This window comes from Bifidobacterium indicum, assembly GCF_036987015.1.
Taxonomy (GTDB): Bacteria; Actinomycetota; Actinomycetes; order Actinomycetales; family Bifidobacteriaceae; genus Bombiscardovia; species Bombiscardovia indica.
In genome coordinates, this window is sequence record NZ_BTXM01000001.1 from 1,259,464 (window position 1) to 1,490,149 (window position 230,686).

Here is a 230,686-nt window from a genome sequence, read left to right on the forward strand (position 1 = left end):
TGTCGGCGGCTGCCCTGCGATGGCGGGCATCCATGGCGACACGCTTCTCTTCCCTGGCCTGGGCAATGGTCCGATCGATCTCCTGCTGGTTCAGAACATCCGTTGCGGGCTCCGCAGGAGCTTCCGCGGCTCTCCTGGCATCGTTCGCACCGACAGCGAACTTCCCTCCAGACCGACCAACCCCTGCCGTCAGGCTGGCAGCGCGCTGACGACGCTGACGGGCTCTGCGTCGGGCCAGTCTGACCTCCCATGCACGGGCCTGAGCCGAGGCGCGCGCTCCTGCAGCCAGGACCAGAATCGTCAGGGCCAGGGGGATGAGCATGAACCAGAAGCTGTATTCCATGGGGAAGGAGAATCCGGCAACCAGCACCGTCACCGCCAGCAGGGAGACGACCAGGATGCGTCGCCTGCGAATCGCCTCCCGGCGCATCTGCCGAACGCGTCGAATCCGCCGAGCTTCATCCTGCGAGGCCTTGTCCTGCTGCTTCTGCTGCATGACCAACCCTTTCACTGTTCGTGACCCCGTATCGCCGAACCGCATGCCATCCTGCCCTCCGACCATGTGGAGGGAGGTGGACAGCTTGTCCTGGCGGTGTTCCGAGGCCCGTTTCATACCCCTGACGGTCCGCCCCGGCAACCAGGCCAGTACCAGAATCGCTGCAATCACCAACAAAATGATGCTGCTGAGCGATTCATAAACCATAGGCTCTACGATAGTTGACGGCATGCCCCAAATAAACAGCGAGTCCAAGCGTGTCGGCCCTGTACCCTCCCGGACCCGCTGACGGAACCAGGACCGAACAGCCCTAAAGTCTGTTCAAAATCCCCGGGTCGAAATCGTCGGTCAGGAGGCTGAAGGTCAGATGGTCCCGCCAAGCCCCATTGACGTACATGTACTTCCTGCGCAGCCCTTCCGGCTCCAGCCCCACCTTGCGGACCACGGACAGGGACCGTTGGTTTTCAGGCAGAATGGCCACCTCCAGGCGGTGCAGGTGGGGGCCGGTTTCGGCCCGGAAGGCCCAGTCCGCCAGGAGGGCCAGGGAGAGGGGGGCGAAACCATGGCCGACCCAATCCTTGGCGACCCAGTAGCCCACCGTGGCCGTCCTCATGGACCCGTAGCAAATCGCCCCCAGGGATATCTGACCAATCAGACCGGCCTGGAACTCCATCAGAAAGAGGGCTGAGTCCCCCTCACGCCTGGACCATTCAAGAGAGCGCATCCATTGGGCGTAGGTCATGCCGGGGCCATGCATGGGGTCGCCGGAATCCCAGGGCGAGAGCCAGTCCCGGTTATCCCACCGCACCCTGTTCCACTCCTCCTGATCGCCCTCGCGGATGGGCCTCAGACAGAAATCCCCATGCCCGGGAGGTGGAATCAGCCGATCGGGAAGGGCCAGGGCATGGGAACCCTGGCCATGGGACTGGGCACCATACCAGGCATCACGCAGGGACTGTAGGACGGACATACCTCAATGGTCTCACCATTCACCCACCGAATCGCCCCGGACTCGCCTGCAATCCCCCTTCAGGGGCGAAGGTCGACACTTCGGCATACTGGTCGGAATCATCCCCCCCCCCCCCAATCCTTCCTCCTGCGGAATCGAGACGCGCGCTGACACCCCTCGAAGAGAACGCCCGGGCCGCACAGGCCCGACCTGGGGCATTGCGATACCCTCCCCTCCCCGCACAACAAGAACCATTACCGCGTCGGAACATTACAGGGCCGTAGGAATTCCCTGATACAACGGTGGTATGACTTTTTTCCGGCCGAGCGCCGCCGACACAGGACAGGAGGGACATGCCCACCAGACAGGGACCAAACCCGGATGTGACGGATGCGAGCGCCCGAACACCCTTTGATGGGACCAGGGAAGAGAGCGAAAGGGGCAAGACGGCCCTGCGCACACGCCTTCTGGCAGAGCGGCGACGGATCGGTGATGGCCGGCTGCGTACCGCTGGACGGACCCTGGCTGTGCACCTGCGCGACTCGGTCCTCCCGGTCGTTCCGCATGACAGGAGCTGCATCCCGATTGCGGCCGCTTTCTCGTCCATCCGGGGCGAGGTACCCATGGACGACCTGCTCAGGACCCTCCTGGATCGTGGCTATCGAGTGCTCATCCCCAAACTTGGAGCGGGCATGGAAGTCGGGTGGGGCCGTATGGATGCCCCGGCCGATCTGAACCGGAGGGAAACCATCGGCGGCTGGCGTCCTGATGAACCCGAAGGTGCCAGCCTGCCTGCCGAAAGCCTGTCCGGGGCGGACCTGATCCTGGTTCCCGCCCTCTCCATAGACCTGAGGGGGACCCGACTGGGACGTGGCGGGGGTTGGTACGACCGGGCCCTGACGAAGAGGGAACCTGGGGCCCTGGTGGTGGGCATCTGTTGGGAGGACGAACTGACCGCAGACCCCCTCCCCCGCCAGCCTCACGACCTGCCCGTCGACGCCGTCCTGACCCCCGGCGGATTCACGCTTATAGCGGCAGGCCGGTCACATCAGGGGCCTTCGGGGTCATAATTGGGTCTTACGAGGTCACACTCACTGCCTAAGGTCACCAGTACCGCTAGGATATGGGTGTTGACCAGACCCGTACAGAGAACGATTACCAGCGGAGGGAAAGAACGGTGCCTACCTATCATTACCGTTGCAAGAACTGCGGCTACGACTTTACCGAGGAGCAGTCCTTCGATGACGCCCCCATCACCATCTGCCCCAAATGCGAGCAGGAACAGGTACGCAAGGTCTTCTCCGCCGTTCCCATCGAGTTCAAGGGGCACGGTTTCTACCGCACGGATGGGGCTTCAAGCTCCTCCAAGTCCGGCAAGTAAGTACTTCCGCCACACTTGACCACATCGGCCATGGAGCCCGGCAGCTCAGGGAATTCCCTGGCAGGCTGGGTCCATGGCTGATTTTCATTTCCTGAAGGCCCCCCTCTCACGTGGCCATGGGGGCAACCAACTGGCCGCCCGACGGAACATCCATAGGATGCGGCGACTGGGGGCCTCGCTCTGCCTGGGGCTGGCGGTCTTCCTCATCCTACAGATTCCGGCGGCCATGGCCGGGCACCGGCAGATCCTGGTCGCATCCACAGACATAGCCCGGGGTGATGCCATCACCGCATCCATGGTCTCGATCAGGACCATGACCGGTTCCCCTGACCTGCCGGGTGCATTCACCACCCCTGACCAGGTCCTGGGACATGTCACCCGGGTATCGGTCACCCGGGACCGGCCACTCCTGGATGTCATGATGACCAGTCGCCCCCGGGAACCTCCCGGAACCACCTCCGTAGGCCTTCACCTGGCCAGCAGCATCGACTCCCTGAGCCCGGGAGATCAGGTCAGACTGCTGGCACCCCACGGCTGCCAGACCGCGGAACCGGTCCCGTCGAACCTTGTCCGCCACCCACAGCCCGGTTCATACCTACACGACCATGACTTCGGCAGCCCGGACATCTTCCCTGCCGAAGAGACAGGTGCCGCCGGGTCATGTCTTCTGGCCGGGAAGGCCCTGGTCCTCGACCTCCCGCGGAAACCCAAGCCCACGACGGCCTCAGGTCCGGGCATGCGCGCACCCGATCAGGGAGGCCCCCTGGTCACCATGGCCCTGGACCCAGATGATGCAGTCAGGGTTCTATCCATGGACCCGTCAGTCCCCCTGATCGCCGTCCATCTGAAGGATGGCGCCCAGGAGCTGCCTGATGGGCAATCGACACCCTCCGGGCGGTATAAACACAGCCTCAAGTCACATGTCGCCGATAATGGGGTTAGGGATACAGACATGTGCTTTGTACCCGGTAGAGGATACGGAGGGAGAAGTCATGGATTCAGTCAATCATTTTGCGGTCAAAGAAACCAGCCAGGCGGCCAAAAAGATCTCTGAGGCCAGCAATAAGGGCGTAGCGGGAGAGTTCAAGCAGTTCATCTCTCGCGGGTCGATGATCGACATGGCGGTCGGCGTGGTCATGGGTTCCGCCGTGACCGCCATTGTCAATTCCATCGTGAACAACCTAATCAGCCCGCTGATCGCCATGATCTTCGGCAAACCCGACCTGTCAGGGCTGCTGAACATCACCTACAGGCATGCCACCATCTCCTTCGGTGCGGTTCTGACGGCCCTGCTGAACTTCTTCCTGATCGCCCTGGCCGTCTACTTCTGCATCATCATGCCGATCAACAAGCTTCGGCAGATCAGCAGGGCGGCCTCCGGTGTCAAGGAAGAACCCGGAGCCCCCTCCACCGAGGACCAGACCCTGCAGCTCCTTCAGCAAATCGCCGCCGACATCCATTCGACCCGGACCGACGAAGGCCAGGGAGAGCACGTCGCCGACCATCCTGACCAGAACCAGTGAACCATAGGGAGAGGGCCGAGACACTTCACCCGGTCCATACAGGGCCTGACTTCGGCAAGACCCCATCTGCAGACGTAACATCCGACTGCAGATGGGGTCTCTTGGTTCTGGGGGGGGGGGAAGATCCACTCATCAGGGTTTTACCACTTTCCGGAATTCAACCCCCTCCCCCAGGAGTTGGCCCTTGCCGGAGCAGCTCAATTCTGCTCCGGAATTCAGTTCTTGCGCTCAGCCGGGAAGAGACCCCAATGGGGAGGAAGTTCACCCAGAATACGCTGGTCATCCTCGCCCTGGCGGTCCACCTCGGTCTGTCTGTCCTGGGGGTCCATGAAGGTCCCGTCGACTTCGAACCGCTCCGTCCCCCTGCGCACCACCCGATGATGGCGACGCGGGCGGTCGGACTCTTCCACATTGGTCATCAGTGCGCCTGCTGGTAGATGTCGGCCAGGCGGGCGACGATGCGGTCCGCCTCCTTGTCCGGGTTGACAAAGGTGGAGACGCTCCAGACCGTCATGACGGACCAGCCCAGACCCTGCAGGTTCTCCGTATTGAAGCGGTGACGCTCGCGGGTGGACTGGGTGTGCATGAACTCCACGTCATCGGTCAGGACGGCCAGGGTGTAAGGCTTGTCCTTGAGACCGACCACCAGGGGAATCTTGGGCGAATCCTCATACCCATAATCAACGGCCACATCCAGCCCGCGTGAACGCAGCCGCTGGGCCAGGTCGCGGAAGAGGACGTTGGTGGATTCCGGGACGGAGCCGGGCTGAGGTTCCTCCTCGCCCAGGCCCTCGACCCAGGTCAGGAGCTCTTTCAGGAGCTTGGGGCCGGGCTGATGGAGGCGGTCATCCTCCAGGTCCTGGGCTGCAAAGGTGGTGACGATATCCAGATGACGGTCGCTCAGGGCCAGGGCATCCAGGAGCATGCCGCTGCCACCCTCACCTTCCAACTCGCCGAACTGCTGGAGGAGACGGCCATGGGAGGTCTTGGCGAAGCCCATGGTCACAATCACATCCGTGGCCCTGGCCCCACAGACCTCATCAATCCCGATGATGCGCACATGCCGCAGGAACTTGCCAAAGACCTGATCCTTGGCGGCCGCGGCCTTCAATTCGGCCCCCAGCCGGGAACGGTGGGTGGAGGAAAGGGTCACGACGGTCAGGATGTAGGAGGCGGGAACGATGGAGAAGGAAGCCGCCCGCTGCCGGAGCAGGTCGACCACGGCCGTGACCTCCTGCTGGTTGGATTCAACCAGACCGGTCGACATGACCGGCACACCTGTGCCCTGGACCCTGGTCAACCGAACCCGGCCGCAGGACCGATTGCAGGGCAAGGGGGAGGGAAGACCCCCATACCCATGCCCCTGGAGGAAGTCGGACAGAAGGGGACTGCGCCTGGACGGGCGTGCGGGCGCTTGGACCGGAACAAGCTTGTCAACCAGCTGCAGAAGCCCCTCCGAGGTGATGGTCGGACGGTGGGCGATGACCGCCACCTGCCTGGCCCTGTCCAGGGCGGTCAGGACCTGGATGGAGGGCATGTGGGCCCCGGCATCAATGATGACCGTATCGGCCATCTGAACCGGATCGGTCCGGGTGGCCAGTGTGGCGGGCGTGGCGATGATAATGGGCTTGGCGGCCCCCAGGATCCCCGGATGGGCCTGCTGGAAGACCGAGAAGGAGGCACCGGGATTACCGGCCAACATGGTGTGGAGCTGGTTGGCCTCCTGGGTGTGGGAGAAGAGTAGCTCCGACAGCCGTTTTACGCTTTCCTGGGCCACCATGGGGCCGACGCTGGCCACATGCTGGGCATCGACCTGGTTGAACCGGTCGGCCGCATTGGACAGTGCCGAACCATCCTGGTTGGAGATGATCCGGGAGGAACGCATGATGTCATCGAATACCGTGGTCCACCAGGCCAGCTCCAGCTCGCCGCGGACGGCTCCACGATCCACCTGCCTGGCGCGGAGGTCCTGAATCAATTCATTCAGGCCAGCCTCCGTGAACTCCCTCTCCAGGGAGCAACGCTCCGGCAGTGTCTCCAGGGCCAGGTGGTCGTCGAAGAGGGCCTTGAGCCGCTCCTCCACCCTGTTGAAGTCCATGATCTCCAGGTCGCCACCACTCGGTGTGGTAATCAGGACCGTGTCCAGGGCGGTCATGTCCTGGACCATGGCATCCTGTGTGTCGATGATCGTATCCAGCTTGGGCGGGAGGACGGGCCAGCCGCCGTGGGGGACGAAGGCGCGCCACTGCTCGGCCTGCCTGGCCACCACCTGGAGGGCCTCGTGCAGGTCCTCGACCTGGGCGCCCGGCCTGAACAGGCTCTTGGCCTCCTTGACCAGACGACGACGCTCCCAGAAGCCCAGGTTGGTCCCCTTGGACTTCCGTTCCGCCTTGGGCTTGGTGGCCTCGATCATGGCCGGGATGTCACGCTCGAAGATGGCCGGCTGGAAGACGTCGAGAACGCGCCGGAGGTTCTTCAGGACAACCACCTGCTTGCCCCAGTCCCGGACCGTCGCCGGCACCGGGAAGCCGCAGGTCTCCACGGTGGACTTGACCTGTTCCCGGGTGGCGGGCAGGAGTCGCTGCAGAAGACGGACGACCCTGGCGTAGGCATCGACGGCCTCGTTCTCGCTGGTCAGGGTGGCACCGAACCAGGGGGTGTCGTCGGGCCCGATGGTGAACTCACCCAGCTGGGCCGCGCGCTCCAGCTTCTCTCCCCAGACGTCCATCTGTGCCTGGAGGGAGTGGGCCGCAGCCGGAGTCAGGCGAACCCTGGTGGCGGGATGAGTGGGCAGGTTGGCTATCTGGGCCAGGTTCTGGATGGTCTGATAGGCCGAGACCCCCCAACCCGTATCCATACCGTGCAGGTCGCCCAGATACCGGGTCAGGCGCGTGCGAACCCCCACCAGCTCATCGGCCACCTGGTCGAAGTGCTCGGTGGCCTTGCCGGGTTTGAAACCGACCGCATCGATCAGACGGCGATCCAGGTCCTGGCTGAGCTGACCGTCGGTCAGGTCCAGGGCCATATCGGTCATGCCGTTGGCTTCGAGCCGCCGCTGGAACCGTCGCTTCTGCTCGACCACACAGGGCACATAAAGGACCGTCCGGCCCGCGGCGACACAGCGGGCGGCGATGGCCAGGGCATCATCAGCGCTCTCCCGACCGGTCTGCTCATCCAGGAAGACGCTGTGGCCGGAACCCACCAGTTGGGCGGCATACCTGACCTGGTTCCCAACATCTCCGGCCTCGAATTCGCTGTGGGGATCGGCATCGAAGGGGCTGTAATCGGGCACGGGCCCACCCTTGAGTCGTTCGGAGGCCTCCTGGTCTCCGGCCATGGCATCCAGGAGGTCATTGCCGGTCGGACCGGCCTCGATCCTGTCCAGGATGGTCAGGCTCTCCCCCAGCAGCTGGGCCGAGGGCTCGATGAAGCATCCCAGGACGATCTTGCGCTCAATGGTGAAATCACTGATCCGGGGCGTAACCAGATCGGTCATGTCCTTGAAGAGGGAGGATGTCTCAGGGGTACCGCCCTGGTAGTGGGAGGCGGAGAAGAGACGGGAGGCATCCAGTCCGATTCCCCTCTCCCGCATGGCCGAGATGAAGACCGGGTTCAGGTCGACCTTCCCGGTAAAACTGATCGAGGCACGGGATGCCCCCTCCCGTCCTTCGTCGATGTGAACAGGATACATGAGGACCGGCATGGCCTTGCCCTGCCAGGCCGCCACACCCACCACCAGGGAAAGTTGGGCGCAACCGCTGGTGCGTTCCTTGGCAGCCTGGTCATCAAGCACCCGCTCCAGACGCCGATGGGCCGCACGAAGCATGCCACGGTCGCGGAAGAGGGCGTCCAGATGAACCTGTCCACTGGCGAACAACTGGGCGATCCCCGAGGGATGGGCATGGGTCAGATCCATCTGCGCCGCCAGCTGGGCCACGTTCTCCAGGGGGGTGACCCCGGACTGGCTCTGATATGACTGCCGCCATGACCTGATGCGGTCCAGGGGCGACATACCGGAATTCTCCTGGCCGGATTCCTGGGCTGGCCCGGACTGGTCGCCCCCCTGGTTCATGCCTGCACCACCCCGCACCTGGCTCGCCTCGTCACTGTTCACTATCCGTTCGCTCATTCCTAGACTCACTTCCCGGTGGCATTCAGATACTCGTGGTAGCCTTCGTTGCCCTGTAGGGCCGCATCGATGTCCTCGTTGCCCTGGGCCGACAACCAGGCATAGAGGTCATCGTACAGGGCTGGATTCATGGCCAGGAAGGGCAGCAGTTGAGGATGCTTGGCCATCTCGAACTGAAGGGCGAAATCGGAGGTGCGCTTGGCATCGTCCGAGCTCATGCCGTCCACCTCGATGGCCTTCTCCTGACTGCCGTAGTCCCCCTTGGAGACCCGTTCGAAGACGGATCCCGGCTCAAAGGCCGGTCGGTAGGTCGGTTCATCGCCGGTCTGACCGACTGCGGCTGCCTGGCGTTCACCCGCAGCCTCCCGATCCTGCTGGGCCTGACGGGCCAGCTCGACGGCCCCGAGGGGCTGGAATGATCCCTTCTGGGTAGGTTGCCGTCCGGATGCCTGAGACTGAGACCGGGCTGCAGACTGAGACTGTACTGGCTGCGGTTGGGCCTGAGGTTGCACCATGGCAGGTCTGTCCTGGCCTTGGGCATCCGCCTTGGCGGTCCGGGAGTTTCTGGCATCGTCAAACAGGTTGCGCTGAACGGAGTGCCGTCCCTCCCCTTCCACGACCTGGGCCAGGACCGGTTGCACCGGCAGACCACCCATCTGCTGGCTGGCCTGCCCGGATTGGGGCGGCACCTGCTGTTGGTCGGGAACGTCTGCCTGGGCAGGACCTTGAACCTGAGACTGCTGTTGAGGCTGGGATTGAGCCTGATCCCGATTCTGAGACTGCTGTCGGGACTGAGCCGGAGCCTGGGCCTGAAGCAGCTGCCGAGACTGGGACTGAGGTTGGGATTGAGGCTGGACACGAGGCTGAGGTTGTGCTTCTGCAGGCCGAACTTCTTGTACCGGTGTCTGCGCTTCCTGCACCGGCACCTGCGGGGTCCCGGCTTCGGCCTGCCCCTCCCCCAGGGCCATGTCATGGAGGGCACTGACCCGGTTCCGGACACCATCGGCCCGGAATATGCCGGTAGGCTCACCTGCCCTCATGTCCAGGATGTCATCCACCGACATGCCGGCGGCATCAGGTTCCACCGGCTCCTTACGGTCACGGGCGTAGGAGAAGAGGTCGGGAACCTGCTGACCCGGCTTGGCCTCCTTCTGGGTCGGTGCTTCGACCTGGATGAAGTCCACCGGCACATCGCCGAACTGAAAACGTACCGAAGATCCCGGCAGGAGGAAGGCCGATTGGGAGGGCAGCCGGACCAGGGACCCATCGGCCTGGACCATGTAGGACCCGTTGGTGGAACCCATGTCACGCAGGGTGGCGGACCCCTCCTTGTCGAAGGTGAAGAGGGCATGGCGCTTGGACATGGACTTGGTGTCATCAGGGACATCCAGACGGCGCCTGCCGTCATCACTGAGTGGCCTCAGGGGTTTGCGACCGATTTCAATGGTCTGGCCGGGCTCCAACCTGGTTTTCTCCACCCCATTGACCTTGATTATCCACTCCAGCTTTGGTCTTTGACCGTCACTCACGCTATGGACCTCCAAATCTGCAGTCGCAATCACACAGTACTATCGCTATTGTGTCATGAAACCCTGAAATCGGTATGATTGCCCCCTGAATCGACTGATAACCGGCACATCACCGCATGGTCTGGTACTTCCATAAACAGCAGCGGCATTGTTCCTGAATCTGATTCGCCCCCAGCCAGGTTACCTGAAGAGATGCACAGCCATGACCAGCCCCGGAAACAATGGGTTCCGCCCGGGACCCCGAAGGGTACCGGGCGGAACCGATGCGGCCGTACGGCCAACCGACTCTAATTAAAGAAACCCGATCAGAGATCAGCCTCATCCTTGTCATCGGCCGGATGGGGGGTCATGTAGATTTTGAAGTCCTCATCCTCAGGAACCGTGGAGGTATTGATCCGATCGTCGGGAACCCGGTGGTAGGAAACCGTACCGTAGGCGGGCACCTCAACCAGCCTCCACTTGGCCCCTTCGCCATTGATGCCCAACGCCGCCTGTATGGGGGCACCGGTCGGATTGTAGAGGATGACACTGATTTCATCACTCCCACGGACGAAGGCCACCGAGCCAAGTCCACCCCTGCGCCCATCGACCGTGTACGATGTGGAGGCAGCCCTGCGGGCGCCCACCGGCACATCCTGGCCATAGTTGCGCAGCATGTAGTACTCCAGGTTCCTCTTGACCTTGCCGGTCCCCGAATCAATCGTGATGACACCGCGACGCCCCAGAGTCTTGGCCCAGCTGGGCAGGCCACGCTCGTCCAGGGCCAGGTTCCACAGATCGATCATGCCTACACCTTGACGGACCAGTCCTGTACCGATCTCACCGAACATGACATGGCTGGCCTCTTCAACGGTTTCGTCCAGCATGCAGCGGCGTTCACTCATGACACCCCTCCACTGGGGGAACTGGCGGGTCCCGTTGAAGACCCACTGGGGCAACCCGGAATAGGTATGGAAGGCAACACCGGCGAAGCTGAGCGACTCGGTTGGGGTCATGTATTCGTTGACGGCTCGTGAAAAGAACCTCAGCCCGTCATCACCGAAGAAAATCTCCACATCAGGGAAGCTGCGGTCCAGGGCCGGACGCAGATAGTCGACCCCCCAGCGTGTGAGCTCCTCCGGAGTCCAAGTGGTCATGGGCCAGCCTGGGTTGTTGGAGGGCTCGTTTTGTATGGTCACGGCTGCAATCGGAATACCCAGATCACGGTACGCCTCGATGAACCTGACGAAGTACTGGGCGTAGACGAAATCAACCTTGTCTCTGTTCCGGTAGCCGTTGCCACAGTATTCACCCAGACGCAGCCGCCCTGCCCCCTCGAGCCGGTTACTGCTCTTCATCCATGCCGGTGCGGTCCAGGGCGAGGCCAGGATGCGGATACCCGGATTGATGGCCATGATCTCCTGAAGGACCGGCACCACGTACTTCATATCCTTGGTGGCATCGGGAGCACCGGGCTCCCCCTCACCGATGGAGAAGTGGTTCAAAGCGGCATCGGTCGCCACACCCTCAGGCAGGTCATCATAGGAGTAGTAGCGCTGGCTGGAGAAGTCGCAGGAACCAATGCAGATACGCAGGGTGGAAAATCCCCCCTGAGCCGGGTCGAACATCTCGGTCAGGATTTTGCTGCGCTGCTCGGCATTCATGCTGGTCATGAACAGGTAAGCGCTGGAGTCGGTCAGGGCCGCCCCCGCGCCTTCCCAGAGCTGGTACTGCCGGGTCGGATCCACCTGCACCGGTACGGCCTCACCAGGGGTGCCGACCGTACCCGGGGCCTCCATGGGTTGCCGCCGTTGGGACAGGTCGCCTGAAGTGATCGTCCATAATTCCTTCATCTATACCTCGTTTCGCGCATATCCAAGACTGCCGCCGATGGGTTTCCAGGGCTGCCGTACCGCCCGATCCCTGTCAGGACTTGCCCGGAGCCTTGTCCTCCATGAGGTCGGTAGCACGGATATCCAAATCGAACTCTTCGTCTTCCGGAACGGATGACCTGTTGATCCGCGGGTTATCCGACTGATGCATCGTGACCGTCCCCCAGGCGGGGACCGAGACAACCTGCCAGCGATTGCCCCACCCATTGACGGTGACGGCCGCCTGAATCGGAGTACCGGTCGGATTGTAAATGTGCGCACTGATGGACCCATCGGGGGCCATGAAAGCCACCGAACCCAATCCTCCACTCCACCCGTTGGGAGTGTAATTACTGGACTCGATGACTGTGGAACCCGGTTCCACATCCTGGCCGAAGGCCCTGAGCATGAAGTACTCGAGGTTACGGCGGACCTTGCCCGTAGTGTGGTCAATGGTGACGACACCTCGACGACCGTCCGCACCGATCTGGTTGGGCAGGCCACGCTCATCCAGGGCCATGTTCCAGAGGGTGATGAAGGATTCACCGTTTCGGACCAGCCAGTTGCCGATCACTCCAGACATGATGTGTGCCGCGTCTTCGGGCGTCTCTTCGAGCATGCACCGACGCTCGGTCATCCCGTAGATCCATTGGGGATAGACCCTGGTGGCCCTGGGAAGACTGGTGTAATCATCGTCATATACATGAAGGGTGAGGCCGTCGATGGAACCTGCCTGGGCTGGGCTGACATCCTGGTCGACCGGGCCGGTAAGGCAGTGGCCGGAATCGTCGTTGATGAATATCTTTAGCTGCGGGTGGTTCAGATCCAAGGCCGGACGCAGGAACCTGTGGGCGAAGTCCGCCTGTTGGGCAAGGGTCCAGGTCATGGCGGGCCAGGGAGCCGCATTGGATGGTTCGTTCTGTACAGTGACCGCCCAGATGGGAATCCCCAAAGCCTCCATCTCATCCACATACCTGGCGAAATACCGGGCATAGACACCTTCGATGGAGTCCTCCAGGGGATCGTATCCGTTGCCTGTCCACTCATTGAATCGAAGATGACCGCCCTGGCAGAGATGTCCAGTGTTCTTCATCCATGCTGGAGCGCTCCAGGGGGAGGCGATGATCCTCACGGCCGGATTGATGGAGAGAATCTCCTTGACCACCGGAATGATGTACTTGAAATCCTTGGTGGCTTCTGGCGTTCCAGGCTCACCCTCACCCAAGGAGAAATGCTTCAGGTCCCTGTCATGGTCCCCATAGGGGATGTCGTCATACGTATAGTAGGGCTGAGAAGAGGGTTCACAGGAACCCAGAGGGATGCGGATGCACGAGAAACCGGCCCGCTCAGGATTGAACATGTCGTCCAACATGGCGTGGCGTTGTTCCTCGGACTGGCTCCCCCAAATCAACGAGGCTGCCGCATCGGTGATGGCGGCCCCGGCACCCAGCCAGGGCTGGTGCGGCTGACTCGGGTCAATGATGATCGGAGTCGCTTCACCTGGAGTATCCGATATTTCGGGTGAATCAAGGGGACGCCGCCGATCCGACAGGTCTCCTGGCGTTACGGTCCAATACTGATTGGCGAACATGCGCGTCATTGCACTCCTCATTTATCATCTGCCTGAACAGTGAAATCAGGACAGAAATCGAACACACAGCGGTATAGTAACATATTCAATCATTAACATTCAATTTGAATCAGAAACAATCACTACTATTCCTGGTTACCGTCCACGCGGAGGTCAGGGAGCCGCTCATGTCCGGCACTACTTGGATCGCCTGCGGAAGATGGCAACAAGACGAAAGCAGACAGGATGGAGTTTGCAAGACCCACAATCAAAGTGTGCGGCAAGACCGGCGGATCATCGAAGGCATCCAGCCCGTCCGATACGTCTCCAAAGGAGCTTGGACGAATCCGCACAGTACTCTCTTGGGCAGATTCTCAGAGGCAGCACATGGTAAGTAAAAACCCCAAGCCATGAGCATGCCATGACAAGGGGTTAAGCAGTTCAGACGGCTCCCGGAGGAGCCGGCAATCACTTGAGCTCGACGGTGGCGCCGGCCTCTTCCAGCTGGGACTTCGCCTTGTCGGCGTCCTCCTTCTTGGCACCTTCCAGGACGGGCTTGGGGGCACCGTCGACCAGGGCCTTGGCCTCGGCCAGACCCAGGTTGGTGATGGCACGGACGGCCTTGATGACCTGGATCTTCTTGTCGCCAACGGCAGAGAGGACGACATCGAACTCGGTCTTCTCCTCAGCGGCCGGAGCGGCGGCACCTGGGGCGGCGGCGACGGCTGCCACGGGGGCGGCGGCCTCAACGTCGAACTCGTCCTCGAACTTCTTGACGAAGTCGGACAGCTCGACCAGGGTCATTTCCTTGAACGCGTCAATGAGCTCATCAGCAGAGAGCTTAGCCATGATGGCTTCCTTTCATTTGTGGCAACCGGTTTGTCTGGTCGACCGGTCACCGAACATCCTTATATTCTTCATGCTGCATGGGTCAGGGCCGAGGCCCTTGGCCTCACGCCGCCTTTTCCTGCTTCTCGCGCAGTGCGTCGAACGTACGCACAGCCTTGGTGGGCATGGCGACGAAGAGGTTGGCGGCCTTGGACATGGTGCCCTTGAGCGCGCCCGCCATCTTGGAAAGCAGGACCTCGCGAGATTCCAGATCCGCAATCTTCTTCATGGCATCGGCATCGACGACGGCTCCGTCAATGAAGCCACCCTTGATGACCAGTGCCTTGTTCTCCTTGGCGAAATCACGCAGCGTCTTGGCAGCTTCGACGTAATCACCCTTGACGAAGGTGATGGCGCAGGGACCGGCGAGCATCTCATTGAGACCCTCGATGCCGGCCTCTCCGGCTGCAATACGGGCGAGCGTGTTCTTCGCCACGGCGTAGGAAGTATCGCGGCCTAGTCTGTTCCGCAGGTCGCCGACCTGCGGAACACTGAGCCCGCGGTACTCGGTGAGGATGATCGCGTCGGCTTCACGGAACTTGTCCGTCAGCCTGGCGACAACCTCTTCCTTTTCGGGCCTTTTCATGGCGTTCCTTCCTGAGTAGACCATGGCAAGGTCGGCTTCGCGGGTCAGGGCAAGAAAAAAGCCCTGCACACAGGCAGAGCGGGTACGGAACATCAAAAAGGACTGTTCGAAAACTCAACCTGTGCTGGCTCGGTCAACCGGACTTAGGGAATCTGACGATTCCGACCAACGGTCTTTGGTGTACGTCGGCAACTATAGCGGATATCGCGGACTATGACAAATCGACCCTGTCTGTGATACTGCTCATACCAAGCCGGCTGTGATGACATGATTGCCTGGCAACAAGCCCTCAAAGATAATACAGCCCACTGGGCAGTGCACCCCGGCAACAACCTCATTTTCCCCAAGCAGACGGGCACCCCGGCGGGAACCGTCCAGTTCAACATCCACGCTTCGGCCCTGGGGCTGACCAATCAATCGCGGCAGGACCACTGTAGCCCCGCTCCCGGCAGGAACGGTCAAACTCAGTCGTATGCCTTCTGTCTGCGTACTGCCCTGGTCCGAATGAACGGCCCCATGCAGACTGTACGTCGCATGGATATCCCCCCTGCAAGTCGGCATTACGATAGCAGCATCGCGTATCATACCTGGTTGGGGAATACAGGCGAAATTACGGAAACCCGGCTCTATGGGCTTAATTCCGATGAGCCCCTCCGCCAGAAGATGAAGCGGGGATGCCGCCCAGGGGTGGGAATAAGTCGTATTCGGTTTGATTGCAGGATCCCAAGCCTCCATGGTGCCACCGGCCCCCTGGTCAATCATGTGCTTCCAGGTATGCGTCCCCGTCTCTGCTCCGAGCAGCGAATCGGCATCGGCACCCATCCCCTGTTTGTATAGACCCTGCAGATAGACCACAGCCGTATAGACACTGCACCTCATGCCACGCCGACGAAGATACTTTCCAGATGATATTGCGTGCTCACGGGAAGGGTCTGCAAAGGCCAAGGAGAAAGCTGAGGCATGCAGGCTGTGGTGACCTATCTGCTTGCCATGGGGCCCTGAATCAAGCCCATCCACGTATGCTCCCAGCTCAGGATCATACAGATACCGATCTATGGCAACCCGCATGGCGGCAGATATATCCGCCATCGCCTTGGCATCACCGTTGTGCCCGAGTGCCCGGGCCAGTTCGGACATATCACGGTACGCCTGGGAAGACAAGGCATTGACAATGGTATTGACATGTCCGAAGACAAAGCCATCGCGCTCCGTCGGCGGCCAGTCCACCAAATCACCATCCAGCCGACTGGACTCACCGGGGTCCTTGACAACCAAGCAACTCTGCCGATCCAGATACTGATTCGGCAACAAGGAGCACAATTCGCCATATAGTCTGCAGGCCTGGTCAAGGTCTCCCGTCTGCATCCACGAGTCATGAACGGCCAGGATCGAATACAGAGGCCACTCGGTGGGCCAGGTCCTGTTCCTGATCAGATACTCCAAGGAGTACCGCCCCAAAGCGGGGGCATCATCCAATGCCAGATGGGCCGACTGCTGAATCCAGGCATCGGCTTCGTAAGGTGCACGCTCTCTGGTCCAGGAATCGACATACATGTTCCCGTTAAGACCCAGAATCGTATCACGACTCAGATTCCAGACGGCATTGAGAACAGGATCGGAAGAGTCAAACGAGGCATGCGGGTCGTTGACCGGCGTGCTCAGACCAGCAGCCCTTATCGCTCCAACCACAGCATCCAGACTGGAAAGGTCACCAATCAGCTCAACATATCTGAAAACCCTGATACCCCAGGTTTCGATACGATTATGCCCCGCCTTCAAGTGCCAATCATCGGCATACGTATTCGAAGTATTCAAATGGTATTTGACATGGCAGGAATTCTCCCTGACCTCACCATATCTAATCTTCAAAGTGACGGGGCGCACCAGGTCGATATCCAACTGCATCCCGCCCATGAGCACACGGCCGAAATCCAACACGACCGAGTTCCTTCCAACCATCTGCACATCGACCGGATGCACTGGCACCACCCTTGGAGCATCCACCGGCGAAGCCAGATACTCCTGGAACTCAGGCCTTATCTCCGCGCTTGTCCAGGACCCATCGTCAATAGCGGGATCCGAGAGGTCATCCGGGTAGGCCTCAGAACGGATGTTTTCGACCGGAGCCATGTAATACTGTGTTCCTATGGATCCGGATTCCGGGAAAGCACAAGAACCGTCCTTTCCTTTCCAGCTTTGGTCACTGCCGTAATGGCGCAATTCGCCATCGGCAAAGCAGACATCGAGCTGAGCCGCAAAACGGTGATCCTCACGTGTGTAAGCTATGACCCCGATAGCGTTGACCTCACCAGAGCGAAGCTGACTCGTGACATCATACCCGTCATAGCGCACCTCGTTCCTGACGGGAAAGACCGGGCCACACCCGAGAAACTCGCTGTTGAGCCATATGCGATAGACAAACTGCCGCGATGGGGCGGTCGATGACGCAGTGACACTGAGCGTAGCCCATCGTATGGGCCTGTCCGGCAGGCGAATGCTGGTGCGAAGAAAGGCCCAATCCGGCGGATTCTCATCCCGGGCAGAGGCGGTGGCCCAGATCGGTTGGGCCGACCATCGAGTTCCCGGCCCTGTACCGAAGGTCATGGGGGCGCTGGTCGCAACGACTTGGAGGCCATCCTCAAGAACGACCACGGCCCAATATCGCCGTGACGGGCCCATGGGAATGTCATGTAAGCGTATTTGCCCCGATCCGCTGAACGGGATGGATTCACTTCTCCAAAGGAGGCCATTATCGGATACATCAAGACTGGCCGAGACGGCCACATGCATTCTCAATGACCCGACACGGAAAGGCAACTCCCCTTCCACCCGCCAGCGAAGAACCGGAATGGAGTACGCCTCCAGATTCACCGGTGCCAAACGGTCATTCAGCAAAACCTTGATGGAGAATTCCGGCAAATGTTCAACTGTTGTATCGGTTGACAGTCGACCAGCTGACATATCTCATCGGCTCCCTATTGTTTGAAATCTGCGAGTGGGGAAGATCCCTGTACATCACCCTGCTCCTGTGGCCTATACAGGGCAATGATGTGTTTATCCCCGCTTTCGCGCGCCATCTGCACCAAAAAAGAATTGGCCTGCCAACGGGCCGAACCCCAGATGATATATCCGATGAGCCCTGTAACCAGAAGAGCCACCAGTATCGGAAAACGAGCAAGCCCCCAAATATAGCCGGCCCCTGCAAGAACACTGATAAGAAGCATGTACCACCGTCGCACGGAAAGGAGCACTGCATTCCGTATCGTCGGCCACAGTTTCGCCTTGGGGTACTCTACCACCAAAACCAAAGCAACGAAACAGGCCTGTATCAACAGGACCACACAGCTGACCATTGGAGGCACTATAAAAATGCTCCATTTGAAAGCCGCCACGATTTGAATATCGTACATCAGACAGAAGCATACAAAGGCCAAGGGGAGAGTCGTTACCCACGAGCGGATGGCAAGATGCACGTAAGCTCGCCAAAACGGGATGAAGATACGGTTACTGCCAAGTTCGATGTACGGCTTCGCAATCCAGTCCGGCAGCGTTTCCCCTTGATTGAATACTGACTCGATCAGGTTTGAGCGGATTTTACCGTTGCGAGATGACAGCGACGGACAATCACGGAAACTTGCGAACATGGCGGCGAATCCTGGGGCGCTCAGGAAGAAAGTCGCCAGGTACAGCGGATAGTAGGTCAGGTCATGAACAAAGATCATGGCCAAAACCAAGGGTGCGGTCCCCGTCAGGGCGCACAGACCTATCTGCAATAATGCATAAATCGAGTTCACCGAATCGATGAGAGCATGCATGGCATGCCTTCCACCCGGTTGTCCCGCTCGCGATGATTGCATAATCACCCGCTTCTCCTGGCGAGGACATCTGCCAAATACATCATCCCTTCATGCCGGACGTAGCAATACCTTCTATGAACTGATTCTGTCCAATCAGGAAGACCACCAGTATCGGCAGCACTGAAAGCACGGATCCCGTCATGATCATGGCAAAATCGGCACTGTACTGGGATATGAAGAGCTTCAACCCCAACTGTATTGTATACAGGTTCTGGGAACGAAGATAAATCAACGGACCCATGTAATCATTCCAGGTGTTGGTAAAGGTGATGATCGCCAGGGCCGCTATGGAAGAGCCCGACAGGGGCAGGATGATACGCCGGTAGATACCGAATTCGGAAAGACCATCCAGTCGAGCAGCTTCCGACAACTCTTCGGGGATGCTGTCATAGAACTGCTTCATCATGAAGACTCCGAAGGCGCCAAAGGCCTGAAGCAGGACGATGGACCAACGAGTATCAGAAAGACCGAGTGAAGAGAGCATCTTGAACTGCGGAATCATATAGGCCTGCCACGGTACGGCCATGGTGGCGATATAAATCAGGAAGAGTGCGTTCCTGCCGCGGAATCGAATCTTGGAGAAGCCGTAAGCCGCGAAGGAACCCGTGAACACCTGAAGGAGCGTTACAACCACCGAGAAGAAGATGGTATTGAGCAACCATGTGCTCATATCCGCCTGGGTCCAGATATGGATGTAATTCTCCCAGTGCCAGGTGCTCGGGAACCACTTGATCGGAATCGAGTATATTTCGTTGTTGGACTTCAGAGAAGAAGTAATCATCCAGAAGAAGGGCAGCAAGGTGAAAACTGACACGACCAGCATACCCGAATAGCCGATGATCGCCCCAACTATCTTAGCCGGTGACCGCTTGGGCTTGTTCCAGGCAATCTGTTCAGGAATCTTGGATTCACTAGTGACCTGTGACATCGACATGTCAGTCAGCCTTCCTGTTGTTGTACCAGAACTGAATCAGCGTGACGACCATGCAGACCGCAAACAGAACAAGGGAGACAGTCGACGCATAGCCAAAATCACTACGATCGAATGCGACCCTGTATACGTACTGGGCAAGCACCAAGGTGCTGGTGCCAGGGCCACCGTCGGTCATTACCAGGGTGAGATCCAATATCTTGAACGACCCGATGGTAAGAGTAACAATGACGAAGAAAAGCGTAGGACGCATCGAGGGCACGGTTACATGCCAGAAACGCTGCCATCCATTGGCTCCATCAAGTTGCGCCGCTTCATACAGCTCGCCTGGAATGGTCTGGAGGCCCGCAAGCAGCAGAATCATGTAATAACCGACTTCGCGCCAGGTTGCCACGATGATGACGGCAGGCATGGCCCAAGCCGTCGAACCCAGCCAATTCGGCGGGTTGCTGATGAACAACCTCAGAAACATATTGATGGGGCCACTCTTGGGATCAAAGAGCATGCTCCACACCTGAGCCGCTGCAACTATTGAAGTGATGTAGGGGAAGAATGCCACAGTCCTGAAGAAGGTGCGCCCCTTCAGCTTCGAGTTCAGCAGAACCGCAAGAGCAAAGGCAATGATGAGCGTCAGGGGGATGTGAACGACTGAATAGTAGAAGGTGTTCCAGAAAGACGCCCAGAAAATCTTATCGTGAGCCAGCCGAACCCAATTATGCGTACCTGTGAATTTTGGATCCCCGAAAGCGGACCACCGGGTGAATGCGATGTAGAACAGCGCAATCACAGGTCCAAGTATCAGGAACATGAATCCCAGGAAGTTAGGGGCAATGAACAGCAGACCGTTGCGAAGATTCCTCCTTGAGATGGCCTTCGCCTCGACTACCGCACCGTCCCCGCTCTTCCTGTGTGAATTACCGTTACGGGCATTACTACTCGTCTTCGGCTCTGCAACCTCACCCATAAGCCTCTGACCTCCTTGATCCACTGCCGCACAGAGGTGTGCACTCGATGGAGACGAATACCACTCTGATTATCATGTCTGGCATCAGTGTCGAAGCTGAACCTGCCGGCATGAAACGGCCAACAGGTTCAGCAAGTCCACCGTCATTCGTCCAACACCCCCTGATCCTTGATGTTGCTTGCGGCCTCATCCAGAGCAGGACCAACCTTCTTGGTCTCGGTCATGATTGAGGAATGTGTGTCCTTGAGCACGTTCTGGATGGTGTCGGTAGCAGCTCCTACAGGATTCTCGGGACGGGTGTCATGAACACGCCACGTCTTTTCGGACAGCTGATCCTTGGCCATACCGTCCACCTTGAAGAAGACATCGGTAACGGACTTGGAGAAGTAGGCAGGCGTCGTGGAGATATTCGCAAGTGCCTTGGACCCTCCCTCACCGGCGCACCACTTGACGAACTCCTTAGCGGCCTTGAGCTGGTCGCCCTTGGTCTTTGAGGAGATGGCAAGACCCGTGGGATCACCAAAGGTGATGGGCTTGCTTGACTTGTTCCTTACTTCAGGATTCTGCGGAACAGGTGCAAGACCCCATTCGAACTTGTTGGCCTGTCCATTCTTTTGCTGCTCGACGAGCACAGCGGCGTACCAGGTCCCCATGGGCATCATGGCGGCCTTCTCCGTACCAAACTGCGGCTGATACTGAACCTTGTTGGTTGAAGCCGTATTCCAATCGATGGTCAGCTTTTCATCCTGCCACTTCAAGGCCCTCTTGTAATAAGACTTCAAGTAACTGTAGTCTCCCTTGAAGAAGTTGTCCTTCGGCTCCTTGCCGGACTGAGCCTGGGCAAAGGCCTGGACCACCGACTGCCAGGTGTGCTGATAGATGGGATAGACGCTGTTTGCATCATACCCGGCCTCCGGCAGCTTCTGCTTGAGCTGTTCAGCTGCCTTGGTATAGTCATCCCAGGTCCAAGTACCGTCAGGTTCCGAAACCCCGGCCTTCTTGAACATGTCCTTGTTGTAGAAAAGGACCCAGGCATCAGCCCTGTACGGCAGGGCATAGTACTTTCCGTCGTCCATCTTGTACTGAGAGACGTCTATGTTCTTGTCGCCCTCATATCCCTTGGCTATATCCGACAGATCGGCCATACCCTTGGACTGAGAATACACATAATATTTCTGAAGGGACTTGATGGGGAACACGTCAGGCTGGCTTCCTGAAGAAATGTCCGCTGTCAACTGCTTGTCATAATCATCAGCGCTGTATTGCTTGATGTTGATCTTGATATTGGGATGTTCCTTTTCGAAGCCATCGACCAGTGTCTTGAACTCCGGGGTCATATCAAGGGACCATCCGGCCATCGATATGCTTGCCTTGACGTTCTTGTCCAGGGTTTCATTCGAAGAACTCTGGGATTCCCCGGAACCGCTTCCCCCACCGCATCCCGATAGGAGAACAGCCAGAACAGCTGCCGTAGCCAGGGGTTTATAGGCTTGATGCAACTTCATCGTCTTTCCTTTCCTTTGGCGACAATGCCTTCATGGCCCAGGAAGATAATTCCACTGCCATTACTGCCATGTAAAGCCACCGATCAGCTACCTACGGCAAAACGATAGAAAGCAATATCGATCGCTACATGTTTTTCATAATATGGGTCTACTTCTGTTTTTTAATCTCGGTTGCCATTTGTTTCAGTACGGTACATGCTCTCTAGATTAGATGCATTACGATGGGTGTCATTCAAGGAATGCGAAGTCGGGTACAAAAACGACTGGAACTGCAAGCGGAGATCGGACAATGACCAAAGACGAAGAGACCGACGAAGACTATCATCCGGGGGAAAACAACGAGGCCGAATCCGTTCCGGCAGGTGACCTTCTGCCTGCACAGCGACGCGATCTCATCCTGGGTCTGCTGCTAAGAGACGATGTGGTTCGCGTCAAGAAACTTGCGGCCATGACACACACCACTGAAATTACCATCCGGCGTGATCTCAGCATCCTCGATCATTCAGGTCTGCTCAAGCGCGTCCGCGGGGGAGCGATTTCGCTCAATCTTGCCGGCAAGCAAGCCGAACAGAACAGGGATCGCATCGGTAAGAACATCCGGCAGATCCCCGAACCCGATGACTTCAACCCGACGTCTTCTATTACCATGGGGCAACCGGCAATCGGCGACGAAAAATCTCAAGGCACCGTGGCCGTGGTTCTTCCGGAGCCCAGTCTCTTCTGGCCGGGCGTCACCGAGTACATACGGAGGATCGCCCAGGATGAGTACCAGCTTTCAGTCATTTCTCGGGAGACTTCATACGAGGACTATCCGGAGACGGGCATACTCGACAGCCTTATGGAAGTATCCGATTTGCAGGGTTTCATCATCGCTCCAGGTGTTGAACCAACCGTCGCGCATGAAACCTGGACCTGGCTCAAGCAAAGCCCCTTGCCGTCTGTCATCATTGAACGCGATCCCCCACTCATGGAGGATTTCTTCATGAACTCCGTGCAGACCAACCATCGCAATGGCGTTCGCAAGGCGATCCTGCATTTCATGCACCACGGTCATCGCAGAATCGGTGCCGCCCTGAGCTTCTCACCCACCTCAAAGCAAATCGAAGATGGCTGGCACCGCATGATGTCAGCCAGCGATCAGATTGAGGAGATGTTCACCTTTACCAATGTCCAGGCATATGACACGAATCAGATTAACAACATAGTGGACAGGATCATAAGTACCCGGACAACTGCAGTACTGGTCCACACTGATTACCTGTCCGTCGCACTGGCACAGGTGCTCGAGCGACGCGGAAAAACCATACCTGCTGATGTCTCGCTCATATCCATTGACGGATTCACCACACCAAGCACCCGGCCATTAACCGTTCTGCGATCATCCGAGTCCACGCTCGGCGGTTCTGCCATACACCTGTTGATGAATCTGATTGCCGACCCTGACCGACCAACGGAACATATCCTTGTCGATCCAACCTTGATAGACAGGGGAAGCGTCGCTGACCTGGGTACCGGAAATCAGCCATGAGGCTGAAGAACCGTTAACTGCGGCACCACACAGATCAGAGTCCCCGGGCGATGTTCAGAACCAGCCTGGCGGCGGTGTCGGCATACTCGGTGATGTCGAACTCCCTGAAGACCTCATAGTCGGTGTCGGCATTGTCGCTCAGGGCGCGGATGACCAGGGCCGGCACATGGTTGCGGGCGGCCACATGGCAGACGGCGGCACCCTCCATCTCCACAGCATCGGCCCCGGTCTCCGCCTTGACCTGGGCGGTCTTTTCGGGCGAATCGACGAAGTAGTTACCGGTGGCGATGGTGCCGACCAGGTGCTTGATCCCCATCCGGTCCAGGGCCTGCTGGGCCAGATCCAGAAGATGGGGGTCGGAGTGGAACTCCTCGGTTCCGGGAGCGAACTGCGCCACCATGCGCATGTCGGTATCCAGGTAGCGCAGGGTCCCTCCCAGGACCACATCATTGATATGAAGGTCCTTGTTGAGGTTTCCGGCGATTCCGGAGAAAATGACGGCATCCGGGCGGTAGGTGTCGATCAGGTACTGGGCGGTGGCAGCAATGTTGACCGTACCCATGCCACCGACTGTGGCCACGACCTGGATGGGACCCGAGGCACCCTGCAGACTTCCCCGCACCACATCCAAGGAAGCCCGGGCCGACTGCTCGTCGTGAACGGAACCTTCCAGCCCCTTGGCAATCAGCGCCACTTCCTCGTCCATGGCCCCGATGATCGCTACCATCTGGTTGCGGTCCTGCTCCCGGTTTCCTTCGCTCATCCTGGTCCTCCTACTGGTGCCGACTGTCCTTGTCCGTCCAGCCTACCGCAAGGTGACCCGCCAGGGGCAGCATCAACAGGGACCCTGCCCACTGCCCTGCAACCACAAACTTCTCATCTGCCGCTCCAGAAGTTGGACCCTGCCGGAAAGAACGACCACTCCGATGGCTGTTGATGGAGGCCGGTGGGCAAAATCCATCCTTATCGGCAAAAAGACCAAGGCCGCCGGATACGGGCGCCCCGCGATGAATCCAGATCTTCAGACCTGATTACGGCGCCGTTCATCCACCGCGTCAGCCAGGTGCCCGAGCAGGGTCCGGGTGTCTGGCCAGGAGATGCAGCGGTCGGTGACGGACTGGCCGTATACCAACTGATCCAAGGGGGCAGGGGCCTGATTGCCGCCCTCGATGAAGCTCTCGGCCATCAGGCCCGTGATGCCCTCCTCACCGGAGGCAATGCGGTCGGCCAGTTCCTCGACCACACCGATCTGCCGGTGCTCATCCTTACCGGAGTTGCCGTGTGAAGCGTCGATGATCAGGCCATGGGTGGCGGCACTGCCCGCGGGCATTGTCTGCCGGATCGTCTCCAAGGCGTGGCGCACCGACTCCCTGTCGTAGTTGGGCCCGTGCTTGGACCCGCGCAGGACCAGGTGACAGTCGGGGTTGCCCAGCGTCTCCACGGCCGCGGCCTGCCCCTCATGGTCGATACCGAAGAAGGTGTGCCGATGGCCTGCCGCATAGCATGAATCGACGGCCACATCCACACTGCCGTCGGTGGCATTCTTGAAGCCGATGGGCATGGACATCCCCGAGGCCAGCTGGCGGTGGACCTGGCTCTCGGTGTTCCTGGCGCCGATGGCCCCCCAGCTGACCGCATCCGAGATGTACTGGGGCGAGGTGGGCTCCAGGAACTCCGTGGCTGCCGGCAGACCCGCCCCCAGTATGCCCAGGAGAACCTTCCTGGCCAGGAGCAGACCCTTCTGGATCCGATGGGTCCCATCCAGGTCCGGATCGTTGATCAATCCCTTCCAGCCGATGGTCGTCCTCGGTTTTTCGAAGTAGACCCTCATGACGATCAGGAGGCGGTCGGAAAGCTCCTTGTTCATGGCCGCCAGGCGCCGGGCATAGTCCAGGGCGGCCTTGGGATCGTGGATGGAGCAGGGGCCGACGATGACCAGGAGACGGTCGTCCTCACCCTGAAGGCAGGCCTTGATCTCCTGTCTGGACCGGATGACCAGATTCCGGGCCTCATGGTCCAGGGGGAACTTGGTCAGGACCTCGGCCGGTGAGGGCAGCCTGTCAAGTTCGAAGACTCGACGGTTGACGATCCGCCCGACCCCAACCTCATCCTCCCAGCGGGGCACGGCCCCGGACTTGAGGGGGTCGACCCCCTCGGCGATGGCCTTGTGGAGAAGTTCCACCTCATAGGCCTTGCGTGGTGTACGCAGGGGCTGATCCGTGAAGGACCCGGCCACCGACCCGGCTGATTCCTGATCCTTACCTGTCATGGTGCATACTGCCTTCCAGAGACGACCGACGACGATCAACGGCACCGGCCAGGGTGTGCAAGAGATCTTTGGTCCTGTCCCAGGCAATGCAGGCATCGGTCACGGACTTCCCGAAGACCAGCTGGTCCAGGGGAGCCGGATCCTGGTGCCCTCCTTCGAGGAAGCTCTCCATCATGATGCCCAGGATACCCTCCTCCCCCCCGCCGATGCGGTCGGCCAATTCCTCGACCACTCCGGCCTCGCGGTCCGGATCCTTTCCGCAATTGCCATGGGCCGCGTCGACCATGAGGCCAGCGCAAGCATCGGGGCCCGCCTTGGACTTGGCCAGGTCATCCAGGGCCTGGCGGATCGAGGCCGGATCGTAGTTGGGCCCCCGGGAGGATCCCCGCATGATCAGGTGGCAGTCCGGGTTTCCCCTGGTCTCGGCCGAAATGACGTGTCCATCCAGGTTGACGGAGAGGAAGTGGTGGTCGAAGGCCGCGGCATAGCAGGAGTCTGCGGCCACATCCACATTCCCGTCGGTGGAGTTCTTGAAGCCGATGGGCATGGACATGCCCGAGGCCAGCTCGCGGTGGACCTGGCTCTCGGTGTTCCTGGCGCCGATGGCCCCCCAGCTGACCGCATCGCAGAGATACTGAGGGGTGATGGGATCCAGCCACTCGGTGGCGGCCGGAATTCCGGCGGACAGGACGTCGGTCAGCACTTTCCGAGCCAGCCAGAGTCCCTTGCGGATATCGAAGGAACCATCCAGATCGGGGTCGTTGATCAGGCCCTTCCAGCCCACAGTGGTCCTCGGCTTCTCGAAGTAGACGCGCATGACGATGACCAGACGGTCTTTGAGCTCCCGATTCACCCCGGCAAGACGTTGGGCGTATTCCTGGGCCGCCCTGGGATCATGGATGGAACAGGGACCTACAACGACCAGAAGCCGGTCATCCCTGCCATGAAGGACATCCTTGATGGCTTGGCGTGACTCCAGGACCAGCCTGGCCTGTGCGGCGTTCAATGGCATGGCTTTGATAAAGTGCCGAGGTGCCGGGATGGGGTCAAGCTGGCTGATGTTGACGTCGACGGTCTCAGGAAAGACGGCCTTCTCCCCCAGCCTCTGCCGTTCCTTGTCCAGACCGCTCCCGGGCCCCTTGATCACTGCCATTGCGCTCTCCCTCCCCGAACCTCGGTTCTCAGGCTTCCCTCTGCTGGTCACACTGTACCCCGCACGGAAACCGATTCGCCGCCCCCATGTCCCTATATGGGCACGGAGGCGGCGAATACCGTCCGATATTGATCAGGCCAGAGCGCCCATCGGATCCCAGGCCGGCAGCATGATGGCCGGCTGGTCGAAGGCCCGGCGATACTCCTCGGGCAGCATGGCTTTGGGCACGGCCACTTCGTAAACGTACTCGGTGAACCAGTCATCGCTCATGGTGAAGTAGCCCTGGTTGGCGATGTCGCCACCCCAGGAGTTCTCGACCCGCCAACGGTTGGTGGTGGTCCCGTCATCGGCCACGTCGACACCCACGAAGGCCATGGCATGGTTCTGGGCGGAGTCACCGAAGCGCACACGCTCCTCCTTGTTCATGTCGAAGTCCACGTCGTAAACCCTGCCGTACTCGAAGAGGTCGGTGGCCCACTGGCCCATCTTCCGGTCCATCATCGGGTGGCAGTCGGCGCCGAACCAGACGGGGAGGCCCTGATCGGCCATCAACCTGCGAGCGCAATCCTTCATGAAGTCCACAGGCACGTTCAGGTACTCGGTAGGATCGCCACCGGCCACGTTGCCCAGATGCTCGATACCGATCTTGATTCCCTTGGGGTGCTCGCGGCGGGGGTCGTCGACCAGGCAGACGTAGTCCTCCAGGCCGGCATCCACATACTTCTTCCAGAACTCCTGGGGGGTGATCCTGCCGTCGCGGTGGAAGACGCCGTCCTTGTCGGTCCACTCCCAGTCGAAGCTGGTGGGCGGGGTGCCCAGGTGGATGGTCAGGATTCGGTGCCCGGCCCGGGTGGTATCGGCGATGATTCGGTCGATCTTTGCGGGTTCGGCCACCATGTGGGCCACGGCCTGGTGGAGAAGGCGACGCAGTTGGTGATCCAGTTCACCCGTATTCCGGGAGGAGGCGGTCTCCGGGTAGTACGGCTTGGGGACCGCACCGTACTTCTTGTAGATGTTCATGGCCATGATCCACTGGCCGCCATCGCCCATGACATCGCCAAGGAGGAACTGCATGAGCTGGGAGTCGGTCGGTTCGCCCGCACGGACCAGGGCCGCCATGTCCCTGAGGAAGTAGTTGACCCGTTCCAGCTTGTCGTAGTACATCGCATAGTTCTGCGAGAGCTCGAAGTCGCCCATGGGGTTGGCCGGGCTGGAGGCGTCGATGTTCAATGCCCTGCGGGCCGCGAACCGGGCCACGTTCAGGGAGCTGAAGAGCCAGCAACGCCCGGAGTGGGCCTGGGATGTCACCTTGCCGTTGTCGATGCTGACGGAAAAACGGTGCTGGACCAGACGGGACCGATCATAGTTGTGGGCCACCTGGTCGATGCCGGCCTGGGTGACGGCGTTCATGGCGATACGGTTGGTCTCGCGCTGATCGAAGGCTGTGCGGAGGTCATCCAACTGAGACTGGTCGAGGGGGGTCAATGCTGATGTCATACGGGTTATCCCTGTTCCTTTCATCGGTGTGCGGTTCCACCATGATCAAGCATAGTGGAAAGCCGCTATGAGGGAACCGGTCAGCCCAGGCCGAAAACCGGCACGGTACCATGACCAGGCCCGAGCGGATACAAACCGGCCCGGCAGAAAATTCACCCACCGGGCCGGTCAGGTAATCGTTACCCCTGATTTCTAGCGGTCATCCTCGGAAGCAGCCTTGTCCGACAGGGGCGGGAGCACGGTCGTCTCCTGATTATTCACGGCCTGGGCGGAATCACCGGCGGGCCTGGCATCCGAACGCTCCTCGGCTTCTTCACCCAGACCCTCATCGGCAACGGTGGACCCGGTGGATCGGCCATCGGCAAGAGGCTGTCTTGACGAGTCAACCACCTCTGGGGCTGTCTCAGCCACCCCGGAGAGGGCGGACCCCTCCGCATCGGCTTCTGCGGGCTCCTCCGCAGGCTGGGCAGGGCCCACCACCGGGGGGGTGACCGGTACCGCGTTGACCACGGGCACACTGGGCGCTGGTGCATCGTCCTGGTCCCGGACCGACTGCTCATCATGGAACCCATCGAACTGGCCGAAGGACTTGGAGAAGATGGAACGGAGCTCGTCCACCCGGGCCGTAATGGCGGCCTCGCGGTGCTGAAGCTTGGTGATGTGATCCTCGAGTCCTTCCAGCTCGGTCTGGGCGGCCTTGCGACGCTTTTCGATCTCGGCCTGGGCGCGTTCCTTGCCCTCTTCCAGGATCTGGGCGGCCTTGCGCTCGGACTCCTCACGCTTGAAGGAGGCGAAGGCGTCAGCATCCTTCCGGGTGGCCTTGGCCTGTTCAATCAGCTCCTGGGATTCCTTCTCGGTCGCTTCGCGCCGCTCTTCCAGGCTTTTCAGGAGGGCGCTCACCTTGGCGGTGGCTTCATCCTGCTGGTTGGATATGTCGGAGCGGATCTGCTCGGCCTCGGCGTTGACCTTGGCCATGGTCTGTGCGCTGGTCACCTTGGCCTCGTCAACGATTCGCTGAGCCTGCGACTTGGCCTTGTCGGTGATTTCACCGGCCTGTCGGCGGGCGTCATTCAGGGTCTGGGAGACCTGCTCGCGCACGTCGGCCAGCTTCTTGTTCGCCTCGGCCAGGGCCTGCTGAATCTGGTCGTTGGCCTCGGTCCTGAGCTTGGCGATCTCCTGGTCGGCCTTCTGGCGCTTGTCGGCGATCTCCTTGGTGGCAGCGACCTTCTCGTCAGCCAGCTGACGCTCCTGGGTGGCCTTCTCGGTGGCCAGACGCTTCTCGTGTTCCTCGCGGGAGTTCTGCAACTCCAGGTCCAGGGCCTGCCGACGCTCGGCGATGACCTTGGCGGCCGAGGACTTGTCCTGCTCGGTCTGCTGTTTGGCCGTGGTGGTCACGGTCCGCGCCTCGTCATTGGCGGCCTCGACGATGGCCTTGGCCTTGGCGTTGGCATCGTCCACAAGGCGCTGGGCATCGATCTTGGCATCGTTGACCAGGGTGGTGGCCTTCTCCTGGGCAGAGGTCCTGGTGGAGGCGGCATCCTGCTTGGCCCGGTTCAGCAACTCGGTGCTGGTCTGCTCGGCGGAGGCCAGGAGCTGCTGGGCATTGGCCCCCAGGGAAGCAAAGGAATCCTTGGAGGGAGCGGCCTTGCTGGCCTTGACCTCCTGGAGCTCGGCCTCAAGTTTGAGGATGCGGTCGTCATCCACCTTGATCTGCTGACGGAGACGGTCCAGGTTCTTGCGGGAGTCCGCCAGGGCCTGCTCGACCCGTTCCTTGTCATACCCGCGCAGAACTACCGGAAACTGATCTTCGGCCATGGATTCACTCCTCTTTGCCACCAAAACATACCTATGCCCCTCCAGGTCGAACACATGGACGGGGTGACTTCGACTCTACTCCGCCATGTCTATTTTCCTGGGAGCGATGGCGCCGCATTCACCAGGAGCCTGCCTTTCCCATGAACATGCTTCGAATCAGTGCTTACCCCCGGGTGGACACCCGTCGCCAGCCCATCAACCGAACGGCCGGGCCTGGTCCATCCTCCCCTGGAATCGAAGCAATCGAAGTCAGCGATCAGGCGATGAGGATGGGACTTGAGGATGGCTGACGGTAGTACCGCACGGTCTCCCTGACCACCTCCTGGATGGCCTGGATCTGCTGCTCAAGGGGAAGACCCAACCCCTGGGGATCGGTCTCGTTGACCATGGGAAGACTGACGAACCCGGCCAATACGTCCGGGTGCTTGGTGGCCCACCCCAGCAGGTTGTAGAAGAGCGCATTGCAGACGTAGGTGCCTGCGTCCGAGCTGAGTGTTGCCGGAATTCCGCAATGCCCGAACTCCTGAAGGATGGCACGGAGGGGAAGCCTGGTCCAGTAGGCGGCCGGCCCATCAGGGTCGATTGGCTCTGTCGGCCCATGCCCGCTTTCATCCTGGCAGGCCAGGTCATGCCCCACCTCCTTGATGTTGACCGCACACCGCTCCATGGATATCCCACGGGCATGGCGCTTCAGTCCTGTGGCGATGACCAGGTCGGGCTCCACCCGCTCGATGGCCTGGTGGAGGATGGGCCACGCCTTGGCGAAACTGACCGGCAGGGTCACGGCCGTGATATCCAGGTCCACCCCCCTGAGGGGATCCTCCAACTGGGTGTCGGTCCGTGTCAGGCCGCCCATGCCCCGGTCGGCCAGGGCCTGGGGAACCTGGTAGGAGGGGTTGACCTCAACCCCCTCATAGTGGTCGTATCCGGTGACGATGACCTTGATCTGCTCCATACCATCCATGGTACACAGGACAGGCGGAGGAGCCGGTGTCCTATTCCCCCAGCAGGGAACGGGCGATCCACTCGGCGATGGGGATGTCCGATGAAAGGGTGACCTTGAGGTTGGTCTCATTGCCGGCCACGATGGCCACCGGCTCGTCCGGCAGGTAGTCCACCACCACCCGGGTGTCATCGGTCGGATGGAACTCCGGATCGGTGGCCGCCCTGGCATAGGCCTGGCGAAGGGTGTCGAAACGGAAGGCCTGGGGGGTCTGGGCACGGAACATGTTGTCCCTGTCCGGCACGTCACGGACCACCTTGCGCTCCCCCAGGTCGCGGGCGAAGAGAATCGTGTCGGTCGAGGGGACGGCAACGGTCACGGCACTGAAACTGTCCAGGGCCTCGATGCACCCGGTGATGGACTCCTGACTGACGAAGGGACGGACGGCATCGTGAATCAGGATCTTGGCATCGGCGGGAATGCCGGACCCGGCCAGGGTCTGCAGGGCGGCCTCGGTGCTGTCGACCCGTTCCTCACCGCCCTGGATGATCATCCTGACCTTGGGATAGCCGTTATCCGCCACTATCTTCTCGACTGCAGGACGCACCCGGTCGTTGACCACGAGCAGGATGTCGGTGACGTCGGGGTTGGCCTCGAAAGCCTCGATGGACCAGGCCACGATGGGCTTGCCCCCCACCCGGAAGAGCTGTTTGGGATTGTCAACGTCGAATCGGACGCCCAGCCCTGCGGCCAGGACCACCGCCACCACCGGTACGGAGCGCCGGGGGACATCCGCCCGCACTTCCGCTTCAGGTTCTCTCATCTCACTCATAGTCACACGCTATCGGCCTTGCCGGGGGGAAACGGTGGAGGGTGGGGCTTTCTGCACTGAACATCTGCACGATTCATACCGGGCACCTCAGCCATCAGTCTTCGCGCATGATCAGCGCCAGCATACGCCCCTCGGTCTCGACTCCGGCCAGTACGGCCCGACGATGGGAGAACCAGAGGGGGTTCTCCACGGTGCACAGCCAGTGCCCGGCCCGGTCCGCACGAATGTCCCTGGCCTGCTCGGCCCCCTTGTCCACCTTGCGGATGGCATCCAACTCCTGGTCATCCTTCAGATAGTGGGTTGCGGCGGCCACCCTGCGACCGGAATCCACAACCCTGGATATGCCTGACGCCCGCAGGGCCATCCGGGCCGCCGAGGCAATGTCGATGGAGACCCCACCGAATCGGCTGGTTCCTGCCGTTCCGGGGAAGACCTGGTCGAAGGAACGGGCCAGGTCTTCGTCAACCTGATAGCAGTCAGGACAGATGCAGGGACCCAGCGTGGCCACAATCCCGCCCAGGTCGGCACCCTTGGACACCATCATGTCGACCAGGGAGGCGATGACCCCGGCCACCAGCCCCTTACGTCCGCAGTGGGCGGCTCCGATGACGCCCGCCTCCGGATCGGCCAGAAGAACAGGCAGGCAGTCGGCGGCGAAGATACCCAGGGCCTGGTCGGTCCTGGTGGTCACCTGGGCATCGGCAGGAGGGGCATCCATGCCGGCAGGATCGCGCCCATCCGCATCAACGACCCTGGCCGAATGGACCTGGCTGACGAGGCGGAGCGGCTTTCCCAGCTCCCGGCTCAGCGCCTGACGGTTGGCCTCCACCGATCCCGGCTCATCCCCGCCCTTACCGCCAAGGTTGAGCGAAGCGTACCCACCCTGTGAAACCCCTCCCAGGCGGGTGGTGTACACCACCCTGACGCCCGGGGCCAGATCGATGGGAATGGTGACGGGTATGGGAGCACCGCCCGCATCATGGGTGGGAATGGCGGAGCTGTCTACAACCCCGTGTTCATCGGACCACTGATCAGACATACCCGATTCGGGTCCTGCAGCCTGCTTGGCCATGCTGGCATCATTCCTTTCCTTGCCGTCCAAAGCCCTTCCCCGCCATGGTAAGGCCTGGAATCATCACCCAGATTCCTGCCGGTCTCAGCCCAGAAGGGCCCTTTCCTCGGGACTCAGATCAAGTCGGGTCGCCTTCAGGGAATCCAGAATGGTCGATGCACGGTGGGCTCCCGGAATGACGAACACATGCTCGCTCCGGTCCAGTTCCCAGGCGAGGACAACCGACTGATAGGATACGTCCCGTTCCCCGGCGACCTTGCGGAAAGGGTCGTACCTGGTTTCGTCCTTGACCTTGCGGAAGCCTCCCAGAGGGCTCCAGCAGACGAAGGCCAGACCCAGGCCGGAGACATAATCGAGTTCATCCCGGCTGGAGAGGAAGGTCGGCGAGAATTGGTTCTGAACGGCCACCAGGTCAGCCCCCATGACCTCCCTGGCCATGTCGATCTGCTCACGGTCGGCGTTGGAGACGCCCAGGGTCCGGGCCACCCCCTCCTGGACCAGGGATTCCATGGCCTCAAGGGATTCGCGGTACGGCACCTGGGGATCGGGGCGGTGGAAGTACAGCAGGTCGATGGTGTCGACGCCCAGGGCCTGGGCAGACTCCTTGGCATGCCTGATCAGGCTCTCCGGGCGACCATCCACGGCCCAGGTGGGCTTTCCTTCGGTGAAGTTGCGGTAATGCCCCACCTTGGTGGCCACCAGGACATCCTCACGGGGGCCCTTCCAGGACTCCAGGGCCTTGCGGACCAAGCGCTCGTTGGTCTGCTCCGGGCCGCCCGACTCATAGTAGGACCAAGCCGTGTCCAGTTGGCGGCACCCCGCATCAAGGGCGGCGTGAATGATTTCAATGCCGGTCTGCTCGTCGGGCTTCCCCTCTATGGAAAGACCCATACAGCCCAGACCGACCGCCGTGGTCGTGAAGGGGCCCAGTGCTCTCATCGATGATGTCATCATCCGCTCCTCGGTAGTGTACGAATATCATACTGTTCCATTTTCCCGGACCAGACGATTCTAGCCTCAGGGTCCCGTCAGCGCCCGCCGAAGGAACCGCCTCCGCCGCCGAAGGAACCGCCGAAACCACCTCCGCCGCCGCCGAAGCCCGAACCACCGGAACCCGAACCGCCGAACCACCCGGTCTGCGAGGCCGTGTGCCGAATGCCGTCGAATCCTGCAGTCAGTCGGGATCCCAGATCGCTGAATGCGGTGGAGATGTTCATATCGTCCAGGGTCATGTTGGGCATGGTCATCCCGTTAGGGGAGTGCACACCACTCATACTGCCGCCATGGGAGTAAGCATGGGGCCGATAGGTCCAATGCACCAGGGAATCCTGGGCGTTCTGATCCAACCAGTCGGCATCCATGATCTGCGGGTAGGCTTTGGCGAGCTGCCTGACCCCCTCATCACCGATCCCGAAGGCCGTGGCATAGATCAGATACCTGTCTCAGAGAATCAGGCTTCCGATATCCCGATCGCTGAAATCGCCGAAGTCCGTCAGGAACCACCGCAGGCCCACCACCTGCCCGGCCCAGTGCTGCCCTTGCTCGGTCAGCACCTCCGATCGACCATAAACGGTGGCAAAAATGGAGGCTGTGACCAGGATCAGGACCAGGACCACCAGGAGGCGGGTCACCAGGTTGCCGGGCATGAAACTGAACATACCGATGCCGATGGCCGCCATTAAGGAACAGACGATCAGACCATTCAGCCCCGTCCTGGTTTCCCTGACATTCAGACCATTCAACTCATAGTTGAAAGCATTGGGGAAATTGGTCGTCAAGGTCGGCCCCGACTCGCTATCGCTCAGAAACCGGTTCATCTGCTCCAAGGTGAACCTGGTGCTCCCGACACCCGGCCCCGCAGCGACACATTCCAGCAGTTTGAGGGCAGACTCCTCGGTGAGCGACAGGTTCAGGGATGAACGGTTCGTCCTGCAGACCGGATTAACGGCAATGGCAATGGCATCGTCCATCTGCCGCTGACCGTGACGCCTCTGCCCTGTCTGGGGGAATCTCGACAGGGATATGGCCTTCTTGGAGGCCAGGGAGAGGATCGTCGCCGAAAGCAGGACGGAAGGGTGTGCCTTGCGTCCAAGGACCAGATCGTTGATGGACCCGGCCGCAGCCGGGGAGACACCGGGCGGATCGCGGCTATAGACCAGGTCACCCTGATACTGGGAGTCCCCATATGAGGTAAAGGCCTTACGGACCATGACGATGATCAGGACCAGAACAACAAGGACCACGATCAGCATGACCACGAAGCGCACCCTGGCCTTGGTGGTCTTCTGCCGCTCCCAGGTCTGAGCCTGTTCCAGCTCATCACGTTCGATCCGGCACCTTGCATTCCCCGGGACAGTCCTCTTCACACCACTTGTGGTTTCCGGGTCGAGGAGGGCATCAATATTGAGATGCTGCCCCGCGGTAACCTTCCGGGCGGAAAAGTGAAGCGTGCCATCCTGGTCGATGCCGAGGTTGGAATCCCCGTGAAGTGGAGCCAGGCCTTGGTCTTTTCCTTGGTGGACCCCCTGGGCAGACGCACGGTCCCCTCCACGGAGTCGATGGGGACCTGGTTGGTCCCGCCAACGGGCGTCCATGTACAATCAGCCACGTCATCGTAAGCAATGGTGACCCCGTGGAAGGTCATGTCAATCTGAAAGACGCGATGGGGGTCGGACTGGATGGTAGGAATGTTCCACCCCAACTCAACCTGGCAGGTGTCGTTCTTATCCCGGCAATCACCCTGGCTCCAGCCCCGGCTCGAGAATCCGTCCTCCGTTTGGTATCGATAGCCGTCCAGGTCATCACCGTCCGAGACCTTGGCCAGGTACCAGGTCTCGGCCTTGGAGGTATCCCAATCATCGACCAGATCCACGTCGTTCGCATTGTACAGGAGGGCCGTCTCCTTGAAGACGGTTCCCCGGGTGACATCCTTGACCTTGACCTGGCTGATGCCGGTCAGGGTATTGGGTTCGATCCTATAGCGCCGGTAGAGCTCCTTCCAAAGTTTGTCCCTATCGCGGGACCTCATGTTCACGTCTATCTGCTGGCGAATACGCAAATCACCATTTTCCAGTACACGGGCCCGGTAGTTCAAACTGTTGTAAGTCAACTCAGGCCTGTCATGGTTGGAGAGGACACTAGCGACTATAACCACAGAGATGAGGCCTACCGCCAGCCGTGAACCGAAATCAGCAAGATCCGACGAAAGGCCCGGGGATCCTGTCGTGGGTTGGAGGTCACCTTGGCCGTTGCCGGAAGACGCTTCCAAGCCTCCGGGCTGGCTGATAGGGACGAAAGCGGGGTATACCAGGGAATCCGTGGCATTGTTCTCCAGCCCAGTGGTATCCGTCAGGTCCGGATAGACCATGACCAGCTGTTCGGCGACCCTGTCACTGATGCCGAACGCGTTGGCATAGACCAGATACTGTTCCCAGAGTGGCAGATCCTCCACCCCACGATCCTCGAAATTACTGAAATCAAGGAGGTAATGACGCAGGCCTTCGACCTGCCCTGCCAGCTCCCGCCCCCCTGGGGTGAGGACCGCCGTCCGGCCGTAACATACGGCGAACACACTCACGGCGATCAGAACCAGACTCATGGTCAGCCACAAGAGGGCATTGCCGGGGAGGAAGTCCAGGCATGCAATCGCAACAGCAAACAGAACGGCAAGGATACCCAGGCAATTCAGCCAGGGGCGGCTCACGGTCGCTGTCAGATGGTGCAGTTCATCATCGGCGTCCTTTTTGAAATCCTCCATCAGCAGGGGTGCTTTCCCGTAGTCGACAAGGCTGTCGCTCAGCTGGTTCATATCGACCTGATACACCTGATCACCCATCTGACCGGCAGCGGTTTGAAGTAATTCCATGACGGACCTCTCGGACTTCCACAGGTGGAAGGATTCCGGATTCCGGCGGTACTGCTCATTCAGGGTGATGATGACGCTCTGGCGATCGTCCTCGGCATGCTTGGGGGAGGAATCCGGCGGGAGGTCCTTTGTCTTTTCCTGACTCAGGGGCCCGGGTCTCAGGGAGATGACTTTCTTTGAGGCCAGTGACAGCATGGTGGTCGAGAGCCGGTCCCCGGAGTTCGTCTTCCTGTCCTCCAGAATGTCGTTGAAGCCTCGGCGGATGCCGGGGATGTATTCGGCGAATCTCTGTAGTAGATCACCTGTCCGCGATAACGGGAATCCCTGTATGTGGTGAATGCCAAGCGCAGGAGAACAACCACCAGAATCAGGGCGAACAGGATGGCCGGGACTCCAGAAGCCGGTCTTATCACGGCCAGCGTCTTCTCCCTCCGCCTCGATTCCTCAAAGGCCGATGTCTCGTCCTTGAAGATCGTATCCTTGGCCCGTCCCTCGTCCCGCCGCTCGACCGCATTGGTCGTGGCCACATCGAACATGGACACCAGATCCAAATCCTGGCCTGGCTTCATATGCTGGACGGAAAAGCGCAGAGTACCGTCCTGGTCCTGCTCAACCTCTGAATTATCCTCGTTGTGGAGCCAGGCCCTGGAATTGTATTCGTTGACCCCCGCCGGCATATGGACGACCGCGTTCAGGGAATCAATCCGCGTCTTGTTGTTCCGACCCACCGGTTCCCAGGTAAAGGTGGCCGCATCCTTGTAGGCGGTGGTAACGCCATGAAGGATCATGTCCACCAGGAAACGTCTATGTTCTGCGGAATCAATCGGTTGGATGTACCAGCCCAGTTCCAAGGTGCAGAATCCCCCGGATTCACTGCAATTCGTCTGAACCTGCTTGCCGATCCGAGCCGTACCGCCCGCAGTGTCATACCTGCAGGGGGGGGGGGGGACTGTTCCCATTGACCTTGGCCATATACCAGGTGTCGGCCCGCAGCTGGTCCCAGAAAGGGAGCAATTGCACTTCGCTGGTACTGGAGAAGGGGGCGGTTTCCCTGTACTGCAGATGAGCATCCAGGCCCATGACCGAAACCCGACTTATTCCCTTTATCTTTGCGACATCAATCTTATCCCGCTGAAAAAGCACTAGCCAAGGCTGCACATTCCCCGCGGAGTCCTCCCGTCGATTCAGATGTGCGTCAATGGTTTGTCCGATATGCAAATCGCCATTGTCCAGGACCTGTACGTCGTATCCCAGGCTGGTGTAGAAGAAGTCGGGATCGGTTGGGCGCTTGATGAAGAAGACTGCGACCGCGGCAAGGAGGGCATCACCACGGCAACGGCAACGGACTTGATGAATCTGGAGGCACTCCAGAACCCCAGGTACCAAGGCGACCGCCCTCTCCCATCTCCAACCGTATAATCCTGCCCGGCCTCTGACACCGAAGACCTCACTTCACCTGGCTGCATCGGAACATCTACGGACCGCCTTCGTCTGCACTTATGACCTGGATCCTGCGGGCATGAGACTGATTGACAATGACGGATGCCGACATGTGCGTATTGATTCATACCTCGATAAGGGCGGTTCAAATCATATCATGACGATTATAGGTTGCTGCCCGGGTATAAAAAGGGCCCCGACCGGAGGCGGAGCCCAAGGATGCGCATCCCTGATCGGGATTTCAGCGACCTTCAGTCGCCGGCATCAGTCCTCGCTGTCGAAGGGGTCGAAATCCCTGCGAACCCGGCGACGGGGGCGCTCGGAACGCTCCTCGCGATCGGCGCGATACTCGTCGTAGTGCTCGTCGGCGGCGTAGCGGGGGTTCTCCCTGTGGCCACGGTATCCGCCACGGCCGGAGGAACGGCGCCCGCCGCGGCCGGAACGCTCACTGCGCTCACCACGGCCGGAATGACGACGACCGGAATGCTCGCTGCGGTCTCCCTCATCGGCATGCTCGGTGCGGCGACGATGCTCGTGGCGGGGAGCGCGGTCCTCGTCCTCGAACCAATCATCACTCTCGAACCTGCTCTCGCGGCGCGAACGACGATGACGGGGGGCCTCCTCCTGATCATCCTCGTCGAAGTAACGGTCCTCGCGTTCAGGCCTGAAAGACCTGCGAGAGGGATACCGGTCGTCGTCCTCGCGCTCGGGACGCTCGACCTGGTCACGATGGTCGTGACGCTCCCGACGCTCACCACGGCCGGAACGCTCGCGGCGCTCGCCCCTGTCGGAGCGGCCACCACGGTCACGACGATCACCACGGTCACGGCCGGCACCGGACTCCTGATCCTCGAACCCGGGAATGGCCAGGGAGATCTTGCCGCGGTCGTCCACACCCTGGACGATGACCTCGACGGTATCGCCCTCCTTGAGGACATCCTCGACGGCGTCGATGCGCTCGCCATTGGCCAGGTTGCGAATCTGCGAGATGTGCAGGAGACCGTCGGTGCCCGGGGTCAGGTTGACGAAGGCACCGAAGCTGGTGGTCTTGACGACCTTGCCGTTGAAAGTCTCGCCCGCCTCGGGAATGTGCGGGTTGGCGATCTGGTCGATGACCTCCTTGGCCTTGGCCGCAGCCTCGCCACCCTCGGAGGCGATGTAGACCGTACCGTCGTCCTCGATGGAGACGTCGGCACCGGTGTCCTCCTGGATCTGGTTGATCATCTTGCCCTTGGGCCCGATGACCTCGCCGATCTTGTCGATGGGGACCTTGGTGGTGATGATCCGCGGTGCGTAGGGACTCATCTCGGCCGGGCCGTCGATGCACTCGTCGATCACGTCCAGGATGGTGGCGCGAGCCTCCTTGGCCTGCTGGAGAGCGGCGGCCAGAATATCGGCAGGGATGCCGTCCAGCTTGGTATCCAGCTGGAGGGAGGTGATGAATTCGGAGGTGCCGGCCACCTTGAAGTCCATGTCGCCGAAGGCATCCTCGGCGCCCAGGATATCGGTCAGGGTCTTGTAGGTGGGCCTGCCATCGACCTCACCGGTGACCAGACCCATGGCGATGCCTGCGACCGGGGCCTTCAGGGGCACACCGGCGGCCAGCAGGGACAGGGTGGAGGCGCAGACCGAACCCATGGAGGTCGATCCGTTGGAGCCGATGGCTTCGGAGACCTGGCGGATGGCGTAGGGGAAGTCATCGCGGCTGGGCAGGACCGGAATCAGAGCACGCTCGGCCAGGTTGCCGTGGCCCACCTCGCGACGCTTGGGGGAACCGACACGGCCGGTCTCGCCGGTCGAATAGGGCGGCATCTCGTAATTGTGCATGTAGCGCTTGGTGGAGGGACCGGACAGGGCGTCGATGGTCTGCTCCATCTTGAGCATGTTCAGGGTGGTGACGCCCAGAACCTGGGTCTCGCCACGCTGGAAGAGGGCGGAACCGTGCACCCGGGGCACCACGTCCACCTCGGCGGACAGGGTGCGGATGTCACGCAGGCCACGGCCGTCGATGCGGTAGTCCTGGGTCAGGATGCGGCGGCGGACGATCTGGCGCTGGAGCTCCTTGAAGGCGTTGCCCAGCTCCTTGTCCTTCTCGGCCTCGTCCATGTCGGTGAACTCATCGGCCAGGGCCTCACGGACATGTTCCTTGATCTCGTGGATGCGGTCCTGGCGGGGCAGCTTCTCCGCGATGGAGAGGGCCTCATCCAGGTCGGCATGGGCGATCTGGTCGATGCGGGTGTACAGCTCGTCGGTGTATTCGGGGAAGAGCTGGAACTCCTTGGTGGGCTTGGCGGCCTTGGCCTTGAGTTCGCTCTGGGCCTCGCACAGGACCTTGATGAAGGGCTTGGCGGCTTCCAATCCCTGGGCCACGACCTCTTCATCAGGCTTGGTCTGGCCCTCGTCATAGATGAGGGTCCAGGCATTCTTGCCGGCACCGGCCTCGATCATGGCGATGGCGACGTCGCCGCCCTCGACCACACGACCGGCAACGACCAGCTCGAAGACCGCGCGCTCGCGCTCGCTCCAGCGGGGGAAGGCCACCCACTGGCCGTCGATCAGGGCCAGACGCAGTCCCGAGACCGGGCCCTCGAAGGGCAGACCGGAGATCAGGGTGGAGGCGGATGCGGCGTTCAGGGCCAGCACATCGTAGGAATCCTCAGGGTTGACGGCCAGGATGGTCTCCACGACCTGGACCTCGTTGCGCAGGGTGTGCGGGAAGAGTGGGCGCAGGGGGCGGTCGATCAACCGGCAGGCCAGGATGGCCTCGTTCGAGGGACGACCCTCGCGGCGGAAGAAGGATCCGGGGATCTTGCCCGCGGCATACATCTTCTCTTCAACGTCGACGGTCAGCGGGAAGAAGTCGTAGTTCTCCTTGGGGCTGGAACCGGCGGTGGTGGTCGACAGGACCATGGAATCGTCATCAAGATAAGCGGCTACTGCCCCATCCGCCTGCTGGGCGAGACGACCCGTCTCGAAGCGCACCGTGCGCCTGCCATATGAACCATTGTCAATCGTGGCTTCTACAGCCGTGATTTCGGGACCCTCCATAGGGTTCCTCCTTTGTTTACTTCCTATTACCTAATTATCAGTTGACTTCATCATTCTTGTGCATGCCGTACGCGATATACCTGATCGCGCTGATCGGAACTCCCCCGCCGGACCCTGTCCGGCCCTGGTTTCATCCCGTGGGGCTCCCGATTGGATATCGACCCGTTTTCCGGACCCCGACCCCGTCCTGGGGCCGCTTCAGTTACACCTTGTTTCCCATCCTCATTTCCAACATGCAAAAGCGCCCGAGCACCAAGGCTCGGGCGGAAGTGGTATATCAGTGGCGCAGTCCAAGTCGCTCCACCAGGGAGCGGTAGCGGTTGATGTCAACCTTCTTGAGGTAGTCCAGCAACCGGCGACGGTGACCGACCATGAGCAACAGACCGCGACGTGAATGATGGTCGTGCTGGTGCTCCTTGAGGTGCTCGGTCAGGTCGGAGATGCGCTTGCTCAGCAAGGCCACCTGGACCTCGGGAGAACCCGTATCGCCCTCGTGCGTCGCATATTCCTTGACGATTGCCTGTTTCTGCTCAGTCGTAAGAGCCACGGCTCCTCCTCTGTTTCTTTCCGTTACGCGGTGCACCGGCCCAATGCCGAAGCGCTCTGGTTCCGCGGGCGAAGCACGCCAAACAATCATTATACACATTTGACGGACCAATTACCCAAGATCATGGATCGTTGGGGATTCAGCGGAATACCGACCTCTGCAGTCTCACATACATGGGCCTCGCCATAACCGGAACCTCTGAGAAGGAGGATTGCGAACCTGTAGACGATACCCTCCGTCTCGAGGTCTGAGACAACAAGATCGAAAGCTCCGCGGGCCCAGACGGGTCGACATCACACAGCCGTGATAAGACCCCCGAAGAGGACGATGGCCAGGGCGATGAGTTCAATGATGAAGAACATGGACAGAGCCGACCAGCTGTGGGTCAGGACGTTCCAAGGGGAATCCTTCTTCACACAGACCAGGATGGCCACGAAGAGTATGGCGAAGACCGCTACGCCCAACCCGGCTGCGATGATGCCCAGATTAGCCGCGTTCGCCAAGATAGCCTGATGGTGATAGATGACGAAGGTTCCGTACCAGAAGTTCATCTTCAGCAGGCATAGTCCGGCTATAAGCTGTTCGGCCGCCAGCCCCAGCACGAAGACGGCCCGCCAGAACCATGAATGTGATTCGATGATGGACATGCCGATCCCCATAAAGGCCAGAACCGTGACCATCCAGGCGATCAGGGCTATACCGCGCGGATCCATTGCCGACGCATAATGCAGGACTCCCTGCGTGTGATTGATGGCCAACGAGCGCCCGTACCCGTAGGGCAGAATGATGGCCAGCAGGGTGGCCAGGGCTAAAACGACCCACCATATGGGACGCGCCTTCCGCTGCTCGATTTCCGCCAGGGAATACTCGGACTCCGGGATGGTGGCCTCGGGGTGGGCCGAAGCGGGGTTATCCGGTTCAGGGCCGTCCAGGTGGGCCTGATGACGCTGCTCGGGGGTTGGTATAGTGGCTGGGGCCACGGGTCCGGCGGATGCCGGAGATGCGGTTGGCGCTGAGGACGGAACGTGATCGTCAGAGGTCCCCGCATCGTTGTATTGGTCATGTTCCGCCATATGCATCTGCACCTCAAAGCCCGTTCGTTTGCAAATTCACTGTCACATAGCTTATACCGACCGGATTATCTGGGTGCAGAAGCGGAGAAGGCCGCACGGGAGTCGAACGCACTGGCTCATGCATCTGAAGCGAAGGAGGTAATCACTTGTTCTGACTGTGCATGGAACAGCAATTTGGTCAATGGTATTGAACCGCATCCGGCGAGCCGATCGATGCCAATCGCTTCCTAGGACAGACAATTCACAGCACGCTGAATTCATGATTGGTCTTACAAATAGGTATTTTTTATCTCATCGCCATATTGGATCCATTGTTACACCGCAACAGGTATGTATTGATACGTAGCCTACCTTCTATAAGGATCTGTTCCATATGCGGTACAGCCAGGAACACCGATTATTCGGAACCTGTTTGTACGCTTCAAGACGGGGCGGAACCTAGACTCATCCTTGCGTGCGTTCAGGAATACCTTTCCTCTATCTGTGTGAGCCAAAAAGAATTACTCCACACCTATGCGGAGAACATCATACTCGACTCTCGCCGCTAAGGGATGAGCATCATATTGCATGGTGCACTAACGAATTAGCTCGCATGTGACGGTTACTGAAAGACAGCAAATCACACACGGTCGTATTCCGGTCTAACTGACAGCTTCACCGCCTTACTCCACACAGCCCGATGGTTCAGACCGACAATCATTATAAAAATGGTATGTTGTCAGTTTCCGATTACCCTGAATTCATTCCTGCCATAATAGCAGCCGCGGTGAGAGCCGAAGACCGTCAGCAAGAAATAGGCCATTGGCCATGACGGGCATAATGCTTTTGCCGCCACTTGCGAACGGCTGCATTTTGAACGGGCCAACAACTGACGCATGAACGTGTTAACCACCATGTCCAATCGGTCAAATCAACCTGGAATAGCGTTTCCCATCGATGAGTTTGCGCATTGAGAACTCAGCAAGGGCGTCCCGGAACTCATGGGGAAAAATGATCGGACGAACGTACGTGCGTCATTAAGCGTGCCTGGTTCCATGCGGCAGCGCCGGTCTATAACATGTGAACATTGACTGGGAACTCGACATCGAAAGGACAATGAGAAGTTGCAGAGGAAGATATACTCTGTCATTTGCCCCAGATCCCATAGGATATTGCGAAACCACGCAGCTGATGGTTCGAAAGTTGACCGCACACGTGTTCGTTACCAGCCATGAACCTCGCCAGTCCCTCATATCTATGATTCTTTAAATGAGTAGCAGAGTTAGCTGAACAGTGGACAGCAATTTCTCAACTCGCAAGTTCTTCATCTTCCATTCACGCCGTTGCTGAATCTCTTCATGCAGCATGGAACACGAATACACATTTATTAGAAATCTCCACATGTGCGGGGGACACTCGTCCTTGCTCCACAAGAAAGCAGCATCGACGACTCCCCCCCCCCCCCTATCTAAGAGGCACTGCAATGGAACAGATGGCTGTCGTGTAGCCTGGGGATCATCCCCGCGTGCCCGGGGGAACACTTCCTCACGTTGTTGGTGATCTGGGCGGCCTTGGAATCATCCCCGCATCCGCAGGAAGCACGAGCAGGGCAGGATGCTGGACCACCTAGCCAGTGAATCCTTTTACATCCGCATGGAGTACACACGAACATAGGCCGTCGCTGTGACCAATCCGGGACCATCCCCGCATCCGCGGGGAGCACGCCATGATGTGAAGCGTGATGTAGGTGGGGTAAGGACCATCCCGCCGAATAGGGGGGAACATGACTGCAGCTAACCGCAAACTACCAATCTAGAACTAACTCCAGACACGGAACCTGCTCTAGCCGAGCGGATCGTCGTGGAGCGGGCGACGGGAATCGAAACCCGAGTAATCAGTTTGGAAGACTGATTACATACGGCACCTTACGGCTACTCCAATGTACCATCACTAATACGCGTGTACCCTAAATATACCCATCAAGACGATGGAAACGCCGGATGAGGGCCTGAACCCAGACCCGATCGGGTGGAACGAAAAATGGCACACAGACGGTAGCATTACCCGAAGCACAAAGAAGGGAAACAACCATGAACGATCAATATCAGTCGCAGTATCAGAATCAGCCAACTCAGGAAACCGGCCGGCAGCCACAGACAACACCCGATGCCACCTACGATCCGCAGAACCCCTACACCCCGATGGGCAGCCAGACCCCCATCCAACCCTGGCAACGACAGGCGCAATACGTGTACGGTCCGGGCATGTCCGACAAGTCGAAGGTCACCGCCGCCATGTACGCTTTCTTCCTCGGCGAGTTCGGCATCCACAACTTCTATCTGGGCAGGACCGGACGCGGGGTCGCCCAACTGCTGATCACCATATTCCTCGCCGTCATCGTGATAGGACCCATCATCTCCTGGGTTTGGTCCATCGTCGAAGGCGCTCAGATCCTGGGCTCCCACCCCGGATCCCCCTACCACCAAGATGGCAACGGATTGGAGCTTCAAGACTGATCATCCGCGCATCCCCGGGGAGTGCCCTTCCAGGCTCCGCCTGGAAGGGCATGCGCGGCCATACATGCCATGTGCTCGCCACCCTGATTCCTGTCGAACTCTGAACAGGTTAGGGCCACCTTGCCATATGACCTCAATGTCTGAGTGAGATGCGCTTGCCGATCTGCACGCCGGTCGCCACGAGCAGACACAGCTCGATGCCAGCGAACGCAATCACTAAAGGAATAATGTCGAGAACGACACTCAAGGCAATCACAGTGGAGAAGATTCCGAGAAGCGCGCTGCACAGATACAGGTTTTTGCTGTTTGCACAAGACATTACGGGGGCATTCGTCTTTAAAGACGTGGGTCATCCCCGCACCCGCGGGGAGAACGGTTTTTTAACGTATCATATTGATACAGTATGAGGTCCATCCCCCCTCTCCCGTTCATCCGATAACGGCGGTGACCTGTGTCGGCATCGGGGAATGTCGCATGACTGGTACCGGTCGCAACGAAAAGGGACGGGGAGAGAAGGCCGGTTCCGTGACCCGGATAGAAACCGGGGAGGTATAGGGATGATGCACTGATGTTGTATCTGATGGTCGGTATGCTGCTCTTCGGGGCGGTGCTGGTCTGGTTGCTTGCGGTGGTGTCGTTCAATGCGTGGAGGTCGAGGCGGCTGATGGACCGTGTCCTGGCGCCCTACCTTCTGGCGCGGGGCCTGTGCCTGCAGACCTTCCAGGGGCACGTGTGGCGGCGGCGCCGCAGAATCGTCCGGCCCCGGCCCGGGCAGGTCCTGCCCCTGGGATCGCTGGTCGTCCTGGCCGACGGGCCCGCCACGGTATCCGGGGCCTGCAGGGGCACCGGATTGTTCGACGGGCTGGGAGAGGACGGGTTGGTGGTCCGCCTGGTCGACCAATACGTGCAGCCACCCGAACAGGCCACCGGCCCATGGTACGCGGGCAGGATCTGCTCCGTGGGCGGCGCCGCCCGCGGCCCCGGCGTGGTCCCCGGCGGCGACGCCCCCCTGCCCGAGGTCGGTGTCGGCCACACTCCAGACCCCGACCCCGACCTGGTCACCTTCACCCAGGACCAGATCAGCCTCCTGGCCTGGAAAGGGCCAGACAACCCCGTCGCCAGGCTCCTGCGCGCCCGCCGGGTTCGCGACCTCTCCCGCGGCCACCGATGGGAGGACCCCGTCCGCCGCCGGACACAACCGACACTGCACTGGCACGCCCGCAGTCCCGCATGGTGGCGCTACGAAGCCATCGGCTACCTGCCCGACCGGTTCACCCGCGTCTACTGGGACCGCGTCCGCAACCAGCCCCTCAAAGCCCCCATGAACTACCGGACCCCGGAAGCCAGGGAATACAACAGGCAACACTACGCCGCCCCCATATACGTCACCGCGCTGATCATCAGCATCCTCATGGTCGCTTTCGAAATAGACAACGCAAGGCGCAGCTCCAGACCGCACCCTCCCCTCCATGCCAGCGAGGCCCTCCTGGGCATGCCCCCACTGGCCTCGGAGATCTTCTGCTGCGCCCTGGGCCTCGCCCTCGGCATCGGCATATGGATCTGGGCCACCCGCCGGCAATTCCCCCCACACCTCATGACCCCGGCCAGCAGCCGCGAACTCCAAACCGCCCTCGACAACTTCAACATCGGCATGCGGTACATCACCGGGACCACCATCCCCTACACCATCCACGTCCTCGCCTACACCGCACTCGTCCTGCTGATGGCCTACCCCTTCATGGACGACTTCTTCATCCACGGTATCGACAACCTCCCCGACTGGTTTAACACCTACCTGCTCTGGCCCATCTTCATTTTCGCGCAAATCGGCTTGATCATATCCACCATAGATGCCATCTACAGTGGTTGGATAGCTCACTGCCTGGATCGGGAATTAGCAGAATAGAATCACATACAGCAGTTTATCCCCGCATCCGCTGGGAGCATGTGATGCTGGCGAACGGCTTAGACCGTCTGATCGGAACATGCTGGATGAGCAGCGCAGGCTCGTCCCCTCCTCCACCAAGACCAGTCCGAGGACGTGCCGGTCAGCGCTTGACCTTGCTAGGCAGTAGGCTTCTCAAGCAAGCATTATTGCTTCAAACAGAAAGAGAGCAATGGAAGCCCAACCATACCCCCAGCAGACCCCTTACCAGCCCGTCACGCCACCGATACAGGCTCCGGTCGGACAGGCCAAGACCAACAGGACCCTGCTCAAATACATCCTGTTGGGCATCATCACCCTGGGAATCTACGACATAGTGGTCATGACAGAGTCTACGAATACCCTCAACCGGATAGCCAACCGCTACGACGGCAAGAAGACCATGCATTACTGCCTCATGCTCTTCCTGGTGGGATGGATCACCCTCGGCATCGCATGGTTCGTCTGGTTCCACAAGATCAGCAACCGTATCGGCAACGAGCTCCAGCGACGGGGGCACGAGCGCATGCTCAGCGCCTCCGACTACTGGCTGTGGAATGTGCTGGGTGCCCTCATCATCGTCGGACCATTCATCTACATGTATAAGTTCTTGAAAGCGATGAACGCACTATCGGCCGACTACAACGTCAGAGGCTGACAAACTTTCTTCCGGCACCACTTCGGCGGGGCCTTCCCATGCTGATCGGCGACCATGGTGTTAATTCACCCGGTTCCCGTGGTCTCTCATACCACGGTTGCTACTGTGGGAAACCATGGAACCCGACAAGGACGACCACGCCACCATCGACCATAAGCCCAAGCAAAGGGTCGGGCTCACCAGTATCCTCCTCTTCAGCTACTACTTCCTTGTCACAGCCTGCCCATTCATCCTCATCCAGTCACCCAACGACGACCTCAGATTCCTGGCCTTCATCGGTGCCATCCACCTGCTCGTGGTCATCCCATTCTCGTTCGTGCTTGGCATGTGGACGGCAAGCCGTTGGGCCGGGGGAGCGGAAGACTTCGTCTATTACACCCTCAGCATCTTCACGGCGGTCGGAATCGTCGCCATCGTGGTGTTCTTTATTAATTACGATTTATTCAGCCAAATATGCTATTTCGCCTTGTTCTCCATCCTCCTGTTCCTCGCCGGAGCAGGAGTTATCGGCTTATACCATTCTGCGAGGAACCGGAAGAAAAACAACACGCACATCAGTGAATGAACCGTGCCATAACTCGCACACCCGCCATCAGATGCCGATCGTCCACACCACCATGCAACAACCCCCAAAACGATTCATCCAGCACGGACACGCCCACATCCCAGGCTAGGGGAAGTAAGGCATGGGCTGGGTGAAAAACCCCAGAAAAGCCGCCTACAACAAGATCTACATGAATACAAGGTTCAGCCTCTGGGGCCTCTTTGAGTAGGGTTCCATTAGCCTCAGGCCATGCTCGGACGGGGCCTTCATGGATATGACGGAGCATACTGCAGAAGGTGAATGATGTTCGAAGCATGACAGTCGACAAAGTCGGATTGCTTTGAACAGCATTCACTCATTTTGCTCCTCGCGTTTCTTCGACTCCCCAATGGTTTCCCCCAACCAGTATCCAAATTCGCATGCCTTATCCAAAATTGCGTTATGCCGCACATGATTCGCGTCATGAATAGGGTTGTACCACAGGTGGTTCTCTGTTTCCTTTTGAATGAGCTCCTCCAGTTTCATGTAGTAAGCCAACAAACAGCATGAAACAACAGAGACCCATACTATTGCAAAAACAGCTGAGGCAGGATGGAATCGCAACACTCTGTTCCCTGGGAAGCAGACACCCAAGCCTGTGTCGATGAGCGAAGCAAGGAAATACAGGACGGATCCTATAACGATCGACAGTCTAAACGCTCTTTTCAACGAAAAAATAGTACGATTGTCATAGACTTTATGGAATGATTGAACGGCTTTCGGGAACTCGATTTGTCCATAATAAGGAGCTCTGGGCTTCCGAAAAACCGGCTTCAGGAAATTGTCAAAACAATTATCAATAGCACAATTCCAACAGAATTGCTTGGTTACCCAAGTCAACAATTTCCATATCACGGCTGATGCGCAGAGCAATACGATAACAACACACACAAAGGAATTGGGGGGCCAGCCTCGTGAGTTAAACACACCAGACAGCACTAATACGCCGTCCATAAATAAGACAACGAACCCCAACGCGTATATAAACTCAAATAGCAAGACCAATGGCAATGAAGTACTTTCCTCAGCCAGCATAGAATTCTTCCTGGGATTCTTAAGTTCACGAGCATATTTAAATCGTGCAACTTTACAATCAGAATTTCTCCCGAAAGAACGAAGTTTCCCCAACCGGCTCTCTAAAAAACGGTGTGCGAGACGGGCATTGCCTTCCATTGACGTGATAATGGCAGCGACAATGACTGCCAATGCGTTCAAGTCCATTTACATACACCTTCTATTCTCCGATGCTGAATCTACCCTGCTTACTCTTCACCACTGGCTTGAGTTTGATGACTTTGGTTATCGTGTGCTTCGAACGGAGCTTCCCGCCCTCTCCTACTGTTGAAACAGTATGCATGGACACCATGAAGACATCCTAGCTGCCTGTCCCGTTTCAGCGGGGCTTTTCCATGAGTGCGCCGAAACGGGTGTTTTCGGGGTTCTGAACCGTCGTTATCGTTGGTATTGCAACGATTATCCGATGGCGCTCACCTGTGTTGGCTGTTCGATGGTATGACCGGCTTTGCCGACGAGGGCGGCGAGGATCTGCGGGGACCAGTGGGTGTAGCCGGCTGTGGTGCCGATGCTGACGTGCCCCATGAGGTCCTTGCGTGCGTCCTCGGGTGCGCCGGCTTCGGCCAGCCTGGTGACGAAGAAGTGGCGGGCGCTGCGGATGGTCACGTAGGGCAGGCCGGCCTCCTCGAGGGCCATGCTCCAGCGCCTGCGCTCCACGGGGTTGGTGAGCGGCCAGCCGTCGCGCGTGAACACGAGGTCCTCGGGGCCGATATGCTGCTCTTCTATCCACTGGTGGAGGTCATGCCACAGGTCATCCTCGAGGGGGATGAAGCCGACACCCTTGCGGCTTTTGGGCGGCACCATCCACACTTCGCCCCGCACCCTGGCGGCGTGCAGCCATGAGGGGATGACGGTACCCGCCTTGTACCGTTGCAGCTCGTGCATGACCATGATGCCGTGCACCCCGTTGCTGACGACCAGCTCGGAGGGTGTGACCGCGAACCGTTCACCCTGCCGCATGCCGGTACCGAAGGCGAGCCGCCACATGAGGGCCCACATGCGCCGGTCCTCCGCGTCGTCGGGCCACGTGGCGCGCAGACCTCTCCCCCGGTCCACGTCCGGTGGCTTCGATAAGCGCGGCCGGATGCCCGGCCTCGAGGATGACGGTGGGGTTGGCGCTCACGCGGGGCGGGTCGCACCGGTCGCACACGTTGGACTCGACGAGCCCCTCCCGTTCCGCGTCGGTGAGCGCGTTGCGCAGGCGGATGTACGCGTTGAGGGCGGTCTTGCCGCTCCGGTCCCTCATGATCGTGTTGCCTATGCCGCGCACGTGCCTGGGTTCCAGGTCCTGGAGCCTGACATCGCCTATCGTGTCGGCGATGTTGCGGCAGTCGCTCCTGTAGGTCTCGTACACCCTTGGCTTGATGTTGGGGCGTTTGTACTCCTCGAGCCACCGGTCGAGCCAGTCGCGCAGGAGCGGAACCCGGTTGGTCCTGACCCTGCCGGTCCTCTCGTATTCGGCCAGCGCCTCGTCGAATTTGCGTCGGGCCTCGCTCCTGATCCGGTCACTCTTGTCGAGCCGGCGGCGTCTCCCCGTGGCCGGGTCGGGGGCAGTTCGTGGCGGAAATGCCAGTAGCCCCTCCGGTCTTTCGCCATCGATATGCGGTGTGGTGTCTCCCAAGCCTTGTGTCCGTAGTCATCCAAGCACCTCCGGTGTGTACCCTAACGTGTACCCTAATTGACCGTAAAGTGCCGAATACTGGGGAAAATCTTGCTCAGTCGGAACGGTTCCCGGACGCCCCGTGACCTTGGGAAACCCGCCAAAACTAGCGGAATATCAACGATAATCATGGAGCGGGCGACGGGAATCGAACCCGCGTAATCAGTTTGGAAGACTGAGGCTCTACCATTGAGCTACGCCCGCAAAGCCATCTGCTCGGTAAAGAGCTTACCACAGGGTGGGACACCTTACCTGTCGGGTCTGTCGCCCGAAATAAACGGATCATTCCGCATACGCGGATAGCGCCTTGTAATAATCCAGCACTTCAAACAACTTGCAACGCTTCAGCTGTACTGTATGGCACCATCGGAAATCGTCAGGGCCGGCCACTCGAAGAAGCAGCCGGCCGTACCTTGCGGAATCAGAACATCGGTGAATTGCAAATCACCACGGCGCTTGACCCGGTGGCCTCCTTGTGATCCTTGGAGACGCCGTTGACCAGGACGTCGCAGGTCAACTTCTGGTTGGGGTCCTGATTGATGATGTCGCCCATGACGGTCATGGTGTGGGTCTTCTTGGCTTCGTCCCCTGTGATGTCCTTCTGCCAGGAACCGTTGAAATTCTCCTGGCTGGTGGCACCGGCGGGACCATAGGCCACCGAACCGGACCCTGTGGAGGTGGCCTTGAGGGTGATGATCTCATCCTTGGCCTTGTCACCGACTGCAGGTGCCTCCGTTGCTGTATTCGACTCGGCTGACTTGTTTTCGGATTTGCCCTCGTCCTTCTTTTGTGACGTGGTTGTTCCCGCCGACGGGGAAACGGAGTTCGCCGCCTTGGAGAAGCCCGCCTGCATGACCAGGGTGATCACCATGGCCAGGATGCAAAGAACGGTACCGGCTATGGAGAGCCCCTTGCCCTTCTTGCGCCCCTTGCGACCGGTTGCGTGCACACCGACCAGGCCGAAAACCAATCCGAGAATGCCTACGACGAAAGCGAAGTTGTTGATGATAGGGATGAAGGAGAAGATGATGGCGATGACTCCCAACACCAAGGAGCTAATGGCCATGGCACTGACGGAACGCTCCTCCGACCGGTTATGCCCATGACCACCACGGCCCCGGTTGGGATTGACGGGAGAACCGCCCTGCCCCATCATCCCACCGTCGGCCCCATAGGGACCTTGCTGCCCGGGCTGTGCCGGATAGGCACCTCCCTGACCGGCAGTGGATTGGTCGGCTTGGTATACCCCCTGCCCTGCTGACCTGGCATCCAACGGCGTCTGGCGCTCATTGGGATGGTAGGCCGGAATGGATGACTGCCGTCCTGCGTCCGACTGACCGGCTTGCTCGTTCTGGGGACGGAACCTGTCAAAGGCGTCCCCGGCCCCGGCATTGGTTCCATCGCCGTAGCCGTCGGTATCGCGATTGTAATCCTCACTCATCCTATGCAATCTCCTTGTGCTCTCTACTCTCTCTGGCGGTCAACGCAGATCATCGATGGATATCACCTACGAGGTGGTATTCCGATAGAAAACAACCCTGATCCATCAAAGTTTCATCTCGCAATGACACCGACGTGACCAACGCTGAAGTCATCACCTTGGCATCCGTTCTGTTCGTTGACACTGTCATGCTATACGTCGGGCGATTTCATCGAAAGTGTACAAACGGGCAGAATTGCCTGCCCAATCGGGCAGGAGCAAGGGAACAAGAATGACCACTCGTACACTGACGAAACCATAGAGGGCAATTATCCTTGAGTGTGACACAGCAGAAATGAACCGGATGGCATGGCCGACGAAATCCCGACCATGCCGGCACAGAGGAACTTGGGAGAACTGGCATGACAGGGTTGCGTGAAAGAATGCGTGGATACCTGGCCGCCGACCCCAAGGACGTGGTTCCGGTACGCACCAGAACACTATGTACCGTCATCATGATCGTCCTGGCCACCTTCATGTCCTTGGCCGAGTCTGCCTTCACCTATAACCACATGGATGCCGCCGGAAGAGGGATCCTCTCTTTCTGGGCGGGTCTCTCCATGATGATTTCCTTTGCCCTGCCGTGGATACTGCTGGTCAAGAGGGACCGTCTGCCCTACATGACCTGCCTTCTCACCAGCCTGTCGACCCTGGTCCTGGCAATCGACCCCCTGATGGCGCTGATGGGGTTGACCGGCCTGATCGCCCGCCGCAGACGGGTGGACCGGCTTGTCCCCTGCGCGACCGGTACCCTGGTGGCCACCTTGGTATCCCTCACCCGAGACCTGAACAGGCCACGAAAGGACTCCATAATCAGGACCCTGCTGACCGAGGGTGCCGATGCTGGTCTCAATACACCTCTGGCCGTCGTGGTTCTGAGTCTGGTCTTCCTGGTCCTGTCAATCGCCGTGGGGATATACATTCGCCTCTATACCACAACCCAGGAGGCCACCGAGCAAGCCAGCGCTGCAAATGTACGCAGCAGCAAGCTGGAGAACAGCCTGACCAGACAGCAGGTCACCGACACCATCGCCGTCGAGACGCATGACACCCTGGCCCATTCCCTCTCCCTGATCGGGCTCAACGCCAGCGCCCTTAAGGTCGAACTGGACACACTGGCCAGACAGGAGCAGGCCTCTTCCCCGCAGGACCCGCTGACCGCCCGTTTGCTCGGACTGGCCCAGCGTGCTGATGATATTCGCCAGCAGGCAGCCGGCGCCCTGGATGAAACCCACAGCGTCATCGACATGCTCCGCCACCCCGAGAAAGTACTCAATGACATAGCCCCGGATCCGCAAACCGCCCTGACCCGGGAAGCTCTGGACGACATATGCAGGGAGAGCCGTGACACTGGAATGACCCTGAACACCTGGATCGACGTGCGGAACCTGAGCAATCTGGACCCCGTCATAGGCAAGGTGGCTTTCCGGGCCATCCAGGAAGGACTGACCAACGCCCGTCGACACGCCCCGGGCATGCCGGTCTCCCTGGAAGTGACGGCCAGGCCGGATCAGGGTGTGCACGTCCATCTGACCAATCCCATGCCCAAGCCGGGTACTGTCGACCCGTCCGGAGCCAACCTGTCCGCAACTTCCGGAGGCAACGGAATCACGGGGCTGATCAAGCGGGTCAAGGCTGCTTCGGGCCAGTGCAGGTATGGAATCGATGACCATGGGCAGTTCAACCTGGATGTGGTCCTTCCTTTCGAAGCCACGTCCTGAAGCCAACGGATCCCAAGGCGCGCCATGGTGACTGGTTTGGGTAGCATAAGCAGCATGGGAGAAATTCATCCGGAGTCGGAGACAGGGGCGGCATCAAAACCGGGAGACACTGGAAATTCCCCCACATCTTCCGGCACCATCCTGGTCAGTATCGTCGACAACGACCCAATGATATGCCAGACCATGCAGGTCATCATCGATGACTATTCCCAAGGGCAGGTCAGGGTGGTCTCTACCTCCCTGAACGCCGACGACGCCGTGGCCCATGCCCGTCAGGAAAAACCGAATCTGATTCTGATGGATCTTTCCATGCCCGGGTGTGACGGTATCGAAGCCACCAAGCGGCTACGCAGACTTACCAACCCCCCGCACGTCCTGATCCTGACCTCTCTGAGCCCCTCCGATACGGTTGAAAAAGCCGTTGAGGCCGGAGCCGAGGGATTCATCTCGAAGACGGACCCGCCAAAGGAAATCATCTCCAGGATCATCAAGGCCTGCAAAGATGAGCCCCAATTCAACGCGGTCAGCACCCGCCAGCTCATCCACAGCTTGTCCTACAGCCGCCCCATGACCAGGAGGAACCAGGCACGGGCCATGCTGGACTCATTGAGTGAGCGCGAGCGCCAGGCCACCATCCTGGCCTCGGAGGGTATGACCAATGCCGAAATCGGCAGGACCATGTACATCAGTGAGCGCACGGTCAAGGCCCACCTTTCGGCAGCGTGCGACAGCCTCGATATGAGCCGGGTCCAGCTGGCACGACTGGTGGAGAGGGCCGATCTGGAAGACCGGGAGACCGGCCCGGACCCGCAAGCCACCTGATTGGAACCACACCGCTTCGGCAGCAGCCACCAGATGAACGCCTTCTGCCCGGACCCACATGTCGGCTTGACACTCCCCCGGCCCCGTAGATGACACTGACTCTGAAGTAATCCCCACGTCCTCGATGACCCCGCCGATTCTCATTCCGTCCATCCCCCAGGCGCTGAAGGCCTCGATGCCCATATAGGGCACAAGCTACTGCCCCCCCCCCCCCGGACAGAAGGGCCGCAGGAAGAGCCCATATCGCTGATCACCCGCCCAACGGATCAGGAGGAATACCCGGTTCCTTTCTCACGCCCTCCCCCTTTCCCACGGTATCCGATGGCATTAAGGAGAACATCCTCCTCAGGTGTTCCTGAGATAATGAACCAACCGGCACATCCTCGCGTATCCGACCCTGGTCGACGCGGACGAGACACGAGCAGGTACGGCGGGCAAACTCGAAATCATGGGTCACCACGATGATGATGACCTTCCCCATGTCCGAGAACTGGCGGATAAGCTGCGCCACCCGGTTCATGCCGTCGAAGCCGAGACCTCCGTTCGACTCATCAAGAACCATGAGGGCCTTTCCGCAGATCATGCCCACGCCGACCGTCAGACGTTGCTTCTGCCCTCCCGATAGGGTATTGGGATGGCGTTCACGCAGGGCGCCGAGCCCGAACTCCACCAAGGTCGTTTCGGCCAGAGACCTCTCCGGGTGCCTGATGCCGAAGGAGCACTCAGCCTCCGCACTCTCGGCGAAGAGCTCGTGATCCACGTCCTGCATCACCATGTAGGAATGTCGCAATCGGGCCATGGGTTCACCCAGCCGACCGGACCAGGAAAACTCCTCAGGGATGAATATCCCGACAATGCGCCCATGCTCCAGGTAGACGATCCGATCGACCGGATCCATGAGGTAGAACAACCAGTGCTCCGCGATCAGGATGGTCTTGCCCTGGCTCTTGATAAGGCAGGTGCCCCCTCAGCTCCGCGATCGGGGCCATGTCGAGATTGGATGAGGGTTCGTCCAAGAGGTATATTTCCGAATCCATGGTATAGACGGAAGCGAGGGCGATCTTCTGCTGCTCACCACCTGACAGTTCGAAGATGTTCCTGTCCATGAGGTCTCGGATGTTGAGGCCCTGAGCCGTCCCGGTCACCCCGCCCAACCAGTTCCCCGACGGAGCGGGCCCGGTTCTCGATGCCAAAGGCCATCTCGATGTCGGTGTTCACATTGAAGAACCGGGTCCTGAGATTCTGGAAGACGGATCCTACCTTCCCGGCTATCCGGTACATGGGCAGGGAGGGTATGACACTCCCATCCACCCTTGCCTGTTCCTAAAGCTCCCTGGGAAAGAACTGCGGGACGAACCCGTTGACCAGCCGCGTGATGGTAGTCTTTCCGCACCCGCTGCGGCCGCAGCAAAGCACGCGCTCCATCAGTCACGAGGAGGTCGATACCATGCAGGCCGTCGCCCTCGCGGCTTGAATAAAAGAGAAGGAAACCCCCATCGAATCGATTCCGGGACGACCCAACCGCGCCCACAGTCCGAAGACCAGGTCATTGACGGCAAGGACCATGACCACACAATCCGATGGACCGCATCGAATCCGAACCAGGCATGTGCGCTGTACCGGATTCTCGATCCCCTGGTGACCGAATCGGTCGAGAGCTCATCCGCCGCCCTTGCGGCCGACATCATCAGAGACACACGGATGCACTCCACCGTCAAGACGGGACGGGTGTGGAACCCGGCCGACGAGGGGAAGACACCACGCATCCGCATAATGTCCTGGATATAGACCCGGTCCTCCTGGATGGTCGGCACGTACCGCAAAGAGAACCGACAGAGGAATGACGAGCTGTCTGGAGGTGCGCACCCGGTTCATGGCCGACAGGAACTCATTGCCCTGGCCGTCGTCACCACCAGCCCAGCCAGTATGCCACGGCGAAGACCCTGTGGAAGAGACCCAGGAAGGCCACAAACATGGTCAGGAGGGAGCCGGTCATGTGGGCCAGGACCTACCCGGTCAAAGAAACAGATGACCTCATACGCAACGACGGCCTTGGCTCTGTACCGCCATCGCCCGCAGGCGGCACGGAGCAGACCTATCGACACCACCAACACGAACTGGCAGACCAACGAGGGGCAATCATCGACGAGACCACGCAGATCAGGATAAGAATGAGCTTCGTACGCGGATCCAGATGTGGCTCCCACCCTCCGGCAGCCCCTGTCACGCATTGATGCCCGCTTTTTCGAACTACCTCCTCAGCAGTAAAATTCCACAAGAACACTGACCGATGCCGTTACCGGGATCGGAACGAACATGGCTATCAGCATCCAGGTGTTGGCCGTGGCCTGCATGGTATCGTCGTAGGATTTCTCCGTCCCGTTGCCCAGCATGGTCCTGGACCAGCCGGCCGGATCAATGAAGAAGACCAGATACGAGCCGGTACCACCCAAAGAGAAGAGAATGCAGGACAGGACGTTGACCATCCGGCTCCTGTAGTGACGTGTTCCTGCGACCAGCTCGGCGACGGCCCCCATGAGCATATACCCCAGGGCGAAGGCCCGGTGCATACCGGTGATGAACCGGACCACCCCCATCAGAATGTCCATGACGGTGATGCTCCAGGGCTTCTGCACCCGTGCCACCCTGAGCAGATCGATGGGCCCGCAGAGCAGGGCCGAGGCGGCAGGCATGTAGAAGGTCGGTACCGGGTTGGAAGCGAAGAAAACGCCCCCGATCAAGGTAAAGACCAGTATCAGGGCCGTGAATATACCAGTGGTGACCAGGTCGCGGATGGTCAGTCCTTTTCTGTCACGGGTTCGATCCGCCATGTGTTCTCCTTCTGCCGTGGAACTGTGTGAGAGTCAGTCCATGGCTTGAAAGTACTGGTAAGCTGGGTGGCCTGTTCGTCCCCATGCTCCAAAGAAACGTCCGTTCGTTTCAGAAATGGCGGGTCGCATGCGGATCTATTCGGATTACTATGAACCCCTTCTCCAGGACAACCACTTCACCCTGGTCAAGGACATGGATAACTTCAATCCGGCGGGGTGCTGCTGGTCCCGGTCATCCGAGGTCTGAGAAGGGTTTTCCTGGATCTATGCGCAGAACGACCTGTTCGATATCAAAATCCACGAATTCCGTTTCCATGGCGACTTCATCATGGACTTCCGGTTGCCGAATACCTGAGCGTACCCCTGTATGATTCCATCTCCGGGAAAGAGACATCACCACACCGATGCCTTTCACCGCGATGCATCAAGACCTTCATCAGCGGCCGCGAGCCGTACCGGGGGACTCATCCATAAACAGGCTCCAATCCGAAGCATGAGCATCAAGGTGATGCCCGACTACTATCAGGATCATCTGCAGAACCACTACCATGGCCACTACCGAAATCCTCTCCCCGTCTCCCAGAAAGTCGACCAGACGGAGGACTTCCCTGCCCTTGGCCATGCTCCTACGCGAGGTGGAGCGGTACCGCGGAGACGGCATTGCGACACGGTTGTTCTACGAGAACAAGGTGGCCCAGGCCATCTCCCTCCTCATCGCCCGGGAGAAGGCTCTGGGGAATCCTGCCGGAAGGCGCTTGAACGGCCAGGACCGGGTGCAGCTTGAGAACGTCACCTCCTATCCGGACGAGCATTGCTCGGATGAGGCATCCCTGGACTTCCTGACCACAATCGCCTGCACGGGGAGGACCAAACTCAAATCGACCTTCAGACAGGTGCACTGCTGCGCAATCACGGAATACAACCGGGGCATGTGCATGCGGGAAGCCGGACGTCTCCTGTCTGAAACGGACCGTTCCATGCATCGGTTAGCAGGCATGATCGAATACTCCACCTCGAGTCGGTTTGCCGAGCTCTTCCGCAAGGGCACCGGTCTTGTGCCATCGGAATACCGAAGGATGACGAAGGAATCCGAGTACGGAAAGACCAGATCGGCTCAGGACCACCGGCAGCAGAGCAGGACCACCGCCGAGGCGATGCCGCCATCGTGGCTTAGGGCAATGCGCCAGACCAGGCTCGCGGCCCCACGGGGATTCGCCTCGAACGCCCCAACCGAATCGTCGCCGTTCACCCCGGACCAGCCAAGTCTGCTCTGGCGTGAATCGGACGGATCCGGGAGTGACTCATCCAGGCGGTCCTGGACTTCCTGCCCGAGATGAACCCCGGGCCTGCCACGCCTGTCGTCCAGTATCTCAATCCCACCCCAGGGGAAATCGTCGAGACCATAGGGGGCGGGCTCATCCCGCAAGGCCTCCGACCAGGCCTTCAGAACGGCCTCCTTACCAGCCCAACGAACAGCCAGGTGCGATTCCACATCATCACCCTTGACCCGGGCCCGCTCCTGGGACTGCCTTTGCTCACGGACTGAGAACAACCTGCTCATCCGAGTACCGGGCATGGCCAACCGCTCGGCGAACTCGGCTATGGAGACCAGGTCATGTCCCAGGCCCAGCACAGTTTCCTCACCCGAAAAACCCATGATATGAGTATGGCCCCGGCAGATGTCATCGGCAAGTCCGGGAATCGACAGTCCGGCATGGCAACCCAGCAAGGCCCTCAGTGAGTACCCAGTGATTCCACACTCTGTGTTCGCACGCACAGACCCTCGGCAATCATGCCCGCACCCGGGCGAAGCAACCCCTGTCAGCCTCCGCTTTCCTGTCTTTGCACTCATTCCGCGGCCGAACCGGGTTCCCTCGGGCCTCCTCCATTGTCGAGGGCCTCTTGATCCGCATCCGCATAATCCGGCAGCATAAGATCGTCACGCCAAGGAAGGTAAAACCGCTATCGGCTTTTAGGAGCGTCTTCGTCAGTCTCAGGGCCAGAAGCAGGGATTGGAGACCATCGTCTCCACACACCTGGAGGGACCAGCACTCCCGACTGCCTTCGACCAGCCCCACCCCGGTCGTACAAGCGCCATCCTCATCTTCGAGCGGTCGCTCCACAAAGAGCAGACATTCGACTCCGTCGTGCACAAGGCGTCTGGTGGCAATACGGTCGGACAAGGCGTCTCCATCCGGTTTTCAATCCTGTTGCATGACTGCCGTGCCATATCAACGGACGCGACGTTCCCATCAGGAAACCGGATTGAAGGAGGCCGAGCAAGCCGAACTTCTAATCAGCGACTGTGGGCAGCTCCAATCAGGAGGCTGGTGCGAACAGGGCCAACAGCCTTGTTCCCTCGTTATGGGTGCAGGCGAGTTCGTGATCGCCACCGACGATCGAGGATTCGGCAAAGGCGAAGAAGTTCTTCCCCTGTCCTGCCGGGTAATTGAGGTCCGAGGATGAGGACCGCATGGCTTTGCCATCGACGGTACAACGCCCTGCATCCACCTTGCGCAGATCCGACCTCATCGCAAGGAGGTAGACGGTACCCTGCTTCTTGGCGGAAATGGTCACCCTGTCGCCGTCCCCGGTCAGGTAGTATTTCTTCATTGCGGCGAATCTGCTGCTGACGTCTTCCAGACTCGGCTCCGAGCGGGTGGAACCCCCGCACCCGGCGAGGGAAATAACCCCGAACATAATCGTCAGAACCAGTGCTGGCAGTTTTGTATTCATGGTGTCCCTATCAGAATCGAACCATGCGATGCCCGTCACACTACGGGTATTGCCAAGTTGGGTCATACACTACCAGACATTCCTTCTCAGCACCAGACACTCCTGGCGGCTTGTCCGAAGTTCGGAACCACCCGCGTCATTCCCGTCTTCGAGCACCACCAAGCCTGGGTCAGGGATTACCCTCACCTCAAGCCACCGACGGAGCCGGCCAGAACCGGAAGGTCGGCATGACGAAGGGTTGGCTGAACCCCCCATGCATAAAGAGGGCCACGACGATGGCCAGCAGGCTCATCACCAGGCCGAAGATGACCATGACCTTCCCCTTGTGCCGACCACCGCTGCGTGCGAAGAAGAATCCCAGCAGGGAGCAGATGACCCCGAGGCCACCCAGGCAGAGGGCCACCAGGCCAACCTCCTTGAAGAAGGAGGCCAGCAGTGCGACGATGCCCAGTACCAGGCTGACGATGGCCATGGAGCTGACCGGGCGCTTGTCCGAACCGTCGGCCTTTATCTCACCCTGATTATCCAGCTGATTCCCGCCTTGGTTCCGGTTATCCTGTTCAACCATTGTCCAACCCTTTTCTTCCGGTTACGAAGAAGACCATTCGGCCCCCGTACCTATATGCTATGATCCGTGCAGAATCCGCTGCAGACACGAATCGCCGGCCCATTCCCATCTGCACAGACCCCGCGTATTCAAAGCAGAACCCTTTCAGCCACTATCCGGTTCCAAGAAAAAGCAGTCTCAGCCAAACGTCTACGAGCGCCGGGAAGGCCGGGAATCTGGCGCCTATCAGTCGATATTCACCTTCTGTAACCCCGTTAGGTACTGTCGGACCCGAACAATTGCAGGACTCGACTGGAACCAGTCGGCCAGAAGATCGAACCAGTAGCCCCTGCGACGATCAATGGTGCGGGAAAACAGGAACTCGCGAATCAAGTCAAGAACAAGGCAAACGGTAAACACAAGAACCACGATGGCCAGGGAATACACGGCCGCACCATGGCCTCCCCAGATCTTACCGATATCAAAAAAGGACCACAGCACTTTCCTGACCGGAGGGTAGTCGTGAATGAGATAAACCCCGAATGTTCCCCTGGCCAGATAGTTGATCAGCCGGCTTTTTATATACATCCGATCGGCAATCAACAAGCATCCGAAAGCGATGAGCAGCTGAGGAAGTTTGCCTTCGGCAATGAGGTAGTCAAAGACGATTCGAGGGAAGGGACCCCCATGGCGCAGATGGACCAGATCCGCGATGACCATGATGGCAAGTATCATCAGAGCACCTGCACCGGCCATAGACCAACTCAGAGCACGGGAGGCTTTCCTCATATACCACCGATAGTATGCGATGAGCACATACTGATAAATGAAGCTGACGAAGGTGGCCGACAGGAAACCTGCATAATCATTGGGCGTCATGCCATAGGCGAGACCCCATACAAGCAGCAGGGTCACCGCCAGACATGCATGCATCCTCTGTCCCATTTTTTGCAGGCCCACAGTCACAAAGGGATAGAAGAGCAGGAAGAGCACATAATTGGTCGGATACCACCACATGTCGTACAAGGTGGGGAAGAAAGACCCGATAATCTGCTCAGACATGATGTCTTTACGGTCAAACACAAGGAAACAGACCATAAGCGTCAGGCTGTAGAACAGCATCTGCCGTTCAAGTATCCAGATACGTCTCAGCGACTTTCTGATGCTTAAATCACGCGATTCACATAAAAACCATGCCGATATACCGAAAAAGATGTCTACCGAAATCTTGCCCATTGACAAGAAGAAGACATACGCAAATTGATTGATTGATGCCGGCTGGTCAAAGGCAGGGAACGGATTGTGGGTGACATGATGATGAGCCACGATCATGAACATGGCAATGAGACGCAATAGCTCAAAACTTGAATTACGGCCACCGTGTGAACCTTGGCGCCCCAAGGCTTCTGCCGATCCTCTGACTTCGTTACTCATTCTCACCCCCCTTGCAACGGGAAGAAACCTTACCAGCGGCCGCTGACCACACAGAGGAGGGTAGGCACACCAGCCCGGTAATGCCTACCCCCCCCCTCCGTACAAGCCAGATTCAACTGGCTCAGATCGGCTCAGGCCTGGTCGAAGTATCCGTCAGCACCCAGGCGGGCATTCGGATCCAGGAGCATGGCCTTCTCGACCTCATGGCCGATATAGCCGTGACCATCCTCGTGGAAACGACGGTTGTCGATGGGTTCATAGAGCGGAGCCCTACCCATGCGACCCTCCTCCAAATGGCGCTGGCCTGCCGCCAGTCGGTCATTGGCACGGCGACGCCATTCGGCAAGGGCCTCGGGTCCGGCTGTCTTGGCCACGGAGGCCTCGAAGGCGCCGGGGTTGACGATGGCGCCGATGCCGGAGACATGGCCGAAGCCCAGGGAGGTGACCAGACCGGCCTTGACCCTGCCCACCTTGAGAGGCTGCTCCAGCCAGACCATGTGGTCATCGCCCCTCAGTGCCGGGTCGACGCAATCCAGGGAGGCATTGGCCGGAATGACCCCGGACTTGAAGAGCTGGGTCAGGCCGTTGATCTGGAAGATGCAGGCCCCGCCCTTGGCGTGGCCGGTCAGGCTCTTCTGGGAGATGACGTAGAGCGGGTTCCCGTCCGCCCTACCGATGGCGTGGGCCAGGGTGTTGTGGAGCTCGGACTCGTTGGGGTCGTTGGCGTTGGTCGAGGTGTCGTGCTTGGAGACCACCGCGATCTCGTCGGGCTCCACACCCAGCTTGGCCAGGGAACGCACCAGGTCGGAGTCCCCGCCACCCATGCCGGATGCCAGGGCGCCCAGACCGGGGGCCGGAATGGAGGTATGGGCTCCATCCGCGAAGGAGTGGATGTACCCCACGACCCCCGCCACGGGCAGACCCATCCTCAGGGCGATGTCCCCCCTGGTCAAGAGGATGGTGCCGCCACCCTCGGACTCCAGGAAGCCGCCGCGACGGCGGTCGTTGGCCCTGGAGAAGAAACGGGGCTGGATGCCCTTGGCGTACATTTCTGCGGAGTTGGCCGTGGCGTTCATGTTGCCGAAGCCGATGACCGACTCCACGCCGATGTCGTCGATGGCCCCCGTGACCACGAAGTCCGCCTTGCCCAGGGCGATCTTGTCGGCCCCCTCTTCGAGGGAGACCGCAGCCGTGGCGCAGGCCGAGACCGGCTGGACCATGTTGCCGTAGCCACCGATGTAGGACTGCATGACGTGGGCCGCCACCACATTGGGCAGGGCCTCCTGGAGGATGTCCGTCGGAATCTCCTTGCCCAAGAAGCGGTCCAGGTAGAGCTTGCGCATGGAGGCCATGCCGCCGAAGCCGGTCCCTTGGGTGGAGGCCACCTTGGAGGGGTGGACGGCCTGGAGGATCTCGGCGGGGGTGAAGCCTGCGGACAGGTAGGCATCCACCGTGGTCACGATGTTCCACAGGGCGATCTCGTCCACGTCGCCGACCATGGAGGCCGGAATGCCCCACTTCACCGGGTCGAATCCCTGCGGGAACTGGCCGCCGACCGTCCTGGTCATCGTGGCCCTGCGGGGGACGCGAATTCGGGACCCGGCATGCCGGGTGACCGTCCACTCACCGGACTCCTCGTCACGGGCGATGTCGGTGTGGTCGGGATCCTGGTTCACATACTCCTGGGCCAGGTCCTCGGTGGGCACCGAGAAGGCCACGTCATGATCCAGGAAGACATCGACCTCCTCCTCGTCGGTCCCGTCACGGTAGTCGGAACCCATTCCCTCCTCGAAGGGGCGGATGCCGGAGCGGGCCACGACATCATCGTGGTAGCGCTCGGCGATGTCCTGCTCGGGCACCAGCTCACCGTCCGTGTCGTACCAGCCCGGCTTGGGGCTGTCCTGCCACTCGACCAGGCCCATGTTCCAGGCCAGTTCGAGCACGGCGGCGGCACTCAGATCAACCTGACCGTCGGGATGGATGCCCATCTCGGCCTCGAACCGGGTACGGCCCGAGCCCCAGGGACCCATCTCGCCGATGGAGACGATGACGATCTCGTCCTCGGGCCTGGCGGTGACACCCTGCCATTCGGCCAGATCGACCGGGGCCTGGGTGGGCTCGTGCGGGGTCGGGAGGGCCTTGATGACCCTGTCCGCATCCCCGGTGGGGGCCACGGCCCGGGCCTGCCCCTGCTGGGGGTCCGTTGCCTGGGCCTGGTCCATCTGAGCGGCCTCGGCCTTCAGCGCCTTCAGGTCGATGGGCTCGCCGCCCAGCCCACCGGTCAGGTCAACCTGGAGTGGAGCCTGGACAGCCTGGGCCTTGGACGATGCCGTGCACAGATCCAGAAGGGAGTCCGCGATCTGCTCGGTGGAATAGGTGTGGATGCCATGGCCTTCCACCACCTTGACCAGGGGGTCGTTGCCGCCCATGAGGCCGGTTCCACGGACCCACCCGATCAGGGGGTGGGCGAAGGTGACACGTCCGGACCAGTCCTGCTCGGCTTTGGCCCTGTTGATGATGGCGTCAAAGGAGGCCTTGACCTCCCCATAGGCCCCGTCTCCGCCGAAGATACCCCTGTTGGGGGATCCGGGCAGGACCACGTGCAGTCTGTGCTCCACGTCGGTGTCGGCACCGATCTTGGAGAAGCCGGCGATCTGCCGCTCCAGGCTCCAGAGCATCAGCCTGGACTGGGACTCGAAGAGACGGCCCGAGTCGGCCATGGTCCCGTGCATGGGTGGTGCCGCGAAGGGCAGGAGGAGGGTGGGCTCGTAGGCCGGCTTCAGGATCGTCGTCTTGGCGCCGGTCGTCTTCTTCTGCTCGCTGCCGACCCAGTCAACCAGGGCGTCGACGTCGCGGTAGGAGGAAAGATTGGCGGGAAGGAGCCAGAGCCTGGCCTGACCGACCGCATGGCGGCGGTAGAGGTCCTTGGCCCAGATGACGGTCCGGGGTTTCATGGAGAAGGAGGTGGCGATGACGGTGGCCCCTCCCTCCAGAAGTCCGGCCACCAGGGCACCCGCGATGGAGTTCGGGGCGGCACCGGTGACGATGGCCACGTCCTTGACGAACCGCGAGGCCTTGACATCCTGTTGGACCGGCTTGATGGCCTGGTCGGCAATCCCGGTGAAGACCTGAGCCAGGGTGGCCTCACCGCGGGCCGAAGCCTTGGAGGCGTACCAGACCGCCTGGTCGTGGACCTCCTGTCCGGCACCCAGGAAACTCAGCCCCTGACGCTGGTCATCATGCTCGTAATAGATATGCGCCAGGTCCTCCCTGGCCGTGGCCCAGCGGTCGTCGAAGAGGACTGCCCTGTCGGCGTCGAAGCGGGGTGAGACCTGGTCGGGCCAGTCGGAACCGAGTTCGGCATCGACAGCGGCCACGACGGCCGCATCTTCATCCTCGTCAGACTGGGGGGCCGGGGCCTTGATTCCCAGCTTGTCCAGGAGGTACCTGGCCGTGGAGGCCAGGACACCCTGGGAGCCGGTGACCTTGGAGGCGAAGGCATCCAGGGCCGCTGAATCGACCACCGCGCCGCCCGCGCCGCCGCCTGCACTGGGCATGCTGACCGTGACACCCCTGGACTGGGCCACCTGCTGGACGGCCTGGTCGATCAGGGTGTTGGCCGCGGCGGTCGTGGTGACCGTCTCGGTGGGCAGGGCGGCCAGGTCGCCACCTCGGGAGGATGCCCCCCCGCGGGTGTCCAGGACCAGGCTGGCCACAACGGCCGAGACCCAGCCCGGACCCAGCTGCCAGGTGTCCGCCACGCGCTTCTCCACCTGCTGAAGCTTCAGACCGGAGGGACCGAAGAGGTCGCGGATACGTTCACGAACGATGTCCGAAAGGACCGGTCCGAAGGGGTGGTAGTTGGGCGCCACCTTGTTGACCAGGGCACTCAAGGCAGCCATGTTGGCCTCGGCCGCACCGTCCACGCTGGCCACACCGAGCTCGGAGCTGATGTCCATCAGGAGCTGGTTGCGGCGCGAGGAAACCCCGTTGGTCAGGGTATCCGTGGTGTCGCTCTCGCCGATCTGGTCCATACGGATCTTGGTGGCATAGGCCAGGAGGACGGTGATGGCATCGGAGGCCTTGAAGGGCAGGTCGGCCACATCCGAACCGGAGGGACCATCGGTCTGAGCCGGGGCCGAGGCCTGTGCAGGGGCGGCAGTGGCGGGAACCGAAGCATCGGAGGCGGCGGGAGCGGCAGCCGGGGCCGAGGCCTCGGAAGCAACAGGTTCGACGCTCTCCTCCTCCACCGGAACCAGGGAGTCGGTGTCGGTCAGGTAGACCCTGCTCTCGTCACGACCGATGTTGTACACGGCCACGTGACGTTCACGGAAATCAGGCAGTTTCAAGGTCCTGGAAGCCATGTTGGCCAGGGTGGGCGAATGGCCCAGACCGACCTCCACAAGCTGCTCCACGCCCAGACCACCCTGCTCGAGTCCACCGAACATCAGTGCTTGCGTCTCGATCCAGCGCACCGGAGAAGCGAACTGCCAGGAGAGCAGCTCGGTCAGAAGGAGGCGTCCCAGCTTCTGATCATCGGCGGCATAGGAGTCCCAGACCTGCGGGTTCTCCAGGGCCTCCCTGATCCGCTCCGAGGGAACCACCTCGAGAATGGAGGCGGCGAAGTCCCGGTTCATCTCGTAGGGCCGGGCCACCAGGTTGGGAATGTAGCGCCCCTCCAGGCGGGAGTAGTCGATCCGTTCGGGCAGGAGTCTGTCGAGCGTGTCCCTGAACTCCGGAACCCCCTTGCGCAGGAGGCTGGAGTGGAAGGGCACATCGATGCCGGGCACATACATGAAGGCGGGCTTGCCGCCGGCCTCCTTGGCCCGCCTGTTGGAGTCCTTGCGCAGGTACTCCAGGCCGGCGATGGTGCCGGCCACGGCATACTGCTGACCGGAAAGGTTGTAGTTGACGATCTCCAGGAATTCACCGCACTCCTGGGAGACTGCAGCCACGTACTGTTTGACCCCCGAGTCGTCCAGACCGAACTGGTTGGGGCGGAGGGCACCCATCCGGTAGTTGCTGCGGCCCTGCTCATCGCGCTCGATCAGGGAGTGCATGGTGGAACCACGGTGGAAGACCAGCTCCAGGACCGTCTCCAGGGACATGACCCCGGCGAAGGAGCTCAGGGCGTTGTACTCGCCCAGGGAGTGGCCGGCGAAGTAGGCGGGCCAGATGTCGCTGCCGGATTCGCGCAGACGTGATGTCTGGGCGAAGGCCACCGTGGCCAGGGCCACCTGGGTGAACTGGGTCAGGTTGAGCAGTCCATCGGGGTGGTGGTAGGTGACCCCCTTGGCCGTCAGGGTCTTGGGGTTGTCGCGGACCACGGCCAGGATCGAGAATCCCAGCTTGCTCCGGGTCAGGGCATCGGCCCGCTCCCAGGTCTCGCGGGCTGCGGGTGACTTGGCCCGCTCGTCCAGGACCATCCCCTGCTGCTGGATGCCCTGGCCGGGGTAGACATAGGCCGTCTTGGGGGCCCGGGCGATGGCCGTTCCCCGGGAGACCAGCTGGCCATCGATCCTGCAGGTGACCTCCAGGACCAGACCGCCGTGGTTGACCTGGCCGATGCGCTCGACCGAGATCTCCACCTGGTCGCCAAGCTGGACCATACCGTACATGTTGTAGGTCCACCCGGCGATTTCGTAGTGGGCGCCCTTGTCGTCCGTGGCCTGGGCCGCATACTGGGCCGTGGCAGAGAGCCACATGCCATGCACCAGGGGTGCCGACAGGCCGGAGACGGCCGCACCACGCCAAGAGGTATGGATGGGGTTGAAGTCACCCGATGTCCGGGCGAAGGCGGTCATGTTGTCGGGGGCGGTGACCGTCACCCTGCGCAGCATCCGTCGGGGGGTGTCCAGGATTTCGGCCTGGATGCCACCGAACTCCGGTGCCTCCTCGGGAAGCTGGTCGCTGTAGGCGCGACCCCGGATGGCGAACCGTTCCACCTCGCGCGCCAGAACCGTGCCGTCCTGGGCGCTGTGAACCACATGGATGGTGACCACACGGCCCGAGGCGGACTCCTTGTAGTCCTCGGCCCAGGAGGTCAGGGAGATGCGCTGGCCGGTGTGGGCCAGGAGCTCCTCCTCGCTGACCTCGAGCTCAATCAGGTGGTCAAGGTGGACGGCGTTGAGGAGGCCCTCGATGATCGGGAAGCCCTCCACATAGACCGACCCCAGGGCCGTGTAGATGGCGGGCCAGGCAGGTCCGACCAGGGCATCGGGGGCGATCCTGGACGGAACCAGATCGTCAGGCAGGGCACCACCGGTGGCGGTCTCGTGGTCGAAGCCCAGGTTTTCGGAAAGCGTGTAGCCTGTACGGGCCAGGCCGAAGGGATAGGTCGCCTTGTCTTCGGCGGGCTCGATGGTCGGCATGGATTCCAGCCGGTCCCCGGTGATGGCGGTGTTCCCGATGCCGGCCGTGTCGGCCAGCATGGAGTAGACGTGCTGGGGCAGGCGGCTCCTGTCCACGACCGGGAAAAGCCCGGCCTGGGTGCCGTTGACGGTCAGGGGGATGACGATATCGCGCACGGCGTGCTTGTCGCGGCCCCCGTTGGGTTCGTCATCCCAGAAGGTGTCCAGGTGGATGTCCAGGTTGTAGTGCTCCCCGGCCTGGTCCGTCCCGGTGGGGGTGATCTGGTAGGCGGGGTCGCCCACCCTGGTCCCGTAGGCCGGGTTGGCCATCAGGTGGCCCACCCAGGAGATGTTGGGACTGCGACGGATGAACTCCTCGGCGGTGGCGGCACCCGCCAGCTCGCTGTATGCCTTGCGGGGCCGAGGGTCGGCTTGGCCGACCCGGTCGATGGCGGCCTGCTCGAAGCGACCCAGGATGGATGCCACGGGCTCATCCACGGTGGTGATGCCGGCAACCGAAATCGGACCGGGAATGGCGCGGACGGAATCGGCGGAATAACGGGGGTCCTCGGACTGCCAGAGCTGGTCCTGACCCCACCAGCGCAGGAGGTCGTTGTCTATGACCGGCACAAAGGGCATGGGCTTGGGGTACTCCCGCACCAGGACGGGGAACCAGGCGATATCGGTGGGGACCACCCTGACCTGGTCGGCCTGGGGGTAAGCCTGGCGCAGACGTTCCAGGGCCTGGGCCGGTTCGGTCACATCCTCACGGGAGGCGAAGATGGACTCGAACTCGCCGCTCTGCTTCTCGCAGACCCGGGCCTCGATCCGGCGCAGAAGGTGGAGGAAGCGGTCCACGTAGGTGTCGTCGGCCCAGGGGTATGCCAGCTGGGCGAACCGTTCGGCCCACTGCTGGTAGGTCATGGTCTCCAGGTCGCCGAAGTAGGGCTTGGCGGTCCTGTCCAGGGCTGCGATGATCTCATCCCGCCTGGTCTCCAGCTCCTCGGGGTGCTTCATGACCCGGACCAGGAGACGACCGCACTCGGCGGAGGCGTTCTCGATCTCATAGATGTCGGCATGGAGGTGGCTCAGACCCGAACCGACCCCTCCGACAGACTTCCCGCTGGGTACCCACTTCTCCCCCATGGGTGCGAAGGGATCGGGGTCAGGGGTGGTGATGTCGATGCCCGGGGTACGGACCAGGGCCTGCTTGACCTCGGGGTTGGTGTGGGCCTCCTTGGCGGTCATGGCGGCCGTACCGACCATGACACCGTCCACCGGCATGGCCGGCAGGTGGTAGGCCTGGGACCACTGACCGGAGATGTAGTCGGCCGCCCGCTCGGGGGTGCCGATGCCGCCACCTGCCACCAGGACGATGTTGGGGCAGGCCCTGACCTCGGCATAGGTGGTGGAAAGCAGGTCGTCCAGGGACTCCCAGGAGTGGTGGCCGCCGGCGGCGCCGCCCTCGACCTCCATCAGGATGGGGGTGGGGGCCACCTCCTTGGCGATGACGATGACCTGACGAATCTGGTCCACGGTGCCGGGCTTGAAGGCCACATAGGGGAAGCCCTCCCCGTTGAGCTGACCGATCAGCTTGACGGCCTCGTCGGTCTCGGGGATGCCGGCCGAGACGACCACACCGTCGATGGGTGTGCCGGACTCGCGCTTCTTGGGGACGATGTGCTGGCTGCCGAACTGAAGGTTCCAGAGGTAACGGTCCATGAACATGGCGTTGAACTCGACGGTCCTGCCCTCTTCCAACTGCTCTTCCAGCTGGGCCACGTGCCGGTCGAAGACCTCGGCGGTCACCTGGCCGCCACCGGCAAGCTCGGCCCAGTACCCGGCATTGGCCGCGGCGGCCACGATCTCGGGCTCCACCGTGGTGGGGGTCATGCCGGCCAGGAGGATCGGGGGTTTGCCGGTCAGTCTGCTGAAGGCGGTCTGGACCCGCGGACCTGCCGGCGTGGCCAGAAGGCGGGGGGCGAATCGAGTCCAATCCTGGGTCCGGGCAGGTTCATCCTCCATGGTGGAGAGTTCGGCGCGCTGGGCCTGGGAGGTGGCCTCAACCACACCCACCCCGGTTCCCTGGACCAGGTTCCCCACCAGCTTGCCGATGGTCTCGCCGGGCCCCAGGTCGACCAGCCAGAGGTCACGGGGGTCGTTGCTCTTCATGATGTCCCTGATCTGGCCGGCCCAGTCGGCATGGCGCAGGAGGACCTCCTCGGCCAGAACGCGGGCGCGGTCAACATCCAGGGAGCACCTGGAGGCCCAGTCGACGGTCAGATCGACGGCCCCGGTCATCAGGGAGGAGTGGAAGGGCAGGGTGACGTCAAGGTACTCCAGGACGGGGGCGAAGGCGGTGCCGCCGCGGACCTTCTCCTCACGCAGTTTGCTCTGGTGGGCGCTCTCCTTGCCGACTTCGATGGCGAAGGCGGCCAGGTCCTCGGGATACCCGGACAGGACCAGGTGGCGGTCGGAGTTGGTCACGGCCACGCTGATGGGCCCACGGGTGCCGGGCACCCGCTCGATCAGGACCTCGACCTGGCGGCGGGTGGCCCCCTTGACCGAGAGCATGGGGGTGGCCTCGCCCTGGCGGTGGATGCCCAGCTGGCGGGCCTGACGGGTGCCGGCGGCCCCGATCAGCATGGCGATGGCCAGGATCTGGTCGATGGCCTCCGTGGCGGCAGCCAGGGATCCACCCTCCTGGATGGCCTGAACCATGTGAATGCCGATGATGCCCTGGGAGTGTCCCAGGAGGGCCACAGGAGCAGCCTGGGCAGGGTCGTACCCCAGCTGCCCCAGGTCCATGAGCGCACCCAACTGTGCCAGGGCGATCCCCGGAACGCTGACGGCCGCATCGGCCGCCGATCCCAACCGAGCGGGATTGGGCTCAAACCCGAAGAGATCCAGCTGGCGGCCGTTGGTGGCCAGGAGCTCCGGCTTGACCGGCCCGAGCAGGTCGGAGGCCTCCGAAACCCGTTGGGAAAGCCGCCCCCGAATGTCCGGATCCTTGGTCAGATCCGCCAGGGCCACGGTCCAGGGGGTGGACTGGCCGGCGAACATGAGCGCATGGGGCTGTTCCGCTAGACGGTTGATGAAGAATGTGCTGGTCATGATTTCCTATTCGTTGACTGCGGTTCTCGTGCTGCTGAGGGGAGGGTGGTCCGGAGCGACAGGACCTGCCCCTCCTTTCGGGCAATCGGAGGTTACACACCGAATACGGCTTTCTGCGGTAGTGCGCTCACTTTACCCTAATTGGCTTTTCAGGATGTTCCGGTAATCATAAGGGCTGATTTCCGTGATGTTTGTCATTCATCTTCACCCGGCGCTTGTCGGCCAGGAGATCCAGGGCCCCGATCAGGACCTGACGGGTCTGCTCCGGGTCGATCATCCCGTCCAGCTCCCCCATCTCCAAGGAGAGGTTGGCGTTGACGGTCGTGGCCTCGTACTCCTCGGCCAGCCGCTGCCGGAGGGCATCCACATCCTGTCCGGCCTCCTTGGCCTTCTGGAGGTCGCGCCGGTGGATGATGTTCACGGCCCCCGGGGCACCCAGAACCGCTATCTGGGAGCTCGGCCAGGCATAGTTCAGGTCGGCCCCGATGGACTTGGAGCCCATGACGATATAGGAGCCTCCGAAGGCCTTGCGCAGGACCACGGTGACCATGGGCACCTGGGCGTTGGCATAGGCGTAGATGACCTTCGCCCCCCGCCGGATGATGCCGGCATGCTCCTGGTCGGACCCGGGCTTGTAGCCGGGGGTGTCCACCAGGGTGATGACCGGGAGGTTGAAGGCGTCGCAGAGCCGGACGAACCGGGCCAGCTTCTCCGAGGAGTCCACATCCAGGCTGCCTGCGTCGACCATGGGCTGGTTGGCCACGATCCCCACCGGATGACCCTCCAGGCAGGCGAAGCCGACGACGATGGACCGGGCGAAGAGCTCATGGACCTGGACCAGCTCGCCGTTGTCGACGACGGCATGGATCACATCCAGGACATCGTAGGGCTGCCGGTCGTTCTCGGGGATGATCGTTGCCAGACGCTTGGCGGCCTGCCGCTCGGCATGACCGGAGGCGAAGGCGTAGGTCGGGGGCTCCACCTCGCTGCTGGAGGGGAGGTAGGCCAGTACGGTGCGGGCGTAGTCGATGGCATCGGCCTCATCCTCGCCCAGGTAGTGGGCCACGCCCGACCTGGTGTTGTGGACGTAGCCGCCACCCAGCTGATCCATGCTGATGGTCTCCCCGGTCGCCGCCTTGACCACATCGGGCCCGGTGACGAACATATCGGAGTTCTCCTTGGTCATGACGATCAGGTCGGTCAGGGCCGGGCAGTAGACGGCTCCGCCGGCGCAGGGACCGAGGATCAGCGATATCTGGGGAACGAACCCGCTGGCCTGGCAGGTCTTGCGGAAGATCCTCCCGTACTGGGTCAGGGCCGCCACACCCTCCTGGATCCGGGCACCGCCCGAGTCGATCATGGCCACGATGGGGACCTTGATCCGCATGGCCATGTCCATGAGCCTGCAGATCTTCTCCCCCTCGGCCTGGCCCAGGGTGCCACCCCTGACCGAGAAGTCCTGGGCATAGACGCCCACCTTCCGGCCGTAGATCATTCCGAACCCGGTGATGACGGCCGACCCGGCCTTTCCACCGACGATATTCCCCCCGGCGAAGCGGCCCACCTCCTCGAAGGTATCCTTGTCGAAGAGGAGGTCCAGGCGTTCCCGGGCTGTGTTTTTCCCCTTGGCGTGCTGCCGGTCCCGGGCGTGCTCCTCGGCCTGGCGGGCCAGCTGCGCCGCCTGCCGGATCCCCTGCCGCACCGGTTGGGTCTCGAGCCCGGACCGCCCGGTCTCCCTGCCCGTCTCCCTTGTGGCCCCGACTTTCACTGAACTGTTCATGTCTGCTCCTCCCCCCGGGCTGTCCCATCCCCTCCCGTCTCCCGGGAGGACGCGTCCTGATCCTTGTCGCCTCCTTGCAGGTCCAGGGTGACCAGGGTCTGGCCGGGGTCGACCCCCTGGGCGACCCCGACCTGGATGGACTTGACCGTGCCCTTGGCAGGCGCATAGACGTAGTTCTCCATCTTCATGGATTCCAGGACCACCAGGAGGTCGCCCTTGTCGACCGTCTGCCGCTCTGCAACATTGATCCGGGTGACCACGGCCTGCATAGTGGCCACGATGACCCCGGACCGGGCCGCGTCCTGACGGGGGGATCCGGGCTCCGCATCTCTCAGCCCACGCCCACGCAGGGGCTGGGTGGGGCGGCGCGCCGCACCCTGGCGGTTGAAGGAGCCTCCCATGCCTCCCAGGAGGGAATCGGGCAGGGAAAGCTTGACCCGCTTGTCGTCGATCTCGACGTTGTAGGTCTCCATGGTCTCCCTGACCGGGGGCTCCTGGGGGGTACCGGATACCGAGGCCGGCTGACCGGTGGTGTTGGTCTTGGGCTCCATGGTCAGGTAGACCCGTTCCAGCCACTTGGTCGAAACGTCGAAGGAATGACCATTTTCGGCCGTGAACTCCGGGTTGGAGAAGATCTTCTGGAAGAGGCTGGCCGGGGTCGGCACCCCGCCGATGCTCATCTCGCGCAGGGCACGGCGAACCCGGGCCACGGCGGCCGGACGATCCTGCGCGGTGACGACCACCTTGCCCATCATCGAATCATCCCTGGGTGAGACCGTGTCGCCCACCTCAACACCCGAATCGATGCGGATGCCGGGGCCCGAGGGCCACTGGAGGGATTCTATGGTGCCCGAACTGGGGGTCAGGTTGGTGGCCGGGTCCTCGCTGGTGATACGCAGCTCGAAGCTGTGCCCGCGCGGGGCCGGGGCCGGGGTCAGGGAGCCCCCGTCGGCGATGATCAACTGTTCCCGGACCAGGTCCAGGCCGCAGACCTGCTCGCTGACCGTGTGCTCCACCTGGAGCCTGGGGTTGACCTCCATGAAGTAGACCGAGTCCTGGGGGGTGACCAGGAACTCGCAGGTGCCCAGCCCCTCGTAACCGACCGTATCGAAAAGCCGCCGGGAGAACCCCTCCAGCTGCGAGATGACATCGGCCGAGAGGAAGGGGGCCGGGGCCTCCTCGACCAGCTTCTGATTGCGGCGCTGCACGGAGCAATCCCTGGTGGAGTAGACCGTGAACTGGCCATGGCTGTCACGCCCGGACTGCGTCTCCACGTGCCGGGCCCGATCGACGAACTTCTCGATGAAGTAGTCTCCCAGATCGCCCCCCTGGAGGGCGTCATGGTTCATATAGAAGGTACGGAGCTCGTCACTGTCGTTGATCAGGGTTATACCGCGTCCACCGCCCCCGTCCGCCTTCTTCATCATGACGGGGTAGCCGTTGTCGTCGGCGAAGTCCAGGAGTGCACGCATGTCGGAGACCGGCTCACTCAGCCCGGGCACGACGGGCACCCTGGCCCGCTCGGCCACCTTGCAGGCCGTGATCTTGTCACCAAGCTCGTCCAGAACGGATGGGTCCGGCCCCACCCAGGTGATCCCGGCGGCCTTGACCTTGGAGGCGAAGGAGGAGAACTCGGAGAGGAACCCGTATCCGGGATGGAGGGCGTCGGCCCCGGCCCGCTTGGCGATGGAGACGATCAGGTCCTCGTTCAGATAGGTCTGGATGTTGGTGTCACCAGGCAGAAGGTAGGCCTCGTCCGCCATCTGGGCGTAAGGGGCGTCACGGTCCTGATCTGCATAGACGGCCACGGTGGCGACGCCCATTTCCTGGGCGGTTCGCACCACCCTGAGCGCGATTTCGCCTCTGTTGGCAATCAGCAGTTTTTTCATATACCCTTCTCTTTCCCCGTGGATGGCGGAGCCTCCCCCGCAATGAATCGATGCTTATCTGGTACCCGATGACACATCGGGAAGAACGCCGACATCGCCGGTGGTCACGGTGATTGACGACCCGTCCTCCAACTCAACCTTGAGGGAGGCATCGGGGTTGATGGCCAGGGCCTTGCCCCTGACCGGATCACCGGCAACTGGCCTGACCTCGACCTGGCGGCCCACGGTCCAGCTCATGCCTCCGATCCGCGAGCGCAGATCATCCAGGGCCGGGTCCGCCCGGTCCACCAGGTCGTTCAGGTAGAGGCTCAGGTACCAGGAGATGGCATCGACCAGGTCGTCCCTGAGCATGCCGTATTCGGGAAGCTGCCCGTAGCGGAGGTGGAGGGAGGTGGCCAGATCAGTGGGTAGGTGGTCTTCGGGCAGGAAGAGGTTCATGCCCACACCGATGATGACAGCGGACCACTCCTGGTCTACCGTCACCAGTTCGCAGAGGATCCCCGCCAGCTTGCAGCCCCCGCAAAAGATATCGTTGGGCCATTTCAGGGCCAGGTCGGAACCGGTCCTGGTCCGATCCGCGTCAAGTGGTCGGCACCCGTGGTATGCAAGGACATCCTCGAGGCCGTCGATGACGGCGAGTCCGGAGATCATGGGAAGCCATCCGGACCGGGAGCCCGTGGTCAGAGGGGTGGGGAGGGCCACGGCCCATGAGGAGAGGAGAGATTGACCGGCCTGGTTGACCCAGGTGCGATCAAGACGACCACGGCACCGGACCTGTACATCTGAAACCGCCACACTGAGTGGCACATTACAGTGCCCGGTACCGGGCCATCGCCGAATACCTTTACTTGCGACTCTTCCCTCATTTCGTGTAGCCGTAGTAATCCCCTTGCGGGTATTTTTTCGAGGCGTGTCTTCGGCTTTCCCCTTTGTGCCTGGAACTACAAACCCCTTCGTGTTCCCCACGTCCGTTGCGGAACCGCTGTCCCCAAACAGCTTCTCCACCCGTTGGCGCGCGTCTGAATACGGGGAGGTTTCCAGAGCATGGGCCAGAAGGGTATTGGTCGAATCAACGGTATCGAGAACCGTGATAGATGACACAACACCACTGCTCAGCGATGCCGATGGTTGCCACTTGGTATTCTGATGAGGCACATCTTTTACTATAAGTCACGGAAGGTTCTTCAGGAAGCTGGCTATCTACAAAACAGGACGTCCGATTTTGTACCTTTCCACAAATCACGCCACGGAGCGGCAGGACCGCCCCGGCAGAGGACACCAATCGTGTCCGAATCGTGGTCCGATGGATAGAATTGGATGTACCGAACCGCATGCTTCATACACGAGGGGGGACCACTTGGCAGCAGATACCGGTACCAGCGGCAACTCTCTGAGTGGTCACCGGAACCCTCCTGGCACCATCCTGGGCAGGGGCCTTGCCGGACTCATCTGTCTCTGGATCGCCTGGTGCACCTCGGTGGGCCCCATATACCGCCGGAGCGGGTCCATGGCCGAGTTCGGCTGGTCGAATACCCTGATTCTCCTGGTCACCCTGACCGTCTGCCTGGGCATGGTCGCCCTGGTCGGCCGCCTACTGAGTGGTGGTGAGTCCGTCTGGACCGGCTTGGAGAACGGACGTGATGGATTCCCGGGAAGGAAGGTCAGGGCCTTCAAGGATTCCCTGGACGGGCGGGAACGGTTCCGGTCCATGGTCGGCGCCTACCGGGCATTCATCATGGGGCAGACCCGGGGATGGAAACCCATCATGCGCCTCCTGGTCATTGGATGGGCCTGGGCCCTGGTGACCCTCCTGGCCGCGTACGGAGCCGACCTCTACGCACAGATCGTCGAGTGCACCAACTGGCTCCTGCAGATGCGGGGCGACGTGCCCCAATACGGCGGGAACGCCTTCACCCAGATGGACGTCTACCCGATCGGACACTACCTCTGGCCGGCCGACCCCACCTTCCTGACCGACCAGCACAACCTGGTCCTGACCTTCTTCTACGGGATGACGGCCCTGGCCTCCCAGCGGCTGACAGGCTCCTACGACGCGGGCATCGTCCTCCTGGGGGGGCTGCAACTGGTCTTCGGCGCCTTCTGCTGCGCCGTCACGGCTGATCGGTTCTTCACCGGCGGACGGCCCTGCGCTACCGGCGCGGAGACCAGGACCGTCACGGCAGAGCCTGGAGCCTACCGGGCCGGCCCCCTGGCCCGCACCCTGGTCATCATCTTCTTCCTGGTCTGCCCCTTCAACGTCTTCAGCACGATCAGCCTGACCAAGTCACCCCTCTTCGCCTTCGCCTTCGTCTGGTGGTTCGGCATCTGGTACCAGGCCATCAGGCAGGACGGGCCCGGCAAGCGCCCCTTGGCCAGCACCAGGACCCTGGTTGGTCTGGCCGTCAGCACCCTGATCATGCTGATCAGCACCAAGTATGGGGTCTACATCGTCGCCGCCCAGATCGTCCTGGCACTGATCCTGCACCGGCGGCATTGGCGGGCCTACCTGGTCTGCCTTCTCCTGCCCATCCTGGCCTTCACGGCCCTGATCACCGGCCTTGAGGGGGCAGGACGGGTCATCAAGGGAGACCCCGTGGAGAGCAAGAGCATCCAGCTCCAGCAGATAGCCCGGGTGGCCAAGGTCGACCCCTCAGGCATCGACGGACGGACCAGGCAGGACCTGGCACCCATCCTGGACCTGGGCTCGGCGGCCACCAACTACACGCCCTGGGAGGCCGACAGGGTCAAGTCATCCGGGAACCAGCCCAAGCTGATCGTCTACAAGTGGCGCACGGTCACGGCCGAGCAGATGAAGAGGTTGAATCGGGCCTGGCTCCACCTGGCCAAGGGGCACACCCTTCCCTACCTGGATGCGTTCATGGCCGAATGCTACGGCTACTTCGACGTCAACGACCCGGCCTATGTGGCCATGTCCTATTATCTGAATAACTCCTACGTGCAGGAATCCAGCACCTGGATCCAGTACTGGTGCCGGGATTGGCGCAACGGAATCACGGGCCTGGCCAGAACCTGGGCCAGCATACCCGTCCTGGGCTGGGTGGCCCAGGGGAACTTCTGGGTGGTCCTGGCGCTGATCCTGATTGCCGCCTGGCTGAGCACCGGACGCTGGCGCCACCTGCTCGGCTTCTTCCCGCTCCTGCTGATCATGGGGGTCATGGTCACCTCGCCGGCCAACAACTTCGAACGGCACATGCTTCCCGTGGCCATGGTGGTGCCCTTCCTGATCCTGGCCATGTCCCGCGAACGCCAAAGCGCTTCCACCCAGGAAAGGAGCGGGTCCCTACCATGCTGACACCCAAGAGAAGACCCCGGTCTGACGCTGTTGGGGGTCGCACCGGGGCGGGGAGTCTGTTCCGGAATGGTCTGGTACCGAATGGCTGAACCGCATAGGACCGCGGGCAGCGGCATCCCCCACCCGAATGGCCAATCGCCGGATGCGTCCGACAAGCCGGATTCCATGGCCGTCCCCCTGCCTGAACCGATCAGAACCCTGGTTCACCAGGCCGAGAAGGACCTCGGCGACAAGTTGCCATGGTACGAGGATCTACCCCAGGACAGCAAGCAGATCCTCAAGGAACTTATTGAAATCGCCATCGCCTCCTTCCTGACGTGGAAGGGCCGGCAGGACAGCCTCCCGCCCGACACAGGATGCGACTCCGAACAGGGCATGGTTTCCCTACCGGCACCATTGGAATTCTCTCAGGTCATCAGTCCCCGCCAGGCCATGGACGTGACCCGGGTCATCGTGGACCTGCTCGAGAACAACATCACCGTCTTCGCCCGTGAGGGGGAGCCTGAGGATGAGACCAGGGATACCATACTGCGCTATGCCTGGGAGGTGGCCTTCTCTGCCGCGACGATATACGCCGACCTGGCCGAGGCCCGGAACAGCATGGGAACCAGGACCGAGACCCTGATCATCGAGAGCCTAATCGACGGATCGACCGGCAGACAGGTAACGACCGGACTCACCATGCTGGGGTGGCCGGCCGACTACCGGTGTTTCGCCATCGTGGGCCGAACACCCCGGGGAGGGAAGACGAGTGCCGGCATAATCCACCAGCGTATCCGGCTCACCCTGGAGCAGGCAGGGGCCAGGGTACTTATGTCCCAGCACAACAAACTGGTCGTGATCCTGGCCGATATGGAGGAGGCTGGGACCCCGGCCGACCTCTGTGCCGGCCTCCTCCGCTACTTCGACAAAGAGAGTCCGGTCTGCCTGGGCCCGCTCCGTCACGGAATCCACGGGGCGGTCGAAACCATCCAGGCGGCCCTGAACACCTATACGGTGGCCCCTGCAGCCGAAGGGCTGAGTGTGGACGGCGGCCTACCCAGGCCCCTCCATGCGGACGACCTCCTGCCCGAGCGTGCCCTGATGGGCGACGAGAAGGCCTCGGACCAGCTCTACCAGGAGGTCTACAAGAGCCTGAGCAACGGGGATCGGAACAACCCCCTCCTGGTGACCCTGAGTACCTTCCTGGTCTCCGGCAACTCCCTGGAGACCACGGCCAGGCGGCTGGGAGTCCACCCCAACACGGTCCGGTACCGACTCAAACGGTCCATCGAAGTGACCGGCTGGGATGCCATGAACCCCCGTGAGGCCTTCGTTCTCCAGACCGCCCTGAAGATAGGCCAGATCCGCGACGCCCAGGAGCAGATGCAGGAACCCCGGGCATAGCTTCCGACCCAAACCGTCTCTGGTCGGTTGGGAGGTCTGCAGGGTCGGCACAGGACAGACTGCTCAGGCGCGGAACCATCGGCCCGACACGACGAGGCATGGAACAGGGTGGATGGCCGTACGGCCATCCACCCTCAGGAATCCACGAGGGCAACGCCCCCGAGACCACAATCAGAGCAGGGCTATGTCCAGAGGAACACCAGGACCCATGGTCGTGGTCAGGGTGGCCTTGGTGATGTAGCGACCCTTGACCGTGGCCGGCTTGGCGCGCTTGATCTCCTCATCGACGGCGCGGAAGTTCTCCGCCAGGGCCTTTTCATCGAAGGAGACCTTGCCCACGGGGAAGCTCAGGTTGCCGTTCTTGTCGACGCGGAACTCGATACGACCCGCCTTGATCTCGGAGACGGCCTTGGCCACATCCATGGTGACGGTGCCGGTCTTCGGGTTGGGCATGAGACCACGGGGGCCCAGGACGCGGCCCAGACGGCCGACCTTGCCCATCATGTCAGGGGTGGCAACCACGGCATCGAAGTCCAGGTAGCCGCCGGCGACCTTTGTCACCAGCTCGTCATCGCCAACCTCGTCCGCGCCGGCCTCGGTGGCAGCAGTGGCCTGGGGGCCACGGGCGAAGACCAGGACGCGGACGGTCTTGCCGGTGCCGTTGGGCAGGCTGACGGTGCCGCGGACCAGCTGGTCGGCCTTGCGGGGGTCGACATTCAGGCGGTAGACGGCCTCGACGGTCTCGTCAAACCCGCGCTTGGGCATGCCCTTGAGCAGGGCCAGACCCTCTTCGGGACTGTACAGGTTGGTGCGATCGACCTTCTCGGCCGCTTCGCGATACTTCTTGGAACGCTTGGTCATCTGCTTCTCCTATCAGCAGTCGCGGTGCGGGCAAGCGTATGCCCTACCGCTCACAATCGATTTCAGTCGGTGACGGTGATGCCCATGGAACGGGCGGTGCCTTCGATGATCTTCATGCCGGCCTCGACATCTCGGGCCGACAGGTCCTCCATCTTGGTCTCGGCGATCTCGCGGACCTGGGCCTTGGTAACCGAGCCCACCTTGGTGGTCAGCGGGTTGCCGGCACCCTTGGCCACGCCAGCAGCCTTGCGGAGCAGGTCCGCAGCCGGCGGGGTCTTAGTGACGAAAGTGAAGGAACGATCCTCATAGACGGTGATGATGCAGGGGATGACCTGACCCATCCTGTCCTTGGTGGCATCGTTATACTGCTTGCAGAAGTCCATGATATTGACGCCATGGGAACCCAGGGCGGGGCCCAGCGGCGGGGCAGGATTGGCCTTGCCTGCCTCGATCTGCACTTTGATCAGCGCGGTGACTTTCTTCTTTGCAGCCATTGCTGGTTCTTCTTTCTATGAAGCGGTGATGTCGGAGACCGAAGGGTCCCCTCCCGCAACTTGTTCTTTCCACATGCACCCTGGGGGCGCACAAGCCTGTCGATTATGACATGGGCCGACGACACGCCGACCGGTGCCGACCCGGGGCTAGGAGATCTTCTCCACCTGGTCGAATCCCAGCTCGACCGGGGTGTCACGCCCGAAGATCGAGACCAGGACGGTCAGCTTCTGGGTGGTGGGCTCCACATCGGAGACCACGGCGGCCATGGTGGCGAAGGGCCCGTCGGTGACGGTGACCTGGTCGCCCACGGCGTAGGAGACCTCGACCGTACGCTTCTTGGCGGCCTCGGGCTTGTCGCCTGCAGCCTTCAGGGCCTCGGAGGCAATCATGGGGGCCATCATCCTGACGACCTCCTTGCGGGTCAGGGGTGCGGGCTCCTTGCTGGGGCCCACGAACCCGGTGACACCTTCGGTGTCGCGAATGATGCGACGTGCATTCTCGTCCGGCCACATACGGATGAGCACATAACCGGGGACCCGAACACGGGTGACGACCTTCTTGCCACGGTCCGTGTGCTTCTCGACCTCCTCCATGGGAATCTCCACCTGGAATACCTGGTCTTCAAGACCGAAGGAGACGATACGGGACTCGACGTTGGCCTTGACCCGCTTTTCGTACCCGGAGTACGTGTGCAGGACGTACCACTTGCCCTCAAGGGTGCGCAGCTTCTTGGAAAACTCGTCAACCGCCTTCTGGCCGGCATCCTCCTGGGCGGGTTGATCCTGGGCGGTCTCACCCTGATCGACGGAATCCGCCTGGGCCTGCTCGGGGGCGGGGCCGGCATCTTCCCGAGCCTGCCGGTCGACAGGCTGGTCCTGGATCGGAGCCTCCTCCTGCCCCTCGGCCAGGGCCGGGACCGTATCCTGGGGTCCCTGGGTCAGATCATTGCCCAGACCCTCAGTCGTCAGATCATCACTCATGGATTACTCCACCTTCTACCTTGTTGCGCTTCAGCCGAATACGAGGAAGACCAGTTTGCCCAGCCCGAAGTCCAGAACCGTCACGAAGAGCATGAGCAGGAGGACGAAGATGAAGACGGCCACCGACCAGCCCAGGAGTTCCTTCCCGGTCGGGGCAACCACCTTGCGGATCTCATCGATGACCTGTTTGATGAACAGACCGATACGCATGAAGAAGTTCGGCTTGTCTTCTTTCCTTGCCATGGTCTACATCCTTCACTTGTCGTGCACTGCCAGCTGCAACACTTTGCAGGGAAGGCGGGACTCGAACCCACAACCTACGGTTTTGGAGACCGTTGCGCTACCAATTGCGCCACTTCCCTATCGGGACTTCTCCCAACAGTACTCGAGGCAGACAAACCCGCCTCCACTGTCGGAGAAAAACCGCCAAATTGCTATTTTAGCGTAAAGGGTGGTCTGAGTCCAACCGCGTGCCGTCACGACACCTCGGAGGAAGGCGATCAGACCCCGACCCAGACCTGGAACCGGCGCATCCCCTCGGCCAGGTCCGCATCGGACAGGGCGTAGGAGAAGCGCAGATGACCCGGAGCACCGAAGGCCTCACCCGGTACGGCGGCCACATGGATCTCCTCCAGCACCGCTGCGGCCAGGTCGGAGGAGGTCCGGCTGATGGTTCCTCTGGGGCCCACCGGCCGGTTCAGGAGTCCGGTTACATCCGGGAAGGCATAGAAGGCTCCCTTGGGTTCCGGGCAATGGACACCCGGCACCTGGCTCAGGGCGGCCATGATGGCCTGACGACGGAGACCGAAGGCCCTGCCCATGGCCCTGACCTCATCCAGGGGGGCCTGAATGGCTGTCAGGGCGGCCCGCTGCGAAACATCGGCCACGTTGGATGTCATATGGCCCTGGAGCTTGCCGGCGGCCTGGGCTACGGGGGCCGGAGCCACCATCCATCCCACACGCCAACCGGTCATGGCGTAGGTCTTGGCCACCCCGTTCAGGACGATCAGCTGATCGCGCAGCTCCGGCAGAAGGGCACCCGGGTAGGGGGTGTGGGCACCGTCGTAGGTCAGGTGTTCATAGATTTCGTCACTGACCACCCAGATGTGGTGTTCAATGGCCCACCGACCGATGGCCCTGACCAGATCGTCGTCCCAGACCACCCCTGTGGGATTGGAGGGGGTGTTGATGATGATGGCCTTGGTCCGCTCGGTACGTGCCGCCTCCAGGGCATCCAGGGAAGGCAGGTAACCCTTGTCCGACCCACTGAAGACGGGGACCGGCTCCCCTCCGGCCAGGGTGACCACTTCAGGATAACTGGTCCAATAGGGAGCAGGGATGATGACCTGGTCACCCGGGTCGAGAAGAATCTGGAAAGTCTCGTAGACGGCCTGCTTGCCGCCATTGGTGACCACCACCTGCTCAGGTTCCACCGCATAGCCGGAATCACGCCTGGTCTTGTCGGCTATGGCCTGACGCAGCTCGGGCAGACCGGCCGTGGGGGTGTAGCGGTGATTGCGCGGGTCCAGGCAGGCCTGCGAGGCGGCCCGGGCGATGAAGTCCGGGGTGGGGAAGTCGGGCTCACCCGCACCGAAGCTGATGACGTCGACCCCCTGGGCCTTCATGGCCTTGGCCTTGGAGTCCACGGTCAGGGTGGCGCTGGGGGCCACGGAATCGATACGTCTGCTCAGGGTCTGCCATTCAGCCATGCTCATGGTTTCCATGGTACCGCCCGTCTTCCGTTTTCTTCAGATAAGGACCAAAGAATCACGATGGACCAGTGGATGGGCGAAATGCGCCCCCTGTCGTCGGCGCAGATCCGTGGTGGTCAGGCCCAGCATCTCCTCGGCCTCCTCGGAGTCGTACCCGGAGAGCCCCTTGGCCACCTGGTCACCGGACTGGTCCCATATCCAGACCGGGTCACCGGCCGAGAACCCTCCCCGGACACTGACCGTGCCCGCCGCCAGGAGACTGGCCCGACCAGCCCGGAGGGCCTCGGCTGCCCCCCGGTCGACCACGTACCCGCCCTGGGGTTGGGACGCGTATTTGATCCAGAGCCTGTGGGAGGATCCCCGCCGTCGAAGCGGGGCGAAGAGGGTGCCCACCGGGTCCCCCTCCATGGCAGGACCGGCCTGATCAGCCCGGGCCAGGACCACGGGGACACCTGAAGAGGTGGCCATCCTGGCGGCATCCAGCTTGGTGGTCATTCCCCCGGTGCCCAGACCCGATGAGGACCCGGCCGCGTCGATCCGATCCATGGCCTCGGCCACGTCGGGAACGAATTCGATCCGCCTGGCCCCGGGATGGCCGGGAGGGGCGGTATAGAGGGCATCCACGTCGGTCAAGAGGACCAGGGCATCAGCGCTGACGATGTTGGCGATCAGGGCCGAGAGACGATCATTGTCGCCGAAGCGGATCTCGTTGCTGGCCAGGGCGTCGTTCTCGTTCACCACGGGGATGACCCCCAGATCGAGCAGTCGGCAGAGGGTACGGCGGGCATTGCGGTACTGGACGGCCAGGGTGGTGTCGCGGGCCGTAATCAGAATCTGGCCAACCCGCAGCCCCCTTCGGGAGAAGGCGGCCTCGTACTGGGCCATGAGAAGTCCCTGGCCCACCGATGCGGTGGCCTGTTGGGTGACCACATCCTCGGGGCGGGACCGGAATCCCAGGGGGCCGAAACCCGCAGCGATGGCCCCTGAAGTGACCAGGACCAGCCTGGCCCCATCGTTGGCGGCCGAGGCCAGGGCCCCGACCAGGGCGTTCAGGCGGGAGGTGTCCAGGTGACCGTCGGGGGTCGTCAGGGAACTGGAACCCACCTTGACCACCATCGTGCGGGCCTGGGCCACCCGGGCACGAATCTCGTCATGACTGGGTGCGGCCATGGTCGATCAGTCCCCTTCCCCGGTCTGGTCCACCTGGGTGTCCGCCTCCTGGGCCGGCCGACCCAGGAGACCTTCCATGTCGTGGGGGTCGTCGGCCACGGAAGGATCGGCCCAGTGCCCGACCTTGCGCTCCCGGTCCATGACCTCGCGCACGGCCTGACGGGCGTCCATCATCCTGTGGTACTCCTCGCGGCGCTGACTGTTGGTCCGGCGGCGGGTACGGCCCTCGGTCTCCTCCAGACGGATGTCCTTGCCACGGGCGATCCGGGGGGTTCCGTCCAGCATCTCGGCCCCGGCGGCGATGGTCGGATCCCAGTCGAAGGCCATGGCATCATCCCCGGGGCCGATCCTGACCTCATCGCCCGGGTGGGCACCCTCCCGCCGGAGGGCGTCCTCCACGCCCAGGCCCGCCAGCCGGTCGGCCAGGAAGCCCACGGCCTCCTCGTTGTCGAAGTTGGTCTGGCGGACCCAGCGTTCGGGCTTCTCCCCACGGACCTGGAACCAGTGCTGACCGTCGCGGTTCCGTCTGCGTTCCACCGTGAAATCGCCAAGGGTATCCCCCCTGCGGCCCCGACGGGTCTCCAGGGGCCGGATGACCACCCGGGCCTCCTCCTCGGCGGCCTGGGCTCTGAGCTTGCCACGCAGGTGGGTGACCAGGGCGGCCAGGTAATAGCCCAGCTCCTTGAGCCCCTGATGGGAGGCAGTGGAGACGATGAAGACCTTCAGCCCCATGCGTTCGAATTCGGGACGGACGAATTCGGCCAGCTCCCGGGCCTCGGGCAGGTCGGCCTTGTTGAGGATGACCACCCTGGGCCGCTGTTCCATGGGGATGACCCCCAGGGGCAGCTCCAGCCGGTCGGCGTATCTGGCGAGTTCATCCTCCAGGGCACGGTAATCGCTGACCGGGTCCCTGTCCGGCTCCAGGGTGGCGCAGTCGATCACATGGGCGATGATCTCGGTCCGCTCGATATGGCGGAGGAACTCCAGGCCCAACCCCTTGCCCTGGGAGGCGCCGGGGATCAGCCCAGGCACGTCGGCCATGGTGAAACGGTCATCCCCGGCCTGGACCACGCCCAGGTTGGGGACCAGGGTGGTGAAAGGATAATCGGCGATCTTGGGCTTGGCCGAGCTCATGGCGGCCACCAGGCTCGACTTGCCGGCACTGGGGAAACCGACCAGGGCCACATCGGCTATGGACTTGAGTTCCAGGACCAGGTCCCTGTCCTGGCCAGGCTCACCCAGGAGGGCGAACCCGGGCGCCCTCCGCGCCTTGTTGGCCAGAGATCGGTTACCCAGACCTCCGATGCCACCCTGGGCGGCGACGAATCGGTCCCCCGCGTGGTTCAGATCGGCCAGACGCCTGCCGGGTCGCTTGGTCTCGCCCTCATGGCCCTCGGCGGTGAAGACCACCGTACCCACCGGCACCGGCAGGATCAGATCCTGGCCACGGCTGCCGTCCTTGTCGCCGCCCAGGCCCATGGTGCCCGAATCGGCCTTGCGGTGGGGCAGGAAGCGATAGTCCAGGAGACTGGTGGCGTTGGTGTCGGCCTCCAGGATGACCGATCCGCCATGCCCCCCGTCACCACCATCCGGCCCAGCCAGGGGCTTGTACTTCTCACGGCGTATGGAGGATGCCCCATTGCCACCGTCTCCGCCCTTGACATGGACGGTGACACGATCCACGAATGCACTCATACCAACCAACCCCTATGCTCTCCGACCAAGCAGCCGCCGTCCGAACAATGAAAAAAGCCGCGTCCTTACCGGGCGCGGCTGAAGCGATGAAGACAGCTCAGGCCGTGACGACATCCACGACCTTGCGGTCACGACGCTCGCCGAACCTGACCTCGCCATCCGCCAGTGCGAAGAGGGTGTGGTCCTTGCCCAGACCCACATTCCGACCGGGATGGAACTTGGTGCCACGCTGACGGACGATGATGTTGCCCGCCACGACGGTCTCGCCGCCGAACTTCTTGACGCCCAGGTACTGAGGATTCGAATCGCGCCCGTTACGAGAGCTGGACGCGCCCTTCTTGTGTGCCATGTCTGGATTCCTTTCCTAAGCTTTTCGACCCGAATCAGGCGATGGCCGTGATCCTGACCACAGACAGCTTCTGACGGTGACCCTTGCGGCGTGCCACGCCGGTCTTGTTCTTGAACTTCTGAATGTTGATCTTGGGGCCCTTGGCCTCGTCATCCACGATCTCGCCCTTGACGGAGATCTTGGCCAGATCCTTGGCGGCCAGGGTCACCTTGGCTCCATCGACGACCAGTGCGACCGGAAACTCGACCGACTCGCCCTTCTTGGCGCCCAGACGGTTGACCTCAATCAGGTCACCGACCTGGACCTTCTCCTGATGGCCTCCGGCCTTCACAATCGCGTACATAGCCCTACCTTGCCTGTTTGTCTAAAGCTGAGCGCGCCCGGAACCCTGTCCGGACACCAGCCAACTACTATATAGGCAAACACACCGCATCGTCAAATGTATTCACCCTATTGCCAAAACGGGTTTCAGCTTACGACTCCTGGGCGACATCCACCGAATCCGTGGACTCCGTGTCGTCCTCATCCCGGTCGCCCTCGTCGGAGGCGGCCTGGGCCGCCGCAGCGATCTGGGCCAGCTTGGCCTTGACGGCCGGGGTGGACCCGGTGGTCACACTCTCCTTGGCCGACGCATTATGGCCGTGCTTGTTGGTCTTGACGAAGGGATCGCCACCCTTGACGGCGTAAGGGTCATCATAGGAAGCGGAGATGGTCGGCTCATCGTGGAGGATGAACCCACGCCCATGGCAGGTGGGGCATTCCTCGGAGAAGGCCTCTACCAGGCCCTGGCCCACCCTCTTGCGGGTCATCTGGACCAGACCCAGCGAGGTGACCTCGGCCACCTGGTGCTTGGTGCGGTCGCGGGCCAGGCACTCCACCAGACGGCGCAGGACCAGGTCGCGGTTGGCCGGCATGACCATGTCCACATAGTCAATCATGATCATCCCGCCGATGTCACGCAGTCGCAGCTGCCGGGCGATCTCCTCGGAGGCCTCCAGGTTGCACCTGGTCACGGTCTCCTCCAGTGACTTGCCCCTGCCAATGAAACGGCCGGTGTTGACATCGATGGTGGTCATGGCTTCGGTGCGGTCGATGACCAGAGAGCCGCCGGAGGGAAGGTAGACCTGACGCTCCATGCCCCTGCGCAGCTGGCTGTCGATACTCCACTTGTCGAAGACATCCTTGCCCTCATGCTCGGACGGGTCCCACCTGACCAGCTTGTCCTTGAGGTCGGGGGCCATGGTGTCCAGGTAGTTCTCGACCCGGTCGTAGACCCGGTCACCCTGGACCACCAGGCTGGAGAAGTCATCGTTGAAGATGTCACGGACCACCCGGATGGCCACGTCGGGCTCACCCTGGAGGAGCTTGGGCCGCTTGCCGTGCAGGAACTCCTTGCGCTTGGACTCGATCTGCTCCCACTGACGCTGGAGGTTCTCCAGATCCTTGGTCAGGGCCTCCTCGCTGGCACCCTCTGCCGCCGTACGGATGATGACCCCCATGTCCTTGGGGGCGATCCTGGAGACGATCCCCTTGAGGCGGGACCGCTCGTGGTCGGCCAGCTTGCGGCTGACACCGGTCATGCCCCCCGAGGGAACCAGGACCAGGAAGCGGCCCGCCAGGGTCACCTGGGAGGTCAGACGGGCGCCCTTGTGGCCGATGGGGTCCTTGGTGACCTGGACCAGGACGGGGTCGCCCGACTTGAAAGCCAGCTCGATACGACGGGGCTGCCCCTCCAGACGGGTGGTGTCCCAGTTGACCTCGCCGGCGTAGAGAACACCGTTGCGGGCCTGGCCGATGTCGACGAAGGCGGCCTCCATGCTGGGCAGGACGTTCTGGACCCGCCCCAGGTAGACGTTGCCGACCGTGGAGACCTCCTGGATGTCGGAGACGTAGTGCTCCACCAGGATGTCATCCTCGATGACCGAGATCTGTGTGTGCTGCTCCTTCTCGCGCACCACCATGAGCCGGTCGACATTCTCGCGGCGGGCCAGGAAGTCCTGCTCCACCAACTGGGACTGGCGCGAACGCTCACGACGGTTGTCGCGCCGACGCTGCTTCTTGGCCTCCAGGCGGGTGGACCCCTCGATGTCGGTGATCTCATCGATGTACTGCTGCTTGCGGGAGCGGCGGGAACCACCTGTCTCCTCGGCCTCCGGTTCGGAAGACCTGGAACCACGTCTGCGCCTGCGGCGACGGGTCAGTCCCCCCTCTTCCTCCTCCTCGTTCTCATGGTCACGGGAGCGGCGACGACGGCGGGAGCCGAGCTTCTCGGTCTCCTCCTCGTGGACGCGCTCACCCTTGCCGCGACGGTGACGGCGGGAGGATCGGGAGGGGGCCTCCGCGGAGTCTTCCTCATCCTCGTCGTTGATGAAGGTAATGCCTTCGTGGTCGAGGTCCTCCTCGATCAGTTCCACCTCATCGGCGGCGCGGCGTTCCTCGGCATTGAGCCTGCGGGACCTGCGGGAGGGCCTGGGCGCTGCCGGCTCCTTCTCATCCTCCGTGCCGGATTCATCCCCGTCCTCCGGGGCCACCGGAATGACGGGCTCCTGGAAGAGAAGGGAGGTCATGGGCCGGGCCGGGGCCGGGGCCGAGGAAGCCGTCCGCGATGAACGGGCCTTGGACCTGGTCGACCGGGACCTGCGGCCCTGGTCATCGTCCTCCTGGACAAGGCCGGTCAGGGATTCCACGGCCTCCAGGGCACGTTCCTGACGATCGTCCGATTCCCCGGAGGAATCATGACCGGACCCGGAACGACGGCGGGAGGGGACCTCGGTCGATTCCGATGCCTTGGTCCGGGTGGACCTGCGTGGTCTGGTCGAAGTCTTGCGGCGGCGGGATGCGGGCGCCTCTTCATCCTCGTCCGACCGGTCCTGATCCGCGGCTTGGGACTCGTTCAGGTCCGGTTCCGGATCCTGTCGGAGGGACCGACGACGGATGCTGGAACCCGATCGGGTCTCCTCGCCCTCATCCCGGGTCTTGGTGCGGCGGCGACGCCCCCTGCCGGAGGTCGTCTCCTCGTCCTGATCGGCCTCGACCTTGACAGGTACGTGGGCGCCGGCGGCACCCGCCACCCGGACCACACGCCGTCCACCACGGCGACGACGGGTGGTTCCCTTCTCATCCTGGGGATCCTGGTCGGATGCCGGTCGGCTTGTTTGCGTTGCACCTGCTGAGGATTCTTCTTTACTGTCCTCGTTCGTATTCCTGGGCACTATGCTCCTTGCGGCACGCTGACTCGAACCGCGCTCACGGGTCCGACACTCTGTCACTCCACACTCTCACTGTGGCCGCACACCCTGTGGGATGCGCTCGGTCGGGACACCTTTGAAAAAGTCTTCCTGGCACAGGCGGACACCGGCGCCTGCATGGATCCAGACGAATCCATACAGGGGGATCAACGCCTACGCTGCAAGTGGTCAGGCAGAACCACCACTCTCAAGTATGACACAGATTTTGTATCATTGGTGTTTTTTGAGCCAGGAGACCAGGATCGACTCCAGCGACACCAGGTCATCCAAGGGAACCTGCTCATCCGACTTATGGGCAAGGAGGGGGTCTCCGGCACCCAGGTTGACGGCGGGGACGCCCAGGGCGGAGAACCGGGCCACATCGGTCCATCCCAGCTTGGGTCGGGGGGTGGAACCGTTGGTCTGGGTGATCAGATCCGTCAGGGACCGGGCCCAGGGCGAGGCCAGTCCGGGACGGGCCGCCGGGGACTCATCACACATCTCGACATCGAATCCCTCGAAGACCCCTCCGGTGGCCCGGTGCTCCCCATTGCCCAGCTCCGCACCGGCATCGGCCCCCATCATCAGGGCCTTGGCATCGGCCAGGGTCTTGTCCGGGGCGAAACGATAGTTGACGTGGACCCGGCATGTGTCGGGGATGACATTGGTACCGGTCCCCCCGCTGATCATCGTGGCGTTGAGACCCTCCTGGTAGTCCAATCCATCCACGGCCACGGTCCTTGGCTGGTAGGCATCGAGTCTGGCCAGGATGGGGGCGGCGGAATGGATGGCATTACTGCCCATCCAGGACCGGGCCGAGTGGGCGGCCACCCCGTGGGTGACCAGGTCGAATCGCATGGTCCCGTTGCAGCCCGCCTCGATTCCGCAGTTGGTGGGCTCACCGATGATGGCGAAGTCGCCACGGACCCAGTCGGGATGGGCGGCCACCACCCTGCCCAGACCGTTCTTCTCGGCCGCGACCTCCTCATGGTCGTAGAAGACCAGGGTCAGGTCATAGACCGGGTTGTCCAGGACGGAGGCCAGATGGAGCATAACCGCATCAGATGCCTTCATGTCGGCGGTGCCCCGCCCCCGGAGCACCCGGGAACCCGGATGGGCCTGGGCCACGTCGGACCTGATCTCCGGGTCGCCGGTCTCCAGCCACCGGGGCGGCAGGTTCCCATTGACCGGGACCGTATCCAAATGACCGGCCATGACGATCCTGTGGGACCTGCCCAGGTCGGTCCGGGCCACGACCGTGTCACCCAACCTGTCAACCCGCCAGGAAGGGCAGGCCGCGAGCGCCGCCTGGACGGCATCCGCCAGCGGCCCCTCATCGTCGCTGACCGAGGCGGTGGCCACCATCCGCTCCAGTATCAGGGCCAGGGCCTCCTCGGAAGGCAGGGCGGATGTGCCGTCCAGGAGTCCCGTCTCCCGGGAACCGTGCCGGCGGGGTGCCATATCCTGCGGAATCGTGTTCATAGGACCATGCTATAGGCAGATGATTTCGGGGATGTCGGGACTTCCGAGCCTTGGATGGGCCCATCCGTCCATGGGACATCCGGAACGGGATCGGCATCCGGGTGGCACAATGGTGGTGCCCGGTGCCGGTACCCGAGTCCGTCACCGTCCGCATGACCACGATTTTGGGAGTTGGTGAAAGAAAAGATGCCCGGTCTGCTCAGTGCCATGGAAGGCTTTTTCATCATCGGCGTCGTCATTGCGGTGGGCTATGTGGCCTCCCGCTTCCATATCGGCGGGCCCTCGGCCCAGATGGTTCTGAACAAGTTCTCCTTCTTCGTCTCCACCCCCTGCCTCATGTTCGCCATCCTCTCCAAGCAGAGGCTCAGCGTCATCTTCCATCCCAGCATCATCGTGGCCTTCTTCTCGGCGGCGGCCGTGGGGCTGATCTTCGTTGCCCTGAACGCCCTGACCTTCCATATGGATGCGGCGAATGCCACCATCGGGGCCCTGAACTCGCTCTACCTGAACTCCAACAACATCGGCCTGCCTGTGGCCACCTACATCCTGGGCAACCCCACCCTGGTGGCCCCGATCCTGGTCATGCAGCAGGCCCTCTTCACACCAATAGGCCTGACCGTCCTGGATGCCACGACCACCGGGAAGCTGTCCCTGAAGACCATCATCAAGCAGCCCCTGAAGCAGCCCATCCTGCTCGGGTCCCTGGGCGGGATCCTGATTTCAGCCATCAGCGCCCAGGCAGGGCACTTCGTGATTCCCGACTTCGTCTTCAAGCCCATCGACATGATCGGCGCCTCGGCGGTCCCCATGATCCTGATGGCCTTCGGCATGTCCCTGCGCGGCTCCAGGCCCATGGGGAAGGGGACCGATCGACGGGCCACCCTGACCGTGGTGATCCTGAAGAACCTGGTCATGCCCATCATCGCCTTCCTCCTCGCATGGTTCGTCATGGGTTTCCGGGGCGTGGAACTCTACGGGTGCGTGGTCCTGGCAGCCCTGCCCACCGGGCAGAACGTCTACAACTATGCGGCCCGGTACAACGTGGGGACCACCTTCGCCCGGGACGGAATCCTGATCAGCACGATCACCTCACCAATGGTCATCGCCCTGATCGCCGTCATCCTGGGCTGAGCGGGCAGGCTCTCCCCCAGTCTCCCCGGACCCCGATAGGGCCGTCAGGACAATCCCCGGAGCCGTCAAAAAGGGGACGGGCCCCACTCAGAGTTCCCGGAGGAGAAATGGATGGCACTGCTGGAAGTGTCGGGCAGTGGGAGCGCAATATGCGAATCAGCACCGGACTCATGAACACAGCGTACCGGCAGGAAATGTCACCGATGGAACTCGACCCGGATTAATCCCTGGCGGCCAGGTCCTCGAGGCGACGACGGAAGTGGGGCCAGTCCTGGCCGAAAGCACCCAGGAGGGGACGGGAGTCGACCTGATCGATGGGAACCCAGGCCAGCTCGATGCTCTCGTCGTCGTTCATGTGCGGGTCCACCCGGTGTCCGGGCCGCTCGAAGGCCAGGATGGTGGTGTATCCCCAGGGGCCATGGTCCTCAAGGTGGGAACCGACCACCTGGATGTCTTCGGGATGGACGTTGGCCTCCTCGTAGCTCTCGCGCAGGCCGCCCTCCAGGGGGCTCTCGCCGTCCGAGACGGCACCGCCGGGCACGCCCCAGGTTCCACCCTCGGCGCTCCACCTGGCACGGTGCTGGAGAAGGACCTCGGTCAGGACACCGGTCTGCTGGTCACGACGGGCCAGGAGGACACCGGCCGCGCCGTTCAGGCCCCAGTGCTGCTTCCCACAGGCACAGTTCACCCAGCCGTCACCAGGCTGATGGACGTTTCCCTTGGGAGGGACGATTCCGCTTGGATCGGTCCGGTCCTCCGAATCCGCGGGCCGGACCAGGGCCGGATCCCAGAGGTCGGCCCAGTGCAGTCCCAGCTGCCCGACCAGGGAGCGCAGGGTTGGCATGCTCAGTCCCATGACCCCGCTGGGATCACCCTCGATTCCGGTGATGAAGGCGCTGCCCAACCCCTCCAGGGTGAAGGATCCGGCCACCTCCAGGGGCTCCCCGGTGGCGATGTAGGCCTCCATGTCGTCCCGGTCATACTGCCCGAAGGAAACCTCGGCCCTGCTGACGGCGCGGACCCTCCGTCCAGAGGCCACGTCGGTCAGGCAGTGGCCGGTGACCAGGGTGCCGGTACGACCCCGCATGGCCATGAGCCGTTCCATGGCCACCTCGGGCGTATGGGGCTTGCCCATGATCCGCCCGTCAAGGCTGAACAGTGAATCGCACCCCAGGAGCAGGGGCCCGACCTTGGCCCGGACCATGCCCGCCCAGGACCTGACGGCCTGATGCATGGGCTCCACCTGTGCCGGATCCTCGGCCCGGGCATCAAGGGGCCTGACCACGACCAGGTCCCCCTGTGCCTGGGTCTCGGCGTCAATGACCGCACGCAGGGTCTGCAGAATCAGGTCGGCCTTGCCCTCTGCCAGGATGGAGACCCTGTCCTCTATGGACAGGTCGGCCACTCTGAGCCCCTGTGCCTGGGCGGCATCCTCCAGGGCCTTGGGTTCATCCAGGTGGGACTTGCGGATGACAGGACTGATTCCTCCCTTGACCAGGAGGGCCTGGCGGGAGGGCGACTGGGAGGCCAGGATAAAGGGGATGTGCCCCCTGCCTTGGCCGGTCTGCACCGTCGCCTTGGAGGTCCGGGCTTCAGCAGCCATTCAGGTCACCATCCCCATCGCATTCCACCTGAACCCCTTGCAGGTCCACATCCAGCTGGAGGATCCGCCAATGGCCGGAATCCAGCTGGTCCTTGGCCAGGACCTTGAGATCCTCCGAGGCATCCCCGTAGTGGAGGACGATGACGCAAGGCCCGGCGCCCGAGACCGCGGCGGCGTACCCGTGTCGGCGGAAGAGGTCGATCAGGTCGGTCGATGCGGGCATCAGATTCGCCCGGTAGGGCTGGTGGAGCCTGTCCTGGGTGGCCACGAAGAGGAGGGAATTGGCCCTGACGGACAGGTCCTCCCCCGGACCGGCCAGGCTGGAGGGATTCAGGGCCCCGGGGATCAGGGCGACCCTGGACAGGTTGTGGACGGCATCGGCATAGGGCACCTGGTCGGGCAGGGCCCGACGGGCCTTCTCGGTGGAGAGGTGGAAGTCGGGCACGAAGACCGTGGCCCTGATGGCCGGATCCACCTGGTAGCGCAGGCTGTGGAAGCCCGGTGCCAACGGGGTGCCTCCGGCGATGGGGAGGGACCCCACACCCTCGTCGGTGACCAGGTCGTAGGAGACGGTCAGCCCCCCGTAGACGGCCGGAGCCACGTTGTCGGGGTGCCCCTCGATCCGGGCGGCAAGGTCGAAGATGGCATCCCGGGAGATCCGGCCCGGGTGGGCAAAGGCCGCTGCCGCACTGATCCCGGCCACGATGGCCTCGGCGCTGGACCCGAGTCCCCGGGCCTGGGGAATCCGGTTGGAGGCGGTCATGAGGAAGCCGAACCGGGGCAGCCCGAAGACCTGGCAGGCCTTTCGGAAGGTGGAGACGACCAGGTGGGTCTCATCCCTGGGCAGGGTACCCTCCCCCTCCCCCCTGATGACCACGTTGACGGAGGTGTCGGCAGGGTCGGCCGCCCGGGTGAAGACGATCTCGTCATGGTGGTCCAGGGCCAGACCCACCGCGTCGAAGCCCGAACCCAGGTTGGCGCTGGTGGCGGGAACCCGGACCCGCACGGTCGGTATCCGGGGGTGGTCCGCGCCCATCAGAGGGCGTCCTGGTCGAAGACGCGCAGGATGGAGGCCTGGCCGGTCACCGAGTCGAAGGTGGACACCCGTTTGACGACCTGGCGCAGGGTCGCCTCATCGCAGAGGTGGGTGACCACCCTGAGCTGCTGGATCTCCCCGCTGTAACCCGGATCGTGCAGGGTGGGCTTGATGTCCTGGTTGACCCCGTTGATGGAGATGCCCTCCTGGGAGAAGACCTGGGCGATGGCCGCCAGGACGCCTGGCTTGTCGTGGATCAGGAAGCGGACGGCGAAGGCGGCCCGGGAAGCCTCCAGGGGGGCCATGGGCACCTGGGCGTACATGGGGATGATCGGGCCCATTCCCTGCTGGGCTATGTGCCGGGCCTCGGTGACCACATCACCGACCACGGCGGAGGCCGTAGGGGCGCCACCGGCCCCACGCCCGTAGAACATGAGGTCATCGGCCGCCTCGGCGGTGACGAAGACCGCGTTGAAACTGCCGTGGACCGAGGCCAGGGGGTGGGTGTCGGGAATCAGGGCCGGGTAGACCCTGGCCGAAATGCCCTGGTCGGTGCGCTCGGCCACGGCCAGGAGTTTGATCACCCTGTGCTCGGCCTTGGCCGCGGCGATGTCGTCGGCCGTGATGGCCCTGATCCCCTCGACCGGCACATCATCCATCCGCACATCCCGGTGGAAGGCCAGGGTGGCCATGATGGCGGCCTTGGCGGCGGCATCCAGGCCATCCACGTCCGCGGTCGGATCGGCCTCGGCGAACCCCTTGGCCTGGGCATCGCCCAGGGCCTCCTCGAACTGGAGCCCCTTGGTGGTCATCTCGTCGAGAATGTAGTTGGTGGTGCCGTTGACGATGCCCACCAGGCTGGTGATCCTGTCTCCCACCAGGGATTCCCGCAGGGGGCGGACGATGGGGATGGCCCCGCCCACAGCGGCCTCGAAGTAGATATCAACACCATGATCCTGGGCCGCCTGGTAGAGTTCCGGCCCGTGCCGGGCCAGGAGGGCCTTGTTTGCGGTGACCACGGAGGCCCCTGACCCGATGGCCTTGAGCAGGAGGGTCCGGGCCGGCTCGATGCCGCCGATGAGCTCAATGACGACGTCGGCCCTGGTGACCAGACCCTCTGAATCGGTGGTCAGGAGGGACTTGTCGATCCAGTCCGCCGTGACCTTGGAGGGGTCCAGAACTGCAATACCGACCAGTTCCAGTGGGCGACCAACCCGGCTGGCCAGGTCCTCGCATTCCTCGACCAGCAGACGAGCGGTCTGCGAGCCGACGGTTCCGGCCCCCAGGAGGGCGATACGGATGGGTTTATCGGATTCCGTCATGGGCTTCGCGGACATGTGCGCTCCTTCATTCGTACCCCGGTGCGTCGGGTACCATAGAGTATCCATCCTAGAGAATCAATCCGACACAGGCGACGGGGATTCCACCCATATGGACTGCCTCCGTCCGGTCAGACCTCGAGCTGATGACCACTCTAGTCGGAAAGGATCACACTGACCTCCTCGAAGGTGACCTCGAAGAGCGCCAACCTGTCGCGGAAGGGCCCGATCCGCTCCATGTATCCCGGTCTCTTCCTCTCGAAGACAGGGGCCACATCCTCGCAGGTCCTGGAACTAAGACGGGCAACCCCCTCTCCCCGCACGCATGCTATTGGTTCACCGGGGAGGGTGACGAAGACCACCTTCCCGTTCTTCCCTATCTGTTCCACCTTCCTGGACTCCGGGTAGGTGACGAAGTAGAGGATTTTCTCCTCGGGATCATAGGAGAAACCGACCATCCGCACGTCGGGTTGCCCAACAACGCTGGTAGCCAGGGCCATGACCCGTTGCGTACCCATGATCCTTAAAAAAATCCTGACGGATATCCATAACCGTGCTCCTTGCCATCCGGCCTTTCCCGGCCTCAGCCCTGATCCAGGTCGAGCAGATCGTCCATGGTCTGCCCCCGCAGCATCAGGTGGTCGCCCACCCCGTCCAGGGCCACGACCGGGGGAATCAGGACCTGGTTGTAGTTGCTGGCCATGGTCCGCCCATAGGCGCCGGTCACCGGCACCAGGAGGAGGTCCCCCCGGTGGATGTCGGCGGGCAGGGAGACGTCACGTACGACGATGTCGCCGGACTCGCAGTGTCTGCCGACCACCCGGGCGCGAATGGTCTCCCCACTGCCCTTGCGGTTGGCCAGGATCACCGTGTAGTCGGCCCGGTAGAGGGCCGGACGAATGTTGTCGCCCATGCCACCGTCCACCGATACGTAGGTCCTTACGGTCCCGTCCGAAAGGGGTACCGGCTTGACGGTGCCCACCCGGTAGAGGGTCATTCCGCTGGGACCGGCGATCCATCGGCCGGGCTCAAAGGAGAGAACGGGCATGGGCATGCCCAGCCGGTCGTTGATCCTGGTGATGGCATGACCCAGGTCGTCAAGGGCCTCGGACAGATCCATCCGGTCCTCGTCCGGCAGATAGGGGACGGAGAAGCCGCCACCCAGATCCACCTCGGGCAGGAGGAACCCATCGGTCTCCCAGAAGGTCCGTCTCAAGAGCATCATGCGCTTGGCCGCCTGGACAAAGGCCGAGGCCCCGTGGATCTGCGACCCGATGTGGGTATGGATTCCCACCAGCTCCAGATCGTCCGCATGGGTCTGAATATCCTTCAGGACCTTGATGGCCGGACCATCCGCCAGCATGTCCAGGGCTGCGGCGAGGGCCGGATCCACCAGGGCCCCATCGGCACCAGCCCGGAAAAGGTCGGAGGAATCCGTGGACAGTATCCCGCTTCCTGATTGGGTTCGCCCGCTTGGGGGTTGACTTCCCTCCCCTGCCCCATCCGGGCATGATGCCTGTCCTCCCTCGCCACCGTAGAGGTCAAGGAGGGAGGCATCGGCACCCGGTGCCAGCATGGGAACCCCGAATTTCTGATCCTCGTGGGAGGTGGAGATGTACTCGTGGCCACCGGCATGGACCCCGACCGTGATCCTGACCATGACCCGGGCACGTTTGCCCTGGCTGTGGGCTATGGCGGCTATGCGTTCCGGCTCGTCGGCCGCATCGACGACGATCTTCCCGTACCCCTGCTCGACGGCCAGGGCGATCTCCTGGTCGGACTTGTTGTTGCCATGCAGGACCAGGCGACGGCCCGGGGCGCCGGCGGCCTTGGCGATCAGCATCTCACCCAGGGTGCAGGTGTCGATGTTGAGCCCCCGGTCCAGCATGATCCGCACGACCTCCTTGCTCAGGAAGGCCTTGCCGGCATAGCTGACCTGGGTGGTGGCCGTAGGCAGACTCCGGCTGACGATCTGTCTGAAGGTCCGGGCCCGTTCGGCCATGAAGGCGGTATCCATCAGGTAGACCGGGGTGCCGTAGCGATCCGCCAGGTCCCCGACAGGGACCCCCTGGATGCTCACGGCACCACAATCCTGGCGACGGACCGTCCGCGGCCAGATGTCACCCAGGTTCGACTGTTCCTTCTCCTGGCTCATGGAGTCCCCTTCCCTCGCGCAGTCCTGATCCGACCGGTCCGGTCACATCCTGTCCGGAGCGCAGACGCCCAGGAGATCGAGTCCGTTGGCGATGACCTGTTGGACCGCATCGTTGAGTCTGAGCCTGGCGGCCGCCCTGGCCGGCTCCGGGTTCTTGGCCTCCTGCCTGGCCGGATCATCCGCTCCGGTCAGCTCCATGGGGACCACCCGCTCCAGGTTGTACCAGCGGTGATACACCCCCGCCAGCTGCTCCAGGTAGTGGGCCACCCGATGGGGGGCCTTCTGGTCACCCGCCGTCTGCACGATGTTGGGGTAGAGGGCCAGGGTGCCCAGAACCTCGTTGTCGGCCCCGGTGTCCAGGAGGGCAAGGTCGGCCTTGGAGGCATCGATCCCGGCCTCTGCCGCATTCCTGTCGACGTTCCTGGACCGGGCATGGGCGTACTGGACGTAGTAGACGGGGTTCTCGTTGGTGTGGGAGACCAGGAGGTCCAGGTCGATGTCGACGGACTGGTTATAGTCGGTTCGGGCCAGGGAGTACCGGGCCGCGTCCACCCCGATGGCCTCGACCAGGTCGTCGATGGTGACCACGTTGCCGGCCCTCTTGCTCATCCGCACGGCCCGGCCATCCTTGAGGACGTTGACCAGCTGGCCGATCAGAATCTGCATGTTGACGCCCGGTTCGTCGCCGAAGGCGGCGCAGATGGCCATCATCCTGCCGATGTAGCCGTGGTGGTCGGCCCCCAGCATGTAGATGGCCTCGTCGCAGGGGTCCTTGTCACGCCGGCGCTTGTTCAGGTAGTAGGCGATGTCGGCCGCCACGTAGGCGGCATTCCCGTCGGACTTGATGACCACACGGTCCTTGTCGTCGCCGTACCTGCTGGAACGGAACCAGGTTGCCCCGTCCTTCTCGTAGATGTCGCCCTGGCCACGCAGTTCATCGATGGCCTTCTGCACCTGACCCGACTCATAGAGGCTGTTCTCATGGAACCAGACGTCGAAATCCACCCGGAAATCCTTCATGGACTGTTGGATTTCGGCGAACATCATCGGAACGGCCCGGCTGCGGAAGGCCTCACGCTGCTGGCTGTCGCCCTCGGCACCGTCCTCGTCCCTGACCCTGGGCAGGGCCAGGACATCCAGGCCCTCGGCCCTGGCCTCATCCACCACCCGCTGGGCGATCTCGTCGATGTAGGCACCCCTGTATCCGTCGGCCGGAACCGGCTCATGATGGGCCGCCGCCACCAGGGAGCGGCTGAACCGGTCGATCTGGGTGCCATGGTCGTTGAAGTAATACTCGCGGACCACCTTGGCCCCGTTGGCCTCCAGAACGCGGGCCATGGAGTCGCCGACCGCGGCCCAGCGGGTCCCCCCGATATGGATGGGGCCGGTGGGGTTGGCCGAGACGAATTCCAGGTTCAGGGTGCGCCCCTGGAGGTGGTCATTGGACCCGTAGGCCCTACCCTCCTTGAGGACGGTATCGACCACGGCCGCGGCCGAGGCGGAATCCAGGCTGATGTTGATGAAACCGGGACCGGCGACGTCCACGCCGGCGATCCCGTCGGCCTTGACCAGGGCCCGGGCCAGGGACTCCCCCAGGTCACGGGGCTTCATGCCGGCCTGCTTGGCCAGCTGCATGGCGATGTTGGTGGACCAGTCCCCATGGGAACGGTCCTTGGGCCTCATGACGGCCAGGTTTCCGGCGGCGGGAACCATGGAGGCATCCAGGTCACCCAGACCGCCCGCCTGGGCCAGTTGGACAGCGGTAGAGGAAATGATACGGGCAAGTGCTTCAGGACTCATGACCCCAAGTCTAGCGGGCCGGGTGACGAGTCGGCCGTCCGGTCCCACCCCGGGCTCAGGCCATGGCGATCACGTCGATCTCGACCAGGGCGCCCTTGGGAATCATATTGTTGCCAAAAGCCACCCGGGCGGGCCGGACCGAACCGATGAAGACCTGGGAATAGGCCTTGTCGACCTCGGTGAAGTCCTCCACGTTCCTCATGTAGACCGTGGCCTTGACCACCCTCTCCATCCCGGTGCCCGCAGCATCCAGGATGCTCTTGATGTTCTTCAGGGCCTGGACGGCCTGGTCGCCGGCCGTCCCCTGCACCAGGTCGCCGGTCTCCGGGTCGATGCCCAGCTGGCCGGAGACGAAGACGAACCCGTTTGCCTTGACCGCCTGGCTATAGGCCCCCAACGCCTGGGGTGCATAGGGTGTACCGATCTCTTCCAGACCCTCGTCCATGAACGTCCCTCCTCGGGTGCAGGCCCTTCCGGCCTCCGCCAGGGCAGGCGGTGCGGCAGGTGCCGATGGCTGACCGGAATTCCGGTCGAGTTGCTTCCAACTATAAACCGCCAGTACCCGAGGAGGGGTTATCAGGACCATTTCATCGCAATCGGATCAGTAGACCACTAAACCCGACCCCGGATCAGTGGGACCGGCTTTCCAGACCCATCCAGTAGGCCAGGGACTTCAGGTCTCCGGCCTGGTGGGTCTTGACGAACTCATCGATCTGTGCCTGGTCCTTGCAGGTCTCCGGGAAACGCATGTAACGGGTATCCAGGGGGCTGGCACCGGTCAGCTTCACATCGATGATCGAGGACCGGTCGGCCTTGCGGGCCTGGTCGAAGGCCCGACGGGCATCATCCAGGGTCCTCACCGTGAAGCCCAGGGCGCCGAAGCCCTCGGCCACCTTGGCCCAATCCGTATCGGGCAGGTCCACTCCGCTCAGAGGCTGGTGGCTGTCATCGCGCTGCTCGGCCTCGATGTATCCCAGGGTCTGGTTGGAGAAGACCACGTTGATGACCGGTGCCTGGTACTTGAGCTGGACCAGGACCTCCTCACCCAGCATGGCGAATCCACCGTCGCCGCTCAGGGAGTAGACCGTGGAATCCGGATACTCCAGCTTGGCGGCCAGGGCGGCCGGAACAGCGAAGCCCATGGTGGCGTGCCTGCCCGAAACGGCCCAGCGGTTGGTGGGCTTCAGGTGAAGGAGACGGAGGAAGTCGATGTCGACATTGCCCACGTCGGGAATGACGATGTCATTGTCCCCAAGCTGCCGGTCGATCACGTGGAAGACCGGTTCGGGTCTCAGGGGGGTTGAGGTGTCCCCGTTGAAGGAGGCCACCCACTTGTCCCAGTTCTCCTTGCTCCGCAGGCAGGCCCGGTAGAAGACCGACTCCTCCTGCTGGGTCCCGGCCGCGGTCAGGGCCTTCAGGGTCTCCCTGGCATCCGCCTGGATGGCCAGACCGATGTTGGGCTGGAAGCGCTTGCCCAGCTTGGAGGGATCCATATCGATTTGGATGACCTTGGTATGGGGAGCCACGAACATGGATCCGAAGGGGTTGTCGGACCCGATCCAGACCGAAAGGTCGGCCGTATAAATGGCCTCGGTGGCCGTCTTGGTGGCCACACGTCCCGCCGACTGGAGGTAGGCCGGATAGGTGTCCTCGACGATTCCCTTGGCCGGGAAGGTTGAGACCATGGGCATCTTGAACTTCTCCGACATGGCCACCAGCTCATCCCTGGCACCGCGGGCGCCCTGTCCGAAATAGAGCAGGGGTGCCTTGGCCGACCGGATCATCTCGACGGCCCGGGCCACCAGATCCTCCGGGGGCTTCAGGGGTTGGGGCTTGCGGAAATCGGCGGCCGAAGCAACCGGCCGGTCCTCGATCCGAGCCCAGGCCAGGTCCTTGGGGATGATGACCACGGAAACGCCCTTGTTCTTGTAAGCGCGTCTGATCGCCTCGTCGACCAGTCCGGGCAATCCATCGGCATTGGTGGCGGCCCTGTCGAAGACGGCCACATCGGAGAACATGGGAACCTCGTCCATGGCCTGGAAGAAGTCGATGTTCATGAACTGCTGGGGCACCTCACCAACCAGGGCCAGGACGGGCACCCCATCCTCACGGGCATCATAGAGCCCGTTGAGCAGGTGGACGGCACCGGGGCCCGAGGAGCCGAAGCAAACGCCGATCCGACCGGTCAGCTTGGCCTCGGCCGCAGCCGCCAGGGCACCGGCCTCCTCATGCCGCACCTGAATGAAGTCGATCCGATCGCGTTCATCATGGATGGCGTTCATCATGGAATCGAAGGATCCCCCGGGCAGACCGTATATACGCGGCACGCCCCACTGCTCCAAAACCCTGAGAACCGCATCCCCCGCATTGATCTGATTGGTCATGACCATCTCCTTTATCTGGTCCGGTGTCAGGACGGGATGCCACCTTGCACTGTCCGCACCTGCCGAAATATCCATCTCCCACTATCCCACCAGACCCCGTGACAGGTGGGTGCAAACGGGGCTGAATTCCTCGAGAGCGTAGCAAATGCAAGTCCTTTGTGTGAAAGCTCACATCAGATTCCACCGACTTGATATCGTCTTATCGTGGACGAGGGCTGAGGGACAATCACGGAAGATGAACGATGCCATGCACGTGATGGATGGAGTGGGCTCGAAGGGATTCGAACCCTCGACCTTCTGTTCCGGAGACAGACGCTCTATCCGCTGAGCTACGAACCCGACATGACCGTCCGAAGACGGGCAACAGGGACCATCTTAGGACACTTTGCCGAAAAATGCATCCGAAGCGGACCCTGGTGTCGCAGGAGATGGCCCTCCTTGCGGTGTGTCAGCACAGGAAAATACAGATTTGCGTTTACGGTGAAGGCAAGACTTCACGGAGTCGTATTGGTTGCGCCATTGCATCCGTCCACGGCTCCGCGAAGCCGCCAACAAACCCCGATTTTCTTCTCTCGGGCTGATTCTCACTGTAGTGTGTCCCTCCCCTGACCACAAGCGGCCTTCACATTCGGCAATCCACCCGGTAATTCCTTAGATCGGCCTGCCAACCATGCCGAGAAGCTTGGAATACCAAGGAATTGGGCATGGGTGCATTTCCAGATGATTCAATGAACAATCGACTGGAATATCAGCGTACGAATCGACCGACTCCAGGCAAGACCGAGGCAGTCGCCTCGAACTCCCAGGCCCGGATCGATACTCCGGTATCCCGCGCAAGACCGGTCCTCAACCATTTCCGGTCGGACCGGGACGGGGCATGGCATAGCCGGGTCCCATCACGTACCATGGAGGAATGCCGTTGGATGAGGAACACAAGGATTTCGAATTCGAGCGCCGTTTCTTTTGCAGACGACTGCCTGAAAAGTTGACAAGGGAGGAAACTCCCACCCTGATTGTGCAGAGCTATTACGTGCACGAAGACAACTATGCCCTCCGAATACGCCTTCAGGCCAATGACTACGGGCTGCCCATGAGCGCCCACACCGATGCCCTGCACACCCTCCTGGAGAGCGGCGACCGTTTCACCGCGGCTTCGATGACGGCCAAGGGTCCATCCGTGGGCGGCACCAGGTATGAGGCTGAACGCGCCATCGACGTCGGCATAGCCCAGGAGCTCGTGTTGAGGGGCGGATCCCCCATAGTCAAGAACCGTTATGGTATCTGGCTGGACGAGGACTGGTGGAACCTGGATGCTTTCGGCGACAAGAACGCACCGTTGATTGTTGCCGAGGTGGAGCGGAGCGGGCCGGTGACCGACCTGACCATCCCGGACTTCTGTCTGACGGAAATCACCGATGACGCTCGATTCTCCAATGACGGTCTGGCCGACAGACCCTTCAGCCACTGGAAGGATACCTTCGACCAGGAGCTTGCCGAGCATGGACCGCACTTCCTGACCAATTTCGGATACAACAGGACCGAAAGGCCTGAAGATGGTCACTAGACGGTACCGGGGCCACCGCTCGGATGGCCACCCACCCCATGCGTGTAACCACGGCAGTCCTGCAGAAATCTTCCTGAACAGCTACAATACGTCAGTACATCATCGTGGACAGCCGCCGACGGGCGTTGACCAGGCGCGGGTCCGCAGGCTCGGGAATCGAGAAATACTCCAGGAGCCGCTGACGGACCGGCTCCATCTGGTCACGATGCCCGCCGAGAAAATCCAGCAGACGGTCAAAGGCATCCTGAATCTGCCCCCCCAGCATGTCCACATCGGCCACCGCCAGCTGGGCGTCCAGGTCGTCAGGGGCATCGGCCGCGGCCTGCCGCACCTGGCGGACATCGGCACTGGCCGAACGGCTCATGAGGAGGGCCTTGGCATGTTCACGCCGGGCCAGGTCATCACCTGGGTCGGCCTCCATCACCTTGGCATAGGCCTGAGCAGCCCCGGCATAATCGCCCTCCCGGGCAAGTCGGTCGGCCTCCTGATGGGACGGGGGTACAGTCTGGGCCTGGGCATCCTGATCATCGGTGGATGACCCATCCTGACCGGTTTCCTGATAGGGGGCGGTGCCGGTGATGCCGGCCTTCTGAGCCATCTGGATGACCTGGGGAATGAGCTGATCGGTGATCTGCGTCAACTCCTCGTCCGTGGGCAATCCCTCCAGGATGGGCATGGGTCGCCCAGCCAGGAGGGCGAAGAGGGCCGGGGCCCCCTGAACCTGGAAGGTCTGGGCAATCTGCGGATTGGAGGCGATGTCGATCCGGGAAAGCTGAATCTTCCCCTCCTGGGCGTTGACCGCCTGGCCGAGCTTGGTCGCCAGGGGGAAGAGCCTGTCGTCAGTGGGTACCCAAAGCAGGAGAAGAATGGGGAAGGTGGTCGAGGTCTGCACCATGGCCTGGAAGCCGGCCTCGGTGGTGTCGATCACATACCCGCCGGCCGCCGGCGCCCCTCCGGCCTGACCCGGTTCGGCATCCACCTGGTGCTTGAGGGCACCCAGATCGACCGCCCCCGCCAGTGAAACACCGGGCTGACCCTGCTTGTCATTACTCGCCATGTTCATATCTCCTTGAGCCATTCGACCCCTACCCGTATGAAACCTCTTCCAGACAATCTAGTCGGTCCGGCGGTCTTTCACCCACCGCAATCTCGCCGGCTCAGACCGCCTCCACCTTGATGGGCTCTCGCTCGGCACCCACCGCCCGAATCTGATCCCGGGAGGTTGAGGAGGGCACATACAGGGCTATGACGTTGACGTAGGTGACCTTCATCGTGCTGGTTGCCTTCCCGTCGCCGAAGAGGGCCTTCTCAGCATCCGATGCCGGGGTGGACTCGCGCCCCTCCCCTGCGTGCCTGGTCCAGACCGAATTGATCTGGGCCACGACCAGATCTCCCCCCTCTGAGGAGTGCATGACCCGGATCTCACCATCCTGGGGGGAGAAGGTCTGGTCCTGGGACCCGCGGTTGGCCTCAATCCCCTTCTGGACAGCCTGGGTCAGGGTGTCCATGGAGGTACGGAAGTCATCCTGAGCGAAATCCTTGGCATACTGGCTGGAACCGGAATTCTGCAGGAGGTCGGCATACTGGCGGACCGCCTCGACCGGGGTGGCCTTGAGCCCCTCGTCGGTCGGGGAACCCATCTGGGCACCGATTGTGGCAACCGGGAACTTGGGCAGCTGGGCACCCTGGAAGAGCCGGGCCACCCCCCAGAGCTTGTAGTTCTCATGGGCCGACTCCTGGTTGAGGACCAAGAGACGCTTGGATTGCTGGTCCTCGGTGGTCGTGGTGATGGCAAAAACCGACCGGGGCCATCCCGGATCCCCGGGTATGACGGTCTGGGCGATGGATGTGGGGATGATGGTCTTGGGATTCAGGCTGCCTGTCGCCTTGGCGATCTGCAGCTCGCTGGTCCTGATCTGCAACTGGGGTCCGGAGACCCGTTCATCCAGGCCTGCAGGATCCTTGGACTCGTTGGCCTTGTCGAGGACCTGACCAATCTCCTTGCGGATCGCCGCCTCCTGCCTGGTCGTCAGATTGGGGGTGCGGGTGGCGGTGCCCGAAGACGGGGTCCCGGACTTCTGGACCTGGGGTACCTGGCCCTGGCAGGCCGCCAAGGAACACAGAAGCCCCAGGGATATGACCACCACCAGTGGCCTGGTTACGAATCGATGCATCCTGCTCATCACTGCTCATCACCATCCTGCGCGAGATCGCCCTCATTGGCCAGTCTGGCCAGGTAGGATTCCATCTCCTCCTTGGAGATGACCGTGGTCTGCGAATCATCATCCACATCCAGGTCACCGGCAGCCGACCCGCCCGATTCTGCTGTCTCCACCGGACCTGCATCCGCATTCCAGGGCAGGTCGGTCGCTTCGGAACCGGCAGGGCTGACATTGTCGGAACCAGTATGGTTGGCATTGGCCATGCCACGGGCGGCGGCATAGGTCAAGGCACCCGGTCTGGGGACAACCACGGGCGATGTCTGCCTGCCGGCCCTCTGCTGGTTGCCGACGGACGCATCCCGCCCCTCTGCACGATCCGATTCCCAGGTGCCATGGTTGTCACTCCGGCCCTGGGCGGCGTCACGATTCGGACCGGACCTGGCCACCTCATGATCGGCCACCATGTTCCTGACCTGGGGATCGATCACCTTGGGCTCCTGCCCACCGACAAAGCCTTCTGTCCCGGTTGAAGATCCGGTTGATTCCGCCGAAGCCTCGACAGGGGCATCCCGGTCGTGGCGGCGATGCCTGCCCGCACCCCTCTTCCTTCTGCCCAAACCGGGTGCCACCACACTGCCCAAGGCCTGGGCCACACTCACCTCGGGCTCGAGCTCCTCCGCCTGCTCAACCTGCTTCTTGCGCCGCTTGGCGGGGTCCATGGCAAAGACCGTGGCGGAAAGGACCGTCAGAACGGCCAGGAGACCGCCACCAAAGTAGAAGGGGATGGCAAAGTCAGGCAGATTGCTACGCTCCCATAAGAGCTGCAGGTTCACGCCGGTCTTGGCGGCGGAGGTCTTTGACTCCTTCTGGTCGGGCCGGGTGTCGACCAGGACAACCAGATCGGGCCTGTCGACCTTGACCCTCATCCTGGCCGAGGAGTCACCACATTCGACCTGACGCCACATATCCGAATCCTTGAAGGGAACAGCCTTGGCCCCGTCCTTCACCTGTTCGCCCGAGACCTTACCCCGCGAGACATCGAGGGTCTCCCAATCATCGAGGCCCTTGATCCGGGTCACGTCCTGCCCGGCCGTCCAGCCGGCCGCATCCTGAGCCGTGGTCAGGGCCATACAGACCTGTGACCTCCCGGCCCCGGCCTTGAGGGGGGTTGCCTCAACACTGACCCGCTTGTCTACCAAGGGGAGCACTCCCGGATCGGTCACCACATACCGCGTATTGGCCCTGCCGCGCGCATCGACATGGGGGGAGGGCTTCCATACCGTGGCGTTCATGATGCCCAGAACGATGCAGGTCACAGCCAACAGCCCGAAGATCGGCGTGACCACACCACGCATGATCGTGCTACGGCGTGACGGCTTGCCAGGCCGGGGTTCACGTTCGGTTCCTTCAGTTTCTTGCTCCATAACATCGACATTCTACAGTGATGGACTTATAATCGGCTCGTTATGAGGGGCAAAATCTCCGTTACGCCCTAGACTTGGGGCTTATGACCACATTCATGAAGAAACGCACTACCGTTCGACAGTTCGCCTGCGTCATGTCCGCTCTGGTCCTCTGCGCCGGGCTCGCTTCCTGTTCGTCAGGCTCCGATACCCCCAAATCCGCCGCTGACACGATGAGCGGGGTTTCGGCGAAGGGGAAGCCGGGGTCCAAGCCCAAGATCAGCTTTGACACCCCCCTCAAGGTCAAGAACCAGTCCCACCAGGTCATCCAGGAGGGTGATGGGGACGTGATCGAGGACGGCGACAGGGTGTGCACACAGAGCGTGGCCCTCGACAACACGACCGGCAAGGAAATCAACTCCACCTGGGACAAGGGCAAGCCGGATTGCTCCATCGTCATCAGCAAGTCCTCCATCCCTGCGTATTACGACACCTTCCTCGGCCAGAAGGTCAATACCACGATCGCCATCGGCATCAATGACCAGGAGGCCGGCAACGCCCAGCAGGGCAGCAAGAAGGGCAGCCAGAATTCAAGCTACATCATGGCCCTCACCTTCGTTTCCAAGTCCAGGGACCTCACCCGGGCCGAGGGTGACGAGGTCAAGGACATTCCGTCCGACCTGCCCAAGATCAGCCTTGACGACAAGGGCAAGCCTTCCGTGGACCTGAACAAGTACAAGCCGAACGGCAAGCTGGTCTCCCAGACCCTGATCAAGGGCAAGGGTGCCAAGGTCGGCGAACACCAGACGGTCAGTGCCAACTACACGGGTTGGCTGGCCAGCAACGGCAAGCAGTTCGATTCATCCTGGGACAAGGGGAAGGCCGCCGACTTCAGCCTGGATCAGGTCGTCAAGGGCTGGCAGCAGGGTCTGGCCGGACAGACCGTCGGCTCCCAGGTGCTCCTGATCGTGCCCCCTGATCTGGGGTATGGCAATCAGGAGAAGTCGGGCATCCCCGCCAACTCCACCCTGATCTTCGTGGTCGATATCCTGGCCGCCTACTGACGGGTCTGCCGGTTTCCGGCATCAGACAAGGCCGGAGGCCCCACCCTTCGACATGCGGGGTGGGACCTCCGGTCCGGGTCATAACCGCTTAACCGCGGTTCAGTCCGCGCCCCCTTCGATGACGATGTCATCGGGGTTCGCGGCATCGCCATAGACCGGGGCCAGGGTCTTCTCGTAATCCTTGTGGAAGAACTGATCCTTGCCCAGCTTGACGATCTCCTCGTTGATGTAATCGAGGAGGGCCTTGTTGCCCTTCTGGACGGCCGGGGCGATGGTGGCCTCATCACCCAGCTTGGTGATGCCCACCGTAAAGCCCTTGTTGGCCTTGGCCCAGGCCAGGACCTCGGTGTTGTCGGTACTCAGCGCATCCCCGCGGTGGTCCTGCAGGGCGCTGTAGGCATCGGCGTACTGGTCGTACTTCTGGAGCTTCACCTTGGGGTAGTTCTTCTCGAAGAAAGGCTCGGCGGTCGTCCCCTTGGCGATGATCAGGTTCTTCCCCTCCAAGTCCTTGACATCCCTGATGGGTGCGGACTCAGGCGAGACCACACCCAGGAAGACCTTCATGTAGGGTTTGGCGAAGTCCACCTTCCGGGCCCGCTCGTCGGTGACCGTGAAATTGGCCAGGGTCACATCCACCTTGTTGCTGGACAGGACATCCACGCGGGCCGCCGGGTCCACCGAGGTGTACTCGGGTTCGACACCCAGATCCTTGGCCAGACGCTCGGCCAGGACCACGTCGTACCCCTGGTACTTGCCATCCTTGTCCACATATCCGAAAGGCGCCTTGTCGGAGAAGACGGCAACCTTGAGCTTGCCCGACTTCTTGATGGCATCCAGGGAGCGGGCCGACTGGGAGGTTCCCGTCGACCTGCCCTCGCTCCCCCTGTCGTCGCCGGGCGTGGATGCGGACGGACCGCAGGCCGCGACCGAGGCCATCATTACGATCGAGGCCCCGACCGCCACCGTCGCCCGAACCAATCGGCTCAACACTTTTGCCGCCATAGTCCCTCTTTTCCTTGTTTTCCCTATTGGTTGTCCGCCCTCATGGACGGCTCCCGGGGTTGGTCCCCGGAAAAATCTATACATTTCCCTGACCCGCCTGATGGGCCTGTTCCCCGACCCCGTCTCCACGCCTGCGCTCGTAGGTGAAGGTGGAGAGGAACTGCCGGGCCCGCTCCGTGGCAGGGTCGGTGAAGAAGCGCTCGGGATCGTCGGATTCCTCGACAAGGCTCCCCCTGTCCAGGAGGACGATATGATCGGCGATCCCCCTGGCGAAGGCCATCTCATGGGTGACGATCATCATGGTCAACCCCTGGTCGGCCAGCTCAAGAATGACCTGGAGGACCTCACGGACCATCTCGGGATCCAGGGCAGCGGTCACCTCGTCGAAGAGCATGATCTCCGGGTGGAGGATCAGGGCACGGCAGATGGCCACACGCTGTCGCTGGCCTCCCGAAAGCTCGTTGGGCCAGGCATCCTTCCGGTCCGCGAGCCCCACCCGGTCCAGGAGCTCCAGGGCCTCCTTCCGGGCCTCGTCCCTGGACCGCTTCTGGACCAGGACCGGGGCCATGGTCACGTTGTCCAGGACGGTCTTGTTGGGAAAGAGGTCATAGCTCTGGAAGACCATGCCGATCCGGGTACGCAGGTCGGTGCTGCGGGTGCCGGAGACGCGGTTCCCCCTGGGTGCCCTGACCCCCTTGGAGGCATCGCCGGACTCAACGGTCCGCCCATCCAGGAGGATCCTGCCGCCCTGGATCGGCTCCAGGCCGGCAATGGTCCGCAACAGGGTGGACTTGCCCGAGCCGGAGGGGCCCAGGACCACGAAGACCTTCCCCTTGGGGATCCGGAAGGATATGTCGTTCAGGACCGGGACATCTGCACCGGGGTACTGCTTGACCAGGTGTTCCACCTCCAGCACGGACCTCTGCCCGACCCCGGTCCGCCCCTCCGGGTCGGTGGTTCCGGATGATCGCAATGGTTCCATCGACCGGGCCGACCCTGTCGGGCCCAGGGTCCCGGCCGATTCCCGCCCGGCTTCCAGCCGGTTTTCCTGCCCATCAGTCATGGGCCCACCTCTTTTCCAGATGCCGCGCCACCAGGGAGAGGGGCCAGCAGATGAAGAAATACATGAAGAAGATCACCCCATATATCCACAGGGTGGCCTGGGGGTATAGGAACCTGTTCGCATCGATGATCTGCTGCCCGACCTTGATCACCTCGATGACGCCCAGGAGGGCCGCCAGGGAGGTCGTCTTGACGATGCGGGTGGCCAGGTTGACGCTGGCCGGGAGCATCCGCCGGAAGGCCTGGGGCAGGATGATCCGCCGGAAGGTCTGCCAGGAATCGAGACCCAGCACGTAGGCCGACTCGTACTGGCTGCGGGGGATGGACTCCAGTGCCCCCCGGACCAGGTCGCCCAGCTCGGCCCCTCCCCAGAGGACAAAGACCAGGACACAGGCCCCGGTGGCGTCCAGATTCCAATCGAAGGCCCGGGCGAAGCCATAGAAAGCGATGAACAGGAGGGCCAGCTGGGGCATGATCCGGATGAAGTCCAGGTAGACCCTCATGACCGCACGCACCAGCCCATTGCGGATGGTCATCAGCCAACCGACCAGGAGACCGACCGGAATCGAGAGGATGACCGAGATGCCCGCTATCCACACGGTCACCCAGAGACCCGAGAAGAGGCGTGGGAAGACACCGGGCTGAAGGAGGATCTCAACGCCGTGCATAGTCGAACCTCCGTTCCAGGACGGTACCGATAACCGATATGGGCAGGAGGATGATCAGATAGGTGATGATCAGCAGGGCCAGTGACTCATAGGTGTCGTAGGAAATCCCCATCAGGTCCTTGGTCACGTACATGACATCGGCCAGGGCGATGGCCGAGACCACCGAGGACTCCTTGACCAGGAAGATCACATTGGCCACCACCCCGGGAATGGCGCTGCTCAGGGCCTGGGGAAGGATGATGTGGGTCAGGGTCTGCCGGGGTGAGAACCCCAGGACCCTGGCCGACTCCCGCTGGATCCTGGGCACGGCTTCGAGCCCGCCCCTCATGGCCTCGGCCATGTAGGAGCCCCCCAGAAAGGCCAGACCGACGACGGCACAGGTCTGGGCACTCCAACTGATCCCCAGCTTGGGCAGCCCGAAGTAGAGGAAATAGAGCTGAACCAGGAGGGGTGTATTGCGGGAGAGCTCGATGTAACCCCTGGTTACCGGGCTGAGGATGGGGACGTGTGAGACCTCCAGGGCGGCGCAGACCACGCCGATCAGGATGGCGAAGACCACGCCGAAGAAGGAGATGAAGACGGTAACGTAGGCGGCGTTGACAAAGAAGTGCGCGTTCTGTGCCATAAAGGACCAGTTCATACCCCTACCTCCCCTCCGGTCGTCCCGACCCCCGCCGGAACCTGCCCGACGACGGCCGCCTCTCTCGTGTTCGATGAACTCATGACGTTCTTCCTGGTTTCATTGCTTGGTGCCGATCTGTACGGAATACTGCCGGGACACCTTGCCCACAACCAGTCCCGGCTACCTGCACGAGCCCCCGTTTTCTGCCTTATTCCAATACAGGCCCCGGCACTCTGGTGCCCATCCTAGGGGAAAACAGATTCCCCGTGCGCTTCTGGTTATATGAAAATCGAATATCCTGTTATCCGGACGACCGCCGACCATGGCCTGGCGTTGATGGATGGAGAAAAGAACGGGTATACAAAAGGGCCCGGTTCATCTTTCATGAACCGGGCCCTTCCTCGTCCTGATGATCAGGCGTAGACCTTGGCTGCCGCCGCTACCTTCTTGATCATGTCTGGACGATACCCGCTCCATGCATACTCATCGGTAACCACGATCGGGGTCTGCTTGAAGCCCTGGGCGATGAACTGGTCAACCAGCTCCTGATTCGCGGTCAGATCCACCTGGTCGAAGTCCAAGCCCTGCTTGGTCAACTGACGCTTGGTGGCATCACACTGCGGACAGTGCGTCTTGGTATAGACCGTAATCGACATAATCGCCTTCTCCGTTGTGTTAAGGTTCGAAATCCTCCGGTACTCGGAGAGTCGGCCAGGATACCCTTCCCGCGAAATCCCGACCGGCCCTGAACCGGACCTGTTGATTGAACACTACACACGTCGAGATGAAAGTACAACACCATCAGTAGTGGCGTGTCACCGAGCCAATCCCTATATCTAGTGGTATCAAGCCATTTCGAGGGCAGAAACTACATAAGTGTGACATCCATCTCATCCCCTCGGGGGGCCTCGGTCACTGTCAGAAGAGGGTCAACTCGTCGCTCTCCACACCCTTCATCTCCTCGTAGTCCAATATCAGGCACTCGAACCCACGATCCTCGGCCAGGGTGCGGGCCTGGGGGGTTATGGACTGAGCCGCGAACATCCCCCGAACCGGAGCCAGGAGGGGGTCACGGTTCAGGAGTTTGCAGTAACGGGTGAGCTGTTCCACTCCGTCGATGCCGCCGTGCCTCTTGATTTCGATGGCCACATGCCTGCCCTCACCATCGACGGCCATGATGTCGACAGGGCCGATCGGGGTGGGGTATTCCCGCCTGACCAGCTTGGCCCCCTCACCGATCCGCTCGATCTGCTGGGCCAGGCAGAGCTGCAGGTGGGCCTCCACCCCGTCCTTGACCAGACCCGGATCGGTACCCAGATCGAAAGTCTGGTCCGAATAGACCCGATAGAGCCGAATGGTCAGGACATCGCTGGACTTGGTGGCCGACACCCTGAGCACCTTGCAAACCGAACCGGCCGGGTCTTCTTCCTGTTCCTCGGCGATCAGGTCTTCGGGGGCGGCCGACTCGGCGTGGCCCTCATCCATGTTCCCCAGGTCGGCCTGCCCGTCCAGGGCATCGGCGGTGCCGTCGCTGCCGGAATCTTCGGGGACGATTTCACGAATCGTGCAGGGGGCGCTCATCCAGTTCAGCGGCTTGTAGGACCCGAGTTCGGAGAAAATCAGACAACTCAGGTCGGCCTTGATCAGGATCACCCGCCTGGCAGGACCCAGGGAGGCGTTGAGACGTCCGGAGTATTCGGCCGAGCAGTCGGCAACAATGATTCGCACGTGTGCCAATATATCAGCATGTCCGCATCTGGCCACCCCGACCGCATTGGCGCATGCCCTCAATCCGTCACAGTCCAATGTCTGACGTCGATAGACCTGATAGGGGCCGTGGCAGGACCGGCACAGGGGCGGCACAATACGCGATGAGGGCCCGCGCCCCGCAAGGGGGCAGACCCTCATCAAATCACAGCGGACAGGTCAACCCGTCCATGGGACCGTCTGCATGGGTCCGACACTGACAGGCTGACGAACAGTCAGCCCTGATTCCCGTCCTGACCGTCGCCCAAGTAGTGGACGACGGCCACGGTCAGCTTGTTGGTATCAAAGGAGGCGAAGCCATTGTCCACGTGGAAGCTCTGCTTTCCTCCGTCCAAGGCCTGAACCGAGACATCACCCTCCTTGAGGAGGGCCAGGACCGGCTCATGGTCGGGCATGATGCCCATGGACCCCATCGTGGCGGGCACGGTGACCGAACGGGCCTGGCCGGACCAGACGGGCTTGGCGGCCGAGACGATGGTGACCTGCATCGAGGTCTTTGCGGTTCCTGCCATTATGCCTGGTATTCCTTCTGCATGTCGTGCCACTTCTTCTCCAGGTCATCGATACCGCCGATACCGGAGAAGGCCTGCTCGGGCACGTCGTCATAGGCGCCGTCGCAGATGCGGGTGAAGGCCTCGATGGTCTCGTCCGCTGGCACATAGGAACCCTTGCGGCCGGTGAACTTCTCGGCCACGTAGAAGTTCTGGCCGAGGAACTGCTCAATCTTGCGGGCTCGGTTTACGGTGGTCTTGTCCTCCTCGCCCAGCTCGTCGATGCCGATCAGGGCGATGATGTCCTGGAGCTCCTTGTTCCGCTGCAGGATGGCCTTGACCCGGTTGGCGCAGTCGTAGTGTGCCTGACCAACGTAGCGGGGATCAAGGATCCTGGAGGTCGAGGCCAGCGGGTCCACGGCCGGGTAGATGCCCTTGGAGGCGATGTCACGGCTGAGCTCGGTGGTGGCGTCCAAGTGGGCGAAGGTGGTGGCGGGGGCCGGGTCGGTGTAATCATCCGCAGGCACATAGATGGCCTGGAGTGATGTGATCGAGTGGCCGCGGGTGGAGGTGATGCGCTCCTGGAGGGCACCCATCTCATCCGCCAGATTGGGCTGATAGCCTACGGCCGAGGGCATACGGCCCAGCAGGGTCGAGACCTCGGAACCGGCCTGCGTGAACCTGAAGATGTTGTCGATGAAGAGCAGCACATCCTGGTTCTCCACGTCACGGAAGTACTCCGACATGGTCAGGGCGGTCAGGGGAACACGCAGACGTGTCCCCGGGGGCTCGTCCATCTGTCCGAAGACCAGTGCGGTCTTCTCCAGAACGCCGGCATCCTCCATCTCACCGATCAGGTCGTTCCCCTCACGGGTTCTTTCGCCGACACCGGCAAAGACGGAGACACCGCCGTGGTTCTGGGCCACGCGCTGGATCATTTCCTGGATCAGCACGGTCTTGCCGACACCGGCACCGCCGAAGAGGCCTATCTTGCCACCCTCGACGTAGGGTGTCAGAAGGTCGATGACCTTGATGCCCGTTTCGAACATCTGGGTCTTGGACTCCAGCTGATCAAACGCGGGAGGGTTGCGATGGATGGGCCAGCGTTCCTTGACCTCGATCTGCTCCCCCTCTTTCTTGTTGAGAATGTTTCCGGCCACGTCGAATACGTGCCCCTTGGTCACATCCCCCACGGGCACCTCGATGGGACCTCCCGTATCCGTGACCGTGGCACCGCGGACCAAACCATCCGTGGGCTTCAGGGCCACCGTACGCACGGTGGAATCACCCAGGTGCTGCTCGACCTCCAGCATGATCGTGGTCAGGGACTCCCCCTCCGTATCGGAGGACTTGTTCAGGTCCACGGTCAGGGCGTTGTAGATGTCCGGCAGATGACCCGCGGGGAATTCGATGTCGATGACCGAACCCTGAACGCGGGTGACCCGACCCTTGGAGGCCGAATCCTGCCTGTGGCTCGCTGTGGTCGTCTCTGCTTGCTTTGCAACCATTGGCGTTCCTACTCTTCCTCTTTGTTGAGCGCATCGGCACTGCCGACGATCTCGGTAAGTTCCTGTGTAATCGATGCCTGGCGGGAGGCATTGAGCTTCCTGGTCAGATCGTCGATCAGGCTTCTGGCGTTGTCCGTCGCAGTGTGCATGGCATTCTGTCTGCTGGCCGTCTCCGATGCGGCCGAGGTGAGCAGACACTCATGGATACGTGATTGGATGTACTTGGGCAGCACCGCGTCCAGCACCTTCTGGGGGCTGGGTTCGAAGTCGTACAGGGCGGCATAGTGGGAATCGGGCTCACCGCCGGTGTCCTGCTCTCCGGGAACGGGGGAATCCACGGCCTGCTCCGGACCCTCCTCATCGTTTCGAACCAGTTCCAAGGGCAGCATTCTCAGGACACGGACCTTTTGGACCACCATGTTGATGAACTCGGTGAAAACAATGTAGAGCTCGGCAACCCCGCCCTTTTCGGCCGGGGTCATGTAGGTCTCCAAAAGTGCGTCCGATATTTCCCTGGCCACCTCCACGCCCGGGCGGTCGCTTTCACCCTCCCAGGTTCTGGCGATGTCCCTGTTGCGGTACTTGTAATAGGAGATGCCTCGGCGTCCATAGACGAAGAGCTCAGGCTTACGCCCCTGCTGGTCCAGACGTTCCAGAAGGGACTCGGTCTCCCTGATCACCGATGAGGTGTAGGCCCCGGCCATGCCACGATCGGCGGTCAGGGCCAGGACCGCCACCCGTGGGTTCTTCTCGTTCTTACGAACGATGGGGTGGCGGATGTCATCGGTATGGGCCACCAGGGCCTGGACCGCGTCGAAGATCGCATCGGAGTAAGGCTTCGCGTCCATGGCCACGGTACGGGCCTTGGCGATATGCGAGGAGGCTATCATCTCCTGGGCGTTGAAGATCTTCTCCAAGGCCGATGTGGAGGCGATCCTTGACTTGAATGCGAGTTGTGAGGCCATCGTCTACCGCTTCCCGGCCTTTGCGTTCTTGCCCCCGTCGGCGACCAGTCTCTCCTGCTGGACCGTGACGGGCTTCTCCTCCTGCTGGTCGGCCTGACGGCCATCCAGGGTCTGCCCCTTGTGGGTCACGAAGGTCTTGGCGAAATCATCGACGGCCTTTTCCAGGGCCTGTTCCGTCTCGTCGGTGAAGTCCTCGGTCTCTCTGATGGTCTTGAGGATATCCGTGTTGTGGTCCAGGTAGTCCAGAAGTCCCGACTCGAAGGGAAGCACATCCTCCAGATCCAGATCATCCAGCTTGCCGTGCGTGCCGATCCAGACCGAGACCACCTGTTTCTCCATGGAGTAGGGGGTGAACTGCGGCTGTTTGAGCAGCTCGGTCAGCCTGGCACCACGGGTGAGCTGGGCCTTGGATGCCGCATCCAGATCCGAGGCGAACATGGCGAAGGACTGGAGGGAACGGTACTGGGCCAAGGATATCTTCAGGGTCGAGGAAACCTTCTTCAGGGCCTTGGTCTGAGCGGCACCACCGACTCGGGAGACGGAGATGCCCACATCCACAGCGGGTCGCTGGTTGGCGTTGAAGAGGTCGGACTGGAGGAAGATCTGGCCATCCGTGATCGAGATCACATTGGTGGGAATGTAGGCCGAAACATCATTGGCCTTGGTCTCGATAATCGGCAGACCGGTCATGGAACCGCCCCCAAGATCATCGGAGAGCTTCGCACAGCGCTCCAGCAGACGCGAATGCAGGTAGAAGACATCCCCGGGATATGCCTCACGCCCCGGCGGACGACGCAGGAGGAGGGAAATCGACCTGTAGGCCTCGGCCTGCTTGCTCAGGTCATCGAAAACGATGAGGACGTGCTTGCCGCCGTACATCCAGTGCTGGCCGATGGCCGAACCCGTGTAGGGGGCAATGTATTTGAAACCGGCCGAGTCCGAGGCCGGGGAGGCCACGATGGTCGTGTACTCCATGGCTCCGGCCTCCTCCAGGGAGGAACGCACCGAAGCAATGGTGGTGCCTTTCTGACCGATGGCCACATAGATGCAACGGACCTGCTTCCTGGGGTCGCCGGACTCCCAGTTGCGCTTCTGGTTGATGATGGTGTCGATAGCGATGGCCGTCTTGCCGGTCTGCCTGTCACCGATGATCAACTGACGCTGCCCGCGCCCGATGGGGGTCATGGCATCGATGGCCTTGATACCGGTGGCCAGGGGCTCGTCAACGGGATGCCTGTGCATGACGTCGGGCGCCTGGGCCTCCAGAATCCTACGGCTCTCGCTTTTGATCTCACCCAATCCGTCGATGGGCTCACCCAGCGGGTTCACGGTACGTCCCAGGTAGCCGTCACCGACGGGTACCGAAAGCACCTCCCCCGTCCTGTGGACCTCCTGGCCCTCTTCGACACCTGCGAAGTCGCCCAGGATGACCACGCCGATCTCTCGGGCATCCAGGTTGAAAGCCAGGCCCAGGGTGCCGTCCTCGAAAGTCAGCAGCTCGTTGGCCATGCAACCCGGCAGTCCCTCCACGTGCGCGATGCCATCACCGGCCGTCCGGACGTGACCCACCTCCTGGGTGGGTGTGTCCGTCGGCTTGTAGGACTCGACGAACTGGTCGAGCGCCTTGCGCACCACAGCGGGATCAATGGTCATTTCTGCCATGATCACTCCTTATTTTCTTTCTTGTTCAAGTCTGTCATAGTCATTCCCGCCTCAGCCCGCCGTGGCCATCAGCCGTTGCAGATGCTTCAGCTGGGTCACCACCGTGCCATCCGCGGAAACCGACCCGTACTGGACCTTCATTCCACCGAGGACCGAAGGATCCACAACCGAGTTGATATGAACCGCCTTGCCCAGCTTCCGGCCGTAAACCGCCTGGATGTTGCTGGACTGCTCGTCGCTCATGGGAATCGCCGTGGTTACGGTGACCATGACCTGGTCCATATGCTCCGAGAACCTGTCCACCAGCCACATGACCGTATCGGGGAAACGCCGTCCACGCAGGTCCTCCGTGGCATTCAGGGCCAGCTGCTCGGTGACCGGATGCAAGTGCTGTCCATCCAGCAGGGACTTCAGCAGGTTGACCCTGGCCTGGGGCTTGCTGTACTCATCCGAAAGGTGGAAGAGCACCAGGGGCATACCCAGGAGGGCGGAGTGAATCTGGGCCAACTCGCCAGCCACCTGGTTGGTGATGCCCCGGGCGTCGGCGTAATAGGCCGTCGCATCCACGGACATATCCTCCGCAGCATTGGCGATGTGGGCGATTCTGCTCCACTGTAGGGCCGCCAGATCATGGAGGATATCCACGGTCAGTGGGTCGGCCCTGCCGCCAAGAATCAGGTCGATCACCTGCTGCTTGTCGTCGGCCGGACGGGAGGGGTCGGTCAGGGCCCGCTCCAATGTCTTGTTGGCATCCAGCAGATTGACGAAGGCGTAGAGCTCCGTGGCGACGCGGAGAGCATCCTTCCCCCTGCTCTTCAGCATGGGCGCGTACTTGTCGCGAATCTCCCTATCGGAGGCCAGTGAAGTCTCTCCTCGCATCTCACCTCCCTGTCCGCTTGGACGATGATCCCGCAGTCTGCCTGTCGATCATCATGCCTTCTGCCCGTCCGATTCGCCCTTGCCGGCATCCGCGATGATCGAATCGATCATGGAGGACTGCACGGCATTGTCCTGCAACTGGGAACCCAGAATCTTGCCTGCCAGGGCCGTGGCCAGGGTGCCCACCTCCCCCTTCAGGGAGACCAGGGCCTGCTGCTGCTGGGACCGCAGGGAACGCTGGGCGTTCTCGGTAATCTGGTTCGCCTCGGTCTCGGCCCTGTTGCGGGCGTCCGCGACGATCCGGGAAGCCTCGGCCCGGGCGTCATCCCGGATCTGTGAAGCCTCCACGCGGGCCTTGCCCAGCTGATCCTCATACTCCTTCTTGGCCTCATCGGCATCATCCCTGGCCTTCTGGGCTTTCTGAATGTTGCCTTCTATCTTGGCCGAGCGCTCATCGAAAATCGCCTGGAACTTCGGCATGAAGAACTTATAGAAGAAGACTGCGAGAATGAGCAGGATGATCAAAGACCATACGATGTCATAGAGCTTGGGGATGAACAGCTCAATCCCGTTTCCGGCTGCCACCGCGTTCATCGGCTCCTCCTTTCCGCTATCGAAGCCATGCCATCTTGTGCATCATGACGATGCGTTCGCCGCATGGGATCAGGCGATGAAGAGAGCCACGAAGCCCAGCAGTGCCAGCACCTCGATCAGTGCCAGACCGATGAACATGGTAGTACGCAGCTGGCCGCTGATTTCGGGCTGACGGGCCATGCTCTCAACGGTCTTGCCCACCGCGATGCCCAGTCCCAGGGCAGGACCCAGGGCGGCGATGCCGTAGCCCAGGATGCTCAGATTGCCGGAGACCTCAGCAAGAGTGATGATGTCCATTTAATTTCCTTTCCTAGACCGTTGCCGGTTCTTGGATCTTGACACGGTTCCGACCGCTGTGACCCGATCGGTACCGTAAAATTCTGTAGGGTGCAGCCCCTCAGACCTCCGTCCGGAGTCCCCCAGGGGACACCACTCGGCGGAGTCCATGGTTGTGATTCATCGGTTTAGTCCTCCTCAGGGTAGCTCATGGAGATGTAAACCGTTGAAAGAATGGCGAAGATATATGCCTGCAGGGCGGCCACGAATATCTCGAAGGCCGTCAGGGCGAAGCCCAGGGCAAACCAGCCGATGCCGGCCAGGGCAAGGAGCTTGTTGGTGGCCTCGATGACGTAGAACTGGGCGAAGGCCAGGCTGACAGCCACCAGAAGGTGGCCGGCAACCATGTTGGCGAAGAGTCGGATGGTCAGCGAAGCCGGCTTGACGACGATCATCTCCAGCAGCTGGATGGGCGTCAGGATGATGTAGAGGGGCCACGGAACGCCCGCCGGGAAGAGCTCGGCCTTGAAGTAGCCCCAGACCCCCTGCTCCCTGATGCCGGTGATCATGTACTGGAAGAAGGTCCACAGGGCGAAGACCAGGGGCATGGTGATGGTAGCCGTGGCCGCGATGTTCATGCCGGGAATGATGCCGCAGAGGTTGAAGACCAGGATGGTCAGGAAGATGGTCGTGATCATGGGGACGTACCGCTTGCCACGAACCTCGCCCAAGGTGTCATAGACCACGGAGTCACGGATGAACTCGATGACCCACTCGATAGCCCCCTGCCAACGCGAGGGAATCAGCTTGGCCCGGGCGGCTGTGATGCCCAGGACCAGGAGAATGACCACCATGGCGACGAACCTGACCAGAATGATACGGTTCATGGCGAATGGGGTCCCCTGGAAGAGAATCTCCGGAGGCAGGAAATCATCGACGGAAGGGAGTTCACTCGGCTTGGCCATGGCCAAACTGATCGTCCCGCTTCCTATTGCCTCTAACATCTATCGCCTCCTGAAACGACGTAGTGCTCACTATAGCGCGTAAACACCCTATAGCGGCACCGTATTGGTAGTGTAGCCCATCATTCGTAAGCCCGTAATCAACACCACGCGAACTTGACGCATAAATGACCGGACAGGGTAATCAACCCTCCCTTTCCACACTTACCGGGGTGAAGATTAGGACAGGCCATTGACCTTTGCGGCGCCCCCATTGACCAACCCGTACCCATCCCTTTCCAGGGGCAGATACCCGTCACGGCGGGGCGTACCCGGGGCGTGCCTGATCGACCGGTCCGTGCCCAACTCGCGGGCCGCACGCAGGGCCGGCACCCGGGCCAGATCGTACGGCGTGGTCTCATATACCCAGTTCAGCCAGTTGCGCCAGAGAAGATTGGCATGGGCCCTCCAGGAGAAGACGGGTTCCAGGGTGGGGTCATCATGGGGGAAGTAGTTTGCCGGGAAGGGGACGTTATCAAGGCCCTTGTCCATGTCGCGGCGATATTCCTGGGCCAGGGTGGCGCGGTCATACTCCCAGTGGCCCAGGGAGAATATCTCCGAAAAGTCCAGGGAGCAGATCAGGCCGGGGCCGGACTGGGGACCCCAGGTCAGCACCTGGAGGTCCGGGCGGGCCCGCACCTGGTCTTCGTCAACCCCGGCCAGGCGGGAGTGGGGCTGGAGGGAGATTTCGTCAAAACCGTTGGTGATGAAACAGTATTCGTCCTGAAGGTACTGGGGGAAGACCCCGAAGAGCTTACGGTCGAGCAGGTGCTTGCTGATGCCATACCGGTGATGGAGAGCGGCCATGGCCCCCCAGCAGAGGTAGATGGTCGAGAAGACATGACTGCCGGCCCAGTCCAGGATCCGGGTCAGTTCAGGCCAGTAGTCGACCTCCTCGAACTCCATCTGCTCGACCGGGGCCCCGGTGACGACCAGGCCATCGTAGTAGTTGTCCTCGAAGGCCTCCAGGTTCTCGTAGAACTTGACCAGGTGGTCCTGGCTGGTGTGGGTGGCCTCATGGGTGGAGGTCTTCATGAAGTCGACCTCGACCTGGAGGGGCGACTTGGAGATCAGCCTCAGGAGCTGTGTCTCGGTCTCCACCTTCTTGGGCATCAGGTTCAGGATGACCACCTTCAGGGGGCGCACCTCCTGGCGCTCCGCCTCATGGGTCTCCAGAGCGAAGATGCGCTCCGAATCCAGAATGGATCTGGCAGGTAATCCAGTGGGGATGTTGATAGGCATGAGTCCATTATCCCCTTTCCGGCGCCAAAACCTCCAAGGTTTCCGGCTGATGACCCGCATAATCGCCCATACTTGACAAGAGGCCACCAATCCGTACAATAGATGACTGCTGCGCAACGCAGCCGACGCGGGGTGGAGCAGTTCGGTAGCTCGCTGGGCTCATAACCCAGAGGTCTCAGGTTCAAATCCTGACCCCGCTACCAGATGACCCGGAATTCCAGCGAATTCCGGGTCTTTGTTCTTGACACGTGCCAGGTCGGCAAAAAACAGCTGTATCCCTGTGCATTCTGAAGCAGTACTTCTATATGACCACACTTCAGATGGGTCAGCCCGCGCGATGCGGGATGACCTGGATGCCATCGGATCAGCTGGTGACCGAACGCACGGAGGCACCGGAACGGCGAAGACGGCCGACCATGAGGCCCGCGCAGAAGTAGAGCAGTGCGAAGAGAAGGACGATCAGGGCCGGGGTTGACCAGTTGGCGGCGGAAAAGACCCCTGCCGAGACCGTTTTACCACTGGGGCTGAGACCAAAGACGGCGTTGACGGCGGAGTTGTACCACCAGCCGGGAGTCAGCTTGCCGACCAGGGTCATGGCGGCCGGCATGTCAATCGGCATGGCCGAGCCGGAAGTGAACATGATGACCAGGCCCATGATGATGGCGACCGTGTTGATCACCGTGTTGGACAGGTTGAACTGGCTCAGCATATACCCGAAGGCGGAGGCTGCGACCACGAAGATCATCATGGTCAGCAGGGAGATACAGATCCTTCCCCAGCCCAGGGATTCCGGATTGCCGCCGACCACTACCGTCGAACCCAGAATCAGGATCGTGAAGTAGGCCCATGCTACCAAGCCGAAGAGGAGAGCTGCAAGAAACTGCTGGAGGTTCAGGGAGAAATTGCGGATGGGGGAGGCCATCAGCCTGCGATGCTGCTCGGCCATGCTGAATGATCCGAAAAGGAGGGCCAGACAGACGGTCAGGGCGGTCATCAGCGGGTAGGAGGCCAGACTGACGGTTTGAGCGAAACCAGCGCTCAGGGTCTTGGTCTCCTTTCTCGGAGAGGTCTGCACACTGATTTTGGCCTGGTTATTGGCGAAGTGCTTGACCGTATAGTCCGAGGCGGCCTTGAAGGCCCAGGCATCCACTGTGATAGGCCGGGCATTCCCCCTGGAGGACATCTGGGCACCTTGGCTGGCTGTGTTGGCTACTGCCGAAGGGTTTGACGAAGCGGCATTCGCCATATCGGCCATGTTCGCCGTATCCGACATGGCCTCTGTATCCACTTCAGCGTCCCTGGTCGACTGACCGAGCCCACCAAGAAGAGCCGCACTGACCCCGTCGAAGTAGGAATCGACCTGGACCTGTGCCAGGTCACCATGATCGGACTTGTAGTTGGTGGCCGTTTGGACCTTGGGGACGGATACCGACTTAGCGCCGGCGGAGACATCGGCACAGGCTTCGAGGAAACGACGGCTGAACCCCTGTGGGATGATGATGATCAGATCGGTCTGGTCACCGTTGGCCAGGGCATTCTGCATGGTCTGGTTTTCGTCGGGTAAGGAGACCATGTCGGCCGAGCGGGACAAATAGTCCGTAAGCCCCCGACCCAGATTGCGTCCGAGCGAATCCCCACTGTCACGGTTGATAACGGATACCTTGGCGCGGACCGGTTTGAAGGTGCCGACCGAACTCTCCTTGGTGGCCTCGACCGCCTGGGACATGGAACCGTATCCGATGATCATGGTGATCAGGCTCATACCGACCAGATAGATCAGCATGTAGTTCTTATGCCGCCAAATGATGCGTATGGCTGTTTTAAAGGTGCTCATATCGTTGCCTCCTCAGCAGCAGGGCCGCACCCGCCAGGAAGACGGCACTCATGATAACAAGAATCAGGCAGGTTCTCACGAAAGGTCGGAAACTGTCGTAATAGACGATGTCGTAGAAGAGGTTGGAGACCTGCTTGACCGGGTTCAGGTAGTGCAGATAGGGGGTCTTCTCCTGGATGGAGTGATCGATATCCATGGTCGAGGGGCCATACAGACCTGCGAATACGGACAGGGTGCAGTCGATGAAAACGTTCAGTCCCACCTTGATTTCCGCGGAAAGCCGGGGTAGCGCACCCAAAAGGGCACCGAAACTGGAGGCCATGAAGGTGGAGAGAACCAGGGCAACCAGGGCAACAGGGTCGCGGCCGCCGACCCCCATGCCACAGACCGTTCGAATGAAGACGTAGGCAACCATGAGGCTGATGCAGGAGAAAAGCCAGGTGGCCAGGAAGGCCCCTCCCACCCTGACCCATACAGGAGACGGGGAGACAGCAAACCGGGCACCGATTTTGGAGAGGTTGGCCTGGGTGGAGGCGATCAGACTGGCGGTCACTCCGGCGCCGATCATGCAGGCCATGCCCAAAACGGCGAAATAGTAAGGTGCGGTCATGGTTGGCTCGACGTGGGTCAACTTGATTGTCGTGGTATAGGTTCGATTACCGGACTGGATACCGGTCAGAAAATTCGGATCACGAAGGCGGGCCGGATTGGCCTGAGCCACAACCTTGAGGGTCGAACCTGTCTGGTTGAGCCGCGCCATGTACGCGCTGAGCAGACTGACCGTGACCCCCTTGGCGGAGTTGCCCCCACTCTGTATTTCGGCCGCGTCCCAATCGGCCAGGACCATGCGGATCAGCCCGTCACCATCCATATAGATATACCCGATATCCTTGTGTTCATCCAGCCGGTTCATTGCCTGGGACCGGTTCGTCACGGTATGGGCCTTGATCAGCTGATCCCCATCCTTCGTTTCAGACTGCGCCGATGAGATGGATCCCACCATCTTCCCTGCGGAGGGCACCTTCTGCCAGGCCGCGTCATTCACGACGGCGAAAGGTTGCGCTTCCACGGTATGCCCCTTCTCCACACCGCTGAGCATGCCCATCATCATGGCCGCCAGGATGACCGGGAAGGCCAGGGTCCAGAAGACGGACGAGAAATTGCGGAATGACATCTTGACGTTGGTCAGGAAAACCTGCCACATGGGTCTTCCTCCTTTCTGTCGACTGGGCCCTCAATCACGCAACTGCTTGCCGGTCAGCTCCAGGAAGACGTCATTCAGGGAGGGAGGGCGACTGGTCAGGTGGGTGAAGGAGACTCTGCGACTCTCCAGGAGGGTGAGAACATCCTGGAGGTTGCGATCGCCCCGGTTGCAGTGGATGACCAGCTCCCGGCCGTCATAATCCGCAGACTGGGTAACCGCAAGGGCATTGATCGCATCCAGGGTGGAATCGTCAAGGTCGAGGGTCTCGACGCTGATCCGCTCCCCGACCTGAATCATGTCCTTGAGCTCGTCGGCCGTGCCCAGGGCGATTGTGCGACCATGGTCCATGATCATGATCCTGTCGCAGATCTGCTCGACCTCTTCCATGTAATGGCTGGTATAGACCACGGTCGTCCCCTGCTGATTCAACTCCCCGATGCCCTCCAGGATGGCGTTGCGACTCTGCGGATCCACGGCAACCGTGGGCTCATCGAAGAAGATCAGGTCAGGCTTGTGGGCGATTCCGCAGGCGATGTTGAGCCGACGGAGGAGACCGCCCGAGAGCTTACTGGATCTGTATCTGCGGAAGTCACCCAGACCAACGAAATCGATGGCCTCGTCCACCAGGTGCCGGCGACGCGACCGGGCGGGGACATAGAGGGAACAGAAGTAGTCTATGTTCTCCTCCACGGTCAAGGTGTCAAAAACCGCCACATCCTGGGGAACCATACCCACCCTGCGCTTCAGGTCGAAGGCTGTGGGCCCCATGGTGCCACCGAAGATGGTGATGGTCCCCGAGTCGTAGGTCAGGAGGGAGAGGATGCAGTTGATGGCAGTCGTCTTTCCGGAACCGTTAGGCCCCAGCAGGCCGAAGATCTCTCCCTGATGAACGTCCATGTCGAAATGGTCCAGGGCGACCATGGACCCGTAACGTTTGACCAGACCGCTGACCTTCAGAGCCGATTCTTGATCATTGAATGTGTTCATACCCCCATCATGGTCCAATGATTCGGTTCCATGTGGTGACACCGGTCACGACTTTGTCACCAGGACGAGCCGGGTTGAATGACAAATGTCACTGCCCTGACGGGTTCAGGTGCGTCGATTCCCGTCACGGCGTAGAACTGAGAGGTATGAAACGAGGCCGACAGGAGACAGTTCGAAAGCCGGGGGCGACCGTAGCGAGGATGACGGTACGCCCCCTGCTCATGCTGACCTGCGCCATGGCCGCGTATTGGGCTTTCGGAGAGGCGAACGCGGTTTGGGTGGCCGGCACCCTCCTGGCGACCTCGGCCGGATGCCTGAGCGAATGGCTCCTCCCATCTCCTGTGGTTCTTCTGCCCCAAGGACTTCTGGCCCTGGCAACTCTCATAGTGCCTCAGTGGATGTTTCTCCTTCCCGCCATCGCCTTCGACACAGGCCTGGTCGTCAACCTTGATGACCCCCGCCCCGATTCTTCTACCTGCCGGACACCCAGCCGCCCGGAGAGAGGCGGGTTGTCAGGTCGGAACCAATGTCCGACCCTGGCATGGCTGGCGGTCGAATCGTTCTGGATAATTCCGGCTTCGGCTAATCTCATCCGCCTGGACGGGACCTGGCAACGATATGCCACTTTGGGACTGACGACCGCAATCTTCGCCCGACTGGTCGGGTTCATCTGCGCCTCCCTGTCCGGAACGGAACAGCGACTCCTGGACCTGGGCGACCTGCAGAGGTACACAATCAGGCGGATGCACTCCCGAATCGCCGACCTGGACGAGGAAAGAGCCCAGACCGCCAGGACGGTTCAATTGACTGAACGCACCCGCATCGCCCGCGAAATGCATGACAACGTCGGTCATCAATTGACCAGGGCCATCATGCAGACCAAGGCCGACCAGGTGCTTGCCCAAAGCCGCGGTGACCAGGACAGCGCCCGGGCCTTCGGCGAACTGGGCGACACCCTGGACCAGGCCATGACCACAATCCGTCGGTCGGTGCACGACTTGGAAGACCGGGGCACAGACTTCAATGCCCGAATCGAAGAAGCCTCCCGCTCTCTGGACACAGGTCAATCCACCGCCATCCAGGTCCACCTGCAGAACGATATCGAAGAGGCGCCGGCCCCCGTGGCCCGTTGCTTCGCCACCATCATCCGCGAGGCCTTGAGCAACACCGCCCGCCACAGCCATGCCCAATCGGTCAGCATCATCCTGAAGGACCTACCCATGGTCTGGCAGCTGGTGGTTCAGGATGACGGAGCCCACCATCCGGTTCCCGCCGACGGGCAATCAGGCATGGGCAGGCCCGCCTCCTACCCTGGGCAAACTTCACAGGAACGCGACTCAGGAGAACAGGCGTGGCGCGGCATGGGCCTTGCCGACATGGAGGCCCGCGCACATTCCCTGGGTGGTTCGACACTAAGCGGGCCGAATCGGGATGGGTGGCGGGTCTTCGTCAGTCTCCCCAAGAACCTGCCACTATCTGCATAGTCGATCCATGGCCCGCATCCCCCGCCCCCGCAATCTGTTTCCAGCAGTTCATACTGGATGGCGAGGCAAAGAGAGTAATGGACATGCGGCGGAGGAGATTCGTATGGAAGACCGAATAGGTCAGGCAGATGAGTAAGACAAGTAGTATGAGAGAAGCAGCGAACCGTCATGGATACATGGCGGTCACCACAGAAAGACTCCACTCATGAAGGTTGCAATCGCCGATGATGATCCCATCGTTTGCTCCTCGCTGTTGACCATTCTGACCACCACCCAGACTGCCGAGGTGATATGGACCGCCAGTGACGGACTATCGGTCCTCAACTCATACAAGGCACCCGATGGCCGACCGGACATCCTCCTCATCGACATTCAGATGCCCGGGATGGACGGGTTGGAGGCAGCCGGCAGAATCATGGAAGCCGACCCCAACGCGAGGATTCTCTTCCTGACCACCTTCGCCGATGAGGAATACATCTCCCGAGCCCTTGGCCTGGGAGCCAAGGGCTACCTGATCAAACAGGATGTGGCCTCGGTCGTCCCCGCCCTGGAAGCTGTGATGGCCGGACAGGTGGTTCTGGGATCCGAGGCCCTGGCCAACCTTCCGCTGGGCGGTCAACCGTCGACCGCGAGCGCACCCGGACGGGAACCGGACCATCGAGGGTGGAAACCCTCCGCGCCCAACCAGGAGTCTCGGAAGGAGGCCGGAAACCCGATACCGGGCAGATTCGCCGGCCTGAGCCGACGGGAGCGCGAACTGGTCGCCCTGGTCGCCGACGGACTGGACAACCACACCATCGCCGACAGGCTCTACCTCAGCGAAGGCACTGTCCGCAACCGTATTTCATCGATCCTGGCCAAGACCAACCTTTCGAATCGAACCCAGCTGGCCATTGAATGGCTGAGCAGTCGGGAAGCCTGACCCGATGCCAATCTGGCGCCCTGACCGCATCCTGGGTTCCACCTTGGCGTGACCCTTCACTTCCGGCGCTTCCCGGCAACAACCAGGATAATCAGCCCGGTGAAAGAGATAACCGTAAGCAGGATCAGGGCCTGGGAGACCGCGGAACCCGCCGCCGGCAGACTTGCGGAGGCCCCATTCCAATCATCCAGGTTGGATTCAACCTTGGTATCCAGGCAGAGGGTCTGCCCATCGATGGTAATCGAACCTGGTACAGGCCCGTTGGGCTTCCCGGAAACAGATTCGGGACCTGTGGAGGGCTGACCAGGCAGTCCGGAAACGGAACCAGAACTTGAGGGGGCAGCTGGACGAACCAGGGAACCATCGTGGTCAGGCATGGTGGAAGGCGGATTGACCGGGCAGGCGGTCAGCGGCTTTCCGGTCACCTTGGCCCTGTCGGTATGATGGCCGGTCACTCCGACCAGGGTTCCATGAACGTCCACCGACTGCCCGGGTTTGAGAATCAGGTCATTCCATCCCTGCGGATACTTGAGGTCGACCACCCTGCCGCCGCCCGTCACGGTCCAATCCTCCAGGCTGAGATCCCTGGCCCGGAAGTAGGCTCCCCGACCCGTGCCCGGATCCTTGCCCGAATCGTTGGTGATGCGGAAGACCATATTGATATCACCCTTCACCGGAAGGGCCTGATTGGGTTCATCGCGGTCGCCATCGGAGAATCCACCGGCCGCGTCGAACTTCTCCAGATGCAGACCGGGAGTCAGGTCAGGGGTTCTGGTCCAGACCGTATTGGAGGGAATCACCCTGTCCTGGTAATACTCGGTAAAACGGTTCTCATGCCTGTCCACAGTGACCAGGCGCCGGCACTGCAGGTAGGCACGCCATCCCACCTCCTGGTTGGGCATGGCGGAGACCATAGTCAGATAGGCCGCCGTGGCGGCAACCGTCACCTTCCCATCAGGCCCGGGTACCAGGGTGAAGAGGTTCCCACCCAGGGACGAAGCATCGAAGCCCGACCCAGCCAGTTGGCCGCCCTTGGGAACCAGGACCCTGCCGTTCCTCGCCAGATCCCTGGAGGCGTAGACGGCCCATTGCCCGGTGAACAGGTCCACGTCCGGAACCAGTTGATCCTCGATGCGCCACTGGCCCACCTGGGGGTAGGCCCTGCCGGCCGGAAGGATGCTTGAGTCCAGCTGGTAGAGGAAGAGACTGTCGCGGTAGATGCTCCCGGCCCGGGAGGAGCCGCCGCCTACGTCCACGACGACATCCTTGGCGGGATTGAGCGGTTGGAGGGGGTTGGAGACGATGTTGGTCTTCCGCCTGATGTCATTCAATATCTGCACCCCCTGGTTCTTGAGCACCTGACGGTGCCCGACCCTGATGACCCGGAAGGGCAGGATCAGGTTATAGGTGCGGCCAAGCAGGGACTGGTCGATGGCCGGTTCACCCAGGGGGCTGTGGCCGACCCGGCGGGCATAGGCTGCAAGGTCCTTGGGCTGGGGGTCGCCCTTGACGGTCAGACCGGTGGCCGGGATGAAGGTGTCGACGGTCTTGGCGAAGGCGTAGACGACCCCGCCTCGAATCTGGATATTGAACCGGCTGGTGTAGTCCCTTCCATCGGACCCCGTGACCCGGATACGCCCCGGATCGATGCTCAGATACTCATCATCGAAGTCATCCACCAGACCGAGCCTCCAGACCCTGTAGGCGTTGTCGGTCTGCCTGGCATCCATGGTGACCCGGTAGACACCCGTATCCCCCTGGAGGAGGGTCCGGCCGTCGATGCTGACCGACTGGTCACGGGAGCTGACGACCTGCTTGGCCGGATTGACCACCGGAGGCAGACTGAAGACCTTGTTGGATGGGGTCAGGGAGTTGTTGATGGTCAACATCCATTGATTGCCCACCCGGTGATCAGTCGGTGCGGCCTTATCCACTGTCCCCTCGAACCGAATCTGGATCTTGGGATTACCGGAGGCCCGCCACTGGCCGATCAGGCCGGCATCGGTCAGGACCACCCGTACCAGGTGGTGGGCATCGTCCCAATGAGTGGAGTACTTGGACTTGGGAATCGGCCGGCCCCGGGAGAGGTCCATCAACTCAAGGGTCTGTTTGTCCGGCCTGAACCACTGATCGTAGACGTCGGTGAAGGCCAGCTCCCTGACCGGATAAGCCAGGTCAGCAGGGAGGGAGGGTTGGGTGTCCAGCTGGTATTCCAGCCGCTGCCCGGGTTGGACCACCTTCCCGTCCACACTCTCCTGGGTGCCTCCCTGGCCGGACTCGGAGACCACATCCTTGTTCACCGGCGGCAGGTAGGCACAGATGCCTGGCCGGTTGGTGTCGACGGTCTGCCCGTTGACGGTCTGGGAACCCTTGTTGGTCAAGGACCCATCCGCCCCGGGCTGGGCAGGCATGGCCGCGCAGAAGGTCACCTCGTCACCCTGGCCCCTGCCCATGTCTTTCCTGACCTGTGCCGCCCCACCGCCGTTGGCGAAGTTGACGGTAAAGGGCACCAACATGCTCACCTGCAAGGGGGTGGTCATACCCCGCAACCTGGCCAGGTAGCCGGCCTTGGCCCGGGCTCTGACCGCCTTCCCCGAGACGGTGATGTCGAAGCGGTTCGTCACATCGCGACCATGCTCATTGATGGCCGATACGCTGCTGTGCCGGTAATGCCCATCCCCATCCGCGACACCCTCGGCCTCGTAGATCCGCACCTTTGCAGCGCCGTCCTGATCAACCAGGTAATCGGCAGCCGACCAGTCGTCATCCAAGGCCAGCAGGCCGGGTGCCTGAACCAGGCCGGGATCGACAGTGGCATTGACCACGGCACCGACCTTATCGCCATCCAGGAAGACATGCCCGTCGGCCCCGGTCCGGTTGGTGTGTGTCGGGTCGATGACCGCCCGCCATCGGCCGGTTGAAGGGTCCTGGAGTATCCATGACTTGTCGGGGTTGGGCTTCCAGGTGGGGAACCGCCGTTGCGGGGTCTGATGCTCGGACTCCATGGCCAACCCCTTCCACCGGACGGCACCCGTATCCTGGATGACATTGATGGTCGGCCTGTAGACGGCCACATCCAAGTCCCACTGCCAAACATGGTTCACCGGCAAATCGCCGCCCCTCCAGACGGCAGTGGCCAGATTCCCGGATGGAGTGTCACCGTTCCGGGTGTTGAAAATAAAATGATCGCTCAGATCCCGGCCGTTGGTCATGTCACGAACCCGTTGGCCGCCGATGGTATAGCGCTGGCCCATAGGCTGGAAGCCGTCACGGAAGGTCAGCTCACGGCCGTTGGTTCCGGTATTGGTGGTAATGCGTGTGTGATTGGTCATGGAATCCGCACTGGTTCCTCGCTCCACCTGTTTGTCGGGCAGGCTGGGAGGTTGGTCGGCAGGCCTGGGCTCGAAATCGTTCAGCATGATCACCACAAGGGAGATGCTGTGCTCATTGCCGGCATAGCGCTCGGCCAGTCCATCCAGGGAATCCCCCGGCTGGTCCCAGAAGGGCTGGCTGGTTCGGTAGGAAACGCCCCGGTTGCTGTAGGACCTACCGGCAATCGAAGATTGCCAGTTGCTCATCCAGATGGAGTGCTGGGCCATGCTGACCCCGTCAAAGACCCGCTGCCCGCCGTTCATGCCGGTGACGACCCCCACACCGGTCACCCGGCAGTTCCCCTGACCGCGCCTGTCGGGATGGGCCTGGTCGAACCTCTCCGTGCAGTTCCGGTTGGCCTCGTCCAAGGCCTCTTGTTTGACCCTGGTCGTGGTGTCATTCGCCCCGTCCCTGATATCCAGAAGGGCAAAGGCCCGGTCGACGCTGGCCACCTCGTGACCACCGAACCCACCCTGACCATCGTCGCGGTAGGCCCAACCCTGCCAGAAGCCGCCATTACCCTCGGCACCACCGCCGGCATGCCCGGAACCTCCGCCCGCCATGGCAGGTGTCAGGGGTACCAATAGGGTAAAGCAAGCTATCACTGCAGCCAGGAGTCCCAGCCACCCTCTTCTTCGTTTCATCTTCATCCTTTTCGTCGAGCCGAAATCCGCGGACCATCAATGCCCACAGGGAGAGCAGAGCGGAGATCCACCATCTTGGAAGGTCATCGAACCGGGCGCCCTCCACCCCATGGACCTCGAGTATGACCGGAGGAATCGGCAGGTTCCCCTGAGCCGGAGGAATGTGGTCGAATGTGCGCACGACTGGTTATGCTGTGTATGAGATACAACCGATTCGGCCGAGCCCGCGTGGCCACGGCCAGACAAAGGAGACAGGACTATGGCAGAGACCTTCAACGTGCTGGTCGAGATTCCCCGCGGTTCGCGCAACAAGTATGAAGTCGACCACGACAGCGGCCGCATCATGCTGGACCGCACCCTCTTCACCTCCATGGGGTATCCCGATGACTACGGCTACATCGAGGACACCCTGGGCGAGGACGGCGACCCCTTGGACGCCCTGGTCATGATTCCGAACTCCGTCTTCCCCGGCTGCGTGGTCGAGTGCCGCGCCGTGGGCCTCTACCACATGGTCGACGAGGCCGGCGGCGACGACAAGGTGCTCTGCGTGCCTGCCGACGTGCGCTTCGACGACATCAAGGACATCGAGGACGTCTCCGACTTCCACAAGCGGGAGATCAAGCACTTCTTCGAGCAGTACAAGGCCCTGGAGCCCGGCAAGGAGGTCATGCCCGGCGACTTCTGGACCAACGCCGAGGCCGCCGAGACCGAGATCAAGGCGGCCCGCGAGCGCCTGGCCAACCAGAAGTAAGGCCCAGGACCACTCGAGCGCCGGATGGCATCCTCTCGATAGGGACCCAAACCACCAGGAACCAGCTCCGATGGGAGTCACCCCGGCAGGAACCCTTCCGATAGGGACATTCCTGCCGGGGTTTTCCGTACACGGCGGACCGGGCGGGAACCGGCCGCCGCAAATCCGACGATCCCCTGCCGGGCCGTCTACCATGCATAAGTGAGAGATGCCCGGAACGGCAGGGAGCCACTATGACCTTTTATACCTATACCTACCTCAAGGGGGGCCAGACCGACTGGCGGCTGATCAAGATAATCGTCATCGTGGTACTGGCCCTGGCCTTCCTTTTCTTCCTGGTCATGTACGCCCGACGCAAGTGGGACCGTAAATACAAGGACCTGGCCATCATCCTGGGCACCCTGCTCCTCCTGGCGGCCGCGATCCAGTACAGCGACTACACCAATCTGCGCACGGCCAGCGTCCAGAGCGGCCAACTGACCGTCGTCATCGAGAAATCCGCGGCCAAGCTGGGAGTGGACCCTCGGACCATCAGCATCAACGACACCTCCCGGAACAACGACATGATCATCAAGACCCCCAAGGGCTACTACACCCTGGTCTTCAACGGTTCCGGTTCGCAGTTCCTCCTGGAGAAGGCCGACCTGTACCAGCCCGATGTCACCATGATCGGAGAGTAACCCATGGATATCAATTTCTACGTGAATGTGGCCCTGAAGCTGATCGTCGGCCTCCTCTTCATCACCCTCCTGATCAACGTGACCGGCAAGGGGAACCTGGCCCCCACCTCGCCCATGGACCAGCTGCAGAACTACGTTCTGGGCGGCATCATCGGCGGGGTGATCTACAGCAACTCCATTTCGATGGCCCAGTACATCGTCATCCTCCTGATCTGGGCCACCCTGATCCTCCTGACCCGCTATGCCAAGACCCACATCCACGTCGTGGGGAAGTACATCGACGGGGAGCCCGTCACCATCATCAAGAACGGGAAACTCCTGGTGCAGAACTGCCTCAAGGTCAACCTGACGGCCAAGGAGGTCGACTTCAAGCTCCGCACCCAGGGCATCAACGACATCCGTGATGTCAAGCGGGGCATCGTCGAGCAGAACGGCGGCCTGACGATCATCTCCAAGGAGGACGAGGACGTGCGCTATCCGGTCATCCTGGACGGCCGGGCCAACCCCGACGTGTTGGACATGATGGGCAAGGACGACGACTGGCTCATGAAGAGCCTGAACGAAAAAGGGATCAAGAAGGTGTCCGACGTCTACATGGCCAGGTATCAGAACGGGAAGCTCTACGCGGTCTCCTACCGGGACAAGTAGGCGGCCAAGCGTCGGGCCGGGACGCACGCTGGTGGGGACTGGATGGCATCGGATGAAACGGCCTGTGGGCACAATCCTGAGGGTCTTGCCATACCCCATATCGGGTGCCTATAATATAGCTTCATATTTCATGCGTGGCATGTGAACAGCATTCAGCGAATTCAAAGCCGGTTATTCGGCAGTTCCGCTGTCAACGCACCCGAGGCGTAGGCGGGTTCGAGGAAACCTGGTCGAGGCCCATCCCGTACCGGGATGAACGTATCGAGGAATGCTGTGTTCATCAGACTTATACTGATAGCCTTGGGCGTATCCGCCGATGCCTTTGCGGTCGCCATAGGCAAGGGACTTTCCGTCCGCAGGCTCGAGGCCCGTCACCACTGGCTGGTGGGGCTCTGGTTCGGCGGATTCCAGGCCCTCTTCCCCCTGATCGGTTACTTCGCCGCCTCCCTCCTCCAGGACTATGTAACGGCGGTCGACCACTGGATCATCATGGGATTGCTGGGCATCATCGGCATCAACATGATCCGCGAAGCCGTTTTCGATCCGGACGATGAGGGTGAACCCGGGCAGGAAGATACCAAACCGGAAGAGCCTGGCCGGCAGGGAACCAGACGGAGGGCACAGGCCAGGGAACCCTTCTCCTGGAGGAGCATGCTCCCCCTCTCCATCGCCACCAGCATCGATGCCTTCGGAGTGGGTGCCAGCCTGGCCCTGATGAACGTCAACATCTGGCTGGCCGTCCTGGTCATCGGGGTCGTGACGGCCCTGGCCTCAATACTTGGCCTGCGCATCGGCAACCTCTTCGGGGCGCGATGGCGCAAGCCGGCCCAGATAGCGGGCGGCATCATCCTGATTGCCTTGGGTGTCCAGATATTCATGGAGCACCTGGGCATAATCCCCTAAGACAGAACAGAGATTCCAAGGCGAAACCAGGTATCCTGGGATGAAACCGAAGGCTCCAAGACGGGACAGAGGGTCCGGCTTGAGGGCCTGAAGCAGTCCGACCGACAGGAATCAACCTGCAGGCTGAACCGAGGTCAGACCAGGAAGTGCAGCGCCGTAATGGACAGCATCACCAAGGCACCGGAGAGCATGACCGGCACCAGGGCCATTCCGAACCAGGCAGGGCCACCAGTGCGGTCTGATGATCCAACCTGATAGGCGGAGGAAGTGTCCTGGTCCGTGCGACCGGACCTGCCGGCCTTACCGGACTCATCGACTAGACCGCCAGCCAGATCCCGCCCCCACTGCCAACCGGCAAGGACCAAACCGACCAAGAGGACCAGACCCACCACCAGGGTCAGTATTGCAGGCAGGGGGGCAGAAGCAGCCGCCCTGGCGAAGAGGGAGCAGAAGGCCGGAAGGAAGACCCAACCCGAGGCGCAGACCACCGCCAGACCGGACAGGGCCGTGGCGGAGATGCCTCGAATCACCATCCGACGATTCTTCCGTGCCATCTGCCGGGCGAACATGACCACGGCCAGGATGGTCAGCAGGACGGCCGAGGACTCCAGCCAGAGCCTGGTCAGGGGCCAGACGGCATCCAGGTCGGCCCCATCCCCCCTGGACACATCCAGGCCGACGGACCTTGGCAGAAGGAAGATGAGGGCCATCGATATCAGACCCAGCAAGGCACAGATGCCCCTATCCGGGTCGGTGGGAATGCCAGGTCCGGCAAAGGGCCAGCAGGCGAGCAAGGCAAGAAGGGCAATCACCACCAGGAGTATCTGCATAATCCTGGCCGTGGAGGGAGATCCAAGCACCCAGGTCACCAGGGCCGGCAGAACCAGCAGGGCGAGGGTCAGCAGCTGGGCAGGAATGGGGGCCTTGCCCCCGGTCCGCTTGACAGCATCCACTACACATCCTCCTGTCCGCCGGATTCGGCAGGTTTCGTTAGGCCGGTCATCACCGTCAATCCTATGCCAGTCCCCTCCCGGGGGTGACAGCCGGGCGGAATACCATATATCGAATGACGAGACCGGCGATAAGCCTGATTGTACAATGATGGCAATTGTTCATCTTGTTCGCATAGAGTGGACGACAGGCAACGAAGGAGGGTGGGGGCATGACCGATCTGACGCTGATGACTTTTGCCAGTGATCCGGCAACCGTTCTTCCGGCATTGGCCCTCCTTTCGCATCGCGTCAGGGTCCTTCCCCTGGATGCCGCCTCCCTGGTCAAGATGCCCGAGGACACGGTCCTTTTTATCGATGCCAGCGACGATCTGGCCAGCGCCAAGACCATCTGCAGCCTGATTCGCGCCTCGGGTCTGTCGACCCCGATCATCCTGGTCCTGAGCGAGGGCGGGTTCACCGTGGTCAACGCCCAGTGGGGGGTGGCCGATGTGGTGGTCCAGACCGCCTCGCCTGCCGAGGTGGAGGCCCGTCTGCGCCTGGTCCGCCAGCGCGACACCTCCCAGCCCCAGACCAGCCAGCATCAGCAGACCACTGATGACCAGGTGCCCACCGGCAGGGTCCGCTCCGGCGACCTTGTGGTGGACACCGAAAGCTATACGGCCCGGGTCCATGGCAACCCCATCGACCTGGCCTACAAGGAGTTCGAGCTGCTCAAGTACCTGGTCCAGCACCCGGGCAGGGTCTTCACCAGGGCCCAGCTTCTCCAGGAGGTTTGGGGCTATGACTACTACGGTGGCACCCGGACCGTCGACGTGCACATCCGCCGCCTGAGGGCCAAGCTGGGCGGCGAATACGAGCACCTGATCGGGACCGTGCGGAATGTGGGCTACCGGTTCGACCCGCCTGAATCGGCAAAGACCGGCAGGAGCCAGACACAGGCGCAGGACAGGGAACAACCCCAGGACCAGTCGCAGTCATCAGATCGGAAAGGGCAGGTGCCGGAGCCCAAGCCCCTGAAACCCCAGAGGGGCAAGCCGCGGGATAAGAAGCCGGGCGACAGTGACCAGTAGGAGCGAAACCCGCAGGAAAGACCCCGGCAAGGGAGACACCCACCAAAGCGGCACCGGCAGGAAGCGGGCCGGTGGAAGAGAATCCAAGACCGAGCGTCTGACCAGAATGCATGCCGAGTACGAGATTCTCCGCCAGGTATATCCGGAGGCCTATTGCGCCCTGCACTTCCACAACCCCTTCGAGCTCCTGGTGGCGACGGTCCTCAGCGCCCAGACCACCGACAAACGGGTCAACTCGGTCACCCCGGAACTCTTCGGCCGCTACCCCGACCCGGCAGCCTTGGGCGGGGCCAACCCCCTTGATATCGAGGACATAATCCACTCCGTGGGCTTCCATCACGCCAAGGCGGAACACCTGGTGGGGCTGTCACGGATGCTGGTGGATGACTTCCATGGCGAGGTGCCCGAGACCATGGAGGAACTCACCCAATTGCCCGGGGTGGGCAGGAAGACGGCCAACGTGGTCCTGGGCAATGCCTTCAAGATCCCCGGCTTTCCGGTAGACACCCATGTGATCCGTGTCACCGGACGTCTGCGCTGGCGGACGGACTGGCGCAGTACCCACCCGGACCCGGTCAGGATCGAGCACGAAATCTGCGACTGCTTCCCACCCGAGGATTGGACCAACCTCTCCCACAGACTGATCTTCCACGGGAGACAGACCTGCCATGCCCGTAAGCCGGACTGTCTGAACTGCCCCCTGGCCACGACCTGCCCGAGTGCTGAAATCCTGGCCTGACCCGCCACCCCGTTAGAATCGAGTGCATGGCAGAGCATACAGGCAAGGACATCAGGGCCGGCATCATCTTCATCCTGGTGCTGGTGGTGCTGACCACCGGCGTCTACCTGGCCTGGCCCCTGATCACAGGTCAGGGCAGCCCCCGCCTGAGTGGTCTCAGATCCGGCGATACCATTCGCATAGCCGCCCGAGAGGCCCCGCAGTCCCTTGATATCCGCACCGAAGAGGGCTCGCCTGCCGACCAGGCCCTCATGGGGAACGTGTATCAGACCCTGCTCGCACCGGACCCACAGGGAAACCCGGCACCCGGTCTGGCCCAGAGCTGGGACGTCTCCGCAGACGGACTCATCTACACCTTCCACATCCGCACCGACGCCCGTTTTTCGGACGGACGTGCCCTGGACTCCTCGGATGCCCTCTGGTCCCTCCAGCAGATTGTCGAGAAGCAGTACGCAGGGCACGAGTGGCTGACCAACCTGTCCAGGGTCAACAACCCTGCACCCACCACCCTGTCCATCGGACTGAACAGACCCGACGCCCATCTCCTGACTGCCCTGACCGGTCGGGCGGGCATCGTGTATGACCGTCACGCCCAGGTGGACTACTCCACCGAATCAGCCGGTTCGGGACCTTACAGGGTCAAGGACTGGCAGCCGGGCATCTCCCTGACCCTGGCCAGGAACGAACACTATCAAGGACCGGACAAGGCCAAGACCGACACCGTGGTCCTGACCTACGACAGGTCCCGGGATGCGAGTGCCGTCAAGCAGGTGCAGGAGGGGAACCTCGACGCCATCGTCGATCTGCCCCCGGCCGATGCCACCCCCGCCAAGGAGGCCGCATCCAAGGAAGGGAAGACCAAGACGGGAAAAGGGGTCAAGCTCCTCAACGGCCCCAGCCAGAGCAACCTGGTCCTGGCCTTCAACAACAGCTCCGGATCCCTCCTCTCCGACCAGCACGTGCGCGAGGCCGTCCGCTACGCCTTGGACAGACAGAGCCTGGCCGACCTGGAGGCGGGCGGAGCCAAGCCCCTGGGCGGCCCCCTGAACGAGATGAGCCCGGGCTTCGATGCGGGACTGCAGGCCTTCCCCCACGACACGGACAAGGCCTCCCGGTTCGCCTCCTACTATGCCCAGCCCTATTACCGGGGCGGGCTGCGCCTGGTCTACCAGGACACTTACGGAAAGCGGATCGGCGACCTGATCGCCTCCCAGCTCAAGGAGGTGGGCATCCCCAGCAAGGTCACCATGGTGGACCGCTCAACCTTCCGCGACCAGGTGCTGGGCCGCCACGACTACGACATGACCCTCCTGACCATGAACAACGACCAGATCGGCCAGTTCGCGGACCCCAACGCCACCATGCTCTTCGACAACCGCGAGGTCCAGGATGCCTGGATCCAGGTGATCGGCTCCACCAGCCAGGACCAGTACGCAAGCCGTCTGGGTGGCTACGCCCGCCAGGTCAGCGACCTCTCCCCCAGCGACTGGCTCTATGCCCGCACCCCACAGGTCCTGACCTCCTCCAAACTCCAGGGGATGCCCCGGACCATGGTCGACCAGTACCTGCCCCTGTGGAACCTGGAGGTCAAGGACTGACCCGCCCGCCGCGGTCAGGGGCCTTGTCATTGTTCGTCCATAAAATGCTGGTATGTCTGCTGAAAACCAAGGAATCGTCAACGCCAGCCTGGCCCCCCTGCCCGACAGGGTGGGTGTGGACGGCCTGGAGGAAAAATGGTGCCAGGACTGGGAACGGTCCGGGGTCTACCACTTCCGCAACACCCGTGACCGCAGGTCCGTTTACTCCATCGACACCCCCCCGCCCACGGTGTCGGGCCACCTGCATGTGGGGCATGTCTTCTCATACACCCACACCGACGTCATCGCCCGCTTCAAGCGCATGCAGGGCTACGACGTCTTCTACCCCATGGGTTGGGACGACAACGGCCTGCCGACCGAGCGCAGGGTCCAGAACTACTACGGGGTACGGGTCGATACATCCCTGAAGTATGATCCAGACTTCAAACCGCCTTTCCACGGCACGGACGGGAAGAAGATCAGCGCCAAGGACCAGGTACCGGTCTCCCGGCAGAACTTCATCGAGCTCTGCGAGGAACTGACCGCCGAGGACGAGAAACTCTTCGAACGGCTCTGGCGCTCCCTGGGGCTCTCGATCGACTGGTCGCAGACCTACCACACCATCGGTGACCACCCCCGCCGGGTGGCCCAGAAGGCCTTCCTACGCAACCTGGCCAGGGGCGAAGCCTACCAGCAGGAAGCGCCAGGACTCTGGGACGTGACCTTCCAGACCGCCGTGGCCCAGGCCGAGCTGGAGTCACGCGAGTACGACGGCTTCTACCACCGGGTGGCCTTCCGGTTCCAGGACGGCACCCCCATCTACATCGAAACGACCAGACCCGAGCTCCTGGCCGCCTGCGGCGCCCTGATCGCCCACCCGGACGACGAACGCTACCAGAAGTACTTCGGTCAGAAGGTCTACTCCCCCCTCTTCAAGGTCGAGGTCCCCATCCTGGCCCATCCGGCCGCAGAGATGGACAAAGGCGCCGGCATCGCCATGTGCTGTACCTTCGGCGACGTGACCGACGTCCAGTGGTGGCGTGACCTGAAGCTCCCCACCCGGCCCATCATCCAGCGCAACGGCCGGATCATCATGTCGGTACCGGACTGGATCACCGACCAGGGCGGCAGGGAGATCTTCGAGCAGACCGAGGGGAAGACCACCTTCTCCGCACGGAAGATCGTCGTGGACGCCCTGAGGGAGGTCGGCGACCTGGACGGCGAGCCAAAGCCCACCAAGCGCATGACCAACTTCTACGAAAAGGGCGACAAGCCCCTGGAGATCGTCACCTCCCGCCAGTGGTACCTGTGCAACGGAGGTACCGACAGGAAGCTCAACCAGGAGCTCCTGGAGCGGGGCAGGGAACTCGACTTCCACCCCGACTTCATGCGGGTCCGCTACAAGAACTGGGTGGAGGGACTGAACGGCGACTGGCTGATCTCCCGTCAGCGTTTCTTCGGCGTTCCCTTCCCCCTCTGGTACCCGGTGACCGAGGAGGGCGAGACCGACTACGCCCACCCCATCACCCCTGCGGAGGACAGGCTCCCCATCGACCCCAGCACCGATGTGCCCGAGGGTTTTGAGGAATCCCAGCGTGACCAGCCCAACGGCTTCACGGCCGAGAAGGACATCATGGACACCTGGGCCACCAGCTCCCTGACCCCCCAGATCGTGACCCACTGGGCCGAGCCCGGCGAGGAGGACCAGGCCCTCTTCAAGGCCACCTTCCCCATGGACCTGCGTCCCCAGGGCCAGGACATCATCCGTACCTGGCTCTTCAGCTCCATCGACCGTGCCCACCTGGAGAACGGATGCCTGCCCTGGAGCAACACCACCCTGTCGGGATGGATCCTGGATCCGGACCACAAGAAGATGAGCAAGTCCAAGGGGAACGTCGTGGTCCCGGATGAACCCATCAGGAAGTATGGTGCCGATGCCGTGCGCTACTGGGCCTCCTCGGCCCGGCTGGGCCTGGACGCCACCTACGACGAGGGGCAGATGAAGATCGGCCGCCGCCTGGCCGTCAAGCTCCTCAACGCCACCAAGTTCGCCCTGGCCATCGGCCGGGAGGACGAGAACCACCATGTGGCGGATTCAGCCAGGACCACCTGGGACCCGGCCGATGTGACCGTGCCCCTGGACCGTGCGGTCCTGGCCGGCCTGGCCCGGGTGATCGACCAGGCCACCCAGGCCTTGGAGTCCTATGAGCACTCCAAGGCCCTGGAGACCGTGGAATCCTTCTTCTGGGACTTCTGCGACAACTACATCGAACTGTCGAAGAACCGCGCCTATGGCACTGCGGATGCGACGGGGAGGACACCCGACCGGGGCCAGGTGCTCAGCGCCAGGACCACCCTGGGTCTGGTTCTGGAGGCCCTGGACCGTCTCCTGGCCCCCTTCCTCCCCTTCGCCACCGAGGAGGTCTGGCAGTGGATGCACCAGGGCGAGGGATCCGTACATCGGGCTTCCTGGCCCCTTCCCGATGCCTTCAGCCAGGCGGCCCAGGGCCAGGACCCGAGCCTGCTGACCTGGGCCGGCACGGCCCTGGCCGCCCTGCGCCGCATCAAGTCAGAGGCCAAGGTCTCCATGAAGACACCCATTCTCTCGGTCTCCCTGGCAGTGGCCCCCGAAGGGAAGGAAGCCGTCAGGTCCGCCCTGGACGATGTGGCCGAGGCCGGGCGTGTGACCGGCGACCTGACCCTTGTCGAGGAGACCCCAAGGGCCGAAGCCACCGAGGAGGACACCGGTCTGCACGTGATTGCCAGCCAGCTGGGCGAGCCGCCGGCAAAGAAGCCCGGGAAGTAGGCATCTTCCCGGCACATGATTGATTAGGGTGCGGGGTTGGCCGGTAAGGATTTCTTATCGGCCAACCCCGCACTCATATGAAGCCCCTGAAACCAGGAAAGAACAAGGTCAGTGTTCTTCGGCACCGGCGCGCAGATGAAGCCTCTTGGCGGCATCGGCCACCAGATGGAGATAGGCCTCGGCCAGGTCCGGGTCAAGACCACTCTCCTTGGCCAGACCCCTCAGGCGGGCGACCTGTTGGGTCTCACGGCGTGAATCGGCCGCCCCAAAACCGGCCCTGGCCTTGAGCCTTCCGATCCTGCCGGTCACCCGGAACCTCTCGGCGAGAATGTGAACGACCGCCGCATCGATATCATCGATGCCGTCCCTGAGTTCCTCGACCTCCCCGGCGCAATCGGCAACCACCTGATTCTCGGACTTCACCTGGTCATGGATCGTCGTTTCTGATTCGGATTCACTCATATGCCCCAGTCTATCCGACCGGCGGGGCGGGTACAGGCCCTCATACAAGAACCGTCCTCGCCCATGCCTGGTGCATGGACAAGGACGGCAGAAACCGGCGGGGGCGGAAAGGATCAGCCCAACCGGGCCCGCATATTACTTCTGGTTCAGCATGGATTGGTTGATGGCGGCCAGGAAGTCACGGTTGGTGGCCGTCTTCTTCAGGCGGGGCACCAGGGTCTGATAGGCCTGTTCGGTCTCCATGCCACCCAGGAGACGACGCAGCCGGTAGACCACGGCCAGCTCTTCCGGGGCGGTGATCAACTCCTCTCGGCGGGTGCCGGAGGCGTTGATGTCGATGGCCGGGAAGAGCCTCTTGTCGGCCAGGTCGCGGGTCAGTCTGAGCTCCATGTTGCCGGTGCCCTTGAACTCCTCGAAGATGACCTCATCCATCTTGGACCCGGTCTCCACCAGGGCCGAGGAGATGATGGTCAGGGAGCCGCCGTTCTCGATGTTGCGGGCGGCGCCGAAGAAGCGCTTGGGCGGGTAGAGGGCCTGGGCATCCACGCCTCCGGACAGGATCCGTCCGGAGGCCGGGGCCGCGATATTGTATGCGCGGGCCAGACGGGTCATGGAATCCAGGAGGACCACCACATCCTGGCCCAGCTCCACCAGACGCTTGGCGCGCTCTATGGCCAGCTCCGCGACCGTGGTATGGTCTGTGGCGGGGCGGTCGAAGGTCGAGGAGATGACCTCGCCCTGGACCGTGCGCTCCATGTCGGTGACCTCCTCGGGGCGCTCGTCCACCAGGACCACCATCAGATGGACCTCGGGGTTATTGGCGCTGATGGAGTTGGCGATGGACTGCAGGGTCAGGGTCTTGCCGGCCTTGGGGGGCGAGACGATCAGGCCACGCTGGCCCTTGCCGATCGGGGCCACGATATCGATCAGACGGCCGGTGATGTTCTTGGGCTGGGTCTCCATCCGCATGCGCTCCTGCGGGTAGAGAGGGGTCAGCTTGCTGAAGTGGGGCCGGTCACCGGCTTCCTCGACGCTCATACCGTTGATGGTGTCGATGGACTGGAGGGGGACGAACTTCTGCCGCTGGTTGCGATGGTCGCCCTCACGTGGGGGTCGGATGGAACCATGCACGGCGTCGCCCTTGCGCAGGCCGTACTTCTTGACCTGACCCATGGAGACATAGACGTCGTTGGGGCCGGGCAGGTAGCCGGAGGTCCGCACAAAGGCGTAGGAGTCCAGTACGTCGATGATACCGGCCACGGGGACCATGTCCTCGGGCTTGAAGTTCTCACGGCGCTCTTCACGGGGTTCGAAGTCACGCGCATTGCGCCGGTTGTTGCGGTTGTTGTGCCGGTCATTGCGGTTGCGGCGCTCGGAGGGGTTGTGCCGGAAGTCCCGGCCCTCATCACGGCCCTCATCGTAGGAACGCCTGCGCGCGTGGTCATTGCGGGAGGGCAGGGCGGCCAGGATGTCATCCAGGTTACGCACGTTCCCGTTGTCATGTTCCTCGTTGTGTTCAGGTTCCTGCTCATGCCCACGCTCGTTCCGGGAACGGTTGGTCCGGTTGCCACGCGGGGAATCCGAGGAACGGTGGCGGCGACGGGAGATGACCACGTCCTCCTCGTCAGCCACGGAGTGGGGGAATCTTCCCTCACGAGCGCCATGGCCATCCTTGTGGACGGCGGCATTCTCATCGATGCCCAGAACGTCGAAGAGATCACCGACCTTCTTCTCGTCCTGCTTGTCGGAGGTCTTCTTCTGCCGTGATGCGACGGGCCCGGACCCCTTCTTGCCGGTCTCCTCGTCGGAACCACCCTGGACCCTACGCCTGGAAGACGCTTCCGTTTCGGACTTGGGGGCGTCCTGCTTGGCCGGAACCGCGGACTCCGGAGTCCGGACGGTGACGCCTGCCGGGGCCTGACCGCCGGATCGGGCGGCTTCTATGGTCTCGATCAGGACCGGCTTACGCATGGTGGAAATGCCGCGTAAGCCCAACTGCCTGGCCAGTTCCTTGAGCTCAGGCAGTCTCATAGAATGTATATCTTGGCTTGTTGCCACTGTTGTAATGCCTTTCCTACGCCATGCCTAAAACCAGGCAAATAGCTTGAGAATATGCGGGTAAACCGCTCATGAAAGCCCGACGCTGACTCAGCAAGCCGAACTGAATATAAGAATACAACGAGGCCCGGATTCCCGCAAGCACAGCCCCAGCGTGTCATAAGGCCGTAGACTAGCCATTGTGAGCGAGAGAAAAACCATGCGCGAGGATCGACGGCAGGAGTTCGTGGATACCGCCTTGCAGGTCTTCGAACGACAGGGTGCGGCAAATACATCCCTGCGCGATGTAATCGGGGCCATGAACGACGGCAGGGGCGTCGGAATGAGCGTCTTCTACTACTACTTCGAATCCAAGGACGACCTGGTCAACGCCTGCCTGACCTCATACTTCGACCGCAATGCCCGGGAGGTCATCACCGTCCTGGACAACCCCTCCCTTGATGTGCAGGAAGCCCTGGACGGGATTGCCGTACCGCTCGTTGATGTGATACGGAAACTGTACGAGATATTCGCCGAGAAGGAGAACTGGTACAACTACCTGGGCACCAACCTGAACCTGGTCAACGGGTTCCTGTCGATGATCATCACCCACCTCACCCATGCCCTGGACCGCTGGTTGGAGCAGGGCGACCTGCCCCGGACCAGACTGACCGATGCAATCGACACCACCACTCTGGCCTGGCTGCTCGCCAACGTAACGGCATCGGTCATCAGCAACGGGAAGGCGGCACTCGATCCCTCAGAGAAGTACGAAACGCACACGGCCCTCCTCACGGAGACCGTGGCCGTCCTCTCCCAACTCCTGGATTACCCCCTGGAGGTTCCCCGGGCGGTTACTTCTGTTCGTGGTATGACTGCTCGGTGTTGACATTCCAGACGTTGGTCTTGTCGGTCCTGCCGGACCTGATGTTCTTGACTGCCTCCATGGAGGTGGCCATGGAGTGGTCCTGGTTGTTGTAGTGGTGCTGACCGTTGCGCCCCACACAGTAGAGATTGCCAAAGGAATCCAGCCATTTGACCAGTTCGGGCATCTGGGTGTAAGTGTCGAAGTAGGCCGGGTAGGCCTTGATCACACGTTCGCGGTGGGAATCCATCACGTCGGTGGGACCGTTGATGATACCCATTCGTGTCAGCTCCCTGATGGCGAAATCGGTGGTCTCCTCATCGCTCATGTTCCAGAACTCGTCACCCTCCTCGCAGAAGTACTCGAGGCCGATCCAGACGGTGTCGTCCACCTTCTTGACCATGTAGGGGCTCCAGTTGTTGAAGATCTGTATACGGCCCATCTTGTAGCCCGGGTCCTGCACGTAAATCCAGCAATCCGGCACGATGGGAGGGTTGCCCAGGGTCTTCATCTTCGTGGTGTTACGGATGCGCAGGTGACGGATAAGCAGACCGACCGTGACGAAATCGCGGTAGGGCAGACCGTCGGCGACGCGGACCATCTCCTTGTCGGTGGAGGTGTCCTCATGGGCGATGGCCCGGACCAGGTCCCTGATGGGCATGGATGAGATGACCTGGTCGGCCCGGAGGGTCACCTCACGGCCGTCGGCGTTACGGTAGACCACGGAGGAGATGTGTCCGTCCTCCTGGTTCAGCCCAACCACCTCGGCCTCGGTGATGACATGGACGCCATGCTCGACGTTGCGGCGTTCCACGGTCTCCCAGAGTTGACCGGGGCCCAGCTTGGGGTACCAGAATTCCTCGATCAGGCTGGTCTCGACCTCGCGGGAGTCACGTTTCCTGGGCAGAAGCTTCTGGAAGGCGTTCTTGAGGACCCCCATGATGCTCAGGCCCTTGACCCGCTGGGCACCCCAGTCGGCGCTGATCTCGCGCGGGTGGCGGCCCCAGAGCTTCTCGGTGTATCCCTCGAAGAACATGGAGTAGAGCTTGCGACCGAAGCGGTTGATGTAGAAGTTCTCCAGGTTGTCTTCGGGCAGCTTGTGGACCAGGGTTTTCAGGTAGCTGAAACCGGCCTGCATGGTCAGCTTGAAGCCCATGGCCCGGAGGGTCTTGGTGGACAGTGAGATGGGGTAGTCCAGAAAATGATGGTTCCAGTAGATCCTCGAGACGCGGTGACGCTTGAGCATGACCCTGTCGGTCTGCTCGGGGTCGGGCCCGCCCGGCTCCAGGTCGTGGTGACGCCCCAGCTTCTTGTCATCGTAGGAGGGTGCGCCCTGGAGGGGGAGGACCTCCTTCCACCAGTCCATGATCCGGTCGTCCTTGGAGAAAAAGCGGTGGCCGCCGATGTCCATGCGGTTCCCGTTGTGCCTGACCGTGCGCGAGATACCGCCGAAGGTATCCGTGGCCTCCAGGACCGTGACGTCGTACTTGTCGTCCCCACCGTCCTTGACCAGCTCCCACGCAGCGGTCAGCCCCGCAGGACCACCGCCGACGATAACCACGGACTGCTTGCGCGCCATGCCAACCTCCTGAAAACCGTACAAATCATGTTCACTCTAACCAAGGCACCCGAACCGAGGGGTGAATATCGACTTCCCACACGATTTCTAGCCATTATGGGACTCCCCGCACATCCGGGGAGAACATGCGAATCACCTCGCAGGGACGGACCGAGACGCTCCGGGAGGGGCACCATGCACCTGCCAGATGCCCAACCCCCGCCCTTTTCCATGGGCATGTACCTTTGATCCGGTGCGGGACAAAGGGTTCGGGCTCAGGAGAGGGAGTCGGGAATATCAATGTCGGTCTTCTGAACCTCCTCAACATTGACATCCTTGAAGGTGACGATACGCACATTCTTGACGAACCGGCTGGACCGGTAGACATCCCAGACCCACGCATCGGTCAGACGGACGTCGAAGTAGACATCCTGGCCGGCCGAGCGCACATTGAAGTCGACCTTGTTGGCCAGGTAGAAGCGCCGCTCGGTCTCGACCACGTAGGTGAAGAGCTTGATGACGTCGCGGTACTCCCGGTACAGGGCCAACTCGGCATCGGTTTCGTAGTTGTCGAGATCCTCGGCGCTCATCGGCCACCCCCATTGGAACGGTCACGACCGTGACCGAGATTTCGCCACCAGGCCTGCTTGGACCCCTTGGCCTTTGAGGACCCATAGGCCCAATCGGAGGAGTCGTGCCCCTCGCCCGCTTCGGAATGATCCGCTTCGCCCTTGTCTGCTTCGGACTCGTCAGCACCAGGCTGGACCCCTGCCTGGGCGTTGGGGTTGCCTACCGCTTGGGTGGGTGCCGACTCCCCGGGACCCGAGGTTTCTGCAGCCTGTTCCGCCTGGGCTGGGGAGGCGCTGCCCGACTCGGCATCGGCAGACGAGAGGTCATCCCCGGCCGGGTCTCCCTGGCCGGTCACATCCCCCACCAGGCCTGCCCTGACCTGGGATGCATACCGCTGCGCCTCGGAGGCGGTCATCCGCCTTCCATCCTCGGTGGTGTATCCGTGGGCTATCAGGGACTGGGCCACTCCCGGATTCTCGTCGATGACGTGCATGCCGAATGCGTTCAGGGACTGGATCGGGTCGTATTCGTCGGCCAGGGCATCCATGACGATCTGGTCCTGATACTTGCCGTTCTCGATGTCCCAGAGGGCGTCGCGGGAGGTGCCCGAAACCATGAAGCCCAAGGATTGGTAAACGGAGATGGACCGGGTGTTCTTCTCTGGAACCGCCACCCATATGCGATGAAGCCCCAGACCCGTGGGCGCGGCCGCATACCCATAGGTCATGACCCTGGGCATGGCATCACGGGAGTATCCGCGGCCCCGGTAGTCCTTGCCCAGCACCACCTGGATCCGGGCCGAACAGGACCAGCCGTCCACGTCGATCAGGAAGATCATGCCGATGACCCCGCCGGTCTTGTCGGCATCAGGCGAACCATCCAGATCATGGTCCGCATCGGTCATCATGGCCCAGGCCAGGGTGCGCCGGGACTCGGGGTCTCCCACGCCGGACTCCTTGGGGGCCAGTCCCTTGGACCAGGCCACCGACCTGCGGACCCAGGCGTTGACGACGGCACGCTCGGCCTGAGGACCCTTGCCGGTGATGCCCGTCGAATTGTAGAATGCCTGCAACTGGTCCATGGCGGTCAGATCGGAGATGACCGCAGGCCGCAGATGCACCATCTCGCCGCGAATAAAGGGAATCTCAATACGGTCAGGCAGCTGCCTGTCCTTGAGACCCTCGGGTTTGATACGTTCCGTCCGCGGTTCCTCACTGCCCTTGCCGCTAGTCGACATCACGTCACCTCCATGACCGCCACCTTGCGATGGCAATCAATTCTACCCTGCGCCCCTGGGAAAACCATGGGAATCCCCGAGGCGCAGAATGATGGTCACTGGGCGATGCGCTGCATGACGATCTTGCTGACCGCCTTGGCATCGGCCTGGCCCTTGGTGGCACGCATGACGGCACCAATGATGGCTCCCATGGGCTTCATGTTGCCGCCCTTGAGCTTGGCCACGATATCGGGGTTGTCCCTGAGGGCCTGATCGACGGCTGTATCCAGGGCACCATCGTCCGAGACCACCTGGTAGCCATGCTTCTTGACGACCTGGGCGGGACTGCCCTCTCCGGCCAGCACTCCGGAGACCGTCTGCTTGGCCAGCTTGTCGTTGAGCCTGCCGTCGGCGATCAGCCGCTCCACATCAGCCACATCCTGGGCCGAGATGGGAAGCTCGCGGAGGGTGACGCCACGGGAATTGGCCTCGCGGGAGATCTCCCCCAGCCACCACTTGCGGGCACCGGCGGCCGTGGCACCGGCCTTGACGGTCTCCTCGATCAGATCCACCGCGTCGGCGTTGACCGCGTCCTGCATCTGCCGGTCGGTGAAGTCCCATTCCTGCTTCAGCCGGGCCCTGCGTTCACGTGGCATTTCGGGCATCCGGGCCCTGAGCTCCTCGATGTGCTCACTGGTCACATGGACCATGACCAGATCAGGGTCGGGGAAGTAGCGGTAGTCGTTGGCGTCGGTCTTGACCCGGCCGCCGGCTGTGGTCTGGGTGGACTCGTCCCAATGGCGGGTCTCCTGGAGAACCTCGCCACCGGAATCGAGCAGGGCGGCCTGGCGACGAATCTCATAGATCAGGGTCTTCTCGATGCCCTTGAAGGTGTTGACGTTCTTGGTCTCGGACCGGGTGCCCAGGGGGGCGTCGGGGCCGGCATGGAGGGAGACGTTGACATCGGCCCTCATGTTGCCCTGCTCCATCCGGGCATGGGAGATGTTCAGGGCTCGCACGATGTCCCTGATGGCGCGCACATAGGCACCGGCCACCTCGGGGGTGCGCTCTCCGGCGCCCTCGATGGGCTTGGTGACGATCTCGACCAGGGGCACACCGGCACGGTTGTAGTCGACCAGGGAGTGGTCGGCACCCTCGATACGGCCGTCGGCACCACCCAGGTGGGTGTTCTTGCCGGCATCATCCTCGACGTGGGCGCGCTCGATGGGCACACGGAAGATGGACCCGTCATCCAGCTCCACGTCCAGGTAGCCCTGACCGTTCAGGGGCTTGTCGTACTGGGAGATCTGGTAATCGCGGGGCATGTCCGGGTAGAAGTAGTTCTTCCGGGCGAACTGGCTCCACTCGTTGATCTTGCAGTGCAGGGCCAGGCCGAGCTTGACCGCGTAGTCGATGGCCGTCCGATTGACCACCGGCAGGCTGCCGGGCAGACCCAGGGAGACCGGGGTCAGCTGGGAGTTGGGCTCGCCACCGAACTCGATGTGGGCCGGGCAGAAGAGCTTGGTGTTGGTGGAGAGCTCGACATGGACCTCCAGGCCGAACACCGGGTCGTACTTGGCCACGGCATCGGCGTACTTCATGAGTTTTTCAGCCATTATGATTCCGTTTCCTTCCGATGCCTACTTGGTGGTTCCACTGACGTGGCCATCCAGCCAGGGGGCTTTCAGGTCCTTGAAGACCGGGCCTCCCCACTGCTCCTGGAGGGCCGCCTCCAAGGCCGCGGCAGGCTTGTACATGACCTCGTCGCGCATCTGGGGCGCGAAGAACTGGAAGCCCACGGGCAGACCGTCATCGCTGAGCCCGGCCGGGATGGACATGGCCGGTGTACCCGCCATGTTGGCGGGGATGGTGGCCACATCGTTCAGATACATGGCCAGGGGATCGTCCATCTTGTCACCGAACCTGAAGGCGGTGGTGGGCGAGGTGGGCGAGACCAGGACGTCGGCCTGCTCGAAGGCCTGCTCGAAGTCGCGGATGATCAGGGTGCGCACCTTCTGGGCCGACCCGTACCAGGCATCGTAGTAACCGGCGGAGAGGGCGTAGATGCCCAGGATGATGCGGCGCTTGACCTCGTCGCCGAAGCCGGCCTCACGGGTGGCCGACATCATGTTGGCCGCGGTCTGCTCGACCCCTGCCTGGGGCATGACCCGCAGGCCGTAACGCATGCCGTCGTACCGGGCCAGGTTGGATGAGACCTCCGAGGGCATGATGATGTAGTAGGCGGCCAGGGCATAGGGGAAGTGGGGGCAGGAGACCTCGACCACCTCGGCGCCCATACCCTCCAGGAGCTTGACACCCTCATTGAAGCGGGCCTCAACGCCGGGCTGATAGCCTTCGCCTCCCAGCTCCTTGACCAGGCCGACCTTCAGTCCCTTCAGGTCGCGCCTCATGCCCTCGCGGGCGGCGGAGGCCAGGGGCGGAACCGGCTTGGGGATTGAGGTGGAGTCGCGGTGGTCATAGCCGCCGATCAACTCCTGAAGGAGTGCGGCATCCAGGACGGACCGTGAGACCGGACCGATCTGGTCCAGGGAGGAGGCCATGGCGATGGCCCCGAAGCGGGAGACGCCGCCGTAGGTGGGCTTGACACCTACGGTGCCGGTCAGGGCGCCGGGCTGACGGATGGAACCGCCCGTATCGGTGCCCAGGGCCAAGGGCGCCTCGAAGGCCGCTACCGCGGAGGCGGAACCGCCGCCCGAACCACCGGGAACCCTATCGGTATCCCAAGGATTGTGGGTGGGTTTGTAGGCGGAGTGCTCGGTGGACGACCCCTGGGCGAACTCGTCCAGGTTGGTCTTACCCAGAATGGGCATGCCGGCGGCCTTGATCTTCTCGATGACCGTGGCATCGTAGGGCGGCACCCAGCCCTCGAGGATCTTGGAGGCGGCCGTGGTGGGGATTCCCTTGGTGACGATCATGTCCTTGATGGCGATGGGGACACCGGCCAGCTCGGGCAGGCCATCGGTATCGCCCGCGGCAAGCCGCTTGTCGAAGGCATCGGCCTGGTCCAGGGCCTGGTCACCGGAAACCCGGAGGAAGGCGTCGATACGGGGTTCGGCGGCCTCGATCAGGTCGAGCTGTGCCTGGACCAGTTCACGGCTGGAGACCTCCTTGGCCCGCAGCTGCCGGGCCATCTCGGTGGCGGATTCCTTCACCAATTCGTTTCTTGCGCTCATTGCTTCACTCACTCCTCACCCAGGATGCGCGGTGCCACGAACATGCCCGACTCGGTGGCGGGGGCACCCGACAGGGCCTCCTCCTGGGTCAGGGGCTGCTCAGCCTCATCGGGGCGCAGGTATGCCTCCAGGGGTATGGGGTTGGCTGTGGGAGGCACATCATCCCCGGCCACCTCCTGGACCTTGGCGATGGATTCGGCGATGACGTTGAGCTCGCCCTTGAGACGGTCCGCCTCATCATCGGTCAGAGCGATACGGGCCAGATCACCCAGATGCTTGATCTCTTCACGTGTAAAAGTTGGCATACCCATCATCATATTGGTGCTGTGTGACACGGAGGGGTCACCAAGCAGCAGACTTCCGGAAGCCGGTCAGGCCACCGTCCGGAGAACCGGTCAGTCGATGTCGATCCTCTTCATGACCAGGGTCCCCAGGGCGTAGAATACGGCGGTCCAGGCCACCATGATCAGACCCGCCTGCCACCAGAGCGGGACGAAGCCCACCTGGCCAGGCATGGGTTCGGTCTGCCCACTCAGAAAATAATCGAGCAGGTTCAACGGCAGGATGTTGCTCAGGCTCTGCACCCAGACGAAGTACCTGCTGACCGCCTGGATGATGCCGAAGAGCATGGGGGCGATCAGGACCAGTCCCAGAACCGTCATGACGCCGCCGACGGTCGACCTGCACATGGCTCCGATGCCCAGGGCCATGACCGCGAATACGGCCAGGAAGATGGGCCCGCCCAGGAGGTTCACCCAGGGGATGGATGCCTCGGAGGCCTTGAGTGGAATCCTGCCCGGGGCGGAGAGGATGATCTGTACCGAGGCCCAGGCCAGGAGGACGCCGATCTGGGAGGTGACCCAGGTCAGGACGGCCAGGCAGACAGCCTTGGCGGCCAGGACGGTACCACGTCGGGGATTGCTGGTCAGGGTGGCGTCGATGGAGGAGCTGCTGAACTCCGCGCTGATGCAGAGAACACCCATGATGCCGACGACGACGCTGGCCAGGGCCAGACCGGAGCCCGCGGCTACCCAATACTCCGACATGGCTATGGGAGCGGGGGTCTTCAGGGGCTTTCCGCTGGATTGGTCGATCGTACTCATGTACCTGAGACTCCAGGCCGAGGTGAGTGCGCCAAAGGGCTGGAGGACCAGGGCGATGAGGGTCATGATCCAGGTCGATGCGAGCGAGGTCAGCTTCAGCATCTCGCTGCGCAGGGACCGGAGGAAGGAGAGGTGAACCCGCGAAGGCGAGAGGTCCCTTCTGTTTCCGATGACGGCTGCACGGGTCCCGACCGCGGATCGGCCCCCTCTGGGGGCCTTGTGTGCCATGCGGCTCATTGTTCGACTCCCATCAGATTGTCGCCGATATGGGCGTTGGGGTCTACGGCCACCTGGGAACGGTATTCAATCTGCCCATGGGTGGCGCTCATGTAGGCCTCCTCCAGGGAGACCTTCTCCTGACGGAATTCATACATGACGACCTGCGCGTTGGCCAGGATGGTGGCCGTGGATGCCAGGGGTGCACCCTTGATGCGGAAAAGTGCGGCATCGGGCGGGCATGAGGAATCGGGACGCAACCGGGTGACCCGCATCCCCGCGGCCGTTGAGAGGGCGGACACGAGCCTGTCGGGCTGAGGGGTGACCACCTTGATGGAGTTGCGCGAGTGCTCCTGGATGAAGTGATCGACCGTGGTCCGCTCCATGACCCGTCCCTGGCCGATGATGACCAGATCGTCGGCGGTCAGAGCCACCTCACTCATCAGGTGGGAGCTGAGGAGGACCGCCTTACCCTGGGCGGCAATGGCCCGGCAGAGCTCGCGCACCCATTTGACCCCATCCGGATCCAGGCCGTTGATGGGCTCATCCAGGACCAGGTTCCTGGGATCCCCCAGAAGGGCCGCGGCTATGGAAAGCCTCTGACTCATGCCCAGGGAGAAGGAGCCGGCGTTCTTGTTCTTCACACTGGTCAGACCCACCATGTCAAGGACCTCGTCGACCCTCCGGGATGGAATTCCATTGGAATAGGCCAAAGAACGCAGATGGGAGTATGCGGAGCGGGCCTTATGAGCCGAACGGGGATTGAGCACCGCACCGACCGTGGTCATGGGTGATCCGAGCTTGGCGAAGGGTTGGCCGTCAATCAGGGCACGACCACTCTCCGGCTTGATCAGGGCCAGACAGACGCGCATGGTCGTGGACTTTCCGGCTCCGTTCGGTCCGAGGAAACCGGTGACGCGACCGTTCCGGGCCGTGAAAGTGACATCATTGATGGCCATTTTGCCGTGGAAGCTCTTCATCAGGTGCTCGACCTCAATCATGTGTTTGAGCTTATCAGTTCGTATGCCACCCGCAGGATGTCCGATACATCTTGTCCAGCATATGGGCGAGGCGGTCAGGGTCGGTCACTGATCATGGACGCATATGACGGTCCCGCGCAACCTCCCCCACCCGACTTCCGGCTCCTTGGAACCGAGCAGGGCGGTTTCCCACACGCAGAGGATCCGGCCACCCACAATCAGGAAATCAGGAGAGGCGACCGACCCCAGCACGCTGGGCGATCCAGGCATGCATGGCGACGGCGGCGGCAGCCCCGGCGTTGATGGAACGAACGGAACCGAACTGGGAGATATAGACCACATCATAGGCCAGGTCCAGGGCCTCCTGGGAGAGACCGGGGCCCTCGGCACCGAAGATCATCAGACAGCGGTCCGGAAAGTCATAGGTCTCGATGGGGACGGCACCCGGCACGTTGTCGATGGCTATCAGCCTGGGCGCAGGGGTCCCGGACCGACTGGCCTCCTCACGAAGGTCATCGGCCAGGGCGCTGATGCTGGGATGGTGGACCACATGCTGGTAGAGCTCGGTCATCAGGGCACCCTTGCGGTTCCACTTGTGGGGGCCGACGATATGGACCCGCCCGGCTGCGAAGGCATTGGCCGTGCGGACCATGGAGCCGATGTTGAAGTCGTGGGTCCAGTTCTCGACGGCCACCTCGAACCCGTGACGTCCGCGGCGGTCCAGGTCGACACGGATGGCCTCGACGGTCCAGTACCGGTAGCGGTCAAGCACGTTGCGGCGGTCCCCATGATCCAGGAGGTCGCTGTCGAAGCGGGGATCATAGGCGGCGGAATCCGGGTCGTCAGGTCGGGGCAGGTCTGGGTGCTCCAGGCTCCAGGGCCCTAGCCCCACCTGTCGGAAGGTGGGCTCCCCCGACTCCCTGGCCGCCCGGGTGATGGGATTGGGGTCCCTCATCGGTCCTGGTCCCCTCGCGGACTGAACTGCCCCTCATTAAAAACGCAGATGAAGGGCAGGCCGGTTCTGGAATCATCGACCGGGTCGACCACCTGGATGGTGGGCAATTCAGCATCGTGCCCGGGCATGCCGGTCCCGTCCGAATCGGCCGACCCGTCGGCCGGGGCGGTTTCCGGACCGAGACCTCCGACCAGCGAGGCGATGGCCAGGGGTTCGGCGCCCTGCCGCCGGATGATACTGCAGTCGAGACTGAGCTCGTTCCCCTTGCGGAGGGTGACCAGGGATGAGGTCTGCACATACGATTTCTGACTGAGCCAGGCATCCAGGAGGATGACCCGCTTCCCCTTGATGGAGGGGCCCTTGATGGAGGGGTAGACGAAGTCCATGACGAAGGCGTTCAGGGCCTGGCCCCGCGAAGCGGCTGCATGCAGCATGGCATCGGCCAGGGGAACGGCTGCAGCGGTCAGTGCACCCACGGCGTCGAAATCGTCGACCGAGTACCCGGCGTCCTCAAGCGCGTCCAGAAGGACGTGACCAGCCAACTCCGCACCCCGGTGGTCAAAGGTGACCCCGCTGAGTTCCGTGAAGGGACGACCATTGATCTCCTGGGCCAGGAGCTCCCTGAGCTGGTCGGCGGGCTCCATCATGCTTCGGGCGGCCTGATTCTGATCCAGGGCCAGATCGGGGGCCCCGGTCGGGCGGAAGGATCCGGTCCGTTCCGTCTCTGATGCCTTGTTCATGTCTACCAGCCTAACGCCGGTTACCAACGGACAGGCGGGCCTGCAGGGTCAGGCCTCATCGTCGGGATTGTCGGGCAGGATTTCCGGGGCGGTCAGCTCACGCAGGTTGGCCTTGTCGGAATCGATCATCTCCACCGGCTCGATGACCTTGGTCGGGTCCAGGTTCTGCAGCTTCCTGGCCGTGACCAGGACCCGGGATTCCAGGGAGGCTGCAAACCTGTTGTAGGCGGTGACCGTGTTGGTGATGCACTTGCCCAGCTTGTTGGCCTTGTCGCCCAGAACCACGAAACGATCGTAGAGCTCATGGGTCAGGGTGAAGAGGGTCTTGGCATCATCGGTGAGGTTCTGCTGCTGCCAGGCGTAGGCCACCGACTTGAGTACGGCCCAAAGGGTCACCGGGGAGGTCAGGGCCACCTTCTGGGCGAAGGCGTCATCCATCAGGGTCGGATCCACATCGAGGGCGGCCTGGAGGAGGGAGTCATTGGGGATGAAGGCCACAACGAAATCAGGGGCCGTATCGAAGGCGTTCCAGTACTCCTTGTCACCCAGGTTCTTGACATGATCGCGCAGGGCCTTGGCATGGGCCTTGAGGAGGTCGTCACGACGACGGAGCTCGTCATCCGACGCAGTGTCGGGAATCTCGCAGGCACGTTGATACTCCGAATAGGGTGCCTTGGCGTCGATGGGGATGGTCTTCCCGCCCGGCAGGTGGACCACCATATCGGGCCGCAGAACCTTGCCGTCCGGGGAGGTGACCACCACCTGGGTGTCAAAGTCCACATGCTCCAAGAGCCCGGCGGATTCGACGATGTTCTTGAGCTGGGCCTCACCCCAGGCCCCACGTACCTTGTTGTTGCGCAGGGCCGAAGCCAGGGAGCTGGTCTCTTTGTCGAGCCTGCCCTGCTGCTCCCCCAGGCTCTTGAGCTGCTGACCCAGGGAGCCCATTTCCTGCTTGCGGCCTTCCTCGATCTGGGAGACCTTCTGCTGGAGAGCATCCAGGTTCTTCTGGACCGGGGCCAGGGCCGAAAGGACCTTGCTCTCCTCCTCCAGGGCTTCGGCCTGCCTGCGCCGCCTCTCCTCCTCCTGAGCCTGGACGCGACGACGCTCCTGATCCAAGCGGACCTGCTCGGCCTGCTGGGCCTGGGCCAGCTGGGACTTGACATAGGCCAGCTCCTGGCTGAGCCCATCAACCCTGGTCCGGTACTCCACCATGGCCGATTCCGACTCACGCAGTTCCTGTCGGGACTCCTCCAACTGCGAGCGCAGGCCATCCACCTCCCCACCCCGGCGGGACAGGGAGGTCTGCCGACCCCTGGCCCCGCCAAGGACATAACCGACCGCCCCTCCCGAAATCAGACCGATCAGCAGAATCAGGGCAAGAAGGACTGCGGAACCTGTAGACTCGAACACATGTTCTAGTAAACCCCATATCATGGACCCACGGCGCGGCGGGGCTCACAAACCGCAATGTCGGTGCCGTAATACGTTTATTCGGCAAGGAATGGTGAGTTGGGAATTATTCTCAACGTAAAAGAGGGCAGAATAGACGTATCGGTGACTCGAATCCGCCCAAAGGCATCCGAATCACATAGACCATGACGAAGGAGACCCGGTGGGTATCGATATCTTCCTGGCGATAGTCGATCTTGTCGTAGCCTGTGCCGCGACCTGGTTCATCATCTGGTTCTTCCTCATGCCCTCCGGCACCCCGGCCGCCCAGCAGAGAACGGGTGAAGACGAAGACGAGGAACCGGCACGTGACACCTGGACCGACATGGGGCACCGGATCGACGGACTGGATGCCGAGCGCCACCATCTGATCCGCCTGGCCATAACCGGCCTCATCCTGACCGCCCCCGTGCTGGTTCTGGACCTGTTCGACCGATTTGCACCCGATGCCCTCCCCTCCTGGCTGACCAGCCCCTGGATCCAGGCCATCCTGATCACCCCGGTCCTCTTCTACTGCGGCCGTGGAATCATCCTGGACGGATGGAACGCCATGAAGAAGCGGCGGTGCACGCCCAACCTCCTGGCCACCCTGGCAACCGGCATCGCCTACCTGTACAGCCTGGCCACCTGCGTGGCCGGTTCCCTCCTGCCGGAGGGTTCCCGGTCCCCATACTTCGACGTCGTGGGCGTGGTCATCAGCCTCCTGCTCCTGGCTCGGATCCTGGAGGTCAGGACCCACTCCTTCCTGGCGCGGTCCTATGAGTTCCTTGCCCGTACCCAACCCGGATCCGGCAGACTGGTCGACCAGGCGGAACTCCGAGGGAAGGGGGATGAGCCCGGTCGGGAGTCCTGGTCCAGCCTGACCGGGCGGCAGGTGGCCCAGGACGATATCGCCGCCGGCAACCTGCTCCTGACCAGGCAGGGCGAGCGCCTGGCGGCCGATGGACAGGTGGTGGCCGGATTCGCCTCCGTCGACGAGCACGAGCTGACCGGCACGGCGGCCCCCCTCAGCTATGGACCTGGAGACCACGTACTGGCCTCCACGAAGCTGGTCGAGGGGAACCTGGTCATCAAGGTCGAGGCGGCCGGCGGCGACACCTATGTGTCCAAGCTCATGCAGATCATCCCCGATGCCCTGACAGGACGATCCCCCGCCATGCACACCGTCGACAGGAGAATCCATACCTCCATCGCATGCATCCTGATTGCGGCCGTCTGGACATTGATGGTCTGGCTCCTCTTCGGATCCCAGCCCATCCTGGCCCATGCAGTCGCCAGCACCTTCTGCGTCCTGGCCATCGCCAGCCCGACGGCCGCCGCCATGGCCATACCCCTGGCCTTCCGGACAACCCTGAACACCGGGATACAGAACGGGGTCCTCTTCACCTCGCCCGGGTCCATGAGCAGGCTGAGCCGGGTGGCGGCCGTGGCTATGGATGATTCGGCTCTGGTGGACCGTTCGGACCCCTCCGACCGGACCCAGGTCGACGAGGAAGCCTTGATTCGGGCATCCACCCATCTGCGCTCCCTGAAGGTCACGAGCCTGGTCCTGGACGGCACCAAGACCGAAGCCGGGGCGGCACAGGGGCGGGGTGCCGGGGCACATATCGAACGGGCAGCCCGGGTTGCCGGCGTGGACATGCTGGTCACCCAACTGACGGATGCACGCAAGGCCTACTGCCTGGAACGGCTGATTCACGACCTGGGGAAACGGCCGGACGACCTCCGCTCGGACGGAAGCGAGGATACAGGACGCACCCCCGATCCGGACAGGCTGGTGGCCATGGCCGCCGGCAGCCGCAACCAGCCCGAGGCCATGGAACGTGCCCAGGTCCGCATCACCTTCGGAACCTTGCCGGAGCAGACGTCGGACCAAGTTTCGGAACCCGACCTGATCCTGCGCAACGGGGACCTGGACGGTATCGCCCGGGCCATTGAGCTGAGCCGGACCACGAAGCGGATCGTCAGACAGAACCTGACCTGGTCAACCGTCTACAACATCGTGGCCCTGGTCATTGCCTCCGGCGTTCTCTACCCGCTCTTCGGTTGGATGCTCAACCCGATGATCGCTCCGGTGGCCGCTGCCATCGCCGCCATCCTCCCCATGGTGAACGCCCATCGTCTGCACCGTCTCCACCGCCTTCGCCGCCGTTGGAGGGGCCTGGCCCAGATCGATACCGATTACCTGCCCACGGTGGCGGCCCGTCGCCCCCGAATCATCGTCGACAGTCAGTGGAGCCCTGGTTCCACCCGCGGCCGCTGATTGGGCATGAAACAGGCCGGCATCCCGTGTGGAGTCACGGGATGCCGGCCTGTTGTCCGGTTACCGGATCAGTCATCGGACACGGGGGCCTGGCCTTCGTCAGGGGCCGCGTGCCTACCATGGCCACTCTTCCCGGCACCGCGGTCAGTGTCTGAGGCCGCATCACCATCGGCGGTGACATTATCGACGCTCACCTCATCGTCCACCAGGGTGTCGGTGGGCCAGGCGGTCAGCTCCAGGTGTTCGCCACCGGTCTGATCCACCAGGACGGTGTCGCCGTCGTGGACCTTGCCGGCCAGAAGCATCCGGGCCAGCTGGTCACCGACCTCGGTCTGGACCAGCCTGCGCAGGGGCCGGGCGCCGAAGGCCGGGTCGTAGCCCATGTTGGCCAGCCACTCCCGGGCCGAGTCGGACACATCCAGGGTGATTCGGCGGTCGGTCAGACGCTGGGCCACCTGCCTGACCTGAATATCGACGATGCCACCAAGCTCGTCACGGGTCAGGGGGTTGAAGATGACCAGTTCGTCCAGCCTGTTCAGGAACTCGGGCTTGAAGTTGGCCTGGACCGCGTCCATGACCGCCTTCCGCTTGGCATCCTGGTCCAGCTCGTCCTTGATCAGGAACTGGGAGCCCAGGTTCGAAGTCATGATCAGGATCGTGTTCTTGAAGTCCACGGTCCTGCCCTGGCCGTCGGTCAGGCGACCGTCATCCAGCACCTGGAGGAGGATGTCGAAGACCTCGGGGTTGGCCTTCTCCACCTCGTCGAAGAGGACCACCGAGTAAGGCCTGCGGCGGACCGCCTCGGTCAGTTGACCACCCTCCTCGTACCCGACGTAGCCGGGGGCCGCGCCGATCAGACGGGAGACCGAAGCCTTCTCCATATACTCGGACATGTCGATGCGGACCATGGCCTTCTCATCGTCGAAGAGGAAGTCGGCCAGGGCCTTGGCCAGCTCGGTCTTGCCTACACCCGTGGGCCCCAGGAACATGAAGGAACCGGTGGGACGGTCGGGGTCTGATATACCGGCACGCGAGCGCCGAACGGCATCGGAGACCGCGCGGATGGCCTCCTTCTGGCCGATCACCCGCTTGCCCAGATAGTCCTCCATATGCAGGAGCTTCTCGTTCTCTCCCTCCATGAGCCGGCCCACGGGGATGCCGGTCCAGTCCGAAACGATCTCGGCCACCGAGTCCGCATCCACATGGTCGGGGACCATGGGTTCGCGGGCGGAGCCGCCGGTCATGTCGGCCCCGTCGGGCTCAGACCCCTGCTCGGCGGCCTGCTTGGCCTTGTCGGCCTCGTTTTCCGCCTCGGCCAGTTCCTTGCGGATACCTGGAATCTCACCGTAGAGGATCTTGGATGCCTTTTCCAGATCACCCTCGCGGGTGGCCTTGTCGGCCTCGACCCGCTTGGCATCCAGCTGGGCACGAAGGTCGCCGACCTTGTTGTGCCCCGCCTTCTCCTGGTCCCAGCGTGCCTTGAGGCCACCCAGCTTCTCGCGTGAGTTGGCCAGCTCGCCCTGGATCTTCTCCAGACGGTCCTTGGAGGCCGGATCATCGGCCTTCTTGAGCTGCATCTCCTCCATCTCCAGGCGGGTGACCTTCCGCTGAAGCTCGTCGATCTCCTCGGGCTGGGAGTCCAACTCCATCCGCAGATGGGCCGCGGCCTCGTCGACCAGGTCAATGGCCTTGTCGGGAAGCTGGCGACCGGAGATGTACCGGTTCGACAGGGTGGCCGCAGCCACCAGGGCATCGTCGCCGATGGTCACCTTGTGGTGGGCCTCATACCGCTGCTTCAATCCACGTAGGATCGCTACGGTATCCTCGACCGAGGGCTCACCCACGAAGACCTGCTGGAACCGACGCTCCAGGGCGGGGTCCTTCTCGATGTTCTCGCGGTACTCGTCCAGGGTGGTGGCCCCGATCAGACGGAGTTCACCCCTGGCCAGCATGGGCTTGAGCATGTTGCCCGCATCCATGGAGCCCTCGCTGGCGCCGGCACCGACGATGGTATGAATCTCGTCGATGAAGGTGATGATCTGGCCATTGGCGCTCTTGATCTCGTTCAGGACGGCCTTGAGGCGTTCCTCGAACTCGCCCCGGTACTTGCTGCCGGCCACCATGGAACTCAGGTCCAGGGAGATCAGCTTCTTCCCCTCCAGTGTGGTGGGGACATCGCCGGCCACGATCCTCTGGGCCAGCCCCTCGACCACGGCCGTCTTGCCCACACCGGGCTCACCGATAAGGACGGGGTTGTTCTTGGTGCGCCGCGACAGGATCTGTATGACGCGTCGAATCTCCTGGTCCCTGCCGATGACGGGGTCCAGCTTGCCCTCCTTGGCTTGGGCGGTCAAGTCGGTGGAGTACTTCTCCAGGGCCTTGTAGGTCCCCTCGGCATCAGGGCTGGTCACCTTGGCCCCGCCCCGCACATCCGGCGTGGCCTTACGCAGGGCCTCGGGGGTCAGACCTGCCTGACGCAGGATATCGGCAGCCTGGCTGGGACCCACGGCGATGGCGATGAGCAGATGCTCGGTGGAGACATACTCGTCCCCCATCTCCTGCATCTCCTTCTCCGCCTGGCTGATCGCCATGCTGAGCTGCCGGCTGGCCTGAGGCTGGGAGGCCGTCGATCCGCTGGCCGAAGGCAGGGCGACCAGGGCGTTGCGGACGGCCGCACCGACCTGCTGTCTGTCGCCGCCGGCGGCCTGGATCAAACCACCGACCACACCGGACTGCTGCCTCAAGAGGGAGTCCAGAAGGTGGAGTACATCCACCTGGGGGTTCCCCGCCGCCGAAGCGGACTGAATGGCATCTCCTATGGCCTCCTGGGCCATGGTGGTGAAGTTCTCTTCCATACGTATCCTCCAACAATCTTCCGCACGGCCCGCCGGAACCGTTCGGTCGAGTCATGCTACGGTTATATCTGGTATGACCAACATGCAGAAGGGGATGCTTATTCCCAAAACTTGAGCCCCGCAGACTCAAGTTTACTGAGGAGAGAACAGGTTAAGAGAACAAGGCCCTCACCGACCGGCCAAGGGCCTTGTTGTCCTTCGGAAACGACCGCTCTTTATTCGTCGATGACCACGTTGCGCAGGTCGCCGATGCCTTCCACATGAACCGTGGCCTCGTCCCGCCCCTGCAAGGAACCGGAGGCATGCGGGGTGCCAGTCATGATCACGTCGCCGGGGAGCAGGGTGGCGAAGCTGGAGATGAAGGCAATCTGTTCGGGGATGGAGTGGATCAGGTCGGCCGTGGTGCCGCTGGCCTCGGGCACCTCCTCACCATTGAGTCTGAAGGAGATCTTCGCATCCCGGTAGTCCAGATCGGTCTCGATCCAGGGGCCCAGGGGGCAGGCGGTGTCGAAGCCCTTGCAACGGGTCCACATGGGATCGTCCTGCTGAAGATCGCGCAGGGTCACATCATTGACGCAGGTGTATCCAAGCACGTAATCCATGGCCTCGGCCTGGCTGACCTTGCGGGCGATCCGCCCAATGACCACGGCCACCTCGGGCTCATAGTTCATGTCCTTGCTGTAGGAGGGCTTGACGATGGGATCGTCGGGACCGATGACCGAGGTGGAGGGCTTCATGAAGAGCACGAGGCGCTCCGGCGGCTCCGGGCTGGAGGACTGGCCCTTCTCGGCCATGTAGGCGGCATGGGCCCGGTAGTTCTTGGCCGCACCGTAAATCTTGGAGGGGATGACCGGTGCCAGCAAACGCACTTTCTCGTCATCAAGGGCGTACCGCTGACCCGTGGGCTCAACCTGCTGCCCGGTCAGCGGGTACCCGCTCAACTCAACCAGATAATCCTTGCCGTCCTGCTCGTCCTCCTGGACGAAGGCGTAGCGGGGGGTGCCATTGATGGAAAAACGTGCGATTCTCATAGGGAACAGTCTAGCCCCTGGAAGGGTCCACCGACAGGCGGAACCACCGGGAAGGCGGGAAGCCCATGGCTGGGAGAGCTCCCGCACCCTCACTCAGATGAAGGCCCGCGGACCGAAGATGGCGGTACCCACACGAACAATCGTCGACCCCTCGGCCACGGCATAATCCATGTCGCCGGTCATCCCCATGGAGAGTTGGGTACAGGAACCGGTTCCGGACTCCCCCGAGGACCGGATGGTGTCGCGCAGACCACGCAGGTGGCTGAATCCCCGACGGATCACCGTCTCATCATCCACATGGGCCCCGATGGTCATGAGCCCATCCAACCGGATGCCCTCCATGTCGGCCAGCTCATAGGCCAGGTCCAGGGCACGGTCGGGGCCGCAACCCGACTTGGCCTCCTCACCGGACTCGTTGACCTCCAGGAGGATACCCTCGACCAGGCCCCTGGCCAGGGCACGGGAGGCCAGCTTCCGGGCCAGATCGAGACCATCGACCGATTCGACCGTGTCCACATAGGGCAGGACCTTGTTGATCTTGTTGGATTGGAGCTGACCGATCAGGTGGAACCCCGCAACCCTCGATTCGGCCGGGTCGCCACCGAGCCGCAATCCCCGCTCCCGGCAAGCCTCAATCAGCCCATCGGCCTTGGCCGTGACCTCCTGGGGGCGGTTCTCGCCGATCAGGCGAACACCAGCGTCAATGGCCGCCATGATCTCACCCACATCACGGGTCTTGGTGGCAGCCAGGAGGGTGACCGACCCCTCCTGCCGACCAGACCTCTGCTCGGATCGGGCTATGCGCTCCATGACGCGGTTGATCCCGTCCTGTATCTGCACGGCCCGTTCCTGGCTGATGCTCTGATTGGCCAGATCCTTGTGATCCATGTAGGCGACCATGACCGTCCCTCCTCGAATCCGGAACCCGTCTCAGATTATGGTAGTCGGCGGCTCATACCTCAGACCGCGACAAGAACTCCTCCGGGTCCAATCGACGGTCCTGCCTCTTGGATGCCAGGATGTTCCACGTGAAACCGTGGAGCAGCTCCTGGGGGTGGGCCGGACGGGGACGGTCCAGAAGGCCAAGAAGCCAGCCGCAGACCCCAATCACCTGCCGTGCCTGCCAGCCATGTTCCTTGAGTGAACCCATATCCGGCGAACCGAACCGTTTGGACATCCGTCGGCCATCCATGCCGTCGATCAACGGAAGATGGACATATTCCACATCAGGCGGGTCCGGTTGGAGATGGGCCCGTATCCATGACTGAATGGCTGTTGACCGCAGCAGGTCACGCCCGCGCACGACCTGGTTGACCCCCATGGCCAGGTCGTCCACACTGACCGCCAGCTGATAGGAGAACAACCCATCCGAGCGTCTGATGACCACGTCGCCCACCTCCTCCGGCAGGTTGAAGGATTGGGTGCCGAAGACCCGATCATCGAATCGACGGATTGCTTCGGCATCCTCAGGACGGGAGGGAACGGCGATACGGAGACTGTGCCGTCGCCCCTGACTCAGCCGTTCACGGACGACGGAACCGGGCAGCCCGTGGCAGGTGCCGGGGTAGATGGTGAAGCCGTCCCCCTCATTGGGGGCCGAAGCCGCACGGATATCGGCCCGCGAGCAAAAACAGGGATAGACCAGGGGCTGCCCATCGGGCAGGTGCTGCCTCTCAAGTCTCTGCAGTGCCCGCTCGTAGTCCTGCCCCCGCTCGGACTGGTAGACGACAGGCCCGTCCCAGTCCAGCCCCAGCCAATCCAGGTCGTCCATGATCCACCTGTCGGCGTCGGGAACCACCCTGGGCCCGTCGATGTCTTCGATCCGCAACCGCAGAATCCCCGAGGGACCCTGAGACCTGACACCCAGCCAGGCCGCCAGGCAGGCATAGACGTTACCCAGATGCATCCGTCCGGTCGGCGAGGGTGCCATCCGCCCCACAGTGTCGATTCGCCCTTCCTTCCGGGTCAACCCACCTGCCATCCTCCACCCCTGCCGGGGATTGCACCCCTCAGAACGTGTCGAGCAGGCGGTCGATGTCATCGAAGTGCCTGACTTCAGGATGCCAGAGCGGACGACCACGGACGATGACCAGCCTGGGATTGGCCAGGGTCCGCAGATCCTTGGCCGGGTCCTTGTCCAGGACGATCAGATCGGCATCCTTGCCCACGGCCACGGAACCGGTCACGTCATCAAAGCCCAGATTCTTCGCGTTGACCTGAGTACCGGCGTGGAAGGCCTGAGCCGGGGTAAAGCCCGCGTAGCGCACCATATAGTCCATTTCGCGCCAGGTGCCGTACTGGGGAACGAAGGTCATGCCGGTATCGGTGCCGACCCCGACCGATATCCCGTTCTCATGGGCCTGCCTGGCCCCTTTGATCATACCGTCGACGACCAACTCGGAATTGCTCCGCACAATGTCGGTCACCCCCAGCTCCTCCTGGCCGAGCTTGACCAGAGGCAGACCAGCGCAGAGAGTGGGGTCCAGACCCGAGAAGCCCCTGAGCGATCGCGGATTATCCAGGAAGAGACCGATCATCTCATCGTCCAAGGCGCTTCCATGCTCAATGGTGTCCACGCCGGCCTTCAGGGCCGCCTTGACTCCCTCCGGGCTCTGTGCATGGGCGGCGACCAACACTCCGAACTCATGGGCCTCGTCGCAGACCGCGGTCATCTCCTCCAGGGTCATCTGAGGGGTGCCGGCCTCCCCCACCTTGGTGGCATCGGTCACCCCACCGGTGGCGGCCACCTTGATGGCATTGACACCATGGTCCAGGTTGATGCGGGTGTTGTGCCGCGCCTCCTCAGGTGAGGAGGACGAAAGGGCGATGAAGGGGTCACCGTGTCCGCCGGGAATGGCCAGGAGGGGGCCGGCGGCCAATATGCGGGGCCCCATCAGCTCATCCGCATCGATCCGGTCCCGCAGGCGGACCGACTCATATCCCACGTCACCCAGGGTGCGAATCGTGGTGACGCCGGAGTTGAGCAGGGCGGAGACGTTGGACTTGATCCGAACATCCATCAGGACACGACCAGCAGGGCCATGCATGACCTTCATGGCGGCATCGACCACTCGCGGCGAGATGTCGCCCCCACCCGACAGGGGCTTCCCATCGGCGAAGAGGTGGACATGGGCGTTGATGAGCCCGGGGGCCACCACCTTGCCGGTGGCATCAATGTGATGGTAACCGGATGGAACAAAGGCCAACCGGGTGGGGCATACCTGTTCGATGCGTCCATCGGCGGAGACCAGGATGGACATGTCATCCTCAATGGTCCCTATCCCATCCCCCGATGCGATGCTGGCATGTTCCAGCACAAACGGCTCGCGTTCTTTCCTGCCTTGAAGACGCCCCATGGTCTACCTGCTTTCTCTGCTTCTGTGCACCACGACAAGGAATCCGGTTATAGGTTCATAGTATCCTCAGCAGGCTCTGCCGTCCAAGCATGGCCCATACCCACGACCCTCAGGGTTCACCTCACCGGATGCCCGTCATCGCACCAGCTCAGACCGATGTGCGGGAAGGCGTTCATCCTGGCCGCGCCGGCGCCGACCAAGGCGTACCCCTAATCCTGGAAATTCTGAGTGAGACGCCCGGTCACACACCGGATTCCGAAAGGTCCTCTCCCCGCTCTCGGATAGAAAGAGAAGCGGAAACCGCTTTTATTGACTGAACAGTCAAAATAATTTATGCTGTCACTATGGGACGACACAGGGAATTCGACATGGACCGAGTACTGGCGCAGGCTCGGTCGGTATTCGTCGCCAAGGGGTACCAAGGCAGCTCAATTGACGACCTGGTACAAGCGACCGGGCTTCTGCGAGGAAGCCTTTACGCGGCATTCGGCAGCAAGTACGGACTCTTCAAGGAGACCCTGGAGACCAGCCTGAACCGAGCCGACCCTCAGGCCGAAACAGTCGATTTGATGCTCGTAGCACTGATGGAGGTTTCGGCAGACGACCCTCATATACGCTACCTGCTTACCAAGCAGCTGAACGCCATGACCGCACCATCGGGGCAAGGGGGATCGTCCAGGGAACAGTCGCAGAAGACCACGACCGAGGTCCTGCTCGGCCATCGCCTTCTGGAACGTGCCGGTATCGATCTGTCCGAAGGCTATCCGAAACAGACAATCAAGAAAGGAACCGGCAATGAGTAACAGACAGGGCACCAAGGCCAGCAATTCCGTACAAATCACTGAGGATCATCTGGTGGTCAGACCACGGGGCATCAACGCAATCCTCTCCTTCAGAAGAGAGTTGTCCTTCCCCCTGAAGCACGTGCGCGGAGCGACCGTGGACGACGGCATCACCGATGAGGGGAAAGGGGTTCGAGGTCCAGGTCTGGGTCTGCCGAACGCATGAAGGGGCACCTTCACCCATGAAGGGGAAAGGACCTATTGGAACCTGGGACGCCCCGAGCGCCCTCTGGTCATTCAGCTGGAGGAGGAGCAATTCAGCAGATTGATCCTGGGGGTCGCGGATCCCGAAGACCTGGCAACGGCGATCAACCGATCATGCGCACAATAAAGGGAACCGGACCAGGTCTCACGCCCACCAGGTTCAGTCCCTCAACCCGTTGATGACGAACTCGATTTCGCTGTATGCCGGTGGCTGCAAGGCCACTCCGAAGGCGACCACGGCATCGAAGCTGTCATAGACCGTGGAGTCCATGGCCAGGATGGGCGTACCCTCTTCGACCTGGAAGTAATCGGCTATCCGGGCATCCACCCGCTTGATGCGGACGACCACCTCGTTCCGGGCCAGTTTGACCCCGTGCCGTGCTTCGATGAAGTCATAGAGGGAGCCGTCGGAAAAGTCATGGTGGAGTATGTCGGGATACTGTTCGGATGACAGGTAGGTCCGCACATATTGCCGCAGGTTCCCGTTCACGTATCGCAGGCGTTCCAAATCGATCAGGGGGTCAGCGGGATCAAGACCCAGACGGGTGGCCATGTTGGGTTCCGCGGTGACCCGATTGCACAGGACCCTGGTCTTGACCACCCTGCCCAAATCGTGCTGCTGCCGCCAGAAACCCATAATCCGCCCATTGATGACCTCGCGCGAAGAGGAGGGCGGTTTGATCTTGAAGGTCCCCTTACCCTGGTTACGAACAATCAGACCTTCTCGGATCAGATCCTCGATGGCGTGACGCACAGTGATGCGACTGACCTTGTATCGTTTGCAGAGCTCGGATTCGGTGGGCAACTGTGCCCCATCCTCCATCCGCTCGACGTTGCCCCGCAAATGGTTCCTCACGGACACGTACTTGGGAATTCCATCTACCATTGCAACACCGGCCCACCTGGTTCTCATCACAATTACACAATGACATCGTTCGACCCGAATCAGTCAGGCCGTCGCATGCCCCCCATCAGACGATTCTAAAACCTAATCAATGGCTGCTCCCTCGCGGCGACCCCCATCTCCCGCCGCCGGAAATGGATTGGAGGAACGGGCAGGCAACGGGACCGGGCCCGAATCGGATCCCGTGACCCACCCCGAGTCCAACTCACGCAGTGGCCTGGGCCTTCTCGGCCACGTCAGCGGCATCGGCGATGGCATTCTTACGCCTGTTGAGGAAGTAAGAGGCCACGTATACCAGAATCAGCACTATGACCAGACCGGCGATGATGGCGATCTGACCGCCAGCCTTGTTCAGGTAGCCCAGGAAGATACCCGCCACACCGAAATCGGCATCCGAATAGGTGGCAGCACCCTTACCGACACTGCCCAGAACAGGCAGGAGCAGGAGCGGCAGGAAGGTGATGACCAGGCCGTTGACGAAGGAACCGAGCACAGCGCCTCGACGACCTCCGGCACCATTGCCGATCACGCCAGTGGCGCCACCGGTCATGAAGTGGGCCACGACTCCCGGAATGATGACCGTCGTATGGGCCACAGCCATGATGGCCATACCCACGATGCCTCCGACGAAGCTGGAGAGGAAGCCTATCAACACGGCGTTGGGGGCGAAGGTGAAGGTGACGGGAACATCCAGGGCGGGCTTGGCGTTCTTGACCAGATGCTCGCTGATGCCCTTGAAGGCGGGCACGATCTCACCCAGAACCACGCGGACCCCTGCCAGGATGATGTAGACACCGGCGGAGAAAGTGGCCGCCTCAATGATGACATAGACGATGAAGTTCTGCCCGTTGCTCAGCTTGGATTCAATGTATGCCGGACCTGCAAAGAGGGCGACGATAACGTAGATGACGGCCATGGACAATGCCACGATGACCGTGGTATCACGCAGGAACCCAAGATTCTTGGGGAAGTTGATGTCCTCGGTGGACTTGGAGGGGTGCTTCTTGCTCCGGGTCAGCGTGGCGACCAGACCACCCAGGGCGATTCCGGATCCACCGGTATGCCCCAGGGCCACGTCATCGGTACCCGTGACCTTCTTCATGAAGGGCTGCACCACTGCCGGTGAAAGGGTGACCACCAGGCCCTGGGCGATGGAACCCCAGAGCAGGGTCTGCCAAGTCTGGAATCCGGCAGCAACGAAGATGACGGTGATCATGGTCGCCATGTAGAAGGCGACATGACCGGACAGATAGACATACTTGAAATAGGAGGTCGCCGACAGGATCACATTGACGATCATGCCGAAGAAGAAGATCAGGGCGGCCACGGATCCGTACTTGACCAAGACCGTGCCGACGATGGCCTCGTTGTTGGGCACCACTCCCTGCACGTGGAAGGCGTACTGGAACATGTCACCGAAGGGATCCAGGGCGTTGGTCACCACCCCGGCACCGGCTGCCAGGACCAGGAAGCCCACAAAGGTGCGAATGGTCCCCTTCATGATGTCGGTGGCCGGTTTGCGTTGCAGCGACAGACCGATCAGGGAGATGAGAGCGACGATGACGGAGGGCTGTCGGAAGATGTCCAGGAGGACCTTGAGAACACCGTTCATTATGCTTGTTCCTCCCCGGGCACAGCCACACCGTGGCGCTTCAAGGCCTCGATCAGTTTCTCCTTGATTTCCTTCATGTCGATGAGGCTGTCAAGAACGACCACATCACCAAGGTCCTTGGCGGCATCGGCGATATCGCGCCCCACAAAGATGACGTCGGCGTCCCCCGGACTGACCGAGCCGAGATCGCGATGGTCGGTCTCCACGCCGGTGACGCCGAGTTCCTTCAGCACCTTGTCGATATTGAGCTGGGTCATGAAGCTGGACCCAAGCCCCGTACTGCATACCGTCAGAATCTTCATACTGATCACCTTTCTTCCTTGAGAATCGTCTTCAACTCTTCAGCATTCGAGACCTTGCCCAACCTGTCCTGATTACCCGCATCGCTCAGAAAAGCCGCAAGAGACTGCATCAGGCTCAGATGGCTGTCCGAGTCCTGGGCGGCCAGGCAGAACATGGTACTGATTGGATGGTCCGGTGAATCCGCCAACAGGAATGGTCTGCCAACCTTCAGCACCGACAGTGAAGTGGCCACCACACCTGCCTCCGGCCTTGAATGGGCCAAGGCGATGCCCTGCCCGAGGTCGATGTAGGTGCCTCCGGGTTTCCGAATCGACTCCTTGATGGCATCCACGTAGGACGTCCTGATTCTTCCGAGCTTCACCAGGGGGGCCGTGACTACGTCTACGGCCTCCTGCCAATCGGCCACGTCATCCCGGTACAGAACGGTGCCTTCCGGGAAATACTTGTCCAGCAATTTGCCTCCTCGCATGTGACGAAGCCATTCGCTTCTCGGCAAACGACCGGGGAAGAAGCCATCCCCTGTGTCAATCGACCTTGAATGTCTCAAACATTATAACAACATAACAATATAATGTATATTCAGGCGTGTTCGCGAAAAAACACCCCCGCAAAGGCACCGTCAGACTGAACCAGGACAGGGATCCACCCAGCATGCGCACCCCGCTGGAGATCGTTCGCACTGGCCGCGGGATCAAGCCCCGACAGGATCCAGGCCGGGACCCAACGACCCGGCAGGGATGCGACCGGCCGTAACTTTACTGCCGGAACACCACCAATGCGACGGTTCACATGAATTCAGCCCAATACAAAAGGCCTCCGCCCCGGCCGAAAGAACAAAGCTAGGGAGCGGAGACCGGAAAGAGGCTGAACTCAGACCGTATAGGCATAGACCAGACGGTGGCTGCCCGCATGAATCAGCTCTGATTGCTCACCCACCTCGACCAGGGCGGAACTCCCCTCCGGTACCGAGACATCAATGGTCAGCTGGCCGTCATCCGCTTCGTATTTCCAGGCCAGGTCGATGATACCCAGAGCCGTCTTATGAGTCACATGGGCGTTCCTGATCGGCCCCCAGGGCTTGGGGGCGACCTTGAACCGCTCCCAACCTGGAGTGGTCATGACAAGTCCAACCAGGGTAGAGTACATCCATTCGGCCACGGATCCGAGGGCATAGTGGTTGAAAGACGTCATACCCACCCCCGAGTTCACCTTGCCGTCGGGCAACATGGAATCCCACCGCTCCCAGGTGGTGGTCGCACCCATGGAGACCTGGTACAGCCAGGAGGGGCACTTCTCCGAAAGGAAGAGTCGGTATGCCTCCTCAAGATGTCCCGTCTCGGTCAGAGCAGGCAACACATAGGGTGTTCCCGCGAAACCGGTGCCCACCGTAAAATCCCTGTCCCGTACCAGCTGGGCCAGGCGTCGACCTGCAAACTCCTTGAGATCCGGATGCCCGTCCAGGAGTCCGAAAGAGACCGGTGCACGATCAATGCGTAGGCCGTGGCAGCATCGGTCCGGCTTCATGTAGCCAGAATTCGGCTCCAATTCTTCCGGATCAAAGCGGCGGTCCTCGTGATTGTCGGCCAGAAAGTTCCACGTGAAACGGTCCAACAATTCCTCTGCCCTTACAGGCTCCGGGCGATTCAAAAGACCGAGGAGCCAACCACAGACCCCAATCACCTGCCGTGCAGACCAGCCCCCTTGCCGGAGCATCTGCATGTCTGCCGATCCGAACCTCTTGGACAACCGCCTGCCATCCTCCCCGTCTATCAACGGCAGGTGGGCGTACTGGACGAGAGGAGAATCCGGCTGCAGGCGGCTCCGGATCCAGGACTGGATGGCCGTGGACCGCAAAAGATCCCTTCAGCGCACGATCTGATTCACCCCCATGGCCAGATCATCCACAGTAACGGCCGGTTGGTAAGAGACCAACCCATCCGATCTCTTGATGACCACGTCCCCCACTTCCCTGGGCAGGGAGAAAGACCGGAGGCCGAAGACCGAATCCTCGAACCTGCAAACATCACCAGGGACATCAGGGTTGTCAGGAACCGCGATACGCATGCTGTGTCGTTTGCCCCGATTCAGCCACTCCCTGACCACCTTCCCGGAAAGACCCCGACAGGTCCCTGGATACACCATGAACCCATCACCCGCATTGGGGGCCGAGGCCGCGCGAATATCGGCCCGGGAACAGAAGCACGGGTAAACCAGAGGCTGTCCATCACCCAGATGCTGCATTTCCAACAGCTTCAAGGCTCGGACATAAAGATCGTTTCGCTGAGACTGGTAGACCACCGGCCCATACCAGTCCAACCCCAACCAATCCAGATCATCCATGATCCACCGGTCGGCATCCTTGACCGCACTCGGTCCGTCAGTGTCCTCGATGCACAGACGCAGAAGCCCGGAAGCTCATGCGACCTGACGCCCAACCAAGCCGCCAGACAGGCAAAAAATGCCCAGATGCATCCGACCGGTAGGCGAAGGAGCCAAACGTCCAACAACCGGATCAGAACCCACTTGATTCACTCCCATTTCTCCGTTCCCCATACCGCCGTGCTCCCACGCCACCCTGTCATAGACGCGACAACCGACTGTTCACCTTCGACCCCTCACCGGCCCCAGTGTCTTGCCGGGTACGTATTTCCCTTCGACCAAGACCTGATGAGGTTGCCCGGCCTCGTTATCCAGGAGGTCTTTCATCAGCGAGACCGCGGACCGGGCCAGTTCACCGACCGGCTGCTCCATGGTGGTAAGCCCTAGGAGCGGAGACCTGAAAGCACCAACCCCATCGAACCCTGTAACGGAAACCTGCTCGGGGCAGCTGACCCCGATGGCTTTGAAATGCTCCAGAATGGACAAGGCTATGGCATCATTACCGGCCATGATTGCCGTCACACCGGACTCTATCGCCTTATCTACCTCAGAGCCGATAGAAGCCTTGGCATCGGATGGCAGGGACAGAATCGTGGTCTGGGCACCTGCGACCACCAGCTCAGTAAGGAAATTGGCCGTTCGGGCATGCAATGCCGAGGCCAACACATCAGCTGAAGCCGTCACTGCTATCTTCTGGTGCCCCTGCTCAACCACACGCCTGGCGAGACTGCCTTCACAACGAGGGTCGATACGAACAGAGCTGAAAGAAGGCATGTCATACCCTGTTGCCAGCACAACGGTAGGCACGAACTTGGCCGCATAGTCGGCAGTCTGCGATGAGACGCGGCCAGAGGCGATGATGATGCCCCCCACCCCATGCCCCAGTAGATTCCGCACAGCGGCCAGCTGACTGTCCAGGCTGTCCTCACTCGAGGTCAACAACAAATCAAGACCGACACCATCGGTTTCATACTGGACACGGGAAGCCAACCCACCGTAGAATTCATTACCCACATCGCGAATCAGTAAACCTATGGCATCACACTTGGAAGAAGCCAGGGAGGCAGCACCGAGATTGCGCACGTACCCCAGCCGATCGGCGGTTTCGAGTACCAGTCTTCTGGCTTCATCACTGACCTTAGGGTGGTCGTTCAGAGCACGCGACACCGTTGATGGCGACACTTTGGCAGCACGTGCTATGTCCGCCATACTCACACGGCGTTGATGCTCCACAACCCACCCCTTGCTCTCATCGGTATTATCCCAACATCATATGCCCAAGGGCCAGCAATAGAGCCTTTCAAAGCGGAAGACGCCCTCGTCTGGACGCTGCTCTACAGCAACCAGATGGAGGGTATCCACTCGCCAGGAATGTGGCTTGCAGACCCGTTCGAGGGCCTTTCCCAGTTGGGCGTCTTCCCTTGAAGAGGTATCGTTCTGACAGTATGCAAATGTGTAATGAGGACCGAACGGTTCATCCGTCAAAGAGCTGCCAAGGCCCAACTCGGTCATGGCTCCACGAATGGCGGTAACAGCCTGATGCCATTGCCCGACTGGTGTCCCGAGCGCTTCAATTGCCGTCTCCCGTATGCAGGGACGAGCGAATTCGACGGTGAAGGGATCCAAATCGGAACTGACCTTCTCCATACCTTCAAGCAGGTGGTTCCAGGTCATCTGATCCATGTCCTCGCGGTACAGATCCAACCGCTGCAGGGTCATATGGAGAAAGAGGGGGGGCTGTAGGGCAAGGCCCGGCCAACGACCGATCCGTGCGCCCTCCTTGCTGGTCCGGGCAATCACGGGATCGCTCGGATCGGGCAGGGCGTACAGATGCAGTGCCCCGGTCAGGCTGCGCCACTGGGTATCAGGTCGGTCAAAGAACCGCTTCATTTACTCTGGCTACCTCCTTGGTCCGGCACGGCCCAGAGCGCCCGGGATTCAACAACACAGGAGAGATCGGTCCCCGCCGGGACGAGTACATCCGCACCAGGCGCACTACCCGTCAGCTCACCCGCCTGGGTCCTGACCTGATAATGGACCACCTCCCCGTCAAAGGCCGAGGAAACCACAGTCCCAGGTATCTTCACACCTTCACCCTCGCTGCCTGGACCAACGAGCAGGTTCTCGGCCCTGACGACAACCTCTATCCGGTCGCCCGGAACGAATCCAGGAACCCCACTGACTTCCATGGTCCCCAATTCGGTCTTCAACCGATACAGGGCCGCCGGCGGCAGGTACTGGACAGCGGCTTTACAATCATTCTGGCCCTGATTCAGAACCTCCTCGACAACACCGGGGATAAAGTTGCCAGTTCCGAGGAAGGAGGCCACGAACTTATTGACCGGACGATGGTAGATCCCCCAAGGGGTTCCCACCTGTTCGACCTTCCCGGCACTCATGACCACAATCACATCGGACATGGTCAGGGCCTCGGATTGGTCGTGGGTTACAAAGATGGCCGTTAACCCGAGCCGACGCTGCAAATCTCGAATCTCGGAACGCATCTTCACCCTGAGCTTGGCATCCAAGTTGGAGAGCGGCTCATCAAAGAGAATGATCTTCGGCTCCATCACCAGCGCCCTGGCCAGGGCCACACGCTGCTGCTGTCCACCGGAAAGCTGATCGGGATAGCGCTCGGCATATTGCTCTATACCCATCATGCTCAAAACACCATCAACCTTGGTTCGACGGGCTTGCTTGCCCATTCGTTTCAGCTTCAGCCCGAACTCCACGTTCCCCCGAACCGTCAGGTGTGGGAAGAGTGCATAAGACTGAAAGACCATGGACATGGGGCGCTTATCGGCGCTGATGTCCAGAATGCTCTTCCCATCCAGAAGGATGTCTCCCTCGGTGGGCCGTTCGAATCCGGCAATCATGCGCAAGGTCGTGGTTTTGCCACAACCGGATGGCCCAAGGAGTGTGACGAAGATCCCCGGCCTGATTGTCAGATTCGTGTCATCGACGGCCCTAAAGTCCCCTTTCTTTGATGCATAGACCTTGGAGATACCCTGAAGCACCAGGGTTCCGGCCCTTTGCTCGCCCTCAGACAGCCGCGAGCCGTCTGTCTGAGCATTTGTTATTGAACTTGTCATGATATGGACCTCGTTGAATGGTTAAGTTGACGAAGAAGAGCATTGGCAATTCCCAATACGACCAGCACCAGGACGATCAGGAGGCTGGAGTAGGCAAAGGCATTGCCGAACCGTCCCGCGTCCACCTCATCCAGAATCTGTGACGTCATGACCTTGGTCTCAGGTGTCGTGATGAAGATGATTGCCGTTATGGTCGTCATGGACTTGGTAATGCCATAGGTTATAGCCGTGACCAGGGCCGAACTCATCAGGGGAAGGGTGACCTTGCGGACCACGGTAAGCGGGCTGGCACCCAGAGAGGTGGCTGCCTCCTCCACCTGTGGATTGATCTGCTGCAGGGCTGAGATGAAGGCCTGCTGCCCGGTAGGATCACCCCGGGCGACAAAGACCATGATGATGGCTATGGCTCCTCCCCCGACGGCAAGTCCACCGGCCAAGGGCGGCAGTATCTCATAGTCGAAGAGAACCGTACTGCTGGAATATGCCAGGGCGAATCCGAGACCCAACACAGTTCCGGGGATGGCTACACCCAGCATGCCCCACAAATCGAGTAGACGCCCGAACCTGGGCAGATGACGAACCACCAGCCAGCCAATGGCCAAGGCCAGCAGGGCGGCCAGGGGAGCCGCAATCAGAGTCAACATCAGTGTGGTGCCAATGGCGTCAGCACCAAGTGAGCGGACAAAGGTGAAATGGTCCCAGGTGAATGCGTTATCCACGCCGAGGATCTTGACGAATCCACCGACCAGAAGTGTCAGGTAGACCATGGCCACCAGAAGAATCCATAGGAAGTTGAAACTGAGCATTGGAATCAGCACCGCCTTGGACCCGACCGGCTTCAGGGAACCGGTCGGCTTGCCTGTTACAGTTACGACGGATTTCTTGTTGGCCCAATACTTCTGGATGAAGAACACGGTCAGGGCGGGAACCAGAAGAACCAAAGCCACACCGGCTGCACCGGCCACATCTCCTGAGCCTGCAACCGCAAAGTAGATCTGGCTGGCCAGAACCCGATAATCGCCACCAATGACCAAAGGATTGGCAAGGTCGGCGATACCTTCCACGAAAAGCACCAAGAAGGAGGAAAGCATGGAGGGCAACACCATCGGGATGGTCACCTTGACCAAGGTCTGAAATTCCGATGCACCCAGACTGGAAGCCGCCTCGAAGGTGGCCGGGTCCAGATTTTCAAACATCCCCTTGATGTTCAGATAGGCGACGGGGGTGAAGGTCATGGTCAGCACCATGACCAACCCCGGCAGACCGTATATGTTCACTTCCATGCCGAACAGACCGTTGGTGACCATGCCACGTTTGCCGAAAAGGGTGATTATGGCGGTCGCGGCCGCAAATGGCGGGGAGATGGTGGGCAATAGGGTCAGCCAGTGCACGACCTTTTTACCAGGCATCTTGACGAAGGTCTGAACATAGGCGCAGACAAAGCCCAGAATTGTGCCACAAACACCGACCAGAAGCCCCAGAACGATACTGTGCACGAAGGTTTCGCCATGATTGGCAAAGGCACCAGCCATGGCAGCGCGGCCGGTGGCCCCCAGGGCAGCTGTCAGCAATCTGATGACCGGGATACCCAGAATCAGAACCAGGACCGCCAGGACACATGCCAGGATGACCCAGACCGAAGCACTTTCCCTGGGCCTTCTACTACGCTTATGCCTGCTTTTTGCAGGTACGCTCACCGGCGTCATTACTTGGCGTCCTTGGAGGATGCGACATCATTCTCGAAGGACTTGATGAAAGCGTCGCGGGCATCTGCAGCCTTACGCACATCCCAGTTCACCTTCTTGACCTTGTCCTGCCTGGACACATCCTTACCGACCTTCGCCTTGGGATTGGTCGGAGCAGCGAATGAAGGCACGTCGGCATAGAGGTTTTGTGCGTCCGTGGACATGAGCCAATCAGCAAAGGCATGAGCACTCCCCTTATTACGTGCGTTCTTCAGGACTGAAAGGGCTCCAACCTCGTAGCCGGTCCCCTCTGCGGGGTAGGTGGTCTTCAAATCCGAGTATCCGGCCTTGATGGCCTTCTGGCAGTCGGAATCAAGCGCTATTGCCACAGTCACCTCGCCTCGTCCGGCCTGCTCGGTCCCGGTGGCTGCGGACTTGGAGTACTGCATGACATTCCCGTTGAGCTGCTTGAAGTAATCGATGGCCGCTTGTTGATTGCCCCCATGGAGGAGCGCCTGGGTGTACATGGCCATATATCCCACACCAGCCGTAGCCGGATGGGGCATGGCTACGCTGCTCTTCAGATTGGAAGTCAGAAGTTCATTCCAGGAAGTGGGAGCTTTGACGTTCTTCTTCTTCAACTCGGATGTGTTGGAACAGAAAGCAATCGAATCCGTGTAGAAACCGGTCCAAGATCCCTTTGAATCCTTGTACTCCTGCTGGAGGGAGTTCGTGTTCTTGGGTACGTAATGCTCGACCCAGTCCTTGTCATCGGCGAGCAAGTGGTTTTCGGCCTGTCCTCCTGCCCAGACATCGAATTCTCCCGGATTTGTCGCCAATCTGGCCAGGACTTCACCCGCACCGAGACGCACATAGGTGGTCTTTATACCGCTCGACTTGGCAAAGGCCTTCGTGATCGTCTGACAGAAATCTTCCTGCTGAGAGCAGGCAATAGATACGCTTCCACTCTTCTTGGAGCTGTCCACCTTGCCACATGCAGACATAGCCGCAAGAGTCACAATTGAGAGAGTTGCTGCAACTACAGCTGCCCCGTGTATTTTCGTACTCATCTTTGAGCCCTCCATCTAGCTTCCTATCCATGCATTCACACCGATCACTGTGTGGTTGCGTTTTCATTACAGAGGATAGAGACAGAACCGCTGATTGTCAAACAATACTGGAATTCGTAGAAATGAAAGCGCATTCACTCTAGATCGCTTTGCCCATAGAACAGCTTGGTATAGAGAGTAACCAAGCTTGTGCGTAGCCATCAACCAGGTATGAAACGAGTCAATCAACAAAACGGAACCGACGAACCCACAACGACTGGGATAGAGCCTTAGGATCCAGGTAATCCTTCATCTCCCTCAGCTGGGACTGCACGATATCATGGATTTCAACGAAGGCAACTCGCCAGCGTAGGCGGTGGTCAAATGATATATGCGGATAGCGGGACCACCGATCCCTGATATGAAAACAGGCAGTTCCCCACCTGGAGAAGTAGCCAGGCAGGTTTTGTCGGATCAGAAGGTGTCTAGCAGACGATCGATGTCTTCGAAGTGCTTGACTTCGGGGTGCCAGACCGGCTTGCCACGGACGATGACCAGCTTTGGACCAGCCAGAGTGCGCAGATCCTTAGCGGGGTCTGCCTCCAGAACAATCAGATCGGCGTCCTTGCCTGGCACGACAGAGCCTGTCACATCGTCGAAGCCCAGGTTCCGCGCATTGACCTGCGTGGCCGCATGGAAGGCCTGGGCGCGGGTAAATCCTGCATACTTCACCATGTAGTCCATCTCGCGCCAGGTGCCATACTGAGGCACGAAAATCATGCCCGTGTCGGTGCCGACACCCATAGAGATGCCATTTCGCGGCCCTGCCTGGCTCCCTGAACCATCCCGTCAACGACCAATTCGGAATTACTGCGAACGATATCGCTGACACCCAGCTCCTCCTGGCTCAGCTTGACCAGGGGCAGACCGGCACACAGAGTGGGATCCAGTGCGGAGAAACCACGCAGCGAGCGCGGATTGTCAAGGAAGAGACCGATGATTTCCTCATCCATGACGCTGCCTTGCTCGATGGTGTCCACACCCGCTTTCAGGGCGGCCTTGACCCCCTCGGGGCTCTGGGCATGGGCAGCGACCAGCACACCAAACTCATGGGCTTCGTCACAGACAGCGGCCATTTCATCCTGGGTCATCTGGGGAGTACCAGCTTCACCAACCTTGGTGGCATCGGTCACGCCGCCGGTTGCTGCCACCTTGATGACATTGACGCCGTGGTCCAGGTTCTCCCTGGTCCTCCGCTTCGCCTCTTCAGGAGAGGTGCAGGAGAGAGCGATGAGGGGATCACCATGCCCACCAGGAATGGCCAGAAGAGGACCGGCGGCCAGAATACGTGGCCCGGTCACTTCGTCGGCATCGATTTTGTCACGCAGACGGACCGCTTCATAACCTACATCGCCCAAGGTGCGGATCGTGGTGACCCCCGAGTTGAGCAGGGCCGAGACATTGGACTTGATTCGGGAATCCATCAGCATCCGCCCGACCGGACCATGCATGACCTTCATGGCCGCATCAACCACACGAGGTGAAATATCACCTCCGCCAGACAGGGGCCGACCGTCGGCAAAGAGGTGGGTGTGGGCCATTGATCAGACCAGGAGCAACGAACTTGCCCGTGGTATCAATCCGGTGGTACCCAGAAGGCACAGAAGCCAGCGCTGTGGGGCAGACCTGCTCGATGCGCCCATCCGCCGAAACCAGAATGGACATGTCGACCTCAACGGTGCCTATTTCATCGCCCGTCACGATGCTTGCATGCTCCAATACAAACGGCTCGCGGTCTTTCCTGCCCCGAAGACGCCCATGGTCTTACCTGCTTTCTGTTTCTCCAATGGACCAGATCAAGGAATCGGTATACAGTCCATACTATCCGCGGTACGGCTGACCCTTCAAGAAGGGTCCATAATGCATCTGGCGGAAAAGAGAACCCTGAACAGATCCAGGTGCCCTCGGCATCGCAGACAATCAGGACCACGACCGGGGCCCGGAACTCGTCCCGCCGTGAGCCAGCCGTATCGGGAACGGAAAGTACGGAGCGGATGATACGCGGCACCAGATCACGGACAGGGTTCAGTCCGGAACCGGTCGGTCCATCCAGCACAGCACGGATTCGAGCATGATTTTTTCTTCAGACCTTCCGGCACTCAAGCCTCAGACAGCCCGGAAAAGAATGGCAACGACTCCCGACAATTCTCTTTCCACCGGGAAAATCACATGGCTCTGAGAAGCTCCTCATCGGTCAGGACCCCCCGAATCCCATAGGAACGGGCAAGCTGAGCGATGTAGGGGCGCTTCAGATGCGCCTCTTCCAAGACCTCGTCGTTTTCAAAGATCTCTGCAATCGGAGCGTCCATCAGCACGTGCTTCTTGGCCATGACAATTCCCCTGGAAAATTCCTTGGTTACGAATTCCATATCGTGGGTAATGGTGATGACCGTCTTGCCACTGGCCATTACTCCTTGAATGATATCCGCAAGCAGACGGGTCGAGGGCGCATCCTGCCCTGCCGTGGGTTCGTCAAGGATCAGAACTTTGGGATCCATGACCAGAGCAGATGCGATGGTGACAAACTTCCGCCGAGAGAAAGGAAGGTCATACGGGTGCGTTTCCATCTCATCTTCAAGTCCGCACAAACGCGCCGCGGCAGCAACCTTGGCCTTGACCGCACTCTTCTCGACCTTCTTCTTCACCAAGCCGTAAGCGATTTCCTTCCCGATGGTGTCTTGGAAGATCTGATCGTCGGGATTCTGGAAGACATAACCGACCTTGGCCGCCACCTGTGAAGTCCTCTGCTGCTTCGTTGTTACGCCATCGACCAGCACCTGGCCCCTGCTGGGCTTCAGCAGACCGTTCATCAGCTTGACGACTGTGGTCTTGCCCGCACCGTTCTGGCCGATGATGGCTACAGCCTCACCCATCTCGAACCGCATGGAGACATGGTGCAAGGCCTCAAAACCGTTGGAATACGAGAAGTCAACATCGCACAATTCCAGATATGCCACTTCAGTTTCCTCTCCCTGTCTTGAACTCCACCGCTTCCTGAACCGTCAGGGGGATGGGATCGCACAGTCCAAGCTTGGTATTCCTGTCGATGAAGAACCGGGCGACCTGGGGCAGCTGACCACCATGGTCCATAACCTTGGGGTCCGTAAGCACATCGCGGATTGGTCCGCCCATCGCAACCCTGCCCTCTTCCAGGAGGAGGGCGTAATCACAGTATTCAGCTACCAGGTCGATCTTATGCTCGACCAGAACGATGGTCTTCCCCTGATTCTTCAGAAGCTTGATGATATTGAAGATGTCTTCAGTGCTTTGAGGATCGAGCTGTGATGTGGGCTCGTCCAGGATGACAATCTGTGGGTCGGTGACCAGTACGGCAGCAATGGCAACCCGCTGACGCTGGCCTCCGGACAGCTCCAGAGGATTCTGATCGGCCATCTCCTGCAAATCCAGGAGCTCGATCATGGCATCGACACGTCTGCCGATGTCCTCACGGGGAAGACCCAGATTTTCGAGTGCGTACCCTATCTCCTCACGGACATTGTCCTTGACACCAGACATCTGCGTGAAGGGGTTCTGGAAGGAGTAGCCAACGATTTGGGTCAGCTCGGCATCATCATACTCACTGACCGGCTTGTCATTTACCATCACCGAACCTGTAAGGGTCCCTTTATAGAACTGGGGGATGAATCCTCGGATGATGTTGCAGACTGTGGTCTTGCCGGAACCATTACCACCAATTAGGGCATATACTTCACCCTGCCCGATATGGAATGATATGTCATCAAGGGCATCCCCCGTGCCAAGGGGGTACCGATACGTGACATGCTCCAACGAAATCGCAACCATTTAGAAAATCCTCCATACCAAGAAGGCGATGAACAGGATAAGGCAGAGCACTTGTATGCCCCAATCAATCGCATGCTTGTCGAGCCGGTAGAGTGATGTCTTCTTTGCAGAGGAAAGGAAGGCCCGTGACTGCAATGCCAGGGCGTGCTCTTCGGTCTGTTGAATCAGAGAGAAAATCAGGGGACCCAGCATGGGCACAAAAGTCTTTAGCCTGATCCAGACACCGCCCTCGGTTTCAATGCCGCGCGACTTTTGGGCATCCATGATGGTCTTGGCCTGATTCATGACCTGAGGAACCATCTGGATGGTCGACATGACTACGAAGGTCGCCTTCTTGGGCCAGTTGGCCCGCTCCATGGCATAGACCATGTCCTTGGGCGTCGTCACCTGGAAATACCACATGATGGCCGAGGCGCTGGCCACTATTTTCGAGGTGATACCCAGGCTCTTCTCCAGACCGGTTTGGGAGAGGTAGATGAACCCCCAGATGGGCTGGCTATCCGGGTAACGGACGATGAAAACCTGCACCAGGAAAATCACCACCACAATCATGGCAATGGAAGAGATGAAAGCCTTGAAGAATTTCATCCCGGTCCCGCTGCAGAAACTCAGGAAAAGGAAAAACGGGAACATGGCATATTGCAGCCAGTGCCCTGGGGTGAATATGCTCACGATAATCGCCAAGAGGACGAAACAGAACTTAGAGGAGGGATACAACCTGCCGATGGCACTGTTCATGATGCAATCCTGCTCTTCCTGACGTAAGGCATACCGTAATTGAACTTGACCAGAAACCTGTCGGGCAGTTTCCGCAGTATAATCCAGCTCACAGCAACGTCAACGGCCGTCGAGGCTATTGACGTGAAAATACTCGTCGAGAAGACCGACTTGATCAGGCTTGTTCCTGCCACCAGGAAGGCGGCTGTGATCAGATCGCTTCCGGCACCGGTAACACCGCCGAAAACGACCAGAGTCACCAGGGCCTTGACGATGGCCGCGAAGACGCTGATCACCACGCAAGCAGCAACAGCACCGACGATGTTGGTGTACCACTTCCACCTGGAGAGTATCCCCGCCACAAACCCGGTGGCCATCGCTACCAAAGCATAGGGGAAGGCGACGGGGTTGAGCATGCCATTGATCACATTCCCCATCAGTCCGGTGACCATCCCCACCCATGGTCCTCCAATCATAGAGACAAAGAGTGTACCGATCTGGTCAATGAAAATCGGAAACTTGAGGATGGATGACAGCTGGTAACCGACCACATTGACTGAAACGCCCACCGGGATGAGCAACAAGGCCAGCAGTGAAAAATCGTATCGCAAGCCACGTTTCATTATGGGTCCTTTCTGTTCTGGACAATTCGACCTTGAACTCATCGAGCAGTGAACCACTTCCCTTTCAGGCATGGCAGACAGTACATGAGCCCTGCCGTCTCCTATGCCGAAGCAAGGTTCCCACCACTCGGGATGAAAGGCGGAAACCTTGCAAGACAGCTCTATCCGTAAGAGCGACTAGGCCACCTGCTTATCTTCCTCCACGTCCCTGAAGACGAAGTAGTAGGACACCATACCGACGATGATGACCAGGGCGAAGATGAAACAGATATTGGAGTAGAGGAAGGAATTCTTCGAACTCCCCATGATCGGGATGATCTTTCTGGCCAGGCTGGTGCCCGACATGAGCACACCGGCGACTGCGATCATGGCCGTATTGATGAGACGGTTCAGCAGGTTGTTAACTGCCATGCAGCGGCCGACCACATCATTGGGCAACGAATTCGGCAGAATCGAATTATAAGCCGGGTAGATGACCGTGTATCCGACACCGAAAAGAACCAGAGCAATCCACATGAAGATGATGTTCCCACCCAGGAAGAAGCCGAACACCAGCTGCGAGAGGAGGATGATGATGCATCCCAGCTGGAATCCCTTCTTGGAGCCGATCTTGTTGGTGATGAATCCCGAAGACATACCCGACAAGAATGCGCAGATGTTGGCAGGCAGATACATCATGCCGACCGTGGCGCTACTCACGTCATAATTTGCTTTGATCAGGAAGGGGAAAACGAAGAAGAAGGACATCTGAACGCCGTAGACGATCGCACCCACCAGGGATCCGGTGACAAGCTTGGGAATCTTGAAGAGGGTGATATCGATAATCGGGTTCTTGACCAGCCTGGAGCAGATGGCGTAGATGACGACCGAGGCGACGGCCGCCCCCCACCAGAGCCAAGTGTTCTTATTGATGGCCAGGAGAATCAGTGCAAAGGCAACAGAGAAGATGACCACGGATACCACGTTGATCCGTTCCGCCGGCTGCTTGCCGGTCTCCTTGGCCTTGTCGGGCAGATACTTACGCACTGCGGGAAGAGCAATCAACACAATGACCGGGACGATCATGGTCATCTGCCAGGAGAGGTACTTGCTGACCACGCCACCAAAGACGGCGCCCAAGGCCGCCGAGAGCTGGTACATTGCCGTGTTGAAGCCCAGATACTTGGCCTGCTTATCGGCTGAAAGGTACTTCCTTACGAATACGACGAAGCAGCCCGGGATAACGGCGGCGCCGGCAACCTGGACGGACCTGGCGGCGATAATCAGCCAGAAGTTGAACTGCAAGGCCACCATCAGGATTGAACCAATGCCGAACATGGTCGTACCGATGGTAAAGAGCTTACGTGGCGACACGTCGTCGGAGAGGGTGGAGTAAATGGCTCCACCCACACCAAAGACCAGTGAGGCGATGGTGGTAAGCCAGCCGACCTGAGCGGGTGAAAGGGCGAAGGTCTTGGCGATATCGGGAGAGACAATCCCGAACATCTTATCGCTGAAGACCTGCATGAAGCAGATAAAGATCATGAAGGGCATCGCTTTGAGAATCAGCGACTCCTCGTTCAGTTCAGTGGTTTTCTCTGTCATTCTCTCTGTCTTCTTTCTTACTGCAAGGCAGCGTTGAGGTGGCTATAGAAATCGGCCATGAACCGGTCAGCATCAACCGAGAGCGCAACCTTGGTCGTCGGCTTTTCGGCGATTTTGTCCAAGTTCTCCACCGTGTCCCCATCGGCCTCTCCGGAAGTGACGACGGTGATGTTCATGGGGATGGTCTTGACCAGATCCGGATACATGGCTACACCAACTGCGAGCGGATCATGGAGGGCGCAACCGGCGAGATAGGGGTGGTGAACCCTGTATGCCTCCAGATAGAAGGCGACTGCCTTACTGAGGATCTCGGCGCTGGGGCTGTCATACCCCTGCCAGACTTTCAGCTCCTTGCCAGTCAAGAGAGTCTTCCTGGTCACATCCAGGCCGACCATGGTGATCTCCACATCAGACTCGAAGCAGATCTTCGCCGCTTCAGGATCGACCATGACGTTGGCCTCAGAGTACAGATTGCAATTCCCTGGTGTGATGGCCGCTCCAGCCATGCTCACCATTGTGAATTGCGGTTCCGTCCCCTCCGGCAGACGCATAATGACCTTGGCCATATCGGTCATGGGTCCGGTGGTAATGATCTGCAGGTCAGCACCATACTTGTTGATGCTGTCGATAATGAATTCAACGGATTCCTCGGGCTTGGCGTCGCCACTGAGATCGGGGAGGTTCTGGTTGCCCAGTCCGTCCATGCCATGGAAGGTTCCGGAATACTCTCTGTCCCGTTCCAGAGGCTTTTCGGACCCCATGTAAACGGGGATCTGGTCGCCTTTGCCGAGACTGGCGACGATGTGCTTGGTGTTGGAAAAGGTCTGGGGAACGGTGGCCATGCCATAGGAAGCACAGATACCAATCAGGTTCAGATCTTCATGGGAGAGCGCGTAGCACAAGGCCAAAGCGTCATCCACACCTGTGTCGACACACAGAATCGTTTTTTTACTACTCGTCATTGATTATCCTCAACTTCCACTTTCCAGGTCATGCTCACCGTGCATATCTATGAACCGACGAAGATACGCCATGACCAAACCACTCTGATAGATAAACCCGAAGGCCCCCTACATACCGGATATTTCGCATAATTGTGTCGGCGTCGTCACTCCTCTCGCGGTTCCAAGAACCGAAGTCATCATCTGACATATCGTCACTACAGTGTGCTGTAACGTTAAATCAGGTAACAGTTATAAGATAAATCGTTAAAGCAGACTATGTCAAAACGGCGTGTCACCACTAATGGCCTGAGGAGAGCCCGAAACCGGATACCGCCAGAGTCTGGTATCGTCTGTACCGGAGTTACCCGGCCCGGACGCTCGAATCATGAAGCCTCAAAGTCTGTATGCCGGTATCGGTCCTTGGAATTGGGCACCTGGAATTACGGTCATGTCAGTGATGGACCTGATGCAGAGAGCCCCTGGGGATGAAGACCGTCGGTATCCTGACCATCCGACGATCCTCCACACGGTCCCCTCGAAGCGTTGCAGATCCCGACTCGGATCCGGAATTATCCTTTTGAGCGTCACCCGTTGCATTTGCTGCTGAGTCCCTACCGGCATCGCCTCCAGTATCGCCGATCAAGTCGAGCACTTCCTCGACACCACGGCGCCCCATCTCATCGGCCTGCTGGGATATGACCGAAATGCTGGGGGTCATAAGCCGGAAAGCGGCAATATCATCAAAGGAGACCACGGAAATGTCGCTGCCGATGAGCAGGTTTCTCTCCTGCAGGATACCGACCATGCTGATGGCATCAGGCGAGTATCCGAACACGATGGCCGTCACACCCTGCCGAAGGAGATAATCGAGCCCCCGGGAATGCGATTCGTAATCGTTTGCGCAATCCACCACGGGAAAGGCGTCTGCATCAGGCAATCCAGACACCAGTGTCTTGAAGACGGTTTCGCGCTCCTGCAGGGTCGAGGAGCAGAGGGACGTATGAGAAACAAAGCCGATACGCCGATGTCCCAAGGAGATCAGAGCATCCAGAGCCTGTTGAATACCCTGGATGGGGTCAGACACTATGTAAGGAATGGAAGGAGTGCCTGGCACGCGACGGTCGACAAAAACCAAGGGGAGTTTCCGCTTCACCATAGCGGTCATACCAGGAGAGTCGACCCCTTTCGGCACCACGATGGCCCCATCGATGCGCTGTCCAAGAATGTTGTGCAGGAAAGAATCCTGTCTGGCCAGGTCTTCACCGAAAGAACCGATCAGAGTGGCGTACCCGCGGCCATACAGTTCCTCCTCCATCGAAGCGACCATATCGGCGAAGTATGAGTTGCGCAGGTCGGGTACCAGAAGTCCGATGGCCTTGGCCTGGCCTGAACGTATGGCCCTCGCCCTGGAATCCGGGATATAACCCATTTTCTCAACAATACCGAGCACGGATTCTCTGGTCTTGGGGGAAAAACGACCCTTACCATGCAGAATCTGGGAGACTGTGGTGGCTGATACACCCGCCCGCTCGGCCACCTCGCGGATGGTCACATATGACATTCCATCACCTTTCCTGTCTTAGCTAAGAATAGCGAATGGAAAGTCAAGACAGTCAAAACTCATAACCTTATGATGCGGACTCATCAGATAAAACGGCAGAAAGCAAAAACTCCACAGCCGTGAAGACTGTAGAGTTTTCAGCCTGTGCCCCCACGGGGGCTCGAACCCCGGACACGCTGATTAAGAGTCAGCTGCTCTAGCCAACTGAGCTATAGGGGCGAGTGGCACATAGCTGAGCCAAGATGTAACTATACACGGTTTTCCCCACCTCGCAACACGGCGCGTCACTGAGTACCAAAGAATCAGTCGACGAAACCGGCGGCTGGTTGAAAGAGGAAAAGCTTGGAAAACAAGCAGACCCATGCTGGGATGAGCTGCACATTGCCGGGTCTCCCCACCTTGGCGGGGAGGCCCGGATGATCGGCACTCAGACGATCTTGGGCATGGGGGTGGTCAGGGAGGTGGTCAGGTTGACCTGGAGGAGGCCGGCGCCGGTGTGGGACTCCGCCTTCTTCAGGGTGACCGTCCGCTGGTCCTCGGGGGCCGTATCGTCGTCGGTCATCGTGGCAGGGGATTTGACGGCGACGATGGCCAGATCCTCCAGCTTGACACCGGCCTGGACACAAAGCCGCCTGACCTGGTCCAGGGACTGGCGGAAGCCGTCCTTCTCCACCACCCTGTCGCCGGGAACACCATAGGCGCTCTGAGCGATCCAGCGAATCTGGTCCAGCACGTCCATCCCCCGATGGCTGGCTGTATCGGCATGGACAGCGGACGGGGTCCCCAGAGCGGCAATCAGGCCATCCAGCTGATCCTCCAAGGCCTGACCGCCATCGCGGAAGAGGTTGCCCACAATGGGGTTGCGGAAGCCCAGGTCGGAGGCGGTCCGGCGGAGCTGCCCCACCTGGTCGTCCTCCCCCTCCCAAAGGTTGATCATCGGGAAGGTGGGGATGCCCAGCCCCTCCAAACGGTTGACATGGAAGGGATAACGCCACTGAAGCTTGGGGTCGTCCCGCCAGGTGGTGGCCCGGGTGACGACGACGGCCGCCGCGGGCCATTGGGCCCCGTACTCGCGGGCGGCGATGTCCAGCCACTTCTGGGCACCGGCATCGGCACCGTACCCCGCTTCGACGATGACCACGTCATGGCGGGCACAGGCCATCTGCACACTGACCAGGCTGGGGATGCCGATGGAGACGTTGGCGAAGGGGCCGCAGTGCACATAGACCGGGGACCCCTCAAGGGTTTCGGTGTAGGCCGGCTTGACGGCATCGGTCAGGATACCGGTGATCCGCCAGAGATCGATGAAGTCACCGAACTTGACGGGCCTGCCATCCAGGGTGCCTGCCACCATGTCGGCCACCCGCGTCCCAATCTCCTCCATGCTCCGGGAAAGGACCACGATCTGCATCAGCTCGCAGGTGGGGGTCAGCACGGTCCGCTCGGCCAGGTCGCCCCTGCCGCGGTCCACGGCAATCTGGCGGAGGGAGCGGGAGGGGACCTCGGAGACCCTGGGCACCAGGACCGTATCCAGCTTCCCCTCATCCACGGCCCTCTCGGCGAAGGAGACCAGCAGGTTCTGGGCTGACTCAATGGCCGCCATCTCGCCGCAGAGGCCCCAGTCCACCAGCTCGGGGTGAGTCAGCGAGGCCTTGCCGCCGCCGGAGGCCCCGCCCTTGGACCCTGCCGCCGTAATACCCATGCTGGGCTGACGCAGGACGGCAGCCGCATCCACTCCCCTGGCGCGCAGGGCGTCGATCAGGGCGATGGTGGTGGTGGTCTTGCCCTCACCGCGCGAAGCCTTGAGCGGGGTGTCGGCGGTGACCAGGACCACCTTGCCCTGCTTACGGGGCTTGTCGGGATGCTCCTGGAGATCCTTCAGGTAGCCGAAGGCATCGATCTTGCTGAACAGACCGTATGGCCTGACGAAATCCTCAAAATCGGTCATGGTCTCCCCTTCCTTGGGCCGCGTCATCATGGTGACGCCGGGTCCGTTTTTTGCTCGGTTCTCGTGGTGGACGGTGACCGGGACGACCTGCCGAGGTGGGCAGGCCGGTCCCGGTGATGGCCTCGGTGGAGCGGATAGGCAGATGACCCGCCCACTCACTTGTCAGACAGATGGTAGCCGTTGCGCATGGCCATACTGGCCGTATACAGGACCTCACCCAGGAGGTCGTCGGTCTCCTTGCGGAGCCTGTCGGCCAGATCCTGATTGGCGGCCTCGAGAATCCGGTGGACCTCGAGGTTGTCCGTACCCCGATCGCCCCCCTCCAGGCGGCTCACCTGGTCATCGGCAGCGGCGATCATCCGGTGACCCGCCCCACCCATGTTCTGCTGGTAGCGGTCGATGGCAGCCGAGGTCGAGGCGAAGACCGAGTCGCTCAGGGCGGCGATCAGCCGGTCGGACCAGTAGAGGCTGTCGGTGGAGACCCGGTTGGTCGCCTTGCTCAGGTAGTCGGGCATCCGGTCCACATTGGCGTAGAAGGGAACCAGGGCGTTGAAGGCGTTGGATCCGTACGACATCCACTGGATGGCCCGGCAGGACTCGGGGCGGTAGGGCCGCAGCTGGATGACGGCCAGTTGGTCGTTCCTGTTGATGCCGATGGGACGGAAGAGACCGCGGGTGTGCTCGTCGCCGACCACGCTGTAGGGGTCATAGGGGGTCCCCTGATAGTGGGAACCAAGGAGGTACTTCACGTCCTCGATGGTGACCTTCCGCTCGGGCTGACGGCACCAGGGGATGTTGTCGCTGGTCGGGGTGTGGTCGGCATCAGGACCATCCCAAACCTCGTCGTAGGGGTTGAGGAAGCGCTGCATGTACCAGGCGCGGGGGGTGTTGTAGACGTGGTCGGAATCGCTGTGGGAACCGAAGGCATCTCGCGGATTGAAGGGGGAGGCAGGCTCGACGGCCAGATCCAGGTGGTTGTCGCTGATGAACTCGCGCAGGTCGGCCGAGCACATGTGGTCCTCCTGGTCGCCCAGGGCGTCATCCAGGTCGAACTCGTCGATGCCCAGCTGGTTGGGCATGGTCACGTAGGAGTCATCCGGAACCCGCTTGGCGATCCAGTGATGGCCCCCGATGGTCTCCAGCCACCAGATCTCATCCAGGTCGCTGAAGGCAATACCGTTCATCTCATAGGTGCCGTACTCCTCCAGGAGGGCACCCAGGCGCTGCACGCCCTCCCGGGCGGAATGGATATAGGGGAGGATGATGGTGACCAGATCCTCCTCGCCAATACCACCGGGCACCTCGGCCAGGTAATCATCATCCCCGGGCTTGCCCTGGGCGGGCGCCAGCTCCACCAAGGGGTCGGCCCCCAGAACACGCTCGTTGGTGGTGATGGTCTCGGTGGCCGACATGGCCACGTTGGCGCTGTTGACACCGGCCTCGGCCCAGAGCCCCTGGTCCGGGACGGCATTGGGTACCGAAGTGTAGCGCAGCGGGTTGTCAGGCAGGTCCATGGCCACGTGGCTCAGGACGCTGCGATAATGGCGGGGCTGCTCATCCGGTTCCACCAGGACGAACCGCTTGGGGCGGAACTCCCCGTTGGGCGAGTCCTCATTGCGGGCGATGATGGTTGACCCGTCATAACTGGCTTTCTTGCCGATCAGCAGCGTGGTGCAAGGCATGAAACCGCGCCTTCCTTTCCTCGGTTACTTCCAATCCCGACGAGGAGACCAATCCACAGCCGATAACAACCAGCGGGACGACCCCGCCCGATTCGGGTCGATTTGCGTTGTTTTCACTCTAGTGCCTGGCGCTCCCAACCAAGAGTCGGGTTCCGAGAATGCGTCGAAACCGGAAATGGCTGAAAACCGCTAGGGACAGCCGTCCGGCGCGGCCCTTGAGCTCGGAAAGGCCGACTTTGACAAACGTGAGTTTGGCTACAGACCGCCCAACCAGGAGACTTCAGCAAGGGGCTTGGGACCCAGCAGGATCAACACCCCCTGCTGCCCATCCCCGGTAACCGGCCAGCCCTGGAATACGAAAGCGCCCGGAACCCTCCAGGGAATTCCGGGCACCGGTCTCATGTGCCGTGCGGGTCAATCCGAACCCCGACGGTCAATCGACCATTCCAACCATCGCTCACTCCGCTGAGGAGGCTGCCTTGGAGGCGGCACGGGCGCTCTTGGCGGCGGCACGAGCCTCTTCCTGGGCCTTCTTCTCCTCGGCCTTGACCTCATCGATGAAGGCGGCGTGCCTGGTCGCAGGCATCCAACCGGTGTTGACCACCTTGACCTGCCAGATCCAGGCCAGGGCGAAGATCACGATGGCCAGGAGGACCAGCATCACTGCGCCTGCAGGAATACCGAGCTGGGCGAGTTTGCCCACCACGGTGCCGTACCAGGCGAAGTCCGCGTCCCCGAAGGTCGCATTGGAGAGGCCGAAGCTGCCCAGGACGGTCATCAGGATGGCCGGAAGGAAAGTGATCAGCAGGCCGTTGATGAAGCCGCCGACGATGGCTCCCAGACGACCACCGGTCGCGTTGCCGAAGACGCCGGCACCGCCACCATCGAAGAAGTGGGGAACCATCCCGGGGAGGATCAGGGCCAGACCCCAAACCGGTCCAAGCCAGACGGCGATGATGACCAGAGCGACCAGGCCACCGGCGAAGGATGCCAGGAAGCCGATCAGGGAGGCGTTGGCGCCATAGGGGAAGACAATCGGGATATCCAGGGCGGGGCGGGCACCCGGAACCACCCTGTTGGCGATGCCCTGGAAGGCCGGCACCAACTCACCCAGGATGATACGCACGCCGTAGAGGATGATGCTGACGCCGATACCGAACTGCAGGGCCTGCGCGAAGGCAGCCATGAAGAAGGCTCCCCAGTTGGCCGGATGTGAGGGGAAGATGGCAAAGGCGGTCTTGGCGGGAACCACGATCGCGGCCCAGACGGCGAAGACAAGGTAGAGGACGACCATGAGCAGGGTGGTGGAGACCATGGAGTCGCGCAGGAAGCTCAGCCCCTTGGGGAAGTCGATGTCCTCGGTGGAACGGGACTTCTTGCCCACTGCACTGCCGACGGCACCAGAGACGATGTAGCCCAGGGTGTTGAAGTGGCCGATGGAGAGCTTGTCGCTACCGGTCACTCTGTTCATATAGGGCTGGGCGAAGGCGGGCATGGCCACCATGATCACGCCCATGAGGAGGGCACCGATCAGGATGATCAGCCAGGTGTTGCCCTTGCCGAAGCCGATCGAGAGGACCAGGGCCAGGAGGGTCGACATGAAGACCATGTGGTGGCCGGTCAGGAAGACGTATTTCAGGGGGGTGAACCGCGCCAGAATCAGCATCACGATGAAGCTGAGCACGATGATGTAGGCCGAGGCTGCGCCGAACTGGCTGGAGGCCTGGGCCACGATGACCTCGTTTGTAGGCACCACACCCTGGGCTCCGGTGGCTTTGAAGACCAGCTTGCCGAATGGGTCCAAGGCGTTGGTGACCACGGTCGCGCCTGCACCCAGAATCAGATAGCCCATGGCCGCCTTGAGGGCGCCGGAGATGACCTGACCAGCGCTGCGCTTGAGGGCGATCAGACCAATGGCCGCCACAATACCAATCAGGTAGGCCGGCACATTGAGAATCTCCTGGCTGATGAAATTCAGCACCGCTAGGAAGACGTTCATTTCTGTCCTTCTTCTCTTGTCGTATTGACCGAACGAATCAGTGGACCGCTCCCACCGGGTTCATAAAACACCGGTCAGGAACACCCACGGAAACATGGAAACAGCGGCCGGGAATCAATCGGCGTACCGCTCCAGAATGCTTTTGATCTCATCCGTATCCATGAAATTCTCAACGGTTTCAACAGGGGTGGTGGTCCCCTCGAGCTCAGGTGCCAGCTGGGGCGAGGTGAGCACCAGATCGTTCATGTTGGCAGTGCCCTTGGCGCTTCCCGCATCGGAGGTGGTCACGTTCACATCCATGCCCAGGTCCGATGCCACCTGCTCGACGTTGACCTTCAGCAGGACCGAAGTTCCAATCCCGTTTCCGCACACGCAGAGGATATCCATAAGTTGCTCCTTCATTTGATTGAGTACTGCTTTTGCTTCTTGATTCTTGCTTGTTACTGGGTTCTTGCTTGATGGTTCACGTTGGCGTTCAGACGGACACGACCCGGGGCCGACTTCAGGATTCCAGGATGGAACGGATCTGTTCAGGGGTCTGGGCCTGGGCCAGTTCCGCCGTCTTCTCCTTATTGGTCAGGGCACCGGCAATGGCCGACATGACCTGCAGGTGCTCCTGCTCATCCCGACCGGCCAGACCGATGACCAGGCTGACGGGGTCGTTGGCCTTGTTGCCGAACTCGACCGGGGTGGACAGCCTGACCCAGCTCAGTCCGGTTCCCAGGACGGCGTCACCGGGGCGGGAATGGGCCAGCGCCAGACCGGGGGCGATAACGATGTAGGGCCCCATCTTCTCCACGGTTTCAATCATCTGATCCGTATAGGCATCGGTGGTGAACCCCGAAGCCACCAGACGATCACCTGCCTTGCGGATGGCATCGCGCCAATCCGAGGCAGGCACGTCCAGAGCAAAGGACGAATCAGGAAGGAAGGCTTTGAAATCAGGCATTGCTGCTCCTTTTCCGGGGTTGGTTGAATCTGGACGTATCGGCCTTCACTCCCAGCCGCGCGGATGGTAGAACTCACCATCCAGGGCCCTGGCGGCCTCTTTCTTGGCCTCATCCAGGGTGTACTTGGTGAGCTCGGCCCGAACATCGTCCAGGGCGACGGGGGTCATCGACAGGCTGGTGACGCCGATGCCGGCCAGGACCACGGCCAACTGCGGATCGGCTGCCGCCTCGCCACACACACCCACCGGCATATCGTTGGCCTGGCCGGCATCCGCAATCATCTTGATGGCCCGCAGAACGGCGGGGTGCCAGGGGGTCTGATAGTTGGACACGGAACCGAGGGTCCGGTCCGCGGCCAGGGTGTATTGGGTCAGATCATTGGTGCCGATGCTGACGAAATCAGCCACCTTGGCCACCTTGTCGGCCATCAGGGCGATGGAGGGAACCTCAGCCATGACGCCCACCTTCTTCAGGCCCTTGCTCTTGCCCAGCCGGACGAAATAGTCGGCCTCATGCTCATCGGCCACCATGGGCGCCATGACCCAGAGGTCGGCATCGGTCTGGGCGTCAGCCTGGGCCAAGGCCTCAAGCTGATCATCCAGGACCTGCTTGTGGACTTTGAGGGTGCGCAGACCACGCAGGCCCAGGGCAGGATTGGGCTCGTCGGCCTGGGTCAGAAAGGGCAGGGGCTTGTCGGCACCCGCATCCAGGAGACGGATGACCACCTTGCGTCCGGGGAAGCGTTCCAGGAGGGCCTTGTAGGCCCTGGCCTGCTCCTCCACACCGGGGGCCTGCTCATTGCCCAGGAAGAGGAACTCGGAACGGAAAAGACCCACACCTTCGGCACCGCATTCCAGCGCCGGATCGGCATCGGCGGGCTTGCCCACATTAGCCAGGAGGGGGATCTTATATCCGTCCTTGAGCTGACCGGGCTGACCGCGCAGAGCCTTGGCCTGATCGGCCGCCTGACGGGCGCGCTCCGCGTCGGCGACCTGGCTGTCGGTGGGGTCGGCAATAACCAGACTGGAAGCGGCATCGACAATGACCTGCTGACCATTACGCAGATCCTCGGCACCCTCGGCGCTGACCACCGCAACGATGCCACGAGACCTGGCCAGGATGGCGGTATGACTTGTGGGGCCACCCTCACTGGTGACGATGGCCAGGACCTTGGTCATATCCAGGCTGGACGTATCGGCCGGTGAAAGGTCGGGGGCAACCAGGACAAATGGGGTGTCGCTCTCGGGAACGCCGGGGGCGGGAACCCCGAGCAGGTCGGCGATGACACGCTGGCCCACGTCATGCAGGTCGTTGGCGCGCTCCCCCATGTAGCCGCCGATCTCCTTGAGCTTCCCCTCGAAGTCGGCGAAAGCCTCGTAAACCGAACGCTCGGCCGTCTTGCCGGCATCCAGGAAGGAACGGATCGAAGTCTTCAGGGCCGGGTCCTGGGCCATCTGGGCCAGGGCCGTCAGGATGGGAGCTGCGTCCTTGGCGCCTTCACCGGCCTGGGCCTTCCGGGCCCGCTCGAGCAGGTCCTGGTTGACCGTGTCCAAGGCCTTGCCGATCCGCTCGAATTCGGCATCGGCAGACAGCTGCTCGGACCTGGCATCGTCACCGGGCACATCCAGTCCGGCCGCCATATGAATGACCGGACCGACAGCGATGCCGCGGCCGATACCCACACCCTGGATTTCCATACTGCACTCCTTAGTGCCTGATCAGATCATTCGGCCAAGCCGGGGACCGACGTGACTGAAGGCGATTGAAACGTCTTTCAAGTATCGCTGTTCAGTATACACATTTTCATTCATTTTTCAACGGTAATCGTTTTCTGACCCTATCTGGGGACATGGTATTATTTTGAGGAGCGTTTACTATCCGCTTCGGTCGGCATCGCTCGTCGACCGAAACTACCTAGGGAGCTGATTCATCATGGCTACTGCACAGCGTTCCGCACTCATCACCGACCCGGTCGGGATTCATGCCCGCCCCGCCTCGGAATTCTCCCAGGCCGCTTCCTCCAGCGGCTGCAAGGTGACCATCGCCAAGGGCGAGGGCACACCGGTCGATGCGGCCAGCATCCTCATGGTCATGAGCCTGGGCATCGCCAAGGGCGACCAGGTCACCATCACGGTCGAGGGCGACCAGGCCGAATCCGTCGCCGACGACCTGATCACGAAGCTGACCGAGGCTGAATAAGACCAGAAGCCGCATCACCCGGAAGGAAGGCTGAACAGGACCCATGGCTCGCAAGGCGGACAGTCAGGTTTCCATCGCCAACGTCGCAGCCATGGCCGGAGTTTCGACCGCCACCGTATCGCGCGTCCTCTCCGGCCACCGGCGCAAGGACGATGAAATCAGCCGCCGAGTCCATGCAGCGGCCGAAAAACTGAACTATTCAGCCAACTTCGCTGCCAGCGCCCTGCGTTCCGAACAGACCAGGACCATCGGCCTGATCATGGCCGGGGCCAACGACGGCCTGACAGGGGCCATCCTGGATCTGGTCAGTCACTGTTTGACCGAACGGGGCCGGTACCTGATGGTGATCTCCGAATCCGACAACCGGACCTGGGAAGCAGCCATCCGATCCCTGACGGCCCGCCAAGTGGAGGGAATCCTGGTCATTCCCTCCATGGACGCGGACCCGACCGACATCCCCCCGGATCTGGGATTGCAGATACCCATCGTCCAGATCGGCGGGCACCCCTTCTCATACCACGCCTGCTGGGTGGGGATGGACCTGGCGGCCTCCATGCGGATGGTCATCACCCACCTGGCCGAGCAGAACGCACAGTCCGTGGCCTTTCTGAGCCGCGACCTGAGCACAAGCGGAGCCACCGATCTCTTCACCACCTTCTACTCCCTGACCAGCACCTTGGACATGGCGCCCGAACCAGAATGGGTCCAGTTCGGCCCCTGCAGCATGCAACGCGGGCACGATGCCGCCAAGGACATCCTCACGACGGGGAGGACTCACCCCGATGCCATCGTCTGCGGTGACGACCAATTGGCTCTGGGGGCTCTGATGGCCTGCCAGGAGTTGGGCATCGATGTTCCCGACCAGGTCAAGGTGGTCAGTTTCACCGACAGCCCCACCTGCCAGGTCTGCAAACCGACACTGACCACGGTCAGACCCCCTCTGGAGGGCATCGTCCAAGAGGCGCTCCGTCTCATCGAGACCAACAACCAGACCCTTTTGCCTGCCCATATAGCCCTGGCGCCGGAGCTGGATTGCCGCGAATCGACCTGGTCGCCGCGAACGGGCAGCAGCGACATGACCGAACCGGGCACCTTTCCCTACTGAAGCGGCCGTTTCAAGCCAGAAGGCCGCAGAAGAGGGCTTCAAAGTCAAGCAGGGTGGAACCGTTGGCCGCCAGACGCCGACGGGTCCGGGCTATGATTTCCAGCCGTTCGATGGCACCCTGGCGGGAGAGCTGCACCGAGAGCTCGGCAATGGCCGCACGGTTCTCAAGGTTGACCAATCCGGCCGTCTCCTCGGCCTGGTTCTGGAGAACACCCACATCCCGGTAGACGCTTGAAAGGGTGGTCAGGTTCCGGTCCAGAACATCCCTGGTCAGCCTGGTCACGCGTCGGCGCACCTGGTCCTTGCCCCCGAGGGCGTGGTAGGCACCGCGGAGCTGGCGGGGAATGCGCTCATCCGGTGAGAGTCCGTTGACGGCCCTGAAATCCTGCTCGTCCTGCTTGACCTGTTCGTCGACCGTGTTGACGGCCTGGTCCCGAGCCGCATCGACCACCCGTCCAGCCAGGACCACCGCATCCGAAGCGCGCCGGAGGTTGAGGAGACCCACCACCAGGTCATCACGGTCCGTCAGCACCTGCTCCTTGGTGGCATAGAGCCTGGCAATGCCGATATGCCCCTGGGCCAGGCGGGCCGCCTTGGCCGCCAGAGGGGGCTGCACACCGACCTGGTCGGTCAGGAAACGGGCGACCGCCGTATTGGAGGGGATGGCCAGGTTAATGATCCTGGTCCGCGAACGGATGGTAGGCAGGACGTCCTGGGCGCTGGGGGCGCAGAGGAGCCAGATGGTGTGGGGGGCCGGCTCTTCGATCTCCTTGAGGAGGACGTTGGTGGTCCTCTCCATCATCCGGTCCACGTCCTCGATGATGATGACCCGCCAGGGCGAAGTGGCCGGCATCTGTTCCGAGGTCATGATCAGCTCTCGGACCTCGTCAATACCGATGGTGACCTTGTTGGTGGACAGGACCGTCACATCTGGATAGGTCCCTGCCATGACCTGCTGGGTGATACGACTGGGCCGGTCGCCAAGACCGTGGTCGGGGCTGACCAGGGAGGCCGCAAAGGCCCGGGCCAGGTTCGAGCGTCCGGACCCAGGAGGACCACAGATCAACCAGGACTGGGCTATGGAGTCACGGCTGGAACCTTGGGAGGCCACAACCTGCTTAAGCAGGGCCACCGTCGGCTCCTGGCCGACGATGGCATCCCAGACGCTCACCGCGCCTTCCGCAGGAACCGCGCCCTGAAGAGCCTGTGCGACCTCATGACCGCAGAAGAGGACTGGTCATCATCCTCGTCCCCACCTTCGGAATCCGCCAGATCCTCATCCTGGTCATCTTCCTCGTCGCTGTTCTCGATATCCTCCAGGTCATCATCCTCATCGGCATAGTCGGGGTCCGACTCGTCATCCCCGTCCTGGTAGGCATCCTCGACCAGGCCGTCTGTCCCGTCATCCGAATCCGCGTCAGCATCATCCCCCTCATAGGAGGAATCCCCGGACCCGCCATCCTGGTCGAGAGTGTCGGGTGCCCTGCCCGCCACCAGGCCGTCCAGGTCATCTTGTATCTGCCGCCAGACCTCTTCGACAGGCAGGGAGGCGTCAATGACCACAAACCGGTCGGGCTCCTTCTCGGCCAGACTCAGGAAAGCCTCGCGTACGTTCTGTTGGAAGTCGTCACCGGCTGATTCCAATCGGTCGGGCTCATGGTCCAACCGCAACTTTGACTGGGTGGGATCGGCATCCAGCAGGTAGGTCCGGTTGGGTAGAAGACCGTCGGAGGCCCAGAGGCTCAGCCGTCGGATCACATCGGTCGAGAGCTCGCGACCACCGGCCTGGTAGGCCACGGATGAATCCAGGTACCTGTCGCAGAGAACGATGTCGCCACGGTCCAGGGCCGGCCTGACCACCTGGGCCACGTGCTCGGCACGGTCGGCCGCGTAGAGGAGAGCTTCGGTGCGGGGGGCCAGGTCATCGGTGGAATCGACCACGTCCGTGCCCCCGGTCACTGCCAGGGAGGGGAAGGATGCCATGCCGTGCAGGACCAGTTCCCTGATGGCCAGACCTGCAGGTGTGCCACCCGGCTCCCTGGTTACCAGGGACCTCAGCCCCCGTGCCTGCAGGTAATCGTGGGCCCGCTGGGTCTGGGTCGACTTGCCGGCCCCGTCAACGCCTTCGAAGGATATGAATAATCCGTCGCTCATGCCTTCTTCTCCGTAGTCGTGCTTCTCTTGCGCGTGCTGGTGCTCTTCTTGGCCGTAGTGGCCCTGGTGCGAGTGGTCCTGGTCTTGGAGGTCTTCCCGGTGGTCTTGGGCCTGGCGGCGGAAGACCTGCTCCTGCGCTTCCCGGGGCCTGCCGCCCGTTTCTCGGCCAGGAGGCGGAAGGCCTCCTCAGGTTCGATGGATTGGGCCGTGTACTGCTTGGGCAGGGTCCGGTTGGTCTGACCGTCAGTGATGTAGACCCCGTAGAACCCGTCCTTGATGGTGACCGGCTTGCCGCTTTCCGGATCCTGACCCAGCTCCCTCAGGGGCGGCTTGGCGCTCCCCCGGGAACGGCGACCATACTTGGGCTGGTCGAAGAGGGCCTTGGCTGTGGCCGGGTCGGTCGTGAAGATCTGCCCCTCATCGTTCAGGGACCTGGTTTCGGTGGAGCCATCCTGTTTGGTGGCCGTCAGGTAGGGGCCATACCGGCCGTTGCTGGCAGTGACCGTGGCCTGGTCGATCTGCCCGGTCTTGGCGTCGACCAGATCTATGGTACCCACGGTCCTGGGTAGACTAAGCAACTTCAGGGCCTCGTCCAGGGTCACGGTGTCCGGGTCCATGGTCTTGAAGAGCGAGGCCATCTTGGGCTTGGGAGCCTCGGACTTGCCGGAACGTCCACCCTTGTCCGACCTGGCGGGCTTGACCGGCTTCTTCTCTTCCGCGGCCTGGTCTTCGGGACCGATCAGAGCCACATAGGGACCGAACCGTCCTTTGCGCACCTCAACCCGACCGCCCGTCGCCGGATCGGTTCCCAATTCCCGAGGCCCACCGGCGTTGGAGGCGATAAGCTCATGCCCAGTGGCGGGTGTCAGCTCATCGGGGGCCATGGTCGGGGGCAGGGATGCCCGCCTGGGGTTACCCTCGGCATCCAGATCGGCCGTGTCCTCCAGGTAGGGGCCGTACCGACCCACGCGGACCTGGAGTCCGTCGCCGATTTCAATCGTGTTGATCTTCCGCGCATCAATGTCGCCCAGCTGGGCAACCTGTTCCTGGAGCCCCTGGTGGGCCTGGTCGGCGTTCTCCGCAGCCCCCTGGCCCGAACCGAAGTAGAACCTGGTCAGCCAGTCCTTCCCCTTCTCCTTGCCATGGGCGATCATGTCCAGGCCGTTCTCCATCTGGGCCGTGAACCGGTAGTCCACGTACCGGGGGAAGTTGGTCTCCAGCAGCCTGACCACCGAAAAGGCCAGCCAGGAAGGGATCAGGGCCCGGCCACGTTCATAGACGTAACCGCGGTCGATGATGGTGGAGATGATGCTGGCATAGGTCGATGGACGCCCGATCTCCTTGGCTTCGAGGGTCTTGACCAGGGAGGCTTCGGTGTAGCGGGCCGGGGGCTGGGTCTCATGCCCGTCGGGTTCCACTGAAGTGGCCTTGAGCCGGTCCCCCTCCTGCATGGGGGGAAGGGAGCCGTTGTCGACCTCGGAACCGGAGGACTTGACCCCCTCATGCTTCCCGGCGGAACCTCCCCGGGGCTTTTCGGATCCATACCCCATGGCCTTCATAAAACCGGGGAATTCAATGACGGTACCGGATGCCTGGAAGACGGCCTGACCGTTCTGTCCGGCCTGGGCCGAGAGACGGACCGAGGCGGTCGAACCTGTGGCATCGGCCATCTGAGAGGCCAGGGTCCTTCGCCAGATCAGCGTGTAGAGCTTGAGCTGGTCCGGGGGCAGGACGGAAGCCAGATCCTCGGGCCGCCGGAAGGATGACCCTGCCGGGCGGATGCACTCATGGGCCTCCTGGGCACCGGCCGACTTGGTCACGTACTGCTTGGATTTCTCCGAGAGGTATTCGGCCCCGTAGACCCTGGTGACGCTCTGCCGGGCGGCCGCTATGGCCTCCTGGGAAAGGGTGACCGAGTCGGTACGCATGTAGGTGATGAAACCGTTCTCGTAAAGACCTTGGGCGGCCCTCATCGCGGCCCGGGAACTCATCCCCAGCCTGTTGCCTGCAGCCTGCTGCATGGTGGAGGTGGTGAAGGGGGGTTGGGGCCTGCGCCGATAGGGCCTGGTCTCCATGCCCATAACGGTGAAGGGCTGGCCGGCGAGCGCCTTGGCCACCCGATCGGCCTGGGCCTGGTCCATCTGCAGGACCTGGTCCTTGGTGGCCGCGGCGGTCAGCTGCCCGGTGCTGGTGAAGTCCTTGGAAGAGGCCAGACGGCGGTCGTCCAACTGGACCATCTGTGCCCGGAATGTCGTAGGCTGGCCGTCCTCTGCATCGTCGACCGCATCCGGGTCGGCAGCCAGGTTCGCCACCAAGTCCCAGTAGGGGGCACGGATGAAGGCCATCCGTTCCCGTTCCCGCTCGACGATCAACCTGGTGGCCACGGACTGGACACGCCCTGCGCTCAGCCCGGGTCCCACCTTCCGCCAGAGCACCGGCGAGAGCTCATACCCATACAGGCGGTCCAGCACACGTCTGGTCTCCTGGGCGTCGACCATGTTGGCATCCACGTCGCGGGTGTGGTTCAGGGAGTCCTTGATGGCTTCCGGGGTTATCTCATGGAAGACCATCCGCTTGACAGGGACCTTGGGTTTGAGGGTCTGCACCAGGTGCCAGGCTATGGCCTCTCCCTCACGATCCTCATCAGTCGCCAGGTAGAGTTCGTCGGCACCCTTCAGGGCCTTCTTCAGGTCGGAGACGGTCTTTTTCTTCTTGTCGTCCACGATGTAGTAGGGCTTGAAACCGTCGTCCACATCGACCCCGAACCTGCCGTATTCCTTCTTCTGGGAGGCAGGCACCTGGGAGGGCTGGGCCAGGTCACGAATATGACCGACCGAGGCCATGACGGTGTACCCCTTGCCCAGGTACCCACCGATTTTCTTTGCCTTGGTTGGCGACTCAACAATGACGAGCTTATTGCCGGATGCCATGGCCTCTCCTTATATAGGGTGCTTCGCACGCCATCTTACTCACCTGAGGTTGTCATATCGCAAATCAATGCCAATGTGCATGGTTGGACACGACGGTAACTCGTGTGCATATTCCCCTCGGCGCACTCGGATGAGACTGCGACACACGGCAGGCAGGCAGAGGGGCGCAGCAGGCAACCGCAAGGGGAGGAGCTCCAGGGATGACAGGAACGAATCCGCATATCAGCGGTCCTATCCATTAATATCGTCTGCGTTTTCAGTCTTCCCGAGGCGGGGCAGGAGGCTCACCGACCAGGCCCAGCCTGGTCAGGGGGGAGGCGGTCACCTGGCGCATGGCCAGGGCCAGCCCGATCAGGAGGGACAAAAGCGAGGCGATGAGGATGACGGCCGAGCAGTGGGCCCCGTAAAAGGTCCACATGGCACCCATCTCCAGGCCCGAGGAGATCTGCCAGATGACGAAGACCGCATAGAGGGTTCCCAGAATCCCCAGGGTCATCATCATGGTGGAGACGATCTGGACCGAGGCCGATGACATCCGCGTCCCCGGCAAATCCATACCGGAGGAACGGGTGAAGGCCAGCATGATCAGTCCCAGCCCCCCTGCCAGGAGGATGGCCATGACCACGTCGGCCGGACGGTGCCATCCACCCAGAACCAGAGAGCAGCCCACCGAGAGGGTGAAGACGAATCCGATCAGGGCCACCAGGGCCCGCCAGACCCGGGGCACCACGTAGAGCAGGACCAGGATGGCGGTCACGGCCATGATGGTGTGCCCGGACGGGGCGGAGTTTTCCTTGGTGGACTGAACGTTGATCAGGAGGGGCCGGGGCAGGACCCTCTTGAGAACCCTCCCAACCAGATAGGCAAGCAGGGAGTAAGCCGCCACCTGACCGAGGAGCCACCACCGTTTGCGGACCAGGACGACCACCAGGGCGATCAGACCGACCAGGATGCACATGCCGATGGCCACATTGGGCATGGTGAAGATGCCCAGGTAGGCCTTGATCAGGGGAACCTGCTCGACAAAGCCCTTGAAGTTGGAGATGACCATATCATCATAGGACTGTCCACTCACGGTGTAAATGGCCAGCCACCAGACACCGACGGAGGCGGCCAGCATCAGCAGACCGAAGACCAGGCAGAGCACGAGGCTGGAAATACGGGGACGGACCGTCAGCGGATCCAGCTTTCTCAAGGCCCGGTCACCCTCGTCGCGCTGATCCTTCGGGTCCTGCTGGTACCAGGCCTGTTCGGCCTGACCTTGATCTTGCATATCGGTCATACCTCCCGACTTTATCCAAACCCCCGGGCCGGGACGCGTTCCCACCGCATAAGAAGTGCATGTCGTTCACAGCAGGACCGGTGATTCCTCCCTCCACGATTCAAACGACCACCGTGACGACCGTGGTTTGGAGTGACTTGCGCGAATTTCCGATACAGCCGGTGGAAGCGGATATGGCAGAACCATCCCAGGCATAAGAAAACTCCCACGCACCCGACAGAGGCCACTTACCCTTGCTGCATTCCTGCCCTGGGGGGATTGGGTGACATAACGCCACGTGAGAGCAAGTCACCATGATAGCAGACAGCACCTATTTGCGCGCGTCAGCGAACGGGAGACTCCGAACGATCCGGTCCGTCGGCTCATAGGTAACAGTTCGGTCCCGTTCCATCAGGGTCACTACCGGTAGCCGAAAGGCTCCGATATCATGGACTCAGCCAGGAAACGGGGATCCCGCGGGATCACACGAGCAGAAGAAGTCAAAGCGTGGATGCAGATCTGATTATCGTCGGAGCCGGACTCTTCGGTCTGACCGTGGCCCAGCAGGCCGTCGAGCATACCGGGGCACGGGTGCAGATCATCGACGTCCGCAATCACATCGGCGGCAACGCATACTCCTATATGGATGAGGAGACCGGGGCCGAGATCCACAAGTACGGAGCTCACCTCTTCCACACCTCCAACAGGAAGGTTTGGGAATATGTGAACCGCTTCACGGAGTTCACCGACTACACCCACCGTGTCTACACCACCCACGACGGGGAGGTCTACCCACTGCCCATCAACCTGGGCACCATCAACCAGTTCTTCCATGCCCACTACACCCCCCAGGAAGCCCGCGATCTGATCCGCGACCAGGCCGGGGAGCTGGCCGGGACCGACCCGGCCGACCTGAACGACCAGGGCATCTCCCTGATCGGCCGCCCTCTCTATGAGGCCTTCATCAAGAACTACACGGCCAAGCAGTGGCAGACCGACCCCTCCCAGCTGCCCGCATCGATCATCAAGCGTCTCCCCGTACGGTTCAACTATGACAACCACTACTTCAAGGACACCTGGGAGGGACTGCCCAAGAACGGATATACCGCCTGGTTCGAGCGGATGATCGACAATCCCCGCATCCAGGTGAGTCTGGGAGTGGATTTCTTCGATGCCTCCCAACCCTGGAACCGAGACGCCCTGGCGGGCAGGGTCCCCGTGGTCTACACCGGTCCGGTCGACCGTTACTTCGACTATGGCCTGGGCGAACTCAAGTGGCGTACGGTCGACTTCAAGGAACGCCGCTATGACGAGGATGACCACTTCGGCTGCCCGGTCATGAACTTCTCCGACCCGGATGTTCCTTACACCCGGGCCATCGAGTTCAAGAACTTCAACCCGGAGCGCCATGACCGGCAGAGTCATGAACGCACCGTGGTCTGGGAGGAATACAGCCGTTTCGCCGGCAAGGGCGACGACCCCTACTACCCCATCAACACGGCCGGTGACCGGTCTCTCTACGCCCGCTACAAGGATCTCGCCGGGAAGGAACCCCAAGTGGTCTTCGGCGGTCGTCTGGGCACCTATGCCTACTACGACATGCATCAGGTCATCAATTCGGCCCTGGACTCCTGGGAGAAGAGGATTCAGCCCCTGATCGGCTGAACCATCTGAATTCGGGAACACAACGTTTCCTGTTGAACGCCAACAGGATGGAGAGCACTGAGCCCCCTGCCGAACCAAAGGATCCCAGGACCCGAAACAGCCAAGCCACGAGATCCATAACCCCGACACCAGCCAGGGCATAAGAATGGCCGTCCACCCGCTATGGGTGACCGGCCATTCCCATGAATTCAACCGTCTGCGACCAAGATGCTCCAGACGGAACCCCTTGGGGCGGGCCAGGAACTCAGACGGGCATGAGCTCAGGACTCAGGCGTGCCAGACGTCCTTGCCGTTGTCCTTGGCGGCCTTGACGTCGGCATTGAGGGCATCCTCATCGCCTTCCACCTTGCCGGCGATGTAGTCCTCAACCAGCTGGCGGGCTTCGTTGTCCTCATGCTGCACGGCAGGGGACTTCATGAAGTAGGAGCTGGGGGCCAGGATCGGGCCGGCCAGGTGACGGTCCAGGGCGATCTTGGCGGCGCGCACCGCGTCGATGACGATACCGGCCGAGTTCGGGGAATCCCAGACCTCAAGACGGTACTCCAGATTCAGCGGCACATCACCGAAGGTGGTGCCCTCAAGCCGGACGAAGGCCAGCTTGCGGTCATCCAGCCAGGCCACATAATCCGAGGGGCCGATGTGGACGTTGTGCTCATCCATCTCGTGGGGGACGATCGAGGTGACGGCGCGGGTCTTGGAGACCTTCTTGGACTCCAGGCGGGAGCGCTGCAGCATGTTCATGAAGTCCATGTTGCCACCCACGTTCAGCTGGTAGGTGCGGTCCAGACGGACGCCGCGGTCCTCGAAGAGGCGGGCCATGACGCGGTGGGTGATGGTGGCGCCCACCTGGCTCTTGATGTCGTCGCCCACGATCGGCAGACCGGCGTCACGGAATTTCTGGGCCCACTCCGGGTCGGAGGCGATGAAGACGGGCAGGCAGTTGACGAAGGCGCATCCGGCCTTGATCGCCGCTGCTGCATAGGCCTTGTCGGCCTGCTCGGAACCTACGGGCAGGTAGGAGACCAGAACGTCGACCTTCTTGTCGCGCAGCACCTGGGCCACGTCGACGGGTTCGGCGTCGGACTCCTTGATCATCTTGCTGTAGTACTCGCCCAGACCGTCACCGGTGGGTCCACGCAGGACCTCGACACCCAGGTTGGGCACATCGCTGAACTTGTAGGTGTTGTTCTGGGAGGCGAAGATGGCCTCGCTCAGATCCTTGCCCACCTTGAGTGAATCCACATCGAAGGCGGTCACAAATTCGACATCACGGATACGATACCCACCAAAATTGGCATGCATAATGCCGGGGATCTTGTCATCATCCTTGGCGTCCCGGTAATATTCGACTCCCTGTACCAGCGAGGAAGCGCAGTTGCCCACGCCCGCTATAGCTACACGGATGCTCATACAAACTCCTCTGATTAACTGAGTTATTCCAACATAAGCATACCTGTTCCCAGCGAGTTGCCGGGAACGGGAGGGAAAAGTCGTCCCAAGCGGGCGGCAGGACCGAATACCGCTTCATGACTTGGCATCAAGGGTGTCCCCTGTGTTCATGATTACCCGAATCACTCCATATATTTGTGTACAGGATATATACATACCTGCCGCTTCCCGCCCGGCAAGAGGCCTGCGAATGAACTGCGAGGGGCAAAAACGTACGGGAATGATGGACGTTCAGCCTTGGGTCGAACAGTTTTCAAGGTGGGTGGTTAGCGTGGTTGTCATGGCCAAACAGACTCGTTCAGTCAGCTCGGCAGCGGGAGGCAGACGTTCCGCCTCCTCCCCCCGGCCGGTGCGGCAGACCACCAAAACCAGGGGCAGGAAGAACAACAGGACCCCCTCACATCGCATGGGCAGGAGGGCGAACCAGGGCAGTCACCGCAAGCAGCCCAAGAAGAGGCGGCATCTCCTGCTCAAGTGGACACTGGGCATCCTGGGGACCCTGCTGGTCGCCGCCATAGGCTGTTTCGCCTACCTCTATCTGACCACCGAAATCGTTCCGCCCGAAAAGCAGGCCCTGGCCCAGAAGACCACGGTCTACTACGCCGATGGCACTACCCCGATCGGCACCTACGCAGACCAGGACAGGGAGATCATCGACTGCTCGGTCCTGCCCAAGTACGTGGGCAATGCGGTCGTCGCCTCCGAGAACCGCTCCTTCTACAAGGACAGCGGCATCGACCTGAGGGGAATCGGACGCGCCCTGCTCAACAACGTGACCAAGGGGACCCGGCAGGGCGGCTCAACCATCACCCAGCAGTACGCCGAACGCTACTACCTGGGCGAAACCACCTCCTACCGGGGGAAGTTGCGCGAGGCCATCCTGGCTCTGAAGATCTCGCAGACCGAGAGCAAGGAAACCGTTCTGTGCAACTACATGAACACCATCTACTTCGGGCGGGGGGCCTACGGAATCCAGGCGGCGGCCCAGAACTACTACGGCAAGAACGCCAAGGACCTGACCATGCCCGAGTCGGCCATGCTGGCCGGCATCATCCCGGCTCCGACCACCTGGGACCCCGCGGTCAGCCCCAAACAGGCCGAATCCAGGTTCCACCGGGTCCTGGGGATCATGGAGGAGGAACACTACATCAGCCACGCGGACAACGTCAAGGCCGCCATGCCCCAGACCATCAACTACTCCCCCCAGAACGTCTATCAGGGGCCGAACGGGTACCTCCTGAGAATGGTCCGCAACGAGCTGGCGGCCGGGAAGAAGGCCCCCTTCACCCCGGATGACCTGGACACCGGCGGGTACAGAATCGTCACGACCATCCAGAAGGACAAGCAGGATCTGATGTTCCAGGTGGCCAGCCCCTCCGCGGGAGGGAAGAACCTCCCTCCGACCCTGCAGACCGGCGGCCTCTCGGTCAGCCCCCAGGACGGATCCATCATCGCCCTCTATGCGGGTGACGACTACCTGACCCACCAGCTCAACAACGTGGACCAGGCCACCTTCCAGGTAGGCTCGACCATGAAGGCCTACACCCTCCTGGGGGCCATCCAGGACGGGGTCAGCCTCAACACCGTCTTCAACGGCAACTCCCCCAGAACCTTCTCCAGCGTGGGCAAGTCCGTCGCCAATGCAGGCCAGGTGAGCTACGGGTACATCAACCTCTATTCCGCCTTCGCCAACTCGGTCAACACGGTCTTCATGGACCTGGGGGAGCACGTGACCTCCCAGAAGACGGCGCAGCTGGCCCACACGGCCGGCATCACCGGGAAGATCGACGACACGACCACCTTCGACACCCTGGGTCTGGATGCCCTGACCGTGTACGACGCCACCCAGGGATACGCCACCCTGGCCAACGGGGGAAAGAGGCCCGAGCTGCATCTGGTGGCCCAGGTCAAGGACTCCAAGGACCGGGAGCTCTATACGGCCACGATCAAGGGCGACCAGGTCTTCAACCCCGACCAGGTGGCCCTCCTCCAGAAGGCCATGACCTCCACGGTCCAATACGGCACCGGCTCCTATGCCCGGTCCCTGGGACGGCCCATCGCGGGCAAGACCGGAACGGCCAATGACGAGACGGCCATCTCCTTCATCGGGTTCACCCCCTCGGTCCTGACCACCTTCGCCGTCTGGAACCAGGGCGCGGACGGAAGCGCCCAAAAGGTCCCCGAGGTCTACCAGGACCAGTTCTACCCGGTCCGCCTTTTCACCCAGTACATGAAGGGGGCCCTGGGCGACAGTCCGGTCGAGAGGTTCCCCGCCGCTGTCGACAAGGGCAAGATCGGTGGCCCGGATGGCACTTGGGGTACCGGCGGCGTGCGCAACTACACACCACGGAACTACCAGACCGTGCCCTCCCAGGAGCCTCAACAGGAATCCAGGAGGGATGAGAGCAACTCCACCGGTGGCGGCAACGGCAATGGCGGAGAAACTCCACAGAGTAACCCGACCGAATCCACGGGCGGCAACAACCGGTAAATCCCCACGCACAAAGGGCCGGCGGTCAGCCAGGACGGGACAGCAGCCGGGCGCTACCTGAGTGGCAAACCGCATCAATCGACGGCACCAGTCAGGAGCGAACAAAACGGTCCGAACAAGTAGAAATACAGAAGAAGGCCGTCCCCGTCGCATGCCGACGGGGACGGCCTTTCATGGTATCTCGATCGGATGCTCCCGTCAGATCCGTTCGAAGCGGTTGATGGCCGAGATGATGGCCTTGAGGGAGCTGGTCGAAATCGACGAATCGATACCGACACCCCAAATCACCCTCGCCTCAGCAGGTTCGCCCACCTTGCACTCCACGTAGGAGGCGGCCAGGGCGTCCGACCCGGCGGTCATGGCATGCTCGGCATAGTCCTGGACCGAAACGGTCAGATCCAGCGACTTGAGGGCATCCAGGAAGGCAGCTATGGGACCGTTGCCGCGGCCCTCGATACGGCGTTTGCACTCCTCGTCCTGGGGGCCCAGCCCCTTGTCCAGCACGGTCGCTTCCAGCACAGTGTCCGACCCGTCCTCGCCGGAAGTGACCGAGACACCCAGAAGCTTGAGGCGGCCCCACTGGTTCAGGGTCTCGTCGTCCTTGTCGGCCATGGACTCCCCGTCGGCCACGCCGCCACCCTCTTCGACAGGCAGGTACTCGTCCTTGAAGAGTCGCCAGATATCGGCATCCTTGACCTCGTGCTTGGTCTTGTCGGCGTAGGCCTGGACCAGCTTCTCGAACTCCACCTGGAGTCGCTTGGGCAGGTCCAGGTGGTGATTGGCCTTGAGCAGGTATGCCATCCCGCCCTTGCCGGACTGTGAGTTGACACGGATGATCGCCTCGTAGCTGCCGCCGACGTCCTTGGGGTCGATGGGCAGGTAGGGCACCAGCCAGAGGTAGTCCTCCGTGTTGGCGTTATCGCGCAGGGCAGCCTGCTGACGGGCATCCAGCCCCTTCTTGATGGCATCCTGGTGGGAACCGGAGAAGGCCGTGAAGACGAAGTTGCCGGCATAGGGATGCCGTTCGGAGATCTTGATCTGGTTGCAGTACTCCACGGTTCTGCGGATGTTGGGCATATCGGAGAAGTCCAGCTGGGGGTCGATGCCCTGAACCAGCATGTTCAGCCCAACCGTGCAGATGTCAACGTTTCCGGTACGCTCCCCGTTGCCCAGGAGGCACCCCTCGACCCGGTCGGCCCCGGCCAGGAGGCTCAGCTCGGTGGCGGCCACGGCCATGCCCTCGTCGTTGTGGGGGTGGAGGGAGAGGACCACGGAATCGCGGTCCTTCAGGTTGTTGGAGATGTACTCCACCTCGTCGGCGAAGACGTTGGGGGTGGTCATCTCGACCGTGTTGGGCAGGTTGATGATCATCGGATGCTCTGGAGTGGGCCTGATTACGTCGATGACCGCGTTGCAGACCTCCAAGGAGTACTCGGGCTCGGCCCCGGAGAAGGATTCGGGCGAGTACTCATAGTAGAGGTCGGTTCCCTCGGCATCCTCCTCCAGGGACTTGCAGAGCCCGGCCGCATCGGTGGCCAGCTTCTTGACGGCTGCCTTGTCCTTATGGAAGACCACTTCGCGCTGGAGCACGGAGACCGAGTTGTAGAAGTGGACCACGGCCCGCTTGGCCCCCAGCAGGGCCTCGTAGGTGCGCCTGATCAGATGCTCCCTGGCCTGGGTCAGGACCACGATGGTCACGTCGTCGGGAATCAGCTCACGCTCGATCAGGAGGCGGATGAAGTCATAATCGGTCTCGGAGGCCGAGGGGAAGCCCACCTCGATCTCCTTGAACCCCATGGAGATCAGGAGGTTCCAGAAACGTAGCTTACGTTCCGAATCCATCGGGTCCACCAGGGCCTGGTTGCCGTCACGCAGGTCGACCGAACACCAGCGCGGGGCCCTCTGCAGGGTCTTCTCGGGCCAGGTGCGCTGCGGATAGTCGAAGGGCACCTGCTTCTTGTAAGCCACATACTTGTCGTAGGGCATGGGGCTGGGCTTCTGCGGCGAGCCGACGAACCGGCGGGGAGGCAGCAACAGATCGTTGTTACCTCCATTGGACGATGCAGCCTGGGCCGCAAGATCGAATACGGACGTATGATCCTGATCCATCACTCCTCCTTCTGTATTGATTGGTGTGGGCCGTTTCCTTGCGGCGAACACCGTCCCCGCACCATCGTGGACGCCGTTGACACAGCCTTCACGTTTTGCAGGGCGAGATTCACCTCGTACACAAATATAACCATCGATTGCCGGAAAACATGGCCGGCGGTCACCCGACGAACGTTGATCCGGGGATTTCCCTCACCGGAAGAGGGAGATGCCGCGACGGCCCAGGCAGTATGCGTTGCCCAGCCAGGTGTGGCGGGAATTGGGCCAGACCGAGCCCAGGCGGGGTGCCGTCTGGCTCATCCAGATGCTGGGGACGCGACCGTCGGCGCTGTGCGAGCCAAGAAGGTTGAACCCGTTCTTGACGGCCAGCCAGTCAGGGTGTTGGGTGGCGACGGCCAGGCCCTCCTCCAGGGTGAGGGGCAAACGGTCATCCGAGTCGATGAGCTTGCGGGCGACATCCGGTTCCCTGTTGACATAGCAGGTGCCCGTATGAGGCTCCAAGACGATATAGAAAGGCCCCTCAGGGGGCTCGAACCCGTTCTGGGGCAGGAAGCTGGCGATGTCACGCGGGGGCATGGTGGTAAAACCGGCCATCCGGTTGATGCTGGTACGGGCGATCAGGGACTCGGGGCTGACCAGCTCCCGGGTCGGTATGAGCAGTATCTGATCACCCAGCTCGGTTCCTTCCAGGGCCGAGATAAGAGGCTGGGCCAGGGATCTGAAGGCGGAGGCGCTCACATCAGCCACGTCTGGATACCCCAGGGCCACAATCCGGTCCAGTTGCCGCCGTGCCTCGTCAGATGATTTGGTCATGCCACCAAGTGTAGGGCCACCCGGCAATCTGACCGCTATCCGGGACTTTTGCCCGTCTGAACAATGTGCCAGCCCGTCATCAATAACAGACCGACAACCGGCTTTCGAGTGAAGAACGGGAATTGCATGCAGGAGGGCACCGATCGGCGCGAGGCCAAGGCAAAACCAACCCTGTCACAGATTCTGGAAGCAGCCAGGAGCCTCTTCATGTCACAGGGATATGGCGAGACCTCCATGCAGGACATCCCCGACCGGTCGGGAGTCTCCGAGGGGTTCTTCCACCACCACTTCCCCTCCAAGCAACCCTGCAGGACCTGGTCTGAACCCAGGAGAACCATACGCCGAACGCCCTGCAGGCCTGGGCATGCAGGAACCCGACAACCCCGGGAGAAGGTCACCGGATGGCTGCGCCAGGTCCCCACCTCCCCAGACATGACCAGCCTGATCTCGTCACGGTGCGGCCGAAAAGGCACCGTTCGCATTGCTCTTCACTCTCCACTCGATCAAGGGGCGCCTCTCCGGGCAACTTGCCTCGATGCCGGAAACCGGTCGGCAAAACGACGAATTCAAATGCCCCGACCCGGCCCATACGACTTAGGACCGTCTCATCCTGCCGGACATCTGGCTTGACCCCTCATCTCGGGAACCGATTCACGGAGCAGGCTGCCAGGATGGATTGGATCATGCGCCTCCTGGAGGTCTGTCAGGCCCCGGTGATCGACCCGATCCTGGTCGATGAAACCAGAGCCCGGCTGAAGGTCGAGGGGACACAACCATGAACCGCCATTCGAGGTATGGCACAGATGGCAACCCCGGGGGTCCGCTCCGCCAACCCCTCGGCATAGGAGGACAGACCCTGGGGGCAAAGCCATCGAACATCACCAACCCTGCAGTGGCAGGGTGCTCATGGTCAACCTGCCCTTCGCCGGTCACCCCAACCCCACACTGGGACCCGCCAAAGACCCGGTCGGGCAGGGGCGCGAGGCGGATTCCATCAATGCCCCCGATTGGCAAGAGCGCATCGGAACGACAGGCGCGGGCTTTTCCGCCTACAACCGCATGCGGCATGACCGCCCCCCCCCCAATCGGCCCCTGTGGGAAATCTTTTCATGGTCGGCCGCCTACCAGACCGCCCGAGGGATGGCACCGGCCTATGACGCCTGATCCACGAAATGTTCTTCCTGCCCGGCGCGGCCCTGGCGGCCGAGGCGGGGATACCCTCCCACCGCCTTTCTCCGCCTTTGCCCTCAACTCCATGATCCTGAGGGAACCGGGCGAAACCGGAGGGCCATACATGACCTCCGTCTTCAAGCATCCCGCCCTGTGTCGATCAGTGGGGGCTTGCTCAGGCGACGATCCCATCCCGCCCACGACGACATCGGTGCGAAGCTCTGGCTTACCAGCCTCGGAGGAACCATGCCTATACGGTCCGCCCCATGCAACCCCACCAGAAGACGTCTCCCGAGCAGGGCTACCACCCTGTCGAACCAGCCGCCTGCCTACAAGGGACCAGTGGTGTGGCGAGGATGACGAGGAGGAAGACGGACAATGACGGTTATGAGGAATGCGGGGGGGGGGGGTATCCGGAGTGGCATGTCCCTCCATGAGAAGAAAACCACTGACCTGCGTGTCCCCGGAGAACCAGCCGGGGGTCGGGGCGGGAATACCACGCCAGCTGACGGAGGCTCCGGCCAATCTGGACGTTTCGGTCCTGGTGCCCACCCTGGACATACCACCTGGCCGACTGGGAGTCATCCCCTCCAACGTAGCGACCCGACCCTCTTTGCCACAATCCGGTACGGGAACAGGCCAACCTCTTCATCACCCACGGCGGAATGAACAGCGTCAACGAAGCCCTGTCCTGCGCGGTCCCCTGGTGGTCGTCCCCGTCGGCAACAACCAGCCCACGGCGGCTGGACAGGTGAACAGACCCGGGTGCGGGAAGGTTCTGGACAGGCGAATCCGAGCGTGACAGACATCGGCGAGACCGTCGGAACCATTCTTGCCGATCACAGCTACCGCCCATCCGGACGAAAGGTTGTCGGTCCTGGAAAGAAGCACCGGAAAGAATGGACAGACCGCGGAGAAAACCTGTCCGGTCTGGGCAAAGACAGGCCCGCCCCCAAACGAACCTGATGGAAACGGGCAGGACCGCCCCCCTCCCCGAGGACGACCCTGCCCGCGTTTCCGTACGGAATACCCGATCAGAGGCTTTCCAGATCCTTGCCCTTGGTCTCCTGGGCGAAGAGATAGACCACGGCACCGATGACCAGGCAGACACCGAAGAAGGTGAAGGCCGTGGTGACCACGCCGATGTTGATGTGCTGGGAGACATAATCCCCACCGACCAGGAGGCCCATGAAGATCGGGCCGACGATTTTTGCAGTGGCCCCGATGCCGTATCCCAGACCCAGACCGGTCGAGCGTACATCGTTGGGGAACTGCTCACCGCCGAAGGCGTTCAGGATGCCGAATACGCCATCGGCGAAGGTCATGATGACCAGGACGGCGATGTAGAACTGCCAGCCCGAATTGTGAAAGAAGGCGGCGTAGAAGCAGCCGAGGGCACCGATGATGCCGAAGGAGAACATCGTCCAGCGTCGGCCGATGACATCAGCCAACCAGGCCGAACCGAACCGGCCGATGCAGTCGGCCACCGAGACGCCCATGAAGAGGTATGCCACCATCTTGGTCGAGAATCCGAAGGCATCCTTCATCAGGGTCTGGCCCCAGGACTGAATGGCAAAGGAACCCAAAATGAAGCAGAAAGAGCCGACGGAGATGATGATCAGTGGCTTCAGATGCCTGGAGAAGAGCAGACGGTAGCTGGCCTTCTGCTCCTGCTCGACCTTGGGCAGGTCCCCGACCTGATTGGCCGGCAGCTCCAGGGCCCAACCCAGGGCCTTGCGGGCGTCATCATCACGGCCGACGCTCTGATAGAACCTGGGGGATTCGGGCACCATGGCCAGCCAGAAGAGCAGAAGGACCGGGATGGCGCCCAGGGCCACCAGGACGCGCCAGTTCTCGCCAATCACACTCTGGGCGACCGAACCCAGGAGGAGACCCAGGGGGATGAAGACCGAAGCCAGGCCGGAGAGCATGCCGCGCTGCTTGGAGGGCACGAACTCCTGGACATATGGGATGGAGACGATGTTGAGACCGCCTACGCCGATGCCCACGCCCACGCGCAGGATGGCCAGGAGGACCCAGGCACCGTCGGGCAGGAAGACCGACAGGGCCGTGAACACGACGAAGCAGAGCACACACCACTGGAAGGCGTGCTTACGACCGAACCGATCGGCCAGGCGCCCCCATACGATGGAGCCCATGACCGTGCCCAGACCGGAGCAGGCCAGGATGATGCCCGCCGATACACCGGTCAGATGCCAGGCCGAGGTCAGGATGGAGACCACGAATCCGATCAGGAACATGTCGAAGAACTCGGATATGTTGCCGGCTATGGCCAGGCCGATGATGCTTTTCTGATGCCCGGTCAGGGGGCGGGTGTCGATCTGCTCGTAAGCGGTCAGACCTCCCTGGCTTGTTCGGGCTTGTGTATCGCTCATATTGAAATCCCTTTCATGGATATGTCGATAAACGGGTTTCCCAGCAGGCCGACCCGCCCTTGATTCCACCGGGGATCAGGGCAGGGCAGGCCGTGCATACACCTATGAAGAGCCGTTTACGGCTTTCAGCGGTTGATGTCCTCGCCCAGGGGAATGTCCAACTCGTGGGCACGGATGCGGGTCAGGTCGCCCATGTGGGTCAGGGCATATTCGGCCGCACGCTGGCCCCAGCGCACGCCGCACTCCACATCATCGGAGAGGAACCCGTGCAGGGTGGCAGCCACGAAGGAGTCACCTGCACCCGGGCGGTCGACCACGGGGACCGTGGTGGTCGTGTACTTCTTGATCCCCTTGGCGGTACGCAAGTAGGGGCCGTCCAGATGGTTGGTGGAGACGATGTAGTCGTTGCCGAAACGCTGATAGAGCTGCTCGCAGACCTTCTCGCCACTTCCCTCGATCCCAAAGACGCTTTTGGCGTCCTTGATGGAGCAGAAGAGGATACGGGCCTTCTCGGCGATGGGCTCCAGGACACGTCTGGCCTGCTCGCCCGTCCAGAGTTTGCTGCGGAAGTTCACGTCCAGGGCGATATCGATGCCTCGGCTGAAGGCCTGGTCGGCCGCATAGGTAACAACCTCGGCCGTGGTATCCGTCAGGGCGGCGGTGATGCCGGTCAGGAAGACCAGGCGGGTGTCCAAGATCCTGTCCCAGTCGTATTCGTTCACCCCGGTGGATCTGAATGGGGTGTACTCCCGGTCGTAGATCACATTGGCCGGCATCGGCGGTTCGCCCGGCTCCATGAAGTAGAGGGCGATCCGGCTGGCCGGCTTGCGGACCATGGTGCTCAGGTCCACGCCCACCGAGCGGTACTCGCTCAGCACATACTCGCCCAGGTCACCCTCGGGCAGTGAGGAGGTCCAGAGGGTCTTGCGCTGCAACTGGGCCAGGACACCGGCCACGTTGGCCTCCGAACAGGCGGGATTCATCAGAACGGAACGCGCATTCATCAGACGCTCGCCCCTCCTGACCGTAAGTCTGATCTGACCTTCGCCAATCGTTGAAAGGTCATAGGTATGCTCTGCCATCGATATTCCTTAGTCTGTTTCACTCAGACCGTACCGGGACTGCCATGTCCCTCTCCGGTCCACTTTCCCTGTTCGATTCGTCTTGTGCGAATCCGGTCCGGGTCGGACCACCTGCGATCGGGGTCCTCCCATTCAGTGCCTGTGCTTGGTTCGGTCATCGTCCCGACGGGGCCTGGCTGCTCCGGCAGGAGAGCGGCCCACACCGAACATCCGGCCTGGTCCCGTCTGGTCCGGAACCGGCCATCCGCAGGGTGCGCGTTTGCTCCTGTGCAAGGGGCATCACCACCACGGACGACCGGAATCCCATGGGGTCGTCAGGACCAGACCCTGTCGATCGTATCGCGCAATTCGGTGGCCGCCGCCAGCGGATCATCCGCCTTGACTATGCCACGACCGGAGATGACCACACCGACAGGGACACCCTTGAAGAAGGGGAGATCCTTGGCGGTGACGCCGCCGGTGACCGTGACCTTGAAGCCCATATCATGCAGTTCGCGGATGCGCTCCTTGTCGTTCTCGCCCCAGGTCAGGGTTCCGGCCGCCTCGGCATCCCGGGAGCGGTGGACGATGACCTGGGTGGCACCAAGTTCACGCCACTGCCTGGCCTGATCGGGATCATACCGCTCGCCGAGCTCGATCTGCACCTCGCCGTCGAACTCCTGGGCGACCTTGACGACCTGGCCCACCGTGGTCATGCTGGCCCCGGCCACGACCGAGACCCAGTTGGCCCCGGCCTCGAAGCAGGCCCTGGAGATGACGGCCCCGGCCTCGGCGATACGCACATCGGCCAGGATGGTCTTCTGAGGGTAGAGCGCTCGAATCTCGCGGACGGCTTTCAAACCCTCAGCGATGATCAGGACGGTCCCGCACTCAATTACATCAATCTTGCTGATGGCCGCGTTCAAGGGCTTCAGGGCCGAGGGCATGTCGAAGGTGTCCAAGGCAATCTGCAGCTGGGGACGTTCCAGAGCGCCCCTGGCTCCCGACCGGTTCTCCTGCGCCATGGCGATCAGGCCTCCTTACGGAAGGCGAAGAAGGTGCGTGCGTTGCCGATCAGCAGCTTGTCGACATAGGCGGGATCGAAGCCCTCGGCAATCATGCGGGGACCATCCACGGCGGGGTTGTAGTCGACACCGCTGACCGAACCGTAGACCTTCTGGTAGGAGCGCTTTCCGGAATCGGTGCCCAGAAGGATCCGGTCCTCGAAACCATCTTCCTTGAAAGCCTTGAGCTCCATGATCCTGTTGGAATCGGGCTGGTATTTGATGCGGTTGGTACCGTCGATCTCCAGATAGACGCCCAGGTCAAGGATCTGCTCCAGATAGTAAACGTCTGCATTGCGCTGGATATGGCCGATGGCGATCTGGTTGGCGGGGACACCCAGATCGATCAGGGTCTGGGCCTGCTCCAGGCCGCAGGTGCCATAAGTGGTGTGGGTGTTGATCGGGGCACCGGTCTCGATGGCGGCCTTGGCCGCGGCCTCCATGCACTTGTGTTCGAAGGGGGTGATCTTGCCATAGGCGGTGCCGATCTTGATGACGCCGGCCTTGTAGGGGCTGCGGTCCACCAGGGGACCGGTGTAGTCATTGCGGTCGATGCCCTCGGTGATGTCGGCAATGACCAGGTCAGCGATCTGGTCCACACTGTAGCGGTTGATCCAGTGGGACTGGGTCTCCAGGTAGACATGCTCGCGATGGAAACCGGTGGCGCCGATCACCTGCAAGTGGTCGACGGAACGGGCCACTTCGACCAGCTTCTCGATGTCACGTCCGCAGTTGATCGGACACATGTCGACCACGGTGCCGCCTTGGTCGCTCCAGTTCAGGGAGGCCTTGGCGAAGTAGCCCGCCTCGGTCTCGGCCTTCTCCACCGAATCCAGCTGATGGTCCCCATCCAGGTAGACCTCTCCCGCCCCGACGCGAATCAGGTGGTCATGGCTGTTGACGACACCCAGGGTCTTGGGGTCCACATCTCCGAGAATTGTCCTTGCAAATGCCATTCGAACTCCTTTGTTTGCTCTGCGATTATCATGCACCGCATCCTGCTATCCAGTGGCATCGGTGCCTTCCCTACAAAATCAACGATAGTGACCGGTCCAGCCCAAAAGCAACCAACTAGATGCACATATGATTACTTCTATTGCTACACTACGGAAGTGTCGATAAAAAAATCGCCTAATTCTTTGCCTTTTCATTCACTTAGTTTCGTATTGTTTCTTCCATAGTCGTTTGATAAGATGTACATATGTTCAATGATGTACAGTTGATGACCTCCGCGCAGGCGCGTGACCGGGTCCAGCTCCTCCTGGAAATCGCCCGCATGTACTACGAGGACCACATGCTCCAGTCCCAGATCGCAGCCAAGGTGGGATACTCACGTCCCTCCATCTCGCGGATGCTCAAGGAGGCCGAGGACCAGGGCCTGGTCTCCGTCACCATCAGGGACCCCCTGGAACGTTTACAGGGCCTTGAAGCAGAGCTGATACACCGGTTCAACCTGCACTATGCCAGGGTTTCGGAACCCCCGCAGGGATGCACCGGCTACGATGTGGTGCCCCGGAGCGCGGCTTCCCTCCTGGTGGAGCACACCCGACCCGACTCCCTGGTCACGGTATCCAATGGCAATGCGGTGGCCTATACGGTCCGCGAGGTTCCGCCGCAGAACTGGGCCAAGACCAATGTGGCTCAGATGATCGGCTCCCTCTCACCCACCAACCCCATGACGGATTCACCGGAAATCTGCCGGATGCTGGCACAACGACTGGGGGGCAGCTATACCACCCTGCCCGTGCCCATGATCCTCTCCTCCAAGTCCGTCGCCAAGGCCATGCTCAAAGAGAAGCAGATCGCCGACACACTGACCCTGGGCGGCCATGCGGACGTGGCCGTGGTAGGGGTCGGATCCGTGGAGGAGGGGCGATCCGGACACATCTTCCATGATTATGAAGACGCCGACCTGATTCGGCAGGTCACCTCCCTCAAGGCGGTCGGGCACATCTGCGGCCACCATATCGACGCCCAGGGCAACCACATCCGCACCAGCCTGTGCGAGCGGACCATATCTATCGATTTCGACCGGCTCAGGCGCATCCCCCTGGTCATCGGCGTGGCCTGGGGACACCAGAAAGTGCCCGGAATCCTGGCCTGCCTCAGGGCCGGACTGATTTCCGCCCTGGCCACCGACCGGGAGACCGCCGAAGGGATTCTGAGTCTGGACGACGAACAGACCACAGACAAGGGACAGAAACGACGTGGCGCTGAATCGGGATGAGGGCATCCGTAGAGGTCCAGGTCTCGAATTCCGGCATGACCCACTGGGAACCTCTGGAGTCCTGACCCTCCTGCCAGCTGATTCTTATCTTCACGAACGCTCTTGGACGGAATCGGATCAAGGCGGACCCCAGGCGGCAAACCCCACCGGCACGGTATCGTCCGGATCCGGTCCCCGGGTCTATCGGTTCCGCGGTTCCGCAGTTCCGCGTTCTGCTGACCAGGGCCACAATCCGCTGCCCCGTCAGACCCCGTACAAGTCCAGCAGGCCTACGGGCCTCGCGGCTCAGACCCTGTCTGCGAAGTGCTTGGCCACGATGACCTCGGCGATCTGCACGGCATTCAGAGCCGCACCCTTGCGCAGGTTGTCGTTGGCTACGAACATGGCCAGGCCCTTCCTGCCCGGGACGGCCTGGTCCTGACGGATCCTGCCCACGAAACTCGGATCCCTGCCGGCCGCCTGGAGGGGGGTAGGAATATCGGAAAGCCGGACTCCGGGGGCCTTGGCCAGGAGGTCACGGGCCTGGTCGGGAGTCACATCCTTGTCGAATTCGGCGTTGATGCTCATTCCGTGCGAGGTGAAGACCCCGACACGCACACAGGTACAGGAGGCATGGAGGTTGGGCAGGTGGAGAATCCTGCGGCTCTCGTTACGCAGCTTCTGTTCCTCGTCCGTTTCCTCACTTCCGTCATCCACCAGGGCCCCGATGAAGGGGACCGCGTCGAAGGCGATGGTTTTGACCACCTTGGTCGGAACCGGGAAGTCGATGGCGGAACCGTCGAAGGCCAGCTTGTCGGCTCCCTGCTCGACGGCTGCAGTGGCCTCGTCCCTGAGTTGGAGGACACCCGCCCTGCCGGCCCCGGAGACCGCCTGGTAGGAGGAGACGATCAGCCGCCTGAGACCATAGGCCTTGGCCAGGGGGCTCAGCACCGGCATACAGGCCATGGTGGTGCAGTTGGGGTTGGCCACGATGCGACGGGGAATCCGGTCCAGGTCCTCGGGGTTGACCTCGGAAACCACCAGGGGTACCTCGGGGTCCATACGCCACTGGGAGGAGTTGTCGACCACGTAGGCACCGGCCTGGGCGAAGCGGGGGGCCCAGACCTTCGAGGTGGATCCGCCGGCCGAGAAGATGGCCAGGTCGATGCCCGAGAGGTCGGCCTTCCCCACATCCTCCACGGTGATGGAGGTGCCACACCAGTCCAGTTCCCGGCCTGCCGAGTGGGCGGATGCCAGGAACCTCAGATCCCTGACGGGGAAGTCCCGCTCGGCCAGAATCCGACGCATGACCATGCCGACCTGCCCGGTGGCACCCAACACCGCAACATTGATGCCCCGATCGTTGATCCTCGTCATCCTGATCTCCTCCCCGACCCCTCCGCCGAGAACCGGCTGTGCCGGCCCGAACGCCTGCAACGTCCTGGCCCTGCCTGGATTGGTCCGGATTGTTTGATTTCCGCTGGTGTTTTGATTGTACCGAAGGCCGGACTTCAGCGGCCTGTACCGCCGTAGACGACCGCTTCCACCTGATCGGTGTCCAATTCGAAGGCCGTGTGAACGGCCCTGACGGCATCATCCAGGTCCGTCAGGGGAACCAGGGCCGAAATGCGGATCTCGGAGGTGGAGATCATCAGGACGTTGATGTGCTTGTCGCTCAGAGCCCGGAAGAAGGTGGCGGTGATGCCCGAGTGGGTCTTCATGCCCACCCCCACCAGGGTCACCTTGCCCACCTCGGAGTTGATGTCGACCGACTTGAACTCGATGATGTCCCTTGCCTTATCCAGCAGAGGGTGGATCTGGTCGGCCTGGGCGCTGGGCAGGGTGAAGGAGATGTCGACGGTGCCGGTGGCGGCACCCGCCTGAACGATCATGTCGATGTTGATTCCGCCCTCGGCCAGGATGGTGAAGAGCCTGGCGGCCACACCCGGTTTGTCGGGCACCGATCGCAGGCTGACCTGGGTCTCGCTGCGGTCATGGGCCACGCCCGAGATGATCGGGGCCTCGGGGCCGTTCAGGTCCGGGAAGAGGTCACCCATTGATTTGCCGCCTGCCATGTTCATCCTTCCGTCATCCTTCGTGGTTCGGTCGGTTGACTCGCTGTGCCTGGGCCACCTGCCGCTGGTCCGGTGCCAGGTTGGGAATGTCGGAAACACCCATATCCTGGGGCATGATCAGGGTGCCCGGCCGGTGTGAGAACGAGCTGCGCACGTGGATGGGCATGTGGAACCGCTGGGCGTATTCCACGCACCGCAGGGCCAGGACCTTGGATCCGCCCGCCGCCATTTCCAGCATCTCCTCATAGGAGATCCGAGAGATCCGGCGGGCGGTGGGTACGATTCTGGGATCGGCCGTGAAAACCCCGTCCACATCGGTGTATATCTCGCAGACATCGGCATGGAGGGCCACAGCCAGGGCCACGGCAGAGGTATCCGACCCCCCTCGGCCGAGTGTGGTGGCATCGCCGTCGGCGCTGACCCCCTGGAATCCGGCCACAATGCCGACCTCACCCTGCTTCAGGGCATTCATGACCCGGTAGGGCTTGACGTTACGGATGTGGGCGGCCCCATACCTGGCATCAGTCATGAACCCCGCCTGGGACCCGGTGAAGGAGTGGGCGCTTTCGCCCTGAGCGTGGATGGTCATGGCCAGAAGGCTCATGGAGATGCGCTCTCCGGCGGTCATCAGCATGTCCATCTCCCGGGCCGGCGGGTTGGAGTCCACATCCAGGGCCTGGTCGATCAGATCGTCCGTGGTATCCCCCATGGCCGAAACCACAACGGCCATGTCGTTCCCACCATGCTTGGTCTCGATGATGCGTTTGGCCACGCGCTTGATGGAATCCGAGTCCGCCACCGAGGACCCGCCGAATTTCTGAACGATAAGAGCCACTGCTATTCCATCCGCGAAGGTTGAGACACTTGGACGTAGGTTACGAGAAGCCATTATATGGACGACCGTGGTCCTGGACGCATCGGTCACCAGCATATGGAACCCGAGCCAGACACCACAGCCGATGACGGGGAAACCACGAATCCGCCAACCATGGGAACGGCGGCCAGCGCCGGTTCCCCAGTACAGGCCCTTGACCATTCGACGAGGGCATCAGACATCACGTCGGCCGGAAATCGCCCTACCCAAGGTGATTTCATCCGCATACTCCAGGTCGCTGCCCACCGGCAGACCGCTGGCCAACCTGGTGACCTTGATTTCCAGGGGATCCAGAAGACGGGCCAGATAGGTGGTTGTGGCCTCCCCTTCGATGTTGGGGTCCAAGGCCAGGATGATTTCCTTGACCTCATCCGTTTTGAGTCTCTTCAACAGTTCGGGGATGCGCAGGTCACCGGGGCCCACATTGGACATTGGGTCGATGGCCCCGCCCAGAACGTGGTACAGGCCGTGATACTCCCCGGTCCGTTCGATGCTCATCACGTCCTTGGGCTCCTCGACCAGGCAGATCATGGACCGATTGCGACGAGGGTCCTGGCAAATCGGGCAGGGGCTGGTCTCACAGACGTTCCCGCAGATCTCGCAGAAGCGGACCTTCTCCTTGACTGTGACGATGGCATCGGCCAGGTCCTGGGCACTCTGCCTATCCGCCCCGAGAAGGTAAAAGGCTATGCGTTGTGCCCCCTTGGGGCCTATCCCGGGAAGCTTGGAGAAGGAGTCAATCAAGTCCTGAATGGCCCCGTCATAGGTTCCGGCCATCATTCACCCGCCTGTCGTGCCTGCCGCCTGCGCTGTATGTTCAGTGGATTAGCCGGGTCATCGGCGGTAAAGTCCTCGACCTTGGATACATCGAACATTCTGGTCAGGTCATCCTGGTTCAGGGTTGTGTCAGCACCCAATCGGGCATCCTGCATCGAGTAGACATCATTCTCGGGGTTGACGGCAGGCGTCGGCATTCCGCCCGTATCGGGGTCTGGTTGACCGGGTTCACCGGGATACACATGACCCCCTTGCCGAACAGGGGAATCCGACTGAACGGCCTGCCCGGGCTGGACCCTCCGGGTTGGCGGCACGAAGGAGGCAAACTGGTCACCAACCTGGAATCCCGTAGGCACGGTCTGGGATTGCGATTCAAAGCTATCCTGAGGACCGGCTGAGGTTTGAGGCTCAACTCCACCCTGGGACCCGGATTGCGGGACCTGTTCGACCTGGCCGCCCAACCCCTCTGCGCCAGCGCCTGGCATGGCCTCGGCCTGGCCGGATCCTGCACCAGGTCCAAACCCAACGGGAAGACCTGATGGCGCATCTCCAGCGGGTGCCGCATCATCCTGACCGGAATCGATCGGGGAGGCATCCGGCCCAGCAGCCGGTCTGGTCTGCTCGGGGACCGCCCATGGATCCGTATCATCGCTCAGGTCGGGAAGGGCGACCTTCTTGGCCTCATGCTCCTCGGATGGGTCATCCTTATCCTTGTCGACGGGTTTCTCGGCTGGCTGTGCAGGCATGGGACGGGCCCAGGGATCGTCGTCATCCTCCTGGGCATAAGAGTCAGTCGACCCGAACCCGGCTGCCGGCAAGGGGGCCGAAGCCTCCTGATCTGCAGACCCGGCTGAAGCTCCCTGCCCTCCTGAGACCTGCTGGTCAGCAGAAACCATCGCACCCGACGAAACGGGTTGACCAGTCAAGGGCATCCCACCGGTTGGAGCTTCCTGGCCGGAAGGCGACCCCGGGTGGTGACCTTCATCCGAACCGTCGCCGGTGCCGGCCTGGTCGCCCGCCGAGGATTTCTCCCCGTCGGGCTCACCCTGGGCTCCGGCCGCTTCACGGGCGGCATGACTCATGTCAGAAGCCGCATGGGGCTTGACGGCCGACCCCAAGCCCATGGTCGACAGGTTGGCCCTGGCCAGGGCAACCTCCTTCTTGACCTCGGCACGACGCTGGGGCGACATCTTGTTGACCGATTCCACCGGCTCCCCATTGGCGGCCGTCCCGGATGGGGCGATCATCGTCTTCTCGCCGAACTCCTGCCGGGCCCGGACCATGATGATCCTGGGAACCTTGGTCTCCCCATCCACGCTCCGGGAGGTCACTGCCATGGCAAAGGCGTGCTGGCTCAACGGCTTGTCGAAGGTCATGGCCAGCATCTGCCTGCCCGAAGGACCGGCCGCCATGTCCACGGTCGGCACCTTGCTTCTGACCACATAGTCTCGGACCTCTTCCGGCAGGGCGGCGACCAGAGCATCCCAGCGCTTGTCAAGCTCGGCTCCTGTCGGGACAGACGCCTTATCGTCTGCTGCGGATGTGGGGGTGTGCACCGCCGTGGGCTGGCCACCCTGTGCAGGTGCCACACCAGGAGCCGCAGCCTCTGCCGGATCAGATGGTGTCGAGGTCCCGGCTGCCGCAGCCGCGGAAGCAGGATTGAAGGGGCCAGGACCTGCATGCGATGCGGCTTGAGATGGCCTGGCACCCTGCCCCGACTGACCCTGTTGCTTGGAACCGATGAAACCGGACCGTACAGGAGCAGCCTGCCTGGCTGCAGCGGCAGCTGGAGCCGGAACCTGCTGAGGGGTTTCCATGGGTTCACACCCTATAGCCAGGAGACGTGCTGCCAGCAGCTCCAGTCGCATCCGCGGAGAAGTGGACCCATTCATGCTGGCCAAGGTCTTGTTCATGCAATCGGCCATGGAAATCAGGGTGGACAGGTCCAGGGCATCCGCCTGGCGATGCAGGTCTGCTGCCTGGTCGGCGTCGGAATCCTCGCTCAGCACGCTTTCGGCCTTGTCTCCAGCCAGCTTCAAGACCAGAAGATCACGGACATGGGCCAGGAGATCCTCAACGAACCGCTGGGGCTCGAACCCACCGACCACCACCTTTTGAATCACGCCGTACAGGCCGGTGCCATCGTGGTCGATCAAGGTGTCCACCGCTTCACCGATCAGGGATTCAGGGGTGAACCCTAGAAGGGCCACGGCGGAGTCGTAGGTGATGGTACCGTCTGCGGCCCCCACCATGAGCTGGTCCAGTATGGATAGGGTGTCACGGACGGAACCGCCCCCGGCCCTCATGGTCAGCTTCAACACACCAGGCTCGGCCTTGATGTCCTCCTTGGAGCAGATTTCCTCCAGATAGGGCCCCATGACCTCCTGGGGAACAAGACGGAAAGGGTAGTGGTGGGTCCTGGAACGAATCGTGCCGATGACCTTCTCGGGCTCGGTGGTCGCAAAGATGAACATGACATGCTCTGGCGGCTCTTCGACAATCTTGAGCAAGGCATTGAATCCCTGCTGGGTGACCATGTGAGCCTCGTCCAGGATGAAGATCTTATACCGATCGCGCACAGGTGCGAAGCCGGCACGCTCCCTGAGCTCCCTGGCATCATCGACACCATTGTGGCTGGCCGCGTCGATCTCCACCACGTCAATCGACCCCGGGCCTCCGGTGGACAGGTCCTTGCAGCTGTCACACTTCCCGCAGGGGTGACTGGTGGGACCCTTGGCGCAGTTGATGCACCGGGCGAAAATTCGCGCACTGCTGGTCTTCCCGCACCCCCTGGGGCCCGAGAAAAGGTAGGCATGGGTGAGTTTGTTCTCATCCAGCGCCCGCGAAAGGGGTACCGTGACCTGATTCTGGCCTATGATGCCATCGAATGTGTCAGGACGATACCGCCTATAGAGTGCCAATGCCATGGTTCAAGGCTATCCATTTCTTTAGACACGTTCGCTTTCAGCCTTCACCCTGCGGTCAGGCACAGTCGACAGGCCCGGCACGGGACGATTGGGCCACCCTGGGGACAATGAGGACAGAGGTGTCCACCCCTACCTCGACCAGGACATCCTCACTCTCAACCGTACATGCTGTCAGATCCCCATGGTTGGCGGAAGCCACTGCAGAGGCCCGGGCGCAAGGAGAACC

The 230,686-nt window shown here is 61.6% G+C and carries 185 protein-coding genes, 5 tRNA genes, 1 other RNA gene and 3 pseudogenes (2 of these 194 running past the window's edge); 40 read left to right on the forward strand and 154 right to left on the reverse strand.

What is annotated here, in order from left to right:
* Together AACP59_RS05555 and AACP59_RS05560 are read right to left on the reverse strand one after the other, a co-directional pair.
* On the reverse strand, positions 1-496 hold the beginning of the coding sequence (locus AACP59_RS05555) for a hypothetical protein (RefSeq protein WP_339350246.1). Its footprint begins 710 nt before the window's first position; the window shows 496 of its 1,206 coding nt (coding positions 1-496); the start codon lies at positions 494-496; its stop codon lies off the left edge, out of view.
* Positions 497-806: 310 nt separating this feature from the next.
* Positions 807-1,466: a GNAT family N-acetyltransferase gene (locus AACP59_RS05560; protein ID WP_297316676.1), complete on the reverse strand. Its 660-nt coding sequence runs from the start codon at positions 1,464-1,466 to the stop codon at positions 807-809.
* A 332-nt stretch (positions 1,467-1,798) separates the two neighbouring features.
* On the opposite strand from AACP59_RS05560, the gene AACP59_RS05565 reads away from it, so the two are divergent.
* The 4 genes from AACP59_RS05565 to mscL all read left to right on the forward strand — a co-directional run bounded on the left by AACP59_RS05565 (position 1,799) and on the right by mscL (position 4,349).
* A complete protein-coding gene (locus AACP59_RS05565) occupies positions 1,799-2,515 on the forward strand; it encodes a 5-formyltetrahydrofolate cyclo-ligase (protein WP_297316677.1) in 717 nt (238 codons plus the stop codon).
* A gap of 107 nt (positions 2,516-2,622) precedes the next feature.
* A complete protein-coding gene (locus AACP59_RS05570) occupies positions 2,623-2,826 on the forward strand; it encodes an FmdB family zinc ribbon protein (protein WP_297316678.1) in 204 nt (67 codons plus the stop codon).
* Positions 2,827-2,899: 73 nt separating this feature from the next.
* Complete coding sequence (locus AACP59_RS05575; RefSeq protein ID WP_297316679.1) at positions 2,900-3,880, forward strand: SAF domain-containing protein; 981 nt, start codon at positions 2,900-2,902, stop codon at positions 3,878-3,880.
* On the forward strand, positions 3,819-4,349 hold the full coding sequence (mscL, locus tag AACP59_RS05580; RefSeq protein ID WP_339350250.1) for a large conductance mechanosensitive channel protein MscL: 531 nt from the start codon (positions 3,819-3,821) through the stop codon (positions 4,347-4,349). Before AACP59_RS05575 ends, mscL begins: the two co-directional genes overlap by 62 nt.
* Positions 4,350-4,564: 215 nt before the next feature.
* Here mscL and AACP59_RS05585 read toward each other — a convergent pair whose 3' ends face one another.
* The 12 genes from AACP59_RS05585 to AACP59_RS05640 all read right to left on the reverse strand — a co-directional run bounded on the left by AACP59_RS05585 (position 4,565) and on the right by AACP59_RS05640 (position 22,158).
* Positions 4,565-4,768 (reverse strand): hypothetical protein, encoded by a 204-nt coding sequence (locus AACP59_RS05585; protein WP_297316681.1) that lies wholly within the window; start codon positions 4,766-4,768, stop codon positions 4,565-4,567.
* Positions 4,768-8,361, reverse strand: coding sequence for a PDDEXK-like endonuclease domain-containing protein (locus tag AACP59_RS05590; protein ID WP_339350417.1), 3,594 nt, complete (start codon positions 8,359-8,361; stop codon positions 4,768-4,770). The genes AACP59_RS05585 and AACP59_RS05590 overlap by 1 nt, the downstream gene beginning before the upstream one ends.
* A 125-nt stretch (positions 8,362-8,486) precedes the next feature.
* Complete coding sequence (locus AACP59_RS05595) at positions 8,487-10,007, reverse strand: FHA domain-containing protein (protein WP_297316682.1); 1,521 nt, start codon at positions 10,005-10,007, stop codon at positions 8,487-8,489.
* 305 nt (positions 10,008-10,312) lie between these two features.
* Positions 10,313-11,839, reverse strand: a complete 1,527-nt coding sequence (locus tag AACP59_RS05600; RefSeq protein WP_339350251.1) for a glycoside hydrolase family 30 protein — start codon at positions 11,837-11,839, stop codon at positions 10,313-10,315.
* A gap of 73 nt (positions 11,840-11,912) precedes the next feature.
* Positions 11,913-13,457 (reverse strand): glycoside hydrolase family 30 protein, encoded by a 1,545-nt coding sequence (locus AACP59_RS05605; protein WP_339350253.1) that lies wholly within the window; start codon positions 13,455-13,457, stop codon positions 11,913-11,915.
* Positions 13,458-13,895: 438 nt separating this feature from the next.
* The gene (rplL, locus tag AACP59_RS05610) at positions 13,896-14,276 is read right to left on the reverse strand and encodes a 50S ribosomal protein L7/L12 (protein ID WP_297316685.1); all 381 of its coding nucleotides are present in this window, start codon (positions 14,274-14,276) and stop codon (positions 13,896-13,898) included.
* Between the two features lie 103 nt (positions 14,277-14,379).
* Positions 14,380-14,901, reverse strand: a complete 522-nt coding sequence (gene rplJ / locus AACP59_RS05615; RefSeq protein WP_297316686.1) for a 50S ribosomal protein L10 — start codon at positions 14,899-14,901, stop codon at positions 14,380-14,382.
* Between the two features lie 243 nt (positions 14,902-15,144).
* Positions 15,145-17,031 carry an alpha-L-rhamnosidase-related protein gene (locus tag AACP59_RS05620; RefSeq protein WP_339350256.1) on the reverse strand — a complete coding sequence of 629 codons (1,887 nt, stop codon included), beginning with the start codon at positions 17,029-17,031 and terminating at the stop codon, positions 15,145-15,147.
* Between the two features lie 845 nt (positions 17,032-17,876).
* Positions 17,877-18,716 (reverse strand): YesL family protein, encoded by an 840-nt coding sequence (locus AACP59_RS05625; RefSeq protein ID WP_339350258.1) that lies wholly within the window; start codon positions 18,714-18,716, stop codon positions 17,877-17,879.
* Positions 18,717-18,798: 82 nt separating this feature from the next.
* The gene (locus AACP59_RS05630) at positions 18,799-19,692 is read right to left on the reverse strand and encodes a carbohydrate ABC transporter permease (protein WP_339350259.1); all 894 of its coding nucleotides are present in this window, start codon (positions 19,690-19,692) and stop codon (positions 18,799-18,801) included.
* A 1-nt stretch (position 19,693) separates the two neighbouring features.
* The gene (locus AACP59_RS05635) at positions 19,694-20,653 is read right to left on the reverse strand and encodes a carbohydrate ABC transporter permease (protein WP_297316690.1); all 960 of its coding nucleotides are present in this window, start codon (positions 20,651-20,653) and stop codon (positions 19,694-19,696) included.
* Between the two features lie 143 nt (positions 20,654-20,796).
* Positions 20,797-22,158, reverse strand: a complete 1,362-nt coding sequence (locus tag AACP59_RS05640; RefSeq protein ID WP_339350262.1) for an ABC transporter substrate-binding protein — start codon at positions 22,156-22,158, stop codon at positions 20,797-20,799.
* A gap of 289 nt (positions 22,159-22,447) precedes the next feature.
* Here AACP59_RS05640 and AACP59_RS05645 point away from each other — a divergent pair, with 289 nt between their 5' ends.
* Positions 22,448-23,686, forward strand: a complete 1,239-nt coding sequence (locus AACP59_RS05645) for a substrate-binding domain-containing protein (RefSeq protein ID WP_297316692.1) — start codon at positions 22,448-22,450, stop codon at positions 23,684-23,686.
* Positions 23,687-23,720: 34 nt separating this feature from the next.
* Here the strand turns inward: AACP59_RS05645 and mtnN are convergent, their stop codons facing one another.
* From mtnN to AACP59_RS05725, 16 genes are all read right to left on the reverse strand, one after another.
* On the reverse strand, positions 23,721-24,449 hold the full coding sequence (mtnN, locus tag AACP59_RS05650) for a 5'-methylthioadenosine/S-adenosylhomocysteine nucleosidase (protein WP_339350265.1): 729 nt from the start codon (positions 24,447-24,449) through the stop codon (positions 23,721-23,723).
* A gap of 258 nt (positions 24,450-24,707) precedes the next feature.
* Positions 24,708-25,955: a 3-deoxy-7-phosphoheptulonate synthase gene (locus AACP59_RS05655; protein ID WP_297316694.1), complete on the reverse strand. Its 1,248-nt coding sequence runs from the start codon at positions 25,953-25,955 to the stop codon at positions 24,708-24,710.
* Positions 25,945-27,108, reverse strand: a complete 1,164-nt coding sequence (locus AACP59_RS05660; RefSeq protein ID WP_297316695.1) for a 3-deoxy-7-phosphoheptulonate synthase — start codon at positions 27,106-27,108, stop codon at positions 25,945-25,947. The genes AACP59_RS05655 and AACP59_RS05660 overlap by 11 nt, the downstream gene beginning before the upstream one ends.
* Before the next feature lie 132 nt (positions 27,109-27,240).
* Positions 27,241-28,605 (reverse strand): C1 family peptidase, encoded by a 1,365-nt coding sequence (locus tag AACP59_RS05665; RefSeq protein WP_370465969.1) that lies wholly within the window; start codon positions 28,603-28,605, stop codon positions 27,241-27,243.
* A 192-nt stretch (positions 28,606-28,797) separates the two neighbouring features.
* Entirely contained in the window at positions 28,798-30,420 is a 1,623-nt protein-coding gene (locus AACP59_RS05670) for a coiled-coil domain-containing protein (protein WP_297316697.1), read from the reverse strand.
* Positions 30,421-30,676: 256 nt separating this feature from the next.
* Complete coding sequence (locus tag AACP59_RS05675; protein WP_297316698.1) at positions 30,677-31,375, reverse strand: pyroglutamyl-peptidase I; 699 nt, start codon at positions 31,373-31,375, stop codon at positions 30,677-30,679.
* A gap of 40 nt (positions 31,376-31,415) precedes the next feature.
* Complete coding sequence (locus tag AACP59_RS05680; protein ID WP_297316699.1) at positions 31,416-32,195, reverse strand: IspD/TarI family cytidylyltransferase; 780 nt, start codon at positions 32,193-32,195, stop codon at positions 31,416-31,418.
* Between the two features lie 94 nt (positions 32,196-32,289).
* Positions 32,290-33,234: a purine nucleoside phosphorylase YfiH/LACC1 family protein gene (locus tag AACP59_RS05685; RefSeq protein ID WP_297316703.1), complete on the reverse strand. Its 945-nt coding sequence runs from the start codon at positions 33,232-33,234 to the stop codon at positions 32,290-32,292.
* Between the two features lie 117 nt (positions 33,235-33,351).
* A complete protein-coding gene (locus tag AACP59_RS05690; RefSeq protein ID WP_370465970.1) occupies positions 33,352-34,221 on the reverse strand; it encodes an aldo/keto reductase in 870 nt (289 codons plus the stop codon).
* Positions 34,222-34,295: 74 nt separating this feature from the next.
* Positions 34,296-34,628, reverse strand: coding sequence for a hypothetical protein (locus AACP59_RS05695; protein ID WP_297317326.1), 333 nt, complete (start codon positions 34,626-34,628; stop codon positions 34,296-34,298).
* An 81-nt stretch (positions 34,629-34,709) separates the two neighbouring features.
* Positions 34,710-35,633 carry a DUF2207 family protein gene (locus AACP59_RS05700; RefSeq protein WP_339350267.1) on the reverse strand — a complete coding sequence of 308 codons (924 nt, stop codon included), beginning with the start codon at positions 35,631-35,633 and terminating at the stop codon, positions 34,710-34,712.
* A complete protein-coding gene (locus tag AACP59_RS05705) occupies positions 35,630-37,327 on the reverse strand; it encodes a DUF2207 family protein (RefSeq protein WP_339350268.1) in 1,698 nt (565 codons plus the stop codon). The genes AACP59_RS05700 and AACP59_RS05705 overlap by 4 nt, the downstream gene beginning before the upstream one ends.
* A complete protein-coding gene (locus AACP59_RS05710) occupies positions 37,291-38,091 on the reverse strand; it encodes a DUF2207 domain-containing protein (protein ID WP_339352928.1) in 801 nt (266 codons plus the stop codon). Before AACP59_RS05710 ends, AACP59_RS05705 begins: the two co-directional genes overlap by 37 nt.
* Before the next feature lie 745 nt (positions 38,092-38,836).
* Complete coding sequence (locus AACP59_RS05715) at positions 38,837-41,620, reverse strand: polyribonucleotide nucleotidyltransferase (protein ID WP_297317329.1); 2,784 nt, start codon at positions 41,618-41,620, stop codon at positions 38,837-38,839.
* Between the two features lie 277 nt (positions 41,621-41,897).
* Positions 41,898-42,167, reverse strand: a complete 270-nt coding sequence (gene rpsO / locus AACP59_RS05720; RefSeq protein ID WP_220236320.1) for a 30S ribosomal protein S15 — start codon at positions 42,165-42,167, stop codon at positions 41,898-41,900.
* A gap of 293 nt (positions 42,168-42,460) precedes the next feature.
* A complete protein-coding gene (locus AACP59_RS05725; protein WP_339350271.1) occupies positions 42,461-43,240 on the reverse strand; it encodes a hypothetical protein in 780 nt (259 codons plus the stop codon).
* Between the two features lie 2,069 nt (positions 43,241-45,309).
* Between AACP59_RS05725 and AACP59_RS05730 the strand changes: the two genes are divergently transcribed.
* Positions 45,310-45,735, forward strand: a complete 426-nt coding sequence (locus tag AACP59_RS05730; protein WP_339350272.1) for a TM2 domain-containing protein — start codon at positions 45,310-45,312, stop codon at positions 45,733-45,735.
* A 133-nt stretch (positions 45,736-45,868) separates the two neighbouring features.
* Here the strand turns inward: AACP59_RS05730 and AACP59_RS05735 are convergent, their stop codons facing one another.
* Positions 45,869-46,054: a hypothetical protein gene (locus tag AACP59_RS05735; RefSeq protein WP_339350273.1), complete on the reverse strand. Its 186-nt coding sequence runs from the start codon at positions 46,052-46,054 to the stop codon at positions 45,869-45,871.
* 249 nt (positions 46,055-46,303) lie between these two features.
* Here AACP59_RS05735 and AACP59_RS05740 point away from each other — a divergent pair, with 249 nt between their 5' ends.
* From AACP59_RS05740 to AACP59_RS05750, 3 genes are all read left to right on the forward strand, one after another.
* Positions 46,304-47,641 (forward strand): hypothetical protein, encoded by a 1,338-nt coding sequence (locus AACP59_RS05740; RefSeq protein WP_339350274.1) that lies wholly within the window; start codon positions 46,304-46,306, stop codon positions 47,639-47,641.
* A 211-nt stretch (positions 47,642-47,852) separates the two neighbouring features.
* Complete coding sequence (locus tag AACP59_RS05745) at positions 47,853-48,317, forward strand: DUF4234 domain-containing protein (protein WP_339350275.1); 465 nt, start codon at positions 47,853-47,855, stop codon at positions 48,315-48,317.
* Positions 48,318-48,432: 115 nt separating this feature from the next.
* Complete coding sequence (locus tag AACP59_RS05750) at positions 48,433-48,882, forward strand: hypothetical protein (RefSeq protein WP_339350277.1); 450 nt, start codon at positions 48,433-48,435, stop codon at positions 48,880-48,882.
* A gap of 330 nt (positions 48,883-49,212) precedes the next feature.
* Here AACP59_RS05750 and AACP59_RS05755 read toward each other — a convergent pair whose 3' ends face one another.
* From AACP59_RS05755 to AACP59_RS05775, 5 genes are all read right to left on the reverse strand, one after another.
* A complete protein-coding gene (locus AACP59_RS05755) occupies positions 49,213-50,121 on the reverse strand; it encodes a hypothetical protein (protein WP_339350278.1) in 909 nt (302 codons plus the stop codon).
* 252 nt (positions 50,122-50,373) lie between these two features.
* Positions 50,374-50,973 (reverse strand): tyrosine-type recombinase/integrase, encoded by a 600-nt coding sequence (locus AACP59_RS05760; RefSeq protein ID WP_339350279.1) that lies wholly within the window; start codon positions 50,971-50,973, stop codon positions 50,374-50,376.
* Positions 50,921-51,595, reverse strand: coding sequence for a tyrosine-type recombinase/integrase (locus AACP59_RS05765; protein ID WP_339350281.1), 675 nt, complete (start codon positions 51,593-51,595; stop codon positions 50,921-50,923). The genes AACP59_RS05760 and AACP59_RS05765 overlap by 53 nt, the downstream gene beginning before the upstream one ends.
* A 169-nt stretch (positions 51,596-51,764) precedes the next feature.
* Positions 51,765-51,838, reverse strand: a tRNA-Gly gene (locus AACP59_RS05770).
* A gap of 217 nt (positions 51,839-52,055) precedes the next feature.
* Entirely contained in the window at positions 52,056-53,075 is a 1,020-nt protein-coding gene (locus AACP59_RS05775) for a DUF4190 domain-containing protein (RefSeq protein WP_339350282.1), read from the reverse strand.
* Positions 53,076-53,476: 401 nt separating this feature from the next.
* Here AACP59_RS05775 and AACP59_RS05780 point away from each other — a divergent pair, with 401 nt between their 5' ends.
* Both AACP59_RS05780 and AACP59_RS05785 read left to right on the forward strand, forming a co-directional pair.
* A complete protein-coding gene (locus tag AACP59_RS05780; protein WP_297315933.1) occupies positions 53,477-54,835 on the forward strand; it encodes a sensor histidine kinase in 1,359 nt (452 codons plus the stop codon).
* 138 nt (positions 54,836-54,973) lie between these two features.
* Positions 54,974-55,657 (forward strand): response regulator, encoded by a 684-nt coding sequence (locus AACP59_RS05785; RefSeq protein ID WP_339350421.1) that lies wholly within the window; start codon positions 54,974-54,976, stop codon positions 55,655-55,657.
* A gap of 250 nt (positions 55,658-55,907) precedes the next feature.
* Here AACP59_RS05785 and AACP59_RS05790 read toward each other — a convergent pair whose 3' ends face one another.
* The 4 genes from AACP59_RS05790 to AACP59_RS05800 all read right to left on the reverse strand — a co-directional run bounded on the left by AACP59_RS05790 (position 55,908) and on the right by AACP59_RS05800 (position 59,110).
* Complete coding sequence (locus AACP59_RS05790) at positions 55,908-56,555, reverse strand: ATP-binding cassette domain-containing protein (protein WP_339350284.1); 648 nt, start codon at positions 56,553-56,555, stop codon at positions 55,908-55,910.
* Positions 56,491-56,802 (reverse strand): ATP-binding cassette domain-containing protein, encoded by a 312-nt coding sequence (locus tag AACP59_RS09510; RefSeq protein ID WP_440588590.1) that lies wholly within the window; start codon positions 56,800-56,802, stop codon positions 56,491-56,493. Before AACP59_RS09510 ends, AACP59_RS05790 begins: the two co-directional genes overlap by 65 nt.
* 1,113 nt (positions 56,803-57,915) lie before the next feature.
* Positions 57,916-58,488, reverse strand: coding sequence for an MptD family putative ECF transporter S component (locus tag AACP59_RS05795; RefSeq protein WP_339350285.1), 573 nt, complete (start codon positions 58,486-58,488; stop codon positions 57,916-57,918).
* A gap of 436 nt (positions 58,489-58,924) precedes the next feature.
* Complete coding sequence (locus tag AACP59_RS05800; RefSeq protein WP_339351200.1) at positions 58,925-59,110, reverse strand: hypothetical protein; 186 nt, start codon at positions 59,108-59,110, stop codon at positions 58,925-58,927.
* On the opposite strand from AACP59_RS05800, the pseudogene AACP59_RS09515 reads away from it, so the two are divergent.
* A pseudogene (locus AACP59_RS09515) lies at positions 59,109-59,552 on the forward strand (helix-turn-helix domain-containing protein); the annotation flags it as partial. The gene AACP59_RS05800 and the pseudogene AACP59_RS09515 sit on opposite strands and share 2 nt — an antisense overlap.
* A 50-nt stretch (positions 59,553-59,602) precedes the next feature.
* Here the strand turns inward: AACP59_RS09515 and AACP59_RS05805 are convergent.
* The 8 genes from AACP59_RS05805 to AACP59_RS05840 all read right to left on the reverse strand — a co-directional run bounded on the left by AACP59_RS05805 (position 59,603) and on the right by AACP59_RS05840 (position 77,133).
* Positions 59,603-60,145 carry a holo-ACP synthase gene (locus AACP59_RS05805; RefSeq protein ID WP_297316035.1) on the reverse strand — a complete coding sequence of 181 codons (543 nt, stop codon included), beginning with the start codon at positions 60,143-60,145 and terminating at the stop codon, positions 59,603-59,605.
* Positions 60,146-60,807: 662 nt separating this feature from the next.
* Positions 60,808-61,224 carry a hypothetical protein gene (locus AACP59_RS05810; RefSeq protein WP_297315937.1) on the reverse strand — a complete coding sequence of 139 codons (417 nt, stop codon included), beginning with the start codon at positions 61,222-61,224 and terminating at the stop codon, positions 60,808-60,810.
* Between the two features lie 187 nt (positions 61,225-61,411).
* A complete protein-coding gene (locus AACP59_RS05815) occupies positions 61,412-61,792 on the reverse strand; it encodes a hypothetical protein (protein ID WP_339350286.1) in 381 nt (126 codons plus the stop codon).
* A gap of 225 nt (positions 61,793-62,017) precedes the next feature.
* Entirely contained in the window at positions 62,018-63,205 is a 1,188-nt protein-coding gene (locus AACP59_RS05820; protein ID WP_339350287.1) for an acyltransferase, read from the reverse strand.
* Between the two features lie 131 nt (positions 63,206-63,336).
* The gene (locus tag AACP59_RS05825; RefSeq protein WP_339350288.1) at positions 63,337-72,669 is read right to left on the reverse strand and encodes a fatty acid synthase subunit beta domain-containing protein; all 9,333 of its coding nucleotides are present in this window, start codon (positions 72,667-72,669) and stop codon (positions 63,337-63,339) included.
* 166 nt (positions 72,670-72,835) lie between these two features.
* A complete protein-coding gene (locus AACP59_RS05830; protein WP_297315941.1) occupies positions 72,836-74,449 on the reverse strand; it encodes an acyl-CoA carboxylase subunit beta in 1,614 nt (537 codons plus the stop codon).
* On the reverse strand, positions 74,446-76,338 hold the full coding sequence (locus tag AACP59_RS05835) for an ATP-binding protein (protein WP_297315942.1): 1,893 nt from the start codon (positions 76,336-76,338) through the stop codon (positions 74,446-74,448). The genes AACP59_RS05830 and AACP59_RS05835 overlap by 4 nt, the downstream gene beginning before the upstream one ends.
* A gap of 54 nt (positions 76,339-76,392) precedes the next feature.
* Positions 76,393-77,133, reverse strand: a complete 741-nt coding sequence (locus AACP59_RS05840; protein ID WP_297315943.1) for a biotin--[acetyl-CoA-carboxylase] ligase — start codon at positions 77,131-77,133, stop codon at positions 76,393-76,395.
* Between the two features lie 562 nt (positions 77,134-77,695).
* Here AACP59_RS05840 and AACP59_RS05845 point away from each other — a divergent pair.
* Complete coding sequence (locus tag AACP59_RS05845) at positions 77,696-79,651, forward strand: DUF6020 family protein (protein WP_339350289.1); 1,956 nt, start codon at positions 77,696-77,698, stop codon at positions 79,649-79,651.
* Between the two features lie 81 nt (positions 79,652-79,732).
* On the forward strand, positions 79,733-81,037 hold the full coding sequence (locus AACP59_RS05850; protein ID WP_339350290.1) for a PucR family transcriptional regulator: 1,305 nt from the start codon (positions 79,733-79,735) through the stop codon (positions 81,035-81,037).
* Between the two features lie 171 nt (positions 81,038-81,208).
* Here the strand turns inward: AACP59_RS05850 and rplA are convergent, their stop codons facing one another.
* The 12 genes from rplA to dapE all read right to left on the reverse strand — a co-directional run bounded on the left by rplA (position 81,209) and on the right by dapE (position 93,008).
* Positions 81,209-81,898 (reverse strand): 50S ribosomal protein L1, encoded by a 690-nt coding sequence (gene rplA / locus AACP59_RS05855; protein WP_339350291.1) that lies wholly within the window; start codon positions 81,896-81,898, stop codon positions 81,209-81,211.
* Between the two features lie 62 nt (positions 81,899-81,960).
* The gene (gene rplK / locus AACP59_RS05860; protein ID WP_297315947.1) at positions 81,961-82,392 is read right to left on the reverse strand and encodes a 50S ribosomal protein L11; all 432 of its coding nucleotides are present in this window, start codon (positions 82,390-82,392) and stop codon (positions 81,961-81,963) included.
* 147 nt (positions 82,393-82,539) lie between these two features.
* Positions 82,540-83,346 (reverse strand): transcription termination/antitermination protein NusG, encoded by an 807-nt coding sequence (nusG, locus tag AACP59_RS05865; RefSeq protein WP_370465988.1) that lies wholly within the window; start codon positions 83,344-83,346, stop codon positions 82,540-82,542.
* Between the two features lie 57 nt (positions 83,347-83,403).
* Positions 83,404-83,616, reverse strand: a complete 213-nt coding sequence (secE, locus tag AACP59_RS05870) for a preprotein translocase subunit SecE (protein WP_297315949.1) — start codon at positions 83,614-83,616, stop codon at positions 83,404-83,406.
* Between the two features lie 46 nt (positions 83,617-83,662).
* A tRNA-Trp gene (locus AACP59_RS05875) sits at positions 83,663-83,735 on the reverse strand.
* A 138-nt stretch (positions 83,736-83,873) separates the two neighbouring features.
* Positions 83,874-85,082, reverse strand: a complete 1,209-nt coding sequence (locus AACP59_RS05880) for a pyridoxal phosphate-dependent aminotransferase (protein WP_297316036.1) — start codon at positions 85,080-85,082, stop codon at positions 83,874-83,876.
* Positions 85,083-85,121: 39 nt separating this feature from the next.
* On the reverse strand, positions 85,122-86,255 hold the full coding sequence (gene proB / locus AACP59_RS05885; protein ID WP_297315950.1) for a glutamate 5-kinase: 1,134 nt from the start codon (positions 86,253-86,255) through the stop codon (positions 85,122-85,124).
* A gap of 6 nt (positions 86,256-86,261) precedes the next feature.
* Positions 86,262-87,950: a GTPase ObgE gene (obgE, locus tag AACP59_RS05890; RefSeq protein WP_339350293.1), complete on the reverse strand. Its 1,689-nt coding sequence runs from the start codon at positions 87,948-87,950 to the stop codon at positions 86,262-86,264.
* A 97-nt stretch (positions 87,951-88,047) separates the two neighbouring features.
* Entirely contained in the window at positions 88,048-88,299 is a 252-nt protein-coding gene (rpmA, locus tag AACP59_RS05895; protein ID WP_297315952.1) for a 50S ribosomal protein L27, read from the reverse strand.
* Positions 88,300-88,333: 34 nt separating this feature from the next.
* Positions 88,334-88,642 (reverse strand): 50S ribosomal protein L21, encoded by a 309-nt coding sequence (rplU, locus tag AACP59_RS05900; RefSeq protein WP_297315953.1) that lies wholly within the window; start codon positions 88,640-88,642, stop codon positions 88,334-88,336.
* 130 nt (positions 88,643-88,772) lie between these two features.
* The gene (locus AACP59_RS05905; RefSeq protein ID WP_339350294.1) at positions 88,773-91,511 is read right to left on the reverse strand and encodes an Rne/Rng family ribonuclease; all 2,739 of its coding nucleotides are present in this window, start codon (positions 91,509-91,511) and stop codon (positions 88,773-88,775) included.
* Between the two features lie 246 nt (positions 91,512-91,757).
* Positions 91,758-93,008: a succinyl-diaminopimelate desuccinylase gene (dapE, locus tag AACP59_RS05910; protein WP_297315955.1), complete on the reverse strand. Its 1,251-nt coding sequence runs from the start codon at positions 93,006-93,008 to the stop codon at positions 91,758-91,760.
* A gap of 186 nt (positions 93,009-93,194) precedes the next feature.
* On the opposite strand from dapE, the gene AACP59_RS05915 reads away from it, so the two are divergent.
* The gene (locus tag AACP59_RS05915; protein WP_297316037.1) at positions 93,195-94,139 is read left to right on the forward strand and encodes an AEC family transporter; all 945 of its coding nucleotides are present in this window, start codon (positions 93,195-93,197) and stop codon (positions 94,137-94,139) included.
* Between the two features lie 220 nt (positions 94,140-94,359).
* On the opposite strand, the gene AACP59_RS05920 is transcribed toward AACP59_RS05915, so the two are convergent.
* The 9 genes from AACP59_RS05920 to AACP59_RS05960 form a co-directional block, all read right to left on the reverse strand.
* Positions 94,360-95,742 (reverse strand): Maf family nucleotide pyrophosphatase, encoded by a 1,383-nt coding sequence (locus AACP59_RS05920; protein WP_297315956.1) that lies wholly within the window; start codon positions 95,740-95,742, stop codon positions 94,360-94,362.
* Positions 95,732-96,778: a homoserine kinase gene (gene thrB, locus AACP59_RS05925; RefSeq protein WP_297315957.1), complete on the reverse strand. Its 1,047-nt coding sequence runs from the start codon at positions 96,776-96,778 to the stop codon at positions 95,732-95,734. The genes AACP59_RS05920 and thrB overlap by 11 nt, the downstream gene beginning before the upstream one ends.
* Entirely contained in the window at positions 96,778-98,115 is a 1,338-nt protein-coding gene (locus AACP59_RS05930; RefSeq protein ID WP_370465971.1) for a homoserine dehydrogenase, read from the reverse strand. The genes thrB and AACP59_RS05930 overlap by 1 nt, the downstream gene beginning before the upstream one ends.
* 137 nt (positions 98,116-98,252) lie before the next feature.
* Positions 98,253-98,615, reverse strand: coding sequence for a pyridoxamine 5'-phosphate oxidase family protein (locus AACP59_RS05935; RefSeq protein ID WP_297315958.1), 363 nt, complete (start codon positions 98,613-98,615; stop codon positions 98,253-98,255).
* A gap of 65 nt (positions 98,616-98,680) precedes the next feature.
* The gene (locus AACP59_RS05940) at positions 98,681-100,252 is read right to left on the reverse strand and encodes a diaminopimelate decarboxylase family protein (protein WP_297315959.1); all 1,572 of its coding nucleotides are present in this window, start codon (positions 100,250-100,252) and stop codon (positions 98,681-98,683) included.
* A 42-nt stretch (positions 100,253-100,294) separates the two neighbouring features.
* Positions 100,295-102,052 (reverse strand): arginine--tRNA ligase, encoded by a 1,758-nt coding sequence (gene argS / locus AACP59_RS05945; protein WP_297315960.1) that lies wholly within the window; start codon positions 102,050-102,052, stop codon positions 100,295-100,297.
* A 55-nt stretch (positions 102,053-102,107) separates the two neighbouring features.
* On the reverse strand, positions 102,108-102,497 hold the full coding sequence (locus tag AACP59_RS05950; protein WP_297315961.1) for a Rid family detoxifying hydrolase: 390 nt from the start codon (positions 102,495-102,497) through the stop codon (positions 102,108-102,110).
* Between the two features lie 184 nt (positions 102,498-102,681).
* On the reverse strand, positions 102,682-104,436 hold the full coding sequence (spxB, locus tag AACP59_RS05955) for a pyruvate oxidase (protein WP_297315962.1): 1,755 nt from the start codon (positions 104,434-104,436) through the stop codon (positions 102,682-102,684).
* Between the two features lie 266 nt (positions 104,437-104,702).
* Positions 104,703-104,775: transfer RNA gene (locus tag AACP59_RS05960), tRNA-Arg, on the reverse strand.
* A 580-nt stretch (positions 104,776-105,355) separates the two neighbouring features.
* Here AACP59_RS05960 and AACP59_RS05965 point away from each other — a divergent pair.
* On the forward strand, positions 105,356-106,000 hold the full coding sequence (locus tag AACP59_RS05965) for a CYTH domain-containing protein (protein ID WP_339350297.1): 645 nt from the start codon (positions 105,356-105,358) through the stop codon (positions 105,998-106,000).
* Positions 106,001-106,091: 91 nt separating this feature from the next.
* On the opposite strand, the gene AACP59_RS05970 is transcribed toward AACP59_RS05965, so the two are convergent.
* From AACP59_RS05970 to AACP59_RS05980, 3 genes are all read right to left on the reverse strand, one after another.
* A complete protein-coding gene (locus tag AACP59_RS05970) occupies positions 106,092-107,057 on the reverse strand; it encodes a tetratricopeptide repeat protein (protein ID WP_297315964.1) in 966 nt (321 codons plus the stop codon).
* 100 nt (positions 107,058-107,157) lie between these two features.
* Positions 107,158-108,174 carry a DUF8094 domain-containing protein gene (locus tag AACP59_RS05975; RefSeq protein ID WP_339350424.1) on the reverse strand — a complete coding sequence of 339 codons (1,017 nt, stop codon included), beginning with the start codon at positions 108,172-108,174 and terminating at the stop codon, positions 107,158-107,160.
* A gap of 8 nt (positions 108,175-108,182) precedes the next feature.
* Positions 108,183-109,586 (reverse strand): hypothetical protein, encoded by a 1,404-nt coding sequence (locus AACP59_RS05980; RefSeq protein WP_339350299.1) that lies wholly within the window; start codon positions 109,584-109,586, stop codon positions 108,183-108,185.
* Between the two features lie 95 nt (positions 109,587-109,681).
* Here AACP59_RS05980 and AACP59_RS05985 point away from each other — a divergent pair, with 95 nt between their 5' ends.
* Complete coding sequence (locus tag AACP59_RS05985; protein ID WP_339350301.1) at positions 109,682-110,629, forward strand: FKBP-type peptidyl-prolyl cis-trans isomerase; 948 nt, start codon at positions 109,682-109,684, stop codon at positions 110,627-110,629.
* Positions 110,630-110,728: 99 nt separating this feature from the next.
* Here AACP59_RS05985 and AACP59_RS05990 read toward each other — a convergent pair whose 3' ends face one another.
* The 15 genes from AACP59_RS05990 to AACP59_RS06060 form a co-directional block, all read right to left on the reverse strand.
* Entirely contained in the window at positions 110,729-111,631 is a 903-nt protein-coding gene (locus tag AACP59_RS05990) for a cysteine ABC transporter substrate-binding protein (protein ID WP_297315967.1), read from the reverse strand.
* A 76-nt stretch (positions 111,632-111,707) separates the two neighbouring features.
* On the reverse strand, positions 111,708-112,613 hold the full coding sequence (locus AACP59_RS05995) for an amino acid ABC transporter ATP-binding protein (RefSeq protein ID WP_297316040.1): 906 nt from the start codon (positions 112,611-112,613) through the stop codon (positions 111,708-111,710).
* Between the two features lie 73 nt (positions 112,614-112,686).
* Positions 112,687-113,361 carry an amino acid ABC transporter permease gene (locus AACP59_RS06000; protein ID WP_297315968.1) on the reverse strand — a complete coding sequence of 225 codons (675 nt, stop codon included), beginning with the start codon at positions 113,359-113,361 and terminating at the stop codon, positions 112,687-112,689.
* Positions 113,348-114,001, reverse strand: a complete 654-nt coding sequence (locus AACP59_RS06005) for an amino acid ABC transporter permease (protein WP_297315969.1) — start codon at positions 113,999-114,001, stop codon at positions 113,348-113,350. Before AACP59_RS06005 ends, AACP59_RS06000 begins: the two co-directional genes overlap by 14 nt.
* Positions 114,002-114,396: 395 nt before the next feature.
* Complete coding sequence (nrdH, locus tag AACP59_RS06010; protein ID WP_297315970.1) at positions 114,397-114,639, reverse strand: glutaredoxin-like protein NrdH; 243 nt, start codon at positions 114,637-114,639, stop codon at positions 114,397-114,399.
* A gap of 262 nt (positions 114,640-114,901) precedes the next feature.
* Entirely contained in the window at positions 114,902-115,711 is an 810-nt protein-coding gene (nucS, locus tag AACP59_RS06015; RefSeq protein WP_339350303.1) for an endonuclease NucS, read from the reverse strand.
* A 254-nt stretch (positions 115,712-115,965) separates the two neighbouring features.
* Positions 115,966-116,262: a F0F1 ATP synthase subunit epsilon gene (locus AACP59_RS06020; RefSeq protein WP_297315972.1), complete on the reverse strand. Its 297-nt coding sequence runs from the start codon at positions 116,260-116,262 to the stop codon at positions 115,966-115,968.
* Positions 116,262-117,749 (reverse strand): F0F1 ATP synthase subunit beta, encoded by a 1,488-nt coding sequence (gene atpD, locus AACP59_RS06025; protein WP_339350305.1) that lies wholly within the window; start codon positions 117,747-117,749, stop codon positions 116,262-116,264. The genes AACP59_RS06020 and atpD overlap by 1 nt, the downstream gene beginning before the upstream one ends.
* Before the next feature lie 8 nt (positions 117,750-117,757).
* On the reverse strand, positions 117,758-118,714 hold the full coding sequence (locus AACP59_RS06030) for a F0F1 ATP synthase subunit gamma (RefSeq protein WP_297315974.1): 957 nt from the start codon (positions 118,712-118,714) through the stop codon (positions 117,758-117,760).
* Between the two features lie 3 nt (positions 118,715-118,717).
* Positions 118,718-120,376, reverse strand: a complete 1,659-nt coding sequence (gene atpA / locus AACP59_RS06035) for a F0F1 ATP synthase subunit alpha (protein WP_297315975.1) — start codon at positions 120,374-120,376, stop codon at positions 118,718-118,720.
* A 51-nt stretch (positions 120,377-120,427) separates the two neighbouring features.
* Entirely contained in the window at positions 120,428-121,255 is an 828-nt protein-coding gene (locus AACP59_RS06040) for a F0F1 ATP synthase subunit delta (protein ID WP_297315976.1), read from the reverse strand.
* 51 nt (positions 121,256-121,306) lie between these two features.
* Positions 121,307-121,849 carry a F0F1 ATP synthase subunit B gene (locus AACP59_RS06045; protein WP_297315977.1) on the reverse strand — a complete coding sequence of 181 codons (543 nt, stop codon included), beginning with the start codon at positions 121,847-121,849 and terminating at the stop codon, positions 121,307-121,309.
* 69 nt (positions 121,850-121,918) lie between these two features.
* Positions 121,919-122,146 carry an ATP synthase F0 subunit C gene (gene atpE, locus AACP59_RS06050; RefSeq protein WP_015022486.1) on the reverse strand — a complete coding sequence of 76 codons (228 nt, stop codon included), beginning with the start codon at positions 122,144-122,146 and terminating at the stop codon, positions 121,919-121,921.
* A 167-nt stretch (positions 122,147-122,313) separates the two neighbouring features.
* A complete protein-coding gene (gene atpB, locus AACP59_RS06055) occupies positions 122,314-123,129 on the reverse strand; it encodes a F0F1 ATP synthase subunit A (protein WP_297315978.1) in 816 nt (271 codons plus the stop codon).
* A 177-nt stretch (positions 123,130-123,306) separates the two neighbouring features.
* A complete protein-coding gene (locus AACP59_RS06060; protein ID WP_297315979.1) occupies positions 123,307-124,368 on the reverse strand; it encodes a homoserine O-succinyltransferase in 1,062 nt (353 codons plus the stop codon).
* Between the two features lie 126 nt (positions 124,369-124,494).
* Here AACP59_RS06060 and AACP59_RS06065 point away from each other — a divergent pair.
* Positions 124,495-124,571, forward strand: a tRNA-Met gene (locus AACP59_RS06065).
* Between the two features lie 161 nt (positions 124,572-124,732).
* On the opposite strand, the gene AACP59_RS06070 is transcribed toward AACP59_RS06065, so the two are convergent.
* From AACP59_RS06070 to AACP59_RS06080, 3 genes are read right to left on the reverse strand one after another with little or no spacing between them, the layout of a single operon-like run.
* Complete coding sequence (locus AACP59_RS06070) at positions 124,733-126,202, reverse strand: ABC transporter permease (protein ID WP_339350307.1); 1,470 nt, start codon at positions 126,200-126,202, stop codon at positions 124,733-124,735.
* The gene (locus tag AACP59_RS06075) at positions 126,189-127,406 is read right to left on the reverse strand and encodes an ABC transporter permease (RefSeq protein ID WP_339350308.1); all 1,218 of its coding nucleotides are present in this window, start codon (positions 127,404-127,406) and stop codon (positions 126,189-126,191) included. Before AACP59_RS06075 ends, AACP59_RS06070 begins: the two co-directional genes overlap by 14 nt.
* Positions 127,407-127,436: 30 nt before the next feature.
* Positions 127,437-128,393 (reverse strand): ABC transporter ATP-binding protein, encoded by a 957-nt coding sequence (locus AACP59_RS06080; RefSeq protein WP_297315982.1) that lies wholly within the window; start codon positions 128,391-128,393, stop codon positions 127,437-127,439.
* Positions 128,394-128,593: 200 nt separating this feature from the next.
* Here AACP59_RS06080 and AACP59_RS06085 point away from each other — a divergent pair, with 200 nt between their 5' ends.
* The gene (locus AACP59_RS06085) at positions 128,594-129,877 is read left to right on the forward strand and encodes a sensor histidine kinase (RefSeq protein ID WP_297315983.1); all 1,284 of its coding nucleotides are present in this window, start codon (positions 128,594-128,596) and stop codon (positions 129,875-129,877) included.
* Positions 129,878-130,082: 205 nt separating this feature from the next.
* Positions 130,083-130,799 (forward strand): response regulator transcription factor, encoded by a 717-nt coding sequence (locus AACP59_RS06090; protein ID WP_297315984.1) that lies wholly within the window; start codon positions 130,083-130,085, stop codon positions 130,797-130,799.
* 56 nt (positions 130,800-130,855) lie between these two features.
* Here the strand turns inward: AACP59_RS06090 and AACP59_RS06095 are convergent, their stop codons facing one another.
* Complete coding sequence (locus AACP59_RS06095) at positions 130,856-134,815, reverse strand: LPXTG cell wall anchor domain-containing protein (RefSeq protein WP_339350312.1); 3,960 nt, start codon at positions 134,813-134,815, stop codon at positions 130,856-130,858.
* A 259-nt stretch (positions 134,816-135,074) separates the two neighbouring features.
* Here AACP59_RS06095 and AACP59_RS06100 point away from each other — a divergent pair, with 259 nt between their 5' ends.
* From AACP59_RS06100 to AACP59_RS06115, 4 genes are all read left to right on the forward strand, one after another.
* A complete protein-coding gene (locus AACP59_RS06100; protein ID WP_339350314.1) occupies positions 135,075-135,566 on the forward strand; it encodes an inorganic diphosphatase in 492 nt (163 codons plus the stop codon).
* Positions 135,567-135,799: 233 nt separating this feature from the next.
* Positions 135,800-136,246: a DUF3290 family protein gene (locus tag AACP59_RS06105; RefSeq protein WP_297315987.1), complete on the forward strand. Its 447-nt coding sequence runs from the start codon at positions 135,800-135,802 to the stop codon at positions 136,244-136,246.
* Between the two features lie 3 nt (positions 136,247-136,249).
* Entirely contained in the window at positions 136,250-136,894 is a 645-nt protein-coding gene (locus AACP59_RS06110) for a DUF421 domain-containing protein (protein ID WP_297315988.1), read from the forward strand.
* Positions 136,895-137,167: 273 nt separating this feature from the next.
* The gene (locus AACP59_RS06115) at positions 137,168-137,797 is read left to right on the forward strand and encodes a manganese efflux pump MntP (protein ID WP_297315989.1); all 630 of its coding nucleotides are present in this window, start codon (positions 137,168-137,170) and stop codon (positions 137,795-137,797) included.
* A gap of 134 nt (positions 137,798-137,931) precedes the next feature.
* Here the strand turns inward: AACP59_RS06115 and AACP59_RS06120 are convergent, their stop codons facing one another.
* Positions 137,932-138,750: a hypothetical protein gene (locus tag AACP59_RS06120; protein ID WP_297315990.1), complete on the reverse strand. Its 819-nt coding sequence runs from the start codon at positions 138,748-138,750 to the stop codon at positions 137,932-137,934.
* A 209-nt stretch (positions 138,751-138,959) separates the two neighbouring features.
* Between AACP59_RS06120 and AACP59_RS06125 the strand changes: the two genes are divergently transcribed.
* From AACP59_RS06125 to valS, 4 genes are all read left to right on the forward strand, one after another.
* Positions 138,960-139,820: a winged helix-turn-helix transcriptional regulator gene (locus tag AACP59_RS06125; protein ID WP_297315991.1), complete on the forward strand. Its 861-nt coding sequence runs from the start codon at positions 138,960-138,962 to the stop codon at positions 139,818-139,820.
* 106 nt (positions 139,821-139,926) lie between these two features.
* Positions 139,927-140,559 carry an endonuclease III gene (nth, locus tag AACP59_RS06130; RefSeq protein ID WP_339350425.1) on the forward strand — a complete coding sequence of 211 codons (633 nt, stop codon included), beginning with the start codon at positions 139,927-139,929 and terminating at the stop codon, positions 140,557-140,559.
* A gap of 26 nt (positions 140,560-140,585) precedes the next feature.
* A complete protein-coding gene (locus AACP59_RS06135; RefSeq protein WP_297315992.1) occupies positions 140,586-142,157 on the forward strand; it encodes an ABC transporter substrate-binding protein in 1,572 nt (523 codons plus the stop codon).
* Between the two features lie 52 nt (positions 142,158-142,209).
* Entirely contained in the window at positions 142,210-144,942 is a 2,733-nt protein-coding gene (gene valS, locus AACP59_RS06140; protein ID WP_339350317.1) for a valine--tRNA ligase, read from the forward strand.
* Between the two features lie 108 nt (positions 144,943-145,050).
* Here the strand turns inward: valS and AACP59_RS06145 are convergent, their stop codons facing one another.
* Positions 145,051-145,404 carry a chorismate mutase gene (locus AACP59_RS06145; protein WP_297315994.1) on the reverse strand — a complete coding sequence of 118 codons (354 nt, stop codon included), beginning with the start codon at positions 145,402-145,404 and terminating at the stop codon, positions 145,051-145,053.
* 135 nt (positions 145,405-145,539) lie between these two features.
* Positions 145,540-147,462, reverse strand: coding sequence for a transcription termination factor Rho (gene rho / locus AACP59_RS06150; RefSeq protein ID WP_297315995.1), 1,923 nt, complete (start codon positions 147,460-147,462; stop codon positions 145,540-145,542).
* Between the two features lie 181 nt (positions 147,463-147,643).
* Between rho and AACP59_RS06155 the strand changes: the two genes are divergently transcribed.
* Positions 147,644-148,330, forward strand: coding sequence for a TetR/AcrR family transcriptional regulator (locus tag AACP59_RS06155; protein WP_297315996.1), 687 nt, complete (start codon positions 147,644-147,646; stop codon positions 148,328-148,330).
* On the opposite strand, the gene AACP59_RS06160 is transcribed toward AACP59_RS06155, so the two are convergent.
* The 11 genes from AACP59_RS06160 to AACP59_RS06210 form a co-directional block, all read right to left on the reverse strand.
* Positions 148,296-149,885 carry an NAD(P)/FAD-dependent oxidoreductase gene (locus tag AACP59_RS06160; RefSeq protein WP_297315997.1) on the reverse strand — a complete coding sequence of 530 codons (1,590 nt, stop codon included), beginning with the start codon at positions 149,883-149,885 and terminating at the stop codon, positions 148,296-148,298. The genes AACP59_RS06155 and AACP59_RS06160 overlap by 35 nt on opposite strands.
* A gap of 254 nt (positions 149,886-150,139) precedes the next feature.
* The gene (locus AACP59_RS06165) at positions 150,140-150,454 is read right to left on the reverse strand and encodes a DUF2469 domain-containing protein (protein WP_297315998.1); all 315 of its coding nucleotides are present in this window, start codon (positions 150,452-150,454) and stop codon (positions 150,140-150,142) included.
* Positions 150,451-151,557, reverse strand: coding sequence for a GNAT family N-acetyltransferase (locus tag AACP59_RS06170; RefSeq protein WP_370465989.1), 1,107 nt, complete (start codon positions 151,555-151,557; stop codon positions 150,451-150,453). Before AACP59_RS06170 ends, AACP59_RS06165 begins: the two co-directional genes overlap by 4 nt.
* A gap of 209 nt (positions 151,558-151,766) precedes the next feature.
* Positions 151,767-153,266, reverse strand: a complete 1,500-nt coding sequence (gene gatB, locus AACP59_RS06175; protein ID WP_297316000.1) for an Asp-tRNA(Asn)/Glu-tRNA(Gln) amidotransferase subunit GatB — start codon at positions 153,264-153,266, stop codon at positions 151,767-151,769.
* 24 nt (positions 153,267-153,290) lie between these two features.
* On the reverse strand, positions 153,291-154,844 hold the full coding sequence (gene gatA / locus AACP59_RS06180) for an Asp-tRNA(Asn)/Glu-tRNA(Gln) amidotransferase subunit GatA (protein ID WP_339350321.1): 1,554 nt from the start codon (positions 154,842-154,844) through the stop codon (positions 153,291-153,293).
* Positions 154,845-154,852: 8 nt separating this feature from the next.
* On the reverse strand, positions 154,853-155,149 hold the full coding sequence (gene gatC / locus AACP59_RS06185; protein WP_297316002.1) for an Asp-tRNA(Asn)/Glu-tRNA(Gln) amidotransferase subunit GatC: 297 nt from the start codon (positions 155,147-155,149) through the stop codon (positions 154,853-154,855).
* 90 nt (positions 155,150-155,239) lie between these two features.
* Positions 155,240-156,184 (reverse strand): ABC transporter permease subunit, encoded by a 945-nt coding sequence (locus tag AACP59_RS06190; RefSeq protein ID WP_297316003.1) that lies wholly within the window; start codon positions 156,182-156,184, stop codon positions 155,240-155,242.
* Complete coding sequence (locus AACP59_RS06195; RefSeq protein ID WP_339350322.1) at positions 156,181-157,164, reverse strand: ATP-binding cassette domain-containing protein; 984 nt, start codon at positions 157,162-157,164, stop codon at positions 156,181-156,183. The genes AACP59_RS06190 and AACP59_RS06195 overlap by 4 nt, the downstream gene beginning before the upstream one ends.
* A gap of 205 nt (positions 157,165-157,369) precedes the next feature.
* Positions 157,370-158,098 (reverse strand): TrmH family RNA methyltransferase, encoded by a 729-nt coding sequence (locus AACP59_RS06200; RefSeq protein ID WP_297316005.1) that lies wholly within the window; start codon positions 158,096-158,098, stop codon positions 157,370-157,372.
* A complete protein-coding gene (locus AACP59_RS06205) occupies positions 158,095-158,838 on the reverse strand; it encodes a type I phosphoribosyltransferase (protein ID WP_370465972.1) in 744 nt (247 codons plus the stop codon). The genes AACP59_RS06200 and AACP59_RS06205 overlap by 4 nt, the downstream gene beginning before the upstream one ends.
* Positions 158,839-158,886: 48 nt before the next feature.
* The gene (locus tag AACP59_RS06210; RefSeq protein ID WP_339350323.1) at positions 158,887-160,248 is read right to left on the reverse strand and encodes a DNA recombination protein RmuC; all 1,362 of its coding nucleotides are present in this window, start codon (positions 160,246-160,248) and stop codon (positions 158,887-158,889) included.
* Positions 160,249-160,450: 202 nt separating this feature from the next.
* On the opposite strand from AACP59_RS06210, the gene AACP59_RS06215 reads away from it, so the two are divergent.
* Complete coding sequence (locus AACP59_RS06215; protein ID WP_339350325.1) at positions 160,451-162,550, forward strand: P-type ATPase actuator domain-containing protein; 2,100 nt, start codon at positions 160,451-160,453, stop codon at positions 162,548-162,550.
* Between the two features lie 68 nt (positions 162,551-162,618).
* Here AACP59_RS06215 and clpB read toward each other — a convergent pair whose 3' ends face one another.
* From clpB to AACP59_RS06240, 5 genes are all read right to left on the reverse strand, one after another.
* Positions 162,619-165,405: an ATP-dependent chaperone ClpB gene (gene clpB, locus AACP59_RS06220; RefSeq protein ID WP_297316008.1), complete on the reverse strand. Its 2,787-nt coding sequence runs from the start codon at positions 165,403-165,405 to the stop codon at positions 162,619-162,621.
* A gap of 215 nt (positions 165,406-165,620) precedes the next feature.
* A complete protein-coding gene (locus tag AACP59_RS06225) occupies positions 165,621-166,436 on the reverse strand; it encodes a fumarylacetoacetate hydrolase family protein (protein ID WP_339350328.1) in 816 nt (271 codons plus the stop codon).
* A 93-nt stretch (positions 166,437-166,529) separates the two neighbouring features.
* Positions 166,530-167,336 (reverse strand): YggS family pyridoxal phosphate-dependent enzyme, encoded by an 807-nt coding sequence (locus AACP59_RS06230; protein WP_297316010.1) that lies wholly within the window; start codon positions 167,334-167,336, stop codon positions 166,530-166,532.
* 52 nt (positions 167,337-167,388) lie between these two features.
* Positions 167,389-168,417, reverse strand: a complete 1,029-nt coding sequence (gene gluQRS / locus AACP59_RS06235; RefSeq protein ID WP_297316011.1) for a tRNA glutamyl-Q(34) synthetase GluQRS — start codon at positions 168,415-168,417, stop codon at positions 167,389-167,391.
* 28 nt (positions 168,418-168,445) lie between these two features.
* Positions 168,446-169,792 (reverse strand): amidohydrolase family protein, encoded by a 1,347-nt coding sequence (locus AACP59_RS06240; RefSeq protein ID WP_339350329.1) that lies wholly within the window; start codon positions 169,790-169,792, stop codon positions 168,446-168,448.
* 368 nt (positions 169,793-170,160) lie between these two features.
* Between AACP59_RS06240 and AACP59_RS06245 the strand changes: the two genes are divergently transcribed.
* Both AACP59_RS06245 and AACP59_RS06250 read left to right on the forward strand, forming a co-directional pair.
* Positions 170,161-170,595, forward strand: a complete 435-nt coding sequence (locus AACP59_RS06245; RefSeq protein WP_297316013.1) for a TetR/AcrR family transcriptional regulator — start codon at positions 170,161-170,163, stop codon at positions 170,593-170,595.
* Complete coding sequence (locus AACP59_RS06250; RefSeq protein WP_339350330.1) at positions 170,588-170,800, forward strand: hypothetical protein; 213 nt, start codon at positions 170,588-170,590, stop codon at positions 170,798-170,800. The genes AACP59_RS06245 and AACP59_RS06250 overlap by 8 nt, the downstream gene beginning before the upstream one ends.
* 198 nt (positions 170,801-170,998) lie before the next feature.
* Here the strand turns inward: AACP59_RS06250 and AACP59_RS06255 are convergent, their stop codons facing one another.
* The 26 genes and pseudogenes from AACP59_RS06255 to ptsP all read right to left on the reverse strand — a co-directional run bounded on the left by AACP59_RS06255 (position 170,999) and on the right by ptsP (position 199,431).
* Entirely contained in the window at positions 170,999-171,724 is a 726-nt protein-coding gene (locus tag AACP59_RS06255) for a GntR family transcriptional regulator (RefSeq protein ID WP_339350331.1), read from the reverse strand.
* A gap of 223 nt (positions 171,725-171,947) precedes the next feature.
* Complete coding sequence (gene ulaA, locus AACP59_RS06260) at positions 171,948-173,354, reverse strand: PTS ascorbate transporter subunit IIC (RefSeq protein ID WP_297316016.1); 1,407 nt, start codon at positions 173,352-173,354, stop codon at positions 171,948-171,950.
* Positions 173,354-173,656, reverse strand: coding sequence for a PTS sugar transporter subunit IIB (locus tag AACP59_RS06265; protein WP_297316017.1), 303 nt, complete (start codon positions 173,654-173,656; stop codon positions 173,354-173,356). The genes ulaA (AACP59_RS06260) and AACP59_RS06265 overlap by 1 nt, the downstream gene beginning before the upstream one ends.
* Before the next feature lie 5 nt (positions 173,657-173,661).
* Positions 173,662-174,126, reverse strand: coding sequence for a PTS sugar transporter subunit IIA (locus AACP59_RS06270; RefSeq protein ID WP_297316018.1), 465 nt, complete (start codon positions 174,124-174,126; stop codon positions 173,662-173,664).
* A 401-nt stretch (positions 174,127-174,527) separates the two neighbouring features.
* Positions 174,528-175,181 (reverse strand): alpha-L-rhamnosidase-related protein, encoded by a 654-nt coding sequence (locus AACP59_RS06275; protein WP_339350332.1) that lies wholly within the window; start codon positions 175,179-175,181, stop codon positions 174,528-174,530.
* A 339-nt stretch (positions 175,182-175,520) separates the two neighbouring features.
* A complete protein-coding gene (locus AACP59_RS06280) occupies positions 175,521-176,060 on the reverse strand; it encodes a glutamate--tRNA ligase family protein (protein WP_339350427.1) in 540 nt (179 codons plus the stop codon).
* A 198-nt stretch (positions 176,061-176,258) separates the two neighbouring features.
* Positions 176,259-177,269, reverse strand: coding sequence for a LacI family DNA-binding transcriptional regulator (locus tag AACP59_RS06285; protein WP_297316021.1), 1,011 nt, complete (start codon positions 177,267-177,269; stop codon positions 176,259-176,261).
* A gap of 36 nt (positions 177,270-177,305) precedes the next feature.
* A complete protein-coding gene (locus AACP59_RS06290; protein ID WP_297316022.1) occupies positions 177,306-177,926 on the reverse strand; it encodes a 2'-5' RNA ligase family protein in 621 nt (206 codons plus the stop codon).
* Positions 177,923-179,128 (reverse strand): ABC transporter ATP-binding protein, encoded by a 1,206-nt coding sequence (locus AACP59_RS06295; RefSeq protein ID WP_339350333.1) that lies wholly within the window; start codon positions 179,126-179,128, stop codon positions 177,923-177,925. The genes AACP59_RS06290 and AACP59_RS06295 overlap by 4 nt, the downstream gene beginning before the upstream one ends.
* Complete coding sequence (locus tag AACP59_RS06300) at positions 179,125-180,825, reverse strand: ABC transporter permease (protein ID WP_297316024.1); 1,701 nt, start codon at positions 180,823-180,825, stop codon at positions 179,125-179,127. Before AACP59_RS06300 ends, AACP59_RS06295 begins: the two co-directional genes overlap by 4 nt.
* 8 nt (positions 180,826-180,833) lie before the next feature.
* Positions 180,834-181,799 (reverse strand): extracellular solute-binding protein, encoded by a 966-nt coding sequence (locus AACP59_RS06305; protein ID WP_297316025.1) that lies wholly within the window; start codon positions 181,797-181,799, stop codon positions 180,834-180,836.
* A gap of 537 nt (positions 181,800-182,336) precedes the next feature.
* A pseudogene (locus AACP59_RS09520) lies at positions 182,337-183,641 on the reverse strand (metal-dependent hydrolase family protein).
* 446 nt (positions 183,642-184,087) lie between these two features.
* A complete protein-coding gene (locus tag AACP59_RS06320) occupies positions 184,088-184,879 on the reverse strand; it encodes an energy-coupling factor ABC transporter ATP-binding protein (RefSeq protein ID WP_297316028.1) in 792 nt (263 codons plus the stop codon).
* A gap of 1 nt (position 184,880) precedes the next feature.
* Entirely contained in the window at positions 184,881-185,726 is an 846-nt protein-coding gene (locus AACP59_RS06325; protein ID WP_297316029.1) for an energy-coupling factor ABC transporter ATP-binding protein, read from the reverse strand.
* Positions 185,727-186,464, reverse strand: coding sequence for an energy-coupling factor transporter transmembrane component T (locus AACP59_RS06330; protein WP_339350338.1), 738 nt, complete (start codon positions 186,462-186,464; stop codon positions 185,727-185,729). It abuts the gene before it with no gap.
* Positions 186,461-187,066: an ECF transporter S component gene (locus tag AACP59_RS06335; protein ID WP_339350340.1), complete on the reverse strand. Its 606-nt coding sequence runs from the start codon at positions 187,064-187,066 to the stop codon at positions 186,461-186,463. Before AACP59_RS06335 ends, AACP59_RS06330 begins: the two co-directional genes overlap by 4 nt.
* Positions 187,067-187,243: 177 nt before the next feature.
* Positions 187,244-188,650, reverse strand: a complete 1,407-nt coding sequence (locus AACP59_RS06340; protein ID WP_297316032.1) for an MFS transporter — start codon at positions 188,648-188,650, stop codon at positions 187,244-187,246.
* 17 nt (positions 188,651-188,667) lie between these two features.
* On the reverse strand, positions 188,668-189,612 hold the full coding sequence (locus AACP59_RS06345; RefSeq protein WP_297316033.1) for a nucleoside hydrolase: 945 nt from the start codon (positions 189,610-189,612) through the stop codon (positions 188,668-188,670).
* Positions 189,613-190,045: 433 nt separating this feature from the next.
* Positions 190,046-191,155, reverse strand: coding sequence for a LacI family DNA-binding transcriptional regulator (locus tag AACP59_RS06350; protein ID WP_297316034.1), 1,110 nt, complete (start codon positions 191,153-191,155; stop codon positions 190,046-190,048).
* A 145-nt stretch (positions 191,156-191,300) separates the two neighbouring features.
* A tRNA-Lys gene (locus AACP59_RS06355) sits at positions 191,301-191,374 on the reverse strand.
* 208 nt (positions 191,375-191,582) lie between these two features.
* Positions 191,583-193,103 carry a formate--tetrahydrofolate ligase gene (locus AACP59_RS06360; protein ID WP_297316295.1) on the reverse strand — a complete coding sequence of 507 codons (1,521 nt, stop codon included), beginning with the start codon at positions 193,101-193,103 and terminating at the stop codon, positions 191,583-191,585.
* A 155-nt stretch (positions 193,104-193,258) separates the two neighbouring features.
* Positions 193,259-194,785: a C69 family dipeptidase gene (locus AACP59_RS06365; RefSeq protein ID WP_339350342.1), complete on the reverse strand. Its 1,527-nt coding sequence runs from the start codon at positions 194,783-194,785 to the stop codon at positions 193,259-193,261.
* 457 nt (positions 194,786-195,242) lie between these two features.
* Positions 195,243-196,784, reverse strand: coding sequence for a PTS ascorbate transporter subunit IIC (ulaA, locus tag AACP59_RS06370; RefSeq protein WP_297316297.1), 1,542 nt, complete (start codon positions 196,782-196,784; stop codon positions 195,243-195,245).
* Between the two features lie 114 nt (positions 196,785-196,898).
* A complete protein-coding gene (locus AACP59_RS06375; protein WP_339350343.1) occupies positions 196,899-197,171 on the reverse strand; it encodes a PTS sugar transporter subunit IIB in 273 nt (90 codons plus the stop codon).
* A gap of 115 nt (positions 197,172-197,286) precedes the next feature.
* Positions 197,287-197,733: a PTS sugar transporter subunit IIA gene (locus AACP59_RS06380; RefSeq protein ID WP_297316299.1), complete on the reverse strand. Its 447-nt coding sequence runs from the start codon at positions 197,731-197,733 to the stop codon at positions 197,287-197,289.
* A gap of 45 nt (positions 197,734-197,778) precedes the next feature.
* The gene (ptsP, locus tag AACP59_RS06385) at positions 197,779-199,431 is read right to left on the reverse strand and encodes a phosphoenolpyruvate--protein phosphotransferase (RefSeq protein WP_297316300.1); all 1,653 of its coding nucleotides are present in this window, start codon (positions 199,429-199,431) and stop codon (positions 197,779-197,781) included.
* Positions 199,432-199,666: 235 nt separating this feature from the next.
* On the opposite strand from ptsP, the gene AACP59_RS06390 reads away from it, so the two are divergent.
* Positions 199,667-199,933, forward strand: a complete 267-nt coding sequence (locus AACP59_RS06390) for an HPr family phosphocarrier protein (protein WP_297316301.1) — start codon at positions 199,667-199,669, stop codon at positions 199,931-199,933.
* Between the two features lie 43 nt (positions 199,934-199,976).
* Positions 199,977-201,038, forward strand: coding sequence for a LacI family DNA-binding transcriptional regulator (locus AACP59_RS06395; protein WP_297316302.1), 1,062 nt, complete (start codon positions 199,977-199,979; stop codon positions 201,036-201,038).
* 10 nt (positions 201,039-201,048) lie between these two features.
* Here AACP59_RS06395 and AACP59_RS06400 read toward each other — a convergent pair whose 3' ends face one another.
* The 5 genes and pseudogenes from AACP59_RS06400 to ffs form a co-directional block, all read right to left on the reverse strand.
* Complete coding sequence (locus AACP59_RS06400; RefSeq protein ID WP_297316303.1) at positions 201,049-202,209, reverse strand: DNA polymerase III subunit delta'; 1,161 nt, start codon at positions 202,207-202,209, stop codon at positions 201,049-201,051.
* 329 nt (positions 202,210-202,538) lie between these two features.
* Positions 202,539-203,192, reverse strand: a pseudogene (tmk, locus tag AACP59_RS06405) (dTMP kinase); the annotation flags it as partial.
* Positions 203,189-206,122, reverse strand: a complete 2,934-nt coding sequence (topA, locus tag AACP59_RS06410; RefSeq protein WP_339350344.1) for a type I DNA topoisomerase — start codon at positions 206,120-206,122, stop codon at positions 203,189-203,191. The gene topA and the pseudogene tmk, both read right to left, overlap by 4 nt.
* Before the next feature lie 256 nt (positions 206,123-206,378).
* The gene (locus tag AACP59_RS06415; protein ID WP_339350345.1) at positions 206,379-207,404 is read right to left on the reverse strand and encodes a phosphatase PAP2 family protein; all 1,026 of its coding nucleotides are present in this window, start codon (positions 207,402-207,404) and stop codon (positions 206,379-206,381) included.
* Positions 207,405-207,600: 196 nt separating this feature from the next.
* Positions 207,601-207,691, reverse strand: an RNA gene (gene ffs, locus AACP59_RS06420) — signal recognition particle sRNA small type.
* Positions 207,692-207,890: 199 nt separating this feature from the next.
* Between ffs and glf the strand changes: the two genes are divergently transcribed.
* Positions 207,891-209,048 carry a UDP-galactopyranose mutase gene (glf, locus tag AACP59_RS06425; RefSeq protein WP_297316306.1) on the forward strand — a complete coding sequence of 386 codons (1,158 nt, stop codon included), beginning with the start codon at positions 207,891-207,893 and terminating at the stop codon, positions 209,046-209,048.
* A 267-nt stretch (positions 209,049-209,315) separates the two neighbouring features.
* On the opposite strand, the gene AACP59_RS06430 is transcribed toward glf, so the two are convergent.
* Positions 209,316-210,458, reverse strand: coding sequence for an inositol-3-phosphate synthase (locus AACP59_RS06430; RefSeq protein WP_297316307.1), 1,143 nt, complete (start codon positions 210,456-210,458; stop codon positions 209,316-209,318).
* A gap of 319 nt (positions 210,459-210,777) precedes the next feature.
* Between AACP59_RS06430 and AACP59_RS06435 the strand changes: the two genes are divergently transcribed.
* Positions 210,778-212,988, forward strand: a complete 2,211-nt coding sequence (locus AACP59_RS06435; protein ID WP_297316308.1) for a transglycosylase domain-containing protein — start codon at positions 210,778-210,780, stop codon at positions 212,986-212,988.
* Positions 212,989-213,186: 198 nt separating this feature from the next.
* On the opposite strand, the gene leuA is transcribed toward AACP59_RS06435, so the two are convergent.
* Complete coding sequence (leuA, locus tag AACP59_RS06440; RefSeq protein WP_297316309.1) at positions 213,187-215,097, reverse strand: 2-isopropylmalate synthase; 1,911 nt, start codon at positions 215,095-215,097, stop codon at positions 213,187-213,189.
* A 192-nt stretch (positions 215,098-215,289) separates the two neighbouring features.
* Positions 215,290-215,910 (reverse strand): DUF5701 family protein, encoded by a 621-nt coding sequence (locus tag AACP59_RS06445; protein ID WP_297316310.1) that lies wholly within the window; start codon positions 215,908-215,910, stop codon positions 215,290-215,292.
* Positions 215,911-216,036: 126 nt separating this feature from the next.
* Here AACP59_RS06445 and AACP59_RS09525 point away from each other — a divergent pair, with 126 nt between their 5' ends.
* From AACP59_RS09525 to AACP59_RS06455, 3 genes are all read left to right on the forward strand, one after another.
* Positions 216,037-216,540: a TetR/AcrR family transcriptional regulator gene (locus tag AACP59_RS09525; RefSeq protein WP_370465973.1), complete on the forward strand. Its 504-nt coding sequence runs from the start codon at positions 216,037-216,039 to the stop codon at positions 216,538-216,540.
* Between the two features lie 276 nt (positions 216,541-216,816).
* Positions 216,817-217,074 (forward strand): hypothetical protein, encoded by a 258-nt coding sequence (locus tag AACP59_RS06450; RefSeq protein ID WP_297316312.1) that lies wholly within the window; start codon positions 216,817-216,819, stop codon positions 217,072-217,074.
* 439 nt (positions 217,075-217,513) lie between these two features.
* On the forward strand, positions 217,514-217,882 hold the full coding sequence (locus AACP59_RS06455; protein WP_339350346.1) for a hypothetical protein: 369 nt from the start codon (positions 217,514-217,516) through the stop codon (positions 217,880-217,882).
* Between the two features lie 232 nt (positions 217,883-218,114).
* On the opposite strand, the gene AACP59_RS06460 is transcribed toward AACP59_RS06455, so the two are convergent.
* The 4 genes from AACP59_RS06460 to AACP59_RS06475 form a co-directional block, all read right to left on the reverse strand.
* Positions 218,115-219,476, reverse strand: coding sequence for an MFS transporter (locus AACP59_RS06460; protein ID WP_297316313.1), 1,362 nt, complete (start codon positions 219,474-219,476; stop codon positions 218,115-218,117).
* 125 nt (positions 219,477-219,601) lie between these two features.
* On the reverse strand, positions 219,602-220,558 hold the full coding sequence (locus tag AACP59_RS06465; RefSeq protein ID WP_297316314.1) for a sugar kinase: 957 nt from the start codon (positions 220,556-220,558) through the stop codon (positions 219,602-219,604).
* A 314-nt stretch (positions 220,559-220,872) separates the two neighbouring features.
* Entirely contained in the window at positions 220,873-221,562 is a 690-nt protein-coding gene (locus tag AACP59_RS06470) for a 3-keto-L-gulonate-6-phosphate decarboxylase UlaD (RefSeq protein ID WP_297316315.1), read from the reverse strand.
* A gap of 5 nt (positions 221,563-221,567) precedes the next feature.
* Entirely contained in the window at positions 221,568-222,557 is a 990-nt protein-coding gene (locus AACP59_RS06475) for a phosphotriesterase family protein (RefSeq protein ID WP_297316316.1), read from the reverse strand.
* Positions 222,558-222,802: 245 nt separating this feature from the next.
* On the opposite strand from AACP59_RS06475, the gene AACP59_RS06480 reads away from it, so the two are divergent.
* A complete protein-coding gene (locus tag AACP59_RS06480; protein ID WP_339350347.1) occupies positions 222,803-223,828 on the forward strand; it encodes a sugar-binding transcriptional regulator in 1,026 nt (341 codons plus the stop codon).
* Between the two features lie 285 nt (positions 223,829-224,113).
* On the opposite strand, the gene AACP59_RS06485 is transcribed toward AACP59_RS06480, so the two are convergent.
* The 6 genes from AACP59_RS06485 to AACP59_RS06510 form a co-directional block, all read right to left on the reverse strand.
* Complete coding sequence (locus AACP59_RS06485) at positions 224,114-225,184, reverse strand: aspartate-semialdehyde dehydrogenase (RefSeq protein WP_297316318.1); 1,071 nt, start codon at positions 225,182-225,184, stop codon at positions 224,114-224,116.
* A 134-nt stretch (positions 225,185-225,318) separates the two neighbouring features.
* On the reverse strand, positions 225,319-225,888 hold the full coding sequence (locus AACP59_RS06490) for an ACT domain-containing protein (RefSeq protein ID WP_370465974.1): 570 nt from the start codon (positions 225,886-225,888) through the stop codon (positions 225,319-225,321).
* A gap of 7 nt (positions 225,889-225,895) precedes the next feature.
* Positions 225,896-226,717: an aspartate kinase gene (locus AACP59_RS06495; protein WP_297316320.1), complete on the reverse strand. Its 822-nt coding sequence runs from the start codon at positions 226,715-226,717 to the stop codon at positions 225,896-225,898.
* Positions 226,718-226,930: 213 nt separating this feature from the next.
* On the reverse strand, positions 226,931-227,533 hold the full coding sequence (recR, locus tag AACP59_RS06500) for a recombination mediator RecR (protein WP_339350429.1): 603 nt from the start codon (positions 227,531-227,533) through the stop codon (positions 226,931-226,933).
* A complete protein-coding gene (gene dnaX / locus AACP59_RS06505) occupies positions 227,533-230,460 on the reverse strand; it encodes a DNA polymerase III subunit gamma/tau (protein WP_339350349.1) in 2,928 nt (975 codons plus the stop codon). Before dnaX ends, recR begins: the two co-directional genes overlap by 1 nt.
* A 55-nt stretch (positions 230,461-230,515) precedes the next feature.
* Positions 230,516-230,686: the 3' end of an Rv3654c family TadE-like protein gene (locus tag AACP59_RS06510; protein WP_339350351.1), read on the reverse strand. The gene runs 432 nt beyond the window's last position; the window shows 171 of its 603 coding nt (coding positions 433-603); the start codon falls outside the window, past its right edge; its stop codon occupies positions 230,516-230,518.

Coding starts and splice junctions, on each gene's coding strand:
- AACP59_RS05560 (WP_297316676.1), bottom strand. CDS start 1,466: ATGTCCGTCCTACAGTCCCTGCGTGATGCCTGGTATGGTGCCCAGTCC.
- AACP59_RS05565 (WP_297316677.1), top strand. CDS start 1,799: ATGCCCACCAGACAGGGACCAAACCCGGATGTGACGGATGCGAGCGCC.
- AACP59_RS05575 (WP_297316679.1), top strand. CDS start 2,900: ATGGCTGATTTTCATTTCCTGAAGGCCCCCCTCTCACGTGGCCATGGG.
- mscL (WP_339350250.1), top strand. CDS start 3,819: ATGGATTCAGTCAATCATTTTGCGGTCAAAGAAACCAGCCAGGCGGCC.
- AACP59_RS05585 (WP_297316681.1), bottom strand. CDS start 4,768: ATGACCAATGTGGAAGAGTCCGACCGCCCGCGTCGCCATCATCGGGTG.
- AACP59_RS05590 (WP_339350417.1), bottom strand. CDS start 8,361: ATGTCGCCCCTGGACCGCATCAGGTCATGGCGGCAGTCATATCAGAGC.
- AACP59_RS05600 (WP_339350251.1), bottom strand. CDS start 11,839: ATGAAGGAATTATGGACGATCACTTCAGGCGACCTGTCCCAACGGCGG.
- AACP59_RS05605 (WP_339350253.1), bottom strand. CDS start 13,457: ATGACGCGCATGTTCGCCAATCAGTATTGGACCGTAACGCCAGGAGAC.
- rplL (WP_297316685.1), bottom strand. CDS start 14,276: ATGGCTAAGCTCTCTGCTGATGAGCTCATTGACGCGTTCAAGGAAATG.
- rplJ (WP_297316686.1), bottom strand. CDS start 14,901: ATGAAAAGGCCCGAAAAGGAAGAGGTTGTCGCCAGGCTGACGGACAAG.
- AACP59_RS05620 (WP_339350256.1), bottom strand. CDS start 17,031: ATGGCTCCGGTCGAAAACATCCGTTCTGAGGCCTACCCGGATGACCTC.
- AACP59_RS05625 (WP_339350258.1), bottom strand. CDS start 18,716: ATGCATGCTCTCATCGATTCGGTGAACTCGATTTATGCATTATTGCAG.
- AACP59_RS05630 (WP_339350259.1), bottom strand. CDS start 19,692: ATGTCGATGTCACAGGTCACTAGTGAATCCAAGATTCCTGAACAGATT.
- AACP59_RS05635 (WP_297316690.1), bottom strand. CDS start 20,653: ATGGGTGAGGTTGCAGAGCCGAAGACGAGTAGTAATGCCCGTAACGGT.
- AACP59_RS05640 (WP_339350262.1), bottom strand. CDS start 22,158: ATGAAGTTGCATCAAGCCTATAAACCCCTGGCTACGGCAGCTGTTCTG.
- AACP59_RS05645 (WP_297316692.1), top strand. CDS start 22,448: ATGACCAAAGACGAAGAGACCGACGAAGACTATCATCCGGGGGAAAAC.
- mtnN (WP_339350265.1), bottom strand. CDS start 24,449: ATGAGCGAAGGAAACCGGGAGCAGGACCGCAACCAGATGGTAGCGATC.
- AACP59_RS05655 (WP_297316694.1), bottom strand. CDS start 25,955: ATGACAGGTAAGGATCAGGAATCAGCCGGGTCGGTGGCCGGGTCCTTC.
- AACP59_RS05660 (WP_297316695.1), bottom strand. CDS start 27,108: ATGGCAGTGATCAAGGGGCCCGGGAGCGGTCTGGACAAGGAACGGCAG.
- AACP59_RS05665 (WP_370465969.1), bottom strand. CDS start 28,605: ATGACATCAGCATTGACCCCCCTCGACCAGTCTCAGTTGGATGACCTC.
- AACP59_RS05670 (WP_297316697.1), bottom strand. CDS start 30,420: ATGGCCGAAGATCAGTTTCCGGTAGTTCTGCGCGGGTATGACAAGGAA.
- AACP59_RS05675 (WP_297316698.1), bottom strand. CDS start 31,375: ATGGAGCAGATCAAGGTCATCGTCACCGGATACGACCACTATGAGGGG.
- AACP59_RS05680 (WP_297316699.1), bottom strand. CDS start 32,195: ATGAGTGAGATGAGAGAACCTGAAGCGGAAGTGCGGGCGGATGTCCCC.
- AACP59_RS05685 (WP_297316703.1), bottom strand. CDS start 33,234: ATGTCTGATCAGTGGTCCGATGAACACGGGGTTGTAGACAGCTCCGCC.
- AACP59_RS05690 (WP_370465970.1), bottom strand. CDS start 34,221: ATGATGACATCATCGATGAGAGCACTGGGCCCCTTCACGACCACGGCG.
- AACP59_RS05695 (WP_297317326.1), bottom strand. CDS start 34,628: ATGGATGCCGACTGGTTGGATCAGAACGCCCAGGATTCCCTGGTGCAT.
- AACP59_RS05705 (WP_339350268.1), bottom strand. CDS start 37,327: ATGCTGTCACTGGCCTCAAAGAAAGTCATCTCCCTGAGACCCGGGCCC.
- AACP59_RS05710 (WP_339352928.1), bottom strand. CDS start 38,091: ATGGGAACAGTCCCCCCCCCCCCCTGCAGGTATGACACTGCGGGCGGT.
- AACP59_RS05715 (WP_297317329.1), bottom strand. CDS start 41,620: ATGGAGGGTCCCGAAATCACGGCTGTAGAAGCCACGATTGACAATGGT.
- AACP59_RS05725 (WP_339350271.1), bottom strand. CDS start 43,240: ATGGCGGAACATGACCAATACAACGATGCGGGGACCTCTGACGATCAC.
- AACP59_RS05730 (WP_339350272.1), top strand. CDS start 45,310: ATGAACGATCAATATCAGTCGCAGTATCAGAATCAGCCAACTCAGGAA.
- AACP59_RS05735 (WP_339350273.1), bottom strand. CDS start 46,054: ATGTCTTGTGCAAACAGCAAAAACCTGTATCTGTGCAGCGCGCTTCTC.
- AACP59_RS05740 (WP_339350274.1), top strand. CDS start 46,304: ATGTTGTATCTGATGGTCGGTATGCTGCTCTTCGGGGCGGTGCTGGTC.
- AACP59_RS05745 (WP_339350275.1), top strand. CDS start 47,853: ATGGAAGCCCAACCATACCCCCAGCAGACCCCTTACCAGCCCGTCACG.
- AACP59_RS05750 (WP_339350277.1), top strand. CDS start 48,433: ATGGAACCCGACAAGGACGACCACGCCACCATCGACCATAAGCCCAAG.
- AACP59_RS05755 (WP_339350278.1), bottom strand. CDS start 50,121: ATGGACTTGAACGCATTGGCAGTCATTGTCGCTGCCATTATCACGTCA.
- AACP59_RS05760 (WP_339350279.1), bottom strand. CDS start 50,973: ATGTGGGCCCTCATGTGGCGGCTCGCCTTCGGTACCGGCATGCGGCAG.
- AACP59_RS05775 (WP_339350282.1), bottom strand. CDS start 53,075: ATGAGTGAGGATTACAATCGCGATACCGACGGCTACGGCGATGGAACC.
- AACP59_RS05780 (WP_297315933.1), top strand. CDS start 53,477: ATGACAGGGTTGCGTGAAAGAATGCGTGGATACCTGGCCGCCGACCCC.
- AACP59_RS05790 (WP_339350284.1), bottom strand. CDS start 56,555: ATGGATCCGGTCGATCGGATCGTCTACCTGGAGCATGGGCGCATTGTC.
- AACP59_RS05795 (WP_339350285.1), bottom strand. CDS start 58,488: ATGGCGGATCGAACCCGTGACAGAAAAGGACTGACCATCCGCGACCTG.
- AACP59_RS05800 (WP_339351200.1), bottom strand. CDS start 59,110: ATGGCCAAGGGCAGGGAAGTCCTCCGTCTGGTCGACTTTCTGGGAGAC.
- AACP59_RS05805 (WP_297316035.1), bottom strand. CDS start 60,145: ATGGGTTTTTCGGGTGAGGAAACTGTGCTGGGCCTGGGACATGACCTG.
- AACP59_RS05810 (WP_297315937.1), bottom strand. CDS start 61,224: ATGAATACAAAACTGCCAGCACTGGTTCTGACGATTATGTTCGGGGTT.
- AACP59_RS05815 (WP_339350286.1), bottom strand. CDS start 61,792: ATGGTTGAACAGGATAACCGGAACCAAGGCGGGAATCAGCTGGATAAT.
- AACP59_RS05820 (WP_339350287.1), bottom strand. CDS start 63,205: ATGAGTAACGAAGTCAGAGGATCGGCAGAAGCCTTGGGGCGCCAAGGT.
- AACP59_RS05825 (WP_339350288.1), bottom strand. CDS start 72,669: ATGACCAGCACATTCTTCATCAACCGTCTAGCGGAACAGCCCCATGCG.
- AACP59_RS05830 (WP_297315941.1), bottom strand. CDS start 74,449: ATGAACAGTTCAGTGAAAGTCGGGGCCACAAGGGAGACGGGCAGGGAG.
- AACP59_RS05835 (WP_297315942.1), bottom strand. CDS start 76,338: ATGAAAAAACTGCTGATTGCCAACAGAGGCGAAATCGCGCTCAGGGTG.
- AACP59_RS05850 (WP_339350290.1), top strand. CDS start 79,733: ATGGCTGAACCGCATAGGACCGCGGGCAGCGGCATCCCCCACCCGAAT.
- rplA (WP_339350291.1), bottom strand. CDS start 81,898: ATGACCAAGCGTTCCAAGAAGTATCGCGAAGCGGCCGAGAAGGTCGAT.
- rplK (WP_297315947.1), bottom strand. CDS start 82,392: ATGGCTGCAAAGAAGAAAGTCACCGCGCTGATCAAAGTGCAGATCGAG.
- secE (WP_297315949.1), bottom strand. CDS start 83,616: ATGGCAAGGAAAGAAGACAAGCCGAACTTCTTCATGCGTATCGGTCTG.
- AACP59_RS05880 (WP_297316036.1), bottom strand. CDS start 85,082: ATGGCTGAATGGCAGACCCTGAGCAGACGTATCGATTCCGTGGCCCCC.
- proB (WP_297315950.1), bottom strand. CDS start 86,255: ATGGCCGCACCCAGTCATGACGAGATTCGTGCCCGGGTGGCCCAGGCC.
- obgE (WP_339350293.1), bottom strand. CDS start 87,950: ATGAGTGCATTCGTGGATCGTGTCACCGTCCATGTCAAGGGCGGAGAC.
- rpmA (WP_297315952.1), bottom strand. CDS start 88,299: ATGGCACACAAGAAGGGCGCGTCCAGCTCTCGTAACGGGCGCGATTCG.
- rplU (WP_297315953.1), bottom strand. CDS start 88,642: ATGTACGCGATTGTGAAGGCCGGAGGCCATCAGGAGAAGGTCCAGGTC.
- dapE (WP_297315955.1), bottom strand. CDS start 93,008: ATGAACACGATTCCGCAGGATATGGCACCCCGCCGGCACGGTTCCCGG.
- AACP59_RS05915 (WP_297316037.1), top strand. CDS start 93,195: ATGCCCGGTCTGCTCAGTGCCATGGAAGGCTTTTTCATCATCGGCGTC.
- AACP59_RS05920 (WP_297315956.1), bottom strand. CDS start 95,742: ATGGCTGCTGAAGCCCGGACCTCCAAGGCGACGGTGCAGACCGGCCAA.
- thrB (WP_297315957.1), bottom strand. CDS start 96,778: ATGGGCGCGGACCACCCCCGGATACCGACCGTGCGGGTCCGGGTTCCC.
- AACP59_RS05930 (WP_370465971.1), bottom strand. CDS start 98,115: ATGTCCGCGAAGCCCATGACGGAATCCGATAAACCCATCCGTATCGCC.
- AACP59_RS05935 (WP_297315958.1), bottom strand. CDS start 98,615: ATGGGTACGCAACGGGTCATGGCCCTGGCTACCAGCGTTGTTGGGCAA.
- AACP59_RS05940 (WP_297315959.1), bottom strand. CDS start 100,252: ATGAGCCAGGAGAAGGAACAGTCGAACCTGGGTGACATCTGGCCGCGG.
- argS (WP_297315960.1), bottom strand. CDS start 102,052: ATGAGTCCTGAAGCACTTGCCCGTATCATTTCCTCTACCGCTGTCCAA.
- AACP59_RS05950 (WP_297315961.1), bottom strand. CDS start 102,497: ATGGACGAGGGTCTGGAAGAGATCGGTACACCCTATGCACCCCAGGCG.
- spxB (WP_297315962.1), bottom strand. CDS start 104,436: ATGACCAATCAGATCAATGCGGGGGATGCGGTTCTCAGGGTTTTGGAG.
- AACP59_RS05970 (WP_297315964.1), bottom strand. CDS start 107,057: ATGGCGAGTAATGACAAGCAGGGTCAGCCCGGTGTTTCACTGGCGGGG.
- AACP59_RS05975 (WP_339350424.1), bottom strand. CDS start 108,174: ATGCATCGATTCGTAACCAGGCCACTGGTGGTGGTCATATCCCTGGGG.
- AACP59_RS05980 (WP_339350299.1), bottom strand. CDS start 109,586: ATGGAGCAAGAAACTGAAGGAACCGAACGTGAACCCCGGCCTGGCAAG.
- AACP59_RS05985 (WP_339350301.1), top strand. CDS start 109,682: ATGAAGAAACGCACTACCGTTCGACAGTTCGCCTGCGTCATGTCCGCT.
- AACP59_RS05990 (WP_297315967.1), bottom strand. CDS start 111,631: ATGGCGGCAAAAGTGTTGAGCCGATTGGTTCGGGCGACGGTGGCGGTC.
- AACP59_RS05995 (WP_297316040.1), bottom strand. CDS start 112,613: ATGGAACCATTGCGATCATCCGGAACCACCGACCCGGAGGGGCGGACC.
- AACP59_RS06000 (WP_297315968.1), bottom strand. CDS start 113,361: ATGCACGGCGTTGAGATCCTCCTTCAGCCCGGTGTCTTCCCACGCCTC.
- AACP59_RS06005 (WP_297315969.1), bottom strand. CDS start 114,001: ATGAACTGGTCCTTTATGGCACAGAACGCGCACTTCTTTGTCAACGCC.
- nrdH (WP_297315970.1), bottom strand. CDS start 114,639: ATGTCGATTACGGTCTATACCAAGACGCACTGTCCGCAGTGTGATGCC.
- AACP59_RS06020 (WP_297315972.1), bottom strand. CDS start 116,262: ATGGCAGGAACCGCAAAGACCTCGATGCAGGTCACCATCGTCTCGGCC.
- atpD (WP_339350305.1), bottom strand. CDS start 117,749: ATGGTTGCAAAGCAAGCAGAGACGACCACAGCGAGCCACAGGCAGGAT.
- AACP59_RS06030 (WP_297315974.1), bottom strand. CDS start 118,714: ATGGCCTCACAACTCGCATTCAAGTCAAGGATCGCCTCCACATCGGCC.
- atpA (WP_297315975.1), bottom strand. CDS start 120,376: ATGGCAGAAATGACCATTGATCCCGCTGTGGTGCGCAAGGCGCTCGAC.
- AACP59_RS06040 (WP_297315976.1), bottom strand. CDS start 121,255: ATGCGAGGAGAGACTTCACTGGCCTCCGATAGGGAGATTCGCGACAAG.
- AACP59_RS06045 (WP_297315977.1), bottom strand. CDS start 121,849: ATGAACGCGGTGGCAGCCGGAAACGGGATTGAGCTGTTCATCCCCAAG.
- atpE (WP_015022486.1), bottom strand. CDS start 122,146: ATGGACATCATCACTCTTGCTGAGGTCTCCGGCAATCTGAGCATCCTG.
- atpB (WP_297315978.1), bottom strand. CDS start 123,129: ATGTTAGAGGCAATAGGAAGCGGGACGATCAGTTTGGCCATGGCCAAG.
- AACP59_RS06060 (WP_297315979.1), bottom strand. CDS start 124,368: ATGCCTATCAACATCCCCACTGGATTACCTGCCAGATCCATTCTGGAT.
- AACP59_RS06070 (WP_339350307.1), bottom strand. CDS start 126,202: ATGAGCACCTTTAAAACAGCCATACGCATCATTTGGCGGCATAAGAAC.
- AACP59_RS06075 (WP_339350308.1), bottom strand. CDS start 127,406: ATGTGGCAGGTTTTCCTGACCAACGTCAAGATGTCATTCCGCAATTTC.
- AACP59_RS06080 (WP_297315982.1), bottom strand. CDS start 128,393: ATGAACACATTCAATGATCAAGAATCGGCTCTGAAGGTCAGCGGTCTG.
- AACP59_RS06085 (WP_297315983.1), top strand. CDS start 128,594: ATGACGGTACGCCCCCTGCTCATGCTGACCTGCGCCATGGCCGCGTAT.
- AACP59_RS06090 (WP_297315984.1), top strand. CDS start 130,083: ATGAAGGTTGCAATCGCCGATGATGATCCCATCGTTTGCTCCTCGCTG.
- AACP59_RS06095 (WP_339350312.1), bottom strand. CDS start 134,815: ATGAAACGAAGAAGAGGGTGGCTGGGACTCCTGGCTGCAGTGATAGCT.
- AACP59_RS06100 (WP_339350314.1), top strand. CDS start 135,075: ATGGCAGAGACCTTCAACGTGCTGGTCGAGATTCCCCGCGGTTCGCGC.
- AACP59_RS06105 (WP_297315987.1), top strand. CDS start 135,800: ATGACCTTTTATACCTATACCTACCTCAAGGGGGGCCAGACCGACTGG.
- AACP59_RS06110 (WP_297315988.1), top strand. CDS start 136,250: ATGGATATCAATTTCTACGTGAATGTGGCCCTGAAGCTGATCGTCGGC.
- AACP59_RS06125 (WP_297315991.1), top strand. CDS start 138,960: ATGACCGATCTGACGCTGATGACTTTTGCCAGTGATCCGGCAACCGTT.
- nth (WP_339350425.1), top strand. CDS start 139,927: ATGCATGCCGAGTACGAGATTCTCCGCCAGGTATATCCGGAGGCCTAT.
- AACP59_RS06135 (WP_297315992.1), top strand. CDS start 140,586: ATGGCAGAGCATACAGGCAAGGACATCAGGGCCGGCATCATCTTCATC.
- valS (WP_339350317.1), top strand. CDS start 142,210: ATGTCTGCTGAAAACCAAGGAATCGTCAACGCCAGCCTGGCCCCCCTG.
- AACP59_RS06145 (WP_297315994.1), bottom strand. CDS start 145,404: ATGAGTGAATCCGAATCAGAAACGACGATCCATGACCAGGTGAAGTCC.
- AACP59_RS06160 (WP_297315997.1), bottom strand. CDS start 149,885: ATGGCGCGCAAGCAGTCCGTGGTTATCGTCGGCGGTGGTCCTGCGGGG.
- AACP59_RS06165 (WP_297315998.1), bottom strand. CDS start 150,454: ATGAGCGCCGAGGATCTCGACAACTACGAAACCGATGCCGAGTTGGCC.
- AACP59_RS06170 (WP_370465989.1), bottom strand. CDS start 151,557: ATGGTGCATCTGCGGCCTGCGGTCATCTCCGATCTGACCGCCATGGAC.
- gatB (WP_297316000.1), bottom strand. CDS start 153,266: ATGGCTGAAAAACTCATGAAGTACGCCGATGCCGTGGCCAAGTACGAC.
- gatA (WP_339350321.1), bottom strand. CDS start 154,844: ATGAGCGCAAGAAACGAATTGGTGAAGGAATCCGCCACCGAGATGGCC.
- gatC (WP_297316002.1), bottom strand. CDS start 155,149: ATGCCAACTTTTACACGTGAAGAGATCAAGCATCTGGGTGATCTGGCC.
- AACP59_RS06190 (WP_297316003.1), bottom strand. CDS start 156,184: ATGAGCCGCATGGCACACAAGGCCCCCAGAGGGGGCCGATCCGCGGTC.
- AACP59_RS06195 (WP_339350322.1), bottom strand. CDS start 157,164: ATGATTGAGGTCGAGCACCTGATGAAGAGCTTCCACGGCAAAATGGCC.
- AACP59_RS06200 (WP_297316005.1), bottom strand. CDS start 158,098: ATGAGGGACCCCAATCCCATCACCCGGGCGGCCAGGGAGTCGGGGGAG.
- AACP59_RS06205 (WP_370465972.1), bottom strand. CDS start 158,838: ATGAACAAGGCATCAGAGACGGAACGGACCGGATCCTTCCGCCCGACC.
- clpB (WP_297316008.1), bottom strand. CDS start 165,405: ATGGAAGAGAACTTCACCACCATGGCCCAGGAGGCCATAGGAGATGCC.
- AACP59_RS06225 (WP_339350328.1), bottom strand. CDS start 166,436: ATGAGAATCGCACGTTTTTCCATCAATGGCACCCCCCGCTACGCCTTC.
- AACP59_RS06230 (WP_297316010.1), bottom strand. CDS start 167,336: ATGGTCGCCTACATGGATCACAAGGATCTGGCCAATCAGAGCATCAGC.
- gluQRS (WP_297316011.1), bottom strand. CDS start 168,417: ATGGCAGGTGGGTTGACCCGGAAGGAAGGGCGAATCGACACTGTGGGG.
- AACP59_RS06240 (WP_339350329.1), bottom strand. CDS start 169,792: ATGGGGCGTCTTCAAGGCAGGAAAGAACGCGAGCCGTTTGTGCTGGAA.
- AACP59_RS06245 (WP_297316013.1), top strand. CDS start 170,161: ATGGACCGAGTACTGGCGCAGGCTCGGTCGGTATTCGTCGCCAAGGGG.
- AACP59_RS06250 (WP_339350330.1), top strand. CDS start 170,588: ATGAGTAACAGACAGGGCACCAAGGCCAGCAATTCCGTACAAATCACT.
- AACP59_RS06255 (WP_339350331.1), bottom strand. CDS start 171,724: ATGGTAGATGGAATTCCCAAGTACGTGTCCGTGAGGAACCATTTGCGG.
- ulaA (WP_297316016.1), bottom strand. CDS start 173,354: ATGAACGGTGTTCTCAAGGTCCTCCTGGACATCTTCCGACAGCCCTCC.
- AACP59_RS06265 (WP_297316017.1), bottom strand. CDS start 173,656: ATGAAGATTCTGACGGTATGCAGTACGGGGCTTGGGTCCAGCTTCATG.
- AACP59_RS06270 (WP_297316018.1), bottom strand. CDS start 174,126: ATGCGAGGAGGCAAATTGCTGGACAAGTATTTCCCGGAAGGCACCGTT.
- AACP59_RS06275 (WP_339350332.1), bottom strand. CDS start 175,181: ATGAAGCCGGACCGATGCTGCCACGGCCTACGCATTGATCGTGCACCG.
- AACP59_RS06290 (WP_297316022.1), bottom strand. CDS start 177,926: ATGAAGCGGTTCTTTGACCGACCTGATACCCAGTGGCGCAGCCTGACC.
- AACP59_RS06295 (WP_339350333.1), bottom strand. CDS start 179,128: ATGACAAGTTCAATAACAAATGCTCAGACAGACGGCTCGCGGCTGTCT.
- AACP59_RS06325 (WP_297316029.1), bottom strand. CDS start 185,726: ATGGTTGCGATTTCGTTGGAGCATGTCACGTATCGGTACCCCCTTGGC.
- AACP59_RS06330 (WP_339350338.1), bottom strand. CDS start 186,464: ATGAACAGTGCCATCGGCAGGTTGTATCCCTCCTCTAAGTTCTGTTTC.
- AACP59_RS06335 (WP_339350340.1), bottom strand. CDS start 187,066: ATGAAACGTGGCTTGCGATACGATTTTTCACTGCTGGCCTTGTTGCTC.
- AACP59_RS06340 (WP_297316032.1), bottom strand. CDS start 188,650: ATGACAGAGAAAACCACTGAACTGAACGAGGAGTCGCTGATTCTCAAA.
- AACP59_RS06345 (WP_297316033.1), bottom strand. CDS start 189,612: ATGACGAGTAGTAAAAAAACGATTCTGTGTGTCGACACAGGTGTGGAT.
- AACP59_RS06350 (WP_297316034.1), bottom strand. CDS start 191,155: ATGTCATATGTGACCATCCGCGAGGTGGCCGAGCGGGCGGGTGTATCA.
- AACP59_RS06360 (WP_297316295.1), bottom strand. CDS start 193,103: ATGACCGATTTTGAGGATTTCGTCAGGCCATACGGTCTGTTCAGCAAG.
- AACP59_RS06365 (WP_339350342.1), bottom strand. CDS start 194,785: ATGCCTTGCACCACGCTGCTGATCGGCAAGAAAGCCAGTTATGACGGG.
- ulaA (WP_297316297.1), bottom strand. CDS start 196,784: ATGAACGTCTTCCTAGCGGTGCTGAATTTCATCAGCCAGGAGATTCTC.
- AACP59_RS06375 (WP_339350343.1), bottom strand. CDS start 197,171: ATGGATATCCTCTGCGTGTGCGGAAACGGGATTGGAACTTCGGTCCTG.
- AACP59_RS06380 (WP_297316299.1), bottom strand. CDS start 197,733: ATGCCTGATTTCAAAGCCTTCCTTCCTGATTCGTCCTTTGCTCTGGAC.
- ptsP (WP_297316300.1), bottom strand. CDS start 199,431: ATGGAAATCCAGGGTGTGGGTATCGGCCGCGGCATCGCTGTCGGTCCG.
- AACP59_RS06390 (WP_297316301.1), top strand. CDS start 199,667: ATGGCTACTGCACAGCGTTCCGCACTCATCACCGACCCGGTCGGGATT.
- AACP59_RS06395 (WP_297316302.1), top strand. CDS start 199,977: ATGGCTCGCAAGGCGGACAGTCAGGTTTCCATCGCCAACGTCGCAGCC.
- topA (WP_339350344.1), bottom strand. CDS start 206,122: ATGGCATCCGGCAATAAGCTCGTCATTGTTGAGTCGCCAACCAAGGCA.
- AACP59_RS06415 (WP_339350345.1), bottom strand. CDS start 207,404: ATGACCGATATGCAAGATCAAGGTCAGGCCGAACAGGCCTGGTACCAG.
- AACP59_RS06430 (WP_297316307.1), bottom strand. CDS start 210,458: ATGAGCATCCGTGTAGCTATAGCGGGCGTGGGCAACTGCGCTTCCTCG.
- AACP59_RS06435 (WP_297316308.1), top strand. CDS start 210,778: ATGGCCAAACAGACTCGTTCAGTCAGCTCGGCAGCGGGAGGCAGACGT.
- leuA (WP_297316309.1), bottom strand. CDS start 215,097: ATGGATCAGGATCATACGTCCGTATTCGATCTTGCGGCCCAGGCTGCA.
- AACP59_RS06445 (WP_297316310.1), bottom strand. CDS start 215,910: ATGACCAAATCATCTGACGAGGCACGGCGGCAACTGGACCGGATTGTG.
- AACP59_RS09525 (WP_370465973.1), top strand. CDS start 216,037: ATGCAGGAGGGCACCGATCGGCGCGAGGCCAAGGCAAAACCAACCCTG.
- AACP59_RS06450 (WP_297316312.1), top strand. CDS start 216,817: ATGGTCAACCTGCCCTTCGCCGGTCACCCCAACCCCACACTGGGACCC.
- AACP59_RS06455 (WP_339350346.1), top strand. CDS start 217,514: ATGAGAAGAAAACCACTGACCTGCGTGTCCCCGGAGAACCAGCCGGGG.
- AACP59_RS06460 (WP_297316313.1), bottom strand. CDS start 219,476: ATGAGCGATACACAAGCCCGAACAAGCCAGGGAGGTCTGACCGCTTAC.
- AACP59_RS06465 (WP_297316314.1), bottom strand. CDS start 220,558: ATGGCAGAGCATACCTATGACCTTTCAACGATTGGCGAAGGTCAGATC.
- AACP59_RS06470 (WP_297316315.1), bottom strand. CDS start 221,562: ATGGCGCAGGAGAACCGGTCGGGAGCCAGGGGCGCTCTGGAACGTCCC.
- AACP59_RS06475 (WP_297316316.1), bottom strand. CDS start 222,557: ATGGCATTTGCAAGGACAATTCTCGGAGATGTGGACCCCAAGACCCTG.
- AACP59_RS06480 (WP_339350347.1), top strand. CDS start 222,803: ATGTTCAATGATGTACAGTTGATGACCTCCGCGCAGGCGCGTGACCGG.
- AACP59_RS06485 (WP_297316318.1), bottom strand. CDS start 225,184: ATGACGAGGATCAACGATCGGGGCATCAATGTTGCGGTGTTGGGTGCC.
- AACP59_RS06490 (WP_370465974.1), bottom strand. CDS start 225,888: ATGAACATGGCAGGCGGCAAATCAATGGGTGACCTCTTCCCGGACCTG.
- recR (WP_339350429.1), bottom strand. CDS start 227,533: ATGGCCGGAACCTATGACGGGGCCATTCAGGACTTGATTGACTCCTTC.
- dnaX (WP_339350349.1), bottom strand. CDS start 230,460: ATGGCATTGGCACTCTATAGGCGGTATCGTCCTGACACATTCGATGGC.